This window comes from Citrobacter sp. C5_2, from assembly GCF_014596845.2.
Lineage (GTDB): Bacteria > Pseudomonadota > Gammaproteobacteria > Enterobacterales > Enterobacteriaceae > Citrobacter > Citrobacter werkmanii.
Genome location: NZ_CP115032.1, coordinates 461,374 through 692,059, shown reverse-complemented (window position 1 = coordinate 692,059; position 230,686 = coordinate 461,374). Strand labels below are relative to the sequence as shown.

Here is a 230,686-nt window from a genome sequence, read left to right as displayed (position 1 = left end):
AACGTCTGACCGTGGTGATGGGGGGTTCCAGCGGCGTGCTGATGTCTATTTTCTTTACCGCCGCCGGGCAGAAACTGGAACAGGGAGCTAACGTTGCCGAAGCGCTGAATGCGGGTCTGGAGCAGATGAAGTTCTACGGCGGCGCAGACGAAGGCGATCGCACCATGATAGATGCACTGCAACCCGCGCTGACCTCACTGCTGGCGCAGCCGGACAACCTGCATGCTGCTTTTGACGCCGCGCAAGCCGGGGCCGAACGAACCTGTTTGTCGAGCAAAGCGAATGCGGGTCGCGCATCGTATCTGAGCAGCGAAAGTTTGCTGGGTAATATGGATCCCGGGGCGCATGCCGTCGCAATGGTATTTAAAGCGCTGGCGGAGAGTGAGTTGGGTTAAGTGATAAATGCCTGATGCGCTTCGCGCATCAGGCAGAACGTTAACGATAAACGCGGAGGCCACCCTCGACGCCGCGGCTAAACAGTACCTGCCAAAGCTCAATATCTCTGGCGCGGAAAGCCCCAGCGCAGGCGCATAAATAGTAATTAAACATTCTTCTGAAGGTGGCGGAGTAACGTGAAGACAGCTCCGGCCATGCCTGATTAAAACGCTCATGCCAGGCCATCAGCGTTTTATCGTAATCACTGCCAAAGTTATGCCAGTCTTCCATTACAAAGCGTGATTCGCTGGCCTCGGCAATATGCGATATCGACGGTAAGCAACCGTTCGGGAAAATGTATTTATTGATCCACGGATCGACGCTCATCCCCTTTTTGTTGCTGCCAATGGTATGCAGCAGGAACAGCCCGTCCGGTTTTAAACAACGGTCGGCGATGCTGAAATAGGTGTCGTAGTTTTTCGGCCCGACGTGTTCGAACATCCCCACGGAGACAATGCGATCGTAGTGTTTATCGAGGTCACGATAATCCTGCAGCAGAATATTAACGTCCAGCCCTTCACAGCGCTGTTGCGCCATTTTCTGCTGCTCTTTAGAGATAGTGACGCCTTCTACCGCCACGCCGTAATGACGCGCTGCATATTCCGCCAGTCCGCCCCAGCCACAACCGATATCGAGTAAACGCATACCCGGTTTGAGTTGTAGCTTCTCACAAATCATTTTTAATTTGGCATTTTGCGCATCGTCTAATGTGGTCGCGTCTTTCCAGTAACCACAGGAATATTGCATATGCGGATCCAGCATCAGCGCAAAAAGATCGTTCCCAATATCATAATGTTCTTTGCCGACAATCCACGCGCGGCTCCGCGACTGCAAATTAAACAGGCGAGCGCTGGCAATGCGTAAAATATCTTTCAGGTTGCCCGGCATTTGCTGGTCGAGTTTTGCTTTGAGAATTTTACAGAACAGAATATCGAGCCGCTCGCAGTCCCACCAGCCTTCCATATAGCTTTCGCCCAGCCCTAACGAGCCTTGTTGCAGTACCCGCTTAAAGAAACCGGCATGATGAAGTTGAATGTCCCAGGCACGAGAGCCATTAATCTGGATATCCGCTTGCGAAAGCAGCTCTTTCCCCATTCGGGTCCAGTTATCATTTGTTTCATTGACGATGACAGCATCTGAACAAAGCGTGTTCATGGTATTTACCAAAGTGGGCTAAAAATCGTTACGCAAGATTATTATGGAAAACTGAATGTATGTATTATGATCTGCGGACAAGATCTATCGAATAGCGGACATATCACCGGGAGCATTGACGATTTATTTATGGAGACTCTCGCGCAAAAACAGTGGAATTCATTCCCCGATAACTCCATTACGGAGTTGCCGCAGGACGTGTACTTTCGTTCTTATGTCCTGGAAGCCAACCATCATGTTCCGCAGCATTCGCACTCTTTTATGCAGTTTCATTTCGCCCGTAAAGGCAGCATGCGAATTGATGTTGCCGGCAAATGCTGGATAATCCCGGCGCATTATGGCATCTGGATCCCCAATAATACCGAACATGCGGTCTGGGCACTGGATGATGTGCATTTAGAGAACCTGGATATTAAGCCGGGTTTTCTTGAAGAGAGCATTAATGAATGTAAAGTGGTGGCAATCAGTGATTTCGCCAGAGAGTTTATTCATTACGCCACCAATTTAATTTCGGGCCATTATGATAGCCAGTCAAAAGAGGGCAAGCTGGTTAGTGTTCTGGTCGATATTATTCTGCAGCTCCCGGAAGTCGCTTTTGTATTACCCTGGCCGCACGATCGCGAATTAACCAAAGTGTGCCGGACAATTCAGGAATCTCCGGCGCTGGAGCATTCGGTTGAATACTGGGCGCAGCATCTGGGCATGTCAGCCCGTACCTTTTCACGGCATTTCAAAAAAGAAACCGGATTGCCCTTCAGCGTCTGGAAGCAAAAAATGCGTATTCTGGAGTCCGTATTAATGCTGAAGAAAAATAAAAGCGTAACTGCCGTGGCGCTGGATGTGGGGTATTCCAGCACCGCGGCATTTAGCTACGCCTTTCGCCAGGCGTTTGGCGTACCGCCGTCTAATTACTGATTAACGGCGTTGATGCCAGTAAGCCGTTGCGCGCACCAGTTGCTGATCGAACGCCGCGGTTTCAAAGCGAGCGCTGAGGTTTTTTACCACCCTGCCTTCGCCGGTAATCCAGATGAAATAATTGTCTGCCGGCACGTTCAGCCGCGATAATTGTTCATTCACCGCCTGTTCGTCATGGCCGATAATCCACTGAATAGTAAACTCGTCGAGATGGGCAAAATAGTCCTGATACGCCGCATCCTGCACGCTTACCAGCGCCGTTACGTTCGGACGCACCGCTAAACGGCTGAGCGACTCCAGCCGTCGGCGCAGCGCGGGCATTCCTGATTCATCACACACGTAAACCTGATACGCATAATCCTCTGGCACCACCAAAGAACCGCGCGGACCACCGATCGTCAGCTTGTCACCCTCGCGAGCATTCATCGCCCATGTGCTCGCCACGCCACCGTCATGAATATAAAAATCCAGCGCCAGCTCATGGCGCGCTTCGTCATACAACGGCGTGTAGTCACGGGAGAGCGGACGCACACCCTCGGCCCAGACAATGCCTTCATCGGTGACAACAGGCGGCACAAAATGGCTGCCCGGCTCCGGGAAAAAGACCTTGGTATGGTCATCAAAGCCGTGCGAGCTAAAACCGTCCAGCGCATCACCGCCCAGTACGATGCGCTGAAAACCCGCGCTAATACGTTCAACGCGCAGGACGGTAAGTTCACGGAAGCGCAGTTCATTGCGAACGCGCTGTGGGTAGCGTGAGGTGTTTTTTGTCATTTTTTCGCCTTCGTGAAGATAATACGATATATCTAAATTTATTTTTAAATGATAATGATTGCTAATCAAAAAGATTGCAAGCACTTTTTTGATATAGCCACCTTGTGATTACCAGCCATCACAGACCTTATAAAAATAGATAATAATCAATAAATTAAACAATATTGAATTTGTCGACTTGCGTAAAAACAACATTTAGATATAAATTAGATATATCTAAAACACATCAGGAGACGATGATGCAAAACCATCATGAAGGTTGCTGTAAACAGACAGAGCACCAACACGAAGGCTGCTGCAAGGGTGAAGGACATCACCACGAAAGCCGCCACAGTGAGCACCATGCAGGCTGCTGCAAAGGTGAAGAGCATCGCCACGCAGGCTGTAACAAAGAACATCGCCATGAACAAGGGTGCGGACACCGCCACGGTCGCGGCGGCGGTCGTCGCCAGCGCTTCTTTGGTCACGGCGAATTACGCCTGGTGATTCTGGATATCCTGACCCGCGACGCCAGCCACGGCTATGAACTGATCAAAGCGATTGAAACCCTGACTCAGGGTAACTACACCCCGAGCCCGGGCGTTATCTATCCGACGCTGGATCTGTTGCAGGATCAAGCCCTGATCGCCATCAGCGACGAGGAAGGTGGGCGTAAGCAGATTGCCATCACGACTCAAGGTCTGCAGTGGCTGGATGAGAACCGCGAACATCTGGAACATATCCACGAACGTATTAAAGCCCGCTGTGTGGGTTTTGAATTACGTAAAAACCCACAGATGAAACGCGCGCTGGAGAACTTCAAAGCTGTGCTGGACCTACGCGTCAATCATGGTGATACCAGCGAGGCGCAGATCAAAAAAATCATTGGTATTATCGATCGCGCCGCGCTGGACATTACTCAGTTAGATTAATCTGCGCAGCAGGCGGAACCCGTATCCGGCATTGCGCCTGCTGTGGTTAAGATTAATGCAGCACCGTGACCGCATCTTCCAGACGACCCGCGCGATGTTTCACCATCGCGGAAATCTGGGCGCTCTCTTCAACCAGTTCAGCGTTTTTCTGCGTAATGCTACTCAGTTCATTCACCGCACGAGTCAGGCTGGAAAGACCATCGGACTGTTCCAGCGTTGAGTGGCTGATTTGCGCGATCAGTTGAGTGACGTTTTGCACCTGCGCCACAATATCGTCCATCGTACGCCCCGCGGCGTGCACCTGATCGGAGCCGGACTGTACCTTATCGGCGCTGGCATCAATCAGCTTGCGGATATCATTGGCCGCGCTGGCGCTACGACTGGCAAGATGACGCACTTCTCCCGCCACTACGGCGAAACCTTTGCCCTGCTCGCCCGCCCTCGCGGCTTCTACGGCGGCGTTCAAGGCCAGAATATTGGTCTGGAAAGCAATATCGTTTATCAGCGTGGTAATGGTGCCGATCCGCTGAGTGCTGTTGGCAATATCATCCATGGTTTTGATGACGATATCCATCGCCTCGCCGCCGTGTGTTGCCGCGCTGCTGGCAGCAATCGAGAGTTTATCGGCCGCGGCGGCGGTCTCAGAGTTTTGTTTCACCGACGCCGCCATCTGATTCATGGTGGTCACCGTTTCCTGCACATTCTCCACGGTCTGCTGCGTATGCTTGTTCAAATCATCACTGCCTTTCGCCAGCGTTTCGCTGTCGCTGCGCACACAACTCACCTGGCTGGAGACATCATGGATGAGCCAACGGCACATTAACCCCAGTTGCCCCACCGCTCGCAGCATCAAACCCAGTTCATCACTGCGGTTAAGATGCGATACGCTGTTGCGCTCACCGGTCGCCACTTTCAACGCCTGACGAGCAACATTCTCGATGGGACGCACAATTTGCCATTCGAAAATAGCCGTCCCCAGCAGCATTACCAACGCACTCATCAACAGTAACGGCCATTCGGCGCCCATTTGCTGCAATGCGGTCGCCAGTACGGCAAACATCAATGCCATCACGCTGCGTACCCGCCAGCGAATAGGCAGTGCCGGGAGTTTACCCAGCCAGCCTTTGCGTACCACCAACCCTTTATGAATACGTCGGTTGCAACGTCCTTCATTCAGCGCCTTATATAAAGGCTCTACCGTCGCAATCTCTTCGTCAGTTGCCCGGGTACGAATCGACATGTACCCGGTCACTCGCCCTTCCCGCACCATCGGCACCGCGTTGGCCCTCACCCAGTAGTGATCGCCATTCTTACGCCGATTTTTCACAATGCCGCTCCATGGTTCACCCTGTTTAAGGGTGTACCACATATCCGCAAACGCCGCTTTTGGCATGTCCGGATGACGAACCAGGTTGTGCGGCTTATCGAGCAATTCATTCAGTTGATAGCCGCTGACCTGGACAAAGGTATCGTTCGCATGAGTGATATAGCTTTGTAAGTCGGTGGTGGACATGAGGGTGATATCATCATCCAGCGGTGTATTTTGCTGACTAACGTAGGGATGAGAAGACATGATTGCGTCCTGTGCAGGTTATCTGGTTGTTAACTCTTTCGGCTTATGTTATTTCGGCGATAATCTTTTTATCTTTAGTTGTTAAATTTGATTTAGATCGCAATTTGCGATTAAACCTCAAAATCTGTACGCATTCTAATTCGTTGATTTAAAATACTTTCATTAAGTAACTATTCAATTGCACGTCTTCCCCCGCACCGTGACAGTGCAAACATTGCCCATTTTTAGCGCAAATACGCGTTAATTCGATCTGTTTTCAGGTGCCAAATCTGGGCAAAATGCCAGCAAATGTTAAATACTGGCATTAAATGTTGCGCAAATAAGATGTTTCCTGGTGTTTATCCCGATTTTTGCTAAGCGCGCCGGAATGGCGCAATCCCTGCAATACTTAAATCAGTATCATGTGATACGCCAGCTCCGGGAGCATATTTTGAACAGGTTACCTTCCAGCGCATCGGCCCTGGCCTGCAGCGCACACGCACTGAATCTCATCGAAAAGCGCACGCTTGATCATGAGGAAATGAAATCATTAAACCGAGAGGTGATTGAGTACTTTAAGGAGCATGTCAATCCGGGGTTCTTAGAGTATCGAAAATCTGTAACTGCAGGCGGGGATTACGGAGCCGTAGAGTGGCAAGCGGGAAGCCTGAATACGCTTGTCGACACCCAGGGACAGGAGTTTGTTGATTGCCTGGGTGGTTTTGGCATTTTCAACGTGGGGCACCGTAATCCAGTCGTGGTTTCCGCCGTACAGAATCAACTCGCGAAACAACCTCTGCACAGCCAGGAGTTACTTGACCCGTTGCGGGCCATGCTGGCAAAAACCCTCGCCGCACTGGCGCCCGGTAAGCTGAAATACAGTTTTTTCTGTAACAGCGGGACCGAGTCGGTTGAAGCCGCCCTGAAGCTGGCGAAAGCGTATCAATCGCCACGCGGTAAATTTACATTTATCGCCACCAGCGGCGCATTCCATGGTAAATCCCTGGGCGCGCTGTCCGCCACGGCGAAATCCACCTTCCGTAAACCCTTTATGCCGCTGCTGCCGGGCTTCCGTCATGTGCCGTTTGGCGATATTAACGCGATGCGTACCATGCTCAGCGAATGTAAAAAGACCGGTGACGACGTCGCAGCCGTGATCCTTGAGCCTATTCAGGGCGAAGGGGGCGTGATCCTGCCGCCGCAAGGGTATTTGACCGCCGTGCGTAAACTTTGCGATGAGTTTGGCGCGCTGATGATCCTTGACGAAGTGCAGACCGGCATGGGGCGTACCGGCAAAATGTTCGCCTGCGAGCACGAAAACGTGCAGCCCGACATTATGTGTCTGGCCAAAGCGTTGGGCGGCGGCGTGATGCCGATTGGCGCAACCATTGCCACCGAAGAGGTGTTCTCCGTCCTGTTCGATAATCCTTTCCTGCATACCACTACGTTTGGCGGCAACCCGCTCGCGTGTGCGGCGGCGCTGGCCACCATTAACATCCTGCTGGAGCAAAATTTACCGGCTCAGGCAGAGCAGAAAGGCGATATGTTGCTGGATGGTTTCCGCCAGTTGGCGCGGGAATACCCGGATCTGGTGCACGATGTACGCGGCAAAGGCATGTTGATGGCGATTGAGTTTGTCGATAATGAAATCGGCTATAACTTTGCCAGTGAGATGTTCCGCCAGCGGGTGCTGGTCGCCGGGACGCTGAACAATGCCAAGACGATCCGCATCGAACCGCCGCTAACGTTAACGATCGAGCAATGCGATCTGGTGTTGCGATCAACACGCAAAGCTCTGGCAGCATTACGGGTGAGCGTGGAGCAGATGTAATACCTGTCGGATGGCGCTGCGCGTGTCCGGCCTACGAAAGTTTGTCCTTTGTAGGCTCAGGCGTAGCCGCCATCCGGCAGAATCGTTCTCTGGCCCCATTCCTTTTTTGAATCCCATCACAATCACGGCATTCCCCTTTTCCCTTTTACGCTGCGACGGCTAAATTATTAACTCATCCGACCACATAACAATAATTTTACATACTGGACACCTTTATGAGCTATTCGTCGCTGTTCGCCCCGCTCGATTTAGGCTTCACCACGCTTAAAAACCGCGTGTTGATGGGTTCAATGCACACCGGGCTGGAAGAGTATCCCGATGGCGCCCAACGGCTGGCCGCGTTCTATGCCGAACGCGCGCGTCACGGCGTGGCTCTGATTGTGACCGGAGGCATTGCGCCAGCGTTATCCGGCGTGGGTATGGAAGGCGGCGCGGTGCTCAACGATACCAGCCAGCTCGCGCATCATCGCGTGATTACCGATGCCGTGCATGACGAAGGCGGCAAAATCGCACTGCAAATCCTGCATACCGGGCGTTACAGCTATCAGCCGCATCTGGTGGCGCCTTCCGCCATTCAGGCCCCCATCAACCGCTTTATGCCGCATGAACTGACGCACGATGAAGTGCTACAGCTGATTGAGGATTTTGCCCACTGCGCGCAGCTGGCGCGAGAAGCGGGCTACGATGGCGTGGAAGTGATGGGCTCGGAAGGGTATCTCATCAACGAATTCCTGACCCTGCGCACCAATCAGCGCGACGACGAATGGGGCGGTGAGTATGCCAACCGCATGCGTTTTGCCGTCGAGGTGGTGCGGTCAGTACGTCAGCGTGCCGGCAATGACTTTATTATTATCTTCCGCCTGTCGATGCTCGATCTGGTAGAAAACGGCGGCACCTTCGAAGAAACCGTCCAGTTGGCGCAGGCTGTAGAAGCCGCAGGCGCAACTATTATCAACACCGGTATTGGCTGGCACGAGGCGCGTATTCCCACCATCGCCACCCCGGTGCCGCGTGGCGCATTTAGCTGGGTGACGCGCAAGCTGAAAGGTCATGTGACGATCCCCCTGGTCACCACCAACCGCATTAACGATCCTAAAGTCGCCGATGACATTCTGGCCCGCGGCGATGCCGATATGGTGTCGATGGCCCGTCCGTTCCTCGCCGACGCCGAACTGCTGTCAAAAGCGCAAAGCGGACGGTCGGATGAGATCAATACCTGTATCGGTTGCAACCAGGCCTGCCTGGATCAGATCTTCGTCGGCAAAGTCACCTCTTGTCTGGTGAATCCACGCGCCTGCCATGAAACCAAAATGCCGATCGTTACAGCCACTGTGCCGAAAAATCTGGCGGTTGTCGGCGCGGGTCCTGCAGGTCTCGCGTTTGCCATTAATGCCGCCGCGCGCGGGCATCACGTAACGCTGTTTGACGCCCATAGCGAGATTGGCGGACAGTTTAATATCGCCAAACAGATCCCCGGCAAAGAAGAATTCTATGAAACCCTGCGCTACTACCGTCGGATGATCGACGTGACGGGCGTGACGCTAAGACTGAACCACGTTGTCACCGCGCGCGATCTGGAAACTTTTGACGAGGCGATCCTCGCCAGCGGGATCGAACCACGAATGCCGCCGATCGAGGGGATCGATCACCCGAAAGTGTTGAGCTATCTCGACGTCCTGCGCGATAAAGCGCCGGTGGGTAAACGCGTCGCCATCATTGGTTGCGGCGGGATCGGTTTTGATACCGCCATGTATTTGAGCCAACCCGGCGATCCCACCAGCCAGAACATCGTGGAGTTCTGTGTGGAATGGGGGATCGACACCAGCCTGCAACAGCCTGGCGGATTACGCCCGGAAGGTCCGCACTTATCCCGCAGTCCGCGTCAGATAGTGATGTTGCAGCGCAAGGCCAGCAAACCGGGGCAAGGTTTAGGTAAAACGACGGGCTGGATCCATCGTGCCACCCTGCTCTCACGCGGCGTGAAAATGATCCCGGCAGTCAGTTACCAGAAAATTGATGATGATGGATTACACGTCGTATTGAACGGCGAACCGGTGATCTTTAACGTGGATAACGTGGTGATTTGCGCCGGACAAGAGCCACGCCGTGAACTGGTCGATCCTCTCCACGCGGCAGGTAAAACGGTGCATCTGATCGGCGGCTGCGATGTGGCGCTGGAACTGGATGCCCGCCGCGCTATCGCGCAAGGCACGAGGCTGGCACTGGAAATTTAACGTCATGTCTTTCGTAGGCCGGATAAGGCGCTCACGCCTCCATCCGGCATACGCGATTACCGACGACGACCTAATTTCACCGATTTGAGAATCACAAACTTATTATTGGTGGCGATGGTCTCGCAGTTGCCGAAAATCTTCTTCAGCTTGTGGAAGTAGTCGAGGTGACGGTTAGCCACGATATACAGCTCGCCGTTGATTTTCAGGCAGCGGCGGGCGTGGTGGAACATTTCCCACGCGATATTATCGGTCAACGCATGCTTCTGGTGGAACGGCGGGTTGCACAGCACGGCGTTAAAGCGGAACGGCTCAACCCCGGACAGCGCGTTGTTAATCATAAACTCACAGCGATCCAGTGCCTCAGGCATATTGCTTTCGACGTTCAGACGACTTGACGCCACCGCCATCGGCGATTCATCCACAAACACCACGCTGGCTTGTGGGTTTTTCGCCAGCAATGTCAGGCCAATCACGCCATTCCCACAGCCGAGATCGACAATCTCCCCTTCAAGATTTGCAGGCAGGTGCTCAATAAAGAAGCGCGCGCCGATATCCAGTCCGGTACGAGAGAAAACGTTGGCGTGGTTATGGATAGTCCAGTCGGTACCTTCCAGCTTCCAGCTTAGCGTTTGCGAAGCAGCGGCAAGTTCAGGTTTGCTGAACGTACAGTTGATCAGACGGGCTTTTTTCCACGCCAGCGTCGTGGTGGTTGGACCCAACACCTTTTCAAACAGCTCCAGCGTTGAGGTATGAATGTCGCGTGCTTTCGCTCCGGCAATAATCCGCGTTTGCGGCGTCACCACTTCACGCAGCGCGCGTAGCTGTTGCTCCAGCAGCGCCATGGTTTTAGGAATTTTAATCAGCACCACGCCCGGCGCCTGCGGATAGTCAGCGGTGCTGTCGAGAAATTTGACGCTCGATTCGGCGATGTCGTTGTGACGCAGGTTCTCGCGAGTGGCAAGTTCGCTGAGGTAGGAGTCGCCAATGCTGTACGGCGTATGTTCCGCCAGCGCACAGCCCAGCGCGCCGAAGGTATCATTCAGGATCAGCACCGGGCCGCTAATCTCGGTATCGTCCAGCTGTTGCAGCAGATATTCATCCGCCGCTTCCCACGCCAGCAGCGGGTTAACGTCATCCGTTTCCGGGAAACGTTTAAGTGACAGCGAACGGAAACCGTTGTCTATGTGGCTCATCGGCCCTCCTGAATGGTAAAATTTCGGCGTATCCCTGAAAAGGGTGCGTGAGTATACACTTTTTATACTTTATATGGGGCAATAATGAGTCAGTTGACCTATCTGCAGGGCTACCCGGAGAACCTACTTGATCAGGTACGCACATTAATTGCCGAGCAACGTCTGGGATCGGTATTAGATAAGCGCTATCCCGGCACGCATGATTTCGCGACCGACAAAGCGCTCTGGCAATATACGCAAGATCTGAAAAATCAGTTCCTGCGTAACGCCCCGCCGCTGAATAAGGTGATGTACGACAGCAAGATCCATGTTCTGAAGAATGCGCTGGGACTGCATACCGCCGTTTCTCGCGTGCAGGGAGGCAAGCTAAAAGCCAAAGCGGAGATCCGCGTGGCGACCGTTTTTCGCAATGCCCCGGAACCCTTCCTGCGAATGATCGTGGTCCATGAACTGGCGCATCTGAAAGAAAAAGAGCATAACAAAGCGTTTTACCAACTGTGCTGTCATATGGAACCTCAGTACCATCAACTGGAGTTCGATACCCGCCTGTGGCTAACGCAACAATCGTTAAAGCAAAGTGCGTAGTCGCGCACTGGCTTTGTCTTCAGGGCATGCTAAATTGACGAAAGGATCCCTTTTAGCAGCCTGAAGGCCTTTATGATACGTTTCGCAGTAATTGGCACAAACTGGATCACTCGCCAGTTTGTCGATGCCGCCCATGAAACCGGCAAGTATAAGTTAACCGCGGTTTATTCCCGCAGTCTTGAGCAGGCACAGACCTTCGCCAACGATTATCTCGTCGAGCACCTGTTTACCTCGCTGGAGGCGATGGCCAGCAGTGATGCGATTGACGCCGTCTACATCGCCAGCCCAAACTCCCTGCACTTCCCGCAGACAGCGCTATTTTTGCAGCACAAAAAGCATGTCATTTGCGAAAAGCCGCTGGCCTCAAATCTGGCGCAAGCTGAAGCCGCTATCGCCTGCGCGCGCGAAAATCAGGTGGTGCTGTTTGAAGCATTTAAGACCGCCAGCCTGCCTAACTTCCTGCTGTTGCAGCAAGCGTTACCCAAAGTGGGCAGAATCAGGAAAGCGTTTATCAATTACTGCCAGTACTCCTCGCGTTACCAGCGTTATCTGGACGGTGAAAATCCGAACACATTTAATCCGGCGTTCTCTAACGGTTCGATTATGGATATCGGCTTTTACTGCCTGGCCTCAGCGGTTGCGCTGTGGGGCGAACCACAGAGCGTGCAGGCCAGCGCCAGCCTGCTGGAAAGTGGTGTGGATGCACACGGCGTGGTCGTACTGAATTACGGTGATTTCAGCGTCACACTCCAGCACTCCAAAGTCAGCGACTCGGTATTAGCCAGTGAAATTCAGGGCGAGTCGGGTTCGCTGGTCATTGAGCATATCTCTGAGTGTCAGAAAGTGTGCTTCGTTGCGCGTGGTGGCAAAACGCAGGATCTGACGGTGCCTCAGCATATCAATACGATGCTGTATGAGGCAGAGACTTTTGCTCATCTGGTTGAATCTGGCGAAGTGGATCATCCGGCACTAAACGTCAGCCGGATCACCGCCAAACTGCAAACGGAAATTCGCCGTCAGACCGGCGTGATTTTCCCCGCAGACGAAACGGTGACGTCGCTGACTGCGTAAAGGTATGTAAAACAAATGTTGCAGGCCATTGACTGCATCCATGGCCTGTAATATTTTGTAACCCGCAAAGGGGAGTAACTTCGTTGTCGGTTGATCGTCATTACGATGTGTGCAAAACCACATCCGGTCACCGGGCAACAACAAAGGAATACGCTAGCGTATTCCTTTGTTGTTGTAAGTGAGACCTTGCCGAATGGCAAGGTCTATGCATAAAAAGCAGCGGCTAACGTCATTCGGCGTTGGCCGTTTTTTTATGCATGGGGGAATTATGAATACTGTCGGCACACCGTTGTTGTGGGGCGGCTTCGCTGTTGTGGTGGTGATTATGTTGGCCATCGACCTGCTGCTACAGGGTCGTCGTGGCGCACATACCATGTCGATGAAGCAGGCGGCAGCCTGGTCCATCGTCTGGGTCACGCTGTCGTTACTGTTTAACGCCGCATTCTGGTGGTACCTGGCCCAAACGCAGGGCCGCGCCGTTGCCGACCCACAGGCGCTGGCGTTCCTTACCGGCTATCTGATCGAGAAATCACTGGCGGTAGATAACGTCTTTGTCTGGTTGATGCTGTTCAGCTACTTCTCGGTACCGCCTGCGTTGCAGCGTCGGGTACTGGTGTACGGCGTACTGGGCGCGATTGTGCTGCGTACGATTATGATCTTCGCAGGTAGCTGGCTTATCGCCCAGTTCGAATGGCTGCTGTACGTCTTTGGCGCGTTCCTGCTGTTTACCGGCGTGAAGATGGCGCTGGCGAAAGAGGATGCTTCCGGTATCGGCGACAGACCGTTAGTCCGCTGGCTGCGTAGTCATTTACGCATGACCGATACCATCGAAGACGAAAAATTCTTCGTGCGTAAAAACGGACTGCTGTTCGTCACGCCGCTGATGCTGGTGTTGATTCTGGTTGAGCTGAGTGATGTCATTTTTGCCGTCGACAGTATTCCGGCAATCTTCGCCGTCACAACCGACCCGTTCATCGTGTTGACCTCGAACCTGTTTGCTATTTTGGGTCTGCGTGCGATGTACTTCCTGCTGGCTGGCGTGGCGGAGCGTTTCTCCATGCTGAAATACGGCTTGTCGGTCATTCTGGTGTTTATCGGTATTAAGATGCTGATCGTCGATTTCTACCATATCCCGATCGCTATCTCGTTAGGCGTGGTGTTCGGTATTCTGTTCGTCACGCTGGTCGTGAATGCGTGGGTTAATCACCAGCACGATAAAAAGCAGCAAATACAGTAACTTTCATTCGCTAGCTGAAAAGCCCGACAACATACTGCGTGCGTCGGGCTTTTTGTTTATCATGTCAAAATAATGTTAGTTTAAAGTTACAAAACATGATCTGAACGCAAAAATCAGGAGATTTCGCTTTCCGGGACTTCATCTTTCCTTATACTCAACCAGGCAAACACTTTGTTACATCCAGAAAGATGCGTCATCAGAATGCACACTGGATGAGCAACAACACAATGAAAGGATTACTACATGACTACGCAACGTTCATCGGGGCTGCTCTCGCGTTTGGCGCAAGGGAGCCTGGTTAAACAAATTTTGATCGGTTTAGTACTGGGGATATTGCTGGCGCTGGTGTCAAAACCTGCTGCAGAAGCCGTCGGGCTGTTGGGTACGCTGTTCGTTGGCGCATTAAAAGCCGTGGCACCTATTCTGGTCCTGATGCTGGTTATGGCGTCCATCGCTAACCACCAGCACGGACAAAAAACCAATATCCGTCCAATCCTGTTCCTTTACCTGCTGGGAACATTTTCCGCAGCATTAGCGGCGGTTGTCTTCAGCTTCGCTTTCCCGTCCACACTGCATCTTTCCAGCAGCGCCAGCGACATCGTGCCGCCATCCGGGATTGTCGAAGTCATGCGTGGCCTGCTGATGAGCATGGTTTCTAACCCGATTGATGCTCTGCTTAACGCCAACTATATCGGCATTCTGGTATGGGCCGTCGGCCTGGGTTTTGCACTGCGTCATGGGAATGAAACGACCAAGAATCTGGTCAATGATATGTCCAACGCCGTCACCTTTATGGTGAAGCTGGTGATTCGTTTCGCGCCGATCGGTATTTTCGGTCTGGTCTCCTCTACGCTGGCAACGACCGGTTTTGCCACCCTTTGGGGCTACGCTCAACTGCTAGCCGTGCTGGTTGGCTGTATGCTGCTGGTAGCGCTGGTGGTTAACCCGCTGCTGGTATTCTGGAAAATTCGCCGTAACCCGTATCCGCTGGTGCTGGCCTGTCTGCGTGAAAGCGGCGTGTATGCCTTCTTTACCCGCAGCTCCGCGGCAAACATTCCGGTGAATATGGCGCTGTGTGAGAAGTTGAATCTGGATCGTGATACCTACTCAGTGTCTATTCCGCTGGGGGCCACCATTAATATGGCGGGTGCGGCGATCACCATTACCGTGCTGACGCTGGCGGCGGTGAATACGCTGGGTATTCCGGTCGATTTACCGACAGCGCTGTTACTCAGCGTGGTGGCTTCGCTGTGTGCCTGTGGCGCATCGGGCGTGGCGGGTGGTTCGCTGCTGTTAATCCCGCTGGCGTGCAACATGTTCGGGATTCCGAATGACATCGCCATGCAGGTGGTTGCCGTTGGCTTTATCATCGGGGTGCTGCAGGACTCCTGTGAAACGGCCTTGAACTCTTCTACAGATGTTCTGTTTACCGCTGCAGCCTGTCAGGCAGAAGACGAACGTCTGGCAAACAACGCCCTGCGCGGCTAATCTCTGTTCCCCTCCGTCATCGGGCGGAGGGGTTCTTATCTTGTACGCTTTTTTCAATTTTGAACGGATCAATTCCGCGTTTTTGCATCCGCCGGAAGCGAATAATGTTCAGGCCGTTCATCACCAGAAAACTCCCTTCGATCATCGTCCCGCCAATCGATCCCAGCCAGAAATTATGGATAACCCAACAGGCGGTTGCGCACCACATAACGCAACGCACGGTTAACCCCTGGCAGCGAAACAGCGCCCAGGTGCTGGCCAGCGTGCCGATTATCGGCAACAGCTCCATCGCATGCTGTAATTTCGCAAGCCCGAGAACCAGGGTGAGGATAATAAAAACGGTCATTACCCACAGTTTGCGGGTATGCATCGAGACGAGTGTGCGGATAGTATTAAGCTCGGCACTCATTCCTGCAGGCCAGGCGCCCATCAGGAAAAAATGCACACCAATGTTGGCACTATAGACAGCGAGTTGCAGCCGGAACCGGCGCTCATCGCGATTGAAAAAGGTGGTAATGCCGATTAGAAAGGCGATGACACCTACGCCCTGGGCCAGCCAATACGCGGTCATGCAAGCAACCCCAACTCCATTTCGTAGGCCAGATAAGGCATGTTCGCCGCCATCCGGCCACGGTTTGAGCCTGATGGCGCTGCGCTTATCAGGCCTACATATTTACAATCAAAGGGTTACACCGCTTTTAAAGATAGCCAGTTCTCTAAAATCGTTTCGCTCGTTGCAGGTTTGCTTACCGTTGGCAATATCGACGATGGTATCGACAAATTCTTCCAGTACCTGCGGCATCGCTTTGCCGTGGATCAGTTGTCCGGCGTCAAAATCGATCCAGTGCTTTTTCTTCGCTGCCAGCTCGCTGTTGGTAGCAATTTTCACCGTCGGCACAAATCCACCGTACGGCGTACCGCGACCGGTACTGAACAACACCATATGACAGCCCGCGCCCGCCAGTGCACTGGTGGCAACTGCGTCGTTACCCGGTGCGCTCAGCAGGTTCAGGCCGTGCGTTTTCAGACGTTCGCCGTAGCGCAATACGTCCACCACCTGGCTGGAACCCGCTTTCTGGGTACAGCCCAGCGATTTATCTTCCAGGGTGGTAATACCGCCCGCTTTGTTACCCGGTGATGGGTTCTCGTAGATCGGCTGGTCGTGAGCAATGAAGTACTGCTTGAAGTCATTCACCATGGTGACCAGTTTGCCGAACGTTTCTTCGTCACGGCAGTGGTCCATCAACAACTGCTCGGCGCCGAACATTTCCGGTACTTCGGTCAGCACGGTGGTGCCGCCGTTGGCAATCACGTAGTCGGAGAAACGGCCCAACATCGGGTTGGCGGTAATGCCGGACAGACCGTCAGAGCCGCCGCATTCCAGACCAAACTTCAACTCGCCCAGCTTACCGGGTTCACGCTTATCGTTACGCATCACGTTGTACAACTGGTGAAGATGTTCAATCCCCGCTTCCACTTCGTCTTCCTGGTGTTGACAGACCATAAAGTGAACGCGATCGGGATCATACTCGCCTAAGGTTTCGCGAAAAGCGTCAACCTGGTTGTTTTCACAGCCGAGGCCGACCACCAGCACTGCGCCCGCGTTCGGGTGGCGCACCATGTTTTGCAGCATGGTGCGGGTGTTGATATGGTCGTCACCCAGTTGTGAACAGCCGTAGGTGTGGCTGAAGAGATGCACGCCGTCGATACCTTCAGCATCGTTGGTCTCTTTCAGGAAGCGATTCTGCATCTGACGGGCCATGGCGTTGACGCAGCCTACTGTCGGCAGGATCCACAGTTCGTTACGCACGCCAACATCGCCGTTGGCACGACGGTAGATCTGTACATCACGATCCGCTGGTTGCGCTTCAGGTTCCTGAAAGTCGGGTTGATAGCTATATTCATCCAGATCGCTCAGATTGGTACGCGTGTTATGAGCATGAATATGCTCGCCCGCCGCGATATCCACCAAAGCATGGCCGATCGGCAGGCCATATTTCATGACGTTCTCACCCTGTGCGATCTCGCAGAGTGCGAATTTATGACCACGAGAGACCGCCTGGCGCAGGGTTACCGCCTGCCCGTCAACGGTCACGTCGGTTCCTTCAGCCAAATCAGCGAGCGCTACCGCAACGTTATCCAGCGTATGGATCTTGATGTATTGCATATCAACCCCGGACCTTAGTTCAGTTCAATGGCGAAATAATCGCGCGCATTGTTGAAGCAAATGTTTTTCACCATTTCACCCAGCAGTTGGATGTCGGCTGGGGCTTCGCCCGCAGTAACCCAACGCCCGATCATCTGGCACAGAATACGACGGAAGTATTCGTGACGGGTGTAAGACAGGAAGCTACGGCTGTCGGTCAGCATACCGACGAAGCGGCTCAGCAGGCCCAGTTGCGCCAGCTGTGTCATCTGACGTTCCATCCCGTCTTTCTGATCGTTGAACCACCAGCCGGAACCGAACTGCATTTTGCCCGGCATGCCTTCGCCCTGGAAGTTACCGATCATTGTGCCCAGCACTTCGTTATCACGCGGGTTCAGGCAGTACAGAATGGTTTTCGGCAGCAGGTTCTGTTCGTTCTGCTTACTCAGCAGTTTGGACAGTTCTTCCGCCATCGGACGGTCATTGATGGAGTCGAAGCCGACGTCCGCGCCCAGCAGTTTGAACTGACGCAGGTTGTTATTACGCAGCGCGCCGATGTGGTACTGCTGTACCCATTCGCGACGTGCGTATTCTGCACCGAGGAACACCAGCACAGCGGTTTTGAACTGGGCGACTTCATGCTCGCTCAGGGTTTCACCGGCCAGACGACGAGCCAGGATGCTATCCAGCTCCGTTTCGTTAGATTCCGCGAAAAGGACAACGTCCAGCGCGTGGTCAGACACTTTACAGCCGTGAGCGGCGAAGTGGTCCAGACGTTTGGTCAGCGCGGTCTGCAGGTCGGCGAAACGACGGATATCGGTGTCAGAGACTTCACCGAGCTTAGCCATGTAATCGTTAAAGGTCGCCAGTTCGATGTTGAAGGCTTTATCCGGCCGCCAGCTCGGCAGCACTTTCACATCAAAACTTCCGTCTTTGACAACGGCGGCGTGATGCTCCAGAGAATCGATCGGGTCATCGGTGGTGCCGACCATTTTCACGTTCATCTGCTGCATGATGCCACGCGCGGAGAATTGATCCTGCGCCAGCAGTTCGTTGCACTGGTTCCAAATTTCGTCAGCCGTTGCCGGAGACAGCAGCTTACCTGTAATACCAAACGGGCGACGTAACTCGAGGTGGGTCCAGTGGTACAGCGGGTTACCGATAGTGTGCGGAACCGTAGCGGCCCAGGCATCAAACTTCTCACGATCGGAGGCATCGCCGGTACACAGGCGCTCAGCGACGCCGTTGGTACGCATCGCACGCCACTTATAGTGGTCACCCTTCAGCCAGATGTCATACAGGTTATTAAAACGGTAGTTTTCAGCGATTTGTTGCGGTGGTAAATGGCAGTGGTAATCGAAGATCGGCTGGTCTTTGGCGTAATCATGATACAGACGGCGGGCAAATTCGGTATCCAGCAGGAAATCTTCAGTCATAAACGGAGTCATTATCGTCTTCCTCTCAACGAGTGCGTCAGATTGCTTATGTTTTGATGTTGACAAAGTTATCACACCAATTTCCACACCCCGAAGATATTTTCGTGAGTTAGATCAACAAATGATGACAAAAAAATTACTCTCAAAGAGGTAAATCATGCCTCAGGCCGCGCCAGTACTGGCTTTGCTGAATCGAAATAATGACCACACGAAGATTCACACTTTTGTGATGGCACTCACCTTTTAAAGTTGTATGACAAGTTATCTTTTGGCCGTCGCGATACATAAGCCGACGGAATGCAAATTACCGATGTATCAACATCGGATTGACCGGTACGGAAACCGAATTAGCACAACTATTGACATGGCAACGTTCGGGGAGTACCGGCTTTTTTTTCGGTTCCCCCCTCGTAAAAGAACATCCTCCGCCCTGAACTGGAAGATGACCGCTCGTTGGCGGACATAACAAAACGATGAGGTTTTACATGCGTAAAATTAAAGGGTTACGTTGGTACATGATCGCACTGGTGACGCTTGGCACCGTGTTGGGTTACCTCACACGTAACACTGTGGCGGCAGCTGCGCCGACTCTGATGGAAGAGTTACACATCTCCACTCAACAGTATTCCTATATCATCGCAGCGTATTCTGCTGCTTACACCGTAATGCAACCCGTGGCAGGTTACGTGCTTGATGTACTCGGCACAAAAATCGGTTACGCGATGTTCGCCGTTCTGTGGGCCGTCTTCTGTGGCGCGACCGCACTGGCTGGCAGCTGGGGCGGACTGGCGCTGGCGCGAGGCGCGGTAGGTGCAGCTGAAGCCGCAATGATCCCAGCTGGCCTGAAAGCCAGTTCAGAATGGTTTCCGGCAAAAGAACGTTCCATCGCCGTGGGTTATTTCAACGTTGGTTCTTCTATCGGCGCGATGATTGCACCGCCGTTGGTGGTCTGGGCTATCGTCATGCACAGCTGGCAGATGGCATTCATTATTTCCGGCGCCCTGAGCTTCATCTGGGCGATGTCCTGGCTGGTGTTCTACAAACATCCACGCGACCAGAAAAAACTGTCTGATGAAGAACGTGATTACATTCTGAACGGCCAGGAATCACAGCATAAAAACACGACCTCGAAGAAAATGTCGCTCGGCCAGATCCTGCGTAACCGCCAGTTCTGGGGCATCGCGCTGCCGCGTTTCCTGGCAGAACCGGCGTGGGGGACATTCAACGCCTGGATCCCGCTGTTCATGTTCAAAGTCTACGGCTTTAACCTGAAAGAAATCGCCATGTTTGCCTGGATGCCGATGCTGTTTGCTGACCTGGGCTGTATCGTTGGGGGTTACCTGCCACCGCTGTTCCAGCGTTGGTTCGGCGTGAACCTGATCGTGTCCCGTAAAATGGTGGTCACCATGGGCGCGCTGCTGATGATTGGCCCTGGCATGATTGGTCTGTTCACCAGCCCGTATATCGCTATCGCCCTGCTGTGCATCGGCGGCTTTGCTCACCAGGCGCTGTCCGGTGCGCTGATTACGCTCTCTTCTGACGTATTTGGTCGTAATGAAGTGGCAACCGCGAACGGTCTGACCGGTATGTCCGCCTGGCTTGCCAGTACGCTGTTTGCTCTGGTCGTTGGCGCGCTGGCCGACACCATCGGCTTTAGCCCGCTGTTCGCCGTGCTGGCGGTATTCGACCTGCTTGGCGCGTTGGTCATCTGGACGGTACTACAGAACAAATCAGCCAGCGAGATAGATTCAGGTCCACAGACGGGTGATCCCGCGACGCAAAGTTAACCAGATGCGATACAGCAAGGTTATATAATGCTAAGCCGCCAGCTATCTGGCGGCTTTTTTGTCCTCGCGAGTGGAGGCGTAATCGCAAAAGTGGTATAACAAATATAGTCTGCCGTATCATGCCTGGAGCGCATATGGAAATCACTGAACCACGCCGTTTATACCAACAACTTGCCGCTGATCTTAAAGAACGCATTGAGCAGGGCGTCTATCTGGTGGGTGACAAACTTCCCGCCGAGCGCTTTATCGCCGATGAAAAAAATGTCAGCCGTACCGTGGTTCGTGAAGCGATTATCATGCTGGAAGTTGAGGGCTATGTTGAGGTGCGTAAAGGATCGGGGATCCACGTCATCTCTAACCAACCCAAACATTATGTTGCTCCCGACGAAGGTCTGGAATTCGCCAGTTACGGTCCTTTTGAGCTGCTTCAGGCTCGACAGCTCATTGAAAGCAACATTGCCGAGTTTGCCGCCACTCAGGTGACCAAACAGGACATCATGAAACTGATGGAAATTCAGGAGAAGTCGCGTAATGAAAAAAGCTTTCGTGACTCCGAATGGGATCTCCAGTTCCATGTGCAGGTCGCGCTGGCCACGCAGAACTCCGCCCTGGCCGCCATCGTGGAAAAAATGTGGACTCAGCGTATTCACAACCCTTACTGGAAAAAACTGCACGACCACATCGACTCGCGTACGGTAGATAACTGGTGCGACGACCATGATCAGATCCTGCGGGCGCTGATTCGCAAAGATCCCCATGCCGCTAAACTGGCGATGTGGCAGCATCTGGAGAACACGAAGCAGATGCTGTTTAACGAAACCAGCGATGATTTTGAGTTCAACGCGGACCGTTACCTTTTTACTGAAAATCCGGTCGTTCATCTCGATACGGCCGCTAACGGCGCAAAATAATCAATCTTATCGATACAGGCGTGACGAAGCGCCTGTACCTGATGCTTGGTAAGCATTAGGTATAAAATGTCAGCCTGTGTAAATCCTCTCGCCTCCCTCTAATGCGATAAGCAAAATCAGAGTTCAGCAACCGTAATTTCTATAACGGACAACGTTGACCTTTGTTACAATTAGATGCTATTTGAATTTTTGTGTTTAAGAGCTTGCTAACTTCACAACTTCACAGGGAACAGTTCAGGCCGTGAATTTGTATCAGACCGCGCACCTTGCAAAAAACATCAATAAAATCGCGGTGTTACAAAATCCAGAAAAACCGGCATGACGATAACCGATTCTCCAGGAATATTGAATGGAACTACTGACTCAATTACTGAATGCTTTATGGGCTCAGGATTTTGAAACTCTGGCCAATCCTTCCATGATTGGCATGCTCTATTTTGTACTATTTACCATTTTGTTTCTGGAAAATGGACTGCTGCCAGCAGCGTTTTTACCCGGCGACAGTTTGCTGGTACTGGTCGGCGTGCTTATTGCCAAAGGCGCAATGGGTTTTCCGCAAACGGTACTGCTACTCACCACCGCGGCCAGCCTCGGCTGTTGGCTTAGTTATATCCAGGGGCGATGGCTGGGAAACACCCGCACCGTGCAAAACTGGTTGTCGCACCTTCCTGCGCATTACCATCAGCGCGCGCATCATCTTTTTCATAAGCATGGCTTGTCTGCGCTGCTGGTTGGACGCTTCATTGCGTTTGTCAGAACATTACTGCCGACCATTGCAGGGTTATCCGGCCTGAATAATGCGCGCTTTCAGTTCTTTAACTGGATGAGCGGATTGCTTTGGGTCCTGATTCTCACAACGCTTGGCTATCTGCTGGGCAAAACGCCGGTATTTCTTAAGTATGAAGATCAGCTCATGTCTTGCCTGATGCTGCTTCCTGTGGTGTTACTGGTGTTTGGTCTGGCGGGTTCACTGGTTGTGCTGTGGAAAAAGAAATACGGGAACCGAGGATAAATTATGCTGAAATCATGCATAACGCTCCGACGACTTGCCTGGACCACCACCTTTATGCTGTTTATCGGCGCGCTGCTCCTGACCTGGTCGGTTATTCGCCAGCAGGAGTCAACGCTGGCCATTCGCGCCATAAACCAGGGAGCCAGCATGCCTGATGGCTTCTCTATCTGGCATCACCTGGATGCCAACGGCATCCGCTTTAAAAGCATTACCCCGCAAAATGACGCGCTGCTGATCACTTTTGATTCCAGCGCGCAGAGCGCAGCCGCCAAAGTGGTGCTGGACCGTACGTTGCCACATGGTTTCGTCATCGCTCAGCAGGATGATGATAATCAGGCGGTGCAGTGGTTATCCCGCTTACGTGATACCCCGCACCGTTTTGGTTAATCTCCAGGAATCTGAATTAGATCACTCACTTTGGTGATTTCACCGTTTAGCGCCTATGATTAATAAACTGGGATTATGGCCCAACGTTTTATTAATCTGGAGCATCGACCGCAAGCCACAACGTCGAATCACAATGGAAGGTTCAAGAATGAAATACCGCATCGCTTTGGCTATTAGCCTTTTCGCTCTCAGTGCCGGCAGTTACGCCACCACCCTCTGTCAGGAAAAAGAACAGGATATTCAGCGGGAGATTAGCTATGCCGAAAAGCACAACAATCAGAACCGCATCAATGGTCTGAACAAAGCACTTAGTGAGGTTCGGGCCAACTGTACTGACAGCAAACTGCGCGCCGACCATCAGAAAAAAATCGCAGAGCAGAAAGATGAGATAGCCGAGCGTCAAGATGATTTAGCCGAGGCGAAGCAAAAAGGCGATGCGGATAAAATTGCCAAACGCGAACGTAAGCTTGCCGAAGCTCAGAATGAGCTGAAAGAACTCGAATCACGCGATTACTAAGTACGGTAACGACCCACTCAACTGGAGAAAACTATGTCGAAAGATAATGCTACGGACAACCTGCGCGCTGAGCTGAAATCTCTTGCGGATACGCTTGAAGAAGTACTTAGCTCCTCTGGCGATAAGTCGAAGGAAGAGATGAGTAAAATTCGCAGCAAAGCCGAACACGCCCTGCGGGAGAGCCGTCATCGTCTGAGTGAAACCAGCGATGTGATTGCCAAACAGACCCGTGAAGCCGCGGCCAAAGCCGATAACTATGTACGCGAAAACCCATGGACTGGCGTCGGGATTGGCGCTGCAGTCGGTGTGGTGCTTGGTGTACTGCTGTCGCGCCGTTAACAATGGCTGACTCTCAACACGCACAAGGTCCAGGCAAAAGCGTACTGGGTATTGGACAGCGGATCCTGACGATTCTCGTTGAGATCGTAGAAACGCGGTTGCGGCTGGCCGTCGTGGAACTGGAAGAGGAAAAATCAAATCTCATCCAGATCCTGCTGATGCTTGGGCTGACCATGCTGTTCGCGGCGTTTGGGCTGATGAGCCTGATGGTGCTTATCATCTGGGCCATTGATCCGCAATATCGCCTGAACGCAATGATTGCCACCACCGTTGTGCTGTTGGTTATGGCGCTTATTGGCGGGATATGGACTCTGCGTAAAGCTCGCAAAACAACGCTGCTACGCCATACGCGCCACGAACTCGCAAACGACAGGCAGGCCCTGGAGGATGATGCATAATGAGCAGTAAAGTCGAACGTCAACAACGTAAGGCGCAACTGCTTGGACAGATCCAGCAGCAACGGCTGGATCTGTCTGCTACTCGCCGCGACTGGCTGGAGGCCACCGAAGTCTACGATCGTGGTTGGAAAACACTGTTGAACCTACGTGGCTGGGTGTTAGTGGGTAGCAGTATCATGGCAGTTCGTACCATTCGTAACCCTAATCTGCTGGTACGCTGGGCTAAGCGCGGTTTTAGCGTCTGGAGCATCTGGCGTCTGGTTAAAGCGACCATCAGACAGCAGCAACTACGCGGCTAACCCCTCCACTCCCTAACCTCAAAATTTTTGAAAAAATTTGACAGTTTTCCTTGCTAACAATTGTCATTAAGCACGTTTATGATTCTCTCCATCGACAGCAACGACGCGCTCTGCAGCGTCGTTGCACACAAAACACAATAAGCCGCCTGAGTGGTTTCCTGGAGTGAATGATGAAGAAATTAGAAGATGTTGGTGTACTGGTAGCGCGCATTCTGATGCCAATCCTGTTTATTTCCGCAGGCTGGGGAAAAATCACCGGATATGCGGGTACCCAACAGTATATGGAAGCCATGGGCGTGCCTGGTTTTATGTTACCGCTGGTCATCCTGCTTGAGTTTGGCGGTGGTCTGGCAATCCTGTTCGGCTTCCTGACCCGTACTACCGCGCTGTTCACCGCAGGCTTCACGCTGCTGACAGCGTTCATCTTCCACAGCAACTTTGCGGAAGGCGTGAACTCTCTGATGTTCATGAAAAACCTGACCATCGCAGGCGGTTTCCTGCTGCTGGCTATCACCGGTCCGGGCGCATTCAGCATCGACCGTGTACTGAATAAAAAGTGGTAAGCGAACTATACTGAACATATGAAAAAGCGAGGAGACATCTCCTCGCTTTTGCTATCTGAGGAGGCGATAAAATGGGACAACTGATTGACGGCGTATGGCATGACACCTGGTATGACACCAAATCAACCGGGGGAAAATTTCAACGTTCAGCATCGGCTTACCGCAACTGGCTCACCGCGGATGGCGCACCGGGTCCAACGGGCGAAGGGGGATTCGCTGCCGAAAAAGACCGCTATCATCTCTACGTTTCTCTGGCCTGTCCGTGGGCGCACCGTACGCTGATTTTGCGTAAGCTCAAAGGGCTGGAACCGTTTATTTCCGTTTCCGTTGTGCATCCGCTGATGCTGGAAAACGGCTGGACCTTTGATGATACCTTCCCGGCTGCAACCGGCGATACGCTGTATCAACACGAGTTTCTTTACCAGCTCTATCTGCACGCCGATCCGCATTACAGCGGTCGGGTAACCGTCCCGGTGTTGTGGGATAAAAAAAATCACACCATTGTCAGCAACGAATCTGCGGAGATCATCCGCATGTTTAACACCGCTTTTGATGCTTTGGGCGCAAAAGCCGGGGATTACTACCCGTCAGCCCTGCAAAGTCAAATCGACGAGCTGAATGGCTGGATTTATGACAACGTCAATAACGGTGTGTACAAAGCCGGATTTGCCACCAGCCAGGAAGCGTACGACGACGCCGTGGAAAAAGTCTTCCAATCTCTGGCGCGTCTGGAGCAAATTCTGGGGCAGCATCGCTATCTGACCGGCAACCAGTTAACAGAAGCAGATATTCGCCTGTGGACCACGCTGGTACGTTTTGATCCCGTGTATGTGACCCATTTCAAGTGCGACAAATACCGGATTAGCGACTATCTGAACCTGTACGGTTTCCTGCGCGATATCTACCAGATACCGGGCATTGCGGAAACCGTCAATTTCGATCACATCCGTAATCACTACTTCCGTAGCCATAAAACCATTAACCCGACTGGTATTATTTCTGTTGGGCCGTGGCAGGACCTTAACGAACCCCACGGGCGTGACGAGCGTTTCGCGTAATTTACACTGGCCCCTTTGGGGAATACCGATTAGTTAAGCATGTATGGCGAACATGTGATTTTTGCTCAGGGTTCCGTTCACCTCAGCGGTGTCATTTCTTTGAAACGCCGTTACCCGTGAACGTGCAAGGGAGGCTCACCGCCGCCTCCCTTGCAACCCAGGCTCCCGGCGGGAAAATCGTCGCTGCGCGATTCATTCGTCTTATGCCGTCTGCCTGTCGGGTCGGGGCCGAGCCTGCATCCCTGCAGGCCATCCCCTCTGCCCGCATCCCTGCGGGCAGACCCGGTCAGCCGTCAACGCCTCATCGATTTTCAGCCGGACATGGGTCATCGCTTCAACGCTCTGACTTCCAGTAAAATCTGTTTTGCTGTTCAGATATATTCAAATAAAAATACAGATGGTCAGGTGTGGCTGGTCCGGCTGAAAATTGCCGACGTGTTTCCGTAAGGCCGGGAGAACCCGCAGGGATGCGGGTTCAGGGCGCGCTTTGCAAGGACGCTTCATCGCGCCCGGCCCGAAAGCCTGAAGGAATAAGCGGAGGGAACCACGAAGTGGCAATTTTCCGTGCCGGGAGCCGGGATTGTAAAGGGCGTGGCGGAGAACGCCCTTTACACGTTCACAGGAATCGATGTCTCAGAGAAACGATGAACATAAGGTGAACGGAACCCTTTCTCTGAGAGCGCATATTCATAACGTCTACCACACTGGCGATAGTTTCTGAAACTAAGGCGTTCACTGATAAGTATTACCCATCAGCGGGCCAAATAATTAACACATCAAACATTTACCATCATTTCATTCACAGCTATTCTTAATTTGATTGCTTTAAAAACAAGTAATTGAATGCAGAACGAGGCAAAAATGGATTGGTATTTAAACGTATTAAAGAATTACTTTGGTTTTGGTGGTCGCGCGCGTCGTAAAGAATACTGGATGTTTGTGCTGGTCAACATCATCTTCACGTTCGTGCTGGGTATCCTGGACAGAATGCTTGGCTGGGAACGCGCCGGAGGGGAAGGCATCTTAACGACGATTTATGGGGTTCTGGTGTTTATCCCCTGGTGGGCGGTACAGTTCCGGCGTTTGCATGACACCGATCGTTCAGCCTGGTGGCTGCTGGTGCTGCTGATCCCGATCGTTGGCTGGTTGATTATCATCATTTTCAACTGCCAAAACGGGACTCAGGGGAGCAACCGCTTCGGGCCCGATCCCAAACAGTTATCCTGACGTAGCACATGTAGATGCCTGATGGCGCTACGCTTATCAGGCCTGCAACATACTCCGTCTTCCAGGCCGGATAAGGTGCAATTGCACCGTATCCGGCGTAACAGTCCGGCTATTTTCCCGCAAACAGTTTCGGGATTTCCCGCAGACACCAGGATTTCGCCTCGCCCATACTGTCTCGCCGCCAGGCCATAATGATATCAATTTCACTTGTCGACTCTGGGCTTACTACCCGCAACCGACCAGCCGCAATATCCTCTTCCACCAGCGGGTACGGCATCGTCGCCACGCCCAGTCCGGCTAACAGCGCCTGACGTTTATCTTCTATCGAACTCACCGTCAGACGAGGTTGTTTATCCAGCAATTGTACGGTCAACACCGGACGTTCACGCGCGGTATCCGCCACCGCGATACCACGGTATTTCACGCGGGTGACTTCTGATAACGGTTCCGGCTCCTGATGGATAGGATGATCCGGTGCCGCTACATACACATTCATCAGCGAGTACAGCTTGCGCGAGTTGATTTCTGAAGATGAGCGAAAATGCATATCCGGCGCAATCACAATATCCGCTCGCCCTTGCTCCAGACGCTCCCACGCCCCGGCCAGAACTTCGGTGATAACGGAAAGCTGGGTATTGGCCTTCCCGGCAAGCCTGTCGATCAGCGGGAAAAACGCCGCCGTCGGCACCAACGCTTCGGTCACGATGGTCAGATGCGTTTCCCACCCACGCGCCAGCGCTTCGGCATCGGTAGTCAGCTTATCCGCAGCTTCCAGCAGGACGCGTCCACGCTCCAGCAACATACGCCCGACGTTGGTGAATTTTGTGCGGTGACCTGAACGGTCAAACAACACGACGTCCAGCTCTTCCTCCAGCTTCTGCATGGTATAGCTGAGGGCTGAAGGAACCCGCCCCAGTTCATCTGCCGCGGCGGCAAAGCTACCGCGTCTGTCTATTGCGTCCATGACGCGTAACGCTTCAAGCGTTAAAGCCCTTTCTTTGGCCATCTCGTTCTCATTCAGGAAATTTGAACATACCGGGCAGAATATCTGGCTAACAATGCAGCGTCTAGCCATTTAACATAAAAGGAAGTAAAGAGAGGTCAAGAACTATGATTACTACCCGTACAGCCAAACAATGCGGACAGGCAGACTACGGCTGGCTGCAGGCCCGTTATACCTTCTCCTTTGGACACTATTTTGATCCTAAACTGCTGGGTTATGCCTCGCTGCGTGTTCTGAACCAGGAAGTTCTGGCACCGGGGGCCTCTTTCCAGCCACGTACCTATCCGAAAGTGGATATCGTCAACCTGATCCTCGAAGGGGAAGCTGAGTACCGCGACAGCGAAGGCAACCATATCCAGGCCAAAGCAGGAGAAGTGCTATTGCTCGCGACACAACCCGGGATCAGCTATAGCGAACACAATATCAGTAAAGATAAGCCGTTAACCAGAATGCAGCTCTGGCTGGATGCCTGCCCGCAGCGCGAAAATGCCTGCGTGCAGAAAGCCACGCTGAGTGCCGGTAAGCATCAGCTGCTGGCCTCGCCGGACGGTGAGCAAGGCAGCCTGCATCTGCGCCAACAGGTTTGGGTGCATCATGTTGAGCTGCAACAAGGCGAATCGCTCAGTTTTCAGTTACATGGGCCTCGCGCTTATCTGCAGTCGATCCACGGCAGATTCCATGCGGTGACGGCTGGCGCCGAAAAAGAAGCCCTCACCTGCGGCGATGGCGCATTTATTCGTGACGAGACTAACATAACGTTAGTCGCCGATACCCCGCTGCGTGCTTTGCTGATAGATTTGCCCGTATAGTCATGGAAAACAATGGAGTACGGCTATTGAGCAAGAAAAAAACAAAAAAACGCCAGCCGCAGGCTGAGCCGCAAAAACAGGATACGGCGACTTTCGGTTATGAAGAAATGCTGACAGAACTGGAAGCGATTGTGGCCGATGCCGAGCTACGGCTCGAAGATGAAGAAGCCGCCTGAAAGGCGGCTAAGAGTGATGCCGGGTGGCGGCTGCGCCTTACCCGGCCTACAGATTAATGCGCTTTACTGGCCATGATCTCAATGATCTGCTTGTCGGTTTCCTGCATTGAACGACACGCCAGCGCGCACAGGTTAGTGATAGATTGCTCCACGTTATGCGCCACAATCCCTTCGTTACCCGTTACGGCAGTATCGTCCAGTGCCATCAGCACCGCTTTCCACGCCGCAGATGCGCTGGTTGAAACTTTCATCGCGCAGCTGTTTGAGGCGCCATCGCAAATCATTCCGCTCACGTCGCCAATCATGCTGCTGATCGCCATCGCGATGGTGTTGTAGCGCCCATCGACAATCCATGCCATACCCGCCGCAGCGCCCATCGCCGCCGTGGTTGCCGCGCATAGCGCGGACAAACGTGGAAGCTGATGATGGATATAGATTGCGCTCAGGTGAGACAGCATCAGCGCACGCGCCAGTTTTTCCTCATCCGCGCCAAAGTGCTCAGCAACTACCATCACCGGAACGGTGGCGGTAATACCTTGATTACCGGAGCCGGAATTGCTCATCGCCGGTAGCGTCGCCCCCCCCATTCGCGCATCCGATGCCGCACTGGTACGGATCAGAATAGCAGTAGACAGATCGTTTGCCAGCAGGCCACGCGCGCACTGCTTCTCAAGCGTAGTCCCGATGTGCAGGCCCCAGTTGCCGCGCAGCCCTTCCTGAGACAGCGCCCCGTTCAGTTTTGCCGCATCGAGAATAAAGCGGATTGACGCAAACGGCACCGCATTCACAAACGCCAGAATCTCTTCCAGCGAGGTGTGAGACAGGACCGCCAGCGGTGATTCCTGCTCCTCTTCCTGAGTGCTCTCTTCTGTGGCGAACACCACGCCTTTGTTGGTTTCAATGCGCACAACGTTGGTATGGCCGCCAACAATGGTCACGCACGCCCATCCTTCAGCGCTGTACACTTTCGCGCGGGAAAAGAGAATATCTTCGCAAGGCTCCTGCAGCATCACCGTAACCTTCCCGGCGCTCAGCATCGCTTTGGCCTGCGCCACCGCCTCAGCCGAAGCGTCTTTCAGCACTTCCAGCCCGGCTTTGGCGTTACCGCCGATCGCGCCCAGCGCGGCGGCAATCGGTAACCCCACCATGCCAGTCCCCGGAACGGTCACTCCCAGGCCATTTTTCATCAGGTTTGGCGAGACCCACGCATCAATGCGTTCAACCGCGCCTTCCAGCTCAGAGGAGGCGACGGCCGCCGCCAGAGCCAGAGAGATAGGTTCCGTGCAGCCCAGCGCGGGCTTCACTTCTTCCTGCACTGCGCGAATAAAACTATCCCATAATGGATTCAATGTAGTCTCAAACATAACAACAACCTTTGCTCAGATAACTCAGGAAAATGCCAGGAACGGAGAAACGCACAGCAGCAGGCCCGTGATAATAATCAGATACAGAGAGGCGCCTTTGTATTTGTGCAGTGCTGGAACTTTGTAGACCAGCCACGCCGGGATCAGACAACCCACCATGCCGAAGATTGGGCTACAAATAGAGGTGAAGCTCAGTACCGGCGCATTGAGCACAATTGCGCTCCAGGCCAGTAAGATGGCGAAAACCATAATGCCGCGCTGCACCAGGGTTTCATTGATTTTCTCGGCTGGCATTTTACGGCGCAGCACGTTCATCACGATCCCCTGAGTGGCTTCACGGAAGCCTAAATAGACGCCGAAGAAGGCGGTCATTACGGCAAAGATGTTCAGGATAACGCTGACGATTTTCACCCAGCCAGCGCCATCGCCGCTGATAAACTGCGCGGCAATCGCCAGAGCGGAAATGTTCTGCTCATAGGCTTTAACCGCTTCGTCATGACCCATCGCCAGCGTGAAGGAAACGGCGTAGAAAAAGACCGTAACGAACAGAATACCAAACGCGATGTTCATAGCGCGCAGCGCTTTATGACGCGCCACCTCAATGGATTTTTCGCGAGAACGATATGAGATAACCATTGGGCTTAGAGTCTGAATAAACAGAATCGAGGTCAGCGTAAACGGCAGCGTGATAATCGCGTTTTTGATCAGCAGCGCCATCGGCGGCAGCGAACCTACGTTATATAAATGCCACATCCCTACCATCGACACGCCAAGCGCCGCTACCACCAGCAGCTTGGTCAGTACCATACCGGTAGAGATTTTAAACAGCAGTTTTTCCCCGCGTGACGAGATGGCCACCAGGATACAAATCAGCACCAGGCCATAGAACGGGCTGTCGGACAGTAAGCCTTCAGTCACGCCAAACGTGTGCAGATAGGAGGCGCTGTCGTTAGTGATGGCGGTGGAATAGACGAACATCCAGATGACCAGCATCACAAAATACAATGCCCCCAACAGGATGCCCCAGTTTTTACCCAGGTAGCCGCTGATCACGCTCGGGTAGTCTTTACATTCCGGAGATTCAGCCAGCGTATTGATAAACAGACGCTGGAACAGATACATGGCAGGGTAGCCAATAATGGAGGAGAGTAAGAATACCCACAGCCCCATCAGCCCTACCTGGACGGGAAGAAAAACAATCCCCGCGCCGATTGCCATACCGATACTCATAATGACCCAGCCGGTGTCCGTGCTGTCGAATTTAATGGCTTCGCGCCATTCGCTTTCGGTCATTCCCGCCCGACGCGCCGGAGCAGATGCGTCGAGTATTACGCTGCTATTCGTTGCCGTTTCCATAATTTCCCGCTCAATGTGTAGGTAGAGGTTTTTTATTTTTTTCGTACTGCTTAATGCGATACGCAGTACATAAGATGCAGGTGAGCTATTGGAGTAATGAATAAATGATACGCGCAGGATCAGAGAAAAACTTCACAAACAAACCCCTGTAATTTCTAAAAGTTAAGAAATAATTTCTCTTTTAATACCATTAAATGTATTAAATTTCTGTTTTTGAAGCAGATCACAACAAAAAATGCGCGCTAAAGTGCTAATGCTGATCAGTTAACACCTCACCTTCTGCGTTTTTTGTTAAAACAGCAAAACAGATTTAACTGGAAGTCAGAGCGTTGAAGCGATGACCCCGGTCCGGCTGAAAATCGATGAGGCGTTGACGGCTGACCGGGACTGCCCGCAGGGATGCGGGCAGAGGGGACGGCCTGCAGGGATGCAGGCTCGGCCCCGACCCGACAGGCAGACGGCATAAGACGAATAACTCGCGCAGCGACGATTTTCCCGCCGGGAGCCTGGGATGCAAGGGAGGCGGCGGTGAGCCTCCCTTGCACGTTCACGGGTAACTGCGTTTCAGAAAAATGACAGCGCTGAGGTGAACGGAACCCTGAGTAAGAATCACATGTTCTCCATACATGCTTAACTGAGCGAAATTACACTAAAGTGCACCTTTTCTATCATGCCAAATTGATGGATTCATTGCCGGATGGCGGCGCTTGCGCCTTATCCGGCCTACCAACGCACCCTTTCATCTCAGGTACAAACCACTTTAATCGCCAGGCCACCGCGCGAAGTTTCACGGTACTTGTCATTCATATCTTTGCCCGTTTCGTACATGGTCTCGATCACCTTATCGAGCGAAACGCGTGGCTCAGACGTCCGACGTAGCGCCATACGCGCGGCGTTAACGGCTTTTACCGCGTTGATCGCGTTGCGTTCGATGCACGGTATTTGCACCTGTCCGGCTACCGGGTCGCAGGTCAGCCCCAGGTTATGCTCCATGGCGATTTCCGCCGCAATGCATACCTGCGCAGGGCTACCGCCAAGCAACTCTGTCAGCCCGGCTGCCGCCATGGAACAGGCTACGCCAATCTCTCCCTGACACCCCACTTCGGCACCAGAAATAGAGGCATTCATCTTATACAGCGCACCTATCGCCCCAGCCGCCAGCAAATATCGGGCAATCGAGTTCGCATTCACCGGGCGGCGGAATTTATCGTAATAGGCCAATACAGCGGGAATAATTCCGCAAGCGCCGTTGGTTGGCGCGGTAACAACCCGACACCCGGCGGCATTTTCTTCGCTCACGGCCAGCGCGAACATGTTGATCCAGTCGATAACGTTCATCGGGTCGCTGGACAGGTTGTCGCTGGAAACCAGCAGTCGCCGTAGCGCCACGGCGCGACGCGGGACGTTAAGCGGGCCCGGCAGGACACCTTCGGTGTTCATGCCGCGCTCAATCCCGGCGTGCATGACGTCCCAGATGGCGGCAAAACCAGCATCGATTTCCTCTTTGCTGCGCATTGCCAGTTCGTTTTGCATCATCAGGCCAGAAACAGACAACCCGTTGCGCTCGCACAGCTTCAGCAGTTCGCTGGCGGAATGAAAGTTGTAGGGCACGGGTGTTTCAATGTCATGCGCCTGACCAAATTGCTCCTCTTCAACGATAAAACCACCGCCGATGGAGTAATAGGTTTTACTTAGCAGTGTCTCGTTGCCGTGCCATGCGGTAATACGCATACCATTTTCATGGCGCGGCAGCGTTTCGCTATGAAAGAGAATATTTTCGTCTGGCGAGAAATCGACAATATGCGTGCCCTCAGCAACCGGCAAACGTCCGGTACGGGCCACTTCCTGAGTAAAACCAGCGATTGAATCTATATTAACGTTTTGCGGACTGTTACCGGCCAGTCCCATCATGATGGCGACGTCTGTCGCATGACCTTTGCCGGTCAGAGAGAGCGATCCATAAAGATCGACCACGATATGCGTGGTCCTGAAGAGTTCCCCGCTGCTGACCAACAGATCGATAAAGCTTTTACCTGCGTTCATTGGCCCCACGGTATGGGAGCTGGAAGGTCCAATGCCAATCTTGAAAATATCGAATGCGCTAATCATATCCACACCCTCGGATTGCCGTTCAGTGAAGACCAGGTTTCACACTCATTAAGGATCGGGGCGATCCTGCGATCGCCCCGCAAGGGATTACAGCGTATCGCCACGCACGGCGATGGCTTCAATCTCCAGCTTCACATCCTTTGGTAAGCGGGCGACCTGTACGCAGCTGCGCGTAGGGTAGATTGCCTTGTGCTCATCAAAAAACTGCTGGTACACCTGGTTAATGGTGGCGAAGTCGTTCAGATCGGAAACAAAAACGGTGGTCTTGACGATATCACTCACCTTCAAACCAGCGGACTCGACGATCGCTTTCACGTTTTCCAGACTTTGACGCGCCTGATCGGCCACGTGCTCTGCCACTTCACCGGTCTGTGGACACACCGGAATCTGACCTGAGGTCAACACCATACTGCCCAGATCCACACCCTGTACGTAAGGTCCAATCGCCCCTGGCGCACATTCGGTTGCAATAACTTTTCTCATAACCCCTCCGGCGTTACAGCGCCTGGGTGAAAGTACGTGAAATAACGTCCTGCTGCTGTTCGCGGGTCAGCGCGTTGAAGCGCACCGCATAACCAGACACGCGGATCGTCAGGTTCGGATAGTTTTCCGGGTGCTCAATGGCATCCATCAACATTTCACGGTTCATAACGTTAACGTTCAGATGCTGCCCACCTTCCACATGCGCTTCATGGTGGAAGTAACCATCCAGCAGCCCGACCAGGTTGGTTTTACGCACGCTATCCTCTTTGCCCAGCGCAGCCGGCACAATGGAGAAGGTGTACGAAATACCGTCTTTGGCATAGGTAAACGGCAGTTTGGCGACCGAGGTTAACGACGCCACCGCACCTTTGCGATCGCGGCCGTGCATCGGGTTTGCCCCTGGCGCAAACGGCGTACCTGCGCGACGTCCATCCGGCGTGTTACCGGTTTTCTGGCCGTACACCACGTTGGAGGTGATGGTCAGAATGGACTGCGTCGGCACCGCATTACGGTAGGTCGGCAACACCTTAATTTTCTTCATAAAGCGTTCGACCAGGTCGCAGGCAATACTGTCTACGCGCTCGTCGTTGTTGCCGTATTGCGGATAGTCGCCTTCGATTTCAAAATCAACCGCCAGACCGTTTTCATCACGAATCGGTTTCACGCGGGCGTATTTGATAGCCGACAGTGAATCCGCCGCTACGGACAGCCCCGCCATACCACAGGCCATCGTGCGATAAACATCACGATCGTGCAGCGCCATCAGCGAAGCTTCGTAGCTGTACTTGTCGTGCATGTAGTGGATGATGTTCAGCGCGCTGATGTACTGCACGGCCAGCCAGTCCATAAAGTGGTCCAGGCTCTCCATCACCGTGTCGTAATCCAGCACTTCATCCATTAGCGGCGCCGTTTTCGGCCCGACCTGGATTTTCAGCTTCTCATCCACACCGCCGTTGATTGCGTACAGCAACGTTTTGGCGAGGTTGGCGCGCGCGCCAAAGAACTGCATTTGCTTGCCGATAACCATCGGGCTGACACAGCAGGCAATGGCATAGTCATCGCTGTTAAAGTCAGTACGCATCAGATCATCGTTTTCGTACTGTAAAGACGAGGTGATGATGGACACCTGAGCGGCATATTTTTTGAAGGCAATCGGTAGCTGCTCGGACCACAGTACCGTCAGGTTCGGCTCAGGCGCCGGCCCCATGGTGTGCAGCGTATGCAGGTAGCGGAACGAGTTTTTGGTCACCAGCGTACGGCCATCCAGCCCCATACCGCCGATAACTTCGGTTGCCCAGATAGGGTCGCCTGAGAACAGGGTGTCGAATTCCGGCGTACGCAGGAAGCGCACCATACGGATCTTCATAATGAAGTGATCGATCAGTTCCTGCGCCTGCTGTTCGTTTAAAATTCCCGCTTTGAAGTCGCGCTCAATGTAGATGTCGAGGAACGATGCGGTACGGCCCAGCGACATGGCGCCGCCGTTCTGCGATTTCACCGCAGCCAGGTAAGCAAAGTACACCCACTGTACCGCTTCCTGCGCATTTCGCGCCGGACGGGAGATATCGCAGCCATACTTCGCCGCCATTTCCTGCATTTGCAGCAGAGCGCGACGGTGTTCAGACAGCTCTTCACGCAGACGAATCGTGGCTTCAAGATTCTGCCCCCACTCCAGATTCGACTGAAGATCGGCAAACTGCAGTTCACGCTCACGCACCAGATAGCGGATACCGTACAGCGCGACGCGACGGTAGTCACCGATGATACGGCCACGACCATAGCCGTCCGGCAGACCGGTCAGTACGCCGGATTTACGGCAACGCAGCATATCCGGGGAATAAGCATCGAATACCCCCTGGTTGTGGGTCTTACGCAGGTCAGTAAACAGGTATTCAAAATTAGCGTCCATCTCACGACCATAAGCCTCAAAAGAGCTTTTGATCATGTTGATGCCGCCAAACGGATGCAGGGCGCGCTTGAGCGGCGCATCCGTTTGCAGACCGACGATTTTTTCCAGTTCTTGTTCAATATAACCGGCGTCATGCGCGGTTATCGTAGTGGCAATATTGGTATCGAAATCAACCGGCGCATGGGTCGAGTTTTCAATACGGATGCCCGCCATAACTTTTTCCCACAACGCCGTGGTTGCTGGCGTTGCTTCGGCGAGGAAAGATTCATCCCCTTCATAAGGCGTGTAGTTGTGCTGAATAAAATCACGGACATTAATTTCTTCTTTCCAGTCCGTACCTTTAAAGCCTTTCCAGGCTTCGGCATACAGCATATCGCTGGTATCGATATTTACCTTCATGAAAAATAATCTCTCTGCTGAAAATTAATTATGCAAATGCTACTGGGATATTAATTTTGCCTAACGCAATGGCATCACGAGCAATCATTTTCTCTTCATTTGTGGGAATAACCGCACAAATAACACGAGCATCCTTATTAGAGATAATTCTTTCGCCATGGGAATTTGGCAGACTATTCATCTCGCTATCGATATTTACACCTAAAACGGCCAGATGCTCGATAACCAAACGGCGAATTAATACTGAGTTCTCACCGATTCCACCGGTGAAAATAATGCCATCAAGACGATGCAGCGATGCGGCATGTCCGGCGATATGACGCGCAATACGATGCACAAACGTTTTAATCGCCAGCTGCGCGCGCTCATGCCCTTCGTGCCAGGCTTTTTCTAACGTACGTAAGTCAGAGGACAGACCGGAAATACCCAGCAACCCGGACTCTTTATTCACTACGCGCTCAAGGTCGCCGAGCGTCTGGTTGGTTTCAGCGGCAATCCACGCCATCGCGCCGAAATCTACGTCGCCGCTGCGTGTGCCCATCATCAGCCCTTCCAGCGGCGTCATGCCCATCGAGGTATCAACGCTCTGCCCGTTACGTACCGCACAGATAGACGCGCCGTTGCCCAGATGCGCCACAACCAGACCAGAATCATCATTCTGCAGATCCAGAAGTTCATGCGCCCGTTGCGAAACATAGCGATGCGACGTGCCGTGGAAACCGTAACGACGAACGCCTAACTCCTCAAAATATTTCCACGGTAAACCGTACAGATAGGCTTCTGGGGCCATCGTCTGGTGAAAGCTGGTATCAAATACCGCGACCTGCTGCACGCCAGGGAAAAGGTGCTGAGCAGATTCAATCCCGCTCAGGTTCGCATAATTATGTAGCGGTGCTAATGGCGATACCCGGCGAATATTGTCGATAACTTCCTCAGTAATAATTGCTGATTCGGTAAAGATATTTCCGCCGTGGGCAATGCGGTGGCCAATTAAGGCCACGCTGTCCATTAAATTACGTTTTTCCAGTTCAACGGCAATCGCTTTTAATGCGTCTTCGTAGCTGTGGTGAGCCAGCTTAGCTGGCTCTCCTCCATTAATTGCTATGAACGCATTTTCAGAGTTAATACCGTCTGCAATTCCCGCCATTAAAACTTCACAGTTTGCTGCATCGAGCACTGAGAATTTAATGGAAGATGAACCACAGTTAATAACCAGTACTACCGGAAACTCATTCATTTCACTACTCCGCTCATCCTGAGCTTAAGGATTAAAACAGTTTGTAGACAATGTTCAGGATGGTCAGCAGACCAATCACGGTAACAAACACGTTATCCAGACGGCCACGGTATTTCGCCAGTGATGGCGCTTTACGGATGGCATACATCGGCAGCAGGCAGAGCAGAGAGGCAATAATCGGCGCGCCCATTGCTTCAATCAGGTCCAGGATGTTCGGGTTGGCATATGCCACAACCCAGGTGGAACCCATGATGAAGATCATGCTGATGGTGTTGAGCTTGCCCATGGAAACTTTGGTTTTATCGCCTTTGTAACCAAACTTCAGCACCAGACCGTTCAGACCTTCCAGCGTCCCCAGATAGTGGCCGAAGAAAGATTTGAAGATAGCAACCAGGGCGATGATTGAAGCACCGTATTCCAGAATCGTGGCGAAGGTAGACTTCGTACCGGACAGTGAAGCGAAGTGGTTCGCCAGGTAAGACAGCACTGGAATGTTTTGCGCTTTCGCATCCGCCATGTTTGCCGGAGAGAGCGTGAACAGACAGCTAAAGGCGAAGAACATTACCACCGCAACCATCAGCATACTGGCGCGGGAGATGATTTTAGAACATTTCTGCTCGGTGAATTCGCGACCGTAATCTTTCTCATACTCTTCGCGTTTAGAGACGACGAAGGAAGAAACGATTGGCGAGAAGTTGAAAGAGAACACCATGATGGAAATACCCAGCCATACGGTAACCAGGATGCCGTCATGGCCAGTCAGGGCGATATTGCTGATATCAACCTGATCGATAACCGCAGAGTTCCAGTAAGGAATCAGTGACAGAGAGATAAGCACCAGGCTGGCAATGAACGGCCATACCAGGTAGCTCATCACTTTAACCATCAGATCTTTACCAAACCAGATGACGAATGCCATCAGCAGCAACAGGAACAGCGCCACGAAGCCACGGTTCAGCGCGGGCATCTGCAGCTGGTTTTCCCAGAAGGTCATAAAGGTGTTGGTAATGGTGACGCCATAAATCCACAGCAGCGGACAAATCGCAAAGAAGTAGAGGAACGTGATTACCACGCCACCTGTTTTACCAAAGTGCTCTTCAACCGTTTCTGTGATGTTACCGGAAGGGTTAGAACCGGAAAGACACAGGCGTGCCAGCGCACGGTGGCAATAGAAAGCGATGGGGTATGCTAACACCAGCATGATCAGAATGGGGATCAGTCCGCCAAAACCTGCGCGGATAGGGAAGAACAGCACCCCTGCGCCGATGGCTGTACCAAATAAACCCAGTGTCCAGGTGGTGTCCGATTTGCGCCAGGACGACTGCTTTGTCTGGCTGGATACAATGCTATCAGTAGTACTCATATCCTATCCTCAACGAAGTATATTAAGCGTCAACTAAACCAGTAATTTGAGATACACGAGAAAGATCGATATTACCGCCAGAAATAATGCTGACTGTTTTTCTGTTCTGGATATAGCTATCTAATTTCCCGCTTAATAATGCTGCGCATGCCAGCGCACCGGCACCTTCAGTCACAACTTTATTTCGCTGAATTAATGCCACCATGCTGTTGCGAATTTCATCTTCGCTGACCAGGACAATGTCATCTACCAACTCACGAACGATTTCATACGTTAAAGTACCCGGGCGGGAGACGTCACAACCATCCGCCAGGGTGCCGGTCGTTCGGTGCGTGGTTATTTCTCCAGCGCGGAAAGAAGCCGCCATGCCGTGAACGTTTTCAGACTGTACGCCAATAATTTTAATGGTCGGGTTAATAGATTTAATTGCCACTGCAATACCTGCAATCAGTCCGCCGCCGCCAATTGGCACAATCACGTTATCGACATCGTACAGATCTTCGAGAATTTCCAGACCAATAGTGCCCTGACCGGCAATGACTTTCGGGTCATCATATGGTGGTATAAAGATACGGCCTTCCGTTTCCACAATCTCGCTAACCTTCGCGATGGTGTCGTTGAAGTTGTCGCCGTGCAGCACAACTTCCGCGGAATAATCGCAGGTTGCCGCCACTTTAGACTTCGGTGCGCCTTTCGGCATCACCACTTTGCCGTCAATTCCGAGCATGGCGCAGGAGAGAGAAACCCCTTGCGCATGGTTCCCTGCAGAGCAAGCCACCACGCCTTTACATCTTTCAGCTTCGGTTAATGAACTGAGCTTGTTAAAAGCGCCACGGATTTTAAATGAACCGGTACGCTGCATGTTTTCAAACTTGAGGAAAATTTCCCCTTTGCAACGTTCACTAAAATAGTTAGAGCGAGGCATTCCCGTTTTATATATTTTCCCCGCCAGTCTTTTTTTCGCTTCGAGGATATCTTCAATTGCAACTGGGAGATCGTATGTAATGTGCATTAGAACCTCTTACCTGGGTATTAAAGTAAATAGATAGCCGTAACCATTGTCAGATATAGACAGATGGCGTTGAGTCCGTGTTAAAACAAATTCAATCTTTAATCAACTTCAACTAATTGCCTTCGTCTTCGACAATTATATGATGAATATTCCTTGGCTAATTCCACCAAAATAGATGCTGCTTTTTTAATTCGATAATTTTTCGACCACACGGCGGCATAACGCGCGACGGGTAACGTCTCTTGTACCGGGATAGTAATAAACTGGTTTGAGCCAAACGGTGTGGTCATGTCACAGGGAATTACTGTTAAGAAATCAGCATTGAGAACAAGATTATAAATGGTGACGACGGAGTCAGTATTAACGATGTTTTCACTGCTGATGCCATTATTTTGTAACGTAGTTAGAAGTTCGCGGTAGTATCCCATATTCGTTTGTGGCAACACCCACTGTTCGTTTTTCAACGCGCTCAGCGAGGTGATGCCGGTGCATGTTCGGGACTTGCTGGCGACCAGTATAAAGTCTGACTCAAAGAGCGGCTCAACATGGAGATCCTGTAGTTTCATCTCATCACTCAGCGTACCGATAGCGAAGTCGAGGCGCCCGTCACGAAGCGCGGGTAAGAACGAGGAGAGCTGCGCTTCGTACATGGAAACCTGCGCCTTCGGAAACACCTCTTTAAATTTTTTAATCATGCCGGACATGATGGTGAAGGCGATCAGTGAAGGAAAGCCAAACGACACATCAACCACTGCGTTACTCGTCATGCTGTTCATCTCATCAACCATGTTTTTCATTTCACGAGTAATGGATTCAGACCATGAGAGCATCACCTGACCTGCCTGAGTCAAGGTAACGCCGGTATTTTTACGCACCACTAACTCAATACCAAAATAAGCCTCAACATCATTAATGATTTTGCTGACCGCCGGTTGAGTTAAACCTAATTCTTTTGCAGCAGAACCGATAGAACCACTTCTAATGACTTCCTGAAAGACCACTAAGTGCTGTGTTTTAGGGAGAGAAATAGTATTCATATCGTCCTGCTCTAATAACTTTGTTGACAGCAGGAAGTTTACCAAATTAAGCAAACGAGGATATGTGCGACCACTCACAAATCCCCTTCCCTTACATTTTGTAAGATTATTATTAAATTGATAATTTCTTATTAATCATATAGATAGAAAATATCGATCTCACTTAACCCTGACTTTAATCAAAAAAAGATGGGGGGATAACGATTTTTTATGGCTATAACGACATCATTTTTGTTGTTATTTCTTCGAACCACGAAAGGCTATATTTCAATCAATTACAGAGTAATTATCGGTAAAAATGGCGCTTAAATTTAATAAGTAATTTATCAAATATAATTATATTTTATCGTTTATGGTGTTTAAATAACGCCATGCATCACATTTTTTTGCCTTGTTTGTTTGTAAAGAAACATTGCATTTATCAATATTTAAACCAATTAAAACAAATGATCACCATTAGCAACATTACATTAACACTGGTTTTGCGCATTTTGTCAGCAACTAATTTTGTGATGGCGATCGATTACGCGTGATTATTCTCGGTAAAAACGTATCGCGTAGCGTTTTGTGTTGCACATCACAAAACAAGAATTATCCCGAGAGACATTTCCTCTTATAAAAGAAGTCAGGAATATTAATAAGAACGAAATAAAGATTAGATGAATGGGAAATAAACGCCAGATTCGTGGTAAACCAGGCGCAACGCCATAAGGCATGACCATCTGTCCTGAAAGCAAAAACCCCGCCGAAGCGGGGTTTTATAAAGAGTGAAGCTGACCGATAAGCCGGGTTCTGTCGTGGACAGTCATTCATCTAGGCCAGCAATCGCTCACTGGCTCAAGCAGCCTACCCGGGTTCAGTACGGGCCGTACCTTGTGAACCCCTATTTGGCCTTGCTCCGGGTGGAGTTTACCGTGCCACGGACTGTTACCAGCCGCGCGGTGCGCTCTTACCGCACCCTTTCACCCTTACCTGATCCCACTTACGTGGGCCATCGGCGGTTTGCTCTCTGTTGCACTGGTCGTGGGTTTCCCCCCCAGGCGTTACCTGGCACCCTGCCCTATGGAGCCCGGACTTTCCTCCCCTCCGCCCGTCTCCCCCGAAGAGGACGACGACGAAGCGGCGACTGTCTGGTCAGCTTCGGCGCGCAGTATAGAGGGTTTGCGGGGCAATGTCACCCCGCACTGCGCATTCCTATCGCCAGCGTGGCGGCAATATTCCTTGAAGCACGATAAATATTTTCAAATGCCCCACGGAACGCCTCTTCCAGTGTGCTGATACTGGTCAATACGCTAAACACCGCGTCGATACCATATTGATGCACCACCGCCACATCATGCGTCAGGCTGCCGCCAATACCAATCACTGGCTTGTGGTACTTCTTCGCGACATTCGCCACACCTACCGGCACTTTGCCGTGAATACTCTGGCTGTCGATCCGCCCCTCGCCAGTCACTACCAGCGTGCAATCGTGAATATGTTCTTCCAGATTAAGCGCCTGAGTCACAATCTCTATCCCACTGCGCAGATCCGCGCCTAAAAAAGCCATTAACGCTGCGCCCATCCCTCCAGCCGCACCGGCGCCGGGAACGTCCTTCACGTCGACCCGCAGCGATTTTTTAATGATGTCAGCATAGTGAGACAGATTACGGTCCAGTTCGAGAATACGTTCTTCTGTTGCCCCTTTCTGCGGGCCAAAGATACGTGAAGCGCCAGTGTCGCCGGTGAGTGGATTGGTCACATCACAGGCCACGCGAATTGAACAGGTTTTTAAGCGAGGATCCAGGCCCGAGATATCGATGGCGTTCAGACTCATCAGGCTACCACCGCCGTAGCCAATGTCAGTCCCGTTGGCATCACAGAGTTTCGCCCCCAGCGCCTGCGCCATACCTGCGCCGCCGTCGTTGGTCGCGCTACCGCCAATGCCGATAATGATGCTTTGTGCGCCGCTGTTCAGCGCCTGCAAAATCAACTCCCCGGTACCGCGCGACGTAGTGACTAACGGATTGCGCTTTTCAGGAGGAACCAGCGCCAGACCACTGGCTGCCGCCATTTCGATAAACGCGGTTTTACCGTCCCCGGACATGCCCCAGCAGGCATTCACTTTTTCGCCCAGCGGCCCCGTCACCCACGCGGAATGTTCACTCCCCTGCGTGGCGGCAATCATGGCTTCGACCGTTCCTTCGCCGCCGTCGGCAACCGGAACAGACACATATTGCGCATCGGGGAAAATTTCCCGAAATCCTTTTTCTATTGCCTGAGCCACCTCGGTGGCAGAAAGGCTTTCTTTATAAGAGTCTGGGGCAATTACGATTTTCATAGTTATGTAGCCTGAAAGTGCCGCGCAAGGCAAGAAATACAGGGCGCGCATCCGCGCCCTTCTTGTTAGCGAGTGACTTCCACTTTCGCCAGTTTTTCGTAGTAGCAGGCGAGCGCGCTATGATCGGCGGTGCCCAACCCATCTGCGCGTAGCGCCTGCATCATCTCCATGACAGCAGCCGTCAGCGGCAACTGAGCGCCAACGCCATGCGAGGTATCCAGCGCATTGGCCAGATCTTTAATATGCAGGTCAATGCGGAAACCCGGTTTGAAGTTGCGGTCCATCACCATCGGCGCTTTCGCATCCAGTACGGTGCTGCCCGCCAGCCCGCCACGAATGGCCTGATACACCAGATCCGGATTCACGCCCGCTTTAGTCGCCAGCGTCAGTGCTTCAGACATCGCCGCAATGTTCAGCGCCACAATCACCTGATTAGCCAGTTTGGTCACGTTGCCTGCGCCAATCTCGCCGGTATGCACCACGGAACCCGCCATCGCTTTCAGCAGATCGTAGTACTTGTCGAAAATCGCTTTATCGCCGCCGACCATCACTGACAACGTACCGTCAATCGCTTTTGGCTCGCCGCCGCTGACCGGCGCATCCAGCATATCCACACCTTTCGCTTTCAGCGCCTCGCTGATTTCACGGCTGGCTAGCGGTGCGATGGAACTCATATCGATCAGTACCGTCCCCGGTTTCGCCCCTTCAATGATGCCGCCTTCGCCCAACGCCACCTCTTTCACGTGCGGAGAGTTCGGCAGCATGGTGATGATCACATCACATTGCTCGGCAATGTCTTTCGCCGTGGCGGCGGTTTCTGCGCCTGCGGCAATCACGTCCGCAATGGATTCCGGGTTACGGTCAGCAACCACCAGCGAGTAACCTGCCTTGAGGAGGTTTTTACTCATTGGTTTACCCATGATACCGAGGCCAATAAAACCAACTTTCATTGTCATGTCTTTATCTCTCTCTACTGTCGATGGTGGTTATTTCTTAAAAGAATCAGCCAGTTTCTGCGTGGCTGAACGGAACACGCCAAGGTCGCTGCCGACGGCAACAAACGTCGCGCCCCACTCCAGATAACGCCGCGCATCCGCCTCTACCGGGGCCAGAATGCCGCTTGGTTTGCCGTGGGCTTTCGCGCGGGCGAAAATGTGCTGGATAGCTTTCTGCACATCGGGATGGGACGCATTGCCGAGGTGGCCTAACGCCGCAGCCAGATCGCTGGGCCCGACGAAGATACCGTCAACGCCTTCGGTCGCCGCGATTGCATCAACGTTATCAACGCCCTGCTGACTTTCGATCTGCACGATGATGGTGATGTTCTTATTCGACTGCGCAAAATAGTCCGGCACGGTGCCAAACATATTGGCGCGGTGGGATACGGACACGCCGCGAATACCTTCCGGTGGATAGCGGGTTGACGCCACCGCATTCACCGCCTCTTCTTCGGTCTCAACAAACGGGATCAGGAAGTTGTAAAACCCGATATCCAGCAGACGCTTAATGATCACCGGCTCGTTGGTCGGCACCCGTACCACCGGCGCGCTGGCGCTACCTTTAAGCGCCATCAATTGCGGGATAAACGTCGAGATATCGTTCGGTGCATGTTCGCCGTCCAGCACCAGCCAGTCGAAACCCGCCAGACCTAAAACTTCAGTGCTGATTGGACTGGCTAATGCAGACCAGCAGCCAATCTGAATCTGCTGCGCCGCGAGGGCCGCTTTAAACTTATTCGGGAAAATCGTGTTATTCATCGCCTATACCTTTGTTTATTTCTGCAATTCCATACGTTTAATGTCACCGACAATAAACAGGTAGCAAACCATTGCCATCAGCGCTGAGCACCCTACAAACATCAGCGCGGCATTAAATGAGTGCAACTCGCTCACCAGATACCCAATCACCAACGGAGTAACAATGGAGGCCACGTTGCCAAATACGTTAAATACGCCACCACACAGGCCGACAATCTCTTTCGGCGCGGTATCGGAAATCACCGGCCAGCCCAACGCCCCGAAGCCTTTGCCGAAGAACGCCAGCGCCATCAGCGCGACTACCAGAGCGGTGTTATCGGTGTAGTTACACAGAATAATGGTCGATGCGAGCAGCATGCCGAGCACAATCGGCAGCTTACGCGCCAGGGTGATGCTGGAGCCACGTTTAATCAGATAATCAGAGAACACCCCACCCAGCACGCCGCCAATGAATCCACATAGCGCCGGAATAGACGCCACCAGACCAACTTTGAGGATCGACATACCTTTTTCCTGTACCAGGTAAATCGGGAACCAGGTAAGGAAAAACCAGGTAATTGTGTTAATAAAATACTGTCCGAAGAACACGCCAAGCATCATACGGTTGGTCAGCAACTGCTTGATATAATGCAGCTTAGGACCACCTGACTTCACATCTCCCGGCTTCTTATGGTCCATATCTACGACCGCGCCGTTTTCAGAGATAAACTTCAGCTCTTCTTGCGACATACGCGGGTGATCGGTTGGGTTATGAATAAACTTTACCCATAGCCCGGTGAGCACAAAACCAATCGCCCCCATCACGGTAAAGACGTGCTCCCAGCCCCAGGCGAAGGTCAGCCAGCCCAGCAGCGGCGAAAACAGCGCCAGGGAAAAATACTGTGCGGAGTTAAAAATCGCGGATGCCGTACCGCGCTCTTTGGTCGGGAACCAGGCCGCCACGATACGGGCGTTGGCCGGGAAGGAAGGCGCTTCCGAGAAGCCCAACATAAAGCGCATGATGAACATTGAAATACCTGCCCAGGCCAGCGGGAACATGTCCACAAAGCCCTGCAGGAAGGTAAACAGCGACCAGAAGAACAGGCTCCAGGTATAGACTTTCTTCGAGCCGAACTTATCGAGCAGCCAGCCGCCGGGGATTTGCATCAGCAGGTAAGCCCAACCGAAGGCGGAAAAAATATACCCCATTGAGATGGCGCTGAGGTGCAACTCTTTCGCCACTTCCGTGCCGGCAATTGACAGCGTCGCACGGTCCGCATAGTTAACGGCAGTAACAATAAAAATTATCAGTAATATTAAATAGCGGGTATGTGTACCTTTCTTTTTCTCGACAATTGTATCCAGAATCATTCTATTTACCTCGGGTACATAAAAATGTTTTTATTATTATTTGTTAGCTATCCCTGGTGATAAATTACCGATAATAAAAACACATAATAATTTATCAGACGTTATGAAACCGTGATTTAGTATAATCAGCAGCGCAACGTTAATCATTGTGCAAAGGCTCATTTATCGCGCGTTATTAAAATAATATCTTGGGCATATGCACACACACATGGGCGCTGATGCACACATTTACTGATTAGTCCCCTTGGTGGTACGGTCCTGCTGAGTTTAAGTGATCATGATCACATTCTTGATTTTAAACTCCTGACATTCTTATTTCACTATACCGAATATTTATTACTGATAATTAGATTCAAAATATAAATATCCACACTATTATTACCACCTTGCTGGAGAATACTGGACAATGGCCGACATCGAAATCAGACAAGAATCGCCCTCGGCGTTTTATATTAAAGTTCACGCAACAGATAATGTGGCGATTATTGTCAATGACAATGGTCTGAAAGCCGGAACGCGTTTTCCAGACGGACTCGAACTCATTGAACATATTCCCCAGGGTCATAAAGTGGCGCTATGCGATATTCCTGTTCACGGCGAAATTGTGCGTTATGGCGAAGTGATAGGCTATGCCGTTCGCGATATCCCGCGCGGTAGCTGGATTGATGAATCCATGGTTGAGCTGCCCAAGGCCCCGCCGCTGGAGACGCTGCCGCTGGCGACCAAAGTACCGGAGCCGCTACCGCCTCTTGAGGGTTATACCTTTGAAGGCTATCGCAATGCAGACGGCAGCGTTGGCACCAAGAATCTGCTCGGCATCTCCACCAGCGTACACTGCGTAGCGGGCGTGGTGGATTATGTGGTGAAAATCATTGAGCGCGATCTGCTCCCCAAATACCCGAATGTCGATGGCGTGGTGGGGCTTAATCACCTGTACGGCTGCGGGGTGGCGATTAACGCTCCGGCCGCCATTGTGCCGATTCGCACCATCCATAATATTGCGCTGAACCCCAACTTTGGCGGTGAAGTGATGGTTATTGGCCTCGGCTGCGAAAAACTGCAACCAGAGCGACTGCTGGAAGGGACTCATGATGTAAAAAGTATCCCGGTCGACAGCGCCAGCATCGTCAGCTTACAGGATGAAAAGCACGTCGGCTTTCAATCAATGGTTGCTGATATTTTGCAAGTGGCAGAACGCCATCTGGCAAAGCTCAACCAACGCCAACGTGAAACCTGCCCGGCATCAGAACTGGTGGTCGGTATGCAGTGCGGCGGTAGCGATGCCTTTTCCGGCGTCACGGCCAACCCGGCGGTCGGTTATGCCTCCGACCTGTTAGTACGCTGCGGCGCGACCGTGATGTTCTCGGAAGTGACCGAAGTGCGCGATGCTATCCATCTTCTTACCCCACGCGCGATTAACGAAGAAGTAGGTAAGCGCCTGCTCGAAGAGATGGCCTGGTACGATAACTACCTGGATATGGGCAAGACTGACCGCAGCGCCAACCCTTCACCGGGCAACAAGAAAGGCGGTCTGGCAAACGTGGTGGAAAAAGCGCTGGGCTCAATCGCCAAATCAGGCAAGAGCGCCATCGTCGAAGTATTGTCGCCGGGCCAGCGCCCAACCAAACGAGGACTGATTTACGCCGCGACCCCGGCCAGCGATTTCGTCTGCGGTACGCAGCAGGTTGCTTCCGGGATCACCGTGCAGGTATTCACCACCGGTCGCGGTACGCCGTACGGCCTGATGGCGGTGCCGGTGATAAAAATGGCGACGCGTACTGAGCTGGCCAATCGTTGGTTTGACCTGATGGACATCAACGCCGGTACCATCGCCACCGGAGAAGAAACCATTGAAGACGTGGGTCTGAAATTGTTCGAGTTTATTCTCGAGGTCGCCAGCGGGCGTAAGAAAACCTTCTCGGATCAGTGGGGACTGCATAACCAACTGGCGGTGTTTAACCCGGCGCCAGTGACCTGATTGCTGAAAGTGAAATTCGATTACAGGTCGGGGAGTTCGAAAACTTTCCGACCTTTTTGTCAGATACTCACCAGAACAACCTCAATCCCATGCTTACGTAAGCCTTCCAGACTCTCCTCTGGAATATTTTCATCAACAATAATCATATCGATCCGCTGGGTATCAATGATCTTATGCAGACTGGAGCGATTAAACTTCGTCGAGTCGGTAACAACGATTATGCGCTCCGCGACTTCACTCATCCGGCGATTGAGACGCGCTTCATCCTCATTGTGTGTGCTAACACCACGCTCTAAGTCGATAGCATCAACGCCAAGAAACAGCATGTCGAAGTGATAATTTTGTAGCGATTGCTCAGCCTGATCGCCATAAAAGGATTGCGACTGACGACGCAAGTGACCGCCGGTCATCAGCAGCTCAACCCCTTCGGCTTCCAGTAACGCATTAGCGACATTCATACCATTGGTCATTGCAATCACATTGGTATGCTGGCGCATCAGGCGGGCAATTTCATACGTCGTGGTGCCGGAATCAAGGATCACGCGGTGCCCCGGTTTAATCAACTCTGCAGCGGCTCTGGCAATACTGCGTTTTACCGCCGTATTGAGCGAACTTTTGTCTTCAACAGAAGGCTCAACACCAGGCGTAGTGCTATCGCAAATCAGCGCACCACCATAGGCGCGTACCGCAATCCCCTGTTTTTCCAGAAAAGCGAGGTCGTTACGAATCGTGACCGTGGAGACGCCATAAAATAAGGAAAGATCGTTAACCTGAACGCTTCCCTGCTGCCGTAGCCGCTGGATGATCTGCTCGCGCCTTTCGCTGGTGCCGATAACGCGCTTGTCTGCAGAAGACTCGGTGTTACTCATAAGAAATCCTTTAGCTGTCTCTTTCGTTTTATTTCGTTTTGTCTATTAACGCCTTTCTTTTACGCGAATGCAAGCCCCACAAGCAGGGAAGAGTCGAACAGATTCACGCTGAAACCTTTCATTGCGTTTCTTTTGTGAAACAGATCGGAAAACCATTATCTTTCGTTTTATTTTTAAATCACCATGATGCAGTATTAAATGAAACAAAACGAAAGATTGATGTCGCAGTTATCTGACCTGGAGAGGAAAGTGAAACATCTAACTAAAATGGTCGAGCAACATAAACGGGGGAAGGCAAACGGGATTTATGCCGTTTGTTCCGCGCATCCAATCGTACTGGAAGCCGCAATACGCTACGCCCATGCCAATCATACACCGCTATTGATCGAAGCAACTTCTAATCAGGTTGACCAGTTTGGCGGCTATACGGGTATGACACCAGCCGATTTTCGCAGTTTTGTCTGCGGTTTAGCCGACTCGCTTAATTTTTCTCAGGATATGCTGATTCTCGGTGGAGACCACCTTGGACCAAACCGTTGGCAAAATCTGCCAGCAGAACAAGCAATGGCCAACGCTGACGATCTGATCAAGAGTTATGTCGCCGCTGGCTTTAAAAAGATCCACCTTGATTGCAGCATGTCTTGTGCTAACGACCCGGTTCCACTCACGGATGAAATCGTCGCTGAGCGCGCCGCGCGCCTGGCAAAAGTTGCCGAAGAAACCTGTATTGCGCATTTTGGTGAGTCTGACCTGGTCTATGTAATTGGCACAGAAGTCCCGGTTCCTGGCGGCGCTCACGAAGCATTAACCGAACTGGCGGTAACAACGCCCGATGCGGCACGCGCAACGCTGCAGGCCCACTATCACGCCTTTGAAAAGCGCGGACTGGAAGGTATCTGGCCGCGTATCATCGCCCTGGTGGTGCAACCCGGCGTCGAATTCGACCACACCCACATCATTGATTACCAACCGCAGAAAGCCGTGTCACTCAGCAAAATGGTGGAAGACTACGACACGCTGATTTTTGAAGCACATTCTACCGATTACCAAACGCCTCAGTCCTTGCGCCAGTTGGTTAAAGATCATTTCGCGATCCTGAAAGTCGGCCCGGCGCTGACCTTTGCCCTGCGCGAAGCGTTATTTTCATTAGCCGCTATTGAAGAGGAATTGCTGCCCGCAAAAGCCAGCTCAGGCCTGCGACATGTCCTGGAAAGCGTGATGCTTGATCGACCGGAGTACTGGCAGAGCCACTATCACGGCGATGGCAACGCGCGCCGTTTGGCCCGCGGATATAGCTACTCAGATCGGGTTCGTTACTACTGGCCGGACAGCCAGATTGATGAGGCATTCGAACGTCTGGTGCGTAACCTGGCCGACGAACCGATCCCGTTACCGCTGATTAGCCAGTATCTACCCTTGCAGTACGTAAAAGTGCGCGAGGGAGATCTCAGCGCGACACCGCGAGAACTCATCATTAACCATATTCAGGACATACTGCAGCAATATCACTGCGCCAGCCTGGGTGATTCATCCCATAACGCATAACAAGAAAGAGAAAAATACCATGCCAAACATTGTATTAAGTCGCATTGACGAACGTTTAATTCACGGTCAGGTCGGTGTGCAATGGGTCGGATTTGCGGGGGCAAATCTGGTGCTGGTCGCCAATGATGAGGTGGCTGAAGATCCGGTGCAGCAAAACCTGATGGAAATGGTTCTGGCGGAAGGGATTGCCGTGCGCTTCTGGTCACTACAAAAAGTAATCGACAATATTCACCGTGCCGCCGATCGCCAGAAAATTTTGCTGGTCTGCAAATCGCCTGCGGATTTCTACCGTCTGGTCGAAGGCGGTGTTCCTGTTAATCGTATCAACGTTGGCAACATGCACTATGCCAACGGCAAGCAGCAAATCGCCAAAACGGTTTCTGTAGACGCTGCCGATATAGCGGCGTTCAACGGGTTGAAAGCCGCTGGGGTGGAATGCTTCGTTCAGGGCGTTCCAACAGAACCCGCCCAGGACCTCTATAAACTTCTCTGAGGGATTCACAATGGAAATCAGTCTGTTGCAGGCTTTTGCGTTGGGTATTCTCGCCTTTATTGCAGGCCTGGATATGTTCAACGGGTTAACGCACATGCACCGCCCGGTTGTTCTCGGGCCGCTGGTCGGCCTGATTCTGGGCGATCTGCATACCGGTATTTTAACCGGGGGTACGCTGGAACTGGTGTGGATGGGTCTGGCTCCGCTGGCGGGAGCACAGCCGCCAAACGTCATCATCGGCACCATCGTGGGGACGACTTTCGCCATCACCACTGGCGTAAAACCGGAAGTCGCTGTCGGTGTCGCTGTACCGTTCGCGGTAGCGGTACAAATGGGTATTACCTTCCTCTTCTCCGTGATGTCCGGGGTGATGGCGCGCTGCGATCGCATGGCGGCGAATGCCGATACAGACGGAATTGAGCGGGTCAACTATCTGGCGTTACTGGCGCTGGGGACATTCTACTTCTTATGCGCTTTCCTGCCGATTTACTTTGGCGCGGAACATGCCAAAACAGCTATAGATGTTCTGCCGACCCGCCTAATTGACGGCCTCGGCGTGGCAGGCGGCATCATGCCAGCTATCGGTTTCGCCGTACTGCTGAAAATCATGATGAAAAACGTCTACATCCCTTACTTCATCCTGGGTTTTGTCGCCGCCGCCTGGCTTAAACTCCCTGTGCTGGCGATCGCCGCCGCAGCACTGGCCATGGCGCTGATCGATTTTCTGCGTAAATCACCTGAACCTACAGCTCCCGCAGCACAAAAAGAGGAATTCGAAGATGGCATCTAATCAAACGGCTCTGCCGAACGTTTCCGAAACCGAAGAAACGCTGCTGTCCGGCACGAATGAAAACGTCTACGAAGACCAGAATATCGGTGCCGAGCTGACGAAAAAAGATATCAACCGTGTTGCCTGGCGTTCCATGTTGTTACAGGCCTCTTTCAACTATGAACGTATGCAGGCATCAGGATGGTTGTACGGCCTGTTACCTGCACTAAAAAAGATCCATACCAACAAGCGAGATCTGGCGCGTTCAATGAAAGGCCACATGGGCTTCTTCAACACGCACCCGTTCCTGGTCACGTTTGTTATCGGGATTATCCTGGCAATGGAACGCTCCAAGCAGGATGTGAACAGTATTCAAAGTACCAAGATTGCCGTCGGTGCGCCGCTTGGCGGTATCGGTGATGCCATGTTCTGGTTAACGTTATTGCCTATTTGCGGCGGTATCGGGGCAAGCCTGGCGCTACAAGGCTCTATTCTTGGCGCTGTTGTCTTTATTGTGATGTTTAACGTGGTTCATCTTGGTCTGCGCTTTGGGCTGGCACACTATGCTTATCGAATGGGCGTTGCAGCTATCCCACTGATTAAAGCTAACACCAAAAAGGTTGGACATGCGGCATCTATCGTTGGGATGACGGTGATCGGCGCGCTGGTAGCGACCTATGTTCGCCTGAGCACCACGCTGGAAATTACTGCTGGCGATGCGGTTGTGAAACTACAGACAGACGTTATAGACAAGCTGATGCCTGCATTTTTGCCGCTGGTCTACACATTGACCATGTTCTGGCTGGTTCGTCGTGGCTGGAGTCCTCTGCGTCTTATCGCCATTACCGTGGTGCTCGGCATCGTGGGTAAGTTCTGTCACTTCCTGTAAATGTAAGGGGTTGTAGATGTTAGGTATTATTTTGACGGGTCATGGCGGGTTTGCCAGCGGAATGGAAAAAGCGATGAAACAGATTTTAGGTGAACAGACTCAGTTCATCGCCATCGACTTTCCGGAAACCTCAACCACAGCCTTACTCACCTCGCAACTTGAACAGGCAGTGAGTGAACTGGATGCTCAGCAAGACATCGTGTTTCTGACTGACTTGTTGGGCGGAACACCATTTCGCGTCGCTTCCACACTGGCCATGCAAAGACAAGGTACTGAAGTGATCACCGGCACCAATCTGCAACTGCTGCTGGAAATGGTACTGGAACGCGACGGCCTGAGCAGCGAAGCGTTTCGTTTGCAGGCGCTGGAATGCGGACATCGGGGGTTGACCAGCCTGGTGGACGAGCTGGGACGCTGTCGCGAGGAAAAACCCGTCGAGGAAGGGATATGATACAGGTGCTACGCGCCAAGCGTCTGCTCACGGAACAAGGCTGGCTGGACGATCATCAGGTGCGTATTGAGGATGGCACCATTAGAGCCATTGAGCCTATCGTCTCAGGCGTGATGGTGCGCGATGCTGAGCTGTTGTGCCCTGCATATATCGATACCCATGTGCATGGAGGCGCAGGTGTCGATGTCATGGATGATGCGCCGGATACGCTCGACAAGCTGGCAATGCACAAAGCGCGCGAAGGGGTAGCCAGTTGGCTACCCACCACCGTCACCGCCCCATTACCCGATATTCACCGCGCATTGAAACGTATTGCCCACCGCTACTATTCCGGCGGGCCTGGCGCGCAGGTACTGGGGAGTTATCTTGAAGGTCCGTACTTTACGCCACAGAACAAAGGGGCGCATCCGCCTGAGCTCTTCAGGGAACTGGAGCTCAGGGAACTGGATGAACTGATTGCGATTTCCCAACAAACATTGCGCGTCGTTGCGCTGGCGCCAGAAAAAACCGGCGCATTGCAGGCTATCAAACACCTGAAGCAGCGCAACGTACGGGTGATGCTGGGCCACAGCGCAGCCACCTGGGAGCAAACCCGCGCCGCCTTTGATGCCGGTGCTGATGGACTGGTTCACTGCTATAACGGTATGACCGGTTTACACCACCGGGAGCCCGGAATGGTTGGCGCAGGGTTAACCGACTCTCGCGCCTGGCTGGAGCTTATCGCTGACGGACACCATGTCCACCCGGCAGCCATGAAGCTATGCTGCTGTTGCGCAAAAGACAGACTGGTGCTGATCACCGATGCGATGCAAGCTGCTGGTATGCCGGACGGGCGCTATTCGCTCTGCGGTGAGGAAGTGGAAATGCGCAGCGGTATTGTGCGTACCGCTTCCGGTGGCCTGGCGGGCAGCACGCTCTCGGTTGATGCAGCCGTACGTAATATGGTCGAGTTCACCGGGATTACCTCTGAAGAGGCGATCCACATGGCTTCGCTCCATCCCGCTCGCCTGTTGGGAATCGATCGCCAACGCGGATCGTTAGCGGTGGGCAAAAATGCCGACATTATCGCCCTCAATAGCGGCCTGCATTTGCAGGAGATCTGGATTCAGGGTCAGGCTCTCCCCCTTTAGACCTTTCATTTTGTCTCGTATTGGCCTGCGGTCTTTGATCGCCGGGCCTTTCTTTTCCTTTCGCTTATAAAATTTTGATCCGCACTATCTGCAAGCGATTCTTTAAAGATCAACAAGATAATTACAGCCTTCGTTCTCACGATCACAAATTTCGTTTTATTTCATTTTGCATCATTGAACTTTCACTTTCTTTCATATAGATTTTAATCAATCGATCATATGAACAAGTGAAACGAAACGAAAGATAGCGACATTTTGCCAGCGTCTTATGTGGAATTTACGAGACTAAGGACTTAAGTTATGCCAGAAACCTACACCCCTGCTCACGCGTCGACGGGCACCTGGACAGAAGAAGAGATCCGTCAGCAACCCGCTAGTTGGATCCGCTCTCTCGCTAATATCGATAATATTCGATCCGCCATTGATAGCTTTCTCGCGCCATTGTTGCGCAAAAACGATCTACGGATCGTACTGACCGGGGCGGGTACTTCCGCATTTATCGGCGACATTATTGCTCCGTGGCTGGCAAGCCAAACCGGAAAAAACATCAGCGCCGTGCCGACCACCGATCTGGTCACCAATCCGATGGATTATCTGAATCCCGCACATCCGTTGCTGCTGGTTTCTTTCGCTCGTTCAGGTAACAGCCCCGAAAGCGTTGCGGCTGTGGAACTGGCTAATCAGTTTGTACCTGAGTGTTATCACCTGCCAATTACCTGTAACGAAGCAGGTAGCCTGTATCAAAACGCCGTCGCAAGCGACAATGCCTTTGCACTATTAATGCCTGCTGAAACGCACGACCGTGGCTTCGCCATGACCAGCAGTATTACCACCATGATGGCCAGTTGCCTGGCGGTATTCGCCCCGCAAAAAATCAACAGCCAGACCTTCCGCGACGTGGCCGATCGTTGCCAGACGATCCTGACTTCACTGGGTGATTTCAGCGACGGCGTATTCGGCAACGCGCCATGGAAACGGATCGTCTACCTCGGTAGCGGTGGGTTACAGGGAGCCGCGCGTGAATCGGCGCTGAAAGTCCTGGAACTGACAGCGGGTAAACTGGCGGCATTCTATGATTCGCCGACCGGTTTTCGTCATGGGCCAAAATCGCTGGTTGATAACGAAACGCTGGTAGTGGTCTTTGTTTCCAGCCACCCCTATACACGCCAATACGATCTTGATCTGTTAGCTGAGTTACGCCGCGATCGGCAGGCGCTGCGGGTAGTCGCGATTGCCGCACAAACCGATGACGTGATTGAAGCCGGCCCGCATATCCTGCTGCCGCCTGCCCGCACCTTCATTGATATGGAACTGGCGTTCTGCTTCCTGATCTATGCGCAGGTCTTCGCCCTGACACAGTCAATCAGTATCGGTAATACGCCAGATACGCCTTCTGCCAGCGGTACCGTGAACCGCGTCGTACAGGGCGTTGTTATTCATCCCTGGAACGCCTAAAAGGATCGTTTTATGAGCATTATTTCTACAAAATACCTCCTGCAGGATGCGCAAAAAAAAGGCTATGCCGTACCGGCCTTTAACATCCATAACGCCGAAACGATCCAGGCGATCCTGGAAGTGTGCTATGAAATGCAATCGCCGGTGATCCTTGCCGGAACGCCGGGTACGTTTAAACATATCGCGCTGGAAGAGATTTATGCGCTGTGCAGCGCTTATTCCACCAGCTACGGCATGCCGCTGGCGCTGCACCTCGACCACCATGAATCGCTGGACGATATCCGCCGTAAGGTGAATGCCGGGGTGCGCAGCGCCATGATTGATGGCAGCCACTTCCCGTTTGAAGAAAACGTCAAGCTGGTGAAATCCGTTGTGGACTTTTGCCATGCCAAAGATTGCAGCGTGGAAGCTGAGCTGGGCCGCCTCGGCGGCGTTGAAGATGATATGAGCGTGGATGCCGAAAGCGCCTTCCTGACCGACCCGCTGGAAGCGAAACGGTTTGTCGAACGTACCGGCGTCGACAGCCTGGCTGTTGCCATCGGCACGGCACACGGTTTGTACACTAAAACGCCCAACATCGATTTCCAGCGTTTAGGGGAAATTCGTGAAGTGGTGGATATTCCGCTGGTGCTGCATGGCGCAAGCGATGTTCCTGACAACTACGTCCGCCGCACAATCGAGCTGGGAATATGCAAAGTTAACGTGGCCACCGAACTGAAAATCGCCTTTGCCGACGCGGTCAAAGCATGGTTTGCAGAAAATCCGCAGGGCAACGATCCCCGCTATTACATGCGGGTCGGTATGGATGCGATGAAAGAAGTGGTGCGGAGTAAAATTAATGTCTGTGGTTCAGCAAACAAATTGATGGCTACCTGCGAATTATCGTGACCGTCATTATATTCTGCGCGAGTGCTATCTGCGTGTTGTCAGGTAGCGCTCATTGTTCGAATAATTAGGCGGGATACACACCATCATGACATGTCAAAAACGGCTGCTCATCGTGTGATTCGCGGCATACGTCAGGATAGAAGGACATCCTGAATGCTAAAGAGATCTTGCTACTGATAGCAGGTGAAGCGAAGCACGATGCTTTAGCTGCAACGCTTTCAGATACCGCTCTACGGTGCGAGCTGAGATTTCACACTCTTCAGCGATACTTTTGGCAGATCTGCCCGGCTGGTTCGACAAGATTTGTAGAATACGTTTTCCTTCCATCAGTGCGGTGACTTGCTCCCTAGTCAACGAATTATGCTCAATCGCTAAAGAGGCCTGAATGGTGCGAATACGATTCTCTTTGCGCAAAAGAGGAGATGCCCTACCAGCCATCGCGGCCCAATGCCCCATCAACTCACCAATTTCAATGACTTGATTAAGGATCAATGGAGTGACGCCGAAAGGTGGTTGGTAGGTGCTCACTCTTACTCCCCCTGCTGGTCCAGCGCGTACTTATACAGCGCATTCTTTTTCACGCCGTGAATTTCCGCTGCCAGCGCCGCCGCTTTCTTCAGCGGCAGCTCTTTTTGTAACAACGCCAGCGTACGCAGCGCATCAGCCGGGAGGTCATCTTCCTGCGCTTTATGTCCTTCGACAATCAGCACCATTTCGCCCTTACGACGGTTTTCATCTTCCTTGACCCACGCCAGTAGTTCGCCGACCGGCGCGCCGTGTATGGTTTCCCAGGTTTTGGTCAGTTCGCGCGCCAGCACCACATAACGGGATTCTCCCCAGACGGCGACCATATCTTCCAGACTATCCAGTAAACGGTGGGTGGATTCATAAAAAATAAGCGTACGCGGTTCTGCCTCAATGGCTTTCATCGCATCGCGGCGGCCTTTCGATTTGGCAGGCAGAAAACCCTCATAGCAAAAGCGGTCAGACGGCAGGCCGGCAGCGCTCAGGGCAGCAATCGCCGCGCAAGGGCCTGGCAGAGGAACAACGCGGATCCCCGCTTCGCGACAGGTGCGCACCAGATGGTAACCCGGATCGTTAATCAGCGGCGTTCCGGCATCGGAAACCAGGGCGATGTTTTGGCCTTCTTTGAGCTTTGCCACCAGCGTCTCGGCTTTTTGTTGCTCATTGTGATCGTGTAAGGCAAACAAACGGGCGTTAATCGCGAAGTGTTGTAACAATAATCCTGTATGACGGGTGTCTTCAGCGGCAATTAAATCAACGGCTTGTAAAACTTCGAGCGCTCGTTGGGTAATATCAGCCAAATTTCCGATAGGAGTAGGTACAATAAAGAGTTGGCCTTGAGAATTATCCGCCGATTCGTGTTGTTTCATTGTGTCGTCCGTATTGCCGATTTAATATTGAGCATTGCGTAAAAAAATATCACTGGATACAGTATGGTACCCTCAACATTTTCTCGTTTGAAAGCCGCGCGCGCGCTACCAGTCATTCTGGCAGCTTTGATTTTCGCAGGCTGTGGCACCCAGGCGCCAGACCAGAGCGCAGCCCATATGCAGGGCACTGCGCAGGCTGATTCCGGCTTTTATCTGCAACAGATGCAGCAAAGTTCAGATGATAGCAAGACCAACTGGCAATTACTCGCCATTCGTGCACTGCTGAAAGAAGGTAAGAGCCAGCAGGCTATCGAATTGTTCAACCAGTTACCGCAGAAGCTAAACGATGCCCAGCGTCGTGAGCAGTCACTGCTGGCCGTCGAGATCAAGCTCGCGCAGAAAGATGTCGCGGGAGCACAGGCCCTGCTGGATAAACTCACGCCCGCCGATTTCGACCAAAACCAGCAGGCGCGTTACTGGCAGGCGCAAATCGACGCCAATCAGGGTCGCCCGTCTCTGTCGCTGCTGCGCGCCCTGATCGCCCAGGAACCACTGCTTGCCGCGAACGCTAAACAGAAAAACATCGATGCAACCTGGCAGGCACTGTCGTCCATGACCCAGGAGCAAGCGCAGACGCTGGTCATCAATGCGGATGAAAACGTACTGCAAGGCTGGCTGGACCTCCAGCGCGTCTGGTTCGATAACCGTAACGACCCGGACATGATGAAAGCCGGTATTGCCGACTGGCAAAAACGTTACCCGCAAAACCCGGGAGCAAAACTGCTGCCAACGCAGTTGGTTAACGTGCAGAGCTTTAAGCCAGCGTCCACCAGCAAGATTGCCCTGCTGCTGCCGCTGAACGGTCAGGCCGCTGTATTTGGTCGTACTATTCAGCAAGGCTTTGAAGCCGCGAAAAACATGGGCACTCAACCTGTAGCCGCTCCTGTTACCGCCGCGGATGCCTCTGCTGTGACGACCACGGATCAGCCGCAAACGACTGACGGTGTTGCCAGCCCTTCTCAGGCGTCAGTAAGCGATCTGACCAACGAGACGCCTGCGCAGCCAGAAACCACAGCCCCACAGCCAACCGCACCAGCACAACCAACTATCGCCAGCGCGCCGGCAAATCCGTCCGCTGAGCTGAAAATCTACGACACCTCATCGCAGCCGCTAAACCAGATCCTGGCCCAGGTTCAGCAGGATGGCGCCAGCATCGTGGTAGGCCCGCTGTTGAAGAATAATGTTGAAGAGCTGATGAAAAGCAATACGCCATTAAACGTCCTGGCGCTTAACCAGCCTGAGTCCGTACAGAATCTGGCGAATGTTTGTTACTTTGCCCTGTCGCCAGAAGATGAAGCGCGCGATGCCGCACGCCACATCCGCGCTCAAGGCAAACAGACGCCGCTGCTGTTGATCCCACGCAGTTCGTTAGGCGATCGCGTGGCTAATGCTTTTGCGCAGGAATGGCAAAAACTGGGCGGCGGCGTAGTGCTGCAGCAGAAGTTCGGCTCTACGGCTGAGCTGAAAATGGGTGTCAACGGCGGCGCGGGTATTTCCCTGACGGGCAGCCCGGTAGCCTCTTCTGTACCTGCGCAGCCTGGCGTGACGATTGGCGGTCTGACGATCCCGGCAGCGCCCACCGATGCGCAAATCACCGGGGGCAGTGGCCGTGTTGACGCCGTGTATATTCTGGCGACGCCGGAAGAAATCGCCTTTATTAAACCGATGATCGCCATGCGTAACGGCAGCCAGAGCGGAGCAACGCTGTATGCCAGCTCCCGTAGCGCGCAGGGAACCGCTGGCCCGGACTTCCGTCTGGAAATGGAAGGCTTGCAGTATAGCGAAATCCCAATGCTGGCAGGCGCTAACATGCCTCTCATGCAGCAGGCGCTTGGCGCGGTGCGTAACGACTACTCGCTGGCGCGTATGTACGCGATGGGTGTCGATGCCTGGTCGCTTGCCAACCACTTCTCGCAAATGCGTCAAGTGCAGGGCTTCGAAATTAACGGCAACACTGGCGCATTAACCGCAAATCAGGATTGTGTGATTAACAGGAAGTTATCATGGCTCAAATACCAGCAAGGACAGGTCGTCCCCGCCAGTTAACGAGCAAACAGACCGGTGACGCGTGGGAAGCTGTTGCGCGTGACTGGCTGCACAGCAAGGGACTGCATTTCATCGCTGCCAACGTGCGTGAACGTGGCGGCGAAATCGACCTGATAATGCGTGAAGGCAACACCACCGTATTTGTTGAAGTTCGCTACCGGCGTTCAGCCCAATTTGGCGGCGCGGCGGCGAGTGTGACCCGGAGCAAACAACACAAATTATTACAGACCGCCCGCTTGTGGCTTGCGCGCCACAATGGGAGTTTTGATACTGTGGATTGCCGGTTCGATGTGTTAGCCTTCACCGGAAATGATGTTGAGTGGTTTAAAGACGCGTTCAACGACCGCTCATAGTTGAAGATTCAGAGCCTGGTTCTTAAGGATTAGCGTGTTAGATAGAATTAAAGTCTGCTTTACAGAAAGCATTCAAACTCAGATAGCTGCGGCTGAAGCGCTCCCGGATGCGATCTCCCGTGCAGCCATGACGCTGGTTCAGTCCCTGCTTAATGGCAACAAAATTCTCTGTTGTGGTAATGGGACGTCCGCTGCCAACGCACAGCATTTTGCTGCCAGCATGATCAATCGTTTTGAAACGGAACGGCCAAGTTTACCTGCTATTGCACTAAATACTGATAATGTGGTCTTAACTGCGATTGCCAACGATCGCCTGCACGACGAAGTTTATGCAAAACAAGTCCGTGCGCTGGGACATGCAGGTGATGTTCTGCTGGCAATCTCTACGCGTGGTAATAGCCGCGATATCGTGAAAGCCGTTGAAGCCGCCGTGACCCGCGACATGACAATCGTCGCGCTGACCGGGTATGACGGAGGGGAGCTGGCCGGGTTGCTGGGGCCGCAGGATGTTGAAATCCGCATTCCTTCACACCACAGCGCCCGCGTTCAGGAAATGCATATGCTGACGGTCAACTGCCTTTGCGATCTCATCGATAACACGCTTTTTCCTCACCAGGATGATTAAGGAGTACACATGAAGGCATTTTCGCCGCTTGCTGTGATTATCGCTGCACTGCTGCTGCAAGGCTGTGTAGCTGCCGCCGTTGTCGGAACCGCAGCCGTCGGGACTAAAGCCGCGACGGATCCGCGTAGTGTCGGCACTCAGGTAGACGACGGAACCCTGGAATTACGCGTCAATACGGCGTTGTCGAAAGATGCCCAGATCAAGAAAGAAGCGCGTATCAACGTTAGCGCGTATCAGGGCAAGGTTCTGCTGGTCGGTCAGTCACCAAATAGCGAGCTGTCTGCGCGAGCAAAACAGATTGCAATGGGCGTAGAAGGTACCACTGAGGTCTTTAATGAGATCCGTCAGGGCCAGCCAATCGGTCTGGGCGATGCGTCCAACGATACCTGGATCACCACCAAAGTACGTTCCCAGTTGCTGACCAGCGATCAGGTGAAATCCTCAAACGTGAAAGTCACCACCGAGAACGGGGAAGTGTTCCTGCTGGGCCTGGTTACTGAACGTGAAGCGAAGGCGGCGGCGGATATCGCCAGCCGGGTAAGCGGCGTGAAACGCGTAACGACGGCCTTTACGTTTATTAAGTAATACCGATGCCGGATAGCGACGCATAAGCGTCTTATCCGGCCTACAGGACGTCATCGTTTGTAGGTCGGATAAACGTCAGCGCCACCCGGCATTTTATTTTGCCCTTTCGCGTAGCTCGGAGGAGGTCAGGATCGTAACGCCCTCATCTCCTGGCGCCAGCGCTTCTGCCAGCATTGCCCGTGCAACATCACGCGCTTCAATCGACTTCCAGTTACCCGGCAGCAGCCTGAACAACGGCGCTAAAAACTTCTCATTCGTCCGCTGTTTATCCCGTTCCCCCAGTAGCATCGAAGGTCGGACAATCGTCAGGCGCGGCCATTTCTGCGCGATTAACGCCTGCTCCATTTCCCCTTTCACCCGGTTATAAAAAAACGGTGAATTCGCATTCGCGCCCATCGAACTCACCACCAGCATATGCTGGGCGCCTAACCGGCGTCCCGTCAGGGCGGTGTCCACCACCAGCGTATAGTCAGCGTGGATAAACGCCTCTTTCGAGCCGGCTTCACGCCGGGTGGTTCCCAGACAACAAAAAACGATATCGACCGGATCGGTGACTTGCGCCAGAGCATCAGTTAGCTGCGGATCATGGGGATTATAAACGCCAACCGTATCAGCCAGCGGTCGACGCGTCGGCGCCGTAATGGCGTTGACCCGGGGTTCATTAAGCAGCATACGCAGCAAATTTCCGCCTACCAGCCCCGTTGCGCCTGTTATTAACACCTGACTCATCCTCGCTCCTTTACAGATTTGTCCGTCTTGCACTCTCAGCCTTAGCGACCAGACTTAATAGTTCGTGAGGTAATTATCCGCCAACATGGAAATTCTGCCTCATTCGCAAGCAACTCAACGGAGGAAACATGAGCAAGAAGATTGCCGTTTTAATCACTGATGAGTTTGAAGATTCAGAATTTACATCACCAGCAGCAGAATTTCGCCAGGCCGGGCATGAAGTCATCACGATTGAAAAACAGGCAGGCAAAACGGTGAAGGGGAAAAAAGGAGAAGCCAGCGTCACCATCGACAAAGCGATCGAGGATGTGCGCCCTGCCGATTTTGACGCCCTGCTACTGCCAGGCGGTCACTCGCCGGACTATCTGCGCGGGGACGATCGTTTCGTGACCTTTACCCGGGATTTCGTTAACAGCGGCAAACCGGTGTTTGCTATTTGCCACGGTCCACAGTTGCTGATCAGCGCGGATGTCATTCGTGGCCGTAAACTTACCGCCGTGAAACCTATCATCATTGACGTAAAAAATGCGGGCGCCGAATTTTACGATCAGGAAATGGTGAATGATAACGATCAGCTGATAACCAGCCGAACACCGGATGACCTGCCAGCGTTTAACCGTGAGGCATTACGTATTCTCGGGGCGTGAGTCTCGTAGCCAGAGCATTTTTTTGCCAAAGCCCAGCGTGTTGTCCGTAAATTTGACTTCATCCAGCCGAATTTCCCACACGGGTGCGGACAGCATTCTGGCCACCGGGAAGCGGCGATTATACGCTTTACGCGCAATGTCGCTCTCCTCCCCCTCAAGACGGCGGATTTCCCCTTTAAACTGTACGCCGCGAATCAAGGCTACCGTTTTGGGTTGGCCGTTTACCGTACCGGCAACAGGCGCACGTGGCCCGGACATCTGAGCATGACGCGTTTTCTCTTCGGTCAACACATAGAACACCACCTTTTGCGCATCAAACAGGTAAAACGCATTGGCGCACCACAATTCACCATCATGGTGAACACACCAGGTTACGACGTGCTGTTTTGCCAGCCAGCGGGTCACCGCAGTCAGTGTTTCCATTTCTGTTCTCTTTTATACTGTAGGCCTGAAAATTATCACGTCGATGGTGACAATGACACCCTGGTATCTGTATCTGATCCGTACCGCGGACAACGCTTTATACACCGGAATAACCACCGATGTGGAGCGTCGATATAAGCAACATCAGAGCGGGAAAGGCGCGAAGGCGCTACGTGGAAAGGGAGAACTCACCCTGGCATTTGCGGCGCAGGTCGGCGACCGTTCGCTGGCTCTGCGCATCGAGTATCGCGTCAAACAGCTTACAAAGCGTCAGAAAGAGCGCCTTGTAGAGGGCGGAGGGCTTGAGGCTCTGCTGAGCAGCCTGCAAACCCCGGATGTTAAAAACGATTGAAGTGGTCGTGGTATTCCACCAGGCCCGTCACGCCCTCCAGCGCATCGTCCGCCAGGCGATGAACCTGGAACGCGCTTTCGGTGCCCGGCCAGCGGCAACGCAGGTCATAATGCGCAGCCAGCTCAAAGCCAAAACGGCTGTACAGTGCCGGATCGCCCAGCGTAACCACCGCGGCGTAGCCAAACTCGTTCAGGGAGTCGAGTCCTTCATAGACCAGTTGACGTGCCAGGCCCTGACCACGGTAATTTTCATCCACTGCGAGCGGCGCCATGCCGACCCATTGCAGATCTTCACCCTGAACATCGACAGGACTGAACGCGACGTACCCCACTACCTGACCTTCGTCATCTGTCGCAACCAAACCCAGCGTTAAGAAACCATCTTCACGCAGGTCGTGCACTAATTTCGCTTCCGCATCGCTCTCAAATGAACGACGCAGCAACGCATCAATACCGGGGGCATCGATGGGAATCTCAACTCGAATCAGCATGGCTCACCTACCGAAGTCTGTTTGGTGTCTGGCGTCGTTTTCATTCCCGCCTCAACAAAATCCGCCAACTGCATCAGCATGACGCGCAACGCTTTAGGCATCTGATCCAGTTCGATGGCGTCCATCAGATTTTTTACGTATAGCCCTAATTCTGTGTCACCTTCAATCACCAGGCGACGCTGGAAGAAAAGCGTATCCGGATCCTGCTTACGTGCAGCAATCATCAGTAAATCGCTGGCGTCAGCGCTAAAACTCACATCCGCATCGGCACTCTGGCTGACGATAAGTTTATCGTTCTCAACAGAGGTATACCATTGGAGGCCAATATCACGCACATGAATACTCAGCCAGCGGCCTTCGAGGAACTCCAGCTCTCCATCAGCCAGCGCCTGGCTAAACTGCCAGCTCAGAACCTGCTCCAGGACCTGGCGCTTCAGCGCAAAGGGCGTCAGTTTAACCGGTACACTCATCAGAGAAGGACCAAAATGTACTAAGCGTGAACGCAGTTTATCCAACACGAGCTTTACTCCCTGTTTCAATAGTCCTGCTATTTTGCCATATCCAATAAACGACATAGCGGCATAAATCAACAATTCGATGCGAAATTGTTACCTCTTTATTGCTGTCACCAATACGACTTTAACTGCCTCAAATCAAAAATTGTCTCAGCAAGGTTAACTAAAATCCCTCTTCGTTAACATTTCTGCGCCCTTCACGGCGCTACGTTCAGGATAAATTATGGAGCTGCTCTGCCCTGCCGGAAATCTCCCGGCGCTTAAGGCGGCCATCGAGAACGGCGCTGATGCTGTCTACATCGGGCTGAAAGATGATACCAACGCCCGTCATTTCGCCGGCCTTAATTTTACCGAGAAAAAATTGCAGGAAGCGGTGAGTTTTGTCCATCAACACCGCCGTAAGCTGCACATCGCGATTAACACCTTTGCGCATCCGGATGGTTATGCGCGCTGGCAGCGGGCCGTAGATATGGCGGCGCAACTGGGTGCGGATGCGCTAATCCTCGCCGACCTCGCCATGCTTGAGTATGCCGCAGAGCGCTACCCGCATATTGAGCGCCATGTCTCTGTTCAGGCATCTGCTACCAACGAAGAGGCGATTAATTTTTATCATCGCAACTTTGATGTCGCGCGCGTGGTGCTGCCGCGCGTGTTGTCTATCCATCAGGTGAAACAGCTCGCTCGCGTCACGCCCGTTCCACTCGAAGTGTTCGCCTTTGGCAGTCTGTGCATTATGGCGGAAGGGCGGTGTTATCTTTCATCCTACCTGACGGGTGAATCGCCTAACACGGTTGGCGCTTGCTCTCCCGCGCGTTTTGTTCGCTGGCAGCAGACCCAACAAGGTCTGGAATCGCGTCTGAATGAAGTGCTGATTGACCGCTATCAGGACGGAGAAAATGCCGGTTATCCGACACTGTGTAAAGGCCGCTATTTGGTTGACGGCGAGCGCTATCATGCGCTGGAAGAACCCACCAGCCTGAACACGCTGGAGCTGCTGCCGGAGCTGCTGGCGGCCAATATTGCCTCGGTAAAAATCGAGGGACGCCAGCGTAGCCCGGCCTACGTCAGCCAGGTGGCGAAAGTGTGGCGTCAGGCGATCGATCGCTGTATCGCCGACCCACAGAACTATGCGCCACAGGCGGCATGGATGGAAACGCTCGGTTCCATGTCCGAAGGCACGCAGACCACGCTTGGCGCATATCACCGTAAATGGCAGTGAGAGAAGCAATGAAATATTCCTTAGGGCCGGTGCTGTGGTACTGGCCAAAAGAAACGCTGGAAGATTTTTATCAGCAGGCCGCCGCCAGCCAGGCCGACATTATCTATCTTGGCGAAGCGGTATGCAGCAAACGTCGCGCCACTAAAGTCGGCGACTGGATTGATATGGCGAAGTCGCTCGCCGGCAGCGGTAAACAGGTGGTGCTGTCAACGCTGGCGCTGGTGCAGGCATCCTCTGAGCTAGGCGAATTAAAGCGCTATGTCGAAAACGGCGACTTCCTGCTGGAAGCCAGCGATCTGGGCGTGGTAAACATGTGCGCGGAGCGTAAGCTGCCGTTTGTCGCCGGACATGCGCTCAACTGCTACAACGCCGTGACGCTGCGTTTGCTGCTCAAACAAGGGATGGTGCGTTGGTGTATGCCGGTAGAATTATCTCGCGACTGGCTGATCAATCTGCTCAACCAGTGTGAAGAGTTAGCTATCCGCGATAAGTTTGAAGTGGAAGTGCTGAGCTACGGCCATCTGCCGCTGGCGTACTCTGCCCGCTGCTTTACGGCGCGTTCCGAAGATCGGCCAAAAGACGAGTGTGAAACCTGCTGCATCAAATACCCGAACGGGCGAGATGTGCTGTCGCAGGAGAATCAGCAGGTCTTTGTTCTCAACGGGATCCAGACCATGAGCGGCTATGTTTATAACCTCGGCAACGAGCTGACATCCATGCAGGGACTGGTAGATATTGTGCGTCTGTCCCCTTCAGGCACTGAAACATTTGCCATGCTGGATGCCTTCCGCGCCAATGAAAACGGCACTGCCCCATTACCGCTTGCCGCCCATAGCGACTGCAACGGTTACTGGAAACGTCTGGCTGGGCTGGAGCTGCAATCCTGATATAACCTCGCCGGATGGCGGCATAAATGCCTTATCCGGCCTACAAATCGCGATCCCTAGGCCCGATAAGCGCAGCGCCATCAGGCATTGTTTTTGCCGTCAGTCTCATAAAGCTCACTTTGTTAACAACGTTAATCAAATTTTAATGCAGTATTAAATGATTAACCGGTAACAAAGTGAGCCGTTATGACTGACAAAACTATTCCGTTCTCGGTGCTGGATCTGGCACCGATCCCTGAAGGATCTTCGGCAAAAGAAGCCTTTACGCACTCGCTTGATCTCGCACGGCTGGCTGAAAAGCGCGGCTATCACCGCTACTGGCTGGCAGAACACCACAACATGACCGGCATCGCCAGCGCCGCAACCTCTGTGCTGATTGGTTATCTGGCTGCCAATACCACCACGCTGCATCTGGGTTCTGGCGGCGTGATGCTGCCCAACCATTCGCCGCTGGTGATCGCCGAGCAGTTCGGTACCCTGAACACGCTGTATCCGGGACGCATCGATCTCGGGCTTGGCCGCGCGCCGGGGAGCGATCAGCCAACGATGCGCGCGCTGCGCCGCCATATGAGTGGCGATATCGATAACTTCCCACGCGACGTAGCAGAACTGGTGGAGTGGTTCGACGCCCGCGACCCGACCCCCCATGTACGCCCGGTGCCTGGCTACGGCGAGCAGATCCCGGTCTGGTTATTAGGTTCCAGCTTGTATAGCGCACAGTTGGCGGCGCAGCTTGGCCTGCCGTTTGCCTTCGCCTCGCACTTTGCTCCGGATATGCTGCATCAGGCGCTGCATCTGTATCGTAGCCAGTTCACGCCTTCGGCGCGGCTGGCAAAGCCGTATGCGATGGTGTGCATCAACATTATTGCCGCCGACAGCAATCGCGATGCCGAATTTCTTTTCACCTCAATGCAGCAGGCGTTTATCAAACTGCGTCGTGGCGAAACCGGCCAGCTACCGCCGCCGGTAGAGAATATGCATCAACTGTGGTCCGCTTCTGAACAGTATGGCGTGCAGCAGGCGCTACGCATGTCACTGGTCGGTGATAAGGCGAAAGTGCGGCACGGGCTGGAGGCTATTTTGCGTGAAACCCAGGCTGATGAAATTATGGTTAACGGCCAGATTTTTGATCACCAGGCGCGGCTCCACTCATTTGATTTGGCGATGGATGTGAAGCAGGAATTGTTGGGATAGTGCTATTTGTGCCGGATGGCGGCTGCGGCTTATCCGGCCTACGCAATCTCTGTAGGCCCGGTAAGCGTAGCGCCACCGGGCAATTGTTCTACTGGTACACCGGCAGCAGGTTAACGCTCGACAGAACATGGATAACCGCGTTGCCGACGCCGAAGACCAGAATCAGGGCAATCATTGGTTTACCGCCCCAGACGCGGAATTTCGGACTGCCGAAACGTTCGCGAGATTTACGTGCCAACAGCGCTGGCACAATGGCAGCCCAGATAGTTGCAGCTAAACCTGCATAGCCAATGGCGTACAGAAAACCGTTCGGCCACAGCAGGCCACCGACAATTGGCGGCACAAACGTCAGCAATGCGGTTTTAAAACGCCCCATTGCGGAGTCATCAAAACCAAATAAATCAGCCAGGTAGTCAAACAAGCCCAGCGTCACGCCGAGGAAGGAACTGGCGACCGCAAAGTTGGAGAACACCACCAGCAGCAGATCCAGACTACGGCTGTTCAGCACACCGCTCAACGCCTGCACCAGCACATCAATGTTCCCACCCTGCTGCGCAATACCAATAAATTCCGGACGCGGAATATTACCCATTGTTCCCAGCAACCATACGGTATACAGCACCAGCGCCAGCAACGTGCCGTAAACCAGGCACTTAACGATGGTCTTCGGATCCTTGCCGTAATACTTCATCAGGCTTGGGACGTTGCCGTGATAACCAAATGAAGCCAGACAGAATGGCAGCGTCATCAGCAGGTACGGCGTATATGAAGCGTTGCTCTGCGCCACGTTAAACAGCGTTGCGGGCTGCACGTGTCCCAGCAGGCTGCCGAAGGTCAGGAAAAAGGTAATCACCTTTGCCCCCAGCACAATCGCCGTCATGCGGCTAACCGCTTTGGTGCTTAACCACACCACAAACGCGACCAGCAGCGCAAAGCCAAGACCTGCCGCGCGCGCCGGAACGTTCAGCGACATCTCGGCAAAGGTGTGATGCAGAATCGAGCCGCTTGCCGAAATATAGGCGTAGGTCAGAATGTAGAGCACAAAGGCGATGGAGATGCCGTTAACAACGTTCCAGCCTTTGCCCAACAGATCTTTGGTAATGGTGTCGAAGCTGGAACCAATCCGGTAATTGAGGTTGGCTTCAAGGATCATCAGCCCGGAGTGCAGCATGCAGAACCAAGTGAAGATCAGCGCCGCCATTGACCAGAAGAACCACGCCCCGGACATGACCACCGGCAGAGAGAACATCCCCGCGCCAATAATGGTGCCGCCGATGATCACCACGCCGCCAAGCAGCGAAGGTGACGTTTGGGTGGTGGTTAGTGTTGCCATTTAGCCATCTCTCCAGTCATTTATATTGTGACTACTTATCAATGTGCTGCACTGTACCAGTACACGAGTACAATTGAAATAAAAAAAGCCCCGATTGTTGAGATCGGGGCTGTATACTTTATTTTACGCTTTTAGCTGTTTTGGCTTATGCGTCACCACCGAAACGACGACGACCGGCTGAGTCATCACGACGCGGAGCAGAAGAATCGTCACGGCGCGGGCCACGACCACCTTCACGACGTTCGCCGCTGAAACGACGACCATCACCACGACCGCCTTCACGACGCTCACCGCCAAAACCACGACCTTCACCACGACCGCCTTCACGACGCTCGCCGCTGAAACGGCCACCGCCACGACGCTCACCACCGGTATGCGGTACTGCATCGCCAACCAGCTGCATGTTCATCGGCTTGTTCAGGATGCGGGTACGGGTAAAGTGCTGCAGCACGTCGCCCGGCATACCTTTCGGCAGTTCGATGGTCGAGTGGGAAGCAAACAGCTTGATGTTACCGATGTAACGGCTGCTGATATCACCTTCGTTAGCAATCGCGCCAACGATATGGCGGACTTCAACACCGTCATCACGACCCACTTCAATGCGGTACAGTTGCATATCGCCAACGTCACGACGTTCACGACGCGGACGGTCTTCACGGTCGCCACGCGGGCCACGATCGTTGCGGTCACGCGGGCCACGATCGTCACGGTCGCGGAATTCACGCTTAGGACGCATCGGTGCATCTGGTGGTACGATCAGGCTACGTTCGCCCTGAGCCATTTTCAGCAGTGCGGCTGCCAGGGTTTCCATGTCCAGCTCTTCGCCTTCAGCGGTAGGCTGAATCTGCGCCAGCAGAGCACGGTACTGATCCAGATCGCTGCTTTCCAGCTGCTGCTGTACTTTCGCGGCGAATTTTTCCAGACGGCGTTTGCCCAGCAGCTCTGCGTTCGGCAGTTCTACTTCTGGAATAGTCAGTTTCATGGTGCGTTCGATGTTACGCAGCAGACGACGCTCGCGGTTCTCAACGAACAGCAGCGCACGGCCAGCACGACCCGCACGACCGGTACGGCCAATACGGTGAACGTAAGATTCGGAGTCCATCGGGATATCGTAGTTAACGACCAGGCTGATACGCTCAACGTCCAGGCCACGGGCCGCAACGTCGGTTGCAATCAGAATATCCAGACGGCCATCTTTCAGACGCTCCAGAGTCTGCTCACGCAGAGACTGGTTCATGTCGCCGTTCAGCGCAGCGCTGCTATAACCGCTACGCTCCAGCGCTTCTGCCACTTCCAGAGTCGCATTTTTGGTACGGACGAAGATAATCGCCGCATCAAAATCTTCTGCTTCCAGGAAACGCACCAGCGCTTCATTTTTACGCATGCCCCACACAGTCCAGTAGCTCTGGCTGATGTCTGGACGGGTAGTGACGCTGGACTGTATGCGTACTTCCTGCGGCTCTTTCATAAAGCGGCGGGTAATACGACGAATCGCTTCCGGCATGGTGGCAGAGAACAGAGCGGTCTGATGACCTTCCGGGATCTGCGCCATAATGGTTTCAACGTCTTCGATGAAGCCCATACGCAGCATTTCATCAGCTTCGTCCAGTACCAGACCGCTCAGTTTGGAGAGGTCCAGAGTACCGCGCTTCAGGTGATCCAGCAGACGACCCGGCGTACCGACGACGATCTGTGGTCCCTGACGCAGGGCACGTAATTGCACGTCATAACGCTGGCCGCCGTACAGGGCAACCACGTTCACGCCGCGCATGTGTTTAGAGAAATCCGTCATGGCTTCTGCAACCTGAACCGCCAGTTCGCGGGTCGGTGCCAGCACCAGAATCTGAGGTGCCTTCAGCTCAGGATCAAGATTGTTGAGCAGCGGTAAAGAGAACGCTGCCGTTTTGCCGCTACCGGTCTGGGCCATACCCAGAACATCGCGACCGCCCAGCAGATGCGGAATGCACTCTGCCTGGATTGGAGATGGTTTTTCGTAACCCAGATCGTTAAGGGCTTCAAGGATAGGAGCCTTCAGGCCCAGATCTGCAAAAGTGGTTTCGAATTCAGCCATGTAGTACGTGTGCCTCAAAATTAATGGCGGCCAGTCTACATAACTCATCATGAAATTGATCTGCAATTTTCATTGAAAAGTGTGAACCGGCTCAAAGTAGGTGTATTAACGAACAACAACGCCCTCACCCGTGAAGGTGATGGCAATCAAAAAAGATTACGGGCTGATGTGTACGTCAGCTATTGCTGGTCCGATTCTGCCAGGTCATCTTGGTCCTGGCCCAGGAGCGATAATTCCAACAATGCGTATCGGTGCTCAACAAAGTTATGAACGTTGTTAGCCACCGCCAGTTTGAACAATGCCGTAGCGTTGTCCAAATCCCCCAGACTTAGGTAGTACTTACCTAAATAGAAGTTGGTTTCACTGAGATGCTCAGCGAGCGAGGTGTTATCCGTTGCGTCCGCCTTCAGGCGTTCCATCAGCGTTGCTTCGCTAATGTTGCCCAGGTAGAACTCGACAATGTTCCATCCCCATTGCTCTTTATCCGATTTCTCGAAGCGTTGGTTTAACGCTTCTTTAGCCTGCTTCTCATCGAGCTTCTGCTCGGCAAGATAAAGCCACAGACTGCGGAAAGGATCATTGGGATCGTCTTGATAAAACGCCAGCAGATCATCTTGCGCTAACTTGTCGCGACCGCCGTAATACAATGCGATACCGCGATTTAAGTACGCGTAGTTGTAAGTTGGATCAAGCTCAAGTACAGAATCAAACGCTTCATAGGCAGCATCAAAATTGCCTGCCTGCGTTAAATATATACCTAAGTAATTGAATACTTCAGGCATATCTGGTCGGATTGCCAGCGCTTGTGAAAAATCATTTCGCGCCAGTGCCCTCAGACCGAGACTATCATACAACACTCCGCGCTCATATAAAAGCTGTGCGCGTTCGTCATCGGTTAAAGCCCGACTGGCAAGAATTTGTTCCATACGTGCCAGAATCACTTCCTGCTGCAAAGTCGGTTGCAATGGTACTGCGAGGACTTCACTCTTACGCCAGGCGGAATTACTACATCCAGCCAGCGTGAGTGCTGTCGCAACGAAACACCAGCGCAAAAAAGGCTTCATTTCCCACTCCCGAAGACAACGATTGAATGAACGTCCAGGTTCCCCGGTTGCTAACAAGGCGTCCTGCCGGGTTAAAGGCCCTCCGTTCTCACGGAGGGCAATGGCAACCTTACTCGCCCTGTTGGCTTACCGGAGCTTCCGGTTCGCCTGCAGGCTGAGACTGCTCAGTTGCTTCTTTAATGCTCAGACGTACACGGCCCTGGCGATCAACTTCCAGAACTTTAACCGGTACTTCCTGGCCCATCTGCAGGTAATCGGTCACTTTCTCAACGCGCTTGTCAGCGATCTGAGAAATGTGTACCAGACCTTCTTTACCGCCACCGATGGCAACGAATGCGCCAAAGTCAACGATACGGGTCACTTTACCCGTGTAGATACGACCTACTTCAATCTCTGCGGTGATCTCTTCGATACGACGGATAGCATATTTCGCTTTCTCGCCGTCGGTCGCTGCGATCTTCACAGTACCGTCATCTTCGATTTCGATAGTAGTGCCAGTTTCTTCGGTCAGGGCGCGGATAACAGAACCGCCTTTACCGATAACGTCTTTAATCTTGTCCGGGCTGATCTTGATGGTGTGGATACGTGGCGCGAATTCAGAGATATCGCCACGCGGCGCGTTAATCGCCTGTTCCATCACACCCAGGATGTGCAGACGCGCACCTTTAGCCTGGTTCAGAGCAACCTGCATGATCTCTTTGGTGATACCTTCAATTTTGATATCCATCTGCAGTGCAGAGATACCGTCGCGGGAACCCGCTACTTTGAAGTCCATATCGCCCAGGTGATCTTCGTCGCCCAGGATGTCAGACAGAACAACATAGTTGTCGCCTTCTTTCACCAGACCCATCGCGATACCCGCAACGGCCGCTTTGATCGGCACGCCTGCGTCCATCAGCGCCAGGGAAGCGCCACATACGGAAGCCATGGAAGAAGAACCGTTAGATTCGGTGATTTCAGAAACCACACGCACGGTGTACGGGAATTTATCCAGTTCCGGCATCACTGCCAGCACGCCACGCTTCGCCAGGCGACCGTGACCAATTTCACGACGCTTCGGAGAACCGACCATACCGGTTTCACCTACGCAGTACGGAGGGAAGTTGTAGTGGAACAGGAAGTTGTCAGTACGCTCGCCCATCAGTTCGTCGAGGTTCTGCGCATCACGGGTGGTGCCCAGGGTCGCAGTGACCAGCGCCTGAGTTTCGCCACGGGTGAACAGCGCGGAGCCGTGGGTACGCGGCAGAACGCCAGTACGCACGTCCAGACCACGAATCATGTCTTTTTCACGGCCATCGATACGCGGCTCGCCTGCCAGTACGCGGCTACGAACAACGTTTTTCTCAATGGCGTGCAGGATTTCGCCCAGTTCGTTGGCGTCCAGGGTTTCATCTTCTGCCGTAAGCTGAGCGATGGTTTCAGATTTGATCACGTCAACCTGAGCGTAACGCTCTTGTTTGTCGGTGATACGGTAAGCATCGCTCAGGCGAGCTTCTGCCAGTGCGGCAACGCGCGCGTTCAGTGCTTCGTTGACGGCTTCTGGCTGCCAGTCCCAACGCGGTTTGCCGGCTTCTTTCGCCAGCTCGTTGATCGCCTGAATAACAACCTGCTGCTGTTCGTGACCGAATACTACAGCGCCCAGCATCTGGTCTTCGCTCAGCAGTTCAGCTTCGGATTCAACCATCAGTACGGCACCTTCGGTACCGGCAACAACCAGATCCAGCTTGCTTTCTTTCAGTTCGTCCTGAGTCGGGTTCAGTACGTACTGGTCATTGATATAACCAACACGCGCAGCACCGATCGGGCCGTTGAATGGGATGCCAGACAGCGTCAGCGCAGCGGATGCGCCAATCATTGCCACGATATCCGGGTTAACCTGCGGGTTAACGGACACAACGGTCGCGATAACCTGAACTTCGTTAACGAACCCTTCCGGGAACAGCGGGCGAACCGGGCGGTCAATCAGACGCGCGATCAGGGTTTCACCTTCGCTCGGACGGCCTTCACGACGGAAGAAGCTACCCGGGATACGGCCAGCAGCGTAGGTACGCTCCTGATAGTTAACGGTCAGTGGGAAAAAGTCCTGGCCTGGTTTCGCTTTTTTCTGGCCGACAACGGTAACGAATACCGCAGTGTCATCCATGCTAACCATAACAGCGGCAGTCGCCTGACGCGCCATCATGCCGGTTTCCAGCGTAACGGTATGCTGACCGTACTGGAATTTACGAACGATCGGATTAAGCAAAATAATATCCTTTCTCTATTTTTTGACGGCACATTTTTGCGCCATCGTTAATACCCGATCTTCTGCGCATCCTCGCGACTAATGACAACCCTAACCCATACGCATGAGTAAAGCCTCTCATTAGCCGCGCGAACCTCTGCAACGGAAGATCATTCATAGCAACAATACATTAGTTTCCAGCGAATTGCTGCCATCTGCTGGAAAAAAGGGGCCATGAAGGCCCCCTCTTTCTGAAACTCGAAAGAATTAGCGACGCAGACCCAGACGCTCGATCAGCGCGGTGTAGCGTGCAACATCTTTACGTTTCAGGTAGTCGAGCAGTTTACGACGCTGAGAAACCATGCGCAGCAGACCACGACGGCTGTGGTGATCTTTTTTGTGCTCTGCAAAGTGGCCCTGCAGGTGGTTAATCTGTGCAGTCAACAGAGCAACCTGAACATCGGTAGAACCGGTGTCGTTTGCATCACGACCAAACTCAGAAACGATTTTAGCGGTAGCTTCAGTACTTAGAGACATTTTAAAACTCCAAAGTGTTAAGAATGAAAGGATGCCGATCTCTAATTCAGCTATCCCAGTGTATACACTTTATCCTTCAAACTGACTCTGCGTTGGCTGCGTCCGCTCACCTCAGTCACTTATCTAAGTAAGCTCCTGAGGATTCTCAGACTTGCCGCCTTGATGCAGCTCGAATGATTTTGTGTATACGCCACGCAGATTGTTAAACAATTCACGCGACGTTAAGCGGCAGTATTCTACTCGCAGCGCCCTTTTATCGCAAGACAGAGAGCGCTATGCAGGATACTCAACCACCAGGCGACGGGGGGCGACACGACCTTCATCGTCGATCTCCCCCATGCCGATAAATTTGCCGTCATCGCCTTCCGTCACACGCACCAGGCCTTCCAGCGGGACACCTGTCGTACGTACCGGGTTACCATTTTTAAAGTAAACCGACGATGTTAAAGGCAAATTAACAACAGGATAGTCCGATGCTGGACTGTCCATTGGCATCAGCAAGGGATCAAGCAACTGAGCGGCCGGAATGTTCTGCTGCTCAGCCTGTTCAACCAGCTCGCGCAAGTGTTCCAGCGTCACCATACGATCCACCGGATACTTGCTGACCGTCAGACGACGCAGGTACGTTACGTGCGCACCACAGCCGAGCTTCTCGCCCAGATCGTCGATAATAGTGCGAATATAGGTGCCTTTGGAGCAGTGAACCTCCAGCTCCAGCTCGTTATCTTCATGGCGAATAAACAGCAGCTCATAGACGGTAATCGGGCGCGCTTCACGCGGCACTTCAATGCCCTGACGCGCATATTCGTACAGCTTTTTACCCTGATACTTCAGCGCCGAATACATTGACGGAATCTGCTCGATATCGCCGCGGAAAGTCTCCAGTGCGCTCGCAAGTTGCTCTGCGCTGAAGGTTACCGGACGTTCCTGCACGATTTGCCCGTCAGCATCGGAGGTGTCAGTACGTTGCCCCAGGCGGGCTACTACGCGATAGCGTTTGTCAGAATCCAGCAAATACTGTGAAAACTTCGTCGCTTCGCCGAGGCAGATAGGCAGCATGCCCGTCGCCAGCGGATCCAGCGCGCCGGTATGACCCGCACGGTTGGCATTGTAGATGCGCTTTACTTTTTGCAGTACGTCATTGCTGGACATGCCCTGCGGCTTATCCAGCAGCAGGACACCGTGAATGTCGCGACCACGACGACGAGGACGACTCATCAGTCCTCCTTGCTGTCGTCCGCTGGGTTCACACGACGTTCATCGTCATGTTTCACCACGCTGGTCACCAGGTTAGACATACGCATCCCTTCAACCAACGAGTTGTCGTAGAAGAAGGTCAGTTCAGGCACGATACGCAGACGCATCGCTTTCCCCAGCAGGGAGCGGATAAAACCAGAGGCTTCCTGCAGGGCCTTAATGCCGTTTTTCACAGCCGCTTCGTCCTGGTCGTTCAGGAAAGTCACGAATACTTTGGCATACGCCAGGTCACGGGACATCTCAACACCAGAAACGGTAGTCATCATGCCTACGCGCGGATCTTTGATTTCGCGTTGCAGGATGAGTGCGATTTCTTTCTGCATCTCCTGCGCCACACGCTGCGGGCGACCAAATTCTTTCGCCATAATAAATTCTCCAGAATAATGACAAAAAAGGGGCCATAAGCCCCTTTTTAAATTTCTTGCCGGGTGGCGCTTTAAAGCCTGATGGCGCTACGCTTATCAGGCCTACAACCCGGCTAACAATCCTAACGTAGGCCCGGTAAACGAAGTACCACCGGGCATTACGAAGATTATGCGATGGTACGTTTGATCTCGATAATCTCGAACACTTCGATCATATCGCCAACGCGAACGTCGTTGTAGTTCTTAACGCCGATACCACATTCCATACCGTTACGGACTTCGTTAACGTCATCTTTGAAGCGGCGCAGGGATTCCAGCTCGCCTTCATAGATAACCACGTTGTCGCGCAGGACGCGGATTGGGTTGTGACGCTTGATAGTACCTTCGGTAACCATACAGCCCGCGATCGCACCAAATTTCGGTGATTTAAACACATCGCGCACTTCAGCCAGACCAATGATCTGCTGTTTCAGTTCCGGAGACAGCATACCGCTCATCGCCGCTTTCACTTCGTCGATCAGATGATAGATGACGGAGTAGTAACGCAGATCCAGACTTTCAGATTCGATCACTTTACGCGCAGAAGCATCAGCACGGACGTTGAAGCCAACCAGAATCGCGTTGGACGCCGCAGCCAGGGTCGCGTCGGTTTCAGTGATACCACCTACGCCGGAACCGATGATCTTCACTTTCACTTCGTCGGTAGACAGTTTCAGTAAGGAGTCGGAGATCGCTTCTACAGAACCCTGTACGTCAGCTTTCAGTACGACGTTCACTTCGTGAACTTCGCCATCGGTCATGTTGGCGAACATGTTCTCAAGTTTAGATTTCTGCTGACGAGCCAGTTTAACTTCACGGAATTTGCCCTGACGATACAGTGCAACTTCACGGGCTTTCTTCTCGTCACGCACCACGGTCACTTCGTCACCGGCAGCCGGAACACCTGACAGACCGAGGATTTCCACCGGAATGGACGGACCTGCTTCCAGAACTTCCTGACCCAGTTCGTTACGCATCGCACGCACGCGGCCGTATTCGAAGCCACACAGTACGATGTCGCCTTTATGCAGCGTACCTTCACGCACCAGGACGGTAGCAACCGGACCACGACCTTTATCCAGGAAGGATTCGATTACCGCGCCGCTCGCCATACCTTTACGAACAGCTTTCAGCTCCAGAACTTCGGCCTGCAGCAGGATCGCATCCAGCAGTTCGTCGATACCGGTACCGGCTTTCGCAGAAACGTGGACGAACTGGCTCTCGCCGCCCCACTCTTCCGGCATGATGCCGTACTGGGACAGTTCGTTTTTAACGCGATCCGGATCCGCTTCTGGTTTATCGATTTTGTTGACTGCAACCACCACCGGCACACCTGCCGCTTTCGCGTGCTGGATAGCTTCGATGGTCTGCGGCATCACGCCGTCGTCTGCTGCAACAACCAGAACCACGATATCCGTTGCCTGAGCACCACGAGCACGCATGGAGGTAAACGCGGCGTGACCCGGGGTATCCAGGAAGGTGATCATACCGTTGTCAGTTTCAACGTGGTACGCACCGATGTGCTGAGTAATGCCGCCCGCTTCGCCAGAAGCGACTTTCGTAGAACGAATGTAGTCCAGCAGGGAGGTTTTACCGTGGTCAACGTGACCCATGATGGTTACAACCGGTGCGCGCGGTTCAGCCGCAGCGCCGGTGTCACGGTCGCTCATTACTGCTTCTTCCAGCTCGTTTTCACGACGCAGGATAACTTTGTGGCCCATCTCTTCGGCAACCAGTTGTGCGGTTTCCTGGTCGATGACCTGGTTGATGGTCGCCATTGCGCCCAGTTTCATCATCGCTTTGATGACCTGAGAGCCTTTAACCGCCATCTTGTTAGCCAGTTCGCCAACGGTGATGGTTTCGCCGATCACAACGTCACGGTTAACGGCCTGAGCTGGCTTCTGGAAGCCCTGCTGCAGAGCGGAACCTTTACGCTGTTTACCGCCTTTACCACCACGAACTGCGGCGCGCGCTTCTTCACGGTCGGCTTTAGATTCAGCGTGTTTGTTGCCTTTCTTCGCCGGACGCGCGGCTTTCGCACTGCGAGTACGACCACGGCCGCCTTCAACTTCACGATCGTTTTCGTCTTCTGCCTGGCGAGCGTGCTGAGAAGTCGTGACGTGATAATCGCTGGTATCTTCAACAGGTTCAGCGTTATCCACACCATTTTTCTCGTTTTCTTCCGCCATACGGCGAGCTTCTTCCGCTACGCGGCGAGCTTCTTCTTCAAGCTTGCGACGTGCTTCTTCTTCCGCTTTACGTTTCAGTTCTGCGGCTTCATTTTCACGGCGGGCTTTTTCGGCCTGGGCGGTTTTAGTCATATCGTCGGTCTGTTGATTGCTCACTTTGTCTTTTTCCGCAGCTTCACGTTTCGCTTTATCAGCGGCTTCACGCTTAGCTTGTTCTGCGGCCTCACGTTCGGCTTTTTGTTGCGCCTCGCGTTTGGCAGCTTCTTCTGCCTCACGACGGGCTTGCTCTTCCGCTTCACGCTGCGCCTGCTCTTCCGCGGCCAGGCGTTCAGCCTCTTGCGGATCGCGTTTCACAAAGGTGCGTGTCTTGCGGACTTCGATTTGTACCGATTTGCTTTTCCCACCGGTACCTGGAATATTGAGAGTACTGCGCGTTTTACGCTGCAATGTCAACTTATCCGGCGCTGAGCCGTTCTCACGGTTCAGATGCGCCAGTAAGGTTTGTTTCTCTTGTGCGGACACAGAGTCATCAGCAGACTTCCGGATACCTGCATCAGCAAATTGCTGTACCAGGCGATCCACGGAGGTCTGTATCTCTGCAGCCAGCGTTTTTACGGTTACATCTGTCATACTGTTCCTTCCTGCTACAGTTTATTACGCTTCGTCACCGAACCAGCAAATATTACGGGCAGCCATAATCAGCTCACCGGCTTTTTCGTCGGTCAACCCTTCGATATCAGCCAGATCATCAATGCCCTGTTCGGCGAGATCTTCCAGCGTACAAACACCACGGGCAGCCAGTTTGAAGGCCATATCGCGATCCAATCCTTCCAGATTCAGCAGATCGTCAGCCGGTTTGTTATCACCGAGGCTTTCTTCCTGGGCCAGTGCCAGAGTGGTCAGTGCGTTTTTAGCACGCTCGCGCAGCGCTTCAACGGTCGGTTCATCAAGGCCGTCAATTTCCAGCAGTTCTTTCATTGGCACGTAGGCCAGTTCTTCCAGCGTCGCAAAACCTTCTTCCACCAGAACTGTCGCGAAATCTTCATCGATATCGAGATATTTGGTGAAGGTATCGATGGCGGCATGTGCTTCAGCCTGATGCTTCGCCTGCAGGTCATCAACGGTCATTACGTTGAGTTCCCAACCGCTCAGTTGTGAAGCCAGGCGGACGTTCTGACCGTTACGTCCAATCGCCTGAGCCAGGTTACCGGCTTCAACCGCGATATCCATGGTGTGTTTGTCTTCATCCACCACGATAGAAGCGACATCTGCTGGCGCCATTGCGTTAATCACGAACTGCGCCGGGTTATCATCCCACAAGACGATATCGATACGCTCGCCGCCCAGTTCGGTAGAGACCGCCTGAACGCGCGCACCGCGCATACCCACACACGCGCCGACCGGATCAATACGCTTATCGTTGGTCTTAACGGCGATTTTCGCACGAGAGCCCGGATCGCGGGCAGCCGCTTTAATTTCAATCACTTCTTCGCCAATTTCTGGCACTTCAATGCGGAACAGTTCCACCAGCATTTCCGGTTTGGAACGGGTGACGAACAGTTGCGCACCGCGCGCTTCCGGGCGCACAGAGTACAGAACGCCACGGATGCGGTCGCCTGGACGGAAGTTTTCGCGCGGCAGCATGTCTTCGCGCAGGATCACGGCTTCAGCATTGCTGCCCAGATCCAGGGAAATGTTGTCACGGTTAACTTTTTTCACCACACCCGTAACGATTTCGCCTTCGTGTTCGCGGAATTGATCAACAACCATTGCGCGTTCAGCTTCACGTACTTTCTGTACGATAACCTGTTTCGCAGTCTGGGTGGTGATACGGTCAAAGGTGACAGATTCAATCTGATCTTCAACATAGTCGCCCACGTTCAGGCTTTCGTCTTCGAAGCGTGCCGCTTCCAGCGTAATTTCTTTGGTTGGCTGGGTAACTTCTTCTACGATTACCCAACGACGGAAGGTATCGAAATCACCGCTTTTACGATCGATTTCTACGCGGACGTCGATCTCTTGCTCATATTTTTTCTTTGTTGCTGTAGCCAGCGCACTTTCCAGCGCTTCAAAAATTTTCTCGCGTGGCAGCGCTTTTTCGTTGGATACGGCTTCAACAACAGCCAAAATTTCTTTGTTCATCGCGGGCTTTTCACCTCAATCCAGACTGTTAAAAGTGGGGAACCAGGTTCGCCTTCTGGATATTACTCAGCGCGAACACTTCATCTTTACCTTCGACTGTGACCGTGATCATCTCACCGTCCACCGCTTTGATAACGCCCTGCCATTTACGACGGTTTTGAACCGCCATACGAAGAACCAGCGTGACTTCTTCCCCCAGGAAACGCACGTAGTGTTCAGCAGTGAACAGAGGACGGTCGAGACCCGGCGAGGAAACTTCCAGGTTATAGGCAACGGTGATTGGGTCTTCGACATCCATCACGGCGCTTACCTGATGGCTCACATCAGCACAATCATCAACATTGATGCCATCTTCACTATCAATATAGATGCGCAGTGTGGATGTGCGACCGCGAATAAATTCGATGCCGACCAGTTCGTAGCCCAGGGCTTCAACCGGGGCTGTAATCATCTCTGTTAATTTTTGCTCTAATGTGGACAAGCCCACCCCCAAGACATAAAAAAAGGGCCTAAAGCCCAGTTATTCTGTAGTCAGATAACAAAAAACCCCGATAAATCGGGGCTTTAGATAACTGAACCCTATAACCGCACCTGCGGTTCGGAGAACCTTCCGAAAGAATTTTTTTCAAATCCAGCTACGAAGGCCTAAGTCTTCACAGTATATTTGAAAAAGAACTCTAAGGGAAAGTGGTTGCGGGGGCCGGATTTGAACCGACGACCTTCGGGTTATGAGCCCGACGAGCTACCAGGCTGCTCCACCCCGCGCCTGAAACGTGGCAAATTTTACTCGTTTTGGGTAAAAAATGCAAATACTGCTGGGATTTGGTACCGAGGACGGGACGTAAAATCTGCGCACAGTATATTGATACTCTATGTGTTATGTCAACCTTGTTACCACTATGCAAATCAATGAATGCTGACCAGCGGGTGGTAATCAAGATAAATGTACCGGCCGCGCCGTTATTTAACGAAATTATCACTAAACTCTTCCTGTCATCCAGAAAAGATGATTAAATGAAAACTCATTTATTTTGCATAAAAATGCATTTAGTATAATAAGCCGACCTCTTCACCAGTCTATCAAGCAGGGTTTTATTTTATGACGACGATTCTCAAGCATCTCCCGGTAGGTCAACGTATTGGTATCGCTTTTTCCGGCGGCCTGGACACCAGTGCAGCACTGCTGTGGATGCGACAAAAAGGGGCTGTCCCATATGCATATACTGCGAATTTGGGCCAGCCGGATGAGGATGACTATGACGCCATTCCTCGCCGTGCAATGGAATATGGTGCTGAGAATGCTCGCCTGGTAGATTGCCGCAAGCAGTTGGTTGCCGAAGGGATCGCAGCCATTCAGTGCGGCGCCTTCCACAACACCACCGGTGGCCTGACCTATTTCAACACCACTCCGCTGGGGCGCGCCGTTACCGGCACCATGCTGGTTGCCGCCATGAAAGAAGATGGCGTGAATATCTGGGGTGACGGCAGCACCTATAAAGGCAACGATATTGAACGTTTCTATCGTTACGGCCTGTTGACCAACGCGGAACTGCAGATTTACAAACCATGGCTGGATACCGATTTTATCGACGAGTTGGGTGGTCGCCATGAGATGTCCGAATTTATGATCGCCTGCGGTTTCGACTACAAAATGTCTGTCGAGAAAGCGTACTCCACTGACTCCAATATGCTCGGCGCGACCCACGAAGCAAAAGACCTGGAATTCCTGAATTCCAGCGTCAAAATCGTCAACCCGATTATGGGCGTGAAGTTCTGGGATGAGAGCGTGAAGATCCCGGCAGAAGAAGTGACCGTACGCTTTGAACAGGGTCATCCTGTAGCGCTAAACGGTAAAACCTTCAGCGACGACGTTGAGATGATGCTGGAAGCCAACCGCATCGGCGGTCGTCACGGTCTGGGCATGAGCGATCAGATTGAAAACCGTATTATTGAAGCGAAAAGCCGTGGTATCTATGAAGCCCCGGGGATGGCGTTGCTGCACATCGCTTACGAGCGTCTGCTGACCGGTATCCATAACGAAGACACCATTGAGCAATATCACTCTCATGGCCGTCAGTTGGGCAAACTGCTGTACCAGGGCCGCTGGTTCGACTCGCAGGCGTTGATGCTGCGTGACGGTCTGCAGCGTTGGGTCGCCAGCCAGATTACCGGCGAAGTGACGCTGGAGCTGCGCCGCGGCAACGACTACTCCATCCTCAATACCGTGTCTGATAATCTGACTTACAAGCCAGAACGTCTGACCATGGAGAAAGGCGAGTCAGTATTCTCACCTGACGATCGTATCGGCCAGCTGACCATGCGTAATCTGGATATCACCGATACCCGCGAGAAGCTGTTCGGCTACGCGAAAGCCGGTCTGTTGACCGCCTCTTCAACGACCGGCCTGCCGCAGGTTGAAAATCTGGAAAGCAAAGCGAAGTAAGCATTCATCATTTTAAGGCCGCGAAAGCGGCCTTTTTTATGCGCGGAATATGAGGTGTCTGTAGGCCTGATAAACGTAGCGCCATCAGGCGTTGCAATAATGTCGGATGGCGGCGTAAACGCCTTATCCGACCTACAGACAGCCACGAGTAACAGACAAAAAAAAAGACGCTTTGCAGCGTCTTTTTTCTGGAATTTGGTACCGAGGATGGGACTCGAACCCACAAGCCCGTTAGGGCACTACCACCTCAAGGTAGCGTGTCTACCAATTCCACCACCTCGGTACAGAATACTTAGTGTGGGATATCGCTGGTCGGCTGAGCCGGAGCAGCTGGCTGAGTTTGCTCGGTTTTCGCCGGTGCGCTCAGATTTTCCCACTCACTTCCTTTATTGGTCTTATTGCTGTTCATGTTACCCAGCACCAGACTGATGATGAAGAACAAGGTTCCCAATACAGCTGTCATACGGGTCATGAAGTTACCAGAACCACTTGAACCAAACAGAGTACCAGAAGCGCCTGCGCCAAAAGAGGCTCCCATATCAGCGCCTTTACCTTGTTGCAGCATGATCAAGCCTACCAGGCCAATTGCCACAATAAGGAAAACTACTAAAAGAGCTTCGTGCATAATCAACCTGTTCCTTGCGGAGTTGCCGCGTACAATGCTTCGACCATTAAAGCGGGAATATTTACTGTTTCCCACTGAAGCGGGTGTGAATACTAACCAAAGCGAATCACCTTCGCAAGGGCATTTTTAGTGCATTGTATCAACTGCGGAAAAAAACAGCAAAAGCGCCGCATTCTGCCGGTTAACGGCGGAAAAACGGCTATAAAACAGCCGGCTATTCGGGTTTCGCTTCCGGCGACACTTTCACGAGCCTGTATTTTCCATACCGTTTAACAATGCGCCATACGCCATCCGGCGTCTCTACGGGTTCTCTCTGCGCGTAGAAGGTGTTTTTTTTACCAACGCGCACGCCTATCTGCAAATTCTCCCCTTCCCCACTAATCAAAGCGATGGTCGGCGTCATATCCACCGGCTCGATAACCGCCTGTGTATCTGCCGCGGGCGACGCCCGCCTGGCATTGGGGTTTAATGTCGACGCAAAAAGCACCTCCATTGGGTTTACCAACTGGTGATGATGGCTGAGTTCCAGGTGGAGATGAGGACCATTGATGCGCCCGGTCGCCCCTGATAAGGCGATAACATTGCCTCTGAATACCTTATCGCCTTTATGAACCTGCAGCGTATTTAAATGCAAATAGCGGCTGCTCCAGCCATCGGCATGACTGACGGTAATATAGAACCCCGTCACCGGACCATAGCCGGTCGCCGTCACTTCGCCATCGGCAACCGACATTACCGGGCTATTTACCGGTGCGCGCAGATCTACGCCTTCATGCCGCATAAACTGACGGGTGACCGGGTGGTAACGCATGCCATAAGGAGACGTCACAACAATTTCGTGCGTCAGGGGGAAGATAAACGCCCCGGCAGGTAGGATATCGACCTCAGAAACGGCATGACGATTCGATAAAGACTGCCAGTTTGGCGCTGGGGCGCTGTTCGTGGGGATCGTCAGATTCAGCACCGAAAAAAAGCTGCTCGCCGTATCATTATCAGGAGCCGGATTGGTTGCAAAGCGATCGGTAGATACAACGCCAGCAGGAAAGAAGCTTGCCAGCGCCATAACCTGCGCGCAGGAAAGATCATCATTGGCATCGGCGTTCACCGTAACGTCAGAGGGCCACGTCATAAAAGCGCGACGTGACAAGGTAGCAGCGCTGATGCGACAGGAGAGAGGGTCGGTTTCCCGTGGGGTCTCAATAAGGTTCGCATGGTGTTTACCGGCCTGAAGATCATCGAAACAGGGCTGATAGCGCTGCCGTATTAAAGGCGATGTTCTTACTGGCGGCTGATTCATCAGCACCGCTGTTGCACAGGTTTTCTGCTGATCCACTGACCGCCATACTGGCAGCGACAGTAAATAAAGCGTACGTGGTATTCGCCCCGTCATGGCTGGCACGGTAGTGTATTGTCGTGGAGCGGGCGGAATGAGCGATACCGTCACGCTGAATTCATCACGCGCAACCTCGTCCCGATACATATCTGGCGCAGCGCGCAGCAAAAGTAACGAAAGCAGAAGAGTGATCACAGGTTAAGCACCGCCGTATACATTAGATAGATCGACATCACAACGATCGCTGGGCCAAATGGAATGTATCCCTGTTTCGCCAGCTCCCCCTGCGGCGCGAATCTGCGGATATAGAAGTAGCGAAACAAAAACAGGCAAAGACCCAACAGGGCTGAGCCCAGCATCAGCACCGCAATATTTTCCACCCCTAACCATGTCGCACACGCGGCGAACAGCTTAACGTCCCCTTTACCGAAACCTTCCCGACCGGTTATCCAGCGGTACCCTTCGGCCATTAGCCAGGTAAAGCCCCATATAAAAACGGCGCCCATTACGCTATCCCGCGGTGAAACTGGAATAAGGTGGCGTACAGAGGCAATAAGTCCTGCCCACAGCAATAAAAACACCAGGCAGTCAGGAAGCAAAAAGGTGCGGATGTCGATAACCGCCAGGGTGTACAACAGGCAGAGAAATAACGCCATGAACGCGAGCTGGAGTAAGCTATATTGCGGATAAAGCCAGTAAACCAGAGTGCAAAACACAACGCCAATGACCGCCTCACTTAACGGATAAATACCCGAAATTGTGCAATGGCAATGGCGACATCTGCCGCGTAACAGCAACCAGCTCACCACGGGAATGTTATCCCAGGGCATAACATTGTGCTGGCAGCATGGGCAGTGAGACGGCGGCCACCATAAATTTACCGCGGGAAGCGCACTTCTTTCTTCATCGTCTGCGGTTTCACGCATCAGCATTATCGGTAATCGATAAATAACGACGTTGAGAAAGCTGCCAATGAATAATCCCAGAAGTAGCGCGAGCCAGGGATACGAGGGAGATAAAAAAGCATCCATGCAGAATTTAACTCTTATTAATAGTCGGTGTTGCATTAGTAACGATCGTCTTTTAATAACTGGCGATCGTTACGCGAGATTATTTGCAGTTATCAGGGATAAGCGCCTTCTGGCTGTCTGACATATCCACCGTGTGCGCATAAGGTAATAACGTCTTCCATGGGTCACCAGTGCTTGATGACAACCAAACCTGTATAGCGGCATATGACGTTAGCCTTATTTTCTCAGGTAGATTAACGCCATTAAAATTAGCCCCGGCGGCAGTGCCACCTACAGCAGTCAGTTGCATTTCGTCTTTATTGCCTGTCGCTCTGTACTCAAAATATAATGGCTCGACATACTGGTTATAAGATTGTGTAAAAACACCCACTGGCCCGGAATAAGGCGTAAAGAATTCGACTCTCAGTAGTTTCAGGTACCGTATAGGCAAAGAATACCACGTAAGATCGCCTTCATAGCTAGGGGCATTGGCTAATACCTTAACGTCATCATCAGGAAATTCGGCGACAAGATCTTTATATGCCGAAATACCCTGGCCTACGCTTCCCTTGCCTTTTGTCACACAATTACCGCTGTTCTGACAAAAGGCTGTGTCAAGTCCACTCATTAAATGCGAAGGCCAGACAAATTGGTTCTTAATATTGTAAAGATCAGTGTAATCATCCACATGCTTACGTTTACCAGCTGAGATATATATGACGTTAAACTTAGGTCTGGCATAAGTAGACACCCAATCAGCTGACGGAACCTGAAACGAAAGCGGAAAAAAGGTATCCCAAAGCTCGCAGTACTGGAGACTGTCGCTAAGACCATATTTTTGCGCTCCTTGCGCCGTTACGCTCGCCAGGAATAAGGCACTCAGTAAGAGTGCACGCTGGCAAATGCTTTGTGGTTTTATATTCATTTCATCAATCATCCTACTGCACTTTTCGACAACGTATCCATTAATGAGAACAGCGCCAGAAATACCCAGATAACGCTCCCGCCCAGGATAACGGTGGCTAAGTTTTTTAACAGTCCGGCAAGTTTTTTAATATACTCCTGTATATGTTCGCGGGAGCGCTCCGATACCGAGAGCAAAACCTCATTAAACGAGGGGAGATCGGCATACAGGCTGATGTTGAGTAACTCTTCCGCGCCCATCAGTCCGGTATCGAGCGCTTTACCATAATTCACGCCGTGCGCCATTTTCTCCAACATGGTGAAAAGATGCCATTTTAGCCAACGGTTAGCATTGAGCTGAATAATTGAAAGCGCATCCGTCAGAGGAATATTGTTACTCAACATTAGCGACAAATTATTCAAAAAAATGGAGGAAGTTAGCTGCCGATAAGTTGAGAACGGCATAATTCTGTCGAGAATCTTATTCCTTATTGTGCCGCTAAAATTGGCCATTGTCAGCCGTGAAAAGATAACCAGAAAGATAAATCCCAGCAGAATTTTTAGCCACAACCCCTCGTAAAGCGCCACGCCAAAATTATAGAGATTCTGTGTCACGGCTGGCCATTTATCAATCGGCACAACGGAGGCAAAGGCGGGGAATACCTTTTGCGAATAGCCGGCAATAACAATTAACGACAAGGTAATCATTATCAGGGGAAATATAAGCGCACCGATGATCTTTTTACGCAGTTCATCGTTGTATTTAATAATCGAAACCAGGGTAAAAAATCCATCAGAAAGGCTGCCGCTCTTCTCCGCCGCGGTGATCACGCTCAGTTCAGAATTCGGCACCATACCTTCGAAAACAGCCGCAACGGATGTTTCCTGCTTCATTTGCGTGATAAGATCCATCAACCGTTTACTAAAGGCTTTCCCCAGTAAAGATTGACCTTCTTTTTGCAGTTTTTGCATCGAATCATACAAAGGCAGACCGGCCTTAATCATGTCTGCGCAAAACTGGTAGATATAGATGCGCTGTTTCTTACTGAATTTTTTCAACGATCATCTCCAGATCTTCTGTTGGCAATACGCCAAATTCCATTGCGTACCAGCGCGCATCCACACGACCAAGCAGCACATGCGCCATGACTTTTTCACGGATCTCAAACCCTTCAGCAAGACCTACCGCTGTCTTTCTTTTTTCCCGCCACAGGGTGTAAACATTAAGCCACTCCTGACGGGAGATAGCCGCCAGTTCGTCATAGGTTGGCAAAAAATACTCCATCGCCAGCTGCCGTCCTTTGATACCGCTCTTCTTACACTTTACACACCCCTTCTCGCTTGCCCGGAACAGAGTAAAAGCGCGGCCGGAAAGGGTAATCTCTTCATGGACTTGCTTACAGGTATCGCAAAGCACCGGCACCAGTTTCTGACACTGCAACCCAGCAACGAAGCCTGGCGTGGAGAGCTTGTCACTGCTGATACCTAATGCGGACATACGCTGCAGGAGTGAAACGATATTGCCCGCATGCACGGTGGTAAAACAGTAATGTCCACTCTCAACGGCGCCCGCCAGGGCGTTAGCTGAAACATTGTCACGAATCTCCCCCACCATCAGTACATCCGGGTCGCGGCGTAACGCAGATTTAATTGCAGCGTGGAAGCCTCCCCCCTCGACGCTGACAACGGAGCTTTGCTTGGCGCCGTATATCTGATATTCCACGGGATCTTCGACCGTCAAAAAGCAGCCGCGATCGTCATAGCGGTTGATTTGTAGCCATTCCATCAGATTTTTCAGCGTGGTGGATTTGCCCGAACCTGTCGTTCCCGCAATGACATACGCGCCATAAGGGTTGCTAAGGATCTTTTTCAAATCGGCAATTTCGGCGGACGAAACGCCTATTTTATCCAGCGAGCCCAGGTTATCTTTTTGCAAACCGGAAGGAATAATACGCAGCACAGCATGGTAACAATCCGCCGTTTCGCCAAAAATGGGAAAATGGGCATAACGGAAACGGTACGGTTTACCGTTAAGACTATAGAGAATATTCGCATTCTGCGGAATTGCCCGGTTCCATGTTGTATCTCTGGTTGTAGCCTCTACGTTGTACAAGACAAATACCAGTTCATCACACTGCTGTGATTTAATCTGCATAAACGGCATCAATACGCCATTTACGCGCGCCTCGAGTAACGCCAACACATCATTCCGCGTAATATGAAGGTCGCTGGCCCCCATATTTACAACGCGCTGTAAGATATTGACCAACTGTTTTTGCGTGTCTGTGATATCAATATCATTATGCGCAGCGTTAAGGGCTTTAAGAGAGATAAATTCCAGTATATGAAAATAATCTTCTTCCGTTACTATCGCCAGGCCAATGACTGGCCGTTTATGCATTGATTTCAGCCGGCTTATCTGGAGCTTGTATTCAAATAACTTATCGATATTGATAGTGTGTACTAATAAATACTCATAACCATCATGAATAGCATTAATGCCTATTCCTTCAAATTCATGATACTCCCAAAGACCGGAAAATATATCTTCAGTCGTTATTCGTTTAAAATCTATATTCACGGGTTAGCTTCCTTAATTTGCAACCCGTTTTTACGATCTTTGGTTAAAATGTATTGTGCGCCGTCCATGGAAAATACATTTCCTGGAGTGACGTATAACAATGTATCACCGCGTTGATTGGCAATAGCAACCCGGGAAAGACCGCCAATGACTGATTCCAGTACTACGTGCGGCTTCGCAATATTATTACCTGTATTTACCGCAGGCGCGCTCTTTTCAGTCTTGATCTTCGCTTCGATTACGGGAGTTGGAGTTGCCCTCGCTTTTATTTTATCTTCACCGCGCAGCTTACGAATTTCGCTCAACATTTTTTCTAATTCAACCTGTTGCTGTAGCTTGCGATATTCTGATTGATATAGATAATCCTGCTCAACGAGTGCCTGAATATGATCCTGCATCGTCAGTTCCGCTGACTGCTCATTCAGGGCTTTCTCATCGACATTTTTTACCTCAGGAGACGCAGCTTTCTCGCCATTGCCTACCAGCGCTGGTTTACCGGTCTGGTTTTTGGGTGCAGGCGGCAAGTCAGTAGTTGGAGCGGCCTGTACCAGTCCGGATCCCACCATTAATACTGCAAATATGATGATATTTTTTACGCTTTGCATACTAATCCTCCGGATACTTTTATTCCATCGTTAATTGTTTCAATCTTCCTGATAAGAAAGGCATCCCGATACGCCTGTTTATACAAGGCAACCTGTAATAATATCCCTTCGTTCACTGATGTGGAGTGTGGTTTTGTCAGCGTCATGTTCCACTCTGCTGAAAGCATACCGTAAGCCTTAACGTCCCCCGCTAATGTTTTTTCCAGCGCTGCGACTGTCGATTTAGGCAGGGTCTTAAATACAATCTCGCCATTTTTCTTTTTACCCTTTCCGCCCGTCAACGTTGAGTTATAGCTTTTGATATAAGAGATAACCTCATTACAGGAATATAACGACAAAGGTTTGTTCTTCTTATACGCGCTTAATAAGTCGTTATCTTTGCGGGCAATTTTCATGTCATTGTATTCAAGTGAAACCCCATTCGACCTGTTCTTTCCTTTTTTTACAGGAAATGATGCTGCGTAGGTTTTACCAAAGAAAGTTAACTCTGGTTGCGTCAAAATAGCAGCGGGGTCGATTTCAAAAGTCATGTGGCACGCCTTTAGCGAACAGCCATAGCTTCGTCCTTCAACAGGAAGTTTAATCAATGCGAACGGAATAACGCTGCGATGAATTTCATCAAGCAGGTGAATACCGAAATCAATACTCATTCCCTCTAATGATTTCTCATACCAGTCGTGTACAGAAGCCTTATCGTTAAGCAGTTTCTGCGCAGCCTGCTGTTGCTGAGCAAGCATTTCGTCTTGCGGCATCTTTATAAAATAATACCAATAGCCTGCACCAGCACCACACAACAGTAAAGCAATAACCAGAATAATAATTATAATTCGACTTGTAGTAAATGTTCCGCTCTTACCTTTCCAGAAATAAAGACCTTCCAGCATAAATTACCCCGCCACCAGAAAATGAAGTGCTAAAGCAAGCAGCGCCAAAAATATCAGACCACCAGCCAGAATGGAGCTAATAATGAATCTGCGACGTCGCTTCAGAGAGAGCTGATGCGCCGCGCATTTCTCTATCACCACAGAAAGCTGGACTTCAGTCAGCGACGTCACTTCCAGGTGTTCATATTGTTCCGGGTGCCGCATGAGCTCATCAAACAGGCTGCGCTCTATAAAGCAATCGGTTCCACTGACAATCCGGCCGCCATTAATAATGAGCAGATAAGTGAAATTATCATCACCATGTGAGAAATAGATGCCATCCCCAAATAACTCTTTAATATAAATCGCAAAAGGCTCATAAAGGGTAGAAATTTTCTCACAATAACCCACTGCTAAACGCCCGTCAGAATCTTTATAGATTACCCGACGATTAGCCTTTACCATTCCGCGAAAAGCTGCCTGCGCGCCAGGGTCAAGATGAGACATACTGTCCGGTTCCCAGAGCAGACCGGTAAGGATATTATTATCCTGTAACAGTTTATCCATAACCATTTATTCCTATCGGGAAGTAATAGGCTGACGATAATAATCGACGCCAATTACCATGACGATCGTCGCAGATTCATCTTCATTTTTGTCACCGATACCCAAGACCTGATATTCCAGACCACCATTTTCACCTTTCACATCATACTTGCCTACCATTAGCAGATCGCCCGGCATAATAATTGATGAGTTAAATGATTCCGTGGTGCTTACGTTCGGTAACTGCACATCATCATAAGTTTCAATGCCTTCCAGATAACGTTTTGTGAAACCACTCACTACCTCAATTCGACCATCTGAAAGCACGCGGGGGGTAATGATAAAACTGGTCCCTGTAATAATGGATGATGTTTCGACCGCGACGTTAACCTCACCATTGTCATCGACGGTACGGGTTTTGCTGGAGACGTAATTTTGCGACTTCGTCATATTCAGCGGTATCGCCATATTGTTGCGCGTGATAAAGGAACCGCTTTGTAACGTCCGGTCGCCCGTTAACTTGTATAACGCATCCAGCCCGCTACTGATATCAACATTGCTGTTTTTCCAGCCTGCCGATATGCCACCCGTCAATGAGTCCAGCAGACTTGAACTGATCTTCATGGTATTCTGCCCGTCATCCAGGGAGAAGTTCATGCCGGCAGAAAGTTCTTTCACTTTCGCTTTATCAAGCGTGAAAATTTTATAGGTAACAATAAACTGACGGCTGTTATCAGCTTTATATTTCTCTAACGCGCGATTAAGCGCCTCATACTCTGAGGGTCTTGAGTTAACCATTAAGACAGAAGAATCTTTAAAAAGATTATAGTTTCCTGAGGAAATATAATTCTTCGCCATATCCTCCACATCATCCCAGAAGGATGATTCGAATTTGGTTTCCGCCTTTCCGGTCAACCCGCCGCTGGAAGTCGCCTCGTTACCCGAAAGATCCAGGTTCGTTTCTGTCTTATTGTTTTCACCATAAAAGTCCAGCTTAATGACATACGTTTCATAAACGTTTATTTTAAGAACGTTATGATTATCAAGTTTTGGGCTGACGTCATAAAGAGAAGCGATATACTGAATAAACTCCTCAAAGGTGCCATCAAATTTTACGCTACGCGCCGTATTCCAGCTACCGCTGTTATTTGACGCACCGGCTTTTGCGCCTATCGCACTCTCGTTGATCCGGTAACTGATTCCCGTTTGTGCAGAGACAGCGTCCATAATGACTGCCAACGTGGCGGGTTCATAGGATGAAATTTTGACATGTTTTCCCATGATTCGCTGCTGCTCAACGCTGTAATCCACCTTTTTCCCTATGTATGCGCGGTCGTACTTGATATACGGCTTCGCTTTTGATTCATCCTGGGTGGTCGCATCTTTAAAATGCTTCTGAATCTGGCTTTCTGAATCATATTTTTCTTCAAAATCGCTAACACAACCCTGCAGAAAAATGGCTAATATTAACAACCCTGTCTTAATCTTCATCCCTGCACCCGTTTTACATTTCATCAATAACAATAACGCGATTTTTCTGATATTTCTTGACTACCAGGCCATAATTCTCAGAAAAAAACAGCTCGCCAAGTTCTTGTAGGATCTCGTCATCCGATTTCCCTGCCAGCGTAATATTGTTATAAACCAGGTAATCTTTTGCACTGTTCCAGAAAAGCTTATAGCCATTAGCCTCCACCCATTTTCTGATTTCCTGGCTTAATAATTTATCTTCCTGAATCACCAGTGGCGGCGCTGAAGGTGCCGCTGCGTGATAAGTATCGCCAGTAAACGGATTTCTGCCAGTATGTTGAACAACCGCATCAGAAGACACTGGAGATGCCACCATATGGATTTCTGATGAACTATTATTACTTGCCATAGCCTGCGGCAAAAGCATTACCGACAATATAAGCAGGCAGTATTTCCTGATAATCATATTCTCTTCCCTCTGTTTATCAGATTGCTATTATTTATATTCTGTCGTCGTCAATAAGTCATATGGCGTACCTGATTGCGGTATCGTACTGCACCATTTGGTAATGACATAAGATATTGTCTGTGGGTTTACTATGCTAAATCCTGCTCCCGTTTCTGAATCATACATGCCCATCGTTGCAGTCACTGCCCATACATATTTGCTGCCCGGGAATTTATATTTTTGCGCTGAGTTATGATCGGGACGAACCCCATTTGAAACGTCCATCTCAGCCAAGTCTACCTGTACGGTAACGCCGCCAAGCAAATCCACGTTCTTGCTATCATCTAATTTTGCGCGAGTCTCATTTTGCTTAGTATAGCTACCATTTATGCCGCCATCATCATAAGCCGAGACAGAAGATATACTGGCAGACAACCGTGGATATAACTTCCTGGTAACCTTTGTTTTTTCCTTATTACCATCTTCATCCAGGATTGCGTCACCGTTGGCGTCACGTAAAATAATTTCCTGTTCGATGACAGGGCAAGTCTGCACTGCAAATCGATGTAAGCCAGAGTTTATTGAACTGTCATCATATGCTGCCACATAATCTTTCTTATCTGTAATATCCACAGATAAAAGTTCATAGCCAGAATATTCACTTACTGACGGAGTCACAAGTTCAAATGCATCATATGTACTGGAAGGATAATAATTCGAAATAATATCTCCCCCAGCCATGCTGCTGCCATTCCAGGGACGATAAGAGGTATTATCATCCAGATAAAAATCACCCTCAATTTCTTCGTTATTGTTATTTTTGTATGTAAAGCGCTCAGGGCTACCGTCGGCGGAAAGCATCAAATCACCGCCATAATTACGCTTGAATAAAAAAACTGGCCGTGACGTATTTTCCATCACCAGATTGGCTTTTAGCGTACCCATTTTGCTCTCATCACCATAATTCTCCGGATCGGTCATATCCAGCGAAAGGATCTGATCTTCGCCATGGGCACCTGTGCCTGCCTCCTGGTTGTAACACAGTTCAACTTTACTTGCCTGGGTGTTCCAGCATGCCGTGCCTGAGCCGCCGCCATTACCCCCCTGATCGTTATCATTCATGTCAAAGGTAAAGCGAATACCCAGTTGCTGCCCCTTTCCCAGCGTTTCCAGCCGCTCCAGGTTAGACGCCATATCCGAAAACTCGACTGGTGTACTGCCGTCAGCTTCCGTTATCAGTTGCCAGGCGTCCGCCGTCCTGACCCGGCGAACAAGCATGATATGCGAAGCAATCAGGCCTGAGTTATTTAACGCATTGTTAAACGCGGAGGCATAATTGGCAAAACTATACTTGTCGTTACTCTCCGTGTAGTTGAACGCAACAATAGCATCCATACGCGCAATCGTGCTGGAGGGGGTTTTAAGATCGTCAGAAGCAAACCCAATCCGTTCAATTTTCGCCGCGGGATTTTTAGCCGCCGTCACAAGTGAGCAGGGTAAATATTCTTGTGTCAGTTCAAATGTCGATTTAAGTGAGACGTTACAGCTTTTGCTGATAAACAAATAACGTTGTTGCTTTTGCTGATTCGCCCCCTCTCCCCACAAAAAATAGTTCGTCCCGGTCCCGGTATCAATGTCCGTAACGTTATTAGTTATCCGGTAACGATATTGGGAATCGGTACTGCTGCCTTGCGTGGCTTCATACAGTGGATTATCTTTTTCACCGTCTTTTGTTTGCAGGGTATCATCACGCAAATAATTCATCACGCCCTTCATCTCCTGGACAAGCGCGTTCGCGATGGTCTGGCGCATTTCTTTCGCTGCTTGTTTACGGGCATAATTGGTATACATAGCTAGCGCGCCACCAATGATTGCCAGTACAACAATAACTTCTAGTAGTGAAAATCCAGCCTGATGGTTTCGGGACCGCATACTAATTCCTGAAGAACATGAATCATTTTTATATAAATAATAAGTGGCTATTCACAGTAAATAGCCACTTGTTTTTATTCTAAAAAAGAACAGATTCTAATTTAGAGCACAGAGTATTATTTACTACCGAAGATAACAGCGTTAATGGAACCCTGGCCGTCACAGACGCCATCAGCAACAATATCAGCAGGCGCAATGTCACCAGAGGTCAGCGTCTTAAGAATCGCGCCACTTTTACTTACACTGAAGTCCCGGCCAGAAATAGACGGTTCAGACCCGGCAGCGGCACCGGAGTTGAGCGCTTCAACATAGTCCCACTGATTACCCATCTGGGAAATCAGGTTACGACACTCTTCTGACGCCAGACCATTGACCACCACAACAAAGCCTTTTTTCTGAGAACTTGAGCTATCCGTTAACGCGTTATCCATCTGGAACGCATCGTTAGAGAAGCCGTTAAACGCTTCATCAGCAGAGATTTTACCCATACGCACCAGCGTGGCGATTGGTGAGTCATTGGATACAGAAGTATCGTTGATATCGGATTTAGACAAACCTTTAATAGAATCGCTTTGCGCCGGATATTGAGCCTGATCTTTATAAGCTTCATTCATTGCAGTACGTACACTGGTCAAATCATCCTGTACAGCAGACAAGTCCTGAGCCGTAAAAGCCCGCTGGGCTAAAATAACCACACCAGCGGCAATAACACCGATAATCCCTAAGACAATAATTATTTCCAACAGCGTAACACCACGCTGTTTCTTCATCTCTTTTAATTTAGAGACCTTTTTGGTCACATTCCCTTTTATGTTTAAAACCATTGTACTCATGTTATACACCCTTATTAATTCCGTTAAATTCAGGCTTAGCCACCTGTTCGAATATTATTAATATGGAAAAATAAGAATGCAACAGAACGAAAAAAAACTAAGAATACATTTATATTCAGCAAACACATTCCATACATTATTTTTATAATATTTATAGAAAAGTATAATTATTATGAATTAGTTAAATCAATAAAACAAAACGTACTTTATAGTTTTACTTTTACATGAAATGCGGAATATTTTCAATAATTAAATGTCAATCTTGATAAATTTCTCTTCTTCCTTATTTATTAAGCCCTTATCGATAAAACAATACCGATAATACTGTCATTCCTGTTACTCTGGCATGAGAATGAAAAAAAATGCCCGGTTAAATTAACCGGGCGTCTGATAACAAATTATAACGTTCTTTAATAGAGGTTAAACTAACCCCTATAGCTATGTATTAAACCGCTTTCACTGCATCTGCAATACGATGGGCGAACTCAGATACCTGCGCCTCGTCTTCACCTTCAACCATCACACGAATTAATGGTTCAGTGCCAGACTTACGCAGCAGGACGCGTCCACGATTACCCAGCGCTGCTTCAACGTCTGCCATCACCGCTTTCACATTGTCATTTTCCAGCGGATCGCCGCTACCTGCGGTGTAACGTACGTTAACCAGCAGCTGCGGGAACATTTTCATGCCGCTGCACAGGTCGTGCAAACTCATATGATTGCGCACCATCGCAGTCAACACTTGCAGACCCGCCACGATACCGTCACCGGTGGTGGTTTTATCCAGCAGGATCACATGGCCTGAGTTTTCCGCGCCGATACTCCAGCCTTTTTCCTGCATTTTTTCCAGGACATAGCGGTCACCGACTTTCGCACGGGCAAACGGAATACCCAGCTGTTTCAACGCCAGCTCAAGACCCATGTTGCTCATCAGCGTGCCTACCGCGCCACCGCGCAGTTGTCCCTGACGCAGCGCTTCACGGGCGATGATATACATGATTTGGTCACCGTCGACCTTATTGCCTTCGTGGTCGACCATGATCACGCGGTCGCCGTCGCCGTCCAACGCGATACCCAGATCGGCTTTTTCCGCGATCACGCGCGCCTGCAGGGCGCGGACGTCGGTAGCGCCGACTTCTTCATTGATGTTAACGCCGTTTGGCTCACAACCAATGGCAATAACATTTGCGCCGAGCTCACGCAGTACGTTTGGCGCAATGTGATACGTCGCACCGTTAGCACAATCCACCACAATTTTAAGCTCGCTCAGGCTCAGTTCATTCGGGAAGGTACCTTTGCAAAACTCGATATAGCGACCGGCGGCATCGACAATGCGGGTGGCTTTACCCAGCTCAGCCGAGTCCACACAGGTGATCGCTTTTTCCATCTCGGCTTCTATGGCTTCTTCAACCGCATCCGGCAGTTTGGTGCCGTCGATAGAGAAAAATTTGATCCCGTTGTCATAGTACGGGTTGTGTGAAGCGGAGATAACAATCCCTGCTTCAGCACGGAAAGCACGCGTCAGATAAGCAACGGCAGGTGTTGGCATTGGGCCAGTGAAAGAGGCAGAAAGACCTGCGGCAGCCAGGCCCGCTTCCAGCGCAGACTCCAGCATATAGCCAGAAATACGCGTATCTTTACCGATGATAATTTTTCGTGAACCATGACGTGCCAGCACTTTTCCTGCCGCCCACCCCAGTTTCAGCACAAAGTCAGGGGTAATTGGGGAGTCGCCTACGCGGCCACGGATCCCATCAGTGCCAAAATATTTACGATTACTCATAGCGTTTGTTTTCCTTTGCAGACAATGTGGCTTCCACCACACGCATCGCTTCTACGGTTTCTTTGACGTCATGGACACGAACGATCTGCGCCCCCTGCATTGCGGCAATCACCGCGCACGCAAGACTACCGTTCAGGCGTTCGGATGGCCCCACATTCAGCAGTTGACCAACCATTGATTTTCGTGACATTCCAACCAGCAGCGGCAGCTCAAAATGATGAAACTCAGCCAGGCGTGCCAGTAATGTGTAGTTGTGGGTGAGATTTTTACCGAATCCGAATCCCGGGTCGAGCAACAATTTATCTTTTGTGATTCCGGCTCGTTCACAACGTGCTATTTGCTCAACAAAGTAACGATTTACCTCAGCGAACACATCCTCGTACTTTGGCGCTTCCTGCATAGTTTTCGGTTGCCCCTGCATATGCATCAAACAAACCGGCAGTCCGGTTTCCGCGGCGGCTTCCAGCGCCCCGGGCTCCGAGAGTGAACGAATGTCATTGATGATATGTGCGCCGACCCGCGCGCATTCGCGAATCACTTCGGGTTTCGAGGTATCGACGGAAATCCATACTTCAAAACGTTGAGCAATCGCCTCCACCACAGGGATCACTCGCTGCAGCTCTTCTTCCACGCTCACATCAGCAGCGCCAGGACGCGTGGACTCCCCCCCCACATCAATGATAGTCGCCCCAGCGTTAATCATCAGATTTGCGTGTTTTACCGCCTCAACCAGAGAGTTGTGCGCCCCGCCATCGGAAAAAGAATCTGGCGTAACGTTTAAAATCCCCATGACGTGAGGATGGCTGAGATCCAGTGAAGAACCCTGAGCAAAGAGTTTCATAGTTTTATCCCTGGTAAAAATCTTGAGTATGCAGATAAGAAAAACCCCGGAGCAAGCCCCAGGGTTTTCAATTAAAACACGGTCATCATCAACGATAACTTATTTGTCGCCCAGTTGCTCTGACATGGTGCCAGAGTCCGGCGCACGCGGTTCATCAACCGGACGCGGCGCGCTCGGCTTGCCGGTGCTGCCAGAGTTGTTGTTAGAAGAACCCGGTTCTTCCCAACCCGCTGGCGGGCGCACGTCGCGGCGAGCCATCAGATCATCAATCTGCGGCGCATCGATGGTCTCATATTTCATGAGCGCATCTTTCATCGAGTGCAGAATGTCCATGTTTTCGTTCAACAGACGACGCGCACGGTCATAGTTACGCTCAATCAGCAGCTTAACTTCCTGATCGATAATGCGAGCCGTTTCATCGGACATATGTTTAGCTTTCGCAACAGAACGTCCCAGGAACACTTCGCCTTCTTCTTCAGCGTACAGCAGCGGACCGAGTTTATCGGAGAAGCCCCACTGAGTAACCATGTTACGCGCCAGGTTAGTCGCGACTTTGATGTCGTTCGACGCACCGGTAGAAACATGTTCAGCACCGTAGATGATCTCTTCCGCCAGACGACCGCCGTACAGCGTGGAGATCTGGCTTTCCAGCTTCTGACGGCTGGCGCTAATTGCGTCGCCTTCAGGCAGGAAGAAGGTCACACCCAGCGCACGACCGCGCGGGATAATCGTTACTTTGTGTACGGGATCGTGTTCCGGTACCAGGCGACCGATAATCGCGTGGCCAGCTTCGTGATACGCGGTAGATTCTTTCTGCGCTTCCGTCATCACCATGGAGCGACGTTCCGCACCCATCATGATTTTGTCTTTCGCTTTCTCGAACTCAACCATCGACACGACGCGCTTGTTGCCGCGAGCAGCAAACAGCGCCGCTTCGTTCACCAGGTTCGCGAGGTCAGCACCGGAGAAGCCCGGCGTACCACGTGCAATGATTGCCGCATCGATATCCGGAGACAGCGGTACGCGACGCATATGCACTTTCAGGATCTGTTCACGACCACGAACGTCCGGCAGACCAACCACAACCTGACGGTCGAAACGGCCTGGACGCAGCAGCGCAGGGTCAAGAACGTCCGGACGGTTAGTTGCCGCGATAACGATAATACCTTCGTTACCTTCGAAGCCGTCCATCTCAACCAGCATCTGGTTCAGGGTCTGCTCACGTTCATCGTGACCACCGCCCAGACCAGCGCCACGCTGACGGCCTACTGCGTCGATTTCATCGATGAAGATGATGCACGGTGCCGCTTTTTTGGCCTGTTCGAACATGTCACGCACACGAGATGCACCCACACCCACGAACATTTCCACGAAATCAGAACCGGAAATTGTAAAGAATGGAACCTTCGCTTCACCGGCGATAGCTTTCGCCAGCAGGGTTTTACCGGTACCCGGAGGACCGACCATCAGGACGCCTTTCGGGATTTTACCGCCCAGCTTCTGGAAACGGCTCGGTTCGCGCAGGTATTCAACCAGCTCAGCAACCTCTTCCTTCGCTTCGTCACAACCCGCAACGTCAGCAAACGTGGTTTTGATCTGATCTTCCGTCAGCATGCGCGCTTTGCTCTTACCGAACGACATGGCGCCTTTGCCACCACCGCCCTGCATTTGACGCATGAAGAAGATCCAGACACCAATCAGCAGCAGCATTGGGAACCAGGAAATGAAGATAGAAGCCAGCAGGCTAGGCTCTTCAGGCGGTTCGCCGACAACCTTGACGTTTTTGGTCAGCAGGTTATCAAGCAGCTTCGGATCGTTAACCGGAATGTAGGTCGTGTAACGGTTACTATCTTTCTTGGTAACGTTAATCTCACGTCCGTTGATCTTCGCTTCACGAACCTGGTCCTGATTGACCTCTTGCAGGAAGGTAGAGTAATCAACCTTACGGCCATTAGACTCGCTGGGCCCAAAGCTCTGGAATACTGACATCAGCACAACGGCAATGACCAGCCAGAGAATTAGGTTTTTCGCCATGTCACTCAAGGGATTAACCTCATATTACAACTGTGTTAAAAACAGCGTCAGGATACTCTATATCCAGTTTCTTTCAAACTTTCGTTTGAAATCTACCGGTTATGGTTTACGCCCGGTCGCTACAATATACACTTCACGCGAACGGGCGCGAGAAGAGTCCGGCTTACGAACTTTGACCTTCGTAAACAGGGAGCGAATCTCTCTTAGATACTCATCGAAGCCTTCGCCCTGGAACACCTTCACTACAAAACTACCACCTGGCGCTAAAACATCTCGAGCCATTCCAAGCGCCAGCTCTACCAGATACATGGCCCGGGGAATATCCACCGCCGGTGTTCCACACATATTTGGTGCCATATCAGACATGACAACTTGTACTTTACTGTCACCTACGCGTTCAAGTAACGCTTGCAGGACTAATTCATCACGAAAGTCGCCCTGAAGGAAGTCCACACCAACGATTGGATCCATAGGTAAAAGATCGCAAGCGATAATGCGGCCGCTGTTGCCGATCTGCGTAACCGCATATTGCGACCAGCCACCCGGTGCAGCGCCGAGATCAACAATCGTCATCCCCGGTTTAAAAATTTTGTCACTTTGCTGTATTTCATCAAGTTTAAACCAGGCACGGGAACGTAACCCCTTTTTCTGCGCCTGTTGAACATATTTATCGCTAAAGTGTTCCTGAAGCCAGCGACTCGAGCTGGCAGAACGCTTTTTACCTGTCATTTCACATTCCCAAAGGGCAGTTCATCGTAACCAATGGTGTAAATTTCTACACAGCTATTTGGTGATATATGGGAGATGGCGGTAGAATGACCCGTTTTCAATCCCAACGTAAGCAAAAATATACGATGAATCTGAGTACTAAACAAAAACAGCACCTGAAAGGTCTGGCACATCCGCTCAAGCCGGTAGTTATGCTTGGCAATAATGGTTTGACCGAAGGGGTACTGGCCGAGATTGAACAAGCGTTAGAGCACCATGAACTTATCAAGGTGAAAATCGCCTCGGAAGATCGCGATACCAAAACCTTGATCGTGGAAGCTATCGTACGCGAAACCGGCGCCTGCAATGTACAGGTCATCGGCAAAACGCTGGTACTGTATCGCCCGACTAAAGAACGTAAAATCTCGCTGCCACGCTAAGAATATCCCAAAGTCGCACACGAAGTTTGTGTAAAACGCGGGTTTTTCCGCTAGCAGGAGAGCAAAATGCCACGCTCTCTTCGTTGATAAAAGGCCGCTATGCGGCCTTTTTCCTTTCTTTACAATGTATCAACATCTTAACCAAGATGCGAATTACAGGTATTCGACCTTCGTTACTTCATATTCAACTTCACCGCCCGGCGTTTTGATAACGACGACGTCATCCTGCTCTTTGCCAATCAGGCCACGAGCAATAGGCGAGTTCACTGAAATCAGGTTCTGTTTAAAATCAGCTTCATCATCGCCGACAATACGCCAGGTCTGCTCTTCGTCATTATCGAGATTCAGAACGGTAACCGTCGCGCCGAAAACAACACGACCATTGTTCGGCATTTTAGTGACGTCAATCACCTGCGCATTGGACAGTTTAGCTTCGATATCTTTAATGCGTCCTTCGCAGAATCCTTGCTGTTCGCGAGCCGCGTGATACTCCGCGTTCTCTTTCAGGTCACCGTGCTCACGCGCTTCCGCGATAGCGGCGATAATTTCAGGACGGCGCACAGATTTCAGAAAATCCAGCTCTTCGCGCAGTTTTTCAGCACCACGTAAGGTCATCGGGATAGCTTGCATTTGTTATACCTCTTGAACATTCCTGTAGGGGCCGATGGTTCTCACCCCGGCTGCTAAGCCCACCCTGGCATACGCCATGCCAGAGTCAGAAGCAAAAAAATACCGACCCGGGGCTCAAGGTCCCAGGTCAGCTACAATTCTCTATTTGATGATCATTTTACCCTGGAGTTCCCTATGGGTCATCGTTTACTTTTTGGGGCGTTGCGCCGTAGTATGACGGCCTGTTTCCAGGTTGTTAGCGCGAGATTATGCGATTTCCCAGATTTACCATTGGATTGACTGCCAGTATAGCGTTCAGCGTTCAGGCTGCGAATGTCGACGAATACATCAACCAGCTTCCTGCCGGGGCCAACCTCGCCCTTATGGTACAGAAGGTTGGCGCATCTGCACCCGCTATTGATTTTCATAGCCAGCAGATGGCGCTCCCCGCCAGTACCCAGAAAGTGATCACCGCGCTGGCGGCGTTGATTCAGCTCGGGCCTGATTTCCGTTTTACCACCACGCTTGAGACGAAAGGCAACGTGGAAGGCGGCGTTTTGAAAGGTGACTTAGTGGCGCGATTTGGCGCCGATCCGACGCTAAAACGCCAGGATATTCGCAATATGGTAGCGACCCTGAAAAAATCTGGTGTGACGCAAATTGCCGGAAATGTTCTGATCGACACCTCTATCTTCGCCAGTCATGATAAAGCCCCCGGTTGGCCCTGGAACGACATGACGCAATGTTTTAGCGCCCCGCCTGCCGCAGCCATTGTCGATCGCAACTGTTTCTCGATTTCGCTCTACAGCGCGCAAAAACCGAACGATCTGGCATTTATTCGCGTAGCATCCTACTACCCGGTTACCATGTTCAGCCAGGTGCGAACCCTCGCGCGTGGCTCTGCCGAAGCGCAATATTGTGAACTGGACGTGGTTCCAGGCGATCTCAACCGCTTCACGCTGACCGGATGCCTACCTCAACGCGCCGACCCGCTGCCGCTGGCGTTCGCCATTCAGGATGGCGCCAGCTATGCCGGGGCGATTATCAAAGATGAGCTAAAACAAGCGGGTATCACTTACAGCGGCACGCTGCTGCGCCAGACGCAGGTCAACGAGCCGGGGACCGTGGTTGCCAGCAAGCAGTCAGCGCCGCTGCATGACCTGCTTAAGATTATGCTGAAAAAATCGGACAACATGATTGCCGATACCGTTTTCCGCATGATTGGCCATGCACGATTTAACGTCCCGGGCACCTGGCGGGCAGGTTCCGATGCCGTACGCCAAATTTTGCGTCAGCAGGCGGGCATCGATATTGGCAACACCATTATTGCCGACGGTTCTGGTCTCTCCCGCCATAACCTGATTTCCCCGGCGACCATGATGCAGGTGCTGCAATATATCGCTCAGCACGATAACGAGCTGAACTTTATAACTATGCTACCGCTGGCGGGCCATGACGGCTCCCTGCAATACCGTGCGGGCCTGCATCAGGCTGGCGTGGATGGCAAAGTATCGGCGAAGACAGGCTCACTACAGGGCGTCTACAACCTCGCAGGCTTCATCACCACGGCAAGCGGTCAGCGCATGGCGTTTGTGCAGTATCTGTCGGGTTATGCGGTAGAGCCGGCTGACCAACGTAATCGGCGTATTCCGCTGGTACGCTTCGAGAGTCGGTTGTACAAGGATATTTATCAGTCTAACTAAGCGGATGCAGGGAGCGGTAACGCTCCCTCGTCGTTTCTAATCGTTTACCGGGATTATCCGCAACTCGGTTAACCCAATCCCCAGCTTCCTTGGCGGAGCGGATTTAGGAAAACCGATATAATTTCCCTCGTTACTCAACTCCGGATAAGGGGGGACAATCGTTAGCGTATCGAGTCTGTCAGGATTCGTCATATGTAATATCACCGTTTCCGCCTCTGCGTGCAGGGTGAGATAGTGGGTACAGGAACCGATGGAAACGGGAATCGGTGCACCAATATTTTTGCCAAAGGCTTTTGCCTTGATCTCAACGTCAAATTTCGCGGGCAGTGGTTGGTTATAGGTGATAGCCACCGCGGGTGACAGGTTCGCATCTGACCACCGTCCCCAGTATTCTGGATGCCCCACTCCTGTTATTGATTTCACAAATGCAGGCAGTCCTTCCGCCGCAAACAGTATGCGATCGGACTGATAGCGGACATCCTTTGCGGAAAGTAATAACCGCGCCTGTATACGCTGAAAGCGTTCATGATTCGTTTTGCCCGGAAATTCACTCATCCCGCCTGAATAATCTTCAGCCGTTATTTTCTCGATGTGAGTCTCGCTACCGGCTTTCCCAGAGGCAACACACCACCCAGTCGTGACGGCAGAATCCGGTTGCCATACGGGGCCAATGCTCAGGCATTGATCTATCCAGATAAATTTATGGCCTTCAGGCAGAAATCCCAGGGTATTCCTTAAAGACATTCCCACGTCATTCCCGTCATCGACAACCGGCCAGACTCGTCCCGGAGATACTTCCAGTAAGGCGGGAATAGGGTATTCAAAACTATCAAAACGCAGCAACTTTCTTCTGGTATCAACGGTAAAATTTTTAATGGACTCGGGAATTCCCCAACGGGAGCGGATAGCAGGCCCCCAGGCTAACAACTTATTTTTAAAGTCGTCAAAAACCGCTGCCAGGGAAGGCTGACTTAATGAACTTCTCCCTAAGCCTATTGCATTATCGCCCCCCATCAGCTCAAGCACCGTTGCCCCATTATCTAACGTGCTTCGCTTATCGGCGATAACTTTCGGCGTCACGCCATTTCTGAAAACCACAAATAAATTGCGACGAGGCATTTTATTTAAATAATCCACAGCAGCCGTCATATTTTGCATTACCAGATGATCGGATGAGAGAACAATAATTGTATTACTGGCCCAGGGCGAAGCCTGTATCCGTCTAATGAATTTAGCGATTTCCCTTTGGCTACAAAGCACAGAGGTTAACGCATCGACTTCGCTACCATTTTTTTTATAGCTGACAGGACAGCTCGTGGGGATATAACCTTCAGGGGGATGGGTGTCCAGCGTCAACGTGAATAACGCAAAAGGCGTTTTTTGCCGGGACAAATGTTCAAACTTGCGCCAGACCTTTTCCAGCAGCATATCATCATATAGCCCCCAGGCATTCTGGGCGGAAAAATCCTTCTCCAGGCCAGACTCCGCCAGTCCCCAGGCATGGTCAATGCCGTGCGTTTTAAAAAACACATCCTTATCGGCGAAACGTAAATCAGCGCCCTGCATAAACCAGGTTTCATAACCTGAATTTTTCAAAATATCCCCAAGGCAGACTGAAGAGGAAAAGAAGCCCAGACTTGCTTTCTTGCCACTTAAATCGGTCGGTGCAAACAGCGGAAGACCACACTGCGATGCTACGATCCCTGCTATGGTAAAATCCGTCGCCGGATACTGTTCTGTTCCGCTAAAATCCAGGCCATCTTGTTTCAGCGCCGTTAAATCAGGCAGCAACTGAGGAAATGTGTCTTTATCAAAGTAGGTTCTTTCCAGGCTTTCTGCATAAATATATACCAGATTATATTTTGGATTATTTATCCTGGTATCTGGCGTAATATAGTAGCGCGAAAAATCGGAGCCATCTACTTCTGCTGGCGGCTTGCTATAATTAGTGAATTGTAATAATGCCGGAGAGATGCCAACAGCAAAAAATGTCAGTAATACGGCGGTTATCGAAGCGTAATGTTTTCTCTCTTTTTGAACATTTTTACCTTGCATGAATCGCCAGCTCAGAAAGAGTAGCAGTCCAATCAGCAAGACAGCAACGACAAAAGGCGCGACGTAATCTTTAAAATCCGCGCCATAAAGCGAGCGGGTCAAAGTATAAATAACAGCGTCATTAACCCCTTCGCCCGTAAAGTAATAACAGCCTAACCAAAACAGGCTTAAAAATAAAGAAATGCACTGAGCAAGTAAAATAAGAGAGGCGTAATAGATTGCCCTATAGCCTTTACTTTTATAAATCAGGGCGGCCAAAACCATTGAGGCCAGTGATATAATAATTGCTACAAATGAGTATTGCATTACCTCGTCTCATACATGCACGCTAAATGAGGAGGAATTATAATTGGTCGTTTAATGCGGGAACATCATTAATATTTTTTTCAGAATATATAAATAAAAGGGCTGGTAAACCAGCCCTCAAAATCAACGCTTATAGATGAACTCAACGCCTTCTTCGTCGTCTTCGTCCCAGTCGTCATCCCAGTCATCTTCCGCTTCGTCTTCGACTTCAGCGAGCTGCTGGCGGTGATAATCATCCCACATGAACTCAACTTTCTCTGGCTGTTTCGCTTCTTCAGCCTGAACAATCGGGTTCTCGATGATAAAGGTCATCACATCCCAGCACAGATCCTTCACGCCCAACTGACTGGCGGCGGAGATCAGGTAATATTTACCTTCCCAGCCCAGCGCTTCAGCGATCGCTTTCGCTTTCTCTTCCGCTTCAGCCTTGTCCAGCAAATCAATTTTGTTGAACACTAACCAGCGCGGTTTAGACGCCAGATCCTGACTGTATTTTTCCAGTTCGCCAATAATGATACGGGCGTTTTCTACCGGATCGGAGCCATCAATTGGATCGATATCGATGAGGTGCAGCAGCACGCGGCAACGTTCCAGGTGTTTCAGGAAGCGAATCCCCAGACCCGCGCCTTCAGCCGCACCTTCAATCAGCCCCGGAATGTCGGCCACTACGAAGCTCTTTTCGTTGTCCATACGCACCACGCCCAGGCTTGGTACCAGGGTGGTGAACGGATAATCGGCAACTTTCGGCTTCGCCGCAGATACCGCACGGATAAACGTCGATTTACCGGCATTTGGCATACCCAACATACCCACGTCCGCCAGCAGCATCAGCTCCAGCAACAGATCGCGCTTATCGCCCGGTGTCCCCATCGTTTTCTGACGCGGAGTACGGTTGACCGAGGATTTGAAACGGGTGTTACCCAGGCCGTGCCAGCCGCCTTTAGCGACCATCAGACGCTGACCATGCTTGGTCATGTCGCCCATGGTTTCGCCGGTGCCCTGATCGATAACGCGCGTACCGACAGGCACTTTAATCGTAACGTCTTTACCGCGTTTACCTGTGCAATCGCGGCTCGCGCCATTCTGACCACGTTCCGCGCGGAAAGATTTTTCAAAACGGTAATCGATCAGCGTGTTCAGGTTTTCGTCGGCTTCCATCCATACGTCGCCGCCATCACCGCCATCACCGCCGTCCGGGCCGCCTTTTGGAATATATTTTTCACGGCGGAAGCTCACGCAACCATTACCGCCATCACCTGCAACGACCAGAATCGATGCTTCATCAACAAACTTCATTTTACTCTCCGTAAATCATTCGCCTGAGCGGGGTTGCGAAACCACCGTTTCATGCTTACGTAAACCGCCCCAAATTCGATGACCAATGGCGGAATACATCGCGCCCGCAACCACGATAAACGCACCGAGATAACCTAAAAGGTTTAGCATCGGTCTGGCGAAGAAATCGGGCCAGGCCAGTGATAATAAATCTGAAAATAACAACGTAAACAGCGGCGTAAGCGTAATAATGGCGCTTACCTGCGCCGCCTGCCAGCGCGCCATCGCTTCCGCGAGAGCGCCGTATCCTACCAGCGTATTCAGGCCGCAGAATACCAGGCAGGCCAGCTGCCAGTCGCTGAGCTGCGTGATGACACCGGGTTTAGCCAGCGGCAACAACGCGATCGTACATAAAGTGTACAGTAAAAACAGGATCTGCGGTGACGCCAGACGGCGCAATAACACCTTTTGCGCGACCCCATAGCTCACCCAGACCATCGCCGCACCGACACCAAAGATAACGCCCCAGGTGTAATCGGTGAGTCGGGTAAAAATTTCGATCAGACTGGTATTAAAAAACAGAACCAGGCCGCTCAGAAGCATAATGGCGCCAATCACCTGCGTGCCGCGCATCTTTTCTTTCAGGATAAAGACGCTGGCGATCATCATGCCAACGGGTGACAGCTGACCGATAACCTGCGAGGTCGTTGGGCTCAAGTATTGCAAAGATGAACTAAACAGTATGAAGTTACCGAACAGCCCACCGGTGGCTATTGCCAACAGCACCAACCAACGCGCTTTGCGAAAAATGCGCAATGGGGGGAGCTTTTTTTTAACCGCAAGGATAGCGCCAAGGCCAATACTTGCCATTAAAAAACGGTAGAACACCACGGTAGGAGGCTCCATCACCTCCAGCACTTGCTTCATTGCTATTGGCAAAGCGCCCCAACATATTGCAGTCGTGAGTGCTAACAGAATACCAATGCCTGCCTGCTGCTTCATGCCGTATTCCCTGCAAGGGCTCGTTTCCGGTTTATCACGGCGCGACGAGCATATTTACCGGCCGTCGAATGTAAAAAGCCCCGCAACGTGTTGCGGGGCTTTTATCCGTTACCGGGACGCGAAAAACTTATTCAGCAACGATGCTGATGAATTTACGGTTTTTCGGGCCTTTCACTTCAAATTTCACTTTACCGTCTGCTTTAGCAAACAGAGTGTGGTCTTTGCCGCAACCAACGTTGGAGCCAGCGTGGAATTTAGTACCACGTTGACGAACGATGATGCTACCAGCCAGAACTGTTTCACCGCCGAAGCGTTTTACGCCCAGACGTTTAGCTTCTGAATCGCGACCGTTACGAGTCGAGCCGCCAGCCTTTTTATGTGCCATTTAATCTGCTCCCCTTAACTTAAGCGCTGATGCCAGTGATTTTCACATCAGTGAACCACTGACGATGGCCCTGCTGCTTACGGTAGTGTTTACGACGACGAAACTTAACGATTTTAACTTTCTCGCCACGACCATGAGCAACAACTTCAGCTTTGATAACGCCGCCATCAACGAAAGGAACGCCGATTTTGACTTCTTCACCGTTTGCGATCATCAGAACTTCAGCGAATTCAACAGATTCGCCAGTTGCGATGTCCAGCTTTTCCAGGCGAACGGTCTGACCTTCGCTTACTCGGTGTTGTTTACCACCACTTTGGAAAACCGCGTACATAAAAAACTCCGCTTCCGCGCACACCTTTTTGATGATTCAGAGTGCGCTATAAATATTCACAATAGGGCGCGAATATTACGCAAAACGCGAGCCTTTGACAAGTGCTACCGTCAATACATGAAGAAAAAAAACACAACACGTACGGTAACGTTTATCTACGGCGTTTTTTCAGTACAATCAGCATATATTTATAAACCTGAACCCGACGTTACCTTGCCATACGGTGAGGTAATCGGGGCGAGAAGCCCGGCTTTTGCGATGAATTTAGAAAAAATCAATGAGTTAACCGCGCAAGATATGGCGGGGGTCAATGCGACAATCCTTGAACAGCTCAATTCCGACGTCCAGTTGATCAATCAGTTAGGGTACTACATCGTGAGCGGCGGCGGAAAACGCATTCGCCCAATGATCGCCGTACTTGCAGCACGTGCCGTTGGTTACCAGGAAAATGCGCACGTTACGATTGCAGCCCTCATCGAGTTTATCCACACTGCGACCCTCCTGCATGACGATGTTGTGGATGAGTCCGACATGCGCCGCGGGAAAGCCACAGCAAATGCGGCGTTTGGTAATGCGGCCAGCGTGCTGGTCGGCGATTTTATCTATACCCGCGCATTTCAGATGATGACCAGCCTCGGCTCGCTGAAAGTACTGGAAGTCATGTCGAAAGCGGTTAACGTCATCGCAGAAGGTGAAGTTCTGCAGTTGATGAACGTCAACGACCCGGACATCACCGAAGAAAACTATATGCGCGTCATCTACAGCAAGACGGCGCGTTTGTTTGAAGCCGCAGCCCAATGCTCAGGTATTCTGGCTGGCTGCAGCGAAGAACAAGAGAAAGGGTTGCAGGATTATGGCCGTTATCTTGGGACTGCGTTCCAGTTAATTGACGATTTACTGGATTACAGCGCAGATGGCGAGCAGTTGGGTAAAAACGTCGGTGATGACCTGAACGAAGGTAAGCCGACGCTACCGCTGCTGCATGCCATGCGCCACGGCACCCCGGAGCAGGCGCAGATGATCCGCCAGGCCATTGAACAAGGTAACGGTCGTCACCTTCTGGAGCCGGTTCTGGAAGCGATGAACGCCTGTGGCTCTCTGGAGTGGACCCGACAACGTGCGGAAGAAGAGGCCGATAAAGCCATCGCCGCGTTGCAGGTGCTGCCTGATACGCCATGGCGAGAAGCGCTGATTGGTCTGGCGCATATCGCCGTACAGCGCGACCGCTAATTACCTTCCCCCCAGCCACTCATCATCCCGTGCCTCGCACGGGATGCTCTTATAAACTCCAATAAATACTTTCAGCTTTCCGGATTATTACGCCAGATATTGGCATAATCTGAATATACTCACACTTTACACGAACATTTTAGAACATTTGTTCTCGGAGCGTTATAGTGTCGCCACAACCGAACGTGAAACCGTAAGTCATTAACCAAAGGAGGGATGAATTTATGGAAAGCAAGCTGATTGACTGGCATACGGCCGACATCATCGCCGGACTGCGCAAAAAAGGCACCTCAATGGCCGCTGAGTCACGTAAAAATGGCTTGAGTTCATCAACGCTGGCGAACGCGTTAACGCGGCCATGGCCGAAAGGAGAGTTGATTATTGCCCGGGCGCTGGGAACCGACCCTTGGGTGATCTGGCCGTCGCGCTACCACGATGCCAAAACGCATGAATTCATCGACAGAACACGAATGATGAGGGGACCGAGAGGGAAAAAGAATCCTGAATGAACATTAAGCAGTAACCCCCGGCCCAAAGACCAGGGGGTTACCAGAGGCGTTGACGATTACTCGCCTTTCACGCGCTCAATGTTTGCGCCCAGCGCACGCAGTTTATCTTCGATGCGCTCATAGCCGCGATCGATGTGATAAATACGGTCGACCACCGTCGTACCTTCAGCAATACAACCCGCCAACACCAGGCTTGCTGACGCACGCAGATCGGTCGCCATCACTTGCGCGCCGGAGAGCGTTTCCACACCGTGGCAAATCACAGTGTTGCTTTCGATTTCCGCGTGAGCGCCCATACGGCTCAGCTCAGGCACGTGCATGAAGCGGTTCTCAAACACGGTTTCCGTGATGAAGCCTGTCCCTTCTGCCACCAGGTTCAGCAGCGTGAACTGGGCCTGCATATCAGTCGGGAACGCCGGGTGCGGCGCAGTACGTACATTGACCGCCTTCGGACGCTTGCCGTGCATGTCGAGGCTTATCCAGTCCTCGCCGACTTCGATATCCGCCCCCGCATCACGCAGCTTCGCCAGGACGGCATCCAGCGTGTCAGGTTGCGCATTGCGGCAGATAATTTTGCCGCGAGAAATCGCTGCTGCAACCAGGAAAGTGCCGGTTTCAATACGGTCTGGCAGAACGCGATAAACACCACCGCCGAGACGTTCAACACCTTCGATGGTAATGCGATCGGTACCCTGACCGCTGATCTTCGCACCCAGCGCAATCAGGAAATTAGCGGTATCGACGATCTCCGGCTCGCGCGCGGCGTTTTCAATGATGGTGGTGCCTTCAGCAAGTGTTGCCGCACACATAATAGTGACCGTCGCGCCGACGCTCACTTTATCCATGACGATATGCGCGCCTTTCAGACGGCCATCAACGGACGCCTTCACATAGCCTTCTTCCAGCTTGATCGTCGCGCCTAACTGCTCCAGACCGGTAATGTGCAGGTCAACCGGACGCGCGCCGATGGTGCAACCGCCCGGCAGTGAAACCTGCCCCTGGCCAAAGCGAGCAACCAACGGTCCGAGCGCCCAGATAGACGCACGCATGGTTTTCACCAGATCATACGGTGCACAGAAGACGTTAACGTCACGCGCATCAATGTGCACGGAACCATTACGCTCAACTTTCGCACCCAACTGGCTCAGTAGCTTCATGGAAGTGTCAACGTCCTTCAGTTTCGGGACGTTTTGGATCTCTACAGGTTCTTCCGCCAGCAGCGCCGCAAACAGGATCGGCAGTGCGGCGTTTTTAGCGCCTGAAATTGTGACTTCGCCCTGGAGCTTCGTTGGCCCCTGAACACGAAATTTATCCATTATTCTGTTCTCTGTTAAGAATTTATCTTCGCTACCGGCACATCACCCGTAGCTCAAAAACCATTAAGTTTGCGATCGCGCGCCCATTCCGCTGGGGTAAACGCTTTAATCGACAAAGCATGAATGCGGTTGTCCGCAATGTACTCCATCAACGGGCCATAGACTGATTGCTGCTTCTTGACCCGGCTCATGCCTTCAAACATCTCACCCACGGCAATAACCTGAAAGTGACTGCCGTCGCCAGAAACGTGGACTTCCTGGAGGGAGAGCGCATTCATCAGCACGCTCTGAATTTCATTATTTTCCATGGGCTCTTCATTCGTCAGATAGTGAAAACAGCCCAACATCTTAGAGCAAAGTGGCGCTGTCATAAATAAGCAAAAAGCCTCGCTGATAAATCAGACAAGGCTTTGATGGCAGATCCCTTATGATGGGGATGCTGGATGAAGGCACAAGGCCTTATCCAGCCTGAAAAAATTAACGCGGAAGGACATCGTCAGGCAGATTGTAAAGCTGCGCCAGCGTGTAAACTTTATCGTTAACACCAGCGAGCGAAACGCTGTTCCCCTGCTGCTTGCCCTGATCAATCAAGTGCAGCAGTAACGCCAGACCACCGGTATCCACCCGGGAAACCTGGTTCAGGTCGATGCAGGTTACCCCTTGCATCGCCTCAACTCGCGCATCCCATAATGGATTTAACACGTCTTGATCCAGCTCTCCCGCCAGCACCAGCTTGTCACCTTCACGCTTCCAGGTGAGTGACTGGGTCATTATTTTTTCTCTTCCAGGGTAATTTTCTGCTGAGAAATAGATTTCAGTTGTGCTGTCAGGCCATCGATACCTTTGGTACGCAGCAGGTCGCTCCACTCATTCTGTTTGGTGGTGATCATGCTGACGCCTTCGGCGATCATGTCATACGCCTGCCAGTTACCGGTTTGCGAGTTTTTACGCCACTGGAAATCCAGACGAACCGGAGGACGGCCATTCGGATCGATAATGGTCACGCGGATAGGCACGATGGTCGCATCACCCAGCGGCTGCTCAGGGGCAATCTGATAGGTCTGACCGTGGTACATTGCCAGCGCCTGACCGTAAGCCTGCTTCAGATATTCACGAAAGGCGGCGAAATAGGCGTCACGTTGTGCCGGGGTCGCTTCTTTGTAGTAGCGGCCCAGGACCAGCGCACCAGCATATTTAACCTGTACGTATGGCAACAATTCCTGATCGACAACATCGCGCAGGTAATCCGGGTTGGCGCGGATTTTAGGTTGCTCGTTCTTCAGGCGATCAAAGGTCTTCTGCGCCGCCTCATTCATCAACTTGTACGGGTTAGTCTGATCCGCCGCGGTTGCCGCGCTAAGGGGGGCAATGATCAGCATAGCCACCATCATCAATCGTTTAAACATACGTCGATTCTCCTGAGATTATTTCGTTGCGCCCGCAGGCGTAGTGGCTTCATTATTGCCTTCAGTTGCGGCTGGCGCATCGCCAGAATTCTTATTGTCATCACCTTTACTGTTGCTGTTGTAAAGGAACTGACCAATCATGTCTTCCAGCACCATCGCGGATTTCGTGTCCTGAATCGTACCGCCATCTTTGAGGATAGACGTTCCCAGCTCAGGATCTTCAAAACCGACGTTCAATGCCAGATACTGCTCTCCCAGCAGGCCGGAAGTACGGATGCTCAGGGAGCTGGTGTCAGGAATATGGTTAAAACGCGATTCGATTTCCAGGGTCACGCGCGGCAAGTACGTTTTCGGATCCAGCGAGATATCCGATACGCGTCCAACCACCACCCCGCCAATCCGCACCGGAGAGCGTTCTTTCAGGCCGCCAATATTATCAAAGGTCGCATAAATCGTGTAAGTCGGCTCAGTACGCATTGAGGTAACATTCGCTGCCTTCAGGCAGACAAACAGCGCAGCCAGCAGCGCAATCAGCAGAAATAACCCGACCCAAATTTCATTTTTTTTCGTTTGCATGAACTCAATTCCCAAACATCAGTGCGGTGAGCACAAAATCCAGCCCCAGAACGGCGAGAGAGGCGTGCACAACGGTGCGTGTCGTTGCCCGGCTAATGCCGGCTGAGGTCGGAATCGCATCATAACCATTGAACAATGCAATCCAGGTGACCGTTATGGCGAACACCACGCTCTTAATCAGACAGTTGACCAGGTCCAGACGCCAGTCGACGGCATTTTGCATCGCCGACCAGAAAAAGCCTGCATCAATACCTTTCCAGCTTACGCCAACCAGCGAACCGCCCCAGATCCCCACCGCGACAAAAATAATCGTCAACAGCGGCAATGAAATGACACCGGCCCAAAAACGCGGAGAGATCACCCGACGCAGCGGATCGACGGCCATCATTTCCAGACTGGAGAGTTGCTCGGTCGCCCGCATCAGGCCAATCTCTGCGGTTAAGGCCGATCCGGCGCGCCCGGCAAACAGTAGCGCCGCAACAACCGGCCCCAGCTCACGTAACAATGACAGCGCCACCAGCATGCCAAGGCTGGTTTCCGCACTGTAGGTCGTCAGAACCAGGTATCCCTGCAACCCCAGCACCATACCGATGAACACACCAGAAACAATAATGATCAGCATCGATAAGACACCGACATTATAGAGCTGGCGTATCAGCAGTGGCGCATGTTTGCGAAACTCTGGCTTGCCGACAACCGCATTGAACAACATTAATCCGGCTCGCCCGAACGTCCTGAGGGTTTTAATCCCTCGATGTCCGAGTGATGCCAGCGCATTTAACAACATGGGTGGCTTAACTCCCTGTTTTGAGTAAATCGATGTGGTAGTCGCCCGCCGGATAACGGAACGGAACCGGCCCATCAGCAATACCGTCAAGGAACTGACGTACGCGCGGGTCGGCGTTTTCTTGCAGAGCCTGAGCACTACCGTAGGCCACTATTTTTTTGTCCGCCATAATATAGGCGTAATCTGCAATACTCAGCACCTCAGGCACATCATGGGACACCACCACGCAGGTGACGCCCAGCGCACTGTTCAGTTCCGAAATCAGTTTTACCAGCACCCCCATGGTAATGGGATCCTGGCCGACGAACGGTTCGTCAAACATAATGAGGTCAGGCTCCAGCGCGATGGCGCGTGCTAACGCAGCACGCCGTGCCATCCCACCGGATAATTCAGAAGGCATTAACTTTGCCGCGCCCCGCAGACCAACGGCTTCAAGCTTCATCATCACCGTGCTTTTCAGCAACGCTGCAGGCAACGTCGTATGCTCGCGTAGCGGATACGCGACGTTGTCAAACACGTTCATGTCGGTAAACAGCGCGCCGGACTGAAACAACATACTCATGCGTTTACGCACGGTAAATAAACGCGAACGGGACATGGCCGGAACGTTCTCGCCGTCGAACAGGATCTCGCCCTTATCTGGAGGTATCTGTCCGCCAATCAGACGCAATAGCGTCGTTTTGCCGATGCCTGATGGCCCCATGATCGCCGTCACCTTACCACGCGGCACCGTCAGGGAAATATTATCAAAGATGCAGCGATCGCCTCGGGAAAAGCTGACATCGCGCATATCGACTAGATTCGCCACAGACTGACCCATTGATTCATCCTTTACTATTGCCTCGTTGATCGAAGAGTTTGGCGCTCAATTTAGCCCTGAACCCAACATATTTACAGATTATTGCCTGTCCTGGTTAGCGAAAGCTGGCATTTGTTTTACTTTTTAGCCGCATAAAGTCAAAATTAAGACTTCGTTACGGCTTCCAGAAGATCCTTCAAGTGGACCGGCGAGTATACCTGAAGAAAGGACTTTAGATGCTTTTAGCGACGGCGCTGTTAATAATTGGTTTACTTCTGGTGGTCTACGGTGCCGACCGTCTGGTATTTGCCGCATCCATTTTATGTCGAAATTTCGGTATCCCCCCCATTATTATTGGGATGACCGTTGTCAGCGTAGGGACGTCGTTACCCGAGATCATTGTCTCTGTGGCGGCATCAATAAATGGGCAACTCGATCTGGCCGTGGGTACCGCTATCGGATCTAACATTACCAACATTCTGCTTATTTTAGGTCTGTCGGCGCTGATTCATCCTTTTACCGTGCATTCTGATGTTCTGCGTCGTGAATTACCGCTAATGTTGCTGGTGAGTATTTTAGCCGCATCCGTGTTGTATGACGGCCAGTTGAGTCGTAGTGACGGTTTCTTTCTCCTGCTTCTGGCCGTGCTATGGCTGCTATTCATTGTTAAAATCGCCCGTCTGGCTGAGCGACAAGGCAATGACACGCTGACCCGAGAGCAGATAGCGGAACTTCCACGCGAAGGCGGATTGCCGGTCGCATTTTTGTGGTTGGGCATTGCGTTGATTATTATGCCAATGGCAACACGGATGGTGGTGGATAACGCCACCGTACTGGCGAACTATTTCGCCATGAGCGAACTCACCATCGGGCTGACGGTAGTCGCTATTGGCACCAGTTTGCCAGAGCTGGCAACGGCCATTGCGGGTCTGCGTAAAGGCGAAAACGATATTGCCGTTGGCAACATCATCGGCGCAAACATTTTTAATATTGTTATCGTCCTCGGGCTACCGGCGCTGATTACGCCGGGTGAAGTCAATCCGATGGCCTTCACCCGTGACTATAGCGTCATGCTGCTGGTGAGCGTGATTTTTGCACTACTCTGCTGGCGACGTCCGCGCCAGATTGGTCGCGGCGCGGGTGCGCTGCTGACCGGCGGTTTTATCATATGGCTGGCGATGCTGTATTGGTTATCGCCACTTCTCGTTGGATAACTGGAAACGCATTATGTCGCACTTAGAGTTGCAACCGGGTTTTGACTTTCAGCAAGCAGGCAAGGAAGTCCTGGCAATTGAACGTGAAGGCCTGGCGGAGCTTGATCAGTACATTAATCAAAACTTTACCCTCGCCTGTGAAAAAATATTCAGTTGCCCGGGCAAAGTCGTGGTGATGGGGATGGGGAAATCCGGACATATTGGGCGGAAGATGGCGGCCACTTTTGCCAGCACCGGCACCCCCTCATTTTTCGTGCATCCGGGCGAAGCCGCGCATGGCGATTTAGGCATGGTCTCGCCGCAGGATGTGGTGATCGCCATTTCTAACTCCGGCGAATCCAATGAGATAGCGGCGTTAATCCCGGTATTAAAACGTCTTCATGTCCCGCTTATCTGCATGACCGGCCGTCCGGAAAGCAGCATGGCGCGTGCGGCAGATGTGCATCTGTGTGTTAAAGTGCCCAAGGAAGCTTGCCCGTTAGGCCTGGCGCCGACCAGCAGCACCACCGCAACGCTGGTGATGGGCGATGCCCTTGCCGTGGCGTTATTAAAAGCACGCGGCTTCACCGCGGAAGATTTTGCGTTATCGCATCCGGGTGGCGCACTGGGCCGTAAGCTTTTGCTGCGTGTTAACGATATTATGCATACGGGTGATGAGATTCCGCATGTTAATAAAAGCGCCAGCCTGCGTGACGCCTTACTTGAGATCACACGTAAAAATCTCGGCATGACCGTCATTTGCGATGATGCCATGAAGATTGACGGTATTTTCACGGATGGCGATTTACGTCGCGTCTTTGATATGGGCGTAGATGTACGCCAGTTAGGCATTGCCGATGTGATGACCCCTGGAGGCATTCGCGTGCGTCCGGGCATTCTTGCCGTTGATGCCCTGAACTTAATGCAGTCCCGCCATATCACTTCGGTAATGGTTGCTGATGGCGACCAGTTACTCGGTGTGTTACATATGCATGATCTGCTGCGTGCAGGTGTAGTGTAAGAAACTCAAGGATAAAGAAAATGAGTAAAGCAGGTGCGTCGCTTGCGACCTGTTATGGACCCGTCAACGCTGACGTTATCACCCGGGCTGAGAACATCCGTTTGCTGATCCTGGATGTGGATGGCGTATTGTCTGATGGTCTGATTTATATGGGCAACAACGGTGAAGAGTTGAAGGCTTTTAACGTCCGCGATGGCTACGGAATTCGCTGTGCGCTCACTTCCGGTATTGAGGTTGCTATTATTACCGGACGAAAGGCTAAACTTGTAGAAGATCGCTGTGCCACATTGGGGATCACGCATCTGTATCAGGGGCATTCAGACAAACTGATCGCCTTTGACGATCTGCTTGGAAAACTGGCGATCGCGCCGGAAAATGTGGCCTATGTTGGCGATGACCTGATCGACTGGCCAGTGATGGCAAAAGTGGGATTAAGCGTAGCGGTGGCGGATGCCCATCCATTGCTGATTCCACGCGCCGACTACGTCACCCGTATCGATGGGGGACGCGGCGCTGTACGTGAAGTCTGCGATTTATTACTCCTGGCGCAGGGCAAACTGGACGAGGCCAAAGGGCAATCGATATGAGCAAAACCAGACGTTGGGTTATCATTCTACTGTCGCTGGCTGTCCTTGTGATGATTGGTATTAACCTGGCAGACAAAGACGAGGCCACTCAGGTCGCCGTCAATAACAACGAGCCAACCTATAAAAGCGAACATACCGATACCGTCGTGTATAGTCCGGAAGGCGCGCTGAGCTATCACTTGATCGCCCAACACGTTGAATATTATTCGGAGCAAGCGGTTTCGTGGTTTACTCAACCGGTATTAACCACGTTTGATAAAGATAAAGTACCGACCTGGTCAATCAAAGCCGATAAAGCCAAATTGACCAACGATCGAATGCTGTATCTGTACGGCCATGTTGAAGTTAACGCCCTGGTGCCTGACTCTCAACTACGCAGAATTACGACCGATAACGCACAGATTAACCTGGTGACTCAAGACGTCACTTCTGATGATCTTGTCACGTTATATGGCACAACATTTAACTCCAGCGGACTGAAGATGCGCGGCAACTTACGCAACAAGAACGCCGAGCTGATTGAAAAGGTTAGAACCTCATATGAAATCCAAAATAAACAAACTCAGCCTTAATCTTGTGCTTGCCAGTTCACTTCTGGCCGCCAGCATTCCGGCATTTGCCGTCACCGGCGATACCGAGCAGCCGATTCACATCGAGTCAGACCAGCAGTCCCTGGATATGCAGGGCAACGTGGTGACGTTTACTGGTAACGTGATTGTGACTCAGGGCACCATCAAAATTAATGCCGATAAAGTCGTTGTGACCCGCCCGGGCGGTGAAGACGGTAAAGAAGTGATTGATGGTTACGGTGAGCCCGCCACCTTTTACCAGATGCAGGACAACGGTAAGCCAGTGAAAGGCCGCGCCTCACATATGCACTATGAACTGGCGAAAGACTTCGTCGTGCTCACCGGTAAGGCTTACCTGGAACAGCTCGATAGCAACATCACGGGTGATAAGATCACCTATCTGGTGAAAGAGCAGAAAATGCAGGCCTTCAGCGATAAAGGCAAACGCGTCACCACCGTTCTGGTTCCGTCGCAGTTGCAGGACAAAAACAAGGCTCCGGCAGAGAAAAAAGGTAACTGATTCGTTATGGCAACATTAACTGCAAAGAACCTTGCAAAGGCCTATAAGGGCCGCCGTGTGGTGGAAGATGTCAGTCTGACCGTCAACTCCGGGGAGATCGTCGGTCTGCTTGGTCCTAACGGTGCGGGCAAGACAACGACATTTTACATGGTGGTCGGCATTGTCCCGCGCGATGCGGGCAACATTATCATCGATGACGAAGATATCAGTCTGCTGCCACTGCATGCGCGCGCGCGTCGCGGCATCGGCTACCTACCGCAGGAAGCGTCTATTTTCCGTCGCCTGAGCGTGTTTGATAACCTGATGGCGGTACTGCAAATTCGTGACGATCTCACTAGTGAGCAGCGGGAAGATCGCGCCAATGAGCTGATGGAAGAATTCCATATCGAACATCTGCGTGACAGCATGGGCCAATCGCTCTCCGGTGGTGAACGACGCCGTGTGGAAATCGCCCGCGCGCTGGCCGCGAATCCGAAATTTATCCTGCTTGATGAACCGTTTGCCGGTGTTGACCCGATTTCCGTTATCGATATCAAACGGATCATCGAACACCTGCGCGACAGCGGGCTTGGGGTGTTGATTACCGACCATAACGTCCGCGAAACGCTGGCAGTTTGTGAGCGCGCCTATATCGTGAGCCAGGGACACCTGATCGCCCACGGCACGCCGACAGAAATACTGCAGGATGAGCACGTTAAGCGCGTATACCTTGGGGAAGACTTCAGACTCTGATAGGGTAGAAGACTTCACGTCACCGCAGGAGAAAACAACTCTGAACATGAAGCAAGGTTTGCAACTCAGGCTTAGCCAACAACTGGCGATGACGCCTCAGCTACAACAGGCGATCCGTCTGTTGCAGTTGTCCACGCTGGAACTTCAGCAAGAACTTCAGCAAGCGCTGGAAAGTAACCCACTGCTCGAGCAAACCGATCTTCACGACGAAATTGATACCCAGGAAAAACAGGACAGCGAATCCCTCGATACCGCAGATGCACTCGAACAAAAAGAGATGCCAGAGGAATTGCCGCTTGACGCCAGTTGGGATGAAATCTACACCGCCGGTACGCCTTCAGGCACCAGCGGAGATTACATTGACGACGAACTGCCTGTTTATCAGGGGGAGACCACGCAATCGCTGCAGGATTACCTGATGTGGCAAGTGGAGCTGACCCCGTTCTCGGATACCGATCGCGCCATTGCGACATCGATTGTTGATGCGGTTGACGAAACCGGTTATCTCACCGTGACCCTGGACGATATTCTCGAAAGCATGGGCGATGACGACGTCGGTATGGATGAAATCGAAGCCGTGCTTAAACGCGTTCAGCGCTTTGATCCCGTTGGCGTGGCAGCCAAAGATCTGCGTGACTGCTTACTGATCCAACTTTCGCAATTTGATAAGTCCACGCCATGGCTGGAAGAAGCGCGCCTGATCATCAGCGATCACCTCGATCTGTTAGCCAACCATGACTTTCGCTCGCTGATGCGCGTAACCCGACTGAAAGAAGACGTGCTGAAAGAAGCCGTCAACCTCATCCAGTCGCTCGATCCCCGCCCAGGACAGTCGATCCAAACCGGCGAGCCGGAATACGTCATCCCGGATGTGCTGGTACGTAAGCATAACGATCGTTGGGTGGTCGAACTCAACGGCGACAGCATTCCACGCTTGCAGATTAACCAGCACTACGCCGCGATGTGCAATAGCGCGCGCAACGATGCCGACAGCCAGTTTATTCGTAGCAATTTGCAGGATGCGAAGTGGCTGATTAAAAGTCTGGAAAGCCGCAATGATACGCTGCTGCGCGTCAGTCGCTGTATCGTTGAACAGCAGCAGGCCTTCTTTGAGCAAGGCGAAGAATTTATGAAACCGATGGTGCTGGCGGATATCGCCCAGGCCGTCGAGATGCACGAATCGACCATTTCCCGAGTGACCACGCAAAAGTATTTGCACAGTCCGCGCGGCATATTTGAACTGAAGTATTTCTTTTCCAGTCACGTTAACACTGAAGGCGGGGGCGAAGCCTCATCCACAGCTATCCGCGCACTGGTGAAGAAATTAATTGCTGCGGAGAACCCCGCGAAACCGCTGAGTGACAGCAAGTTAACCTCTATGCTGTCGGATCAGGGTATCATGGTGGCGCGCCGCACCGTTGCGAAGTACCGAGAGTCTTTATCCATTCCGCCGTCTAACCAGCGCAAACAACTGGTGTGACCAAACCGATAAGGAAGACACTATGCAGCTCAACATCACTGGAAACAACGTCGAAATCACGGAAGCTCTGCGCGAGTTTGTTAATACCAAATTCGCCAAGCTTGAACAATATTTCGACCGGATTAATCAGGTCTATATTGTGTTGAAAGTGGAGAAGGTTACACATATCTCGGATGCAACACTGCATGTAAACGGTGGTGAAATTCATGCCAGCGCGGAAGGTCAGGATATGTACGCCGCCATTGACGGTTTAATTGATAAACTGGCTCGGCAGTTAACAAAACATAAAGATAAACTGAAACAGCACTAACTTTCCGGGCAGTTAGCGGGTGCAGGACGGCCTGTTGTGCAGCACAACGGGCCATTTGTACAGTTAGCGCTTAGGTGAAATTATGACAAATAACGATACGACTCTACAACTGAGCAATGTTCTTAACCAGGAATGTACGCGCGCGGCCGTTCACTGCCAAAGCAAGAAACGCGCACTGGAAATCATCAGTGAACTGGCGGCAAAACAGCTCAGCTTGCCCTCTCAGGTGGTATTTGAAGCCATTCTGACGCGTGAAAAAATGGGCAGTACCGGCATCGGTAATGGTATTGCCATCCCGCACGGCAAGCTGGAAGAAGACACGATGCGCGCGGTTGGCGTGTTTGTGCAACTCGAAACGCCCATCGCCTTCGACGCCATTGATAATCAACCCGTCGATCTGCTTTTCGCCCTGCTGGTCCCGGCAGACCAAACCAAGACGCATTTGCATACATTATCGCTGGTCGCCAAACGTCTGGCAGATAAAGCCATCTGCCGTCGCCTGCGCGCCGCACAGAGTGACCAGGAGTTGTATCAAATCATCACGGACACCGAAGGTGGACAGGATGAAGCATAACAACCCAATGGCATCCTTTTTTGTCGTTGTGAGGAGAAACAGTACATGGTACTGATGATCGTCAGCGGTCGTTCAGGGTCAGGCAAATCCGTTGCCCTGCGTGCGCTGGAAGATATGGGTTTTTACTGCGTGGATAACCTTCCCGTAGTGCTATTGCCCGATCTGGCTCGTACACTGGCCGATCGCCAGATTTCTGCGGCCGTCAGCATTGATGTGCGTAACATGCCGGAATCCCCGGAGATTTTCGAGCAGGCAATGAACAATCTGCCTGAAGGCTTCTCACCGCAGTTGCTGTTCCTTGATGCTGACCGTAACACGCTGATTCGCCGCTACAGCGACACGCGTCGTTTACACCCCCTCTCCAGCAAAAACTTGTCGCTGGAAAGCGCTATCGATAAAGAAAGCGATTTGCTGGAGCCGCTGCGTTCCCGCGCAGACCTGATTGTTGATACCTCCGAAATGTCCGTACACGAACTGGCGGAAATGCTGCGTACCCGACTGCTGGGCAAACGTGAACGTGAATTGACGATGGTATTCGAATCCTTTGGTTTCAAACACGGTATCCCGATTGACGCGGACTACGTCTTTGACGTGCGCTTCCTGCCCAACCCACACTGGGATCCGAAGCTGCGCCCGATGACCGGTCTTGACCGCCCTGTCGCCGCCTTCCTCGACAGGCACACAGAAGTACACAATTTTATCTACCAGACCCGCAGCTATCTTGAGCTATGGTTACCCATGCTGGAGACCAACAACCGCAGCTACCTCACTGTAGCCATCGGCTGTACCGGCGGGAAACACCGTTCGGTGTATATTGCAGAGCAGCTGGCAGACTACTTCCGCTCACGCGGTAAAAACGTGCAGTCACGCCATCGTACGCTGGAAAAACGTAAATCATGACCGTGAAGCAAACCGTTGAAATCACTAATAAGCTGGGCATGCATGCGCGGCCAGCAATGAAACTTTTTGAATTGATGCAGGGTTTCGAAGCAGAAGTTTTGCTGCGTAATGATGAAGGAACGGAAGCCGAGGCAAACAGCGTTATCGCGCTGCTGATGCTGGATTCTGCGAAGGGGCGGCAGATAGAAGTTGAAGCCACAGGCCCGCAGGAAGTTGAAGCTCTGGCCGCGGTGGTTGCCCTGTTTAATTCAGGGTTTGACGAAGATTAATCGAGTACACAGAACGTAGCCAGTAGGCCGGATAAGGCGTTTACGCCGCATCCGGCAATAACTCCGCTAATACAGCTTATTTTCCCGCATAAACGACTCACCGCCTAACTGGCGCATTTGGCGCATAATCCACGCCTGACGGCTACGCACATAACCCGAAGGCGCATTCGCTTTAAAACGTAAAGGATTAGGTAGGACCGCCGCCAGCAAGGCCGCTTCAGACATACTTAAGCGACTGGCAGGTTTATGAAAATACCGCTGCGCCGCCGCCTCCACGCCAAAAATTCCGTCGCCAAACTCCGCAACGTTCAGATAGACGGTCAGAATACGTTTCTTGCTCCAGACCGTTTCCATCCCCAGCGTGAGCCCGGCTTCAAGGCCCTTACGCACCCAGCTACGTCCATCCCACAGAAAGAGGTTTTTTGCCGTCTGTTGCGATAACGTTGACGCCCCGCGAATACGGTTTTCATTACGTTCATTATGCGCCAGCGCTTTCTCGATGGCAGAGACATCGAATCCCCAATGGTCAGGGAACTTCTGGTCCTCGGCGGCAATCACCGCCAGCCCCATCCACGGTGAGATCTCATCCATACTCACCCAGTCCGAGTGCGCCACATACCCGAAATCACCGGATAACCATGCGCCCAGTTGCCGTTCGACCATCACCGCCGAGAACGGCACCGGCATCACGCTGAAAAGGGCGATGCCCCCGCCCCAGAATACGGCGAGGACGATAACCGCCCGTAGAAAGATGCGCCGCAGAAAAGCGGTAACGCCTGTTCTCATTCAACCAACACCAGCACACGCGAGACCAGTTTATCGATGCCACTCGCGGCCTGAGCGATATCCTGCGCCAGCATATAGGCGGGCGTGGTAACGATTTTGTTGTCTTCATCAACGACAATGTCATCAACCGGACAAGGCACATGTTCAGCGCCCATCTCCTCCAGTACCTCTGCCGTATCGATATCCGTGCCAATGGTCAGACGCAGCGGAAAATCAAAAATTTTGGGTAACATGGCGGGCGCAATACACATAAATCCCAACGGTTTCCCCATCTGATGCATGGCAACTGCCAGCGCGGCTAAATCACTGTCAACCCGGCATTCGCTGCCCTGGCTGGCAAAATTACTCAGATTTTTGGCGGCGCCAAACCCACCCGGCACGATCAACGCATCCAGTTCCGTTGAAACCGCCTGAGCAAGCGGGCGAATCTCGCCGCGTGTGAGGCGAGCGGCTTCAATCAGGACATTGCGTGTTTCCGGCATCGGCTCGCCGGTCAGATGATTAATCACATCAGCTTGTTGTTTATCCGGGGCGAAGCAGACGGCCTGCGCGCCATTGCGGGCAATGGCCAGCAGCGTGAGTACGGTTTCATGGATCTCTGCACCGTCATACACACCGCATCCGCTGAGCACGACTCCCACTTTTTTCATCGTGATACTCCTTTCTCAACTGGCTGAAACATATTAGTTATTATGATTTAAATGCTACGCTTCACACATTTAACTGATTCATGTAACAAATTATTTAAGATTTGCTATCTTAACTGCGTGCGGCCTGAAAAATAGGGCTGTGCCTTTGTACACAATGACAATAAGTTACGGCGCAGCCACGATTTCCCTGGTGTTGGCGCAGTATTCGCGCACCCCGGTCAAGCCGGGGTCATTTTTTTTCCACACTCGCCACCCAGGCTTTTAGTACCGCCACGTCGTGCTGCCACTCCTGCTTCATCTCTTCTATCCATTCAGCAACGTTATCTTCCCAGGCAGGAAGATCTGGCGACTGGATTTGCTGACCTAACTGTTGCAGATGGCGCAGCCCCACCGAACCTGCCGCACCTTTAATTTTATGACCTTCCTCAACCACGCCTTTTTTATCACGTGCAGTCAGATTGGATTCCAGCACGCTCAAATATCCCGGCATCATCTTCTCAAACACCGCCAGCCCGTCGGTAATTAACTTCGGTCCCACCAGCTCGAGGTATTGTTCCAACATAGGAATATCTAACAGCGCTTGCGATTTACTGCTCTCTTCAGATGTCACAGTGCTCTCCTCTTTGTTTCGGGTATCCCAGTATTTTTTGATCATGGCGGTTAAAGCCGGGACTGACAGCGGCTTACTCAGCACGTCGTCCATTCCCGCATCCAGATACTCTTTTTTATCTTTCAGAACGTTGGCGGTAAGGGCCACCAGCGGCGGCAGGTCTTCACGCGCGTATTTTTGCGTCAGCTCGCGGGAGATATCCAGCCCGGTCATATCCGGTAGCTGAATATCCAGCAATACCAGGTCATATTCACCCGGCGTGAACATCTCCAGCGCGGCTTTCCCGGTCATGGCGACATCCACGCTATTACCCAGTTTTTCCAGCACTGAGCGCGCGACAATGACGTTCAGTTCAATGTCTTCCACCAGCAGGACATTCAGGGCGGGCAACGGCATGTCATCATCTTCAAAAGCGTCTTCAATCTCTTCCGCTACCGCAGGCGCATGCACGGTCAGCGTAAAGATAGAGCCTTTACCAGGCTGGCTGGAAACCGTAATATCGCCGCCCATATTTTTCGCCAGACGCTTTGATACGGCCAGGCCAATCCCGGTTCCTGTTGCCGGTTTGCCGCCGTTACTGTCCTTCACCTGATAATACATGGCGAAGATTTTATCCTGTTCATCCTGCGGAATGCCGATCCCGGAATCTTCTACCTCGAAATGCAGCATATTCCCCTGGTCATAGCGCGCCCGCACGGTCACCTGCCCCTGCTGGGTGAACTTCACGGCGTTGCTGATCAGATTCCACAGAATCTGGCGCAAACGCGTGCCGTCGGTAATCACTTTATGCGGCAACGGTAGTGTTGGCTCAAGCACAAAACGCAGCCCTTTTTGCTGCGCCTGCAGGCCAGAGAGGTTTTCCAGATCCGCCATAAAGCTGGTGAAATCGATCGGCTGGTTATCGAGCTGGACTTTACGCCGCTCCATCTTATCCATATCGATAATATCGTTGAAAATATTGCCCAACGTCACGGCAGAGACATGGATAGTTTTCAGGTATTTTTCCTGCTCGGCGGTCAGATCTGTATCCAGCAGGATCCGGCTTAAGCCAACGATGCCGTTCAGCGGCGTACGCAGCTCGTGACTGATGGTAGAAATAAACGTGGTCTTATCGCGGCTGGCGCGTTCAAGCGCGTCCTGATAACGCTTACGTTCGGTAATATCGCGACCAAAGCCCATCAGGCCATGACGTTTACCGACGCGGTCGTAGTAAGGCACTTTACGAATTTCAAAGCAGGCTTTGCGTCCATCAGGATAGTCCAGCCACTGTTCATAGGTGAGAGAGACGTTATGACGAAACACCTTCTCGTCGGTCTCAATAACTTTTTCAGCCGCCTCAGGGGAGTAAACGTCAGCCGGTTTCAAATTCACCAGTTGCTTTTCGCTCTTGCCGGTCAGCAGCTCCATGGCGCGGTTACAGCCGGAAAATTCTTTATCTTCATTACGATAAAAGACCAGGTCCGGCGAGGCATCAAGGAAAGAGCGTAAAAATGAAGACTGTTGCTCAAGCTGAATCTGCGCTTCTTCGCGCTCTTTGATTTCGACCTTCAGTTGCTCAAACGTTTCCTGGCGCTCCGCTTCAGCTTTTTCGCGCTCAACAATTTCCTGATTGAGCTGGGCGATATTATCTTTCAACTGCACATTGAGCTTGAGATCGCGCTCGCGCATCTCTTCCAGCTTTTGCACCAGCCGTGACAGACGCTGCCGGGATTCCTCCAGTTGCTCCACCACCACTGACAAAAAATAGACGGCCCAGGGGGTAATTAACAGACCAAAAAAGATAGAGCGGATGACATCAATGCTTTCTACCTGGCCATGCAGCACCATGGTGACAGCCATTTGCACCACAATTGCCAACACGACCAAAGCCAGCGCTAATAGCAGCGAAAAGCGCACCAGACCTAACTTCATCATCAGGTCGACATAATATTGCGCCAGCATACGAATTTGCTTCATAGAGGGTTCCTTCACGACAACTTGGCACAATAATACTCAATTCTCAGCGTGACGTTGAAGATTGTGCAAGAAATGCGGCGGTTATCGGTGAAATGACCGGGTAGGCGGTAGGCCGGATAAGTTCATCGTAGGCCTGATAAGCGAAGCGCCATCAGGCAAGCAGGCGCAGATTGCCTGATGGCGGCTTTGCCTTATCAGGCCTACATACTAGCTCCCCAGTTGCACCCACGGCGTACCCAGCGCCGAGCCTTGCACGCCGTGCTCGTTAAGGTACTTATCCAGTTCGACCATCCCCGTCCAGCGATTTTCACACCATAGCGGCGCCAACAGCGTTGGGCGACGCGCGCTGGCGGAAATACGATGATAAATCACCTCCGGCGGCGTATGGCGGATCATCTCCCCTGCGGTAATCGTGTAGTCGTCCAGTTCAATCCCGTTCAGCCGCCCGGCTTCCCAGGCTTTTGCCATCGTACTGCCTTTCACAATATGCAGCGGATGCAGCTTAATACCGTCAACGCCCGTCTCCACCACGCGTTCCATGGTTTGCAGACATTCTGCCTGCCCTTCTCCCGGCAGACCGACGATCAGATGCGAGCACACTTTCAGCCCACGCTCGCGCGCCAGCCGCGTGGTGTTTTGGTAGCAGGCGAAATCATGGCCGCGGTTAATTCGGTGCAAGGTTTTGTCATGCGCGGTTTGCAGACCGAGCTCCAGCCACACTTCATAGCCCAGGTCTTTATACTCACAAAGCAGATCAAGCACCGCATCCGGCACACAGTCGGGGCGCGTCCCAACGCACAACCCGACGATACTGGCTTGGCTGACCGCCTGTTGATACATCGAACGCAGCACCTGAACTTCAGCAAAGGTGCTGGTGTAGGCCTGGAAATAGGCCAGATAGCGTTTCGCGCGATTGACCAGGTGCGCCTGATGTTCAAGCTGCTCGGCAATGGAATGGTGCTGCTGCGCTTCATCGGCAAACGAGGCGACATTACAGAAAGTACATCCGCCGCGCCCGATGGTGCCATCGCGATTTGGACAGCTAAAGCCGCCGTGCAGCGTGAGTTTATGAACCTTTTGTCCATAACGGCGAGAAAGATCCCCACCAAACATATTGACTAATTTCTGTAACTGCATAATCTGGTAGACCGCGCCTTGAAAAGAGGCCAAAGCCTGCCATTTTTTGCCCCAGTCGGCGATGACCTGGATCAATCGCCCTGGCGAGCTTTTATTTATTGCATAACAAATCAAAACAATCGAAATTTCATTCACTAAAAATGTAATTACTTTTCCTTATATTCGACTCTTTTTTTTATCTTCTTATACTCTTTGCATAAAAACAGTATCTTTAAGACGCCAAAACTTTAAAAACCAGCATAAAATGCCAAGCATCTTGATAAACAAAGGCAGGACGAGGGATATACAGCCGTTCTGACAGTGAGACAGATCACACTTCCCTGACCGTTCCCCCTACGTTAAACCTATGTAAAAAACCCTTTTATTTCAGCAATTTCATAAAGTTAATTGCCCCATAGCACATTTTTGCATAAATAAGATTGCCATTTGACCTGTGTGTGGATTCCCGATAACGTGGAAATCCGCTGGAAGCTTTCTGGATGAGCAGCCTGCTCATCATATTTATGCAGTAATTGAGATTCCCTCTGAAGCAAGTCCTCAAACTTGTTTGACCTGTGCGAAAAGGATAAAGAGGGCGAATGCGAGGTAAGCGTATGCACGCAAACCCCGTCGCCATGCTCTTGGTGTGCCCGTGCGCAACGGTTCAGATGGGAATCCCGCAGAGCCTGGGGAGGTTCACTCATATGTTGTACGATAAATCTCTTGAGAGGGATAACTGTGGTTTCGGCCTGATCGCCCACATAGAAGGCGAACCTAGCCACAAGGTAGTGCGTACCGCCATACACGCACTGGCCCGCATGCAGCACCGTGGCGCAATTCTTGCCGATGGAAAAACCGGCGATGGTTGCGGCCTGCTGTTACAAAAACCGGATCGCTTTTTCCGCATCGTGGCGCAAGAGCGCGGCTGGCGTTTAGCCAAAAATTACGCCGTCGGCATGATCTTTTTAAATAAAGACGCTGAACTGGCGGCAGCCTCTCGCCGCATAGTCGAAGAAGAATTACAGCAGGAGACCCTGTCGATTGTCGGCTGGCGCGACGTGCCGACCAACGAAGGTGTTCTCGGTGAAATCGCCCTCTCCTCCCTGCCTCGTATTGAGCAAATTTTTGTTAACGCCCCTGCGGGCTGGCGCCCACGCGATATGGAGCGTCGTCTATTTATCGCCCGCCGTCGTATCGAAAAACGCCTGCAGGACGATAAAGACTTCTACGTCTGTAGCCTGTCGAATCTGGTGAACATTTATAAAGGTCTGTGTATGCCGGCGGATCTGCCGCGCTTTTACCTGGACCTCGCGGACCTGCGTCTGGAATCGGCCATCTGCCTGTTCCACCAGCGCTTCTCCACCAACACCGTGCCGCGCTGGCCGCTGGCGCAACCGTTTCGCTACCTGGCGCATAACGGCGAGATCAACACCATCACCGGCAACCGCCAGTGGGCGCGCGCACGTACCTATAAATTCCAGACGCCATTAATTCCGGACCTGCACGACGCGGCGCCGTTCGTTAACGAAACCGGCTCCGACTCCAGTTCGATGGATAATATGCTGGAGCTGCTGCTGGCGGGCGGGATGGACATCATCCGCGCCATGCGCTTACTGGTGCCGCCGGCCTGGCAGAACAACCCGGATATGGATCCGGAGCTGCGCGCGTTCTTTGACTTCAACTCTATGCACATGGAACCGTGGGACGGCCCGGCGGGCATCGTCATGTCCGATGGTCGCTTTGCCGCCTGTAACCTCGATCGTAACGGCCTGCGTCCAGCGCGCTACGTCATCACCAAAGACAAGCTGATTACCTGCGCCTCTGAAGTCGGGATCTGGGATTATCAGCCGGATGAAGTGGTGGAAAAAGGCCGCGTCGGCCCTGGCGAGCTGATGGTTATTGACACCCGCAGCGGCCGCATTCTGCACTCAGCGGAAACCGATAATGACCTGAAAAGCCGCCACCCCTACAAAGAGTGGATGGAGAAAAACGTTCGTCGCCTGGTGCCGTTCGAAGAGCTGGCTGACGATCAGGTTGGCAGCCGCGAGCTGGACGATGATACCCTCGCCAGCTACCAGAAACAGTTTAACTACAGCGCCGAAGAGCTGGATTCCGTCATTCGCGTGCTCGGTGAAAACGGCCAGGAAGCGGTCGGCTCAATGGGTGACGATACCCCGTTTGCCGTGCTGTCCAGCCAGCCGCGCATCATTTATGACTACTTCCGTCAGCAGTTCGCGCAGGTGACTAACCCGCCGATCGACCCGCTGCGTGAAGCGCACGTTATGTCGCTGGCCACCAGCATCGGTCGCGAAATGAACGTCTTCTGCGAAGCCGAAGGTCAGGCACACCGTCTGAGCTTTAAATCGCCGATCCTGCTGTACTCCGATTTCACCCAGCTCACTACCATGAAAGAGGAGCATTATCGCGCTGACCGGCTGGATATCACCTTTGACGTGACCGAAACCACGCTTGAAGAGACCGTCAAAGCCCTGTGCGATAAGGCGGAACAGATGGTACGTAATGGCACGGTACTGCTGGTGCTCTCTGACCGTAACATCGCGAAAAACCGCTTGCCGGTTCCGGCACCGATGGCCGTGGGCGCAGTGCAAACGCGTCTGGTAGAACAAAGCCTGCGTTGCGACGCCAACATCATCGTTGAAACGGCGAGCGCGCGTGACCCGCACCACTTCGCGGTGCTGCTCGGCTTCGGTGCAACGGCCATTTATCCGTATCTGGCCTATGAAACGCTGGGGCGTCTGATCGACACTCAGGCGATTGCCAAAGATTACCGGACCGTGATGCTGAACTACCGTAACGGCATCAACAAAGGTCTGTACAAGATCATGTCCAAAATGGGCATCTCAACCATCGCCTCTTACCGCTGCTCGAAGCTGTTTGAAGCCGTTGGTCTGCACGATGATGTCGTGGCGCTGTGCTTCCAGGGCGTAGTCAGCCGCATCAGCGGCGCAGCTTTTACCGACTTCCAGCAGGATCTGCTAAACCTCTCGAAACATGCCTGGCTGGCGCGGAAACCGATTAGCCAGGGCGGTTTGCTGAAGTACGTCCACGGCGGCGAATACCACGCTTACAACCCGGACGTGGTACGCACGCTGCAACAGGCTGTACAAAGCGGCGAATACAGCGACTATCAGGAATATGCCAAGCTGGTCAATGAGCGTCCGGCGGCCACACTGCGCGATCTGCTGGCGATTACGCCTGGCGATGAAGCCGTGAGCATTGACGAGGTAGAGCCCGCGAGCGAATTATTTAAACGCTTTGATACCGCAGCCATGTCTATCGGCGCATTAAGCCCGGAAGCACATGAGGCGCTGGCGGAAGCGATGAACAGCATCGGCGGTAACTCTAACTCCGGCGAAGGCGGCGAAGATCCTGCGCGTTATGGCACCAACAAGGTATCGCGTATTAAGCAGGTGGCTTCCGGTCGCTTTGGCGTAACCCCGGCGTACCTGGTCAACGCCGACGTCATTCAGATTAAAGTCGCTCAGGGCGCGAAGCCGGGCGAAGGCGGTCAGTTGCCGGGTGATAAAGTTACCCCGTACATCGCCAAACTGCGCTATTCGGTGCCGGGGGTGACGCTGATCTCCCCGCCGCCGCACCACGATATCTACTCTATCGAGGACTTAGCGCAGCTGATTTTCGACCTTAAACAGGTTAACCCGAAAGCGATGATCTCGGTGAAGCTGGTGTCCGAACCGGGTGTCGGCACCATCGCTACCGGCGTGGCAAAAGCCTATGCGGATCTGATCACCATCGCCGGCTACGACGGCGGCACCGGCGCAAGCCCGCTCTCCTCTGTGAAATATGCGGGCTGCCCATGGGAGCTGGGTCTGGTGGAAACCCAGCAGGCGTTGGTCGCCAACGGTCTGCGTCATAAGATTCGTCTGCAGGTCGATGGCGGTCTGAAAACCGGCGTGGATATCATTAAAGCGGCGATTCTCGGCGCGGAAAGTTTTGGTTTCGGCACCGGCCCAATGGTCGCGCTGGGCTGTAAATACCTGCGTATTTGCCATCTGAATAACTGCGCAACCGGCGTGGCAACTCAGGACGACAAACTGCGTAAGAACCACTATCACGGTCTGCCGTTCAAAGTGACCAACTACTTTGAATTTATCGCCCGCGAAGTACGCGAGCTGATGGCCGAGCTGGGCGTGAAACGTCTGGTGGATCTGATTGGTCGTACCGACCTGCTCAAAGAGCTGGAAGGGTTTACCGCCAAACAGCAGAAGCTGGAGCTGTCGCGTCTGCTGGAAACCGCCGAGCCGCATCCTGGTAAGGCGTTGTTCTGCACCGAGAACAACCCGCCGTTTGATAACGGCGTGCTGAACGCACAGCTACTGCAACAGGCAAAACCGTATGTCGACGAGCGCCAGAGCAAAACCTTCTGGTTCGATATCCGCAACACCGACCGTTCCGTCGGCTCGTCGCTGTCTGGCTATATTGCCCAAACCCACGGCGATCAGGGCCTGGCATCTGACCCGATTAAAGCGCACTTCAACGGTACTGCAGGCCAGAGCTTTGGCGTGTGGAACGCGGGCGGCGTGGAGCTGTATCTGACCGGCGATGCCAACGACTATGTCGGCAAAGGTATGGCGGGCGGCCTTATCGCGATTCGTCCGCCAATAGGTTCCGCATTCCTCAGCCATAAAGCGAGCATCATCGGTAATACCTGCCTGTACGGCGCCACCGGCGGTCGTCTGTTTGCGGCAGGTCGTGCGGGCGAGCGCTTTGCGGTGCGTAACTCCGGCGCAATCACCGTGGTGGAAGGTATCGGCGACAACGGCTGCGAATACATGACCGGCGGCATCGTCTGTATTCTCGGCAAAACGGGCGTTAACTTCGGGGCAGGTATGACGGGCGGATTCGCCTACGTACTGGATGAAGATGGCGATTTCCGCAAGCGCGTGAACCCGGAACTGGTGGAAGTGCTGGACGTTGATTCTCTGGCCATTCATGAGGAACACCTGCGCGGTCTGATTACCGAGCACGTACAACATACCGGCTCTTCACGCGGCGAAGAGATCCTGGCTAACTGGCCAGCATTCTCAGCGAAATTCGCGCTGGTAAAACCAAAATCCAGTGATGTGAAAGCACTGTTGGGTCACCGTAGTCGTAGCGCAGCAGAGCTGCGTGTGCAGGCGCAGTAAGGGGTAGCAGCAATGAGTCAGAACGTATACCAATTTATCGACCTGCAGCGTGTTGATCCGCCTAAGAAACCGCTGAAGATCCGTAAGATCGAGTTTATCGAGATCTACGAACCTTTTTCTGAAGGCCAGGCGAAAGCGCAGGCGGATCGCTGCCTGTCCTGCGGCAACCCGTACTGCGAGTGGAAGTGCCCGGTGCATAACTACATCCCAAACTGGCTGAAGCTGGCCAACGAGGGGCGTATTTTTGAAGCGGCTGAGCTGTCACACCAGACCAACACCCTGCCGGAAGTTTGCGGCCGCGTCTGCCCGCAGGATCGTCTGTGTGAAGGATCCTGTACCCTGAATGACGAGTTCGGCGCGGTGACCATCGGTAACATCGAGCGCTATATCAACGATAAAGCGTTCGAAATGGGCTGGCGCCCGGATATGACCGGTGTGCGCCAGACGGACAAACGCGTGGCGATTATCGGTGCGGGGCCGGCGGGCCTGGCCTGCGCTGATGTGCTAACCCGCAACGGCGTGAAGGCAGTGGTGTTTGATCGTCATCCGGAGATCGGTGGTCTGCTGACCTTCGGCATCCCGGCTTTCAAGCTGGAGAAAGAGGTCATGACCCGCCGCCGGGAAATCTTCACCGGCATGGGTATTGAGTTCAAACTCAACGTGGAAGTGGGCCGTGACGTCCAGCTCGACGACCTGCTGAAAGATTACGACGCGGTATTCCTTGGCGTAGGTACTTATCAGTCGATGCGCGGCGGACTGGAGAACGAAGACGCTTCCGGCGTATTCGACGCCCTGCCATTCCTGATCGCCAATACTAAACAGTTGATGGGCTTTGGCGAAAGCAGCGACGAGCCGTACATCAGCATGGAAGGCAAACGCGTCGTCGTTCTCGGCGGTGGCGATACGGCAATGGACTGCGTGCGCACCTCGGTTCGCCAGAACGCAGCACATGTAATCTGCGCCTATCGCCGCGACGAAGAGAACATGCCGGGTTCCAAGCGCGAAGTGAAAAACGCGCGTGAAGAAGGCGTGGAATTCCAGTTTAACGTCCAGCCGTTAGGCGTGGAAGTGAATGCCAACGGTAAAGTATGCGGCGTGAAAATGGCGCGTACCGAAATGGGCGAACCGGATGCGAAGGGTCGTCGCCGCGCGGAGATCGTCGCCGGTTCCGAGCACGTTGTACCGGCGGATGCGGTGGTACTGGCGTTTGGTTTCCGTCCGCACAGTATGGAATGGCTGGCAAAACACAGCGTCGAACTGGATTCTCAGGGCCGGATTATCGCTCCGGAACGCAGTGACATCGCCTTTCAGACCAGCAACCCGAAAATCTTCGCCGGTGGCGATATCGTGCGCGGTTCGGATCTGGTGGTCACCGCGATTGCCGAAGGTCGTAAAGCGGCTGACGGGATTCTGAATTATCTGGAAGTGTAATTCAGCCTCTTCAGGCATCTCATCTGCCCTGGTAGATGAGATGCCAAACTCCTGCCGCAACACCGCCAAATCTGCCAATTAAGCCAGTCTGACAACACGTTTTGTAAACAGGGCAAAAAACCTTAACATCCGAAACACATCAGCACCATAAATAATTGCCATGTAAAAATCACACGGAAACGTTTGCTTTATTCTGAGAACTGTATATTATGCGGCGGATTTTTTGGGCAAAATTCATGGAGGCGTTGTGTCGCAGGACAACAATTATAGCCAGGGCCCCGTCCCTCTGGCGGCGCGGAAAGGCGTGATACCACTAACGTTTGTTATGTTGGGGCTCACATTTTTTTCCGCCAGTATGTGGACCGGTGGCACACTCGGTACCGGTCTTTCTTATAATGATTTCTTCCTCGCAGTTCTCTTCGGTAATCTTCTCCTCGGTATTTACACTGCATTTCTCGGTTTCATCGGCGCAAAAACCGGACTCTCCACCCACCTCCTTGCTCGTTACTCATTTGGCGTGAAGGGTTCCTGGCTTCCTTCACTGCTATTAGGCGGCACCCAGGTAGGCTGGTTTGGCGTGGGTGTGGCCATGTTTGCCATTCCGGTTGGCAAAGCGACGGGGATTGACGTCAATATCCTGATTGCGGTTTCCGGTCTGCTGATGACGATGACTATCTTTTTTGGCATCTCGGCCCTGACCATTTTATCTATCATCGCCGTGCCCGCCATCGTCATTCTTGGCAGCTACTCCGTCTGGCTTGCGGTGAGCGATGTCGGCGGTTTAGACCATTTAAAAGCGATTGCGCCGCAAACGCCGCTTAATTTCTCCACTGCTCTGGCGCTGGTGGTAGGCTCGTTTGTCAGCGCCGGGACGTTAACTGCTGACTTCGTTCGCTTTGGCCGCAATGCCAAAGGCGCGGTGCTGATTGCCATGGTCGCTTTTTTCCTTGGCAACTCGTTGATGTTTATCTTCGGTGCGGCGGGCGCCGCTGCAGTCGGACAAGCAGATATTTCTGACGTGATGATAGCCCAGGGCCTGCTGCTGCCAGCAATTGTGGTGCTCGGCCTGAATATCTGGACCACTAATGACAATGCGCTGTACGCATCGGGTCTGGGATTTGCCAATATTACCGGCCTTTCCAGCCGTACGCTGTCGGTGGCTAACGGCATTATCGGCACACTGTGCGCGCTGTGGCTTTACAATAACTTTGTTGGCTGGCTAACATTTCTGTCGGCAGCGATTCCGCCGATTGGCGGGGTGATTATCGCCGACTATCTGCTGAACCATCGCCGATATGCCGATTTCAGCAAAGCACGATTTATGACCGTCAACTGGATAGCTATTTTGTCCGTTGCGCTGGGCATCGCCGCCGGTCACTATATTCCCGGTATTGTGCCAGTCAACGCCGTACTCGGCGGCGTATTCAGCTATATCCTGCTGAATCCACTTTTCAATCGCAGCCTTGCTCAATCACCAGAGGTCAGCCATGCAGAACAATAACATCACCATCAGTCAGGCGCGTTTACAGGGACGCGAAGGATTATGGCAGCTCACGATTGAAAACGGGCGCTTCAGCCGGATTGAGCCTCAGGACGCAGCTCCATTGCCGCAGGGCGAAGTACTTGATGCCGAGGGAGGTCTGGCAATCCCACCGTTCGTTGAGCCACATATTCATCTGGATACCACGCAAACCGCGGGTGAGCCGAGCTGGAACCAGTCTGGTACGCTGTTTGAGGGTATTGAACGCTGGGCCGAGCGTAAGGCAATGCTGACTCACGAAGACGTAAAAGCGCGCGCGATGCAAACCCTGAAATGGCAGATGGCTAATGGCATTCAGTATGTCCGTACCCACGTTGACGTTTCCGATCCTACGCTAACGGCTTTGAAAGCCATGCTGGAAGTGAAGCAAGAGGTCGCGCCGTGGATAGAGCTGCAAATTGTCGCATTCCCGCAAGAAGGTATTCTGTCTTATCCCAACGGTGAAGCGCTGTTAGAGGAAGCCGTGCGTTTGGGGGCCGATGTCATCGGCGCGATTCCCCACTTTGAATTTACGCGTGAATATGGCGTGGAGTCGCTGCACAAAATCTTCGCCCTGGCGCAAAAATACGACCGACTTATCGATGTGCACTGCGACGAAATTGACGATGAGCAATCACGCTTTGTTGAAACCGTCGCGGCGCTGGCGCATCGCTACAATATGGGCGAGCGCGTGACTGCCAGTCATACCACGGCAATGCACTCCTATAACGGCGCATATGCTTCCCGTCTTTTCCGCCTGTTGAAAATGTCCGGTATTAACTTTGTCGCCAATCCACTGGTGAATATTCACCTGCAAGGACGCTTTGACACTTATCCTAAACGCCGCGGCGTCACGCGCGTCAAAGAGATGCTGGAAGCGGAGATCAACGTCTGCTTCGGTCATGATGACGTCTTCGATCCGTGGTATCCATTAGGCACGGCAAATATGTTACAGGTGCTGCATATGGGGTTACACGTGTGCCAGCTGATGGGATACGGACAGATAAATGATGGACTGAATCTGATCACTACCCACAGCGCGAAAACCCTGCACCTGCAAGACTATGGCCTGAGCGTGGGGAACACCGCGAATCTGGTGATTTTACCGGCTGAAAATGGATTTGACGCGGTTCGTCGCCAGACGCCTGCACGGTATTCTATGCGTCATGGGCGAGTCATTGCCGAGACAGTCCCCAGCCAAACCACGCTGCACTTGACGCAGCCGGAAGCAGTGACGTTTAAGCGCTAAATTGTTATATCCCGTGTCGGATGGCCCAACCTTGTCATCCGACACCGTCTCTCTCATCGTCAGGCGTGTAATAAGCTGGCGCGCACCTTAATCACGACTTTTTTGATTTCCCCTGGGTCCCCCACTGCACAACCCGGTTTATGCGGTTCACCCGGCATAAAAATTGCGAATCTTCCCGGCTTTAAGGTGAGCGCCTGCTCATCGGCAATGTGATTGCACAGTTGATAATCGTCCTCAGCATGTATCTCTTCGCACTGGCGAGCAGAATCGGTCATCCCGAACAGAATGCGTTCTTCACCGGACAATAGCACCTGAATATCAATGTACTGCTGATGCAGCTCCGCTTTCTTTTGCTCTGGGCTCTGCGTGACGAACTGCATGACGTTCATAAAAATATTATCGCCCTGCAGCTCATAGCATCCTGGTACTTTCTCCTGCGGCCTTGCCGCAACGGCCAGCGTTAGCGCTTCCTGCAATACCGGATGTAATCCGGAAGAAGGCAGTGAACGCAGCTCATCGGTCATCATCATTATTCTCCCCGGGCCAACAGCGCAGCTCCCAATAATCCAGCGTCATGACGGTAATGCGCTGCCAGTAATTCCAGGTGATAGGCCGCAGGCTCTTGTGCCAGATAATGTTCCACCAGCGCCAGATACCCTTCAGCCAGCCCAACGCTGCCGCCAATGACCACGCACTGGCAATCGGTCGTGGCCTTCACATCGGCGACAAGCCTTGCCAATGTTCGCGCTGAGCGATGGATCAACTGGCTTGCCTGCTCATCACCCTGCCCGGCACGGCTAAAAATAGTTTTGGCGTCGCATCCGGCAAGCGCGCCTTCGGCAGCCGCCGCGATCCCACGACCGGATGCGATCGCTTCAACGCAGCCCACACGCCCGCAGCCGCACACGGGTCCATGCGGATCGGCCAGCGTATGTCCCAGATGCCCGGCCAGACCGCCGACTCCGGTCAACAGTTTCCCAGCACTCACTACCCCGCCGCCCACGCCGGTGGAAACAGTAATAAACACCATATCGCGATACTCGCCGCCAAGCGCATGATACTCAGCCCACGCCGCGGCCTGCGCATCATTGACCGCCAGCGTCGGCAAACCGGTGAGATCGTTTAGCGTTTGCCGCAGCGGAAAATGCAGCAACCCGCCGAGGTTATGCGGATTCAGCGCCAGCAAAGAACCCTCATGGATAATCCCCGTCGAGGCGATCGCCACCCACTTCGCCTGCTCTTGTAGTGGCGCAATCAGTGCCTGTAACGCGGCGCGCAGCGCATCCGGCGTTTTGCTGGCAGGCGTTGGCAATTCACGCCGTTCGCGGATTTGCAGACTGCTGTCCACCAGCGCGGCAGCCAGTTTGGTGCCGCCAATATCAATCGCCAGCGTAGTCATGACGCAGCCTTCTGCATCGCGGTGATAAGCTTTTTATCCCACTGCTCAAATAACGACATCGTTCTTCCCTTTCGCTAGTTGCCCGGTTTAGCGCCGGGCAACCCGATTAACTTTTGGATTTCACCATGGTGCTTTTGTCACCGCCGAACGGCACGGCCCCGCTAAATGGCCGACCATCGATGGCATCATGCGTGCGTAACGCCTCAGGGCGCAGCCAGCGCTGTACGCGGGACGGCATATCGAGACCAATCAGCAGGATCACCACAAATGTCAGGCCGAAGGAGAGCGATCCCAGCGCAGTACCCAGATCCAAACGTTGTGCAATCAGCGCGCCGATGATCGGTGCCAGCGCCCCGCCCAGCGCCCCAACGTTGTAGGTGAAGCCCAGACCTGCAGCACGCTGGTCGGTATCGAAATAGCCGCCAATTAATTTCGGTAAGATCCCGGAGATCCCCTGACCGAGCATTTGCTGGAAAAACAGCAGCAAACCGAGTACCCAGACGTTTGAACCACCGATCGCAAACACTGGAATAATCAGCAACTGCGAGGCCAAAAGACTGCAGACATAGGCTTTACGGGTGCCCAGCCAGTCGCCAAGAAACCCACCGACGCAACAACCAACCGCCGCGCCAAAGCCGCTAAAGAAGAGCACTCTGGCAACCGTTGAGGGGTCATACATGAGTTCGGTTTTCAGATACGTGGGCAGCAGCGCCTGAATCGGCCACGAGTAAAGGAAAGCGAACAGCACGACGACCATCAGCATGACGCCCGTGGGCCAACGCTTACCGCTGCTTTGCACCATAAAGCTAATGAAGATAAATGCGCATATCAGTCCGAGAATCGCCACGATAGCCGCATTTTGCAGATTGCCCGCAAAGCAGAACCACAGCGCGGTTGCGGCGGCGAGAGTCATCAGAATATTGATAACCCGATGTTCGCCCCGGTAGAGAATGTCCACCATCGTACGCACCGGCGCTTTGCCTTCGTGTTTCTCTTTCCAGTCTTCCGCTTCCGGAATATTTTTACGCAGCCAGAGGGCGAAGATAATCGGCAGAATGCCGATAAAAAACAGCGCGCGCCATCCCCAGACCGGGACCACCAGGCTGTAAACCTGGGCGGCGACCACGGCACCAACGGAGAAGCCGGAGATCAGGAAACCACTGGCTTTGTTACGCAGGTGTTTAGGCCAGCTTTCAATGACATAGGTGGCGCTGGAACCGTACTCGCCGGCCATCCCCATCCCAATCACCAGGCGGGCGATAAACATGGTGGTGTAACCCGGCGCGAAGCCGCAAGCCAGCGTCCCCACAGAGAACAGTATGATGCTGGTAACCATCGCCAGACGGCGTCCGTAACGGTCGCCCATGGCCCCCAACATTAACCCGCCAAACCAGCGGGAGATAAAGGCGGCTGAAATCAAACTGGCAGCCTGCACCGTCGTCAGACCGAATTCGCCTTGTACTTCCGTCAGCACAAGGGCGATTAACACAAAATCAAAACCATCAAGTAAATATCCCAGCCAGGCGGCGGAAAATGCCCGCCATTGCGCCCGATTGAGATGGCGATACCACGGGATGCTCTGGGTAGAAGTACTCATTTTACTCTCCCGACGATTTTTGTTGTTGTGCCGGATAGCGGCTTTGCCTTATCCGGCCTACGGTCGAAAATCCAGGCCGGGCGAGCGAAGCGCCCCCGGCGACCCGCGATTACGCCTTTTCCGCCAGCAGTTGGTTAGCCAGCGTTTTCAGTTCCGGCAGATAGCGTTCATCTACCGGGGCAAACGGCTTACGACACAGCGGAACAGAAACCACGTCCATATAGTGCAGTACCGTTTTCAGGCCACGGAACACGCCAAGCTTAATGAGCAGATCGATAACCTTATTGCACTCAGTTTGCAGCTTTTGTGCCGTCCGGATATCGCCTTCTTTGAGCGCTTTCACAATTCCCTGATAACGCCATCCCATGATGTTGTAAGTGCTACCGATACCGCCATCTGCGCCCGCCAGCAAACCAGAAGCGAAAATCTCGTCATAACCGTTATAAAGCACCAGATCGGGATGAGCGCGGCGGATCTGTTCCATCTGATAGAGATCGCCGGAAGTTTGCTTCAGCGCGCCAACGCCAGGTAGCGTCACCAGCGTGTTGATCTGATCCAGCGTCAGTTTTACGCCGCTCAGCGCCGGGATGTTATAGACCACCATCGGCAATCCATTCGCTGAATCAATAATTGCGCGGTAATGATCGCAGTGCTCTTCGAAGCTGAACGGATAGTAAAACGGCGTGACGGCCGAAACCGCATCAAAGCCGTAGCGATACGCGGCGCTCGCCAGCTGCTGGCTCTCTTCGGTGCTCACCGTGCCAACGTGGGCGATAAGTGTCACCTTGCCTTTCGCTTCTTCGGCAACAATTTCCAGCACCTGCTCTCTTTCAACGCGATTTTGGACAAAGGCCTCGCCCGTAGAGCCACCGACATAGAGCCCATCAATACCCTGGCCAATGTTGAAACGCACCAGCCGGCGCAGGCTCTCAACATCCAGCCGCTGTTGGTTATCGAATGGGGTTAACAACGCTGGCATTACGCCTTTTAAATCTCTTGCCATAACTACCTCTGTCGATGATTAGTGTTATCTGACTGCATACCTTTATACCTGTTATACCAGAACAAATAAGCAGCAATACAATACAGAACGCTTATAGTGCGATCTGCTTCACTAAAAGATCGTCAGGATCGCGATTACTTACGCAATTTTTTATTTTTGCTGAAGGCGTGCCAGGTTGCGGAAACGCTGTTGAGGTGTTCTTGCAGTGCGCGGTCAGCTTCTTCAGGATCGCGCTGGCGAATTGCGTCGACAATGGCGATATGCTGCTGATAACTCACGTTGTTGTGCTCATACAACTCTTGATCGGCAACGGTCGGGCGGGCAGCAATCAGCCAGTCTAAAAGCGCAACATGGATAGCCATAAAGATGGGATTGCCCGGGATCTCCGCCAGCACGCGGTGAAAATCAACGTCCGAGCGAATGAACAGCGTATTGTCATCCAGCGACTGACTGTTGATCTCCAGTGCTTTCGCCAGTCTGTCGATTTGCTCGTCAGTAGCATGTTCTGCGGCATATCGTACCAGGCTGGATTCAAAGAACAGGCGCAGCTGCTCGAAGTGGGCTATGCCGCCGGGATGCGCGAGGAAATCTTTGGCCATACCGGAGAGCTCGCTGATAATGGTATCAGCCGAAGGACGCGAAACGCGGGCGCGCTCGCCGTTGTTGATTTGTACCAGGCCTTTGCGTTTTAACGCTGCCAGCGCTTCTCGTACAGAAGGACGGCCCACGTTAAAGAAGGCCATCAGCTCCCGCTCAGACGGCAGTTGTTCCCCCTCGCCAAATTCCCGACGACGGATCATCTGCTCCAGTTCTTCTTCAACCATCTCAGACAGTTTTTTACGCGCCAGCGGGCGATTGCGTAAGCTACGGCCAATGGTGGATGGAGAGTCTTCAGCTTGCGAATCAAATGCGTTCATAGGGTCCATTCAGCTAAGTCGTGGTGACAAACAACAGCGGGTTTATCCTAACACAGGATCGAAAGCAGGGTGAAATGATGGTCATCCAGACAGTCTGGCTTATGAATAATATATTTAATATTAATATTATATTTCGCTTAAACATGCTGAGTATCTTTAATTAAACAAGACCATATCAGCTTCGTGAAATTTATGAATGTGAACGTGATAATTTATCATAACCAACTATTTTATAACGAAAAATAAATTAACAATTGCATTAAAAATAAGATATCCACTCCATAAAAAGTGTCCGGAAAAATATAACATCGATTTTGACAACAGCATTATTACCGGATTTATCATCTTCCCTGGCATGGAGTGAAACAATGTTCGGCATTATTATCTCTGTCATCGTTTTATTAACGATGGGTTACTTGATCCTCAAAAACTACAAACCCCAGGTCGTGCTGGCCGCAGCCGGGATCTTCCTGATGATCTGCGGCGTCTGGCTGGGTTACGGCATGCTGGTCGCTGACGATAAAAGTAGCGGCTATCTCCTGGTCGATATTTACAACGAAATTCTGCGTATGCTCTCAAATCGGGCGGCAGGGCTGGGGTTATCCATCATGGCGGTGGGCGGTTATGCCCGTTATATGGACAGGATGGGGGCCAGCAGAGCGATGGTTAGCCTGTTAAGCCGACCGCTGAAGCTAATCCGTTCCCCCTATGTCGTGCTGGCCGCCACCTATGTGATTGGTCAGATCATGGCGCAGTTCATTACCAGCGCTTCCGGGTTAGGCATGCTGCTGATGGTGACGCTTTTCCCAACGCTGGTCAGTCTTGGCGTGAGTCGATTATCCGCGGTTGCGGTCATTGCTACCTCGATGTCGATTGAATGGGGCATTCTGGAAACCAACTCTATTTTTGCCGCGCAGGTCGCGGGCATGAAAATCGCCACCTACTTCTTCCATTATCAGCTCCCCGTCGCCTCATGCGTTATTGTCGCTGTCGCCATTGCGCATTTTTTCGTACAGCGCCGATTTGATAAAAAAACGTTATCGGAAAACAACGGGTTCGCTGAGCAAAAGACGCTGGAAGATGTGCCCCCGCTGTATTACGCCATTTTACCGGTGATGCCGCTGATCCTGATGCTGGGTTCACTGTTGCTGGCACATATGGGATTAATGCAGGCAGAGCTGAATCTGGTGGTGGTGATGCTCATGAGCATGACGCTAACCATGTTTGTCGAATTCCTGCATAAACATAATCTGCGCGAAACAATGGATGATGTGCAGGCTTTTTTTGACGGCATGGGGACGCAGTTTGCCAACGTTGTCACGCTGGTGGTCGCCGGTGAGATCTTTGCCAAAGGGTTGACGACTATCGGCACAGTGGACGCCGTGATTAAAGGCGCGGAACACTCCGGCCTGGGCGGCATCGGCGTGATGATCATCATGGCCGTGGTCATCGCCGCCTGCGCGATCGTCATGGGATCAGGCAACGCACCGTTTATGTCTTTTGCCAGCCTGATCCCGGATATTGCCGCCGGGCTGCATATTCCGGCAGTAGTGATGATTATGCCGATGCATTTTGCCACTACGCTGGCGCGCGCGGTATCACCCATTACCGCGGTGATTGTCGTAACTTCAGGGATTGCCGGCGTGTCGCCCTTTGAGGTGGTAAAGCGCACCGCTATTCCAATGGCAGTAGGATTTGTGGTGAATATGATAGTCACCATCGCGCTGTTTTATTGATTGCGGAGCCAGAAAACAGAACAGGCCCGAAAGGGCCTGTTTTTTATTTCACTATTTACTTCACTACGCGTAGCGCTGGGCGCCCGCCGCGAGGCGGCGGCGGAGTGTCATCCGGATCGTTGTCGTCGCTGTTGTCAGGCTTATCACCATCAATGACCGACATGACCGTTTCACTCTCAAAACCAGACGCTTCGTTGTCGTCATCATTTAAGCTGGCGACATCTTCGTCGTAGGCGGCTTCCGGTTCAAACATCGTACCGGCGCCGTTTTCACGAGCATAAATAGCCAGAACCGCAGCCAGCGGGACGGAAACCTGACGCGGCACACCACCGAAGCGCGCGTTAAAGCGTACTTCGTCATTTGCCAGTTCCAGGTTCCCCACCGCGCGCGGTGCAATATTCAGAACTATTTGCCCGTCACGTGCGTATTCCATCGGAACCTGCACGTCCTGGAGCGTCACATCCACCACCAGATGCGGCGTGAGCTGGTTGTCTAACAACCACTCATAGAATGCGCGCAGCAGATACGGACGGCGTGGTGTTAGCTGTGGCAAATCCATACAGGTTAACCCCGGCCCAGACGCATTTCACGTTCAGGCTCAGTCAGAGAAGCCAGGAAAGAATCACGTTCAAAGACGCGAGTCATATAACCTTTCAGTTCTTTCGAACCGGCACCGTTGAATTCAATACCCAACTGCGGTAAACGCCACAGCAGCGGCGCCAGGTAGCAGTCTACCAGGCTGAACTCATCGCTCAGGAAGTAAGGTTTCTGACCGAATACTGGCGCAATTGCCAGCAGCTCTTCGCGCAGGCGCTTACGCGCGACCTCGGCTTCAGAAGCGGAACCGTTCACGATGACGTTCATCAGCGTGTACCAGTCTTTTTCGATACGCTGCATGTACAGGCGGCTTTCACCACGCGCTACCGGATAAACCGGCATCAGCGGCGGATGCGGGAAGCGCTCATCCAGGTATTCCATAATGATGCGAGATTCCCACAGGGTCAGCTCACGATCCACCAGTGTCGGTACGCTCTGATTCGGGTTGAGGTCGATCAGATCCTGAGGTGGATTGTCCTTCTCCACATGCTCAATCTCGAAACTAACACCTTTTTCAGCCAGCACGATGCGGACCTGATGGCTATAGATGTCAGTAGGACCAGAAAACAGCGTCATTACCGAACGTTTGTTGGCAGCGACAGCCATGAAAACCTCCAGGTATATTCAGAATTTTTACTGCTACCAGCCACTCAGTGACCAGCCAGAAGTGATGTCACCCAGACTCAGGAAAGCCATTACTGTTTAAAATACAAACAAAAAATGAGCGATACCTGACATTTGGGCAGAAAATTGGATGATAGTTTACCAGATTTTGTGACCTTTGTGGTGAGTCGATTCTTGAAATGGGAAAAAAGAGGTGGCAATCAGCGGATTACCGTGGTTCAAGGGAGAGAAATAGTGATAAAAAAACCCGCCGAAGCGGGTTTTTTCGCAAATTGTTGTCTGCCAAAGCAGAAAGCAATTAACGTTTGGAGAACTGCGGACGACGACGTGCTTTACGCAGACCGACTTTCTTACGTTCAACCTGACGAGCATCACGGGTAACGAAGCCAGCTTTACGCAGTTCGCCACGCAGGGATTCGTCGTACTCCATCAGAGCGCGGGTGATACCGTGACGGATCGCACCAGCCTGACCAGAGATACCACCACCTTTAACAGTGATGTACAGATCCAGTTTCTCAACCATGTCGACCAGTTCCAGCGGCTGACGAACTACCATGCGGGCAGTTTCACGACCGAAGTACTGTTCCAGAGAACGTTGGTTGATTACGATTTTACCGTTGCCCGGTTTGATGAAAACGCGAGCTGCGGAACTTTTGCGGCGACCAGTGCCGTAGTATTGATTTTCAGCCATTGCCTATAATCCCGATTAGATGTCAAGAACTTGCGGTTGCTGTGCCGCGTGGTTGTGCTCGTTGCCAGCGTAAACTTTCAGTTTACGGAACATAGCACGACCCAGAGGGCCTTTTGGCAGCATGCCTTTAACCGCGATTTCAAGCACACGCTCAGGACGACGAGCGATCATCTCTTCAAAGGTCGCTTGCTTGATACCACCGATGTGGCCGGTGTGGTGATAGTACACTTTGTCAGTACGCTTGTTGCCAGTTACAGCAACTTTGTCAGCGTTCAGAACGATGATGTAATCACCGGTATCTACGTGCGGAGTGTATTCCGCTTTGTGCTTACCGCGCAGGCGCAGAGCCAGTTCGGAAGCCAGACGACCCAGAGTCTTACCGGTCGCGTCAACAACATACCAGTCGCGTTTTACGGTTTCTGGTTTAGCTGTAAAAGTTTTCATTAAAAGCTTACCCAAATAAATAAGTTACACGTAGGTGTTCACCCAAACGTTTTAGTCAGTTGAGGTTCACACGACAAAGTCCGGCAAACCTACCCCTTCGAATAGCCTATGCCGGCGAGAAAGTTTTGGGAAAAAACTCTCTTGTAACGTGGGGTCGCAAGATTATAGAGAAGTCAGGGTCAAAGATCGACCCCTTTATGTGATTTGCGGCAGGTTTAACCGGCTAAATGTTCCCGCTTCAGGTACTCCTCGCTTTGCATCTCCTGCAAACGCGACAAACAACGCTGAAATTCAAACTTCAGACGCTCGCCCTGGTAGATCTCATATAAGGGAGATGCCGCACTCACCACCAGCTTGACATGGCGTTCGTAGAACTCATCCACCAGCGCGATAAAGCGCCGCGCTTCGCTTTCCATCAGCATCGTCATGACCGGCACATCGAACAACAGCACCGTGTGAAACAGACGCGACAGCGCAATATAGTCATGCTGACTGCGAGCATCGACGCAGAGCGTGGTGAATGACACCGCCAGCGTTTGGTTTTCGACGGCCAGCGTCTGCATCGGACGATGGTTAATCTCCAGCGTCGGCGCATGTTCACCTTTGGTTCCCGCTAATGCCAGCCACAGCTTATCCATCTGCTGGCGGGTTTCATCATTCAGTGGCGACAACCACAAATGCGCCTGCGTTAAGGTGCGCAGACGATAATCGACGCCGGCATCGACATTCATGATGTCACAATGCTGCTTGATGGCATCAATGGCAGGAAGAAAACGCGTGCGTTGCAAACCGTTACGATACAGTTCGTCAGGCGGAATATTGGAGGTCGCCACCAGCGTGATGCCTCGGGCAAACAGCGCCTTCATTAAACCGCCAAGCAGCATGGCGTCGGTGATATCAGAAACAAAAAATTCGTCAAAGCACAGCACGTCCGTTTCGGCTTTAAAGCGGTCGGCAATGATTTCCAGCGGATCGCTATGCCCCTGCAGGGCGGTAAGCTCTTCATGGACGCGCAGCATAAAACGGTGAAAGTGCAAACGCTGTTTACGCCCCCCCGGCAGACTATGGTAGAACAGATCCATCAGCCAGGTCTTTCCACGTCCGACTCCGCCCCACATATACAAACCACGCACCGGCGGGTTGGTCGGCGACTCACGCTTGCCCAGCAATTTGCCAAACCGTGCCATCAGACCACTCTCCTGCGGCGCAGGTCGAGCTGGCGTCGTTAGCGCCTGGAAAATGGTTTCCAGTCGATTCACGGCTTCTTGTTGTACGCTGTCGGGCTGATGAGTGCCCTCTTTAAGGGCTTGCTGGTAACGCGATGTCGGGGAAAGGCTTTGCATGATGTTATTGTTATTCCTTGAGAATCGATGTGCCGTCGCTCACGGTTGACGAAAAAAAGGCCGTTCTACATTACGTGATATAAACACGGGATTCCACTTCTACGGGATTAGCGGTTATAGTGGCATAATCAGGCGCAGGCATGGAGCCTAAAGCCAACACCCTACGGAAACACAAGACAACGGGAGATGTTCATGACCTGGGAATATGCGCTAATTGGGTTAGTCGTCGGTATCATTATTGGTGCTGTAGCCATGCGTTTTGGTAATCGTAAATTACGCCAACAGCAGGCATTGCAGTACGAACTGGAAAAAAATAAAGCTGAGCTGGAAGAGTACCGCGAAGAGCTGGTGAGCCACTTTGCCCGCAGCGCTGAATTGCTGGATAACATGGCGGACGATTATCGTCAGATCTACCAGCATATGGCGAAAAGCTCGAGCAACCTGCTGCCAGGTATGTCGCCGGAAAACAACCCGTTCCGTAATCGTCTGGCAGAGTCCGAAGCTGGCAACGATCAGGCGCCGGTTCAGATGCCGCGTGACTATTCTGAAGGGGCCTCCGGCCTGCTGCGTAGTGGCGCAAAGCGCGACTAAACGCACATCATTAAGAAATTTATTGGGCGCAGTAATTGCGCCCTCCGCTTCTCTTCCCGTCCCAGCTATTATTTAGTCGTTAGCCTCATTGTGACCAAACCGAAAATTCAATAACATCAAACTGTTTTGAATCATCTTCCGTTTACTCAAGGTACGAGAGCAGGATCCATGAAAAAACAAACCCAGCTGTTGAGTGCATTAGCGTTAAGTGTCGGGTTAACTCTCTCGGCGCCATTCCCGGCCGTTGCGTCGATTCCCGGCCAGGTTCCCGGTCAGGCTGCGCTTCCCAGCCTCGCCCCGATGCTGGAAAAAGTGTTGCCTGCCGTGGTGAGCGTTAGAGTCGAAGGCACCGCAGTCCAAGGACAGAAAGTCCCGGAAGAGTTTAAAAAGTTTTTTGGTGATGAGCTTCCCGACCAACCTTCACAACCTTTTGAAGGGCTGGGCTCAGGGGTTATTATTGATGCCGCAAAAGGCTACGTCCTGACCAATAACCACGTCATTAATCAGGCGCAAAAAATCAGCGTTCAGCTTAACGATGGCCGAGAGTTCGAGGCGAAGCTGATCGGCAGTGACGATCAGAGCGATATCGCCCTGCTGCAAATTCAACACCCCAGTAACCTGACGCAAATCGCCATTGCCGACTCCGACAAACTCCGCGTGGGTGATTTCGCGGTAGCCGTGGGTAACCCGTTCGGTCTCGGGCAAACCGCCACTTCCGGCATTGTATCGGCGTTGGGTCGCAGCGGTCTGAACCTGGAGGGTCTGGAGAACTTTATTCAGACCGACGCCTCTATCAACCGGGGAAACTCCGGCGGCGCGTTACTTAACCTCAACGGTGAGTTGATTGGCATTAACACCGCGATTCTGGCGCCCGGCGGCGGCAGCATCGGCATTGGTTTTGCGATTCCGAGCAACATGGCGCGCACGCTGGCGCAACAGTTGATGCAGTTTGGCGAAATCAAACGCGGTCTGTTAGGGATTAAAGGTACCGAAATGACCGCCGACATCGCCAAAGCGTTCAATCTGAATGTGCAACGCGGCGCGTTTGTCAGCGAGGTTCTGCCTAACTCAGGTTCTGCCAAGGCGGGGGTGAAATCCGGTGACGTCATTACCAGTCTCAACGATAAACCACTCAGCAGCTTTGCCGAACTGCGTTCACGCATTGCGACAACTGAACCAGGAACCAAGGTCAAACTGGGGTTACTGCGTAACGGTAAACCGCTGGAGGTTGAAGTCACCCTCGATACCAGCACGTCATCGTCCGCCAGCGCGGAAATGATCGCCCCTGCGTTGCAAGGCGCTACGCTCAGCGATGGTCAGTTAAAAGATGGCACCAAAGGCATCAAAATTGATAACGTTGAAAAAAGTAGCCCAGCCGCGCAGGCCGGTCTGCATAAAGATGACGTTATCATTGGCGTGAACCGCGATCGCGTAAACTCGATTGCCGAAATGCGTAAGGTGCTGGAAACGAAGCCGTCGATCATTGCTCTGCAAGTGGTTCGCGGTAACGAGAGTATTTACCTGCTCCTGCGTTAACGCATTAAACCGGACATCCCCTCCCCGTGTGATGTCCGGTAAACTCGTGATATGCTGCTGCCGTTCCCTTTTTTAATGACGCCGCCATCATGTTTGTGAAGCTTTTACGTTCGGTCGCGATTGGTTTAATCGTCGGCGCCATTCTGCTGGCGGCGATGCCCTCTCTGCGCAAAATTAATACTCTTACCACACCGCAGTTCGACAGTGCAGATGAAACGCCCGCCAGCTATAACCCAGCGGTTCGCCGTGCTGCACCTGCCGTCGTTAACGTTTATAACCGCAGTATGAACAGCACTGCGCATAACCAGCTTGAGATCCGTACGCTCGGCTCAGGCGTTATCATGGATCAGCGCGGCTATATCATTACCAATAAGCACGTCATTAATGATGCTGACCAAATCATCGTCGCATTACAGGATGGACGTGTATTTGAAGCGCTGCTCGTGGGCTCTGATACGTTAACCGACCTTGCGGTGCTGAAAATCAATGCGACTGGTGGACTGCCGACAATCCCCATTAATAACAAGCGTGTGCCGCACATTGGCGATGTGGTGCTCGCCATCGGTAACCCGTACAACCTTGGGCAAACCATTACCCAGGGGATCATTAGCGCCACCGGCCGTATTGGGCTAAACCCGACAGGACGCCAAAACTTCCTGCAAACGGATGCCTCCATCAACCACGGTAACTCCGGCGGTGCGCTGGTTAACTCATTGGGTGAACTGATGGGCATTAATACGCTGTCATTTGATAAGAGTAACGACGGCGAAACCCCGGAAGGTATTGGCTTTGCTATTCCGTTTCAGTTGGCAACCAAAATTATGGATAAGCTGATTCGTGACGGGCGCGTGATTCGCGGCTATATCGGCATCAGCGGTCGTGAAATTGCGCCACTGCACGCGCAAGGCAGCGGGATGGATCAAATTCAGGGGATAGTGGTTAACGAAGTGGCTCCGGACGGTCCGGCAGCCCAGGCAGGTATTCAGGTCAACGATCTGATCATTTCGGTCAATAATAAACCGGCAGTATCCGCTCTTGAGACCATGGATCAGGTGGCCGAAATTCGCCCAGGTTCAGTCATCTCGGTCGTCGTGATGCGCGATGACAAACAGCTGACGCTGCAGGTGACGATTCAGGAATACCCGGCCACCAACTAACGTCACGTCCTGGCTGCCTACTTACCATGAAAAACCGGAGCACATTGGCTCCGGTTTTTATTAGGCGATATCGTAGAGAGTCAGCACGTAATGCCTGATAGCGCGCAGCTTTCAGGCCTACAAATACACGCTGGCCTCTCTTCGCGTTACTTAACGAATTCTTCGCCCAGAGTAATATCTTTCTTCAGCGTGTCCAGCATGCCTTCCAGCGCGCTTTGCTCAAACGCGCTCAGCTTACCGATCGACTGACGCTCTTCTACGCCGTTTTTGCCCAGCAGCAACGGCTGAGAGAAGAAGCGAGCATACTGGCCGTCGCCTTCAACGTAAGCACATTCAACCACGCCTTTTTCGCCGCTCAGTGCGCGAACCAGTGACAGGCCGAAACGTGCTGCGGCCTGACCCATAGACAGGGTAGCAGATCCGCCACCGGCTTTAGCTTCCACAACTTCAGTACCCGCGTTCTGGATACGTTTGGTCAGGTCAGCCGCTTCTTGCTCGGTGAAGCTCACGCCAGGAATTTGTGACAGCAATGGCAGAATGGTCACGCCAGAGTGGCCGCCAATAACCGGGACTTCAACGTCGCCAGGCTGTTTGCCTTTCAGTTCCGCAACAAAGGTATTGGAGCGGATAATGTCCAGCGTGGTCACGCCAAACAGTTTGTTCTTATCGTATACGCCTGCTTTTTTCAGCACTTCTGCAGCGATAGCAACGGTCGTGTTCACCGGGTTGGTGATGATACCGATACATGCTTTCGGACAGGTTTTAGCAACCTGCTGCACCAGGTTTTTCACGATACCGGCGTTGACGTTGAACAGGTCGGAACGATCCATACCCGGTTTACGCGCGACGCCCGCAGAGATCAGTACCACATCAGCACCTTCCAGTGCAGGGGTAGCGTCTTCGCCGCTGAAGCCTTTGATTTTCACAGCAGTAGGGATATGGCTCAAATCAACGGCCACACCAGGCGTTACTGGAGCGATGTCATACAGGGAGAGTTCTGAACCTGAAGGCAGTTGGGTTTTTAACAGTAATGCTAGCGCCTGACCGATACCACCAGCAGCGCCGAGGACTGCAACTTTCATCCTAAACTCCTTATTATATTGATAAGCAAAGTGTCGATTGCTCCGCGGCGGCGACCTTAATTCACAAATCCAACGAATACAACAACCACGCGTCAAGAATGCGTAGTCACGCAAATTTGGCTTTTATGCATTTAACTTACGTAAAATAAAACCTAAGTTACGTAATTCAAAACCACCCGCACAGTAGAGCAACTTTCCAACAGGTGCTGACAATATACCCTACCCACCTCTCAAAACAACATCAATTTTATAACAATTAATTTACTTTTAACCTTATTTGCGAGCCGTGACACAGGCATGTTTCTTGATAACGAAATTTGATAAAATTCCGCTCTTTCATAACATTATTTCAGCCTTTACCAGGGCAGACCGTTTGCATAAAAATTCATCTGTATGCACAATAATGTTGATTCTACCGCCATATTACGGGTGACTTATGCGAAGCTCGGCAAAACAAGAAGAATTAGTGAAGGCGTTTAAAGCGCTACTTAAAGAAGAAAAGTTCAGCTCTCAGGGCGAAATCGTCCTCGCCTTGCAGGATCAGGGCTTTGATAATATCAATCAGTCCAAGGTTTCACGCATGCTGACCAAGTTTGGCGCCGTGCGTACACGCAATGCGAAAATGGAAATGGTGTACTGCCTGCCGGCTGAGTTGGGGGTGCCGACAACCTCCAGCCCGCTGAAAAATTTGGTACTGGATATCGACTACAACGATGCGGTCGTGGTTATTCACACCAGCCCCGGCGCCGCTCAGTTGATTGCCCGTCTGTTGGATTCGTTGGGTAAAGCGGAAGGTATTTTGGGAACGATTGCCGGTGACGATACCATCTTCACCACGCCAGCTAAGGGTTTTACGGTAAAAGATCTGTACGAAGCCATTCTGGAGCTGTTCGAACAAGAACTGTAATACCTCCTTCCCCGTCGACTCCCGGCGGGGAAAAACCTCTGCTTCCCCCTCTTGGTTCTATTTTCCACTGCCATTCATTTAACAAATGGTGCGTTTAACCGCTAAAATTCGTTCACATAGTGAATATGAAGGCTGAAAAACGCACATTTTGCAAAATACAGTATCTCATTGATTTTACTTAATTTAATTCTATATGAATGTTAAAAACGCCAGTTTTAATTCCTTTAAGTTATAAAAAATAATCTTCTTAAAACGTAATAACCATAGAAACAATTAGCGTGGTATTAATTTATCGCGTTATTAGTGTATACTTGATTTTGTGATGAGGGTCACGAAACAAGACCCACAATAAAAGAATTCGACGAGGTAAATATCATGAAAATCAAAACTACTGTTGCAACTTTAAGTCTTCTTTCTGTTCTCTCTTTCGGTGCAAGCGCCGCGGTTACTCAGGTGAACTCACAAGAAGCACAGAACCTGCAATCCATGGGTAGCATCTCTGTATCTCAGATCGGTAGTTCACCAATGGATATGCGTCAGGCTATCGCCGCTAAAGCTGAAAAAGCGGGTGCCAGCAGCTATCGCGTCACCGAACTCCGTGAAGGTGCTCACTGGCACGCGACTGCAGAACTGTACAAATAAACCCTCGTCGTCTAAACCGACGACTTGCCCCCGCCTGCCGGGGGCTTTTTTGTACCTTACATTGAGTGACGAACATTAAAACGCAACTGCCCTTCCAGCTCTTCTTCCGCTTCATCGAACAGTAATATTAATGCGCCATATCGCCTGCGTAGTTTGTCCGGCAAATGGACAAATTCAATCTCCACCGGCAGCGGCAAGACATCTCCGGTAACGACCTCCCACAGAGAATCTAAATCGACCACTTTTTCCCGGGTCAGACCAAATGCGCGCGTGAACTCGCGGTAGAAATCACCCTGGTCTTCTATCTCGTCAAAATCAAACGTATAGATGTTCATCTATAGCCACCATCCCGACGCCAGTCACTCTACGGACCACCAATATGCAGGGCCTCCCGCATTTCAGGTAAGTATAGCCATAAAAAAACCGACGCTTCTGGCATCGGTTTTTTGTGCTTAATTGCTGGTCAGCGCGTGCTGGTATTTGTGTAGCATCCCACTGAGTCGTTTTACCGGCTCGGTCACCTGTGGAGGGGCTTGCCAGATGATTAACTTCTCCTGATAGATCTCAAGCTCTTCCAGCAACTGGCTAAAGTAGCGGCGGCGTTTATCGTCATTTCCTGCTGAAATCACATGATCGGCGGTGCGACGCAACTGGCGATGGAAGGCAGATAAATCCTCATTTACCGGTACCGGCGCATCACGCAGACGCTGATGCGCGATAATCATCGTCAGCGCCAGGCGAAACTTCGCCAGGTCGCCGGGGAATTTGTTCATCAGTAAAAACAACTGCTGATAAAGCGCCGGAAGGTGGTTTTCTTTACGACGAACCACGTTGGTAGTCATTGCAGAAACCGCCGCGGAGACAAACTGGTTGAGTAACACGCGACCAGTTCTGTCCCGCGAGTTATCGCGTACCAGCAGAATGACGATAAACGCCAGCACACAACCAACAATCTGCCCCAGCGCACTGTCAAGAAACTGGCTAAAGTGGAAGGTCATCGGGTTATCCAGCACGATGATATTAATGGTGCTGGCCAGCGCGCCCATCGATCCCAGCCGTCGTTTCTGCACCTCGATTCCCAGAAAGAATCCCAGCACGGCCAGGCTCAGACACAACAACAGCATACTTTGCTGCGTATTGGGGATAATCACCAGAAAATAGAGCGCCCCGAGTGGTAATGCCGCCAACGTACCGTAGATAAAATCTATCGCCACCATCCGAGGGTTAGGCAGGCGCATTGCCAGCGAGGTGACAACCGCAATCATCACCATCGCGCCGCTGCCGGATGTCCAGCCAGTCCACAGCCAGAATAAGGTGCCCAGCACACAGGAGAGCGTGGTACGCCAGAAGTTGACCATCGCATGGTGACGCTCGGCGGACTCCACTTTCACTACCGGCTCGCCTTGCAGGATCTCTTCTTCCGTCGCGCTAATTTTTGTATTACTCACCACACCGCGTTTCAGTAGCAAGTAGCGCGTCGCCGCACCTGCCCAGCTATAAATCGTTACCGGTGTTTCACGTTCGCCAGTCCAGACAATAACCCGACGCATCCGCTTCAACTGTTTATGGACATCCTGCACCGTTTCAACCGGCGTATCGAACAACTCGCGGAAGGTGTCGGTGATAAGTTCCGGGCGGGTATTTTGAATAAGGTAAGTTTCACAGGACTGAGTAATGAGCGTGAGCGACAGCGTGTTTAATGCTTTGAGTCTGCGATTAGCACGCACCCAACGTGAAGACTCCATATTGAGGTTGCTGCGCATGCCCTCCAGCGCCGCCGTTCGGCGGACTAAATCGCCCCAGGCTTTGTCCACTTCTTCGCTGTCGCCATGCTTTATACACAACTGCATAAGCTGATACTGCGCCACCAGCAGGCTGTCCAGTTCGACATCAATTTCCTGTTTCACCGAGCGGGGCGAAAAGAGCAGATCGGCAACAATAGCGCAGACAATCCCCATCACAATCTCGCTGCAACGCTCAAGTGCAAATTGCGGCGTCAACAACGGTTCAGCCTGGATAGTAATGACGATGATCAGCGCCGTATAACCCGAAAGTCCCCAGGCATAGGAATTCTCGATCTTCACCAGCGACGAGATCCAGGTACAAAAACCGGCCCAGATACAACACACCAGGATCATCAACAACGGAGCGCGGATCATGCTGATAATAATGATCAGGGCGGCAATACAGCCAATAAATGTGCCGACGATACGCAGCATCCCGCGGTAGCGGATGGCGCCTGAATAGGGTTCCCCACCGGCGGCAAAAGCCGGGCCTGCTGCCACAATTGCCGCGGTCAACACCGCCCAACGCGGAGTCTCAAGCTGAAAGTGAAAACCAACGAACAGCGCCAGAACAATTGCGCACGCCAGTTTTACCGCGAAGCGGATATGCTGGTTAGCAATGGAAAAAATACCCATCGCAATTAACCGAACTCGCGCAGGCGGTGCGCCATTTTACGGAAGAAGGATTCCTGACTGGCATCGCGATCCTGCTTACCGGTGATAACAACGGTAGCCGTCGTCCCGGCTGGCCACAGGGTTCCCTGCTGCTCATCAAGACGAATGCGCACCGGTACACGCTGTGCCAGACGGACCCATTCAAGATTGGAATCAATGGTCGCCATACCTTTTGCGTCTCGCGTGCTGCTGGCATTCGTTACGCCAGCCGCCACGCTATCAACGGTACCCTTCAACACATTATTGCTACCAAGCGGGGTAATTTCAGCGCGATATCCAGGGCGTACGCCTTCCAGCTTGGTTTCTTCCATATACGCCAGGACATAGAACGAGTGCTGTTTTACCAGCGCTACCGCCGTGGAGCCACGGGTAATAAATTCGCCGCTGTAAACATTCAGGTTAGTCACCCAACCATCCGCTGGCGCACGAATAACGGTACGTTCAAGATCCAATTTTGCCAAATCGCGGGTCGCTTGCGCCTTCGCCAACTGGTGTAATACGGTTTGCAGTACGTTGTTAGACTGATCAATCTCTTCACGAGACATGGCCTGTACGCCCAGACGGTTACGACGACCGGCTTCCTGACGTTTTTCCTGCGCCAGAACCTGGTAATAAGAGACGTCGGCTTCAGCCTGTTCGAGGGCTTTTTTATAGCGCGGTTGGTCGATGGTAAACAGCACCTGATCCTTTTTCACCAGTTGGTTATCATGGACGTTAACGTTGGAAATAAGACCCGCAACGTCCGGCGCAATGGCGACGACATCAGCGCTGAAACGCGCATCACGCGTCCACGGCGACTCGGTGTAGAACACCCATGCGCGAAAAATAGCAATGAAGGCCAGAATGACCAGTACGAGAGTCATGGCCGTACGGGAGAGTTTTTTTGTTAGTGTTTTCACTTCAACCTCAAACGAACAGGCGCGTTATTAAATAGAACAGGCAGCAATACAGCGCGGTGTTAAACAGAGCCGGATGCCAGACAAAATCATAGATGCCAGTTGGAACCAGCACCCGGCGCACCAGCCAGAAAATCGCCAGTGACAAAAGCAATTCGAAAAAAATCGGTGGGAAGGACAGACCAAACACCACGATAACGGGAAACAGACTCATGTTGACCTTGGTAGCTTAAGAGAGTGCAGGTGATAGATTTTCTAGCGTATGTCACCGCAGAGAAGGGCAAGGATGAGCCAGGCGAGAGCGACATAGCCGTTATTTGAATAATAATATATTAACGTAACTGTTATGCTGTTATCTATATTATGTGATCTAAATCACTTTTAAGCCAGAGTGAATAATGGAACGATTAAAACGTATGTCGGTGTTCGCCAAAGTTGTCGAACTGGGCTCCTTCACCGCCGCCGCAAGACAGCTGCAAATGAGCGTTTCATCGATAAGCCAGACGGTCTCTAAACTGGAAGATGAACTACAGGTCAAGCTGCTAAACCGCAGTACGCGCAGCATTGGGCTAACCGAAGCCGGTAAAATTTATTATCAGGGCTGCCGTCGAATGCTGCACGAAGCGCAGGATGTGCATGAGCAGCTGTATGCCTTTAATAACACTCCTATCGGCACATTGCGTATTGGCTGTTCTTCAACCATGGCACAAAATGTCCTCGCCGGGCTGACGGCGAAAATGCTGAAAGAGTACCCCGGCCTGACGGTAAATCTGGTCACCGGCATCCCGGCACCGGATTTAATTGCTGATGGCCTGGACGTGGTCATCCGCGTCGGCGCGTTACAAGACTCCAGCCTGTTTTCACGTCGTCTGGGAGCCATGCCGATGGTGGTCTGCGCCGCTAAAAGTTATCTCGCCCAGTTTGGCGTTCCGGAAAAACCTGCCGATCTCAGCAATCACTCATGGCTGGAATATAGCGTGCGCCCGGATAACGAATTCGAGCTTATCGCCCCGGAGGGGATCTCTACCCGCCTGATTCCAGAGGGGCGTTTCGTCACTAACGATCCGATGACGCTGGTGCGCTGGCTGGCCGCAGGCGCGGGTATTGCCTATGTACCATTGATGTGGGTGATCAATGAGATCAATCGCGGCGAGGTGGAGATCCTGCTTCCCCGCTACCAGTCGGATCCACGTCCGGTCTATGCGCTGTACACCGAAAAAGACAAACTGCCGCTTAAGGTTCAGGTAGTGATTAACTATCTGACGGATTATTTTGTCGATGTGGCGCAGCTGTTTCAGGGAATGTATGGTCGAGGGAAAGAGAAATAAAGAGTCCAGGCCGGATAAGGCGTTAACGCCGCATCCGGCAAGATGCCCGATGGCACTGACGCTTATCGGGCCAGGATCATGATGCTATGCGGTGCCGCCGACCGTCAAATTATCGACCTTCAGCGTCGGCTGGCCCACGCCCACCGGCAGGCTTTGCCCTTCTTTACCGCAAACGCCTACGCCGTTATCCAGTTTCAGATCGTTACCTACCATCGAAATTTGCTGCATCGCTTCGATACCGGAGCCAATCAGCGTCGCGCCTTTCACGGGTTTGGTCACTTTACCGTTTTCAATCAGATACGCTTCGGACGTTGAGAACACAAATTTCCCGGAGGTGATATCCACCTGACCACCGCCGAAGTTCGGCGCATAAATGCCGTATTCGACGGATTCAATGATTTCCTGCGGCGTGGATTTGCCCGGCAGCATATAGGTGTTGGTCATCCGCGGCATCGGCAGGTGCGCGTAAGATTCACGGCGTCCGTTACCCGTTGGCGCCACACCCATCAGGCGCGCATTCAGTTTGTCCTGCATGTAGCCTTTCAGAATACCGTTTTCGATCAGCACGTTGTACTGGCCCGGTGTACCTTCGTCATCAATAGCCACGGATCCACGACGGTCCGCCATTGTGCCATCATCTACTACGGTACACAGTTCTGACGCGACCAGTTCACCCATATGACCGCTAAATACCGAGGTGCCACGGCGGTTAAAGTCGCCTTCCAGACCATGACCGACCGCTTCGTGCAGCAGAACGCCAGGCCAGCCAGCGCCGAGTACCACCGGTAACGTACCTGCCGGCGCGGCTACTGCGGACAGATTGACCAGCGCCATGCGCACAGCCTCTTTCGCCCACGCGTCGGCACGCACGTCACCATCGAGATCGCCGAGGAAATAGTCATAACCAAAGCGACCGCCGCCACCGCTCGCGCCGCGCTCACGCTTACCGTCTTCTTCGACCTGCACGCTGACGGACAAACGCACCAGTGGACGGACATCCGCGGCCAGCGTACCGTCGGTCGCCGCCACCAGAATCAGCTCATAAACACCGGTCAGGCTGGCGGTCACTTCCTGAACGCGCTTGTCAGCAGCACGCGCAACGCGGTCAACGCGACGCAGAATATCCAGTTTCTCTTCGCGGCTCATGCTTTGTAACGGATCGACCGAAGTGTAAAGCGCCTGATGCTCTACCGCACCCAGCGTTTTTACTTTGCCGTCACCACTGTCGCGCACAATAGTCCGGGCAGCATGCGCACTTTGCTCCAGCGCCAGCAGGCTAATCTGGTCTGCATAGGCAAACCCCGTTTTTTCGCCGCTGATGGCGCGTACGCCAACACCCTGATCAATATTGTAAGAACCATCTTTAATGATGCGGTCTTCTAAAACCCAGGATTCGTGATAGCTCGACTGAAAATAGAGATCGCCGTAATCGAGACGGCGTTCGGCCAGTTGGCCCAGGATGGCAAACAGATCCTGATGTTTCAGGCCATTCGCCGCTAGCAATTGTTCACTTACCAGGTTCAGACTCATCGTTTTGTTACTCATTTAATTCTGCCGGATGGCGGCAAAAACGCCTTATCCGGCCTACGTTGTTAGGCTACTGTAGACCGGATAAGCGCTGCTCCATCCGGCAATACTATGTACTGAGATTGGGGCAATTACTTGCCCCCGTCAAATCATTGCTGGCTTTCTTTGCGCGGCTGACGCAGAACTTCGTTAATCTGCGGCTTATCAACCGGACCGGTGATACGGTAACGCAGAATCGAAACTTTACTCCACAGCGGCCCCAGAACCTTACTGGCGGCAAACACCGCCGCGCCGACAATCGGGTTGACGGCAAATGCGGCGGCAACCCCAACGGTGGCAGAAATTTCAGGCGCGACAACCGCTTCCATATCCAGTTCGCGGCGTACCAGATTCACCGAGCCTTTCATCGCGATGTCAGCTTCCAGACCGTCCACCAGCGTGTCGTCGGTATGCATCACACCATCCTTAATCCACGCCGTGCTGCGAATGGAGTCGAAATAGAAGCCTTCACTGAAGGTATCGCTAAAATCAAAGCGCAGTTTACGTAGCAACGCGTCAAAGCTTAACAGGCGTAACAGTTGCCCCGCATGTCCGGTACTGAGTTCGGTAAGCTCACCTTTGCCCAACCGGGTGCGCAAAATCCCATTCAGCGACGCTTCATCCGGATCCCACGGTGGATTACGCCAGTGCAGGTCGTACTCCACATTGAACGAAGAGTTACGAATCGGCGTCGATACGCCAAAGAAACCGGCGGCAGAGTCAATTTTTTTGCCGTTCAGTTTTCCCTTCAGTGACGTACGCTCTTTACCCGGCACATTCACCCATTCACCATCGGCAGTCAGTCTGGCAAAGCCGGTATCCAACAGACCGTTGCTCAACGAGAGCGTATCGCCTTTGATCGCCACATCGGCATCAATACGTCCATATTTCTGTCCCCACAGCCAACACTCTGCACAGCGGAGTTGAACATCCGGCCAGCCACGGAAGCTGACGTTATTGATGGTAGAGAAAGGCGACGCTGGCGCTGTGCCGGGAGAAGGCTTTGCGGCGCTCGGGTTGTAATAGAGGTATTTAATGTTCGCCAGCCACGGGGCGTTATTGCGCATAGCCAGCGTGGCGTTGATCTCACGCCCCTGCGCCTGCACGCTGGAACCGTTGCCCGAAGGCTCAGACACAATACTTAAATTGTTCCACTGCTGCCCCCCCAGGGATAACGATGGCGTACGTACCGTGATGCGTTGCGGGAAGTTGGCGTTCGAGCCAACGTTATCCGCAGCGCCTTTCTGGAACAATGCCAGCCATTGCGCGCCGTCCATAGGGGGAAGATTGAGCTCAATGCCTTGCTGATCGGGTAACGCGGGCACGGTGCGGCTTTCCGACGTCCAGATAGCACGGTCAAGGGTCAGCTTCTGATTCAGCAGCCAGTGGCTGTTGAAGTGATTCTTGCTCCCTGCGTTGCCGGTGAGATCAAAGCTGCGCAGATTGCCGTTGGCCTTCACGTTTACCGGCAGCGCCTCACCGGCCGCCTTATTCAGTGGAGCAGGTAAGTGACTACTTACATTCTTCAGGTCACTCTTTAACGCAATGTCGTAGGTCGCCCCGGCATGATACGGAAGATTGATATCCACCTTGCCATTCCACGCCATACTGCCGCTTAACGCATCGTTCACCTGCGTCGGCAAAATCCCCATACGGTTTGGCTGCCAGTCGCCTTGCAGATTCACCGCCACCTGATAGGCTTTGGCCCCTTCGGTAGTGGAAAAATCGACGTTCAGCGGCTGATTAAACCAGTTTGCCGTCATCGGCTCGCTCTGCAGATCGCCGTTCACAAAGCTGAATTTTCCGGTCAAATTCTTCAACGTGCTGTCGAGCGGTTTAATAAACAGACTGTTATTACGCAGATTGACATCACCTTTGGCCGTAACCAGCGAGCCATCTAACGGGATATCGAGATGTAAGCGAGCATTCACATCGCCATCAATCTGCAACTGCTCAAGCGTGGCGCCAAGAGAATCTTTTAGCGGCGTATCATCAAAATAAGGTCCAACCGCTTTTCCTGGCCCGTTGATGTCGGCATCAATCAGCAGCTTTTCTTTTGCATAGTCGGGAATATTGGCCGTCAGATTGCTGGCTTTTACGCCGCCTAAATTAACGCCATCCGTTTTCATCCACAGACCGTCGTTAATGAAGTTCAGTTCAATATTGAGGTCAGTCAACGCAGGCCAGTCGGGCTGAAAGGCGAATTTAGCATTGCGTAACGGCACCAGGACCTGAAACTGCCCTTCATTATGCAGATACGGGAACAAATGCGGGTTGCCGCCATACACCAACGTGGCATTATCCGCTTCGCCGCCCTGAATCGCGCCGCTGAGGTAGTCAACCAGCTCTTTGCCCATCAGATTTTCCGGGAAGTAGCGCCAGGCCTGAGAGCCGTCATCAGTACTGATCCCCGCCAGAATGCCTAACCATGGCTCGTCACCGGTCGGTTGCAGATAGCGAAAACCACCGCGCGCATGTACCGCTTTCGCTTTGACATCAATATTGCGCCCATCTAACTGAAAACCTTTATCATTCTTCAGCCAGCTTAGCGTCGCCACGCCGTTTTCTATTTCCAATGGTGCGCGGAAGACGCTCTCATACGGCATGCGGGCTTGCTTGATGGAGGCGGTAAGCGCACCATTTTCCACGCTGCCCGAAAGCGTACCGGAGAAATGCTCCGCCCCCGGTAACAACTTCCACTGTTTCCAGGCCAGATTGGTCCACGAGGACTGGAAACGGGTCTTTTCTGTTGCCTGTAATGGGATATCCAGCGCCAGCACATCAATTTTGCCGCTTGGCTGCGTGGCGCGCCAAATATCCCCCAGCGCTGGCGATAACTTAGCCGCCATCGGGCGCAGCCCTTCTAATCCGGCCAGCTCCAGATTGCTGGCGCGAATGCGTAGCTCGTCACTGCGCTTGTTATTCTCACCACCGACTTCCTGCTCAGGGATCCAGGCCAGCGTTAACGCCCCGCTTGGCCAGGGTTTATCATCCATGGTGATACGGGTATCGGGAATAGAGAATTGCCAGCCCGGCTGTTCGCGGCTAATGTGCGCCGTCAGGTTATCCACGGAGAGCGTATGCGTGCGGTTGTCACCCAGCCAGCTGGCGCCGCCTTTCTTCAGCCAGACATCGCCTCCGGAAACGACGCCTTTATTGATCGTCATCCATGCTTCCAGGCTAAAACGCGCGGTTTGCAACGCGACATTATCCTGCATCCATTTGCCCAGCCACGGTTTGACGTCAATGTCGTCTGCCTGCAGCCAGACCCGACCATTATTCAACAGCCCATTGTCGTCGCGCAGATCCATGCGCACCTGCATAACGCCATGTTGACCGGTCAGACTGGAGAGACTGACCTGCCCCTCAGCGCGATGCCGGTTTTTACCGTTCAGCCAGGTAAGTTGTGGGATCGCCAGTTCAGCGCGCTGGCCTGAGAGGGTTAAAAAGCTGATTTGACTGTCGCGGAGATCGAAATGATCGAACTGACGCAGGAAGAGATCGCTGAGGTGACCCGCTTCAATTCCATCACCGCTTTCACTACTCTGGATAGGGGTATTGGTGCGCAACTGCAATTGCCAGAAGGTGAGATCGCGAAACTGCCAGCGCATGTGCAGTAAACTTTGCCAGACATCCAGCGCTAACGTGACACGTTTTACCGAAAACTCACCGCCGTCTTTGAGCTGCGCGTGGATATCACGCGCTTCAAGCGTAGGGCCGAAATTTTGCCAGTTGGCGGAAAGCTGGCTGGCGGTAACGGGCAGGCCAGTCGCGGATTCAATCTTACCGAGAATGGCCGGACGCCAGCTATCAAGATGAGGTAGCGCAAGGCGCAGTCCACTGACCATCAGCGCTGCAATGACAACGAATGCGGCTCCAGTGAGCAGTAATATCCCCGGCAATCGCCTCACGCGCCTCTCCTTGTCTGCAAAAAAATGTGACTCACACCCCTTGAGTGTATATTGCCGGATGGCGGCGCTTGCGCCTTATCCGGCCTACATGCGCTGGTGCTACTACTCAATTACATCATTACGACGTCGAACTGCTCCTGGTTATAGAGCGGTTCAACCTGGACTTTGACCTGTTTACCCACAAAGATTTCGACTTCCGCCAGCGCATGCGACTCTTCGCCTTTCAGGGTTTCTGCCACTGCCGGAGATGCATAAACCAGGAAGCGATCGGAGTCGTATGCATGGTGTACGCGGACAATTTCGCGCATGATTTCATAGCATACGGTTTCCACCGTTTTCACGGTACCGCGTCCATGACAGGTAGGGCACTCATTGCACAGCACATGCTCCACGCTTTCACGCGTGCGCTTACGCGTCATCTCCACCAGGCCCAGCTGTGAAAAACCGTTAATGCTGGTTTTTACGCGGTCCTTGCTCAGAGCCTGCTCCAGAGAGTGCAACACCCGGCGCCGATGATCTTCATTATTCATGTCGATAAAATCGATAATGATAATGCCGCCCAGGTTACGCAGACGCAGTTGACGCGCAATGGCCTGCGTTGCTTCAATATTAGTATTAAAAATAGTGTCGTCGAGATTACGATGTCCAACAAACGCGCCGGTATTGATATCCACGGTGGTCATCGCTTCGGTTTGATCAATGATCAAATAGCCGCCGGATTTCAGCTCAACCTTGCGTTCCAGCGCGCGCTGGATTTCATTCTCAACGTCAAAGAGATCGAAAATAGGCTGACGTCCGCTGTAATGCTCCAGCTTGCTGGTCATCTCGGGAATGTACTCCGCCGTAAATTCCAGCAACGCCTCATAGGTCAGGCGAGAGTCGACGCGGATCCGATCAAGCTGGGCATCGGCAAAATCACGCAAAACGCGCTGCGCCAGCGCAAGTTCGCCATACATCTGGTAGCGCGTTTGCGGACGTTTTTTGCGCTCCATGACTTTCGTCCAGACGCGCTTCAGGTAGGCAGCATCCGAGGCCAGATCCTCTTCGCATACGCCTTCCGCCGCCGTACGAATAATAAATCCGCCCTGCTCATCACAGTAATCGGCTACCACTTTTTTCAGACGTTCGCGTTCGCTTTCGCTTTCGATACGTTGGGAAACACCAACGTGCGACGCGCCCGGCATAAAAACAAGATAACGGGAAGGCAGCGTAATGTCCGTCGTCAGGCGAGCGCCCTTAGTACCCAGCGGATCTTTTACCACCTGCACCATCAAATCCTGGCCCTGGCGAACCAGTTCAGAAATGTCGCGAACGGTGAACTGTTTTTGTTCTTCACCGGCCACGCATTCGGTGTGTGGCATGATGTCTGAAGCGTGAAGAAATGCGGCTTTATCCAGTCCAATATCTACAAAAGCCGCCTGCATACCCGGAAGTACACGACTTACACGACCTTTGTAGATATTGCCTACGATTCCACGTCGCGCCTCACGTTCAATATGAATTTCCTGCAGAATACCGCCATCAATGTAAGCCACCCGCGTTTCCGATGGCGTTACGTTTACCAACAATTCAGCCGTCATGTTTATCCCTTTGCTCACGCAGTGCGTTAAAATTGGTCAGCAACTCATACGTTTCTACCAGCGGTAAGCCGACTACGGCGTGATAGCTGCCATTTATCTTCCTGACAAAACAGCCACCCAACCCTTGAATACCGTATGCACCTGCTTTATCCATTGGTTCACCGCTGGCAACATAACCCGCGATGTCCTCATCGGTGAGTGCTCTGAATGTCACTTCCGTCACCACCAGACAGTCCAGACTGTGCTGGCGATCGGCCAATGCCACGGCGGTCATGACCTGATGCGTGTTGCCCGACAGCTTACGCAGCATTGCGGCGGCATGGGCGGCGTCGTGCGGTTTTTCCAGCACTTCGCCGTTAAGAATAACAATGGTATCCGCACCCAATACTGGCAAATCGCGCTGCGCCAACGCAACGCCAGCCTGCGCTTTTTCGCGCGCCAGACGAGAAACGTACTGCTGCGCGCTTTCCTGCGGGTGCCGCTGTTCTTCAATCCCAGGAACCAGCCGTTCAAACATGATACCAAGTTGAGCGAGCAGTTCCTGACGACGTGGAGAACTTGAAGCAAGATACAGAGTATTCATATCAACCTTTATTGCACCGCAAACTGCTGACGGATTTTACGCATCAGTAAGAATAGCCATGGCCAGAGCACACCATTCACTACACTACTCCAGAACACTTCAGGTCTGAAAGAGACATTGATCACTAAAAACTCGGCCCAGAAAACAATAATATCCACGACCAGTGATAACAACACGACCACCAGCGCCTGTTGCCAGAGCGCGAGGTTGCGGAATAGCTGGAATTTCAGCGCGACCAGATAGGCAATGATACTCATCGACAAGGCCCGCACGCCAAGCGTGGAACCGCTAATGAGATCCAGTATGGCACCCACCACGAACCCTGTGCCCACATTTACGCGATGCGGTAGCGCCAGAATCCAATACAACAAGATGAGCAGCACCCAGTTTGGCCGGAAAACAAGAATGTCATCCGGCCAGGGCATAACTTGCAGCAACAGTGCAATAAGGAACGAAAGCCAAATAACCCAACGCCCCTGGCTACGATAGCTTGCCACTTACTGTCCTCCCGGCTTACGCGGAGCAGGTTGTGGCGACGTGGTGTCCGTAGGCGCTGTAGTGACGCCTGTAGCAGGTGCCGGTACTGGCGCAGGCGGCCCCATGGCATCTGGCGCAGGCAGAACTTGCGGCATCATTTGCATCAAACGTTCATTGGCAACACGGTGTACTTCTTCCGGCGTCATCGGATTGGCGCCGTTACGATCGGCTCCCCACAACAGCAGCAGATAGCGCAAACGCTGCAAACCCGCGGTCGGACGAGCCTGAATGACGGTATAAGCACGCTGAGTGTCCAGCTTAACGGAAGAAACAACAGCAACCGGATAACCTTCCGGGAAGCGTCCACCCAAACCGGAAGTCACCAGCACATCGCCAACGCGAATGTCGGTGTTCGCCGGCAGATGTTCGAGCTGAAGATCGTCCGTACAACCGTTGCCCGCAGCAATGACGCGAATATCGTTACGCAGAACCTGGATTGGCAGAGCATGCGTCGCATCGCAAATCAGCAGTACGCGGCTGGTCAGTTTTGCTACCGCAACGACCTGACCCACTACACCTTTGTCGCTGATAACTGGCTGACCTTCGTAGACGCCGTTAACGCTCCCTTTGTCGATCACGACCTGATCGCTGTATGGGTCATTAACCGTTGAGATGACCTGCGTCACCATCTTTTGTTCGTCCTGACGCAATGGGGATCCCAGCAGCTCGCGCAAACGCGCGTTCTCCTGTTTATATTGCCCCAGCATCAGCAGCTCGCTATTTTTCAGCAGCAGTTCCTGACGCAGCGCCCGGTTTTCAAGTTCGAGTTGGTCACGCGAAGCCAGCGTTTGCGACACGCCGTCGAGTAATTCACGAGGACCATTAGAGATAAAGTAGAAAGGACTGACGGCGGTATCCATGTACGTTCGGATTTGACTAAACGTACCCAGGCGGCTGTCGGCAATAATAACGCCGAGCGCCACCAGCACCGCCAGAATAAGGCGAATCTGTAGCGACGGGCCACGGCTAAAAATTGGCTTCATAGTCTATGCGTATTCTCGTATCAGAGCGGAAGGGCAACCCGTGGGCCACCCTACCTGCGTCTGATTACTCTTCGCTGAACAGGTCGCCGCCGTGCATATCGATCATTTCCAGTGCTTTGCCGCCACCGCGCGCCACGCAGGTCAGCGGATCTTCAGCAACAACAACTGGAATACCGGTTTCTTCCATTAACAGACGATCAAGGTTACGCAGCAGCGCACCGCCACCGGTCAGCACCATACCGCGCTCGGAGATGTCTGACGCCAGCTCTGGCGGACACTGTTCCAGAGCAACCATTACCGCGCTCACGATACCGGTCAGCGGTTCCTGCAGCGCTTCCAGAATCTCGTTGGAGTTCAGGGTAAAGCCGCGTGGAACACCTTCTGCCAGGTTACGGCCGCGTACTTCGATCTCGCGGACTTCATCGCCCGGATAAGCGGAACCGATTTCGTGTTTAATACGTTCTGCGGTGGCTTCACCGATCAGAGAACCGTAGTTACGACGAACGTAATTAATGATGGCTTCGTCGAAGCGGTCACCACCAATACGTACGGAAGAAGAGTAAACCACGCCGTTCAGGGAGATAACGGCAACTTCAGTGGTACCACCACCGATATCCACAACCATTGAGCCGGTTGCTTCAGAAACTGGCAGACCCGCACCAATCGCGGCCGCCATCGGCTCTTCGATCAGAAAGACTTCACGGGCGCCTGCGCCCTGAGCGGATTCACGGATCGCACGGCGTTCAACCTGGGTTGCGCCAACCGGTACACACACCAGTACGCGCGGGCTTGGGCGCATGAAGCTATTGCTGTGCACTTGTTTGATAAAGTGCTGGAGCATTTTTTCAGTCACGAAGAAGTCAGCGATAACGCCGTCTTTCATTGGGCGAATTGCAGCGATATTGCCCGGCGTACGACCCAGCATCTGCTTCGCATCATGACCTACTGCAGCCACGCTTTTCGGCGAACCGGCACGATCCTGACGAATGGCCACAACAGAAGGCTCATTCAATACGATGCCTTGTCCTTTTACATAAATAAGGGTATTCGCGGTACCCAGGTCAATGGACAGGTCATTGGAAAACATGCCACGAAATTTTTTCAACATACTAAGGGATAATCCTGAAAGCTGGGGCGGAAAACAAAATCCGCTTACTTTACCAACCACACGCAGCAGCGACAAGGCGCAAAAATCATCTGCTACGGTGAAAATTAGTGCAGTTCGTTTCCTTTGTTACAAAACCGGCCTGAGTCCATCAGGGCTGAAAAAATCAGCAGCATTCCTCGCTTTTGTTTGCAACCTGTCAAAGGTCATTCACCTGCATGTTTGCTGTTACAACCTGGCGAGCAGACAAGCACACCCCCAGAAGGCACAGCGCGCGTTATTCTACGTGAAAACGAATTAAACGGCAGGTTAAACCGAATATCTTTGCGAATATTTTTTCACGTTAGTGTCAAGTGGCTGTGATGCGGCAAAAAAATCCCCTTGCCCACCAGCAACTCCGCGTTCCGTCAGCGTATGCCACTCGCTACGCGAACGAACTCCCGTGGCATAAACCTGCGTTGGCGTGCCTGAACAGGCCTCCGCCAGGCTTTGAACCAACAGTTGGTTTTCGGTTCGCTTATCAATATTCCTCACCAGGCTTGGATGCAGCTTCAATAACTCAACGTTAAGCTCTTTAATCCAACTGGTGCTCACCAGCGTTAAACCGGCCTGCGTAACGGCGATCCGTACCCCTAGCGCATCCATCAATCGGATGACGGGCTGTAATCGGCTGATATGTTGACAAACATCTGCCTCAGCAAGTTCAATAATTATGCGTTTGCGTAGTGATTTTTCGCACTGCATCAACGTATCACGCAGCCAGCGCTGAAAACGTGGGCGAATTAGCGATTCAACCGTTATCTGCATCGCCAGGCTTTCCTGCGGCCAGTAGCCCAAAAGCAGGATCAGACGACTTAACTGTAAACGGTCATACTCTTCAGCCAGGCCAAATTGCAGCACCATCGGCATATATTCCGCCGAAATAACTTCTTCGCTGCCATCAAAAATACGGCACATCAGTTCCCGGTGGTGTACCCGTCCTTCACGCGTTACCGCAGGTTTTTGATATATTCTCGGCCCGCCCCGGCTGAGCATCTGTTCAATCAGCGTCCGCCAGCGCACGTTGCCCCGGCCTTTTTCCGGCAGGGAGTCATCATAGACCGACCAGCTGTTCCCACCCTGCAGGACCGAATTCCGGGTGGCGGCCTCAGCATGATCCATCACCTGTTCCGTCGACTGACCACTGCGGCAAACGCAAATGCCAATATGAACCATATCGGCACGATCGATCATTTTATTAGTCGGAAGCGCATCGACCGCTTTTAATAATTGCCCGGCGATGCTTTCGGCTTCTTTCAGCGTGCGATGTGGCAACAGGATGGCAAAATCGCTACGGTGGTAGCGCGCCAGCAATGCCCCCGGATAACGCGTCATAAACGTCGACAACAAATTGATTAGCGTTGAAATTTGTTCTTCCGCCAGGGTGATTCCCCAGCTATCTCGCAGCAGAGTAAAGTCCGGCAGACGCACCATCATCACGACGCCATGCGCTCCCACCTTTTCTTGATCTTCCAGCAGCGTGGCCAACTGGTTATCAAAAAACAGACGGTTACTCAGCCCAGTTTTTGTATCCTGCGCAACATAGGAACGAATCAGGGTGTCCAGTCGGCTGCGTTGCTCGCGGGCATTTTGAATTTCAGTCAGCAACATATCGAGCGCACTGCTGGTGCGCGCTGGCCATTCATAGACCGTTCCTCGTACATTCGACCCGCGTTCACCGTTCAGAATACGCGTGGAACGAATCTCCAGTAACTCCTGGCCTGAAAGCTGACGCTGAAGCCAGCGTACCGACAAAAAGAGCATCAGAATAATAAACGCAATGGCCAGCGTGAGCGGCGCGGTAGTCAGTAGCGAATGGAAATAATTGCCCATCGGATCCTGATAAACCAGGCGAACTGACATGCCCGGATGCTTGATCAACGGTACGGTGATGTCGCGGTAGAGGTTGTTCGTTCCTGCCGGGCGGTAGCTGCTGGTTCGGGAGTGGTCATACACTATATGCTCCCCTTGCAGCAACTCGATACGCACGATATCAACAGAAACCATCAGTTCATCGATTTGCGGCGTCAGCGAAACGAAATCGTGGGAGACAAGATGTGTATCAATCGCCGTCGCCACCGCCTGCACTCGCGTAGTGAACTTATATTGAATAGCGTTGTAGAAACTCAGCGAGCAGCCAATCAGAGTCACAAAGATCGTTAACCCAGTAAGCAGCGTGACAAAAGCTGAGAATTTCGTCGTTAATCGCATCCTTGTGTTAACTCCGACAGTTATGAAACAGGTGTGAAAGAGATAAAGCGACTCAAAAATGCAAAACTGAACGCAAAATCCGCCAATTTATGCAAACTGTGGGGGCATACTACCAAATCAGGTATATCTGGCAATTTATTGCGCAGAATCGGCATCATGTTTTGATTAGCGAGTATAGTCTTCATTAACAATTTTCCAATCCACTATACGAATTGAGGACAGGTTATGCAGGCTTTGATCTTAGAACAGCAGGACGGAAAAACCCTCGCATCCGTTCAACCCCTCGACGAAAACCAGCTCCCGGAAGGCGATGTAACGGTGGATGTCCACTGGTCGAGCCTGAACTATAAAGACGCCCTGGCTATCACTGGCAAGGGTAAAATCATCCGCAACTTTCCGATGATTCCTGGCATTGATTTCGCCGGTACCGTGCGTGCAAGCGAAGATCCCCGTTTTCATGCGGGTCAGGAAGTCTTACTGACCGGCTGGGGTGTGGGTGAAAACCATTGGGGCGGACTGGCTGAACGTGCGCGCGTCAAAGGCGACTGGCTGGTAGCGCTGCCGCAAGGGCTGGACGGGCGCAAAGCGATGGTCATCGGCACCGCCGGTTTTACCGCCATGCTGTGCGTCATGGCGCTTGAGGATGCAGGAATTCACCCGCAAGACGGTGAGATTGTCGTCACCGGCGCCAGCGGCGGCGTGGGCAGCACTGCCGTGGCATTACTGCATAAGCTGGGCTATCAGGTTGTGGCAGTATCAGGGCGCGAAAGCACCCACGACTATCTGAAGAGCCTGGGCGCGAATCGTATTCTCAGCCGCGATGAGTTTGCTGAATCTCGCCCGTTGGAAAAACAACTGTGGGCCGGTGCAATTGATACCGTTGGCGATAAAGTGCTGGCGAAAGTCCTGGCACAGATGAACTACGGTGGCTGCGTGGCCGCCTGCGGCCTGGCGGGCGGCTTCGCGCTGCCGACCACCGTCATGCCATTCATTCTGCGTAATGTACGTTTGCAAGGGGTGGACTCGGTGATGACCCCACCGGCACGTCGCGCAGAAGCCTGGGCGCGTTTGGTTAAGGATCTGCCGGAATCATTCTATGCTCAGGCCGCCACGGAGATTACGCTAGCGGATGCGCCGAAGTTCGCCGATGCCATCATCAATAACCAGGTACAAGGTCGTACGCTGGTGAAGGTGAAATAACAGGCATCGGCGCAGAAATTTACACTTAACTAACAAAATTTCGCGGCATATATAGAGACTCCCTGCCATATTAACTACGCATCCCCTGTCTGTCATGACGCGTAAGCCGGGAGTCTGTTATGAAGAAATTACGTCCATTTACAGAAGCCGACGTCACCGCCGAGTCGGCTTTTTTTATGCAGCGCCGCCAGGTACTGAAAGCATTAGGGATCAGCGCTGCCGCGTTGTCTTTGCCTCACGCTGCGCAGGCCGACCTTCTGAGCTGGTTTAAGGGTAATGACCGCCCTCCGGCGCCTGCGGGTAAGCCGCTTAATTTCAGCAAGCCCACCGCCTGGCAAAATTCGCTTCCTTTAACGCCAGCGGATAAAGTTTCTGGCTACAACAACTTCTATGAATTTGGTCTCGACAAAGCGGATCCAGCGGCCAACGCAGGCAGCCTGAAAACCGATCCGTGGACCTTGAAAATCACTGGCGAGGTCGCAAACCCCCTCACTCTCGATCATGATGCGCTGACCACCCGTTTCCCATTGGAAGAGCGGATTTATCGGATGCGCTGCGTGGAAGCCTGGTCAATGGTGGTGCCGTGGATTGGCTTTCCATTACATAAACTGCTGGCGCAGGTTGAACCCACCAGCAACGCAAAATATGTCGCTTTCGAAACGCGCTACGCCCCGGATGAAATGCCTGGCCAGAAAGATCGCTTTATTGGCGGCGGGCTGAAATATCCCTATGTTGAAGGGTTACGCCTGGATGAAGCAATGCATCCACTAACCCTGCTTACCGTAGGGGTTTATGGTAAGGCCCTTCCGCCGCAAAATGGCGCCCCCATCCGCTTAATTGTGCCGTGGAAATACGGATTTAAGGGCATAAAGTCGATCGTGAGTATCAAACTTACGCGCGAACGCCCCCCAACAACGTGGAACCTGGCCGCGCCTAATGAATATGGGTTTTATGCCAACGTGAATCCGCATGTCGATCACCCCCGCTGGTCCCAGGCCACCGAACGTTTTATTGGCGCTGGCGGTATTCTGGACGTACAGCGTCAATCCACGCTGTTGTTTAACGGTTATGCCGAAGAGGTTGCTTCCCTGTATCGTGGCCTTAATCTGCAGGAGAATTTTTAAGTGCGTCTGACTGCAAAGCACATTACCGGGCTGAAAGTTTGCCTGCATCTTGCCGGCTTTTTGCCGTTCATCTGGCTCTTTTGGGCGGTAAATCATGGCGGTTTGAGCGCCGATCCGGTCAAAGATATCCAGCACTTTACCGGTAGGACAGCTCTGAAATTCTTACTGGCGACCTTGCTGGTCTCTCCCCTCGCGCGCTACGCTAAACAGCCATTATTGATACGCACTCGTCGCCTGTTAGGGCTATGGTGTTTCGCCTGGGCGACGCTGCATTTAACCAGCTACGCGTTACTGGAATTAGGTATTCATAATCTGGCGCTGTTGGGGCGGGAATTCATTTCGCGACCGTATTTGATGTTGGGCATTGTCAGTTGGGTCATATTATTTGCTCTCACCTTAACGTCCACGCAATCTGCACAGCGAAAGCTGGGTAAGAATTGGCAATTTTTGCACAACTTCGTCTATCTTGTGGCGATCCTGGCACCCATACATTATCTGTGGTCGGTTAAAATCATCTCCCCTCAACCGATTATTTATGCCGCACTTGCTGCGGTGCTGTTAGCCTGCCGCTACAGGAAGTTTCGCCAGTGGTGGCGGTAGTTTCACGATATGTGCAGTACGTTGCAAAACACGGACGATCCGATTTTCTTTACATGTTAACGGTTGATTATCTTCCCTGATAAGACCAGTATTTAGCTGCCAATTGCTACGAAATAGTTATAATGTGCGCCTTTGCTATCCCCGGTAGCGTTTTTACGGCGCGGAAAGGGTGACAATCGCATATTGAAGGTATATTTTGTCTTTTACCCGAAAATGACAGAAGATAGCCGCACAATGACTAACAAGTCTGGCAATCTCATGTAATGGCATCAGCACCCAGTGCAACGCCTGAGATGCGTGGCATCTTGTCACTCACTGTTATAAAAATGCTATACAGACGGCGGTAAAACGCCTGTCACAATCTCACTAAACAAAGAGTACGGAACCCACTCATGGATATTCGTAAGATTAAAAAACTGATCGAGCTGGTTGAAGAATCAGGCATCTCCGAACTGGAAATTTCTGAAGGCGAAGAGTCTGTACGCATCAGCCGTGCGGCGCCAGCTGCAAGTTTTCCAATGATGCAACAGGCTTATGCTGCACCAGTGATGCAGCAGCCAGCTCTGTCTAACGCTGTCGCACAAACTGCCTCTCCAAGTATGGAAGCTCCGGCAGCAGCGGAAATCAGTGGTCACATCGTACGCTCCCCAATGGTTGGTACGTTCTACCGCACCCCGAGCCCGGATGCGAAAGCGTTCATCGAAATCGGCCAGAAAGTGAATGCGGGCGATACCCTGTGCATCGTTGAAGCCATGAAAATGATGAACCAGATCGAAGCCGACAAATCCGGCGTCGTTAAAGCGATTCTGGTAGAAAGCGGTCAACCGGTAGAATTTGACGAGCCGCTGGTCGTCATCGAATAACGAGGCGAACATGTTGGATAAAATTGTCATCGCTAACCGCGGCGAGATTGCCTTGCGTATTCTTCGTGCCTGTAAAGAACTGGGTATCAAGACTGTCGCAGTGCATTCAAGCGCGGATCGCGATTTAAAACACGTATTGCTGGCGGATGAGACGGTCTGTATTGGCCCGGCTCCGTCCGTAAAAAGCTATCTGAACATCCCGGCTATCATCAGCGCCGCTGAAATCACTGGCGCGGTGGCAATTCACCCGGGTTATGGCTTCCTCTCTGAGAACGCCAACTTTGCTGAGCAGGTAGAACGTTCCGGCTTTATCTTCATCGGCCCGAAAGCCGACACCATCCGCCTGATGGGCGACAAAGTGTCCGCGATTACCGCGATGAAGAAAGCTGGCGTACCGACTGTCCCAGGCTCTGACGGCCCGTTGGGCGATGACATGGACGCTAACCGCGCTCATGCTAAACGCATCGGCTACCCGGTTATCATCAAAGCCTCCGGCGGCGGCGGCGGTCGCGGTATGCGCGTCGTGCGCAGCGATGCCGAACTGGCGCAATCCATCTCCATGACCAAAGCGGAAGCGAAAGCGGCTTTCAATAACGACATGGTCTACATGGAGAAATACCTGGAAAACCCACGCCACATCGAAATTCAGGTGCTGGCAGACGGTCAGGGTAACGCGATTTATCTGGCAGAGCGTGACTGCTCCATGCAGCGTCGTCACCAGAAAGTTGTCGAAGAAGCACCAGCACCGGGCATTACTCCGGAACTGCGTCGCTACATCGGCGAGCGTTGCGCCAAAGCGTGCGTGGATATCGGCTATCGCGGCGCGGGTACTTTCGAGTTCCTGTTCGAAAACGGTGAGTTCTACTTCATTGAAATGAACACCCGTATTCAGGTTGAACACCCGGTAACCGAAATGATCACCGGTGTTGACCTGATCAAAGAACAACTGCGCATCGCAGCGGGTCAGCCGCTGTCTATCAAGCAGGACGAAGTTGTGGTTAAAGGCCATGCGGTAGAGTGCCGTATCAACGCCGAAGACCCGAACACCTTCCTGCCGAGCCCGGGTAAAATCACGCGTTTCCACGCGCCGGGTGGCTTTGGTGTGCGCTGGGAGTCTCATATTTACGCAGGTTACACAGTACCTCCGTACTATGACTCAATGATCGGTAAGCTGATTTGCTATGGCGAAAACCGCGACGTCGCTATCGCCCGCATGAAAAACGCCTTGCAGGAACTGATCATCGACGGCATCAAAACCAACGTTGATCTGCAGATCCGTATCATGAATGACGAGCACTTCCAGCATGGTGGAACCAATATCCACTACCTGGAGAAAAAACTCGGACTTCAGGAAAAGTAAGCAAGCGTTAACCGAAAAGGCCGGAAATTCCGGCCTTTTGTTTTTCTCCCCTCCCATAGGTGCCATAAGGTACAATCCCCGCTTTCTTTATTCACAAGGGACAAAAAATGGACGCTCGTTTTGTTCAGGCCCATAAAGAGGCGCGCTGGGCGCTGTGGCTGACCCTTTTATATCTTGCCGCATGGTTAGTGGCCGCTTACTTACCAGACTCCTCTCTGGGTTTTACCGGCCTCCCGCACTGGTTCGAAATGGCCTGTCTGCTGACGCCATTGGTTTTCATCGTACTATGCTGGGCGATGGTGAAGTTTATCTATCGCGACATTCCGCTGGAGGATGATGATGCAGCTTGAAGTTATTTTGCCGCTGGTCGCCTATCTTCTGGTGGTTTTCGGTCTCTCTGTTTACGCCATGCGCAAAAGGTCGACCGGCACCTTCCTGAATGAGTATTTCCTCGGCAGCCGCTCCATGGGCGGGGTCGTGTTAGCCATGACGCTAACGGCAACCTACATTAGCGCCAGCTCGTTTATCGGCGGCCCTGGTGCTGCTTATAAATACGGGCTGGGATGGGTTTTGTTAGCGATGATCCAACTGCCCGCCGTCTGGCTGTCGTTGGGTATTCTCGGCAAAAAATTCGCCATTCTGGCACGCCGTTATAATGCGGTTACCCTCAACGATATGCTGTTTGCCCGCTACCAAAGCCGCCTGCTGGTGTGGCTGGCGAGCCTCAGCCTGCTGGTCGCGTTTGTCGGTGCAATGACCGTACAGTTTATTGGCGGTGCGCGTTTGCTGGAAACGGCAGCGGGTATCCCTTACGAAACCGGCCTGCTGATTTTTGGCGTCAGTATCGCGTTATACACGGCGTTCGGCGGATTTCGCGCCAGCGTGTTGAACGACACGATGCAGGGCATGGTGATGCTGATTGGGACTATCGTACTGCTGGTCGGTGTCGTCCATGCCGCTGGTGGTCTCAGCAATGCGGTAGTCACTCTGCAAACCATCGATCCTAAACTGGTCTCGCCGCAGGGCGCTGATGACATTCTGTCCCCCACATTTATGACTTCATTCTGGGTACTGGTGTGCTTTGGCGTGATTGGCCTGCCGCATACGGCGGTGCGCTGCATCTCCTATAAGGACAGCAAAGCGGTACACCGTGGAATTATCATTGGCACCATCGTGGTGGCTGTCCTGATGTTTGGTATGCATCTGGCCGGCGCGTTGGGCCGGGCGGTGATCCCTGACCTGACGGTACCGGATCTGGTTATTCCCACGCTAATGGTAAAAGTCTTGCCACCGGTAGCAGCCGGGATCTTCCTCGCCGCGCCCATGGCCGCGATCATGTCGACGATCAATGCCCAATTGCTGCAAAGTTCCGCTACGATCATTAAAGATCTCTATCTGAACCTTCGCCCGGAACAACTGCAAAATGAAACACGGCTGAAACGCATGTCGGCAGTGATCACTCTGCTGCTGGGCGCGTTACTGCTGCTGGCCGCGTGGAAGCCGCCGGAGATGATTATCTGGCTTAACCTGCTGGCGTTTGGCGGGTTGGAAGCCGTCTTCCTATGGCCGCTGGTGCTGGGCCTTTACTGGGAGCGGGCAAACGCGGCAGGCGCACTGAGCGCAATGATTGTCGGCGGCGTACTTTATGCCGTACTCGCTACTTTTAACATTCAGTACCTGGGCTTTCATCCGATTGTACCCTCATTACTGATAAGTTTGCTGGCTTTCCTGATCGGCAACCGTTTCGGTTCCGCCGTTCCGCAAGTCGCCATATTGACTACTGATAAATAAAGAGTTTTGCCATGCCATGGATTCAACTGAAACTGAACACGACCGGTGCAAACGCTGAAGAGTTGAGCGATGCGCTGATGGAAGCGGGCTCCGTTTCCATTACTTTCCAGGATACGCATGATACGCCGGTATTTGAACCTCTGCCGGGCGAGACTCGCCTGTGGGGCGATACCGACGTTATCGGCTTGTTCGATGCAGAAACCGACATGAAAGAAGTCGTTGCGATTCTGGAGCAGCACCCACTACTGGGTGCTGGCTTCGCGCATAAAATCGAACAGCTCGAAGACAAAGACTGGGAACGCGAATGGATGGACAACTTCCACCCGATGCGCTTTGGCGAACGTCTGTGGATTTGCCCAAGCTGGCGCGATGTCCCGGATGAGAACGCCGTCAACGTGATGCTCGACCCGGGTCTGGCATTTGGTACCGGTACTCACCCAACCACCTCTCTGTGCCTGCAATGGCTGGACGGTCTCGATCTTAACGGTAAAACGGTTATCGACTTTGGCTGCGGATCCGGCATCCTTGCCATTGCGGCACTGAAGCTGGGTGCAGCGAAAGCGATTGGTGTAGATATCGATCCGCAAGCGATTCAGGCCAGCCGTGATAACGCCCAACGTAATGGCGTTTCTGAGCGTCTGGAACTTTATCTGCCTAAAGACCAGCCAGAGTCGATGAAAGCCGATGTGGTGGTCGCCAACATCCTTGCTGGCCCATTACGTGAACTCGCACCTTTAATCAGCGTGCTGCCCGTTGAGGGCGGTTTGCTGGGGCTTTCTGGTATTCTTGCCAGCCAGGCGGAAAGCGTCTGTGAAGCCTATGCCGACCTCTTTACGCTCGATCCGGTTATCGAGAAAGAAGAGTGGTGTCGCATTACCGGACAGAAAAAATAATCCCTTCCGGCGTGGTTATCCGACCACGCCATTTTCAGACAACAGACCAGCATACTGATACTTTACCCAACGATATAATAACTAATTGATTTTTATATTTTTTGCTAAGTAAACGTATGCACTTCCATCGTTTTACAACAATTTTACTGGCAGCATGCTTAATGCCCCTGAAGACGCTGGCCGTGCCATGGGGATATACCGGAGGAACCGGCCCTGCGCAGTGGGGCAAAATAAGCAAAGAGTATGCAACGTGTCAGACGGGTATCAACCAGTCACCCGTTGATATCCAGACCACGACAACCAGCAAACTCGGCCTGCCCGCGCTCAATTTACAATACATTGATGGCCCGACAAGATTTCGCAGCATTAACCATACGCTGCAGGCAACAATGAGCTCCTACACCCCTAATTTCATTGAAATTGAAGAAAAGCTCTATTATTTAAAACATTGTGATTTTCACGCTCCAGGCGAACATACCCTCAACGGTAAAATCTATCCACTGGAGCTGCAGTTGACCCATAAAAACCAACATGGTGATATCGCCATTGTGGCGGTCATGTTTGACATTGGTGAGCCTAACCAGGCGATTCAAAACCTGTGGGGGTCCTTTCCCACCATGGAGGGCAACAGCATGCCCATTTTTTCGCCCGTCGATATCAACCAGCTTCTACCCGACAATAAGACCTACTGGCTCTACAGTGGCTCGATAACAACGCCTCCCTGTACTGAAGGCGTCACCTGGGTTGTCCTGAAAAAGCCTGTGGCCCTTTCCGCCGAACAGTTGGATAAATTTCACTACATTGTTGGGCCAGCGAACAATCGTCCACCGCAGCCGCTGAATGAACGCACGATTACGGACAGCAATTCAGGTGGCACCGAGATCCTGTACTAAAATGAGGTAACGATCACACAATAGCGAGGTAATTTGCTGATTAATTCAGCAGAATATCTTGTCAGTACCTTCTGTAACTGAAGAAAAAATGAGAAGTTACGCAAAATTATATGCGTATATAAAATCGACACATTTTTGTAATGCCATGATTTATATGATTAAATATTTTCATGAGCTCATATTTACAGCAATTCATTGATCCACCTCAGTGGATTGGTCAAAGTTTGGCCTTTCATCTCGTGCGAAAAATGCGTAATATACGCCGCCTTGCAGTCACAGTATGGTCATTTCTTAACTCATGCGCATCGGACAACACCAGCTCAGAAATCGCCTGATCGCAGCACCTATGGCTGGCATCACTGACAGACCATTCAGGACGCTGTGCTATGAGATGGGAGCCGGATTGACGGTATCCGAGATGATGTCTTCTAACCCGCAGGTTTGGGAAAGCGACAAGTCTCGTTTACGGATGGTGCACGTTGACGAGCCAGGAATTCGCACGGTGCAAATTGCCGGTAGCGATCCTGTTGAGATGGCCGATGCCGCACGTATTAACGTGGAAAGCGGCGCCCAGATTATTGATATCAATATGGGGTGTCCGGCTAAAAAAGTGAATCGCAAGCTCGCAGGTTCAGCCCTCTTGCAGTACCCGGATTTAGTGAAATCAATACTAACCGAGGTCGTCAATGCAGTGGACGTTCCTGTCACACTCAAGATTCGCACCGGCTGGGCTCCGGAACACCGTAACTGCGTAGAGATTGCCCAACTGGCTGAAGACTGTGGCATTCAGGCTCTGACCATTCATGGACGCACCCGCGCCTGTTTGTTCAATGGAGATGCTGAGTACGACAGTATTCGGGCAGTTAAGCAGAAAGTTTCCATTCCGATTATCGCGAATGGCGACATTACTGACCCGCTTAAAGCCAGAGCTGTACTCGACTATACGGGGGCGGATGCCCTGATGATAGGCCGTGCAGCTCAGGGAAGACCCTGGATCTTTCGGGAAATCCAGCATTATCTGGACACTGGGGAGCTGCTGCCCCCGCTGCCACTGGCAGAGGTGAAGCGCTTGCTTTGTGCGCATGTTCGGGAACTGCACGACTTTTATGGTCATGCAAAAGGGTACCGAATTGCGCGTAAACACGTATCCTGGTATCTCCAGGAACACGCTCCGGATGACCAGTTTCGGCGCACATTCAACGCCATTGAAGATTCCAGCGAACAGCTGGCGGCGTTGGAGGCATACTTCGAAAATTTTGCGTAAACAGAAATAAAGAGCTGACAGAACTATGTTCGAACAACGCGTAAATTCTGACGTACTGACCGTTTCTACCGTTAACTCTCAGGACCAGGTAACTCAAAAGCCTCTGCGTGACTCGGTTAAACAGGCACTGAAGAACTATTTTGCTCAATTGAACGGTCAAGACGTTAATGATCTCTATGAGCTGGTACTGGCTGAAGTAGAACAGCCCCTGTTGGACATGGTGATGCAATACACCCGCGGCAACCAGACCCGTGCTGCCCTGATGATGGGCATCAACCGTGGTACGCTGCGTAAAAAACTGAAAAAATACGGCATGAACTGATACTAATCAGTTAAATGTTTGTTTTAAAAGGCGCTACTCGGCATGGGGAAGCGCCTTTTTTATTAATGTCACACGGGAGGCTTTGGCGATGAACGCAAGATGTGAACCTGTCTATTTTGGCGATGAATCTAAAAAGATAATCCTGGGTGATGCGCTGACCGAGCTAAAAAAGCTACCCGCTGAAAGCATCGATCTCATTTTTGCCGACCCACCTTATAACATCGGCAAAGACTTTGACGGGATGGTGGAATCCTGGGACGAAGAGACCTTTCTGGCGTGGCTGTTTGAGTGTATCGACGAGTGCCATCGTATTCTCAAACCACACGGTAGCATGTACATCATGAACAGTACGGAGAACATGCCGTACATCGACCTCAAATGTCGCCAGCTTTTTACCATCAAAAGCCGTATCGTGTGGTCATATGATAGCTCAGGGGTACAGGCTAAAAACTACTTTGGTTCGATGTATGAACCTATCCTGATGATGGTAAAAGATCAGAAAAAGTACACGTTTAATCGTGATGATATTCTGGTTGAAGCCAAAACGGGCGCTAAACGTGCGCTAATAGACTACAGAAAGAATCCGCCCCAGCCTTACAATCAGAAAAAAGTACCTGGCAATGTCTGGGATTTTCCCCGCGTTCGCTATCTGATGGATGAATACGAAAATCACCCCACTCAAAAACCCAAAGCCCTCCTGGAACGGATCATTCTGGCTTCCTCCAACCCGGATGACAAAGTGCTCGATCCGTTTGCCGGCAGCTTTACAACCGGCGCCACCGCTGTGGAATTAGGTCGCAAATTTGTCGGTATCGAAATCAATGCTGAATACGTAAAAATGGGGCTCAGAAGACTGAGTATCGGTTCTCATTTTTCAGAGACTGAACTTGCAAAAGTGAAAAAACGTAAGACAAAAAACCTGTCTAAAAAGAGCCGATTAACAGCAAACAGTGGCGCTCTTTCGGCAAAGTAAAAGCATTGTAAGTCTGCTTTTCAGCTTACTGATTTCGTGTATATTCCCTGCACGCTTGGGCATGAATACACAGGATTAAGCAATGATTCGCAAGTATTGGTGGCTGGTTGTTTTTGCGGTCTTCGTTTTTCTTTTTGATGCGCTGCTCATCCAGTGGATAGAACTGATGACGACAGAGCACGACAAGTGCCGGAATATGAACTCAGTGAATCCCCTAAAGCTGGTCAACTGCGCCGATCTCGACTAGCACCGTCGACAGCCGTCAGGCCCTGGCGGCTAAACTACCCAACCTGGTTTTCACTCTGTATTAATTGCATTACACAGCCATCCGGGCTTAACATTTTTAATACATTATCAACTAATGCTGGCGCTTGCCCATAAAGATCATAACTCTCTGGATTCATTAGCCAGTTTTTTATTATTCCGCTAAAGCTACCATGCAAAATAATTATGATGACGTCTAAATCCAGACTGGTGGCAATCAAATTTTCATCTACGCACCGTTGGAGAGAATCGCGAATGCTTTGGTGGCTGAGACCTATTTTATCGCGAATGGCCTGCTCTGATATCATATCTTTATGGAATTCGCATTTATGATATAAAATCTGCATTAATGCCTGCTGGCGAGGGTTCTCCGCAATATATTGTAATCCCACCACAAATTTTTCACGCAACCGCTGTAAAGGGTTATCCCCCCAACGACCAATAAGCTTGTCCTGAATAAGATCGCGTAAGGGAGGTTGTTGTAACCATAGCTCATTAAACAATTGAGTTTTATTTTCGAAATGCCAATAAAGTGCACCCCGCGTCACATTGGCGGCATCCGCTATGTCGTTTAGCGTCGTATTACTTACGCCACGTGCGGCAAACTGTACAATCGCCGTTTCCATCAGGTGCTGTCGCGTTTTGAGGGCATCCGCTTTCGTTTTTCTGGCCATGATTCCGACTATCTGGATTGGAGTGGAGAATGATTAACTTTCTTATCTAATATTTTCTATCTGGAACAAATGTATCACTTAGCGTTTATTTAGACGAGGGCAAAAGTATTTAATTGCGGACATTACACACGAATAGATAAGACAAATAACAGAAACCAATATATTCACCAATCAGATGATCATTTCAAGATGTATTTATCAGCATCATAGTGTTGCTATAAATATCACAATGAAACGGTAGATGATTAATCTTTTTTTGCTTTTATGTGCCGTCACCCCCGCCAATAAATAAGTATTGCTTACATCGCAAGCTAATAATTTGTAGGATAGCCAACTATTATTTTTCTTGTGCGCGTTATCACCCCCGCTGTTACCCGGTTAATAACGAGCGTTCGGTTTTTTAAGGAATAGAAATGACGAAAAATGCCAGGTTTTCACTCCTGCCCTCATTCATCATCATCTCCGCTGCATTACTCGCCGGTTGTAACGATCAGGGAGAAACACAAGCACATCCCGCAGAGCCGCAGGTGACTGTCCATGTCGTCGAAAAGGCCCCTTTAGCCGTGACGACCGAATTACCCGGGCGCACCACAGCATTCCGTATTGCAGAAGTCCGTCCTCAGGTTAGCGGAATTGTACTTAAACGGAATTTCACCGAGGGGAGCGATGTTGAAGCCGGTCAATCGCTTTATCAGATCGATCCAGCGACTTACCAGGCTGACTATGACAGCGCCAAAGGCGAACTGGCAAAGAGCGAAGCGGCCGCCGCTATCGCGCATTTAACGGTAAAACGTTATGTGCTGCTGGTTGGCACTAAATACATCAGCCAGCAAGAGTACGATCAGGCAATTGCTGATGCCCGCCAGGCTGATGCCTCCGTAATCGCGGCAAAAGCGGCGGTCGAAAGCGCACGTATCAACCTGGCCTACACCAAAGTAACATCGCCCATTAGCGGACGTATCGGTAAATCTAACGTCACCGAAGGCGCATTGGTCACGAATGGTCAGGCAACTGAGCTTGCTACCGTGCAACAGCTCGATCCTATCTATGTCGACGTCACGCAATCCAGTAACGACTTTATGCGCCTCAAGCAGTCTATTGAACAAGGTAGTCTGCATAAAGACAGCGCCAGCAGTACCGTCGAACTGGTGATGGAAAATGGTCAGGCATATCCGCTGAAAGGCTCATTGCAATTTTCTGATGTGACGGTTGATGAAAGCACCGGATCAATCACTCTCAGAGCCGTATTCCCTAACCCACAGCACACGCTGCTGCCAGGCATGTTTGTGCGCGCGCGCATTGATGAAGGCGTCCAACCGAATGCCATTCTTGTTCCGCAGCAGGGTGTAACGCGCACGCCACGCGGCGATGCCACCGTGATGGTCGTTAACGACAAGAGCCAGGTTGAAGCGCGGACAGTTGTCGCCGCTCAAGCCATTGGCGACAAATGGCTCATCAGCGAAGGTCTGCAACCCGGTGACAAAGTTATCGTGAGCGGCTTACAGAAAGCACGCCCTGGCGTTCAGGTTAAAGCAACCGTCGATACCGAAACCCCTGCGACGAAAGCCCAATAAGGTAACCGGATATGGCTAACTTTTTTATCAGGCGTCCTATCTTTGCTTGGGTACTGGCCATCATTCTGATGATGGCGGGCGCTCTGGCAATCATGCAACTGCCCGTGGCGCAGTACCCGACCATCGCGCCCCCTGCCGTATCGATTTCCGCCACCTATCCAGGTGCGGATGCGCAGACGGTGCAGGATACCGTCACGCAGGTTATCGAACAGAATATGAACGGTATCGATAACCTGATGTATATGTCCTCTACCAGCGATTCTGCCGGGAGTGTGACCATCACGCTGACCTTCCAGTCCGGTACCGACCCCGATATCGCGCAAGTTCAGGTGCAAAACAAGCTGCAGCTCGCCACCCCCTTACTGCCGCAAGAAGTTCAGCAGCAGGGGATCAGTGTCGAGAAATCAAGTAGCAGCTTTTTGATGGTCGCGGGTTTCGTTTCTGACAACCCGCAAACCACGCAGGATGATATTTCCGACTACGTCGCCTCGAACGTTAAAGACTCAATCAGCCGTCTGAATGGTGTGGGTGACGTACAGCTGTTTGGTGCGCAGTACGCTATGCGCATCTGGCTGGATGCAAACTTGTTGAATAAGTACCAGCTCACACCGGTTGATGTGATCAATCAGTTGCAGGTGCAGAACGATCAGATTGCCGCCGGTCAGTTGGGCGGTACGCCTGCGTTGCCTAATCAGCAGCTTAACGCCTCAATCATCGCGCAGACACGCCTGAAAGATCCTGAAGAATTCGGGAAGGTCACGTTACGCGTCAACAGCGATGGTTCGGTTGTTCACCTGAAGGATGTCGCGCGTATTGAGTTGGGTGGTGAGAACTACAACGTGGTCGCGCGTATTAACGGTAAACCAGCCTCCGGTCTCGGGATTAAACTGGCAACCGGCGCAAACGCGCTGGATACCGCTAACGCTATCAAAGCCAAGCTGGTTGAGCTGCAACCGTTCTTCCCACAGGGAATGAAGGTGGTCTACCCGTATGACACCACGCCGTTCGTCACTATCTCCATTCATGAGGTCGTGAAAACGCTGTTTGAAGCAATCATACTGGTATTCCTCGTGATGTATTTGTTCCTGCAAAACATCCGGGCTACGCTCATTCCAACCATTGCCGTGCCTGTTGTATTGTTGGGCACATTTGCCGTGCTTGCCGCGTTTGGCTACTCCATAAACACCCTGACGATGTTCGGCATGGTACTCGCCATCGGCCTATTGGTTGATGATGCGATAGTGGTGGTGGAAAACGTGGAACGTGTGATGATGGAAGATAATCTGCCGCCCAAAGAGGCGACAGAAAAATCCATGTCACAAATTCAGGGCGCGCTGGTCGGTATCGCCATGGTGCTGTCTGCGGTATTTATCCCGATGGCCTTCTTTGGCGGCTCAACCGGGGCTATCTATCGGCAGTTCTCTATCACCATCGTTTCTGCCATGGCGCTTTCAGTGCTGGTAACGCTGATCCTGACTCCCGCGCTTTGTGCAACGCTGTTGAAGCCGGTATCGGCGGAACATCACGAGAATAAAAGCGGTTTCTTTGGCTGGTTTAATGCCAAATTCGATCACAGCGTCAATCATTACACCAATAGCGTCAGCAGTATTGTGCGTAAAACCGGGCGTTACCTGGTCGTCTACCTGGTTATCGTGATTGGGATGGCGGTGTTGTTTATGCGCCTTCCAACCTCCTTCTTGCCAGAAGAAGATCAGGGCGTATTCCTGACGATGATTCAGCTTCCGGCCGGCGCAACGCAAGAGCGAACCCAGAAAGTGCTGGATCAGGTTACCCACTACTACCTGAATAACGAGAAAGCCAACGTCGAAAGCGTCTTTACGGTTAACGGCTTTAGCTTCAGCGGACAGGGGCAAAACTCAGGGATGGCGTTTGTCAGCCTCAAGCCCTGGGAAGAACGCAATGGCGACGAGAATAACGTTGAATCGATTATCGCCAGAGCAACCCGTGCGTTTAGCCAGATTCGTGATGGCTTAGTGTTCCCTTTCAACATGCCAGCCATTGTTGAACTGGGTACCGCAACCGGCTTCGACTTCGAACTGATTGACCAGGGCGGGCTGGGACATACCGCGTTAACACAAGCGCGTAACCAACTTTTGGGCATGGTTGCTAAACATCCTGACCTGTTGGTTCGCGTGCGTCCAAATGGTCTCGAGGATACCGCGCAGTTCAAACTGGATGTTGATCAGGAAAAAGCCCAGGCCCTTGGCGTCTCGCTGTCCGATATTAATGAAACCATCTCCGCTGCGCTGGGTGGCTATTACGTCAATGACTTCATAGACCGTGGCCGCGTGAAAAAAGTGTACGTACAGGCCGATGCCAAATTCCGTATGTTGCCGGAAGACATCAATAATCTGTATGTTCGTAGCGCCAACGGCGAAATGGTACCGTTCTCCACGTTCAGTTCCGCACATTGGATCTACGGGTCACCACGCCTGGAACGTTACAACGGCATGCCTTCAATGGAACTGTTAGGGGAAGCGGCCCCAGGCCGAAGCACCGGTGAAGCGATGGCGCTGATGGAAAGTCTGGCTGAGAAACTGCCTAACGGTATCGGCCATGACTGGACGGGTATGTCCTATCAGGAACGACTCTCGGGGAACCAGGCGCCTGCGCTGTATGCCATCTCGCTCATCGTTGTCTTCCTTTGCCTTGCCGCTTTGTATGAGAGTTGGTCAATTCCGTTCTCGGTGATGCTGGTTGTACCGCTTGGCGTGGTTGGCGCACTGTTAGCAGCATCGCTACGTGGGATGAATAACGACGTGTATTTCCAGGTTGGGTTGCTAACCACTATCGGTCTCTCGGCTAAAAACGCCATCTTGATCGTCGAGTTTGCCAAAGACCTGATGGATAAAGAGGGCAAAGGACTAATCGAAGCGACGTTGGAGGCATCCCGCATGCGTCTTCGCCCTATCCTGATGACCTCTCTGGCCTTCATTCTGGGGGTTATGCCTCTGGTTATCAGCCACGGTGCGGGTAGCGGTGCGCAGAATGCGGTCGGTACAGGTGTAATGGGGGGAATGCTAACCGCAACATTGTTGGCGATCTTCTTTGTTCCCGTCTTCTTTGTTGTCGTCAGACGGCGTTTTAGTCGGCACACTGATTAATTTGTAAAATAAAGGCGTCTACGGACGCCTTTTTCATCAGTACACTCTCTCTTTGTTTATTAATAAGATAGCCATTTATTTCATTTAAGTCGTTCCTTCAAACCCACCCGCAACCTTTCTTTTTATCCATTATTTTTACAATCCACATGAATTGAGATTATTCCTCCTGTCAGTCTTTTTTTAAGAAGTGGTAAAATAATGACCGAGTTCGCAGATGGCTTAGCGTTTGTCTTTGCTCAATTAGCGAAACGCTTATTTTTGAGGTAACATCATGAAAAGATTAATATCCGTTGCATTGCTTACCGCGTTTCTTGCCGGTTGTGCACACGATTCTCCCTGCGTACCTGTATACGACGATCAGGGACGCCTGGTTCATACCAATACCTGTATGAAAGGCACCACGCAGGATAACTGGGAAACAGCCGGTGCCATCGCTGGTGGCGCAGCCGCCGTTGCCGGATTGACGCTTGGGATAGTTGCCCTGACCAAATAACTCTTCTTAAAGGTTTTAAAGCGCGGTGGTTACCGCGCTTTTAGCAATAAAATAAAATTCACATATAAGACAAAACGTTGGTTTATAGCTCTTACTGAATAATAAAATTATTATAGATATCCCTCACATATCCACGATTTGAAATTAGCATTTTTCCTGTTCTTCGTTACACCGCGTTTTCTTTTCATTATTCTCACGCGATCAATATTAACGTCCGAAATCGTTATCACGCGTCCTGTCTGTTTTTAAAATTTTTGCGCTGAAATGTGGCTTACGTTTCAATTTTGCACCACTTCAGGGCGCTGCATTTATTTTTTCCTGTCTACACTCTGCATATTGCGTCGAATAATCGTGCGCAAAAACCTGGCACTACCTTTGCTTAAAAGAGTATGGCCAAAGCCACAGACCGGTAAAAGACGTTTTCAGAACGTTTTCATAACAATAATTCCTCCACACAGGATGCTCTATGAAAAAGATGATAATAGCCAGCCTGGCTGCGGCCGGCGTGCTCCTTGCGATTGCAAATCAGGCGCATGCCGGCGCAACACTTGATGCCGTAAAGAAAAAAGGGTTTGTGCAATGCGGGATCAGTGACGGGTTGCCTGGCTTCTCTTACGCCGATGCGAGCGGTAAATTTTCAGGTATTGATGTCGACGTATGCCGAGGCGTTGCCTCCGCCGTATTTGGCGATGATACCAAAGTAAAATATACCCCACTTACCGCCAAGGAACGTTTTACCGCGTTACAGTCTGGCGAAGTCGACATGCTCTCGCGTAATACCACATGGACCTCCTCTCGTGATGCAGGTATGGGCATGTCTTTCACTGGCGTAACCTATTACGATGGCATTGGTTTTCTTACCCACAATAAAGCCGGCCTGAAGAGCGCCAAAGAACTGGATGGCGCAACGGTGTGTATTCAGGCAGGAACCGATACCGAACTGAACGTGGCTGACTACTTTAAAGCCAACAATATGAAGTATACCCCTGTCACTTTTGACCGCTCGGATGAATCGGCTAAGGCACTGGAATCAGGACGTTGCGATACACTGGCCTCCGACCAGTCTCAGTTGTACGCCCTGCGAATCAAGCTGAGCAATCCTGCAGAATGGATTGTCCTGCCAGAAGTTATTTCTAAAGAACCCTTAGGTCCGGTTGTACGTCGTGGCGACGATGAATGGTTCTCCATTGTTCGCTGGACGCTGTTCGCCATGCTGAATGCGGAAGAGATGGGTGTTAACTCGAAAAACGTTGACGAAAAAGCGGCTAATCCTGCAACGCCGGATATGGCGCATCTGTTAGGTAAAGAAGGGGATTATGGTAAGGATCTGAAGCTTGATAACAAATGGGCTTATAACATTATTAAGCAAGTAGGTAACTACTCGGAGATCTTTGAACGTAACGTTGGATCGGAAAGTCCATTGAAGATCAAACGTGGACAGAACAACCTCTGGAACAACGGTGGCATTCAATATGCGCCACCGGTGCGCTAATACAAAGTGATGTAACGGGCGCCGCAGCTGCGGCGCTCAGCCCAGAGTCATTGTTACCGAGGTTTTCTTATGCTTCATCGCCGCTCAACCGTAAAAGGATCGCTATCCTTTTCTAACCCTGCGGTCCGCGCCTGGTTATTCCAAATACTCGCCGTCATTGCGGTCATTAGCATTGCGGTCTATCTCATTCATAACACGATTAATAACCTGAGCAGTCGCGGTATTACCTCGGGATTTTCTTTTCTCGATCGCAGCGCCGGATTTGGTATCGTCCAGCATCTGATTGATTACGAGCAAGGCGATACCTATGGCCGCGTGTTCCTGGTCGGTCTGCTTAATACTCTGTTAGTTTCCGCACTATGTATCGTCTTCGCTTCATTTCTCGGTTTCTTTCTCGGGCTGGCACGCCTGTCAGATAACTGGTTATTGCGAAAGCTCTCCACGGTCTATATCGAAACGTTCCGCAATATCCCACCGCTATTGCAGATCTTCTTTTGGTATTTTGCCGTATTACGTAACCTGCCCGGCCCACGTCAGGCGGTTAACGCGCTGGATTTAATGTTTCTGAGCAACCGGGGGCTGTATATTCCGGCGCCGCAAATGGGAGAAGGTCTTTTTGCCTTTTGTACCGCGGTCCTTATTGCCGTCGTTGTCACCTTCGGGCTATTCCGTTTCAACAGAATGCACCAGATCAAAACCGGTCAGTTACGCCGTACCTGGCCCACAGCTCTGGCGTTGATCGTGTTCTTACCAATGATTTCACAGTGGTTTTTTGGCGCGGCACTTCACTGGGATATCCCCGAACTACGCGGTTTTAACTTTCGTGGCGGCATGGTGCTTATACCTGAACTGGCGGCTCTGACGCTGGCGCTTTCAGTGTATACCTCAGCGTTTATTGCAGAAATTATTCGGGCAGGAATTCAGGCTGTTCCTTATGGGCAACATGAGGCAGCACGCTCTCTGGGTTTGCCAAATCCGGTGACGCTCCGCCAGGTCATCATCCCGCAGGCGCTGCGCGTCATCATTCCTCCACTAACCAGTCAGTACCTGAATATCGTTAAAAATTCATCGCTCGCTGCCGCCATTGGCTACCCGGATATGGTTTCCCTGTTTGCCGGCACGGTACTCAATCAAACGGGACAAGCCATTGAAACTATTGCCATCACGATGTCGGTGTACCTGATCATCAGCCTGAGCATTTCTCTACTGATGAATATTTATAACCGTCGTATCGCACTGATCGAGCGCTAAGGAGCCATGATGACAAAAGCACTACTGTCTCACCCCTCGCGCCAGAGCAGTAACCCGGCAAGCCGCTGTCTGTTCTGGGTTCGCAAAAACCTGTTCTCCAGTTGGTCAAATAGCCTGCTCACGCTGCTATGCGTGTGGCTAATTTGGTCCTTCCTTCCACCGCTGTTGAACTGGGTATTTTTTCAGGCCAACTGGGTAGGCTCTACCCGAGCTGACTGTACCAAAGCGGGGGCCTGCTGGGTGTTCATTCATGAACGCTTCGGACAATTCATGTATGGACTTTACCCACACGATCAGCGCTGGCGCATTAATCTGGCCCTGCTGATTGGCCTGGTCTCAATCGTTCCCATGTTCTGGAAAACCATTCCCCACCGTGGTCGTTATATCGCCGTTTGGGCAGTCGTTTATCCTTTGGTGGTCTGGTGGTTGATGTACGGTGGTTTTTTCGGGCTTGAGCGAGTAGAAACCCGGCAGTGGGGCGGGTTAACGCTGACGCTTATCATCGCATCCGTCGGTATTGCGGGTGCGCTCCCGTGGGGGATTCTACTGGCATTGGGGCGTCGTTCTCATATGCCCGTCGTGCGGATTTTATCCGTGATTTTTATTGAGTTCTGGCGCGGCGTACCGTTGATCACCGTCCTGTTTATGTCCTCTGTCATGCTGCCTCTGTTTATGTCTGAGGGGACCAGTATCGACAAGCTTATCCGGGCACTGGTCGGTGTCATTCTTTTCCAGTCAGCCTATGTTGCAGAGGTGGTTCGTGGGGGATTACAGGCCTTGCCAAAAGGTCAGTATGAAGCGGCTGAATCACTGGCGCTGGGGTACTGGAAAACCCAAGGGTTGGTCATTCTTCCCCAAGCCCTCAAGCTGGTTATTCCTGGTTTGGTTAATACGATTATTGCCCTGTTCAAGGATACCAGTCTGGTCATCATCATCGGCCTGTTTGATCTCTTCAGCAGCGTGCAACAAGCAACCGTGGATCCTGCATGGCTGGGTATGTCGACGGAAGGATATGTTTTTGCCGCACTGATTTACTGGATCTTTTGTTTCAGTATGTCGCGTTACAGCCAACATCTGGAAAAACGTTTTAATACCGGGCGTACACCGCACTGAGGAATTTATGAACCAATTATTAAGGCCGTCTACCGACGCGATGATTACGCTGGAAAACGTCAACAAATGGTACGGACAGTTCCACGTTTTGAAAAACATCAATCTGCAGGTAAAACAAGGAGAGCGTATCGTCTTATGCGGTCCTTCCGGCTCGGGTAAATCGACAACTATCCGTTGTATCAACCATCTGGAAGAGCATCAGCAAGGACGTATTGTGGTGGATGGGATTGAACTCAATGAGGACATTCGCAATATTGAGCGCGTCAGGCAGGAAGTTGGCATGGTCTTTCAACATTTCAATCTCTTTCCTCATTTGACGGTTTTGCAAAACTGTACGCTGGCGCCAGTCTGGGTGCAAAAGATGCCGAAAAAAGAGGCTGAAGTGTTGGCAATGCACTACCTTGAGCGAGTTCGCATTGCTGAACATGCGCATAAATATCCAGGGCAAATCTCTGGCGGGCAACAGCAGCGTGTGGCCATTGCACGTTCGTTATGTATGAAACCTAAAATTATGTTGTTTGATGAACCCACATCAGCGCTGGATCCTGAAATGGTGAAAGAGGTGCTTGATACCATGATCGGTCTGGCGCAATCGGGTATGACTATGCTGTGCGTTACCCATGAAATGGGATTTGCCCGCACAGTGGCCGACCGGGTGATCTTTATGGATCTTGGCGAGATTGTGGAGCAGGCACCACCGGATGAGTTTTTTGCCAATCCCAGGTCAGAACGTACGCGGGCATTCCTGTCGCAGGTGATTCATTAATCTTCTGTTTTGCCCGGTGGCCTGCGCTTACCGGGCCTACGGGTTAGCAAGACAAATAACGCAAAAAGGCCATCCTTCCGGATGGCCTTTTCACTTATTTGATGTCTGGCAGTTCCCTACTCTCGCATGGGGAGACCCCACACTACCATCGGCGCTACGGCGTTTCACTTCTGAGTTCGGCATGGGGTCAGGTGGGACCACCGCGCTACAGCCGCCAGACAAATTCTTTTCTAAGTGCCGAACTTTAACCGAAAAACTGGTGCTGATACCCAGAGTCGAACTGGGGACCTCACCCTTACCAAGGGTGCGCTCTACCAACTGAGCCATATCAGCACACTAAATTTGATGCCTGGCAGTTCCCTACTCTCGCATGGGGAGACCCCACACTACCATCGGCGCTACGGCGTTTCACTTCTGAGTTCGGCATGGGGTCAGGTGGGACCACCGCGCTACAGCCGCCAGGCAAATTCTGTTTATTAACCCGCTTTTCGCCGGTTAATCTTATCTGTATCAGGCTGAAAATCTGTCTCTTCGCCAAAACACCTTCGGCGTTGTAAGGTTAAGCCTCACGGTTCATTAGTATCGGTTAGCTCAACGTATCGCTACGCTTACACACCCGACCTATCAACGTCGTCGTCTTCAACGTTCCTTCAGGAGACTTTAAGTCTCAGGGAGAACTCATCTCGGGGCAAGTTTCGTGCTTAGATGCTTTCAGCACTTATCTCTTCCGCATTTAGCTACCGGGCAGTGCCATTGGCATGACAACCCGAACACCAGTGATGCGTCCACTCCGGTCCTCTCGTACTAGGAGCAGCCCCCCTCAATTCTCCAGCGCCCACGGCAGATAGGGACCGAACTGTCTCACGACGTTCTAAACCCAGCTCGCGTACCACTTTAAATGGCGAACAGCCATACCCTTGGGACCTACTTCAGCCCCAGGATGTGATGAGCCGACATCGAGGTGCCAAACACCGCCGTCGATATGAACTCTTGGGCGGTATCAGCCTGTTATCCCCGGAGTACCTTTTATCCGTTGAGCGATGGCCCTTCCATTCAGAACCACCGGATCACTAAGACCTGCTTTCGCACCTGCTCGAGCCGTCACTCTCGCAGTCAAGCTAGCTTATGCCTTTGCACTAACCTCCTGATGTCCGACCAGGATTAGCTAACCTTCGTGCTCCTCCGTTACTCTTTGGGAGGAGACCGCCCCAGTCAAACTACCCACCAGACACTGTCCGCAACCCGGATTACGGGCCCACGTTAGAACACCAGCCATTAAAGGGTGGTATTTCAAGGACGGCTCCATGCAGACTGGCGTCCACACTTCAAAGCCTCCCACCTATCCTACACATCAAGGACCAGTGTTCAGTGTCAAGCTATAGTAAAGGTTCACGGGGTCTTTCCGTCTTGCCGCGGGTACACTGCATCTTCACAGCGAGTTCAATTTCACTGAGTCTCGGGTGGAGACAGCCTGGCCATCATTACGCCATTCGTGCAGGTCGGAACTTACCCGACAAGGAATTTCGCTACCTTAGGACCGTTATAGTTACGGCCGCCGTTTACCGGGGCTTCGATCAAGAGCTTCTCCTTACGGATAACCCCATCAATTAACCTTCCGGCACCGGGCAGGCGTCACACCGTATACGTCCACTTTCGTGTTTGCACAGTGCTGTGTTTTTAATAAACAGTTGCAGCCAGCTGGTATCTTCGACTGATTTCAGCTCCATGAGTAAATCACTTCACCTACCTATCAGCGTGCCTTCTCCCGAAGTTACGGCACCATTTTGCCTAGTTCCTTCACCCGAGTTCTCTCAAGCGCCTTGGTATTCTCTACCTGACCACCTGTGTCGGTTTGGGGTACGATTTGATGTTACCTGATGCTTAGAGGCTTTTCCTGGAAGCAGGGCATTTGTCACTTCAGCACCGTAGTGCCTCGTCATCACACCTCAGCGTTAAAAGGTACCGGATTTACCTGGAACCTCCGCCTACATGCTTAAACCGGGACAACCGTCGCCCGGCCGACATAGCCTTCTCCGTCCCCCCTTCGCAGTAACACCAAGTACAGGAATATTAACCTGTTTCCCATCGACTACGCCTTTCGGCCTCGCCTTAGGGGTCGACTCACCCTGCCCCGATTAACGTTGGACAGGAACCCTTGGTCTTCCGGCGTGCGGGTTTTTCACCCGCATTATCGTTACTTATGTCAGCATTCGCACTTCTGATACCTCCAGCAACCCTCACAGGCCACCTTCAACGGCTTACAGAACGCTCCCCTACCCAACAACACATAGTGTCGCTGCCGCAGCTTCGGTGCATGGTTTAGCCCCGTTACATCTTCCGCGCAGGCCGACTCGACCAGTGAGCTATTACGCTTTCTTTAAATGATGGCTGCTTCTAAGCCAACATCCTGGCTGTCTGTGCCTTCCCACATCGTTTCCCACTTAACCATGACTTTGGGACCTTAGCTGGCGGTCTGGGTTGTTTCCCTCTTCACGACGGACGTTAGCACCCGCCGTGTGTCTCCCGTGATAACATTCTTCGGTATTCGCAGTTTGCATCGGGTTGGTAAGTCGGGATGACCCCCTAGCCGAAACAGTGCTCTACCCCCGAAGATGAATTCACGAGGCGCTACCTAAATAGCTTTCGGGGAGAACCAGCTATCTCCCGGTTTGATTGGCCTTTCACCCCCAGCCACAAGTCATCCGCTAATTTTTCAACATTAGTCGGTTCGGTCCTCCAGTTAGTGTTACCCAACCTTCAACCTGCCCATGGCTAGATCACCGGGTTTCGGGTCTATACCCTGCAACTTAACGCCCAGTTAAGACTCGGTTTCCCTTCGGCTCCCCTATACGGTTAACCTTGCTACAGAATATAAGTCGCTGACCCATTATACAAAAGGTACGCAGTCACACCCGAAGGTGCTCCCACTGCTTGTACGTACACGGTTTCAGGTTCTTTTTCACTCCCCTCGCCGGGGTTCTTTTCGCCTTTCCCTCACGGTACTGGTTCACTATCGGTCAGTCAGGAGTATTTAGCCTTGGAGGATGGTCCCCCCATATTCAGACAGGATACCACGTGTCCCGCCCTACTCTTCGAGTTCACAACCTGTGCATTTTTGTGTACGGGACTATCACCCTGTACCGTCGGACTTTCCAGACCGTTCCACTAACACACATGCTGATTCAGACTCTGGGCTGCTCCCCGTTCGCTCGCCGCTACTGGGGGAATCTCGGTTGATTTCTTTTCCTCGGGGTACTTAGATGTTTCAGTTCCCCCGGTTCGCTTCGTTAACCTATGTATTCAGTTAACGATAGTGTGACGAATCACACTGGGTTTCCCCATTCGGAAATCGCCGGTTATAACGGTTCATATCACCTTACCGGCGCTTATCGCAGATTAGCACGTCCTTCATCGCCTCTGACTGCCAGGGCATCCACCGTGTACGCTTAGTCGCTTAACCTCACAACCCGAAGATGTTTCACTTCTGATTGCGAAAATTTGAGAGACTCGAACACACCTTTTATCTGTTCTTATTACGGAGAACAGACACAGTGTGTCGTTTCAATTTTCAGCTTGATCCAGATTTTTAAAGAGCAAAACTTCGCAGTCAACCTTTTCAGGTACACTCTGAAGTTTTCTTGGGTTGTTGCAGTAAAGATGGTGGAGCTATGCGGGATCGAACCGCAGACCTCCTGCGTGCAAAGCAGGCGCTCTCCCAGCTGAGCTATAGCCCCATCGTAGTTAAAACCTCTTCAAATTCACCAGGATGAATTTGGTAGGCCTGAGTGGACTTGAACCACCGACCTCACCCTTATCAGGGGTGCGCTCTAACCACCTGAGCTACAAGCCTGCAGAGATTTTCTTACTGCTAATTTTCATCAGACAATCTGTGTGAGCACTACAAAGGTCGGTTCTTTAAGGTAAGGAGGTGATCCAACCGCAGGTTCCCCTACGGTTACCTTGTTACGACTTCACCCCAGTCATGAATCACAAAGTGGTAAGCGCCCTCCCGAAGGTTAAGCTACCTACTTCTTTTGCAACCCACTCCCATGGTGTGACGGGCGGTGTGTACAAGGCCCGGGAACGTATTCACCGTGGCATTCTGATCCACGATTACTAGCGATTCCGACTTCATGGAGTCGAGTTGCAGACTCCAATCCGGACTACGACATACTTTATGAGGTCCGCTTGCTCTCGCGAGGTCGCTTCTCTTTGTATATGCCATTGTAGCACGTGTGTAGCCCTACTCGTAAGGGCCATGATGACTTGACGTCATCCCCACCTTCCTCCAGTTTATCACTGGCAGTCTCCTTTGAGTTCCCGGCCGGACCGCTGGCAACAAAGGATAAGGGTTGCGCTCGTTGCGGGACTTAACCCAACATTTCACAACACGAGCTGACGACAGCCATGCAGCACCTGTCTCAGAGTTCCCGAAGGCACCAAAGCATCTCTGCTAAGTTCTCTGGATGTCAAGAGTAGGTAAGGTTCTTCGCGTTGCATCGAATTAAACCACATGCTCCACCGCTTGTGCGGGCCCCCGTCAATTCATTTGAGTTTTAACCTTGCGGCCGTACTCCCCAGGCGGTCGACTTAACGCGTTAGCTCCGGAAGCCACGCCTCAAGGGCACAACCTCCAAGTCGACATCGTTTACGGCGTGGACTACCAGGGTATCTAATCCTGTTTGCTCCCCACGCTTTCGCACCTGAGCGTCAGTCTTTGTCCAGGGGGCCGCCTTCGCCACCGGTATTCCTCCAGATCTCTACGCATTTCACCGCTACACCTGGAATTCTACCCCCCTCTACAAGACTCTAGCCTGCCAGTTTCGGATGCAGTTCCCAGGTTGAGCCCGGGGATTTCACATCCGACTTGACAGACCGCCTGCGTGCGCTTTACGCCCAGTAATTCCGATTAACGCTTGCACCCTCCGTATTACCGCGGCTGCTGGCACGGAGTTAGCCGGTGCTTCTTCTGCGAGTAACGTCAATCGCTGTGGTTATTAACCACAACGCCTTCCTCCTCGCTGAAAGTACTTTACAACCCGAAGGCCTTCTTCATACACGCGGCATGGCTGCATCAGGCTTGCGCCCATTGTGCAATATTCCCCACTGCTGCCTCCCGTAGGAGTCTGGACCGTGTCTCAGTTCCAGTGTGGCTGGTCATCCTCTCAGACCAGCTAGGGATCGTCGCCTAGGTGAGCCGTTACCCCACCTACTAGCTAATCCCATCTGGGCACATCCGATGGCAAGAGGCCCGAAGGTCCCCCTCTTTGGTCTTGCGACATTATGCGGTATTAGCTACCGTTTCCAGTAGTTATCCCCCTCCATCGGGCAGTTTCCCAGACATTACTCACCCGTCCGCCACTCGTCACCCGAGAGCAAGCTCTCTGTGCTACCGTTCGACTTGCATGTGTTAGGCCTGCCGCCAGCGTTCAATCTGAGCCATGATCAAACTCTTCAATTTAAGTTTGATGCTCGTGAATTAAACTTCGTAATGAATTACGTGTTCACTCAGAGACTTGGTATTCATTTTTCGTCTTGCGACGTTAAGAATCCGTATCCTCGAGTGCCCACACAGATTGTCTGATAAATTGTTAAAGAGCAGTTGCGACGCGCTTTGGCGCTCTGTCGCGAGGTGGCGTATATTACGCTTTCCTCTTTCAGAGTCAACCCTCATTTTCAGGTTTTTCTCTTCAACCGACCGGGCTGTTTGCGTGAAGTGATTCACATCCGCCGTGTCGATGGAGGCGCATTATAGGGATCCCATTTTTTAGCACAAGTGTTTTTTGGATCTTTTTTGCTGAATGCTTGTTTTTCACCCCTTTCGCTATATTCCTGCGCAATTTGGCTGATTTTTGATAGATAAATCACTTGCACAGTCTCAATAATCCAACCAAAGTCTTCATTACCGCTCTATTTTCGCTGAGGTAAACATGTCTGATGTACTGCGCCCTTATAAGGATCTTTTCCCACAGATCGGAAAACGCGTGATGATCGACACCAGTAGTGTCGTCATTGGCGATGCTCGTTTGGCTGATGATGTCGGAATTTGGCCACTGGTCGCGATCCGTGGCGACGTGAACTACGTGCAAATCGGTGCGCGTACAAACATTCAGGACGGCAGCGTTCTACATGTCACACATAAATCTACATCCAATCCGCAGGGTAATCCGCTGATCGTAGGTGAAGATGTCACAGTTGGTCATAAAGTCATGCTGCACGGTTGTACCATTGGTAACCGCGTATTAGTCGGCATGGGATCGATTCTGTTGGACGGTGTCGTTGTTGAAGACGACGTTATGATTGGGGCGGGAAGCCTGGTTCCGCAAAACAAACGCCTGGAGAGTGGATATCTGTACCTGGGAAGCCCAGTTAAGCAGATTCGTCCATTAAGCGATGAAGAGAAAGCAGGCTTGCAATACTCAGCAAACAACTATGTTAAGTGGAAAGATGAGTATTTAAGTCAGAGTAACCACACCCAACCCTGAGCGTCTTCCTGCTGGTCCTGGATCAATGCTTCGGCCTCTTCTTCCAGGTCCCAGCGATGTAATCGAAAGGTTTCCAGCCACTGTTCAGGCGTGTCGCCGCCAAAGCGGGACGCCAACATCTTTCCCGATATGGCACATGTTAACTGCATACCATGAACCATTGCAGGGAAAACAATGGCATTTACATCCGTCCGCCATTCTTCTCGATCGGGAAACTGGATCGCCTGATTCATGCCGACAATTCCTGTTGCATGCTTTTAATGACCGGCTCAATCTGGGGTAAAACACCATGCCAGAGTAAAACAGCATGTGCAGCTTGTCCCACCAGCATACCCAGACCATCGGCGTACTGTTTCGCCCCATGCTTTTCACACCAGGAAAGGAACGGCGTATTCCCTTTCTGATAAAACATGTCGTAACAGTAGACGGAGGGATGGATAAGAGATGCCGGAATAGACGGGATCTCACCGCTAATACCGCTGGACGTCGCGTTAATAATCAGATCAAAGCTGTGATTATCAAGTTCGTCCATTCCCACCGCCTGCACGCTACCAGTATGAGAGAAGAGCTGTGCCAGTTCTTCAGCGCGGTAGGCCGTACGATTAACAATGGTTACCGCACAATCCATAGAAAGAAGAGGTAGCAATACCCCACGGGATGCACCGCCCGCACCAATCAGCAGAATTCGCGATCCGGGACGAATGAAAGATAAACGTTCAAGATCGCTTAATAAACCGATACCATCCGTGTTATCTCCCAGCAAACGTCCATCCTCCAGCCGTTTAAGGGTGTTAACTGCTCCAGCTAGCGATGCCCGCTCTGTTAATTCATCGGCACGCGCAAACGCCTCTTCTTTAAAAGGAACGGTGACATTTGCCCCCTTACCCCCCTCAGCAAAAAAGGCGTTCAGCGAATTCACAAAGTCATTGATCGGCGCCAGTACACGTCCATAGGAGTAATCAATCTTCAGCTGCTCTGCAAATTGCTGATGAATAAAAGGCGATTTACTGTGCGCTATCGGATTACCAAAAACAGCATAGGCTTCTTTCATATTACCCCTGTCGAAACTGTTTACCCGTCAGTGCATCACGGATCTCCGAAGGATTCAATCGCCCTCCGGTCTCTCCTTCAACAACGGGAAAGTCTGTACCGAACTGCGTGCGGACTTCCTCTACCGTTCGGCAGGGCGGTAAGCCACTCAAATTAGCACTGGTGGAAACTATAGGTTTGCCATAAGCCTGGCACAGTGCAACCACCAGCGGATGATCGGTGACACGCACGGCCAGCGAATCAAAACGACCGGTCAACCAACGAGGTGTAGTCGCAAGCGCCGGGAAAACAAAGGTGACGGGACCAGGCCAACGAGCGAAGATAGCCTCACGTTGAGTATCAGTAAGCGAGCTATCGTCAATATAGGGCTTAAGTTGCTCAAAGTTGGCCGCAATCAAAATTAAGCCTTTCTCGACAGGACGTTGTTTTAATTCCAACAAACGACTTACTGCCGTTTCGCTGTCGGGATCGCAGCCGACACCAAATACAGCTTCTGTTGGATAGGCGATGACTTTCTCTTGGTTCAGTACCTCTATTGCAGCAGCGATAGGGCCTGTGGGCAGGTTATTATTCACTTTTTTATTCCGCCGAAATCGGCTTTCCACATTGTTTACTGGCACAGAAATGCTTCACACCCTGCGCGGTTTTCTTTTCGATGAGTAGCGGATAATGACACTCTGGACATTCTCCAGCTAACGGTTTGAAGTTAATAACAAACTGGCACTCCGGATAGCGATCGCAGGAGTAAAAAGTTTTGCCATAACGGGAACGCCGCTGGACCAGGTGACCGGTCTGGCATTGAGGACAGACTATTGCTGTTTCATCAGGCTTGTCGATAAGCTCGGTGTGCTCGCATGCAGGATAGTCACTGCATCCGATAAACATACCGAATCGCCCCTGTCGCAATACCAACTCAGCGCCACATGCAGGGCAAAACTTACCCTCCAGAACTTTGACAATATGCCCGTCTGCAGATGATTTCAGCGGACGGATATAATCGCATTCTGGATAGTGTGAACAACCGAGAAACGGACAGTGTTTCCCGGAGCGAATAACCAGTTCAGCCCCGCATTGTGGGCAGGGCTCGTTTTTACGCACCGTAAACAGTGCTGATTTAGCCATAACAACTCATACTGAATGAAGATTGATTAATGCAGCATACCTTCATTCACTTCAAAGAGTAATTCTTCCATTTGCTGATAGGCATTTTCACAACCTGGAATGTTGAATAGCACCATCAGGATCACCCACTTCAGGTCTTCCAGATCAAACTCTGCCGTATCCAGCGCGAGTACGCGCTCAATTACCATTTCTCGCGTTTCGAGGTTTAGCACCTGAATCTGCTCCAGGAATAGCAAGAATCCGCGACAACTCGCATCCAGCCGTTCACATTCTTCTGCCGTATAAATACGCAGAGAAAGAGGATCAGATGCTAGCTGCATAGGTTCGGCAAGGCCATCCTGATAATCAGCAAGCTTTTCCAGCCACAGTAACGCGTTGTAGATGTCTTCACGATCAAAACCAGCGTCGGTAAGATCCCGTTCCAGTTTGTCCTGATCCACTCGCAGCTCAGCTTCGTTATGGATATATGTCTCAAACAAATACATTAGTACGTCGAACATGGCATGCCCTCCTCAATCGGACATAGCCGCCGGGTACAGCTGCGATCCATCCTGCTAACTCCAGTTCGAGTAGTTGAGCCACTACCTCTGGCACAGGTTGGCCGGCACGTTCAGCGACGACGTCAACAGGTGTTACCTCATCTCCTACGTTAGCCAGGAGCTCAGGAAATGGCAATGCCACCTCTTCGTGATCTGGCGAATAAATTGATTTTTCAGGTTCATCTGGCAACCATTGCAGCCCATATTGCAAATTTTCCAGAATTTCCTCTGGTGCGGTCACAAGCGTGGCTCCCTGCTGAATAAGCCAATGTGGGCCTTCACTTCCTGGACTCCCAATCGGCCCAGGCAAAGCAAAAACCTCCCTCCCCTGCTCCAGCGCACAGCGTGCCGTGACCAATGAACCGCTACGTTGCGCGGCCTCAACGACCAGGACACCTTTACTTAGACCACTGATAATGCGATTTCGTCGGGGAAAATTGCGCGGCAGCGGGAGCGTATCTAATGGGAACTCAGACACCAATGCGCCTCCGGAATCGATCAGACGTTCAGCGAGACGGACATGCTGTCGTGGATGAATGGTCTCAAGCCCATTTCCCAGCACCGCAATACTCGTGCCTTGTCGGTTTATCGCCGCATTATGCGCCACGCCATCAATTCCCCGGGCCAGCCCACTGGTTATCGTCACCCCAAACGCGGCAAGCTTTTCGCAAAATAATCGCCCCCAACGTTCGCCATACCATGAATGCTGGCGACTACCGACGACGGCCACCTGAAATGAATGCAGGCATGCGGGAGTACCGGCAACGAAAAGTACCCCAGGATAATCTTCAATCGCGCGCAGCTGGGACGGATAATGCTCGCTGTCGGCAACCACTAAATGGTGATTCGGCTGCTCCAACCAACGCAGCGTTTTTTCCAGTAACTGTTCTGAAAAGGTTAGAAAGCGCTTGGCCTGGCGGGAAGATAATCCTGCGTGCTGGAGTATCGTGTTGTTAATACAGGGTTGGGCATTGAGCCAGTGGGCAAGGCGCACCATCTCATCACCATACAGTTCATTCACTTGCGCTAAACGTAGCCAAATTTCAATTTGGGTCATCCCTGTTCCCCTGCCACAAGCAGTCCTGGCAATCTTTGCGATTGGTCACTGATGCTGTCAATCAGAGGGGGTTTTGTCTAGAATAGAGGTAATAATCTTTTCAACTCCTGAACACAACTCTGGATAACTATGTCAGTTTTGCAAGTGTTACATATTCCGGACGAGCGCCTTCGCAAAGTCGCAAAACCGGTTGAAGAAGTGAATGCAGAAATTCAGCGTATCGTTGATGATATGTTCGAAACGATGTACGCAGAAGAAGGTATCGGTCTGGCGGCAACACAGGTCGACATCCATCAGCGCATCATTGTTATTGATGTCTCTGAAAATCGCGACGAGCAGTTGGTTTTAATCAACCCAGAGCTGCTGGAGAAAGATGGCGAAACCGGTATTGAAGAAGGTTGCCTGTCTATCCCCGAACAGCGTGCGTTAGTACCACGCGCTGAGAAAGTAAAAATTCGTGCGCTCAATCGCGACGGTAAATCTTTTGAACTGGAAGCCGATGGCCTGCTCGCTATCTGCATTCAACATGAAATGGATCACCTGGTCGGTAAACTGTTTATCGATTATCTGTCTCCGTTGAAGCAACAACGTATTCGTCAGAAAGTTGAAAAACTCGACCGCCTGAACGCCCGAGCTTAAGGACAAGAATCAACGTGTCAGACTCACTACGTATTATTTTTGCGGGTACACCTGACTTTGCAGCGCGTCACCTTGACGCGCTGTTGTCTTCTGGACATAACGTCGTTGGCGTGTTTACCCAACCGGACCGCCCTGCGGGACGCGGTAAAAAGCTGATGCCCAGCCCGGTAAAAGTGTTGGCTGAAGAAAAAGGGATACCGGTTTTCCAGCCTGTCTCTCTTCGCCCTCAGGAAAACCAACAATTGGTTGCTGATTTACACGCAGACGTGATGGTGGTAGTGGCATATGGACTGATTCTGCCAAAAGCCGTGCTGGAAATGCCGCGCCTGGGTTGTATCAACGTTCACGGTTCCCTGCTTCCACGCTGGCGTGGCGCAGCACCAATTCAACGTTCACTGTGGGCTGGCGATAGCGAAACGGGCGTTACCATCATGCAAATGGATGTTGGTCTCGACACCGGTGATATGTTGCTTAAGCTCTCCTGTCCGATTACGGCAGAAGATACCAGCGGTTCTTTATACGACAAGCTGGCGGACCTGGGGCCTCAGGGGCTGATTGAAACGCTAAAACAGCTGGCTGCTGGCACGATAAAACCCGTGGTACAAGATGAATCACTGGTTACGCATGCAGAGAAACTCAGTAAAGAAGAGGCCCGTATCGACTGGTCACTTTCGGCCGCTCAGTTGGAGCGCTGCATCCGCGCCTTTAACCCGTGGCCAATGAGCTATATCGTCATCGACGAGCAACCAGTAAAAATTTGGCAGGCGACGGTGATCGATACGCCCGTTAACGCTGAACCAGGCACAATTCTGGAAGCGAACCGTCAGGGTATCCAGGTTGCAACAGGCGACGGCATCCTGAATCTCGTCTCTTTGCAGCCTGCAGGCAAAAAAGCCATGAGTGCGCAGGATCTGCTTAATTCGCGCCGGGAGTGGTTTGTGCCCGGAAACCGTCTGGCCTGACGGTTCATCTCTTTAAGCCCGGTGTGACCGGGCATTTTTATTTTTGCACTTATGAAAAAACATCTTAATTTACGCAGTATGGCAGCCCAGGCCGTCGAGCAGGTTGTCGAAAAGGGGCAATCATTAAGCAACGTGCTGCCCGCCATGCAGCAAAAAGTTGCCGATAAAGATAAAGCGCTGTTGCAAGAGCTTTGCTTCGGCGTATTGCGCACACTCTCGCAACTGGAGTGGATGATCCAGCAACTGATGGAACGTCCGATGACGGGCAAACAACGTACCGTTCACTACCTGATCATGGTGGGCTTCTACCAACTGCTGCATACCCGTATCCCACCCCATGCTGCGCTGGCCGAAACCGTAGAAGGCGCGGTAGTGATTAAGCGTCCGCAGTTGAAAGGGCTGATCAATGGTGTATTACGCCAGTTCCAGCGCCGTCAGGAAGAACTACTGACCGAGTTCGCACAAAGCGATCTACGTTTCTTACACCCCTCCTGGCTGGTAAAACGTATTAAAGCCGCTTATCCACAGCAATGGGAAGCCATCCTTGAGGCTAATAACCAACGCCCGCCAATGTGGCTCCGTGTTAATCGCAACCACCATACGCGCGACGCCTGGCTGGAACTACTCGCCGAAGCAGGATTGACCGGTTTCCCTCATCCGGATTACCCGGATGCGGTCCGTCTGGAAACACCAGCCCCCGTGCTCGCCCTGCCAGGTTTTGAGCAAGGTTGGGTCACCGTTCAGGATGCCTCTGCCCAGGGTTGCGTCAGCTATCTGCAGCCACAAAACGGAGAGCAGATCCTTGATTTATGTTGCGCTCCCGGCGGCAAGACCACCCATATTCTGGAGGTCGCGCCAGATGCGAACGTGATGGCAGTCGATGTCGACGATAAACGCCTGTCTCGCGTGTATGACAACCTGAAACGCCTGGGTATGAAAGCAACCGTGAAGCAGGGTGATGGTCGCTATCCGCAGCAGTGGTGCGGTGAGCAACAGTTTGACCGTATTTTGCTGGACGCTCCATGTTCTGCCACTGGTGTGATCCGTCGCCATCCGGATATCAAATGGCTGCGTCGCGATCGTGATATTGCCGAACTCGCTCAGTTGCAGGCCGAGATCCTCAACGCGACCTGGACACACCTTAAGCCGGGCGGCACGCTGGTCTATGCAACCTGTTCTATTCTGCCAGAAGAAAACCAACAGCAGATCGCCGCGTTCCTTGCACGTACACCGGATGCGGTGTTAAGCGAAACCGGTACGCCAGAGCAGCCGGGACGTCAGAATTTACCGGGTGCAGAAGATGGCGATGGCTTCTTTTACGCTAAGCTAATCAAAAAGTGATGAGATAACGGGTCGCGACTGATGAAAATTATCATTCTTGGCGCAGGGCAAGTTGGCGGTACGCTGGCTGAAAACCTGGTCGGAGAGAACAACGATATCACGGTAGTCGATACCAATGGTGAGCGCCTGCGCAGCTTGCAGGACAAGTTTGATCTCCGCGTCGTGCAAGGACATGGTTCACATCCCCGTGTATTGCGTGAAGCTGGTGCCGACGATGCCGATATGCTGGTTGCCGTAACCAGCTCAGATGAAACAAATATGGTTGCCTGCCAGGTAGCTTATTCCCTGTTTAATACGCCTAACCGTATCGCCCGTATTCGTTCACCGGATTACGTTCGCGATGCAGACAAGCTATTTCAATCCGATGCCGTCCCTATCGATCATCTGATTGCGCCTGAGCAACTGGTTATCGATAGCATTTATCGCCTGATTGAATATCCGGGCGCATTGCAGGTCGTGAATTTTGCCGAGGGCAAAGTCAGTCTGGCGGTCGTGAAAGCTTATTACGGCGGACCGCTAATCGGTAATGCGTTGTCGACCATGCGCGATCACATGCCGCATATCGATACCCGCGTTGCGGCGATATTCCGTCATGACAGGCCAATTCGCCCGCAGGGTTCTACCATCGTTGAAGCGGGTGATGAAGTCTTCTTTATCGCGGCATCACAGCACATTCGTGCCGTCATGAGCGAGCTACAGCGTCTGGAAAAGCCGTACAAACGCATTATGTTAGTCGGTGGCGGTAATATTGGTGCAGGGCTCGCGCGGCGTCTGGAAAAAGATTACAGCGTCAAACTGATCGAGCGTAATCAGCAGCGCGCATCGGAGCTTGCAGAGAAACTGCAAAATACGATCGTCTTTTTTGGCGATGCTTCGGATCAAGAGCTTCTGGCGGAAGAACACATCGATCAGGTTGATCTGTTCATCGCGGTGACCAATGACGATGAAGCTAACATCATGTCGGCGATGCTGGCTAAACGAATGGGCGCCAAGAAAGTGATGGTGCTGATCCAACGCAGAGCGTACGTCGATCTGGTGCAGGGCAGCGTGATCGATATTGCGATTTCACCGCAACAGGCGACCATCTCCGCACTCCTGAGCCATGTTCGTAAAGCTGATATTGTTGGTGTTTCATCACTACGCCGCGGCGTAGCGGAAGCCATTGAAGCCGTCGCACACGGTGATGAGACAACATCACGGGTAGTAGGTCGCTCGATTGATGAAATTAAACTTCCGCCCGGCACCATTATTGGCGCTGTTGTACGGGGTAATGATGTGATGATTGCCAATGACAACCTGCGTATTGAACAAGGCGATCACGTTATTATGTTCCTGACAGATAAAAAGTTTATTACCGACGTCGAGCGCTTATTCCAGCCAAGCCCCTTCTTCCTGTAATAATTTAGGCGCTAATATAGCGCCTTTTTTATTTCCCTTTATTTATCAGGGCCTAATAATTTTTCCTTTCAGCAATACATAAATGGAAATTGCCTAAACATTTGTTAAACTTATAAACGTCAGCTGCATAGGGAGAATAAAATGAGCATTATTAAAGAGTTTCGCGAATTCGCGATGCGCGGGAATGTTGTCGATTTGGCAGTGGGTGTCATTATTGGTGCGGCATTCGGTAAGATCGTTTCATCACTGGTTGCCGATATCATCATGCCGCCACTGGGGTTGTTAATTGGTGGGATTGATTTTAAACAGTTTGCTTTAACGTTACGTGATGCGCAGGGAGACATCCCGGCGGTGGTCATGCATTACGGCGTATTCATTCAGAATGTCTTCGATTTCATTATTGTTGCGTTTGCTATCTTTATGGCAATCAAACTGATCAATAAATTGAATCGTAAAAAAGCTGAAGAGCCAGCGGCGCCCCCAGCACCATCTAAAGAAGAAGTATTACTAAGTGAAATTCGTGACCTGCTGAAAGAACAGAATAACCGCTCTTAAGCGTTCACTGAAACAAAAAGGCCAGTGGTAAAAAAGTGCTTCACTTTCTTGCCACTGGCCTCCCAGTTTCCCCGATTGCCATGTTTACCTTTACGTAGATAACTTCCTTTCCCTTTCTTATTTTTCTCAACGCGCTGCCTGAACAGTGGATCATGCAGAAGCGCCTCAATGGCGTTGTCCTTTATCTGTCCTTTGGTATGCTGATAACGGCTCATACTCTCTCCAGTTTGTGGGGTAATTTACGCCGGGAGTGTAGACCTGACCGTGCAAAAAATCAACGGTCTGATAGTGTCCCGCTGGCGCCTTGTTCAAGTGCTTCAAGAATAGAACAGTACACACTGCTGTGTGCTTTACCACAGCACGCATCATTTAATCGCTGTAACGATCGTTGCATCGCCTGAAGCTCCGCTATGCGCGCTTCGACCTCTTGTAATCTTTCCTGAACGATCCCTTTTGATTCCTGGCAGGTATGGTGCTCTGGATCTATGCGGATCGAAAGCAGTTCGCGAATCGACTCCAGTGTAAAACCAAGCTGACGGGCATAACGAATAAACTTAAGACGCTGAAGATCACTTTCCGTGTAGAGGCGAAACCCGCCTTCGGTACGTACTTCATGTTCCATCATCTGCTGCTTTTCATAGTAACGGATAGTATCCGGCGTCACGTCAGCCAGCTTCGCTAATTCACCAATTCGGTACATGCTCTCTCCGCTATTTGTCGTTGATCTTCTGTAGCAGCTTATCTGCGTATTCACCGTGTAAAAACTCGGTGCTAAGCCCAGCCTGTCGAAGTTTTAGCTCCAGTAGCGACAACCGTCGACTGACTTCCTGATAACTGGGATCATCTTTGCGGATCCCCGCGAGTATTTCAAGCAGCTGAATTGCCTCTCTGCGTTGCTCAAGCTCAGGTGGAAGACAGCCTGCATTTTTTAATAAACGGTATCCGGCTCGAAGTTCAGGTGGAATATGGGAATCATCGTCAAGAGTAAGCGGTTCGCCTGTACCAGGTAAATCATCAAACTCGCCTTTAGACTGTGCAGCAATAATATGGCGCTCCGCCCACTGGTCCAGTAACCACATTTGACGCTCCAGGGGATGAACAAAAAGAGTACAGATATTGTAGTTAAGTGGGGATATGGCGGATATAAAAAAACCCGCCGAGGCGGGTTTTTTTACGTTACTACAGATTACTCTGCAGCAGCTTCTGTTTTCTCTGAACGATCAACCAGCTCGATGTATGCCATCGGCGCGTTGTCGCCTGCACGGAAACCACACTTCAGAATGCGAGTGTAACCACCGGCGCGGCTCGCGAAACGCGGGCCCAGTTCGTTAAACAGTTTTGCCACGATCTCGTTATCACGAGTACGGGCGAATGCCAGACGACGATTAGCTACGCTATCAGTCTTGGCAAGAGTAATCAGCGGCTCAACTACGCGACGCAGCTCTTTCGCTTTCGGCAGAGTCGTCTTGATGATTTCATGACGAACCAGTGAACCTGCCATATTGCGGAACATAGCCTGGCGATGGCTGCTGTTGCGGTTCAGTTGACGACCACTCTTACGATGGCGCATGACCTTATCCTTCTCAGTAAAACCTTAACCTGTGATCCGGTTACTCGTCAGCGATGCTTGCCGGTGGCCAGTTTTCCAGGCGCATGCCCAGAGACAGTCCACGGGAAGCCAGCACGTCTTTAATCTCAGTAAGAGATTTTTTACCAAGGTTAGGCGTCTTAAGAAGCTCAACCTCAGTACGCTGTACCAGATCACCGATATAGTGGATAGCTTCTGCTTTGAGGCAGTTAGCAGAGCGGACAGTCAATTCCAGATCGTCAACAGGGCGCAGCAGGATCGGATCGAATTCTGGTTTCTCTTCTTTAACTTCCGGCTGACGTACATCACGTAAGTCAACAAAAGCTTCCAGTTGTTCAGCCAGAATGGTTGCCGCACGACGAATCGCCTCTTCAGGATCGATTGTGCCGTTGGTTTCCATTTCGATGACCAGCTTGTCCAGGTCGGTACGCTGTTCTACACGCGCTGCTTCAACATTGTAGGCAATACGCTCTACAGGGCTGTAGCATGCGTCGACCAGCAGACGGCCGATTGGGCGCTCATCTTCTTCCGAATGAATTCGGGTAGAAGCCGGCACATAACCACGACCGCGCTGAACTTTGATGCGCATACTAATAGATGCGTTCTCATCGGTCAGGTGGCAGATCACGTGCTGTGGCTTGACGATTTCGACATCACCATCATGGGTAATGTCGGCTGCAGTCACAGGGCCAATGCCAGATTTATTCAAGGTAAGAATAACGTCATCTTTACCCTGAACTCTCACCGCCAGCCCTTTCAGGTTGAGCAGGATTTCCAGGATATCTTCCTGAACGCCTTCTTTGGTGCTGTACTCATGTAGTACACCATCAATCTCAACCTCGGTCACCGCGCAACCCGGCATCGATGAGAGCAGAATACGGCGCAGTGCGTTACCCAAAGTATGGCCAAAGCCACGCTCTAAAGGCTCAAGGGTCACCTTGGCGTGCGTCGAACTCACTTGCTCGATATCTACCAGGCGCGGTTTTAGAAACTCTGTCACAGAACCCTGCATTGTGTCCTCTCTTTGGTACTAAGCTTTACTTGGAGTAAAGCTCGACGATCAGGTGTTCGTTAATGTCCGCAGACAGATCAGAACGCTCCGGCTTACGCTTGAACGTACCTTCCATCTTGCCAGCATCAACTTCCAGCCAGGTTGGCTTTTCACGCTGCTCAGCCAGCTCCAGAGCGGCTTTCACGCGAGACTGCTTCTTCGCTTTCTCACGAATGCTAACAACGTCATTCGGACTAACCTGATAAGAAGCGATGTTAACAACACGACCGTTTACCATAATTGCTTTATGGCTGACCAGCTGACGTGCTTCTGCACGAGTGGCACCGAAGCCCATACGGTATACAACGTTGTCCAGACGACCTTCCAGCAGACCCAACAGGTTTTCACCGGTGTTGCCTTTCAGACGTGCTGCTTCTTTGTAGTAGTTACGGAACTGACGCTCCAGCACACCATAGATACGGCGAACTTTTTGCTTTTCACGCAACTGCACACCATAGTCAGACAGACGCGGTTTACGCGCACCGTGCTGGCCAGGAGCTTGTTCAATTTTACACTTGGTATCGATCGCGCGAACGCCAGACTTAAGGAATAAGTCAGTGCCCTCACGACGGCTCAGCTTGAGCTTAGGACCCAAATATCTTGCCATTTTCTTTCTCCAACAATCCTAGAAACGACAGCGTTATACGCGACGTTTTTTCGGCGGACGACAACCGTTATGAGGGATCGGAGTCACATCAGTAATATTAGTGATGCGGAAACCAGCGGCGTTCAGAGCACGAACAGTAGATTCGCGACCTGGACCCGGTCCTTTGACCATAACTTCCAGATTCTTGATACCGTATTCTTTTACGGCTTCAGCGCAACGCTCTGCTGCAACCTGAGCTGCAAACGGAGTGGATTTGCGAGAACCACGGAAACCGGAACCACCGGCTGTTGCCCAACCCAGTGCGTTACCCTGACGATCAGTAATGGTAACGATGGTGTTGTTAAAAGAAGCATGGATATGAGCCACGCCGTCAGAGACTTGTTTTCTTACACGTTTACGTGCACGAATTGGTGCCTTTGCCATTATTCAATCACCCCGATTATTTCTTGATCGGTTTGCGCGGACCCTTACGGGTACGTGCGTTGGTCTTGGTACGCTGACCGCGAACCGGGAGACCACGACGATGACGCAAACCGCGATAGCAACCAAGGTCCATAAGGCGCTTGATGCTCATGCTAACTTCACGGCGCAGATCACCTTCAACGACAAATTTGGCAACTTCGTCACGCAGCGTGTCGATTTGTTCTTCAGACAGCTCACTGATCTTAACATCTTCAGCGATACCCGCTGCAGCCAGAATGGCTTTAGAACGGGTCTTGCCGACGCCGTAGATCGAAGTTAATGCGATCACAGCATGTTTCTGATCAGGAATGTTAATGCCTGCTATACGGGCCACTATGCACTCCTACTATTTAATATGTACGCACCATGCTGAAAAGCCCGTTTTCAGGATACTCAAATGGAAACGCACAGACATACAAAAGATTGGCTGGCTAATCTAGCCAGCTCAACCCAACTTTGCAAGAAAAATATGCGAATAAATCAGCCTTGGCGCTGTTTATGCTTCGGCTCGGCACTGCAAATCACACGGATGACACCATCACGCTTAACGATTTTGCAGTTACGGCATAATTTCTTGACGGAAGCACGAACTTTCATTTTTACTCTCCGTAACTTCTCGGGCGACTGTTAACGGCCGTAGCCTTTCAGATTCGCCTTCTTCAATGCAGACTCGTACTGACTTGACATCATCAGAGTTTGCACTTGAGCCATAAAGTCCATAATCACGACAACAACGATAAGCAGTGAGGTCCCACCAAAGTAGAACGGTACTTTCATTGCATCACGCATGAACTCCGGGATCAGGCAGATAAAGGTAATGTAGAGCGCACCAACCAAAGTCAGGCGGGTCATTACTTTATCGATATACTTCGCCGTTTGCTCTCCCGGACGAATTCCTGGTACAAATGCACCGGACTTCTTCAGGTTATCTGCTGTTTCACGCGGGTTGAAAACCAACGCCGTGTAGAAGAAACAGAAGAATATGATTGCAGACGCATAGAGTAACACATAAAGCGGTTGCCCAGGCTGCAAATACAGCGAAATTGTTGTCAGCCAGTTCCAACCAGTCCCGCCCCCGAACCATGACGCGATGGTCGCCGGGAACAGAATAATACTGGAAGCGAAGATTGCCGGGATTACCCCCGCCATATTCACTTTCAGCGGTAAATGTGTGCTCTGTGCAGCATAGACACGACGACCTTGCTGACGTTTCGCGTAGTTTACCACAATACGGCGTTGACCACGCTCAACAAATACAACAAAGAACGTCACTGCAAATACTAATACTGCAACCAACAGCAACACGAGGAAGTGCAGGTCGCCTTGACGCGCTTGCTCGATAGTATGGGCAATGGCTGGCGGGAGTCCCGCAACAATACCGGCGAAGATAATGATTGAGATACCGTTGCCGATACCACGTTCAGTAATCTGTTCGCCCAACCACATCAGGAACATAGTCCCTGTAACCAGACTTACAACAGCGGTGAAATAGAATGCAAAGCCTGGATTCATTACCAGGCCCTGCATACCAGGCATATTCGGCAGACCGGTAGCAATACCGATCGACTGGAATATCGCCAGCACCAGAGTACCGTAGCGGGTGTACTGGCTGATCTTACGACGACCAGACTCCCCTTCTTTCTTAATTTCTGCCAACGTTGGATGAACCACCGTCAGCAGCTGGATAATGATCGACGCCGAAATATACGGCATGATCCCCAGAGCAAAGATAGAAGCACGGCTGAGAGCACCACCAGAGAACATGTTAAACATTTCAATGATGGTGCCTCGCTGTTGCTCAAGCAGTTTGGCAAGTACAGCGGCATCAATACCAGGGATCGGAATGAAAGAGCCAATACGGAACACAATAAGCGCACCGATTACAAACAGCAGTCTGCGTTTCAGCTCGCCTAAGCCACCTTTGGCACTTTGAAAATCTAATCCCGGTTGTTTAGCCATCTGCTACTTATTCCTCGATTTTACCGCCAGCAGCTTCGATAGCAGCACGAGCGCCTTTAGTAACACGCAGGCCACGAACAGTTACCGGAGTAGTGACTTCACCAGCCAGGATCACTTTCGCGAACTCGATCTGGATACCGATAATGTTAGCTGCTTTCAGCGTGTTCAGGTCTACAACACCGCCTTCAAGTTTAGCCAGGTCAGACAGACGAACTTCGGCTGTAATCGCTGCTTTACGTGAAGTGAAGCCGAATTTCGGCAGACGACGGTACAGAGGCATCTGACCACCCTCGAAACCGCGACGTACGCCACCGCCAGAACGAGACTTCTGACCTTTGTGACCACGACCACCGGTTTTACCGAGGCCAGAACCGATACCACGACCCAGGCGTTTACCCGCCTTTTTGGAGCCTTCGGCCGGAGACAGAGTATTTAAACGCATCTCTTACTCCTCAACTTTAACCATGAAGGAAACCGCGTTGACCATACCACGAACTGCAGGAGTATCCTCGCGTTCTACGGTGTGACCAATACGACGCAGACCCAGGCCAAGCAGCGTTGCCTTGTGTTTCGGCAGACGACCGATTGCACTGCGGGTTTGAGTAATTTTAATAGTCTTTGCCATGGTTTATTTCCCCAGAATTTCTTCAACGGATTTACCACGCTTGGCAGCGACCATTTCCGGAGATTTCATATTTTCCAGACCGTCGATAGTTGCACGAACCACGTTAATCGGGTTGGTGGAACCATACGCTTTAGCCAGAACGTTACGAACTCCAGCGACTTCCAGAACGGCGCGCATTGCACCACCGGCGATGATACCGGTACCTTCGGAAGCCGGCTGCATGAATACACGAGAACCCGTGTGAGTACCCTTAACCGGGTGCTGCAGGGTGCCGTGGTTCAGCGCGACGTTAATCATATTGCGACGGGCTTTTTCCATCGCTTTCTGGATCGCTGCTGGAACTTCACGCGCTTTACCGTAACCAAAACCAACGCGACCGTTACCATCGCCAACTACAGTCAGAGCTGTGAAGGAGAAAATACGACCACCTTTAACGGTTTTAGATACGCGGTTTACCGCGATCAGCTTTTCCTGCAGTTCGCCAGCTTGTTTTTCGATGTGAGCCATCTTACACCTCTACCTTAGAACTGAAGGCCAGCTTCACGGGCAGCATCTGCCAGTGCCTGGACACGACCATGATATTGGAACCCGGAACGGTCAAAGGACACATCTTTGATGCCTTTTTCCAGAGCGCGTTCGGCGACAGCTTTACCCACAGCTGCTGCAGCGTCTTTGTTACCGGTGTACTTCAGTTGTTCAGCGATAGCTTTTTCTACAGTAGAAGCAGCTACCAGAACTTCAGAACCGTTCGGTGCAATTACCTGTGCGTAAATATGACGCGGGGTACGATGTACCACCAGGCGAGTTGCGCCCAGCTCTTTGAGCTTGCGGCGTGCGCGGGTCGCACGACGGATACGAGCAGATTTCTTATCCATAGTGTTACCTTACTTCTTCTTAGCCTCTTTGGTACGCACGACTTCGTCGGCGTAACGAACACCCTTGCCTTTGTAAGGCTCAGGACGACGGTAGGCGCGCAGATCTGCCGCAACCTGACCGATCAGCTGTTTATCAGCGCCTTTCAGCACGATTTCAGTCTGAGTCGGACATTCTGCAGTGATACCTGCCGGCAGCTGATGATCAACTGGATGAGAGAAACCTAAAGCCAGGTTTACTACATTCCCTTTGACCGCTGCACGATAACCTACACCAACCAGCTGCAGCTTCTTAGTGAAGCCTTCGGTAACACCGACAACCATTGCATTCAGCAGGGCACGCGCGGTACCAGCCTGAGCCCATCCATCTGCGTAACCATCACGCGGACCGAAGGTCAGTGCATTATCTGCATGATTTACTGCAACAGCATCGTTGAGAGTACGAGTCAGCTCGCCGTTTTTACCTTTGATCGTAATAACCTGACCGTTGATTTTTACATCAACGCCGGCAGGAATAACGATCGGTGCTTTAGCAACACGAGACATTTTTTCCTCCGATTAGGCTACGTAGCAGATAATTTCGCCACCAAGACCAGCCTGGCGCGCTGCACGATCAGTCATAACACCTTTAGAGGTAGAAACAACTGCGATACCCATGCCAGCCATAACCTTCGGCAGCTCGTCTTTACGCTTATAAATGCGCAGACCTGGGCGACTGACACGCTGAATGCTTTCTACAACAGCTTTACCCTGGAAATACTTAAGAGTAAGTTCCAGTTCCGGCTTGGTGTCGCCTTCAACTTTAAAATCTTCAATAAAACCTTCTTCCTTCAGCACGTTGGCAATTGCCACTTTCAGCTTGGAGGAAGGCATGGTGACCGCAGCTTTATTCGCGGCCTGACCGTTACGGATACGGGTCAGCATATCCGCGATCGGATCTTGCATGCTCATCTGTCTTTACTCCCGTGATTCAATTGGTAATTACCAGCTAGCCTTTTTCAAGCCTGGTACTTCACCGCGCATAGCGGCTTCACGCAGTTTGATACGGCTCAACCCGAACTTGCCCACATAGCCATGCGGACGACCTGTTTGACGGCAGCGGTTACGCTGACGGGACGGGCTGGAATCACGCGGCAGAGACTGCAGCTTCAGAACTGCGTTCCAACGATCTTCGTCGGTCGCGTTCACATCAGAGATAATAGCTTTCAGTTCAGCGCGTTTTGCGAAGTACTTATCAGCTAAAGCTACGCGCTTTACTTCGCGTGCTTTCATTGATTGCTTAGCCATTCAGTAACCCTACCTTACTTGCGGAACGGGAAGTCAAAGGCAGCCAGCAGAGCACGGCCTTCTTCGTCAGATTTCGCAGTAGTGGTAATGGTAATATCCAAACCACGCACGCGGTCGACTTTATCGTAGTCGATTTCTGGGAAGATGATCTGCTCACGGACACCCATGCTGTAGTTACCACGACCATCGAATGACTTAGCGGACAGGCCACGGAAGTCACGGATACGTGGAACAGCAATAGTGATCAGACGCTCAAAGAACTCCCACATGCGTTCGCCACGCAGAGTTACTTTACAGCCGATCGGATAGCCCTGACGGATTTTGAAGCCTGCAACTGATTTGCGTGCTTTGGTGATCAGCGGTTTTTGACCGGAGATTGCTGTCAGGTCAGCTGCTGCGTTATCCAGCAGTTTCTTGTCAGCGATCGCTTCACCAACACCCATGTTCAGGGTGATCTTCTCGACCCGAGGGACTTGCATGACAGAATTGTAGTTAAACTCAGTCATGAGTTTAGCGACTACTTCGTCTTTGTAGTAATCATGCAGTTTCGCCATCGTACTACTCCAAATTACTTGATAGTTTCGCTGTTAGATTTGAAGAAACGGACTTTTTTGCCGTCTTCGAATCTAAAGCCTACACGGTCAGCCTTGCCGGTTGCCGCGTTGAAGATTGCAACGTTAGAAACCTGAATAGCAGCTTCTTTTTCAACGATGCCGCCTGGTTGGTTCAGAGCCGGAACCGGCTTCTGGTGTTTCTTAACCAGGTTGATACCTTCAACAATGAGCTTGCCGGAAGACAAGACATTCTTAACTTTACCGCGTTTACCTTTATCTTTACCGGTTAACACGATAACTTCGTCATCACGACGGATCTTCGCTGCCATGATTCGCTCCTTAGAGTACTTCTGGTGCCAGAGAGATAATTTTCATGAACTTCTCGTTACGAAGTTCACGAGTTACCGGCCCAAAAATACGCGTACCGATAGGTTGCTCGCTGTTATTGTTTAAAATAACGCATGCATTACCATCGAAGCGAATGACAGAACCGTCCGGGCGACGAACACCCTTCTTGGTGCGCACCACTACCGCCTTCAGCACATCACCTTTTTTGACCTTACCACGCGGAATTGCTTCCTTGATGGTGATCTTGATGATATCGCCGACGCCTGCGTAGCGACGGTGCGAGCCACCCAGAACCTTGATACACATTACGCGACGTGCACCGGAGTTGTCGGCGACGTTCAGCATAGTCTGTTCTTGGATCATTTTAGTGCTCCGCTAATGTCAACTACTACTGAGACCCGAAAATCAGGTCGTTAAAAAAGCCCCATATCGGGGGCGCGGCATTATAACACCGCTCAAACGATATGGGTAGAAAAAATAAACGGCTCATCGCTGAGCCGTTTATTCGTTGAGAATGCCTACTGTATTACAGAACAGCTTTCTCTACAACGCGAACCAGCGTCCAGGACTTAGTCTTGGACAGCGGACGGCATTCGCGGATTTCAACCACGTCACCAGTACCGCATTCGTTGTTCTCGTCATGTACGTGCAGTTTGGTCGTACGCTTAATGAATTTACCGTAGATCGGGTGTTTCACAAAACGTTCGATAGCAACAACGATGGATTTCTCCATTTTATCGCTAACAACGCGACCTTGCAGAGTACGGATTTTATCGGTCATTACGCACCCGCCTTCTCAGTCAGTAAAGTCTTAACGCGTGCGACATCACGACGCACTTGCTTCAACAGGTGAGACTGTTGCAGCTGGCCACTTGCAGCCTGCATACGCAGGTTGAACTGCTCACGCAGCAGATTCAGCAGCTCGGTGTTCAGCTCTTCAACACTCTTCTCACGCAGCTCTTTTGCTTTCATTACATCACCGTCTTAGTTACAAAGGTGGTTTTAATCGGCAGTTTCGCTGCTGCCAGCTTGAATGCTTCACGGGCCAGCTCTTCCGGTACGCCGTCCATTTCATACAGGACTTTACCCGGCTGAATCAAGGCAACCCAATACTCCACGTTACCTTTACCTTTACCCATACGCACTGCCAGCGGCTTTTCAGTGATCGGTTTGTCCGGGAATACACGGATCCAGATCTTACCTTGACGCTTAACTGCACGGGTCATAGCACGACGTGCTGCTTCGATCTGACGGGCAGTCAGACGACCACGGCCAACAGCTTTCAGACCGAAGCTGCCGAAGCTAACATCCGCGCCAGCAGCCAGACCGCGGTTACGGCCTTTGTGCATTTTACGGAATTTTGTACGCTTTGGTTGTAACATCAGCGACGCTCCTTATTTACGGCCTTTACGCTGCTGCTTTTTAGGTTGCGCAGCCGGTTTTTCCGGTTGTTCAACAGCAGCCATACCACCCAGGATCTCGCCTTTGAAGATCCACACTTTAACGCCGATTACACCGTAAGTGGTGTGCGCTTCAGAGGTGTTGTAGTCGATGTCAGCACGCAGAGTGTGCAGCGGTACGCGACCTTCGCGGTACCATTCGGTACGTGCGATTTCCGCGCCGCCCAGACGGCCGCTAACTTCAACTTTAATACCTTTAGCGCCCAGACGCATTGCGTTCTGTACAGCACGCTTCATAGCACGACGGAACATAACGCGACGTTCCAGCTGAGAAGTGATGCTGTCAGCAACTAATTTTGCGTCCAGTTCAGGTTTACGCACTTCGGCGATATTGATCTGGGCAGGAACGCCAGCAATATCAGCTACGACTTTGCGCAGTTTTTCTACGTCTTCGCCTTTCTTACCGATAACGATACCCGGGCGAGCGGTGTGAATGGTCACACGGATGCTCTTAGCCGGACGCTCGATAACGATACGAGATACAGACGCTTTAGCCAGTTCCTTAGTCAGGTACTGACGTACTTTAAAATCGCTGTCCAGGTTGTCAGCGAATTCTTTGGTGTTCGCAAACCAGGTTGAGTTCCATGGTTTTACAATACCCAGGCGAATACCATTAGGATGTACTTTCTGACCCATTGCTAGTCTCCAGAGTCTCAGCGATCGGACACAACCACAGTAATGTGGCTGGTGCGCTTCAGGATGCGATCTGCACGACCTTTTGCACGCGGCATAATGCGCTTCATGCTCGGGCCTTCGTCTACGAAAATTTTCGTAACTTTCAGATCGTCAATGTCAGCGCCATCGTTGTGTTCAGCGTTAGCAATGGCAGATTCCAGGACTTTCTTAACCAGTACAGCCGCTTTCTTATTGGTGTAGGTCAGAATATCCAGAGCCTGCGACACTTTCTTACCGCGAATCAGGTCTGCAACAAGGCGAACCTTCTGAGCAGAAGAACGAGCATGGCGATGTTGAGCTAAAGTTTCCATCTCTTCCTCCTACCTTATTTCTTCTTCGCTTTTTTATCAGCAGCGTGGCCGCGATAAGTACGAGTCGGTGCGAATTCACCCAGTTTGTGACCGACCATTTCGTCGGAAACAAATACCGGAACGTGCTGACGACCATTATGGACAGCGATGGTCAAACCGATCATGTTAGGAAAGATCGTTGAACGACGGGACCAAGTGCGCAGGGGCTTCTTGTCTCCGCTTTCCACCGCTTTCTCTACCTTCTTCAGCAAGTGCAGGTCAATAAAAGGACCTTTCTTGAGAGAACGTGGCATGGCTTATCCTCTAAAATTATTTGCTACGGCGACGTACGATGAATTTATCAGTACGCTTGTTGCTGCGGGTCTTCTTACCTTTGGTCTGAACGCCCCACGGAGTTACCGGGTGCTTACCAAAGTTACGACCTTCACCACCACCATGTGGGTGATCGACTGGGTTCATCGCAGTACCGCGAACGGTAGGACGAACACCACGCCAGCGTGCAGCACCTGCTTTACCCAGAACGCGCAGCATATGCTCAGCATTGCCAACTTCGCCCAGAGTTGCACGGCAGTCTGCTTCGACTTTACGCATTTCACCAGAACGCAGACGCAGGGTGACATAAGCACCATCACGCGCAACGATCTGAACGTAAGTACCAGCGGAACGTGCCAGCTGACCGCCTTTACCTGGTTTCATTTCTACGTTATGAACGGTAGAACCAACCGGGATATTGCGCATCGGCAGGGTGTTACCTGCTTTGATTGCAGCATCAACGCCAGATTGAACCTGGTCGCCAGCTTTCAGGCCTTTAGGGGCCAGAATGTAACGGCGTTCACCGTCTTTGTACAGAACCAGCGCGATGTTCGCGGAGCGGTTCGGATCGTACTCAAGACGTTCAACAATTGCTGGGATACCGTCTTTGTTGCGTTTGAAGTCAACAATACGATAAGCCTGCTTGTGACCACCACCGATGTGACGAGTGGTGATACGGCCATTGTTGTTACGACCACCGGATTTGCTGTTTTTTTCAACCAGCGGAGCAAAAGGTTTGCCCTTGTGCAGCTCTGGGTTGACCACTTTAACAACGTGGCGACGACCCGGAGATGTCGGTTTACATTTAACAACTGCCATTGTATTACTCCTCCGACTTACTCAGCGCCGCCGACGAAGTCCAGATTCTGGCCTTCCTTCAGGGTGACGTAAGCTTTTTTCCAGTCGCTACGACGACCGATACGCTGTCCGTGACGTTTAACTTTCCCTTTAACTACCAGGGTGTTAACGACTTCGACTTCGACTTCAAACAGTTTCTGCACAGCAGCTTTGATCTCTGCTTTGGTCGCGTCTTTAGCAACTTTGAGAACGATGGTGTTAGTTTTTTCCATCGCAGTAGACGCTTTTTCAGAAACGTGCGGTGCGCGCAGCACCTTCAGCAGACGTTCTTCACGAATCATGCCAGCATCTCCTCAACTTGCTTAACAGCATCAGCAGTCATTACGACTTTGTCGAAGGCGATCAGGCTAACCGGGTCGATACCAGTTGCATCGCGTACGTCAACCTTGTGCAGGTTGCGCGCAGCCAGGAACAGGTTTTCGTCCAGCTCACCGGTGATGATCAGCACATCTTCCAGAGCCATGTCTTTCAGTTTCTGTGCCAGCAGCTTAGTTTTAGGCGCTTCTACAGAGAACTTCTCGACAACGATCAGACGATCCTGACGTACCAGTTCGGACAGGATGCTTTTCAGCGCGCCGCGGTACATCTTTTTGTTAACTTTTTGACTGTGGTCCTGCGGGCGAGCAGCGAAGGTCACGCCACCTGAACGCCAGATCGGGCTCTTGATAGAACCTGAACGCGCACGGCCGGTACCTTTCTGGCGCCACGGCTTTTTGCCTGAACCAGTTACTTCAGCACGAGTCTTCTGAGCACGAGTACCCTGACGAGCACCAGCTGCATAAGCAACAACAACCTGGTGAACCAGCGCTTCGTTGAAATCACGACCGAAGGTAGTTTCGGAAACAGTCAGCGCGCTCTGCGCGTCTTTCAATACTAATTCCATTGCTATCCCCTTACGCCTTCACAGCTGGTTTAACGATCAGGTCGCAACCGGTCGCACCCGGAACACCACCTTTAACCAGCAGCAGGTTGCGCTCAGCGTCAACACGTACTACGTCCAGGCTCTGAACGGTTACACGTTCGTTGCCCAGCTGACCTGCCATTTTCTTGCCTTTGAACACTTTGCCCGGAGTCTGGTTCTGACCGATAGAACCCGGAACGCGGTGAGACAAGGAGTTACCGTGAGTAGCGTCCTGGGTACGGAAGTTCCAGCGCTTAACGGTACCAGCGAAACCTTTACCTTTAGAGGTACCGGTTACGTCAACTTTTTTAACGTCAGCAAACAGTTCAACGCTAATGTTCTGACCAACGGTGTATTCTTCACCATCTGCCAGACGGAACTCCCACAGGCCGCGGCCAGCTTCTACGCCAGCTTTAGCAAAGTGGCCAGCTTCCGGCTTAGTTACACGGTTAGCTTTTTTAGCACCGGTGGTAACCTGAACAGCGCGGTAGCCGTCGTTAGCCAGATCTTTAACCTGAGTAACGCGGTTTGCTTCAACTTCGATAACGGTTACTGGGATAGAGACGCCATCTTCAGTGAAGATGCGGGTCATACCCACTTTTTTACCGACTAAACCAATCATTGTATCAACCTCTCAATCGCTCGATGACCTGATTAACCCAGGCTGATCTGCACGTCTACACCGGCAGCCAGGTCCAGACGCATCAGAGCATCAACGGTTTTTTCAGTTGGCTCAACGATGTCAACCAGACGCTTGTGAGTACGGATCTCGTACTGATCACGCGCGTCTTTGTTAACGTGCGGAGAGATCAGAACGGTGAAACGCTCTTTGCGGGTCGGCAGCGGGATCGGACCACGAACCTGCGCACCAGTGCGCTTGGCAGTCTCGACGATTTCCGCGGTTGATTGATCGATCAGACGATGATCAAACGCTTTCAAACGGATACGGATTCTTTGGTTCTGCATGAGACCAGAGCTCCAATTATTTTATAGACGAAATAGTTACTCCTCAAACCCATTACGATTGATGGGAGAGTGTAACCGTTCTTACAGAGTTCCCCGATTGGGAACATTGTCAGATAGTCAAATCGACTATCAGTGGCTCATATCGAACCAGCCGTCAATTAAGACAAGCCCGCGCATTATACGTATCTGCGGGCTTAATGCAAGTGGAGTTGTATCGATAATAACCAACCTTTCGCAGAACGACGTTATTGCTGGTCAATTTCCGCTATGGCCTGCTTCACTCGCGCTTTGAGATCCCCGTTTTGAACAGGCTCGTCAGGCGCTGACGGTTCTTCGCTGCGCATATCATCCGCGCCTTCTTCTTCAACGGTCTCTTCCGGTTCCGGCAGCGGCTGCTGCTTATATATATAGTGCGCGTCAGACAGACGAAAGCTCGGCGGCACGGCCGGCGTCGCGGTATGCTGAATAAACGCGCTATGCGTATAGTAGCCTATGATTACCATGCCAATGCTCAACCCCAGCCATGAAAGCGCGATACGCGCGCACCGCCATAACGTAAGCGGCATATCTGGACGGTCAAAACGCAGGTTTTCGCTACAATAATATTCATGATCCGTTTTCATACTTTCCCTCCGTCATGCATCAGTTTTGGGCTTTCATCCAGCGCCTGCCATAGACGAATAAGAGTAAGCCGCCCTACCATACCGTCAGCCTTAATCTTATTTTGCATTTGAAACTGGCGGACTTTTTCCGATAAAAGAGGGCTCCACTCTCCCGTGCTCTCAGCCTCAACATTCAACACGCGACTCAGCATCATATCCAGCCAGAGAATGTCGTCGACGCTGCTTTTCTTCATGATGCTCACATTACCGTCTGGTGAAGGTTTCCACATTAGCGTGTAATTCCCTTGCCACACTTCACTGAACCAGGCTTTATCCATAATCCATGTACCAGCGCCCGACTGGGCAGTGATGGTCTGCTTGCTTTCTCCAATCACGACAACAGGTATAAGGCTATTATCTACCTTTAGCGTTGCTATCCAGGGGAGTTGCTGGGCCAGAAGCGATTCCAGCGTATCAGTGCCCGACAGGCAAACCAAACCCGCCCGGTACGCCTGATCGCACCATGCTTCCCCTTTATTGACCTCATATCCCCAGACGCTGTAAAGCCGCGCGAGCGACTCATTAGTTGACATAATCGTTGACGTCAGCGTTGTGGAAGAAAGTGATGCAGCCGATGGCTGTCCTGCAGGCCATATGCTGGCTATGGGCGGCAACCATCTGTCAAGCAATGGACTGAAGTGCCAGCCAGCGCTACCACATAGTGCCGCGACGACAACCACTGCCAGACACGTCCCCCCGGTTCGACGAGGCGCAGGCAGACAACGCAGCGCTTCACGTTGCTGAAGCGGCGTGATGATGGTTTGTTGTTCACCCTGTTTCATTTTATTACGCGTAAGATTCCACCCAACACGCGCCGCCAGATGCAGATTACCGCGGCAACGTTTCATGATATGTCGGATAAATGTCTCAGGAAGAGCATCTTGGCCCTCCTGTTCCGTTTCGATACAGGGTGCGATTACCCTACGGTAATCCTCAATATCCGGGATGGGTACGTCGAACCAGAGCGGATGCATCGTACGTAACTGGCGCTGCTGTCTCAGACTGTATCTACCGGTTACTAACAGCCGGGCCTTCGGCATTATGGCGATAAACGCCTTAACCGTTGCAGTAATACCGGTGGTGACCTGATGTCCGTCTTCCAAAATAAACAGAGGCTTATCGCATGCCTTAACTGTTATCAGACCAAGTAATTCGCTCCAGATCGTCTCGCCAGAAAATGACCGTCCGGTTAAACATCCCACCTTTTGCGTATCTGCGATAACCTGCCATTCCCACCTATAACCTTTTCTATTTACAGGTGCCAGAGTTAGTACCCGATGTGGCCATAACGCTTCTACACTGCGTGCAAGCGTGCTTTTTCCGGTGCCTTTTGCCCCATGTAATACCAGCCATTGTTCGTTCAAAAACGCGGAAAGGATATTATCCCGCAACAGTTGCTGGCGGGAGGTCAAAACAGAAATGAACTCATCCATGAACATTCATATTTTCCATAAAATTAATTATTTCCTAAAGTAGGAACGTGGGAGCCAAAACGCTTGTCGCCTGGCAGCAGGATAAATATATTATCGTTATCATTAACAAGAAACAGATTAACTTGTTAGTTATTCTTAATCATAATTTTATGAAAACTATCCGCCACGTATTCAAAAGCACGCTATTTTATCATGGCGCCTACCTCATAGTGATATTTGCAAGCGTTATATGTATTTTTGCTTGTATACATAAAGGATATGAACAGTGGTTTGAAAACAAAACATTGCGGACAGCATCAAGTCAAATTCATCAGGAGAATATCTCAAACAGAAAACAAAAATTGCATTTATCATCCGTGCCCTTAGATGCAGATATGAATGTTTCCCCCCATCAACAATCGCATGCGCAAGAGGCATTACTGTCCGGGGTCGTTGTCAGCGGAATTATTCATAGTTCAAATAAATCCATTTCCCGCGCAATCTTGCAGGAAAATGGTGAGCAAAATGTTTATGCCATTAATGATTATCTGAAGTCCTCCAGCAAAATACGTGTTACGGGTATTACAAAGAATCAGATAATGTTTTCTTCTGGTGAGCAAACACTGCAACTGACATTGCTTGCTGAACTGGCACAACCGTCCAGGCCTCAGGGGGCGGTAGCATCCCAGCAAGAGCAACAAGCGGTAACGCTGGCTGATTACATTGATGCCAGTCCTGTAGTGGATAAGAACACTTTACGTGGTTTACGCCTTCTGCCACGAAAGCAGGTTCAGTTTTTTAAGCATTCTTCCCTCGAACCTGGGGATATAGCCATTCAGCTAAATAATATCAAGTTGACTCAACAGGCAAATTTAGGCAAAGCACAAAATGCGCTTAAGCACCTTAAAATGGCTCAGTTCACCGTCTTACGTAATGCTTCGCCACGGTTAATTAATGTTTCAGTTCAACAATTCCAGGATGGAAAGGAAGACTAAATGGAGAGAACTGTTTTACATCGGCGACTGAAAAGTTGGTCGTTGATACTTTTACTCGCAGCCTCCTGCCGCACTGCATTCGCAGTCGATTATACCGCTAACTTTGACAATGCGGACATTCAGACATTTGTCAATATTGTCGGCCAAAATATGGGTAAAACCATTCTGATTGATCCCGATGTTAAGGCTTCAATATCCGTCAGAAGCAATGATACCTTCAATGAGGATGAATATTATCAGTTTTTCCTGAGCGTACTGGATCTCTACGGTTTCTCAATTATTACTCTTGATAATGGGTTACTTAAGGTAGTGCGTTCAGAGCAAGTCAAAACAATGCCAGGAAGACTCATTAGCGGGACGAAACCCGGCAAAGGAGATGAACTGGTGACGCGTATTGTGTCACTGGAAAACGTTCCTGCTCGCGTATTGTCCCCCTTGCTTCGACAAATGCTTGATGGCGGTAAGGTCGGTAATGTTGTGCATTACGAACCATCAAATGCATTGATCATCACCGGCAAAGCCTCAACCGTCAATCGTCTGTTGGAGGTGGTTAAACGTGTCGATGTGATGGGTGATGCCAAAGAACAGGTTTTCACACTGAAGTATGCCTCAGCGACCGACCTGGCCGACGTCCTCAATGACCTGGCGCGAGAAAATGGCAAAGAGGCTAAACCGGCCACACTTCAGACGCGCATCGTTGCAGATAAACGTAGTAATGCGTTAATTGTCAGCGGTTCCGATCGTGCCCGGGCGCGCATGGCACAACTTATTTCCCGGCTGGATACGCAAGATCAAGGTGAGGGCAACACCCGTGTCTGGTATTTGAAATATGCCAAAGCAGATAAACTGGTTGAAGTTTTAACCGGCGTCACGCAAAAGATGAAGGATGAAAAAAGCAGTGCTTCAAAATCATCTGCCAGCAGCAATAACGATATATCCATCACGGCAGATGAACAAACCAACTCGCTGGTTATTACCGCAGACCAAAGTATTCTCCAGCAGTTAGAAGATGTCATCGCCAAACTGGACATTCGCCGCGCCCAGGTTCTGGTCGAAGCTATCATCGTGGAAGTTCAGGATGGTAAAGGCATTAATCTTGGAGTCCAGTGGGCCAATAAAAACGTCGGCGTGCAGCAGTTTACCAAGACCAATCTTCCCATTTTCAATGCCGCACAAGGGGTTCAAGAATTCAAGAGACAGGGCGGTACCACCAGCGATAACCCTGCATATGATTTGTTCAGTAACTTCAACGGTCTTGCCGCAGGATTCTTCAACGGCGACTGGGGGGTTCTCCTTACCGCGCTGAGTAGCAATAGCAAGAATGATATTCTTTCTACTCCGAGTATCGTGACACTCGATAACAAAGAGGCATCTTTCAACGCCGGGCAAGACGTTCCGGTGCTTTCCGGGTCGCAAACCACCTCGGGCGATAATATTTACAGCACCGTCGAACGTAAG

At 51.8% G+C, this 230,686-nt stretch carries 232 protein-coding genes, 5 tRNA genes, 4 rRNA genes, 1 other RNA gene and 1 pseudogene (2 of these 243 running past the window's edge); 96 read left to right on the top strand and 147 right to left on the bottom strand.

All coding sequences use genetic code 11. The features are described 5' to 3' along the window. Positions 1-395, top strand: partial view of a glycerone kinase gene (locus ICA20_RS03405; RefSeq protein WP_038634035.1) — the 3' portion only. The gene continues 1,264 nt to the left of window position 1, outside the view; only the last 395 of its 1,659 coding nucleotides appear in the window; its start codon lies beyond the left edge, outside the window; its stop codon occupies positions 393-395. Positions 396-435: 40 nt separating this feature from the next. Here the strand turns inward: ICA20_RS03405 and cfa are convergent, their stop codons facing one another. Beyond that, positions 436-1,590 (bottom strand): cyclopropane fatty acyl phospholipid synthase, encoded by a 1,155-nt coding sequence (cfa, locus tag ICA20_RS03400; protein WP_038634036.1) that lies wholly within the window; start codon positions 1,588-1,590, stop codon positions 436-438. A gap of 66 nt (positions 1,591-1,656) precedes the next feature. Between cfa and ICA20_RS03395 the strand changes: the two genes are divergently transcribed. Beyond that, complete coding sequence (locus ICA20_RS03395; protein ID WP_038634037.1) at positions 1,657-2,505, top strand: helix-turn-helix transcriptional regulator; 849 nt, start codon at positions 1,657-1,659, stop codon at positions 2,503-2,505. On the opposite strand, the gene ICA20_RS03390 is transcribed toward ICA20_RS03395, so the two are convergent. Further along, entirely contained in the window at positions 2,506-3,279 is a 774-nt protein-coding gene (locus ICA20_RS03390) for a siderophore-interacting protein (protein WP_038634038.1), read from the bottom strand. 236 nt (positions 3,280-3,515) lie between these two features. Here ICA20_RS03390 and ICA20_RS03385 point away from each other — a divergent pair, with 236 nt between their 5' ends. Beyond that, positions 3,516-4,190 (top strand): PadR family transcriptional regulator, encoded by a 675-nt coding sequence (locus ICA20_RS03385; RefSeq protein WP_165353555.1) that lies wholly within the window; start codon positions 3,516-3,518, stop codon positions 4,188-4,190. 52 nt (positions 4,191-4,242) lie between these two features. On the opposite strand, the gene ICA20_RS03380 is transcribed toward ICA20_RS03385, so the two are convergent. After that, entirely contained in the window at positions 4,243-5,763 is a 1,521-nt protein-coding gene (locus ICA20_RS03380; RefSeq protein WP_038634042.1) for a PAS domain-containing methyl-accepting chemotaxis protein, read from the bottom strand. A gap of 430 nt (positions 5,764-6,193) precedes the next feature. Between ICA20_RS03380 and ygjG the strand changes: the two genes are divergently transcribed. Both ygjG and ICA20_RS03370 read left to right on the top strand, forming a co-directional pair. Then, positions 6,194-7,573 (top strand): putrescine aminotransferase, encoded by a 1,380-nt coding sequence (gene ygjG / locus ICA20_RS03375; protein WP_173781932.1) that lies wholly within the window; start codon positions 6,194-6,196, stop codon positions 7,571-7,573. Between the two features lie 215 nt (positions 7,574-7,788). After that, a complete protein-coding gene (locus ICA20_RS03370; protein ID WP_038634049.1) occupies positions 7,789-9,807 on the top strand; it encodes an NADPH-dependent 2,4-dienoyl-CoA reductase in 2,019 nt (672 codons plus the stop codon). Between the two features lie 56 nt (positions 9,808-9,863). On the opposite strand, the gene rlmG is transcribed toward ICA20_RS03370, so the two are convergent. Then, complete coding sequence (gene rlmG / locus ICA20_RS03365; RefSeq protein ID WP_038634052.1) at positions 9,864-11,000, bottom strand: 23S rRNA (guanine(1835)-N(2))-methyltransferase RlmG; 1,137 nt, start codon at positions 10,998-11,000, stop codon at positions 9,864-9,866. 84 nt (positions 11,001-11,084) lie between these two features. On the opposite strand from rlmG, the gene ICA20_RS03360 reads away from it, so the two are divergent. From ICA20_RS03360 to sstT, 4 genes are all read left to right on the top strand, one after another. Further along, a complete protein-coding gene (locus ICA20_RS03360) occupies positions 11,085-11,585 on the top strand; it encodes a M48 family metallopeptidase (protein WP_038634055.1) in 501 nt (166 codons plus the stop codon). Positions 11,586-11,657: 72 nt separating this feature from the next. Next, the gene (locus ICA20_RS03355) at positions 11,658-12,656 is read left to right on the top strand and encodes a Gfo/Idh/MocA family oxidoreductase (RefSeq protein ID WP_038634058.1); all 999 of its coding nucleotides are present in this window, start codon (positions 11,658-11,660) and stop codon (positions 12,654-12,656) included. 268 nt (positions 12,657-12,924) lie between these two features. Continuing rightward, positions 12,925-13,893 carry a TerC family protein gene (locus ICA20_RS03350; protein ID WP_038642882.1) on the top strand — a complete coding sequence of 323 codons (969 nt, stop codon included), beginning with the start codon at positions 12,925-12,927 and terminating at the stop codon, positions 13,891-13,893. A gap of 243 nt (positions 13,894-14,136) precedes the next feature. Continuing rightward, complete coding sequence (sstT, locus tag ICA20_RS03345; RefSeq protein ID WP_038634061.1) at positions 14,137-15,381, top strand: serine/threonine transporter SstT; 1,245 nt, start codon at positions 14,137-14,139, stop codon at positions 15,379-15,381. Positions 15,382-15,397: 16 nt separating this feature from the next. Here sstT and ICA20_RS03340 read toward each other — a convergent pair whose 3' ends face one another. The 3 genes from ICA20_RS03340 to uxaC form a co-directional block, all read right to left on the bottom strand. After that, positions 15,398-15,952: a YgjV family protein gene (locus ICA20_RS03340; RefSeq protein ID WP_038634064.1), complete on the bottom strand. Its 555-nt coding sequence runs from the start codon at positions 15,950-15,952 to the stop codon at positions 15,398-15,400. 108 nt (positions 15,953-16,060) lie between these two features. Next, positions 16,061-17,548, bottom strand: a complete 1,488-nt coding sequence (locus ICA20_RS03335; protein ID WP_038634067.1) for an altronate dehydratase family protein — start codon at positions 17,546-17,548, stop codon at positions 16,061-16,063. A gap of 14 nt (positions 17,549-17,562) precedes the next feature. Next, entirely contained in the window at positions 17,563-18,975 is a 1,413-nt protein-coding gene (gene uxaC, locus ICA20_RS03330) for a glucuronate isomerase (protein WP_038634070.1), read from the bottom strand. 473 nt (positions 18,976-19,448) lie between these two features. On the opposite strand from uxaC, the gene ICA20_RS03325 reads away from it, so the two are divergent. The 11 genes from ICA20_RS03325 to ICA20_RS03275 all read left to right on the top strand — a co-directional run bounded on the left by ICA20_RS03325 (position 19,449) and on the right by ICA20_RS03275 (position 27,461). Next, the gene (locus ICA20_RS03325) at positions 19,449-20,750 is read left to right on the top strand and encodes an MFS transporter (RefSeq protein WP_032940740.1); all 1,302 of its coding nucleotides are present in this window, start codon (positions 19,449-19,451) and stop codon (positions 20,748-20,750) included. 134 nt (positions 20,751-20,884) lie between these two features. After that, complete coding sequence (exuR, locus tag ICA20_RS03320) at positions 20,885-21,661, top strand: transcriptional regulator ExuR (protein WP_038634073.1); 777 nt, start codon at positions 20,885-20,887, stop codon at positions 21,659-21,661. 349 nt (positions 21,662-22,010) lie between these two features. Next, positions 22,011-22,673, top strand: a complete 663-nt coding sequence (gene yqjA / locus ICA20_RS03315; RefSeq protein ID WP_003024820.1) for a DedA family general envelope maintenance protein YqjA — start codon at positions 22,011-22,013, stop codon at positions 22,671-22,673. A 3-nt stretch (positions 22,674-22,676) separates the two neighbouring features. Next, positions 22,677-23,060: an EnvZ/OmpR regulon moderator MzrA gene (gene mzrA, locus ICA20_RS03310; protein ID WP_038634076.1), complete on the top strand. Its 384-nt coding sequence runs from the start codon at positions 22,677-22,679 to the stop codon at positions 23,058-23,060. 148 nt (positions 23,061-23,208) lie between these two features. Further along, complete coding sequence (locus ICA20_RS03305; RefSeq protein ID WP_038634079.1) at positions 23,209-23,577, top strand: DUF1090 domain-containing protein; 369 nt, start codon at positions 23,209-23,211, stop codon at positions 23,575-23,577. 33 nt (positions 23,578-23,610) lie between these two features. Next, the gene (locus tag ICA20_RS03300) at positions 23,611-23,916 is read left to right on the top strand and encodes a YqjD family protein (RefSeq protein WP_006687949.1); all 306 of its coding nucleotides are present in this window, start codon (positions 23,611-23,613) and stop codon (positions 23,914-23,916) included. Between the two features lie 2 nt (positions 23,917-23,918). Then, positions 23,919-24,314 carry a phage holin family protein gene (locus tag ICA20_RS03295; protein ID WP_038634082.1) on the top strand — a complete coding sequence of 132 codons (396 nt, stop codon included), beginning with the start codon at positions 23,919-23,921 and terminating at the stop codon, positions 24,312-24,314. Beyond that, the gene (locus ICA20_RS03290) at positions 24,314-24,613 is read left to right on the top strand and encodes a YqjK-like family protein (protein ID WP_038634085.1); all 300 of its coding nucleotides are present in this window, start codon (positions 24,314-24,316) and stop codon (positions 24,611-24,613) included. The genes ICA20_RS03295 and ICA20_RS03290 overlap by 1 nt, the downstream gene beginning before the upstream one ends. Before the next feature lie 170 nt (positions 24,614-24,783). After that, positions 24,784-25,176 (top strand): DoxX family protein, encoded by a 393-nt coding sequence (locus ICA20_RS03285; protein WP_032940735.1) that lies wholly within the window; start codon positions 24,784-24,786, stop codon positions 25,174-25,176. Positions 25,177-25,247: 71 nt separating this feature from the next. Next, on the top strand, positions 25,248-26,234 hold the full coding sequence (locus tag ICA20_RS03280) for a glutathione S-transferase family protein (protein WP_038634087.1): 987 nt from the start codon (positions 25,248-25,250) through the stop codon (positions 26,232-26,234). Between the two features lie 861 nt (positions 26,235-27,095). Beyond that, the gene (locus ICA20_RS03275; protein WP_038642883.1) at positions 27,096-27,461 is read left to right on the top strand and encodes a DUF805 domain-containing protein; all 366 of its coding nucleotides are present in this window, start codon (positions 27,096-27,098) and stop codon (positions 27,459-27,461) included. 109 nt (positions 27,462-27,570) lie between these two features. On the opposite strand, the gene yhaJ is transcribed toward ICA20_RS03275, so the two are convergent. After that, complete coding sequence (gene yhaJ / locus ICA20_RS03270) at positions 27,571-28,467, bottom strand: DNA-binding transcriptional regulator YhaJ (RefSeq protein ID WP_016154624.1); 897 nt, start codon at positions 28,465-28,467, stop codon at positions 27,571-27,573. A gap of 104 nt (positions 28,468-28,571) precedes the next feature. Here yhaJ and ICA20_RS03265 point away from each other — a divergent pair, with 104 nt between their 5' ends. After that, positions 28,572-29,273, top strand: coding sequence for a pirin family protein (locus ICA20_RS03265; protein WP_005131482.1), 702 nt, complete (start codon positions 28,572-28,574; stop codon positions 29,271-29,273). A 26-nt stretch (positions 29,274-29,299) separates the two neighbouring features. Next, positions 29,300-29,449, top strand: coding sequence for a hypothetical protein (locus tag ICA20_RS03260; RefSeq protein WP_165353574.1), 150 nt, complete (start codon positions 29,300-29,302; stop codon positions 29,447-29,449). Positions 29,450-29,502: 53 nt separating this feature from the next. Here ICA20_RS03260 and ICA20_RS03255 read toward each other — a convergent pair whose 3' ends face one another. The 14 genes from ICA20_RS03255 to garP all read right to left on the bottom strand — a co-directional run bounded on the left by ICA20_RS03255 (position 29,503) and on the right by garP (position 47,145). Continuing rightward, entirely contained in the window at positions 29,503-30,813 is a 1,311-nt protein-coding gene (locus ICA20_RS03255) for a serine dehydratase subunit alpha family protein (protein ID WP_038634094.1), read from the bottom strand. Positions 30,814-30,837: 24 nt separating this feature from the next. Then, positions 30,838-32,169: an amino acid permease gene (locus ICA20_RS03250; RefSeq protein WP_038634097.1), complete on the bottom strand. Its 1,332-nt coding sequence runs from the start codon at positions 32,167-32,169 to the stop codon at positions 30,838-30,840. Positions 32,170-32,913: 744 nt separating this feature from the next. Further along, the gene (tdcG, locus tag ICA20_RS03245) at positions 32,914-34,278 is read right to left on the bottom strand and encodes an L-serine ammonia-lyase (protein ID WP_038634099.1); all 1,365 of its coding nucleotides are present in this window, start codon (positions 34,276-34,278) and stop codon (positions 32,914-32,916) included. Positions 34,279-34,365: 87 nt separating this feature from the next. After that, a complete protein-coding gene (locus ICA20_RS03240; protein ID WP_038634102.1) occupies positions 34,366-34,761 on the bottom strand; it encodes an enamine/imine deaminase in 396 nt (131 codons plus the stop codon). A 13-nt stretch (positions 34,762-34,774) separates the two neighbouring features. Continuing rightward, positions 34,775-37,069 (bottom strand): 2-ketobutyrate formate-lyase/pyruvate formate-lyase, encoded by a 2,295-nt coding sequence (gene tdcE, locus ICA20_RS03235; protein WP_038634104.1) that lies wholly within the window; start codon positions 37,067-37,069, stop codon positions 34,775-34,777. A gap of 28 nt (positions 37,070-37,097) precedes the next feature. Then, positions 37,098-38,306: a propionate kinase gene (tdcD, locus tag ICA20_RS03230; RefSeq protein WP_038634108.1), complete on the bottom strand. Its 1,209-nt coding sequence runs from the start codon at positions 38,304-38,306 to the stop codon at positions 37,098-37,100. Positions 38,307-38,337: 31 nt separating this feature from the next. After that, on the bottom strand, positions 38,338-39,669 hold the full coding sequence (gene tdcC, locus ICA20_RS03225; protein ID WP_006687934.1) for a threonine/serine transporter TdcC: 1,332 nt from the start codon (positions 39,667-39,669) through the stop codon (positions 38,338-38,340). A gap of 22 nt (positions 39,670-39,691) precedes the next feature. Then, entirely contained in the window at positions 39,692-40,681 is a 990-nt protein-coding gene (tdcB, locus tag ICA20_RS03220; RefSeq protein WP_042311192.1) for a bifunctional threonine ammonia-lyase/L-serine ammonia-lyase TdcB, read from the bottom strand. A 98-nt stretch (positions 40,682-40,779) separates the two neighbouring features. Further along, the gene (tdcA, locus tag ICA20_RS03215; protein WP_038634113.1) at positions 40,780-41,718 is read right to left on the bottom strand and encodes a transcriptional regulator TdcA; all 939 of its coding nucleotides are present in this window, start codon (positions 41,716-41,718) and stop codon (positions 40,780-40,782) included. Between the two features lie 765 nt (positions 41,719-42,483). Next, positions 42,484-42,860, bottom strand: an RNA gene (gene rnpB / locus ICA20_RS03210) — RNase P RNA component class A. A gap of 32 nt (positions 42,861-42,892) precedes the next feature. Beyond that, positions 42,893-44,038 (bottom strand): glycerate 2-kinase, encoded by a 1,146-nt coding sequence (gene garK / locus ICA20_RS03205; RefSeq protein ID WP_038634116.1) that lies wholly within the window; start codon positions 44,036-44,038, stop codon positions 42,893-42,895. Between the two features lie 65 nt (positions 44,039-44,103). Beyond that, positions 44,104-44,994 (bottom strand): 2-hydroxy-3-oxopropionate reductase, encoded by an 891-nt coding sequence (garR, locus tag ICA20_RS03200; protein WP_038634119.1) that lies wholly within the window; start codon positions 44,992-44,994, stop codon positions 44,104-44,106. A gap of 30 nt (positions 44,995-45,024) precedes the next feature. After that, positions 45,025-45,795, bottom strand: a complete 771-nt coding sequence (gene garL / locus ICA20_RS03195) for a 2-dehydro-3-deoxyglucarate aldolase (protein WP_038634122.1) — start codon at positions 45,793-45,795, stop codon at positions 45,025-45,027. 15 nt (positions 45,796-45,810) lie between these two features. Further along, positions 45,811-47,145 (bottom strand): galactarate/glucarate/glycerate transporter GarP, encoded by a 1,335-nt coding sequence (garP, locus tag ICA20_RS03190; RefSeq protein ID WP_038634125.1) that lies wholly within the window; start codon positions 47,143-47,145, stop codon positions 45,811-45,813. A 406-nt stretch (positions 47,146-47,551) separates the two neighbouring features. Between garP and garD the strand changes: the two genes are divergently transcribed. Continuing rightward, positions 47,552-49,123 (top strand): galactarate dehydratase, encoded by a 1,572-nt coding sequence (garD, locus tag ICA20_RS03185; RefSeq protein WP_038634129.1) that lies wholly within the window; start codon positions 47,552-47,554, stop codon positions 49,121-49,123. 59 nt (positions 49,124-49,182) lie between these two features. Here the strand turns inward: garD and ICA20_RS03180 are convergent, their stop codons facing one another. Further along, on the bottom strand, positions 49,183-49,992 hold the full coding sequence (locus ICA20_RS03180; RefSeq protein ID WP_038634132.1) for a DeoR family transcriptional regulator: 810 nt from the start codon (positions 49,990-49,992) through the stop codon (positions 49,183-49,185). A 267-nt stretch (positions 49,993-50,259) separates the two neighbouring features. Between ICA20_RS03180 and kbaZ the strand changes: the two genes are divergently transcribed. From kbaZ to kbaY, 8 genes are all read left to right on the top strand, one after another. Further along, positions 50,260-51,537 (top strand): tagatose-bisphosphate aldolase subunit KbaZ, encoded by a 1,278-nt coding sequence (kbaZ, locus tag ICA20_RS03175; RefSeq protein WP_038634134.1) that lies wholly within the window; start codon positions 50,260-50,262, stop codon positions 51,535-51,537. 19 nt (positions 51,538-51,556) lie between these two features. After that, a complete protein-coding gene (gene agaV / locus ICA20_RS03170) occupies positions 51,557-52,030 on the top strand; it encodes a PTS N-acetylgalactosamine transporter subunit IIB (protein ID WP_038634137.1) in 474 nt (157 codons plus the stop codon). A gap of 10 nt (positions 52,031-52,040) precedes the next feature. Further along, on the top strand, positions 52,041-52,820 hold the full coding sequence (agaW, locus tag ICA20_RS03165) for a PTS N-acetylgalactosamine transporter subunit IIC (RefSeq protein WP_038634140.1): 780 nt from the start codon (positions 52,041-52,043) through the stop codon (positions 52,818-52,820). Beyond that, complete coding sequence (gene agaE / locus ICA20_RS03160; protein WP_038634142.1) at positions 52,810-53,688, top strand: PTS N-acetylgalactosamine transporter subunit IID; 879 nt, start codon at positions 52,810-52,812, stop codon at positions 53,686-53,688. The genes agaW and agaE overlap by 11 nt, the downstream gene beginning before the upstream one ends. Positions 53,689-53,704: 16 nt before the next feature. After that, complete coding sequence (agaF, locus tag ICA20_RS03155) at positions 53,705-54,139, top strand: PTS galactosamine/N-acetylgalactosamine transporter subunit IIA (RefSeq protein ID WP_038634146.1); 435 nt, start codon at positions 53,705-53,707, stop codon at positions 54,137-54,139. Further along, positions 54,136-55,269, top strand: coding sequence for an N-acetylglucosamine-6-phosphate deacetylase (gene nagA, locus ICA20_RS03150; RefSeq protein WP_038634148.1), 1,134 nt, complete (start codon positions 54,136-54,138; stop codon positions 55,267-55,269). The genes agaF and nagA overlap by 4 nt, the downstream gene beginning before the upstream one ends. Before the next feature lie 300 nt (positions 55,270-55,569). Further along, the gene (locus ICA20_RS03145; RefSeq protein WP_038634150.1) at positions 55,570-56,724 is read left to right on the top strand and encodes an AgaS family sugar isomerase; all 1,155 of its coding nucleotides are present in this window, start codon (positions 55,570-55,572) and stop codon (positions 56,722-56,724) included. Between the two features lie 12 nt (positions 56,725-56,736). After that, positions 56,737-57,612 carry a tagatose-bisphosphate aldolase subunit KbaY gene (gene kbaY / locus ICA20_RS03140; protein WP_038634152.1) on the top strand — a complete coding sequence of 292 codons (876 nt, stop codon included), beginning with the start codon at positions 56,737-56,739 and terminating at the stop codon, positions 57,610-57,612. 156 nt (positions 57,613-57,768) lie between these two features. On the opposite strand, the gene ICA20_RS03135 is transcribed toward kbaY, so the two are convergent. The 3 genes and pseudogenes from ICA20_RS03135 to rsmI all read right to left on the bottom strand — a co-directional run bounded on the left by ICA20_RS03135 (position 57,769) and on the right by rsmI (position 59,006). Continuing rightward, positions 57,769-57,939: an HTH domain-containing protein gene (locus ICA20_RS03135; protein ID WP_199951554.1), complete on the bottom strand. Its 171-nt coding sequence runs from the start codon at positions 57,937-57,939 to the stop codon at positions 57,769-57,771. Beyond that, positions 57,919-58,140: pseudogene (locus ICA20_RS03130) on the bottom strand (Fic family protein); the annotation flags it as partial. The gene ICA20_RS03135 and the pseudogene ICA20_RS03130, both read right to left, overlap by 21 nt. 2 nt (positions 58,141-58,142) lie before the next feature. Next, the gene (gene rsmI, locus ICA20_RS03125; protein WP_038634156.1) at positions 58,143-59,006 is read right to left on the bottom strand and encodes a 16S rRNA (cytidine(1402)-2'-O)-methyltransferase; all 864 of its coding nucleotides are present in this window, start codon (positions 59,004-59,006) and stop codon (positions 58,143-58,145) included. 63 nt (positions 59,007-59,069) lie between these two features. Between rsmI and ICA20_RS03120 the strand changes: the two genes are divergently transcribed. From ICA20_RS03120 to dolP, 4 genes are read left to right on the top strand one after another with little or no spacing between them, the layout of a single operon-like run. After that, entirely contained in the window at positions 59,070-61,112 is a 2,043-nt protein-coding gene (locus ICA20_RS03120) for a penicillin-binding protein activator (protein WP_038634158.1), read from the top strand. After that, positions 61,070-61,465: a YraN family protein gene (locus ICA20_RS03115; RefSeq protein WP_038634160.1), complete on the top strand. Its 396-nt coding sequence runs from the start codon at positions 61,070-61,072 to the stop codon at positions 61,463-61,465. The genes ICA20_RS03120 and ICA20_RS03115 overlap by 43 nt, the downstream gene beginning before the upstream one ends. 34 nt (positions 61,466-61,499) lie before the next feature. After that, entirely contained in the window at positions 61,500-62,090 is a 591-nt protein-coding gene (gene diaA / locus ICA20_RS03110; RefSeq protein ID WP_003024948.1) for a DnaA initiator-associating protein DiaA, read from the top strand. Between the two features lie 9 nt (positions 62,091-62,099). Then, positions 62,100-62,675, top strand: coding sequence for a division/outer membrane stress-associated lipid-binding lipoprotein (gene dolP / locus ICA20_RS03105; RefSeq protein ID WP_003024954.1), 576 nt, complete (start codon positions 62,100-62,102; stop codon positions 62,673-62,675). 93 nt (positions 62,676-62,768) lie between these two features. Here the strand turns inward: dolP and ICA20_RS03100 are convergent, their stop codons facing one another. Continuing rightward, complete coding sequence (locus ICA20_RS03100) at positions 62,769-63,404, bottom strand: NAD(P)H-binding protein (protein ID WP_038634162.1); 636 nt, start codon at positions 63,402-63,404, stop codon at positions 62,769-62,771. A gap of 128 nt (positions 63,405-63,532) precedes the next feature. Between ICA20_RS03100 and ICA20_RS03095 the strand changes: the two genes are divergently transcribed. Beyond that, positions 63,533-64,051 carry a type 1 glutamine amidotransferase domain-containing protein gene (locus ICA20_RS03095; RefSeq protein ID WP_038634164.1) on the top strand — a complete coding sequence of 173 codons (519 nt, stop codon included), beginning with the start codon at positions 63,533-63,535 and terminating at the stop codon, positions 64,049-64,051. On the opposite strand, the gene ICA20_RS03090 is transcribed toward ICA20_RS03095, so the two are convergent. Continuing rightward, the gene (locus tag ICA20_RS03090; protein ID WP_038634166.1) at positions 64,031-64,474 is read right to left on the bottom strand and encodes a YhbP family protein; all 444 of its coding nucleotides are present in this window, start codon (positions 64,472-64,474) and stop codon (positions 64,031-64,033) included. The genes ICA20_RS03095 and ICA20_RS03090 overlap by 21 nt on opposite strands. 52 nt (positions 64,475-64,526) lie before the next feature. On the opposite strand from ICA20_RS03090, the gene ICA20_RS03085 reads away from it, so the two are divergent. Continuing rightward, entirely contained in the window at positions 64,527-64,826 is a 300-nt protein-coding gene (locus tag ICA20_RS03085) for a GIY-YIG nuclease family protein (RefSeq protein ID WP_038634168.1), read from the top strand. Here ICA20_RS03085 and ICA20_RS03080 read toward each other — a convergent pair. Both ICA20_RS03080 and ICA20_RS03075 read right to left on the bottom strand, forming a co-directional pair. After that, a complete protein-coding gene (locus ICA20_RS03080) occupies positions 64,813-65,316 on the bottom strand; it encodes an N-acetyltransferase (protein ID WP_038634170.1) in 504 nt (167 codons plus the stop codon). The genes ICA20_RS03085 and ICA20_RS03080 overlap by 14 nt on opposite strands. Continuing rightward, positions 65,310-65,834, bottom strand: a complete 525-nt coding sequence (locus ICA20_RS03075) for an SCP2 domain-containing protein (RefSeq protein ID WP_038634172.1) — start codon at positions 65,832-65,834, stop codon at positions 65,310-65,312. The genes ICA20_RS03080 and ICA20_RS03075 overlap by 7 nt, the downstream gene beginning before the upstream one ends. A gap of 220 nt (positions 65,835-66,054) precedes the next feature. On the opposite strand from ICA20_RS03075, the gene ICA20_RS03070 reads away from it, so the two are divergent. The 3 genes from ICA20_RS03070 (at position 66,055) to ICA20_RS03060 (ending at position 69,131) form a co-directional block, all read left to right on the top strand. Then, positions 66,055-67,050 (top strand): peptidase U32 family protein, encoded by a 996-nt coding sequence (locus ICA20_RS03070; RefSeq protein ID WP_006687898.1) that lies wholly within the window; start codon positions 66,055-66,057, stop codon positions 67,048-67,050. After that, positions 67,041-67,937: a U32 family peptidase gene (locus ICA20_RS03065; RefSeq protein ID WP_038634173.1), complete on the top strand. Its 897-nt coding sequence runs from the start codon at positions 67,041-67,043 to the stop codon at positions 67,935-67,937. The genes ICA20_RS03070 and ICA20_RS03065 overlap by 10 nt, the downstream gene beginning before the upstream one ends. A 186-nt stretch (positions 67,938-68,123) precedes the next feature. Then, positions 68,124-69,131 carry an LLM class flavin-dependent oxidoreductase gene (locus ICA20_RS03060; protein WP_038634175.1) on the top strand — a complete coding sequence of 336 codons (1,008 nt, stop codon included), beginning with the start codon at positions 68,124-68,126 and terminating at the stop codon, positions 69,129-69,131. Positions 69,132-69,219: 88 nt separating this feature from the next. Here the strand turns inward: ICA20_RS03060 and mtr are convergent, their stop codons facing one another. The 12 genes from mtr to ICA20_RS03000 all read right to left on the bottom strand — a co-directional run bounded on the left by mtr (position 69,220) and on the right by ICA20_RS03000 (position 83,117). Further along, complete coding sequence (gene mtr / locus ICA20_RS03055; protein ID WP_038634179.1) at positions 69,220-70,464, bottom strand: tryptophan permease; 1,245 nt, start codon at positions 70,462-70,464, stop codon at positions 69,220-69,222. 145 nt (positions 70,465-70,609) lie between these two features. Beyond that, positions 70,610-72,535, bottom strand: coding sequence for an ATP-dependent RNA helicase DeaD (gene deaD / locus ICA20_RS03050; protein ID WP_038634182.1), 1,926 nt, complete (start codon positions 72,533-72,535; stop codon positions 70,610-70,612). Continuing rightward, the gene (yrbN, locus tag ICA20_RS03045; protein ID WP_010723222.1) at positions 72,528-72,608 is read right to left on the bottom strand and encodes a protein YrbN; all 81 of its coding nucleotides are present in this window, start codon (positions 72,606-72,608) and stop codon (positions 72,528-72,530) included. The genes deaD and yrbN overlap by 8 nt, the downstream gene beginning before the upstream one ends. Positions 72,609-72,714: 106 nt before the next feature. Beyond that, entirely contained in the window at positions 72,715-73,599 is an 885-nt protein-coding gene (nlpI, locus tag ICA20_RS03040; RefSeq protein WP_038634184.1) for a lipoprotein NlpI, read from the bottom strand. A gap of 109 nt (positions 73,600-73,708) precedes the next feature. Further along, positions 73,709-75,844, bottom strand: a complete 2,136-nt coding sequence (pnp, locus tag ICA20_RS03035) for a polyribonucleotide nucleotidyltransferase (protein ID WP_038634187.1) — start codon at positions 75,842-75,844, stop codon at positions 73,709-73,711. Between the two features lie 246 nt (positions 75,845-76,090). After that, complete coding sequence (gene rpsO / locus ICA20_RS03030) at positions 76,091-76,360, bottom strand: 30S ribosomal protein S15 (protein ID WP_000059465.1); 270 nt, start codon at positions 76,358-76,360, stop codon at positions 76,091-76,093. 273 nt (positions 76,361-76,633) lie between these two features. Beyond that, positions 76,634-77,578, bottom strand: a complete 945-nt coding sequence (truB, locus tag ICA20_RS03025) for a tRNA pseudouridine(55) synthase TruB (protein ID WP_038634192.1) — start codon at positions 77,576-77,578, stop codon at positions 76,634-76,636. Next, the gene (gene rbfA / locus ICA20_RS03020) at positions 77,578-77,982 is read right to left on the bottom strand and encodes a 30S ribosome-binding factor RbfA (protein WP_003024988.1); all 405 of its coding nucleotides are present in this window, start codon (positions 77,980-77,982) and stop codon (positions 77,578-77,580) included. Before rbfA ends, truB begins: the two co-directional genes overlap by 1 nt. Before the next feature lie 167 nt (positions 77,983-78,149). Continuing rightward, positions 78,150-80,840: a translation initiation factor IF-2 gene (gene infB, locus ICA20_RS03015; protein WP_038634196.1), complete on the bottom strand. Its 2,691-nt coding sequence runs from the start codon at positions 80,838-80,840 to the stop codon at positions 78,150-78,152. A 24-nt stretch (positions 80,841-80,864) separates the two neighbouring features. Next, positions 80,865-82,352: a transcription termination factor NusA gene (gene nusA / locus ICA20_RS03010; protein ID WP_038634199.1), complete on the bottom strand. Its 1,488-nt coding sequence runs from the start codon at positions 82,350-82,352 to the stop codon at positions 80,865-80,867. 28 nt (positions 82,353-82,380) lie between these two features. After that, positions 82,381-82,833, bottom strand: coding sequence for a ribosome maturation factor RimP (rimP, locus tag ICA20_RS03005; protein WP_003024996.1), 453 nt, complete (start codon positions 82,831-82,833; stop codon positions 82,381-82,383). Between the two features lie 207 nt (positions 82,834-83,040). Next, positions 83,041-83,117: transfer RNA gene (locus ICA20_RS03000), tRNA-Met, on the bottom strand. A 334-nt stretch (positions 83,118-83,451) separates the two neighbouring features. Here ICA20_RS03000 and argG point away from each other — a divergent pair. Further along, a complete protein-coding gene (gene argG, locus ICA20_RS02995; protein WP_038634202.1) occupies positions 83,452-84,795 on the top strand; it encodes an argininosuccinate synthase in 1,344 nt (447 codons plus the stop codon). Between the two features lie 196 nt (positions 84,796-84,991). On the opposite strand, the gene ICA20_RS02990 is transcribed toward argG, so the two are convergent. The 18 genes from ICA20_RS02990 to rlmE form a co-directional block, all read right to left on the bottom strand. After that, a tRNA-Leu gene (locus ICA20_RS02990) sits at positions 84,992-85,078 on the bottom strand. A 9-nt stretch (positions 85,079-85,087) separates the two neighbouring features. Continuing rightward, complete coding sequence (secG, locus tag ICA20_RS02985; protein ID WP_006687886.1) at positions 85,088-85,420, bottom strand: preprotein translocase subunit SecG; 333 nt, start codon at positions 85,418-85,420, stop codon at positions 85,088-85,090. Positions 85,421-85,634: 214 nt separating this feature from the next. Continuing rightward, positions 85,635-86,948 (bottom strand): M23 family metallopeptidase, encoded by a 1,314-nt coding sequence (locus tag ICA20_RS02980; protein WP_051594485.1) that lies wholly within the window; start codon positions 86,946-86,948, stop codon positions 85,635-85,637. Then, positions 86,945-87,784 carry an A24 family peptidase gene (locus ICA20_RS02975; protein WP_038634205.1) on the bottom strand — a complete coding sequence of 280 codons (840 nt, stop codon included), beginning with the start codon at positions 87,782-87,784 and terminating at the stop codon, positions 86,945-86,947. The genes ICA20_RS02980 and ICA20_RS02975 overlap by 4 nt, the downstream gene beginning before the upstream one ends. Positions 87,785-87,863: 79 nt before the next feature. Continuing rightward, the gene (locus ICA20_RS02970) at positions 87,864-88,700 is read right to left on the bottom strand and encodes a hypothetical protein (RefSeq protein ID WP_038634208.1); all 837 of its coding nucleotides are present in this window, start codon (positions 88,698-88,700) and stop codon (positions 87,864-87,866) included. After that, positions 88,697-89,725: a type II secretion system F family protein gene (locus ICA20_RS02965; protein ID WP_038634211.1), complete on the bottom strand. Its 1,029-nt coding sequence runs from the start codon at positions 89,723-89,725 to the stop codon at positions 88,697-88,699. The genes ICA20_RS02970 and ICA20_RS02965 overlap by 4 nt, the downstream gene beginning before the upstream one ends. Beyond that, positions 89,709-91,247 (bottom strand): ATPase, T2SS/T4P/T4SS family, encoded by a 1,539-nt coding sequence (locus tag ICA20_RS02960; RefSeq protein ID WP_038634214.1) that lies wholly within the window; start codon positions 91,245-91,247, stop codon positions 89,709-89,711. Before ICA20_RS02960 ends, ICA20_RS02965 begins: the two co-directional genes overlap by 17 nt. Then, positions 91,244-91,852, bottom strand: coding sequence for a hypothetical protein (locus tag ICA20_RS02955; RefSeq protein ID WP_051594486.1), 609 nt, complete (start codon positions 91,850-91,852; stop codon positions 91,244-91,246). Before ICA20_RS02955 ends, ICA20_RS02960 begins: the two co-directional genes overlap by 4 nt. After that, a complete protein-coding gene (locus tag ICA20_RS02950; protein WP_038634217.1) occupies positions 91,840-92,736 on the bottom strand; it encodes a hypothetical protein in 897 nt (298 codons plus the stop codon). The genes ICA20_RS02955 and ICA20_RS02950 overlap by 13 nt, the downstream gene beginning before the upstream one ends. A gap of 3 nt (positions 92,737-92,739) precedes the next feature. Next, entirely contained in the window at positions 92,740-93,282 is a 543-nt protein-coding gene (locus ICA20_RS02945; RefSeq protein WP_038634220.1) for a hypothetical protein, read from the bottom strand. Positions 93,283-93,294: 12 nt separating this feature from the next. Further along, positions 93,295-94,752, bottom strand: a complete 1,458-nt coding sequence (locus ICA20_RS02940; RefSeq protein ID WP_038642889.1) for a type II and III secretion system protein — start codon at positions 94,750-94,752, stop codon at positions 93,295-93,297. A gap of 13 nt (positions 94,753-94,765) precedes the next feature. Next, positions 94,766-95,197, bottom strand: coding sequence for a TcpQ domain-containing protein (locus tag ICA20_RS02935; protein WP_038634223.1), 432 nt, complete (start codon positions 95,195-95,197; stop codon positions 94,766-94,768). A gap of 30 nt (positions 95,198-95,227) precedes the next feature. Beyond that, entirely contained in the window at positions 95,228-97,111 is a 1,884-nt protein-coding gene (locus tag ICA20_RS02930) for a type II secretion system protein (protein ID WP_038634225.1), read from the bottom strand. Positions 97,112-97,227: 116 nt separating this feature from the next. Beyond that, entirely contained in the window at positions 97,228-97,944 is a 717-nt protein-coding gene (locus ICA20_RS02925) for a type IV pilus major pilin (protein ID WP_077223913.1), read from the bottom strand. 445 nt (positions 97,945-98,389) lie between these two features. Beyond that, entirely contained in the window at positions 98,390-99,727 is a 1,338-nt protein-coding gene (gene glmM / locus ICA20_RS02920; RefSeq protein ID WP_038634228.1) for a phosphoglucosamine mutase, read from the bottom strand. Next, positions 99,720-100,568 (bottom strand): dihydropteroate synthase, encoded by an 849-nt coding sequence (gene folP / locus ICA20_RS02915; RefSeq protein ID WP_038634231.1) that lies wholly within the window; start codon positions 100,566-100,568, stop codon positions 99,720-99,722. Before folP ends, glmM begins: the two co-directional genes overlap by 8 nt. Before the next feature lie 99 nt (positions 100,569-100,667). Next, on the bottom strand, positions 100,668-102,602 hold the full coding sequence (ftsH, locus tag ICA20_RS02910) for an ATP-dependent zinc metalloprotease FtsH (protein WP_003025013.1): 1,935 nt from the start codon (positions 102,600-102,602) through the stop codon (positions 100,668-100,670). Positions 102,603-102,701: 99 nt separating this feature from the next. Further along, a complete protein-coding gene (rlmE, locus tag ICA20_RS02905; RefSeq protein ID WP_006687879.1) occupies positions 102,702-103,331 on the bottom strand; it encodes a 23S rRNA (uridine(2552)-2'-O)-methyltransferase RlmE in 630 nt (209 codons plus the stop codon). Positions 103,332-103,456: 125 nt separating this feature from the next. Between rlmE and yhbY the strand changes: the two genes are divergently transcribed. Continuing rightward, entirely contained in the window at positions 103,457-103,750 is a 294-nt protein-coding gene (gene yhbY / locus ICA20_RS02900) for a ribosome assembly RNA-binding protein YhbY (protein ID WP_003025016.1), read from the top strand. Positions 103,751-103,903: 153 nt separating this feature from the next. Here yhbY and greA read toward each other — a convergent pair whose 3' ends face one another. Next, positions 103,904-104,380 (bottom strand): transcription elongation factor GreA, encoded by a 477-nt coding sequence (greA, locus tag ICA20_RS02895; protein ID WP_003025019.1) that lies wholly within the window; start codon positions 104,378-104,380, stop codon positions 103,904-103,906. A gap of 248 nt (positions 104,381-104,628) precedes the next feature. Between greA and dacB the strand changes: the two genes are divergently transcribed. Further along, positions 104,629-106,062, top strand: coding sequence for a serine-type D-Ala-D-Ala carboxypeptidase (gene dacB, locus ICA20_RS02890; RefSeq protein ID WP_038634235.1), 1,434 nt, complete (start codon positions 104,629-104,631; stop codon positions 106,060-106,062). 36 nt (positions 106,063-106,098) lie between these two features. Here the strand turns inward: dacB and opgB are convergent, their stop codons facing one another. The 5 genes from opgB to rplU all read right to left on the bottom strand — a co-directional run bounded on the left by opgB (position 106,099) and on the right by rplU (position 111,416). After that, positions 106,099-108,423, bottom strand: coding sequence for a phosphatidylglycerol--membrane-oligosaccharide glycerophosphotransferase (gene opgB / locus ICA20_RS02885; RefSeq protein WP_038634237.1), 2,325 nt, complete (start codon positions 108,421-108,423; stop codon positions 106,099-106,101). A 123-nt stretch (positions 108,424-108,546) separates the two neighbouring features. Further along, positions 108,547-109,719: an Obg family GTPase CgtA gene (gene cgtA / locus ICA20_RS02880; protein WP_038634240.1), complete on the bottom strand. Its 1,173-nt coding sequence runs from the start codon at positions 109,717-109,719 to the stop codon at positions 108,547-108,549. Between the two features lie 15 nt (positions 109,720-109,734). Continuing rightward, entirely contained in the window at positions 109,735-110,700 is a 966-nt protein-coding gene (locus tag ICA20_RS02875) for a DMT family transporter (RefSeq protein WP_038634243.1), read from the bottom strand. Positions 110,701-110,827: 127 nt separating this feature from the next. Further along, positions 110,828-111,085: a 50S ribosomal protein L27 gene (rpmA, locus tag ICA20_RS02870; RefSeq protein ID WP_003025030.1), complete on the bottom strand. Its 258-nt coding sequence runs from the start codon at positions 111,083-111,085 to the stop codon at positions 110,828-110,830. A gap of 19 nt (positions 111,086-111,104) precedes the next feature. Continuing rightward, positions 111,105-111,416 carry a 50S ribosomal protein L21 gene (rplU, locus tag ICA20_RS02865; protein WP_003025032.1) on the bottom strand — a complete coding sequence of 104 codons (312 nt, stop codon included), beginning with the start codon at positions 111,414-111,416 and terminating at the stop codon, positions 111,105-111,107. A gap of 258 nt (positions 111,417-111,674) precedes the next feature. Here rplU and ispB point away from each other — a divergent pair, with 258 nt between their 5' ends. Together ispB and sfsB are read left to right on the top strand one after the other, a co-directional pair. Then, entirely contained in the window at positions 111,675-112,646 is a 972-nt protein-coding gene (ispB, locus tag ICA20_RS02860) for an octaprenyl diphosphate synthase (protein ID WP_003025033.1), read from the top strand. Positions 112,647-112,870: 224 nt separating this feature from the next. Next, the gene (gene sfsB / locus ICA20_RS02855; protein WP_038634246.1) at positions 112,871-113,155 is read left to right on the top strand and encodes a DNA-binding transcriptional regulator SfsB; all 285 of its coding nucleotides are present in this window, start codon (positions 112,871-112,873) and stop codon (positions 113,153-113,155) included. A gap of 56 nt (positions 113,156-113,211) precedes the next feature. Here sfsB and murA read toward each other — a convergent pair whose 3' ends face one another. From murA to mlaF, 7 genes are all read right to left on the bottom strand, one after another. Continuing rightward, the gene (murA, locus tag ICA20_RS02850; RefSeq protein WP_038634248.1) at positions 113,212-114,471 is read right to left on the bottom strand and encodes a UDP-N-acetylglucosamine 1-carboxyvinyltransferase; all 1,260 of its coding nucleotides are present in this window, start codon (positions 114,469-114,471) and stop codon (positions 113,212-113,214) included. Between the two features lie 53 nt (positions 114,472-114,524). Beyond that, positions 114,525-114,779 carry a BolA family iron metabolism protein IbaG gene (gene ibaG / locus ICA20_RS02845; protein WP_032940719.1) on the bottom strand — a complete coding sequence of 85 codons (255 nt, stop codon included), beginning with the start codon at positions 114,777-114,779 and terminating at the stop codon, positions 114,525-114,527. Between the two features lie 169 nt (positions 114,780-114,948). Further along, positions 114,949-115,242: a lipid asymmetry maintenance protein MlaB gene (gene mlaB, locus ICA20_RS02840; protein ID WP_038634251.1), complete on the bottom strand. Its 294-nt coding sequence runs from the start codon at positions 115,240-115,242 to the stop codon at positions 114,949-114,951. Then, positions 115,242-115,877 (bottom strand): phospholipid-binding protein MlaC, encoded by a 636-nt coding sequence (mlaC, locus tag ICA20_RS02835; protein ID WP_038634253.1) that lies wholly within the window; start codon positions 115,875-115,877, stop codon positions 115,242-115,244. The genes mlaB and mlaC overlap by 1 nt, the downstream gene beginning before the upstream one ends. Before the next feature lie 18 nt (positions 115,878-115,895). Next, a complete protein-coding gene (mlaD, locus tag ICA20_RS02830) occupies positions 115,896-116,453 on the bottom strand; it encodes an outer membrane lipid asymmetry maintenance protein MlaD (protein WP_038642894.1) in 558 nt (185 codons plus the stop codon). Between the two features lie 4 nt (positions 116,454-116,457). Next, positions 116,458-117,240: a lipid asymmetry maintenance ABC transporter permease subunit MlaE gene (mlaE, locus tag ICA20_RS02825; protein WP_003025053.1), complete on the bottom strand. Its 783-nt coding sequence runs from the start codon at positions 117,238-117,240 to the stop codon at positions 116,458-116,460. A gap of 7 nt (positions 117,241-117,247) precedes the next feature. Next, positions 117,248-118,060, bottom strand: a complete 813-nt coding sequence (mlaF, locus tag ICA20_RS02820) for a phospholipid ABC transporter ATP-binding protein MlaF (RefSeq protein WP_038634255.1) — start codon at positions 118,058-118,060, stop codon at positions 117,248-117,250. Between the two features lie 215 nt (positions 118,061-118,275). On the opposite strand from mlaF, the gene ICA20_RS02815 reads away from it, so the two are divergent. The 11 genes from ICA20_RS02815 (at position 118,276) to npr (ending at position 126,194) form a co-directional block, all read left to right on the top strand. Beyond that, positions 118,276-119,253 (top strand): calcium/sodium antiporter, encoded by a 978-nt coding sequence (locus ICA20_RS02815; protein WP_038634258.1) that lies wholly within the window; start codon positions 118,276-118,278, stop codon positions 119,251-119,253. Positions 119,254-119,266: 13 nt separating this feature from the next. Beyond that, on the top strand, positions 119,267-120,253 hold the full coding sequence (gene kdsD, locus ICA20_RS02810) for an arabinose-5-phosphate isomerase KdsD (RefSeq protein WP_038634261.1): 987 nt from the start codon (positions 119,267-119,269) through the stop codon (positions 120,251-120,253). 20 nt (positions 120,254-120,273) lie between these two features. Next, the gene (kdsC, locus tag ICA20_RS02805; RefSeq protein ID WP_038634264.1) at positions 120,274-120,840 is read left to right on the top strand and encodes a 3-deoxy-manno-octulosonate-8-phosphatase KdsC; all 567 of its coding nucleotides are present in this window, start codon (positions 120,274-120,276) and stop codon (positions 120,838-120,840) included. After that, positions 120,837-121,412, top strand: coding sequence for an LPS export ABC transporter periplasmic protein LptC (gene lptC / locus ICA20_RS02800; protein WP_038634267.1), 576 nt, complete (start codon positions 120,837-120,839; stop codon positions 121,410-121,412). The genes kdsC and lptC overlap by 4 nt, the downstream gene beginning before the upstream one ends. Next, the gene (gene lptA / locus ICA20_RS02795; protein WP_038634270.1) at positions 121,381-121,929 is read left to right on the top strand and encodes a lipopolysaccharide ABC transporter substrate-binding protein LptA; all 549 of its coding nucleotides are present in this window, start codon (positions 121,381-121,383) and stop codon (positions 121,927-121,929) included. The genes lptC and lptA overlap by 32 nt, the downstream gene beginning before the upstream one ends. A 6-nt stretch (positions 121,930-121,935) precedes the next feature. Then, complete coding sequence (lptB, locus tag ICA20_RS02790) at positions 121,936-122,661, top strand: LPS export ABC transporter ATP-binding protein (protein ID WP_003025073.1); 726 nt, start codon at positions 121,936-121,938, stop codon at positions 122,659-122,661. A gap of 46 nt (positions 122,662-122,707) precedes the next feature. Continuing rightward, positions 122,708-124,141 carry an RNA polymerase factor sigma-54 gene (gene rpoN / locus ICA20_RS02785; RefSeq protein WP_038634272.1) on the top strand — a complete coding sequence of 478 codons (1,434 nt, stop codon included), beginning with the start codon at positions 122,708-122,710 and terminating at the stop codon, positions 124,139-124,141. A gap of 22 nt (positions 124,142-124,163) precedes the next feature. Then, positions 124,164-124,451: a ribosome hibernation promoting factor gene (gene hpf, locus ICA20_RS02780; protein ID WP_038634275.1), complete on the top strand. Its 288-nt coding sequence runs from the start codon at positions 124,164-124,166 to the stop codon at positions 124,449-124,451. A gap of 82 nt (positions 124,452-124,533) precedes the next feature. Continuing rightward, positions 124,534-125,025 carry a PTS IIA-like nitrogen regulatory protein PtsN gene (gene ptsN, locus ICA20_RS02775; protein WP_038634278.1) on the top strand — a complete coding sequence of 164 codons (492 nt, stop codon included), beginning with the start codon at positions 124,534-124,536 and terminating at the stop codon, positions 125,023-125,025. Positions 125,026-125,070: 45 nt separating this feature from the next. Further along, on the top strand, positions 125,071-125,925 hold the full coding sequence (gene rapZ, locus ICA20_RS02770) for an RNase adapter RapZ (protein ID WP_003025085.1): 855 nt from the start codon (positions 125,071-125,073) through the stop codon (positions 125,923-125,925). Beyond that, entirely contained in the window at positions 125,922-126,194 is a 273-nt protein-coding gene (gene npr, locus ICA20_RS02765; protein WP_003025086.1) for a PTS phosphocarrier protein NPr, read from the top strand. The genes rapZ and npr overlap by 4 nt, the downstream gene beginning before the upstream one ends. Positions 126,195-126,260: 66 nt before the next feature. Here the strand turns inward: npr and mtgA are convergent, their stop codons facing one another. From mtgA to ICA20_RS02745, 4 genes are all read right to left on the bottom strand, one after another. Then, complete coding sequence (mtgA, locus tag ICA20_RS02760) at positions 126,261-126,980, bottom strand: monofunctional biosynthetic peptidoglycan transglycosylase (protein ID WP_038634281.1); 720 nt, start codon at positions 126,978-126,980, stop codon at positions 126,261-126,263. After that, entirely contained in the window at positions 126,977-127,630 is a 654-nt protein-coding gene (gene elbB, locus ICA20_RS02755) for an isoprenoid biosynthesis glyoxalase ElbB (RefSeq protein WP_038634284.1), read from the bottom strand. The genes mtgA and elbB overlap by 4 nt, the downstream gene beginning before the upstream one ends. A 229-nt stretch (positions 127,631-127,859) precedes the next feature. Then, positions 127,860-130,196 carry an aerobic respiration two-component sensor histidine kinase ArcB gene (gene arcB, locus ICA20_RS02750; RefSeq protein ID WP_038634287.1) on the bottom strand — a complete coding sequence of 779 codons (2,337 nt, stop codon included), beginning with the start codon at positions 130,194-130,196 and terminating at the stop codon, positions 127,860-127,862. Positions 130,197-130,403: 207 nt separating this feature from the next. After that, a complete protein-coding gene (locus ICA20_RS02745; protein WP_114140335.1) occupies positions 130,404-131,333 on the bottom strand; it encodes a TIGR01212 family radical SAM protein in 930 nt (309 codons plus the stop codon). 683 nt (positions 131,334-132,016) lie between these two features. Here ICA20_RS02745 and gltB point away from each other — a divergent pair. The 4 genes from gltB to ICA20_RS02725 all read left to right on the top strand — a co-directional run bounded on the left by gltB (position 132,017) and on the right by ICA20_RS02725 (position 140,676). Continuing rightward, complete coding sequence (gltB, locus tag ICA20_RS02740) at positions 132,017-136,477, top strand: glutamate synthase large subunit (protein WP_038634291.1); 4,461 nt, start codon at positions 132,017-132,019, stop codon at positions 136,475-136,477. Between the two features lie 12 nt (positions 136,478-136,489). After that, on the top strand, positions 136,490-137,908 hold the full coding sequence (locus ICA20_RS02735) for a glutamate synthase small subunit (protein WP_038634296.1): 1,419 nt from the start codon (positions 136,490-136,492) through the stop codon (positions 137,906-137,908). A gap of 247 nt (positions 137,909-138,155) precedes the next feature. Further along, positions 138,156-139,409 carry a cytosine permease gene (gene codB / locus ICA20_RS02730; protein WP_038634298.1) on the top strand — a complete coding sequence of 418 codons (1,254 nt, stop codon included), beginning with the start codon at positions 138,156-138,158 and terminating at the stop codon, positions 139,407-139,409. Further along, positions 139,396-140,676, top strand: a complete 1,281-nt coding sequence (locus ICA20_RS02725) for a cytosine deaminase (protein WP_038634301.1) — start codon at positions 139,396-139,398, stop codon at positions 140,674-140,676. Before codB ends, ICA20_RS02725 begins: the two co-directional genes overlap by 14 nt. A 59-nt stretch (positions 140,677-140,735) precedes the next feature. On the opposite strand, the gene nanQ is transcribed toward ICA20_RS02725, so the two are convergent. From nanQ to nanR, 5 genes are all read right to left on the bottom strand, one after another. After that, positions 140,736-141,203, bottom strand: coding sequence for an N-acetylneuraminate anomerase (gene nanQ / locus ICA20_RS02720; RefSeq protein WP_038642896.1), 468 nt, complete (start codon positions 141,201-141,203; stop codon positions 140,736-140,738). Positions 141,204-141,205: 2 nt separating this feature from the next. Then, complete coding sequence (nanK, locus tag ICA20_RS02715; RefSeq protein WP_038634303.1) at positions 141,206-142,075, bottom strand: N-acetylmannosamine kinase; 870 nt, start codon at positions 142,073-142,075, stop codon at positions 141,206-141,208. 106 nt (positions 142,076-142,181) lie between these two features. Continuing rightward, positions 142,182-143,672: a sialic acid transporter NanT gene (gene nanT / locus ICA20_RS02710; protein WP_038634306.1), complete on the bottom strand. Its 1,491-nt coding sequence runs from the start codon at positions 143,670-143,672 to the stop codon at positions 142,182-142,184. A 109-nt stretch (positions 143,673-143,781) separates the two neighbouring features. Then, positions 143,782-144,675, bottom strand: coding sequence for an N-acetylneuraminate lyase (gene nanA / locus ICA20_RS02705; RefSeq protein ID WP_038634308.1), 894 nt, complete (start codon positions 144,673-144,675; stop codon positions 143,782-143,784). Positions 144,676-144,809: 134 nt separating this feature from the next. Further along, positions 144,810-145,601 (bottom strand): transcriptional regulator NanR, encoded by a 792-nt coding sequence (gene nanR / locus ICA20_RS02700; RefSeq protein WP_038634311.1) that lies wholly within the window; start codon positions 145,599-145,601, stop codon positions 144,810-144,812. A 359-nt stretch (positions 145,602-145,960) separates the two neighbouring features. Here nanR and dcuC point away from each other — a divergent pair, with 359 nt between their 5' ends. Beyond that, complete coding sequence (gene dcuC, locus ICA20_RS02695; protein ID WP_038634314.1) at positions 145,961-147,328, top strand: anaerobic C4-dicarboxylate transporter DcuC; 1,368 nt, start codon at positions 145,961-145,963, stop codon at positions 147,326-147,328. 55 nt (positions 147,329-147,383) lie between these two features. Here dcuC and sspB read toward each other — a convergent pair whose 3' ends face one another. The 5 genes from sspB to zapE all read right to left on the bottom strand — a co-directional run bounded on the left by sspB (position 147,384) and on the right by zapE (position 151,027). Beyond that, positions 147,384-147,887, bottom strand: a complete 504-nt coding sequence (gene sspB / locus ICA20_RS02690; RefSeq protein WP_038634317.1) for a ClpXP protease specificity-enhancing factor — start codon at positions 147,885-147,887, stop codon at positions 147,384-147,386. A 5-nt stretch (positions 147,888-147,892) separates the two neighbouring features. Then, positions 147,893-148,531, bottom strand: coding sequence for a stringent starvation protein SspA (sspA, locus tag ICA20_RS02685; RefSeq protein WP_003025132.1), 639 nt, complete (start codon positions 148,529-148,531; stop codon positions 147,893-147,895). A gap of 316 nt (positions 148,532-148,847) precedes the next feature. Continuing rightward, positions 148,848-149,240: a 30S ribosomal protein S9 gene (rpsI, locus tag ICA20_RS02680; RefSeq protein WP_000829815.1), complete on the bottom strand. Its 393-nt coding sequence runs from the start codon at positions 149,238-149,240 to the stop codon at positions 148,848-148,850. A gap of 15 nt (positions 149,241-149,255) precedes the next feature. Further along, positions 149,256-149,684, bottom strand: a complete 429-nt coding sequence (gene rplM / locus ICA20_RS02675; protein ID WP_003025141.1) for a 50S ribosomal protein L13 — start codon at positions 149,682-149,684, stop codon at positions 149,256-149,258. Positions 149,685-149,899: 215 nt separating this feature from the next. Further along, positions 149,900-151,027, bottom strand: coding sequence for a cell division protein ZapE (gene zapE / locus ICA20_RS02670; RefSeq protein WP_038634326.1), 1,128 nt, complete (start codon positions 151,025-151,027; stop codon positions 149,900-149,902). A 192-nt stretch (positions 151,028-151,219) separates the two neighbouring features. On the opposite strand from zapE, the gene zapG reads away from it, so the two are divergent. The 3 genes from zapG to degS all read left to right on the top strand — a co-directional run bounded on the left by zapG (position 151,220) and on the right by degS (position 154,311). After that, positions 151,220-151,618, top strand: a complete 399-nt coding sequence (gene zapG / locus ICA20_RS02665; RefSeq protein ID WP_003025147.1) for a Z-ring associated protein ZapG — start codon at positions 151,220-151,222, stop codon at positions 151,616-151,618. Positions 151,619-151,786: 168 nt separating this feature from the next. Next, positions 151,787-153,154: a serine endoprotease DegQ gene (gene degQ / locus ICA20_RS02660; protein WP_038634331.1), complete on the top strand. Its 1,368-nt coding sequence runs from the start codon at positions 151,787-151,789 to the stop codon at positions 153,152-153,154. A gap of 89 nt (positions 153,155-153,243) precedes the next feature. Continuing rightward, positions 153,244-154,311, top strand: a complete 1,068-nt coding sequence (degS, locus tag ICA20_RS02655) for an outer membrane-stress sensor serine endopeptidase DegS (RefSeq protein WP_038634334.1) — start codon at positions 153,244-153,246, stop codon at positions 154,309-154,311. A 146-nt stretch (positions 154,312-154,457) separates the two neighbouring features. On the opposite strand, the gene mdh is transcribed toward degS, so the two are convergent. Next, positions 154,458-155,393 carry a malate dehydrogenase gene (gene mdh / locus ICA20_RS02650; RefSeq protein WP_038634337.1) on the bottom strand — a complete coding sequence of 312 codons (936 nt, stop codon included), beginning with the start codon at positions 155,391-155,393 and terminating at the stop codon, positions 154,458-154,460. A 436-nt stretch (positions 155,394-155,829) separates the two neighbouring features. On the opposite strand from mdh, the gene argR reads away from it, so the two are divergent. Further along, positions 155,830-156,300, top strand: coding sequence for a transcriptional regulator ArgR (gene argR / locus ICA20_RS02645; protein ID WP_003025162.1), 471 nt, complete (start codon positions 155,830-155,832; stop codon positions 156,298-156,300). A gap of 375 nt (positions 156,301-156,675) precedes the next feature. Beyond that, positions 156,676-156,942: a peroxide/acid stress response protein YhcN gene (yhcN, locus tag ICA20_RS02640; protein ID WP_038634340.1), complete on the top strand. Its 267-nt coding sequence runs from the start codon at positions 156,676-156,678 to the stop codon at positions 156,940-156,942. A 56-nt stretch (positions 156,943-156,998) separates the two neighbouring features. Here the strand turns inward: yhcN and ICA20_RS02635 are convergent, their stop codons facing one another. From ICA20_RS02635 to aaeX, 4 genes are all read right to left on the bottom strand, one after another. Beyond that, the gene (locus tag ICA20_RS02635) at positions 156,999-157,277 is read right to left on the bottom strand and encodes a hypothetical protein (protein ID WP_038634342.1); all 279 of its coding nucleotides are present in this window, start codon (positions 157,275-157,277) and stop codon (positions 156,999-157,001) included. Positions 157,278-157,394: 117 nt separating this feature from the next. Then, positions 157,395-159,362: a p-hydroxybenzoic acid efflux pump subunit AaeB gene (aaeB, locus tag ICA20_RS02630; protein WP_038634345.1), complete on the bottom strand. Its 1,968-nt coding sequence runs from the start codon at positions 159,360-159,362 to the stop codon at positions 157,395-157,397. Positions 159,363-159,367: 5 nt separating this feature from the next. Next, positions 159,368-160,300: a p-hydroxybenzoic acid efflux pump subunit AaeA gene (gene aaeA / locus ICA20_RS02625; RefSeq protein ID WP_038634348.1), complete on the bottom strand. Its 933-nt coding sequence runs from the start codon at positions 160,298-160,300 to the stop codon at positions 159,368-159,370. Positions 160,301-160,307: 7 nt separating this feature from the next. After that, a complete protein-coding gene (gene aaeX / locus ICA20_RS02620; RefSeq protein WP_003025177.1) occupies positions 160,308-160,511 on the bottom strand; it encodes a p-hydroxybenzoic acid efflux pump operon protein AaeX in 204 nt (67 codons plus the stop codon). A 184-nt stretch (positions 160,512-160,695) separates the two neighbouring features. Between aaeX and aaeR the strand changes: the two genes are divergently transcribed. Then, positions 160,696-161,625 (top strand): HTH-type transcriptional activator AaeR, encoded by a 930-nt coding sequence (gene aaeR / locus ICA20_RS02615; RefSeq protein WP_038634351.1) that lies wholly within the window; start codon positions 160,696-160,698, stop codon positions 161,623-161,625. Positions 161,626-161,709: 84 nt separating this feature from the next. On the opposite strand, the gene tldD is transcribed toward aaeR, so the two are convergent. From tldD to mreB, 7 genes are all read right to left on the bottom strand, one after another. Further along, on the bottom strand, positions 161,710-163,155 hold the full coding sequence (tldD, locus tag ICA20_RS02610; RefSeq protein ID WP_038642897.1) for a metalloprotease TldD: 1,446 nt from the start codon (positions 163,153-163,155) through the stop codon (positions 161,710-161,712). Between the two features lie 146 nt (positions 163,156-163,301). Continuing rightward, on the bottom strand, positions 163,302-167,102 hold the full coding sequence (gene yhdP / locus ICA20_RS02605) for an AsmA2 domain-containing protein YhdP (RefSeq protein WP_038634353.1): 3,801 nt from the start codon (positions 167,100-167,102) through the stop codon (positions 163,302-163,304). Positions 167,103-167,212: 110 nt separating this feature from the next. Next, on the bottom strand, positions 167,213-168,682 hold the full coding sequence (rng, locus tag ICA20_RS02600; protein WP_038634356.1) for a ribonuclease G: 1,470 nt from the start codon (positions 168,680-168,682) through the stop codon (positions 167,213-167,215). Then, positions 168,672-169,265: a nucleoside triphosphate pyrophosphatase gene (locus ICA20_RS02595; RefSeq protein WP_038634359.1), complete on the bottom strand. Its 594-nt coding sequence runs from the start codon at positions 169,263-169,265 to the stop codon at positions 168,672-168,674. Before ICA20_RS02595 ends, rng begins: the two co-directional genes overlap by 11 nt. A gap of 8 nt (positions 169,266-169,273) precedes the next feature. Further along, complete coding sequence (gene mreD, locus ICA20_RS02590) at positions 169,274-169,762, bottom strand: rod shape-determining protein MreD (RefSeq protein WP_038634362.1); 489 nt, start codon at positions 169,760-169,762, stop codon at positions 169,274-169,276. Continuing rightward, positions 169,763-170,785, bottom strand: coding sequence for a rod shape-determining protein MreC (mreC, locus tag ICA20_RS02585; protein ID WP_038634365.1), 1,023 nt, complete (start codon positions 170,783-170,785; stop codon positions 169,763-169,765). Positions 170,786-170,849: 64 nt separating this feature from the next. Next, on the bottom strand, positions 170,850-171,893 hold the full coding sequence (gene mreB, locus ICA20_RS02580; RefSeq protein WP_000913396.1) for a rod shape-determining protein MreB: 1,044 nt from the start codon (positions 171,891-171,893) through the stop codon (positions 170,850-170,852). On the opposite strand from mreB, the gene ICA20_RS02575 reads away from it, so the two are divergent. Continuing rightward, positions 171,871-172,191 (top strand): hypothetical protein, encoded by a 321-nt coding sequence (locus ICA20_RS02575; RefSeq protein WP_154050627.1) that lies wholly within the window; start codon positions 171,871-171,873, stop codon positions 172,189-172,191. The genes mreB and ICA20_RS02575 overlap by 23 nt on opposite strands. An 8-nt stretch (positions 172,192-172,199) precedes the next feature. On the opposite strand, the gene csrD is transcribed toward ICA20_RS02575, so the two are convergent. Continuing rightward, positions 172,200-174,140, bottom strand: coding sequence for an RNase E specificity factor CsrD (gene csrD, locus ICA20_RS02570; RefSeq protein ID WP_038634373.1), 1,941 nt, complete (start codon positions 174,138-174,140; stop codon positions 172,200-172,202). Between the two features lie 225 nt (positions 174,141-174,365). Here csrD and ICA20_RS02565 point away from each other — a divergent pair, with 225 nt between their 5' ends. The 13 genes from ICA20_RS02565 (at position 174,366) to ICA20_RS02505 (ending at position 185,670) form a co-directional block, all read left to right on the top strand. Continuing rightward, entirely contained in the window at positions 174,366-175,340 is a 975-nt protein-coding gene (locus ICA20_RS02565) for an MDR family oxidoreductase (protein WP_038634375.1), read from the top strand. A 119-nt stretch (positions 175,341-175,459) separates the two neighbouring features. Next, a complete protein-coding gene (gene msrP, locus ICA20_RS02560; protein ID WP_038634377.1) occupies positions 175,460-176,464 on the top strand; it encodes a protein-methionine-sulfoxide reductase catalytic subunit MsrP in 1,005 nt (334 codons plus the stop codon). Continuing rightward, on the top strand, positions 176,465-177,064 hold the full coding sequence (msrQ, locus tag ICA20_RS02555; protein ID WP_038634380.1) for a protein-methionine-sulfoxide reductase heme-binding subunit MsrQ: 600 nt from the start codon (positions 176,465-176,467) through the stop codon (positions 177,062-177,064). Between the two features lie 392 nt (positions 177,065-177,456). After that, on the top strand, positions 177,457-177,927 hold the full coding sequence (accB, locus tag ICA20_RS02550) for an acetyl-CoA carboxylase biotin carboxyl carrier protein (RefSeq protein WP_003025210.1): 471 nt from the start codon (positions 177,457-177,459) through the stop codon (positions 177,925-177,927). Between the two features lie 10 nt (positions 177,928-177,937). Next, a complete protein-coding gene (gene accC / locus ICA20_RS02545) occupies positions 177,938-179,287 on the top strand; it encodes an acetyl-CoA carboxylase biotin carboxylase subunit (protein ID WP_003828838.1) in 1,350 nt (449 codons plus the stop codon). Between the two features lie 107 nt (positions 179,288-179,394). Continuing rightward, on the top strand, positions 179,395-179,637 hold the full coding sequence (locus ICA20_RS02540) for a YhdT family protein (protein ID WP_038634384.1): 243 nt from the start codon (positions 179,395-179,397) through the stop codon (positions 179,635-179,637). Beyond that, entirely contained in the window at positions 179,627-181,078 is a 1,452-nt protein-coding gene (gene panF, locus ICA20_RS02535) for a sodium/pantothenate symporter (RefSeq protein WP_038634386.1), read from the top strand. The genes ICA20_RS02540 and panF overlap by 11 nt, the downstream gene beginning before the upstream one ends. Positions 181,079-181,089: 11 nt before the next feature. Then, the gene (prmA, locus tag ICA20_RS02530; protein ID WP_038634389.1) at positions 181,090-181,971 is read left to right on the top strand and encodes a 50S ribosomal protein L11 methyltransferase; all 882 of its coding nucleotides are present in this window, start codon (positions 181,090-181,092) and stop codon (positions 181,969-181,971) included. 161 nt (positions 181,972-182,132) lie between these two features. Beyond that, positions 182,133-182,864: a carbonic anhydrase family protein gene (locus ICA20_RS02525; protein ID WP_230592263.1), complete on the top strand. Its 732-nt coding sequence runs from the start codon at positions 182,133-182,135 to the stop codon at positions 182,862-182,864. Positions 182,865-183,162: 298 nt separating this feature from the next. Continuing rightward, a complete protein-coding gene (gene dusB, locus ICA20_RS02520; protein WP_038634395.1) occupies positions 183,163-184,128 on the top strand; it encodes a tRNA dihydrouridine synthase DusB in 966 nt (321 codons plus the stop codon). A gap of 25 nt (positions 184,129-184,153) precedes the next feature. Further along, the gene (gene fis, locus ICA20_RS02515) at positions 184,154-184,450 is read left to right on the top strand and encodes a DNA-binding transcriptional regulator Fis (protein ID WP_000462905.1); all 297 of its coding nucleotides are present in this window, start codon (positions 184,154-184,156) and stop codon (positions 184,448-184,450) included. Positions 184,451-184,538: 88 nt separating this feature from the next. Further along, positions 184,539-185,423 (top strand): adenine-specific DNA-methyltransferase, encoded by an 885-nt coding sequence (gene yhdJ / locus ICA20_RS02510; protein ID WP_038634402.1) that lies wholly within the window; start codon positions 184,539-184,541, stop codon positions 185,421-185,423. A gap of 82 nt (positions 185,424-185,505) precedes the next feature. Continuing rightward, the gene (locus tag ICA20_RS02505; RefSeq protein ID WP_032940702.1) at positions 185,506-185,670 is read left to right on the top strand and encodes a DUF2556 family protein; all 165 of its coding nucleotides are present in this window, start codon (positions 185,506-185,508) and stop codon (positions 185,668-185,670) included. Positions 185,671-185,704: 34 nt separating this feature from the next. On the opposite strand, the gene envR is transcribed toward ICA20_RS02505, so the two are convergent. Then, a complete protein-coding gene (gene envR / locus ICA20_RS02500; RefSeq protein ID WP_038634405.1) occupies positions 185,705-186,361 on the bottom strand; it encodes an acrEF/envCD operon transcriptional regulator in 657 nt (218 codons plus the stop codon). 413 nt (positions 186,362-186,774) lie between these two features. Between envR and ICA20_RS02495 the strand changes: the two genes are divergently transcribed. The 7 genes from ICA20_RS02495 to ICA20_RS02465 all read left to right on the top strand — a co-directional run bounded on the left by ICA20_RS02495 (position 186,775) and on the right by ICA20_RS02465 (position 196,175). Beyond that, positions 186,775-187,935 (top strand): efflux RND transporter periplasmic adaptor subunit, encoded by a 1,161-nt coding sequence (locus ICA20_RS02495; protein WP_038634408.1) that lies wholly within the window; start codon positions 186,775-186,777, stop codon positions 187,933-187,935. Between the two features lie 11 nt (positions 187,936-187,946). Next, positions 187,947-191,060 (top strand): efflux RND transporter permease subunit, encoded by a 3,114-nt coding sequence (locus ICA20_RS02490; protein ID WP_038634411.1) that lies wholly within the window; start codon positions 187,947-187,949, stop codon positions 191,058-191,060. A 271-nt stretch (positions 191,061-191,331) separates the two neighbouring features. Further along, positions 191,332-191,553 carry a lipoprotein gene (locus tag ICA20_RS02485; protein ID WP_003025292.1) on the top strand — a complete coding sequence of 74 codons (222 nt, stop codon included), beginning with the start codon at positions 191,332-191,334 and terminating at the stop codon, positions 191,551-191,553. 466 nt (positions 191,554-192,019) lie between these two features. Further along, positions 192,020-193,045, top strand: a complete 1,026-nt coding sequence (locus ICA20_RS02480; protein ID WP_038634415.1) for an amino acid ABC transporter substrate-binding protein — start codon at positions 192,020-192,022, stop codon at positions 193,043-193,045. Positions 193,046-193,114: 69 nt separating this feature from the next. Next, entirely contained in the window at positions 193,115-194,296 is a 1,182-nt protein-coding gene (locus ICA20_RS02475) for an amino acid ABC transporter permease (protein ID WP_038634418.1), read from the top strand. 9 nt (positions 194,297-194,305) lie between these two features. Continuing rightward, a complete protein-coding gene (locus tag ICA20_RS02470) occupies positions 194,306-195,409 on the top strand; it encodes an amino acid ABC transporter permease (RefSeq protein WP_038634420.1) in 1,104 nt (367 codons plus the stop codon). A gap of 7 nt (positions 195,410-195,416) precedes the next feature. Beyond that, positions 195,417-196,175, top strand: a complete 759-nt coding sequence (locus tag ICA20_RS02465) for an amino acid ABC transporter ATP-binding protein (RefSeq protein WP_038634423.1) — start codon at positions 195,417-195,419, stop codon at positions 196,173-196,175. Between the two features lie 103 nt (positions 196,176-196,278). Here ICA20_RS02465 and rrf (ICA20_RS02460) read toward each other — a convergent pair. From rrf (ICA20_RS02460) to ICA20_RS02430, 7 genes are all read right to left on the bottom strand, one after another. Continuing rightward, positions 196,279-196,394 (bottom strand): 5S ribosomal RNA (gene rrf, locus ICA20_RS02460). A gap of 38 nt (positions 196,395-196,432) precedes the next feature. After that, positions 196,433-196,508 (bottom strand) — tRNA-Thr (locus tag ICA20_RS02455). Between the two features lie 14 nt (positions 196,509-196,522). After that, positions 196,523-196,638, bottom strand: a 5S ribosomal RNA gene (gene rrf, locus ICA20_RS02450). Between the two features lie 92 nt (positions 196,639-196,730). After that, positions 196,731-199,635: ribosomal RNA gene (locus ICA20_RS02445) — 23S ribosomal RNA — on the bottom strand. Positions 199,636-199,833: 198 nt separating this feature from the next. After that, positions 199,834-199,909, bottom strand: a tRNA-Ala gene (locus ICA20_RS02440). Between the two features lie 39 nt (positions 199,910-199,948). Next, positions 199,949-200,025: transfer RNA gene (locus ICA20_RS02435), tRNA-Ile, on the bottom strand. 71 nt (positions 200,026-200,096) lie between these two features. Beyond that, positions 200,097-201,636, bottom strand: a 16S ribosomal RNA gene (locus ICA20_RS02430). Together the 16S, 23S and 5S rRNA genes with 3 tRNA genes alongside form the textbook arrangement of a ribosomal RNA operon. Positions 201,637-202,105: 469 nt before the next feature. On the opposite strand from ICA20_RS02430, the gene ICA20_RS02425 reads away from it, so the two are divergent. Continuing rightward, on the top strand, positions 202,106-202,660 hold the full coding sequence (locus ICA20_RS02425) for a gamma carbonic anhydrase family protein (RefSeq protein WP_038634622.1): 555 nt from the start codon (positions 202,106-202,108) through the stop codon (positions 202,658-202,660). Here the strand turns inward: ICA20_RS02425 and ICA20_RS02420 are convergent. From ICA20_RS02420 to dprA, 6 genes are read right to left on the bottom strand one after another with little or no spacing between them, the layout of a single operon-like run. Then, positions 202,636-202,893, bottom strand: coding sequence for a DUF1488 domain-containing protein (locus ICA20_RS02420; RefSeq protein WP_038634625.1), 258 nt, complete (start codon positions 202,891-202,893; stop codon positions 202,636-202,638). The two genes, ICA20_RS02425 and ICA20_RS02420, sit on opposite strands and share 25 nt — an antisense overlap. Further along, a complete protein-coding gene (gene aroE / locus ICA20_RS02415; protein WP_038634627.1) occupies positions 202,890-203,711 on the bottom strand; it encodes a shikimate dehydrogenase in 822 nt (273 codons plus the stop codon). Before aroE ends, ICA20_RS02420 begins: the two co-directional genes overlap by 4 nt. 1 nt (position 203,712) lies before the next feature. Continuing rightward, the gene (gene tsaC, locus ICA20_RS02410) at positions 203,713-204,285 is read right to left on the bottom strand and encodes an L-threonylcarbamoyladenylate synthase type 1 TsaC (RefSeq protein ID WP_038634630.1); all 573 of its coding nucleotides are present in this window, start codon (positions 204,283-204,285) and stop codon (positions 203,713-203,715) included. A gap of 4 nt (positions 204,286-204,289) precedes the next feature. Continuing rightward, positions 204,290-204,832, bottom strand: a complete 543-nt coding sequence (locus ICA20_RS02405) for a type I DNA topoisomerase (protein WP_038634632.1) — start codon at positions 204,830-204,832, stop codon at positions 204,290-204,292. Positions 204,833-204,858: 26 nt separating this feature from the next. Then, positions 204,859-205,332, bottom strand: coding sequence for a DUF494 family protein Smg (gene smg / locus ICA20_RS02400; protein ID WP_038634635.1), 474 nt, complete (start codon positions 205,330-205,332; stop codon positions 204,859-204,861). After that, the gene (dprA, locus tag ICA20_RS02395) at positions 205,304-206,428 is read right to left on the bottom strand and encodes a DNA-protecting protein DprA (RefSeq protein ID WP_038634638.1); all 1,125 of its coding nucleotides are present in this window, start codon (positions 206,426-206,428) and stop codon (positions 205,304-205,306) included. Before dprA ends, smg begins: the two co-directional genes overlap by 29 nt. 129 nt (positions 206,429-206,557) lie before the next feature. Here dprA and def point away from each other — a divergent pair, with 129 nt between their 5' ends. The 5 genes from def (at position 206,558) to mscL (ending at position 211,323) form a co-directional block, all read left to right on the top strand. Continuing rightward, positions 206,558-207,067, top strand: coding sequence for a peptide deformylase (gene def / locus ICA20_RS02390; RefSeq protein ID WP_038634641.1), 510 nt, complete (start codon positions 206,558-206,560; stop codon positions 207,065-207,067). Between the two features lie 14 nt (positions 207,068-207,081). After that, on the top strand, positions 207,082-208,029 hold the full coding sequence (gene fmt, locus ICA20_RS02385; RefSeq protein WP_038634644.1) for a methionyl-tRNA formyltransferase: 948 nt from the start codon (positions 207,082-207,084) through the stop codon (positions 208,027-208,029). Positions 208,030-208,080: 51 nt separating this feature from the next. Continuing rightward, the gene (rsmB, locus tag ICA20_RS02380; protein ID WP_038634647.1) at positions 208,081-209,370 is read left to right on the top strand and encodes a 16S rRNA (cytosine(967)-C(5))-methyltransferase RsmB; all 1,290 of its coding nucleotides are present in this window, start codon (positions 208,081-208,083) and stop codon (positions 209,368-209,370) included. A 21-nt stretch (positions 209,371-209,391) separates the two neighbouring features. Then, positions 209,392-210,768, top strand: coding sequence for a Trk system potassium transporter TrkA (gene trkA / locus ICA20_RS02375; protein ID WP_006687350.1), 1,377 nt, complete (start codon positions 209,392-209,394; stop codon positions 210,766-210,768). 141 nt (positions 210,769-210,909) lie between these two features. Continuing rightward, positions 210,910-211,323 (top strand): large-conductance mechanosensitive channel protein MscL, encoded by a 414-nt coding sequence (gene mscL, locus ICA20_RS02370; RefSeq protein WP_003031152.1) that lies wholly within the window; start codon positions 210,910-210,912, stop codon positions 211,321-211,323. On the opposite strand, the gene arfA is transcribed toward mscL, so the two are convergent. The 33 genes from arfA to ICA20_RS02205 all read right to left on the bottom strand — a co-directional run bounded on the left by arfA (position 211,320) and on the right by ICA20_RS02205 (position 228,260). After that, positions 211,320-211,538 (bottom strand): alternative ribosome-rescue factor ArfA, encoded by a 219-nt coding sequence (gene arfA, locus ICA20_RS02365; protein WP_038634656.1) that lies wholly within the window; start codon positions 211,536-211,538, stop codon positions 211,320-211,322. The two genes, mscL and arfA, sit on opposite strands and share 4 nt — an antisense overlap. A 59-nt stretch (positions 211,539-211,597) precedes the next feature. Further along, on the bottom strand, positions 211,598-212,023 hold the full coding sequence (gene zntR / locus ICA20_RS02360; RefSeq protein ID WP_038634659.1) for a Zn(2+)-responsive transcriptional regulator: 426 nt from the start codon (positions 212,021-212,023) through the stop codon (positions 211,598-211,600). A gap of 10 nt (positions 212,024-212,033) precedes the next feature. Then, positions 212,034-212,402: a DUF1992 domain-containing protein gene (locus ICA20_RS02355; protein ID WP_038634662.1), complete on the bottom strand. Its 369-nt coding sequence runs from the start codon at positions 212,400-212,402 to the stop codon at positions 212,034-212,036. A gap of 107 nt (positions 212,403-212,509) precedes the next feature. Continuing rightward, positions 212,510-212,893 (bottom strand): 50S ribosomal protein L17, encoded by a 384-nt coding sequence (rplQ, locus tag ICA20_RS02350; protein ID WP_001216370.1) that lies wholly within the window; start codon positions 212,891-212,893, stop codon positions 212,510-212,512. Positions 212,894-212,933: 40 nt separating this feature from the next. Further along, positions 212,934-213,923 carry a DNA-directed RNA polymerase subunit alpha gene (gene rpoA / locus ICA20_RS02345; protein ID WP_003031139.1) on the bottom strand — a complete coding sequence of 330 codons (990 nt, stop codon included), beginning with the start codon at positions 213,921-213,923 and terminating at the stop codon, positions 212,934-212,936. Positions 213,924-213,948: 25 nt separating this feature from the next. Continuing rightward, positions 213,949-214,569 carry a 30S ribosomal protein S4 gene (rpsD, locus tag ICA20_RS02340; protein ID WP_003031138.1) on the bottom strand — a complete coding sequence of 207 codons (621 nt, stop codon included), beginning with the start codon at positions 214,567-214,569 and terminating at the stop codon, positions 213,949-213,951. Positions 214,570-214,602: 33 nt separating this feature from the next. After that, positions 214,603-214,992: a 30S ribosomal protein S11 gene (gene rpsK / locus ICA20_RS02335; protein WP_003031137.1), complete on the bottom strand. Its 390-nt coding sequence runs from the start codon at positions 214,990-214,992 to the stop codon at positions 214,603-214,605. A 16-nt stretch (positions 214,993-215,008) separates the two neighbouring features. Next, the gene (rpsM, locus tag ICA20_RS02330) at positions 215,009-215,365 is read right to left on the bottom strand and encodes a 30S ribosomal protein S13 (protein ID WP_003031135.1); all 357 of its coding nucleotides are present in this window, start codon (positions 215,363-215,365) and stop codon (positions 215,009-215,011) included. 146 nt (positions 215,366-215,511) lie between these two features. Then, complete coding sequence (gene rpmJ, locus ICA20_RS02325; protein WP_000868187.1) at positions 215,512-215,628, bottom strand: 50S ribosomal protein L36; 117 nt, start codon at positions 215,626-215,628, stop codon at positions 215,512-215,514. Positions 215,629-215,658: 30 nt separating this feature from the next. Then, a complete protein-coding gene (gene secY / locus ICA20_RS02320) occupies positions 215,659-216,990 on the bottom strand; it encodes a preprotein translocase subunit SecY (RefSeq protein ID WP_001118864.1) in 1,332 nt (443 codons plus the stop codon). Between the two features lie 7 nt (positions 216,991-216,997). Next, positions 216,998-217,432, bottom strand: a complete 435-nt coding sequence (gene rplO, locus ICA20_RS02315) for a 50S ribosomal protein L15 (protein ID WP_038634680.1) — start codon at positions 217,430-217,432, stop codon at positions 216,998-217,000. Positions 217,433-217,435: 3 nt separating this feature from the next. Continuing rightward, positions 217,436-217,615 (bottom strand): 50S ribosomal protein L30, encoded by a 180-nt coding sequence (gene rpmD / locus ICA20_RS02310; RefSeq protein WP_001140434.1) that lies wholly within the window; start codon positions 217,613-217,615, stop codon positions 217,436-217,438. Between the two features lie 3 nt (positions 217,616-217,618). Beyond that, the gene (gene rpsE, locus ICA20_RS02305) at positions 217,619-218,122 is read right to left on the bottom strand and encodes a 30S ribosomal protein S5 (RefSeq protein ID WP_003031131.1); all 504 of its coding nucleotides are present in this window, start codon (positions 218,120-218,122) and stop codon (positions 217,619-217,621) included. A gap of 14 nt (positions 218,123-218,136) precedes the next feature. Further along, positions 218,137-218,490 (bottom strand): 50S ribosomal protein L18, encoded by a 354-nt coding sequence (gene rplR / locus ICA20_RS02300; RefSeq protein ID WP_000358956.1) that lies wholly within the window; start codon positions 218,488-218,490, stop codon positions 218,137-218,139. A 9-nt stretch (positions 218,491-218,499) separates the two neighbouring features. After that, positions 218,500-219,033, bottom strand: a complete 534-nt coding sequence (gene rplF, locus ICA20_RS02295) for a 50S ribosomal protein L6 (RefSeq protein ID WP_038634687.1) — start codon at positions 219,031-219,033, stop codon at positions 218,500-218,502. Between the two features lie 12 nt (positions 219,034-219,045). Continuing rightward, the gene (gene rpsH / locus ICA20_RS02290) at positions 219,046-219,438 is read right to left on the bottom strand and encodes a 30S ribosomal protein S8 (RefSeq protein WP_003031127.1); all 393 of its coding nucleotides are present in this window, start codon (positions 219,436-219,438) and stop codon (positions 219,046-219,048) included. A 30-nt stretch (positions 219,439-219,468) separates the two neighbouring features. Next, positions 219,469-219,774 (bottom strand): 30S ribosomal protein S14, encoded by a 306-nt coding sequence (gene rpsN, locus ICA20_RS02285; protein WP_003031125.1) that lies wholly within the window; start codon positions 219,772-219,774, stop codon positions 219,469-219,471. 14 nt (positions 219,775-219,788) lie between these two features. Then, positions 219,789-220,328 (bottom strand): 50S ribosomal protein L5, encoded by a 540-nt coding sequence (gene rplE, locus ICA20_RS02280; protein WP_003031123.1) that lies wholly within the window; start codon positions 220,326-220,328, stop codon positions 219,789-219,791. A gap of 14 nt (positions 220,329-220,342) precedes the next feature. Continuing rightward, positions 220,343-220,657, bottom strand: a complete 315-nt coding sequence (rplX, locus tag ICA20_RS02275; RefSeq protein ID WP_004106345.1) for a 50S ribosomal protein L24 — start codon at positions 220,655-220,657, stop codon at positions 220,343-220,345. Between the two features lie 10 nt (positions 220,658-220,667). Beyond that, positions 220,668-221,039, bottom strand: a complete 372-nt coding sequence (gene rplN, locus ICA20_RS02270; RefSeq protein ID WP_000613954.1) for a 50S ribosomal protein L14 — start codon at positions 221,037-221,039, stop codon at positions 220,668-220,670. Between the two features lie 163 nt (positions 221,040-221,202). Then, the gene (rpsQ, locus tag ICA20_RS02265) at positions 221,203-221,457 is read right to left on the bottom strand and encodes a 30S ribosomal protein S17 (RefSeq protein ID WP_003031120.1); all 255 of its coding nucleotides are present in this window, start codon (positions 221,455-221,457) and stop codon (positions 221,203-221,205) included. After that, a complete protein-coding gene (gene rpmC, locus ICA20_RS02260; protein ID WP_000644742.1) occupies positions 221,457-221,648 on the bottom strand; it encodes a 50S ribosomal protein L29 in 192 nt (63 codons plus the stop codon). Before rpmC ends, rpsQ begins: the two co-directional genes overlap by 1 nt. Then, positions 221,648-222,058 (bottom strand): 50S ribosomal protein L16, encoded by a 411-nt coding sequence (rplP, locus tag ICA20_RS02255; protein WP_000941208.1) that lies wholly within the window; start codon positions 222,056-222,058, stop codon positions 221,648-221,650. The genes rpmC and rplP overlap by 1 nt, the downstream gene beginning before the upstream one ends. 12 nt (positions 222,059-222,070) lie before the next feature. Next, positions 222,071-222,772 (bottom strand): 30S ribosomal protein S3, encoded by a 702-nt coding sequence (rpsC, locus tag ICA20_RS02250; RefSeq protein WP_000529945.1) that lies wholly within the window; start codon positions 222,770-222,772, stop codon positions 222,071-222,073. 17 nt (positions 222,773-222,789) lie between these two features. Beyond that, positions 222,790-223,122: a 50S ribosomal protein L22 gene (gene rplV / locus ICA20_RS02245; protein ID WP_000448832.1), complete on the bottom strand. Its 333-nt coding sequence runs from the start codon at positions 223,120-223,122 to the stop codon at positions 222,790-222,792. Positions 223,123-223,136: 14 nt separating this feature from the next. Next, positions 223,137-223,415, bottom strand: a complete 279-nt coding sequence (gene rpsS / locus ICA20_RS02240; RefSeq protein WP_001138115.1) for a 30S ribosomal protein S19 — start codon at positions 223,413-223,415, stop codon at positions 223,137-223,139. A gap of 16 nt (positions 223,416-223,431) precedes the next feature. Next, complete coding sequence (rplB, locus tag ICA20_RS02235) at positions 223,432-224,253, bottom strand: 50S ribosomal protein L2 (protein ID WP_038634702.1); 822 nt, start codon at positions 224,251-224,253, stop codon at positions 223,432-223,434. A gap of 17 nt (positions 224,254-224,270) precedes the next feature. Then, complete coding sequence (gene rplW / locus ICA20_RS02230; RefSeq protein ID WP_000617546.1) at positions 224,271-224,573, bottom strand: 50S ribosomal protein L23; 303 nt, start codon at positions 224,571-224,573, stop codon at positions 224,271-224,273. Continuing rightward, entirely contained in the window at positions 224,570-225,175 is a 606-nt protein-coding gene (gene rplD / locus ICA20_RS02225; protein WP_000424395.1) for a 50S ribosomal protein L4, read from the bottom strand. The genes rplW and rplD overlap by 4 nt, the downstream gene beginning before the upstream one ends. Before the next feature lie 10 nt (positions 225,176-225,185). Next, positions 225,186-225,815, bottom strand: coding sequence for a 50S ribosomal protein L3 (gene rplC / locus ICA20_RS02220; protein ID WP_003031117.1), 630 nt, complete (start codon positions 225,813-225,815; stop codon positions 225,186-225,188). 32 nt (positions 225,816-225,847) lie between these two features. Continuing rightward, positions 225,848-226,159, bottom strand: a complete 312-nt coding sequence (gene rpsJ / locus ICA20_RS02215; protein ID WP_001181005.1) for a 30S ribosomal protein S10 — start codon at positions 226,157-226,159, stop codon at positions 225,848-225,850. Between the two features lie 245 nt (positions 226,160-226,404). After that, positions 226,405-226,782 carry a hypothetical protein gene (locus ICA20_RS02210; protein WP_051594488.1) on the bottom strand — a complete coding sequence of 126 codons (378 nt, stop codon included), beginning with the start codon at positions 226,780-226,782 and terminating at the stop codon, positions 226,405-226,407. Continuing rightward, positions 226,779-228,260, bottom strand: a complete 1,482-nt coding sequence (locus ICA20_RS02205) for a peptidoglycan-binding domain-containing protein (protein ID WP_038634716.1) — start codon at positions 228,258-228,260, stop codon at positions 226,779-226,781. The genes ICA20_RS02210 and ICA20_RS02205 overlap by 4 nt, the downstream gene beginning before the upstream one ends. A gap of 41 nt (positions 228,261-228,301) precedes the next feature. On the opposite strand from ICA20_RS02205, the gene gspC reads away from it, so the two are divergent. After that, a complete protein-coding gene (gspC, locus tag ICA20_RS02200; protein WP_051594489.1) occupies positions 228,302-229,228 on the top strand; it encodes a type II secretion system protein GspC in 927 nt (308 codons plus the stop codon). Further along, positions 229,229-230,686, top strand: the 5' portion of a protein-coding gene (gene gspD / locus ICA20_RS02195; RefSeq protein ID WP_038634719.1) for a type II secretion system secretin GspD. 537 nt of this gene lie beyond the right edge of the window; the window shows 1,458 of its 1,995 coding nt (coding positions 1-1,458); the start codon lies at positions 229,229-229,231; the stop codon falls past the right edge of the window.

Coding starts and splice junctions, on each gene's coding strand:
- cfa (WP_038634036.1), bottom strand. CDS start 1,590: ATGAACACGCTTTGTTCAGATGCTGTCATCGTCAATGAAACAAATGAT.
- ICA20_RS03395 (WP_038634037.1), top strand. CDS start 1,657: ATGATCTGCGGACAAGATCTATCGAATAGCGGACATATCACCGGGAGC.
- ICA20_RS03390 (WP_038634038.1), bottom strand. CDS start 3,279: ATGACAAAAAACACCTCACGCTACCCACAGCGCGTTCGCAATGAACTG.
- ICA20_RS03385 (WP_165353555.1), top strand. CDS start 3,516: ATGATGCAAAACCATCATGAAGGTTGCTGTAAACAGACAGAGCACCAA.
- ICA20_RS03380 (WP_038634042.1), bottom strand. CDS start 5,763: ATGTCTTCTCATCCCTACGTTAGTCAGCAAAATACACCGCTGGATGAT.
- ICA20_RS03370 (WP_038634049.1), top strand. CDS start 7,789: ATGAGCTATTCGTCGCTGTTCGCCCCGCTCGATTTAGGCTTCACCACG.
- rlmG (WP_038634052.1), bottom strand. CDS start 11,000: ATGAGCCACATAGACAACGGTTTCCGTTCGCTGTCACTTAAACGTTTC.
- ICA20_RS03360 (WP_038634055.1), top strand. CDS start 11,085: ATGAGTCAGTTGACCTATCTGCAGGGCTACCCGGAGAACCTACTTGAT.
- ICA20_RS03355 (WP_038634058.1), top strand. CDS start 11,658: ATGATACGTTTCGCAGTAATTGGCACAAACTGGATCACTCGCCAGTTT.
- ICA20_RS03350 (WP_038642882.1), top strand. CDS start 12,925: ATGAATACTGTCGGCACACCGTTGTTGTGGGGCGGCTTCGCTGTTGTG.
- sstT (WP_038634061.1), top strand. CDS start 14,137: ATGACTACGCAACGTTCATCGGGGCTGCTCTCGCGTTTGGCGCAAGGG.
- ICA20_RS03340 (WP_038634064.1), bottom strand. CDS start 15,952: ATGACCGCGTATTGGCTGGCCCAGGGCGTAGGTGTCATCGCCTTTCTA.
- ICA20_RS03335 (WP_038634067.1), bottom strand. CDS start 17,548: ATGCAATACATCAAGATCCATACGCTGGATAACGTTGCGGTAGCGCTC.
- uxaC (WP_038634070.1), bottom strand. CDS start 18,975: ATGACTCCGTTTATGACTGAAGATTTCCTGCTGGATACCGAATTTGCC.
- ICA20_RS03325 (WP_032940740.1), top strand. CDS start 19,449: ATGCGTAAAATTAAAGGGTTACGTTGGTACATGATCGCACTGGTGACG.
- exuR (WP_038634073.1), top strand. CDS start 20,885: ATGGAAATCACTGAACCACGCCGTTTATACCAACAACTTGCCGCTGAT.
- yqjA (WP_003024820.1), top strand. CDS start 22,011: ATGGAACTACTGACTCAATTACTGAATGCTTTATGGGCTCAGGATTTT.
- mzrA (WP_038634076.1), top strand. CDS start 22,677: ATGCTGAAATCATGCATAACGCTCCGACGACTTGCCTGGACCACCACC.
- ICA20_RS03305 (WP_038634079.1), top strand. CDS start 23,209: ATGAAATACCGCATCGCTTTGGCTATTAGCCTTTTCGCTCTCAGTGCC.
- ICA20_RS03300 (WP_006687949.1), top strand. CDS start 23,611: ATGTCGAAAGATAATGCTACGGACAACCTGCGCGCTGAGCTGAAATCT.
- ICA20_RS03295 (WP_038634082.1), top strand. CDS start 23,919: ATGGCTGACTCTCAACACGCACAAGGTCCAGGCAAAAGCGTACTGGGT.
- ICA20_RS03290 (WP_038634085.1), top strand. CDS start 24,314: ATGAGCAGTAAAGTCGAACGTCAACAACGTAAGGCGCAACTGCTTGGA.
- ICA20_RS03285 (WP_032940735.1), top strand. CDS start 24,784: ATGAAGAAATTAGAAGATGTTGGTGTACTGGTAGCGCGCATTCTGATG.
- ICA20_RS03280 (WP_038634087.1), top strand. CDS start 25,248: ATGGGACAACTGATTGACGGCGTATGGCATGACACCTGGTATGACACC.
- ICA20_RS03275 (WP_038642883.1), top strand. CDS start 27,096: ATGGATTGGTATTTAAACGTATTAAAGAATTACTTTGGTTTTGGTGGT.
- yhaJ (WP_016154624.1), bottom strand. CDS start 28,467: ATGGCCAAAGAAAGGGCTTTAACGCTTGAAGCGTTACGCGTCATGGAC.
- ICA20_RS03265 (WP_005131482.1), top strand. CDS start 28,572: ATGATTACTACCCGTACAGCCAAACAATGCGGACAGGCAGACTACGGC.
- ICA20_RS03255 (WP_038634094.1), bottom strand. CDS start 30,813: ATGTTTGAGACTACATTGAATCCATTATGGGATAGTTTTATTCGCGCA.
- ICA20_RS03250 (WP_038634097.1), bottom strand. CDS start 32,169: ATGGAAACGGCAACGAATAGCAGCGTAATACTCGACGCATCTGCTCCG.
- tdcG (WP_038634099.1), bottom strand. CDS start 34,278: ATGATTAGCGCATTCGATATTTTCAAGATTGGCATTGGACCTTCCAGC.
- ICA20_RS03240 (WP_038634102.1), bottom strand. CDS start 34,761: ATGAGAAAAGTTATTGCAACCGAATGTGCGCCAGGGGCGATTGGACCT.
- tdcE (WP_038634104.1), bottom strand. CDS start 37,069: ATGAAGGTAAATATCGATACCAGCGATATGCTGTATGCCGAAGCCTGG.
- tdcD (WP_038634108.1), bottom strand. CDS start 38,306: ATGAATGAGTTTCCGGTAGTACTGGTTATTAACTGTGGTTCATCTTCC.
- tdcC (WP_006687934.1), bottom strand. CDS start 39,669: ATGAGTACTACTGATAGCATTGTATCCAGCCAGACAAAGCAGTCGTCC.
- tdcB (WP_042311192.1), bottom strand. CDS start 40,681: ATGCACATTACATACGATCTCCCAGTTGCAATTGAAGATATCCTCGAA.
- tdcA (WP_038634113.1), bottom strand. CDS start 41,718: ATGAATACTATTTCTCTCCCTAAAACACAGCACTTAGTGGTCTTTCAG.
- garK (WP_038634116.1), bottom strand. CDS start 44,038: ATGAAAATCGTAATTGCCCCAGACTCTTATAAAGAAAGCCTTTCTGCC.
- garR (WP_038634119.1), bottom strand. CDS start 44,994: ATGACAATGAAAGTTGGTTTTATTGGCCTCGGTATCATGGGTAAACCA.
- garL (WP_038634122.1), bottom strand. CDS start 45,795: ATGAATAACACGATTTTCCCGAATAAGTTTAAAGCGGCCCTCGCGGCG.
- garP (WP_038634125.1), bottom strand. CDS start 47,145: ATGATTCTGGATACAATTGTCGAGAAAAAGAAAGGTACACATACCCGC.
- garD (WP_038634129.1), top strand. CDS start 47,552: ATGGCCGACATCGAAATCAGACAAGAATCGCCCTCGGCGTTTTATATT.
- ICA20_RS03180 (WP_038634132.1), bottom strand. CDS start 49,992: ATGAGTAACACCGAGTCTTCTGCAGACAAGCGCGTTATCGGCACCAGC.
- kbaZ (WP_038634134.1), top strand. CDS start 50,260: ATGGTCGAGCAACATAAACGGGGGAAGGCAAACGGGATTTATGCCGTT.
- agaV (WP_038634137.1), top strand. CDS start 51,557: ATGCCAAACATTGTATTAAGTCGCATTGACGAACGTTTAATTCACGGT.
- agaW (WP_038634140.1), top strand. CDS start 52,041: ATGGAAATCAGTCTGTTGCAGGCTTTTGCGTTGGGTATTCTCGCCTTT.
- agaE (WP_038634142.1), top strand. CDS start 52,810: ATGGCATCTAATCAAACGGCTCTGCCGAACGTTTCCGAAACCGAAGAA.
- agaF (WP_038634146.1), top strand. CDS start 53,705: ATGTTAGGTATTATTTTGACGGGTCATGGCGGGTTTGCCAGCGGAATG.
- nagA (WP_038634148.1), top strand. CDS start 54,136: ATGATACAGGTGCTACGCGCCAAGCGTCTGCTCACGGAACAAGGCTGG.
- ICA20_RS03145 (WP_038634150.1), top strand. CDS start 55,570: ATGCCAGAAACCTACACCCCTGCTCACGCGTCGACGGGCACCTGGACA.
- kbaY (WP_038634152.1), top strand. CDS start 56,737: ATGAGCATTATTTCTACAAAATACCTCCTGCAGGATGCGCAAAAAAAA.
- ICA20_RS03135 (WP_199951554.1), bottom strand. CDS start 57,939: ATGGAAGGAAAACGTATTCTACAAATCTTGTCGAACCAGCCGGGCAGA.
- rsmI (WP_038634156.1), bottom strand. CDS start 59,006: ATGAAACAACACGAATCGGCGGATAATTCTCAAGGCCAACTCTTTATT.
- ICA20_RS03120 (WP_038634158.1), top strand. CDS start 59,070: ATGGTACCCTCAACATTTTCTCGTTTGAAAGCCGCGCGCGCGCTACCA.
- ICA20_RS03115 (WP_038634160.1), top strand. CDS start 61,070: ATGGCTCAAATACCAGCAAGGACAGGTCGTCCCCGCCAGTTAACGAGC.
- dolP (WP_003024954.1), top strand. CDS start 62,100: ATGAAGGCATTTTCGCCGCTTGCTGTGATTATCGCTGCACTGCTGCTG.
- ICA20_RS03100 (WP_038634162.1), bottom strand. CDS start 63,404: ATGAGTCAGGTGTTAATAACAGGCGCAACGGGGCTGGTAGGCGGAAAT.
- ICA20_RS03095 (WP_038634164.1), top strand. CDS start 63,533: ATGAGCAAGAAGATTGCCGTTTTAATCACTGATGAGTTTGAAGATTCA.
- ICA20_RS03090 (WP_038634166.1), bottom strand. CDS start 64,474: ATGGAAACACTGACTGCGGTGACCCGCTGGCTGGCAAAACAGCACGTC.
- ICA20_RS03085 (WP_038634168.1), top strand. CDS start 64,527: ATGACACCCTGGTATCTGTATCTGATCCGTACCGCGGACAACGCTTTA.
- ICA20_RS03080 (WP_038634170.1), bottom strand. CDS start 65,316: ATGCTGATTCGAGTTGAGATTCCCATCGATGCCCCCGGTATTGATGCG.
- ICA20_RS03070 (WP_006687898.1), top strand. CDS start 66,055: ATGGAGCTGCTCTGCCCTGCCGGAAATCTCCCGGCGCTTAAGGCGGCC.
- ICA20_RS03065 (WP_038634173.1), top strand. CDS start 67,041: ATGGCAGTGAGAGAAGCAATGAAATATTCCTTAGGGCCGGTGCTGTGG.
- ICA20_RS03060 (WP_038634175.1), top strand. CDS start 68,124: ATGACTGACAAAACTATTCCGTTCTCGGTGCTGGATCTGGCACCGATC.
- mtr (WP_038634179.1), bottom strand. CDS start 70,464: ATGGCAACACTAACCACCACCCAAACGTCACCTTCGCTGCTTGGCGGC.
- deaD (WP_038634182.1), bottom strand. CDS start 72,535: ATGGCTGAATTCGAAACCACTTTTGCAGATCTGGGCCTGAAGGCTCCT.
- yrbN (WP_010723222.1), bottom strand. CDS start 72,608: ATGAAAATTGCAGATCAATTTCATGATGAGTTATGTAGACTGGCCGCC.
- nlpI (WP_038634184.1), bottom strand. CDS start 73,599: ATGAAGCCTTTTTTGCGCTGGTGTTTCGTTGCGACAGCACTCACGCTG.
- rpsO (WP_000059465.1), bottom strand. CDS start 76,360: ATGTCTCTAAGTACTGAAGCTACCGCTAAAATCGTTTCTGAGTTTGGT.
- truB (WP_038634192.1), bottom strand. CDS start 77,578: ATGAGTCGTCCTCGTCGTCGTGGTCGCGACATTCACGGTGTCCTGCTG.
- rbfA (WP_003024988.1), bottom strand. CDS start 77,982: ATGGCGAAAGAATTTGGTCGCCCGCAGCGTGTGGCGCAGGAGATGCAG.
- infB (WP_038634196.1), bottom strand. CDS start 80,840: ATGACAGATGTAACCGTAAAAACGCTGGCTGCAGAGATACAGACCTCC.
- nusA (WP_038634199.1), bottom strand. CDS start 82,352: ATGAACAAAGAAATTTTGGCTGTTGTTGAAGCCGTATCCAACGAAAAA.
- argG (WP_038634202.1), top strand. CDS start 83,452: ATGACGACGATTCTCAAGCATCTCCCGGTAGGTCAACGTATTGGTATC.
- secG (WP_006687886.1), bottom strand. CDS start 85,420: ATGCACGAAGCTCTTTTAGTAGTTTTCCTTATTGTGGCAATTGGCCTG.
- ICA20_RS02975 (WP_038634205.1), bottom strand. CDS start 87,784: ATGGATGCTTTTTTATCTCCCTCGTATCCCTGGCTCGCGCTACTTCTG.
- ICA20_RS02970 (WP_038634208.1), bottom strand. CDS start 88,700: ATGATTGATGAAATGAATATAAAACCACAAAGCATTTGCCAGCGTGCA.
- ICA20_RS02955 (WP_051594486.1), bottom strand. CDS start 91,852: ATGCAAAGCGTAAAAAATATCATCATATTTGCAGTATTAATGGTGGGA.
- ICA20_RS02950 (WP_038634217.1), bottom strand. CDS start 92,736: ATGCTGGAAGGTCTTTATTTCTGGAAAGGTAAGAGCGGAACATTTACT.
- ICA20_RS02945 (WP_038634220.1), bottom strand. CDS start 93,282: ATGGATAAACTGTTACAGGATAATAATATCCTTACCGGTCTGCTCTGG.
- ICA20_RS02940 (WP_038642889.1), bottom strand. CDS start 94,752: ATGAAGATTAAGACAGGGTTGTTAATATTAGCCATTTTTCTGCAGGGT.
- ICA20_RS02935 (WP_038634223.1), bottom strand. CDS start 95,197: ATGATTATCAGGAAATACTGCCTGCTTATATTGTCGGTAATGCTTTTG.
- ICA20_RS02930 (WP_038634225.1), bottom strand. CDS start 97,111: ATGCGGTCCCGAAACCATCAGGCTGGATTTTCACTACTAGAAGTTATT.
- ICA20_RS02925 (WP_077223913.1), bottom strand. CDS start 97,944: ATGAGTACAATGGTTTTAAACATAAAAGGGAATGTGACCAAAAAGGTC.
- glmM (WP_038634228.1), bottom strand. CDS start 99,727: ATGAGTAATCGTAAATATTTTGGCACTGATGGGATCCGTGGCCGCGTA.
- folP (WP_038634231.1), bottom strand. CDS start 100,568: ATGAAACTCTTTGCTCAGGGTTCTTCACTGGATCTCAGCCATCCTCAC.
- ftsH (WP_003025013.1), bottom strand. CDS start 102,602: ATGGCGAAAAACCTAATTCTCTGGCTGGTCATTGCCGTTGTGCTGATG.
- rlmE (WP_006687879.1), bottom strand. CDS start 103,331: ATGACAGGTAAAAAGCGTTCTGCCAGCTCGAGTCGCTGGCTTCAGGAA.
- yhbY (WP_003025016.1), top strand. CDS start 103,457: ATGAATCTGAGTACTAAACAAAAACAGCACCTGAAAGGTCTGGCACAT.
- greA (WP_003025019.1), bottom strand. CDS start 104,380: ATGCAAGCTATCCCGATGACCTTACGTGGTGCTGAAAAACTGCGCGAA.
- dacB (WP_038634235.1), top strand. CDS start 104,629: ATGCGATTTCCCAGATTTACCATTGGATTGACTGCCAGTATAGCGTTC.
- opgB (WP_038634237.1), bottom strand. CDS start 108,423: ATGCAATACTCATTTGTAGCAATTATTATATCACTGGCCTCAATGGTT.
- cgtA (WP_038634240.1), bottom strand. CDS start 109,719: ATGAAGTTTGTTGATGAAGCATCGATTCTGGTCGTTGCAGGTGATGGC.
- ICA20_RS02875 (WP_038634243.1), bottom strand. CDS start 110,700: ATGAAGCAGCAGGCAGGCATTGGTATTCTGTTAGCACTCACGACTGCA.
- rpmA (WP_003025030.1), bottom strand. CDS start 111,085: ATGGCACATAAAAAGGCTGGCGGCTCGACTCGTAACGGTCGCGATTCA.
- rplU (WP_003025032.1), bottom strand. CDS start 111,416: ATGTACGCGGTTTTCCAAAGTGGTGGTAAACAACACCGAGTAAGCGAA.
- ispB (WP_003025033.1), top strand. CDS start 111,675: ATGAATTTAGAAAAAATCAATGAGTTAACCGCGCAAGATATGGCGGGG.
- sfsB (WP_038634246.1), top strand. CDS start 112,871: ATGGAAAGCAAGCTGATTGACTGGCATACGGCCGACATCATCGCCGGA.
- murA (WP_038634248.1), bottom strand. CDS start 114,471: ATGGATAAATTTCGTGTTCAGGGGCCAACGAAGCTCCAGGGCGAAGTC.
- ibaG (WP_032940719.1), bottom strand. CDS start 114,779: ATGGAAAATAATGAAATTCAGAGCGTGCTGATGAATGCGCTCTCCCTC.
- mlaB (WP_038634251.1), bottom strand. CDS start 115,242: ATGACCCAGTCACTCACCTGGAAGCGTGAAGGTGACAAGCTGGTGCTG.
- mlaC (WP_038634253.1), bottom strand. CDS start 115,877: ATGTTTAAACGATTGATGATGGTGGCTATGCTGATCATTGCCCCCCTT.
- mlaD (WP_038642894.1), bottom strand. CDS start 116,453: ATGCAAACGAAAAAAAATGAAATTTGGGTCGGGTTATTTCTGCTGATT.
- mlaE (WP_003025053.1), bottom strand. CDS start 117,240: ATGTTGTTAAATGCGCTGGCATCACTCGGACATCGAGGGATTAAAACC.
- mlaF (WP_038634255.1), bottom strand. CDS start 118,060: ATGGGTCAGTCTGTGGCGAATCTAGTCGATATGCGCGATGTCAGCTTT.
- ICA20_RS02815 (WP_038634258.1), top strand. CDS start 118,276: ATGCTTTTAGCGACGGCGCTGTTAATAATTGGTTTACTTCTGGTGGTC.
- kdsD (WP_038634261.1), top strand. CDS start 119,267: ATGTCGCACTTAGAGTTGCAACCGGGTTTTGACTTTCAGCAAGCAGGC.
- kdsC (WP_038634264.1), top strand. CDS start 120,274: ATGAGTAAAGCAGGTGCGTCGCTTGCGACCTGTTATGGACCCGTCAAC.
- lptC (WP_038634267.1), top strand. CDS start 120,837: ATGAGCAAAACCAGACGTTGGGTTATCATTCTACTGTCGCTGGCTGTC.
- lptA (WP_038634270.1), top strand. CDS start 121,381: ATGAAATCCAAAATAAACAAACTCAGCCTTAATCTTGTGCTTGCCAGT.
- lptB (WP_003025073.1), top strand. CDS start 121,936: ATGGCAACATTAACTGCAAAGAACCTTGCAAAGGCCTATAAGGGCCGC.
- rpoN (WP_038634272.1), top strand. CDS start 122,708: ATGAAGCAAGGTTTGCAACTCAGGCTTAGCCAACAACTGGCGATGACG.
- hpf (WP_038634275.1), top strand. CDS start 124,164: ATGCAGCTCAACATCACTGGAAACAACGTCGAAATCACGGAAGCTCTG.
- ptsN (WP_038634278.1), top strand. CDS start 124,534: ATGACAAATAACGATACGACTCTACAACTGAGCAATGTTCTTAACCAG.
- rapZ (WP_003025085.1), top strand. CDS start 125,071: ATGGTACTGATGATCGTCAGCGGTCGTTCAGGGTCAGGCAAATCCGTT.
- npr (WP_003025086.1), top strand. CDS start 125,922: ATGACCGTGAAGCAAACCGTTGAAATCACTAATAAGCTGGGCATGCAT.
- mtgA (WP_038634281.1), bottom strand. CDS start 126,980: ATGAGAACAGGCGTTACCGCTTTTCTGCGGCGCATCTTTCTACGGGCG.
- elbB (WP_038634284.1), bottom strand. CDS start 127,630: ATGAAAAAAGTGGGAGTCGTGCTCAGCGGATGCGGTGTGTATGACGGT.
- arcB (WP_038634287.1), bottom strand. CDS start 130,196: ATGAAGCAAATTCGTATGCTGGCGCAATATTATGTCGACCTGATGATG.
- ICA20_RS02745 (WP_114140335.1), bottom strand. CDS start 131,333: ATGCAGTTACAGAAATTAGTCAATATGTTTGGTGGGGATCTTTCTCGC.
- gltB (WP_038634291.1), top strand. CDS start 132,017: ATGTTGTACGATAAATCTCTTGAGAGGGATAACTGTGGTTTCGGCCTG.
- ICA20_RS02735 (WP_038634296.1), top strand. CDS start 136,490: ATGAGTCAGAACGTATACCAATTTATCGACCTGCAGCGTGTTGATCCG.
- ICA20_RS02725 (WP_038634301.1), top strand. CDS start 139,396: ATGCAGAACAATAACATCACCATCAGTCAGGCGCGTTTACAGGGACGC.
- nanQ (WP_038642896.1), bottom strand. CDS start 141,203: ATGATGACCGATGAGCTGCGTTCACTGCCTTCTTCCGGATTACATCCG.
- nanK (WP_038634303.1), bottom strand. CDS start 142,075: ATGACTACGCTGGCGATTGATATTGGCGGCACCAAACTGGCTGCCGCG.
- nanT (WP_038634306.1), bottom strand. CDS start 143,672: ATGAGTACTTCTACCCAGAGCATCCCGTGGTATCGCCATCTCAATCGG.
- nanA (WP_038634308.1), bottom strand. CDS start 144,675: ATGGCAAGAGATTTAAAAGGCGTAATGCCAGCGTTGTTAACCCCATTC.
- nanR (WP_038634311.1), bottom strand. CDS start 145,601: ATGGACCCTATGAACGCATTTGATTCGCAAGCTGAAGACTCTCCATCC.
- dcuC (WP_038634314.1), top strand. CDS start 145,961: ATGTTCGGCATTATTATCTCTGTCATCGTTTTATTAACGATGGGTTAC.
- sspB (WP_038634317.1), bottom strand. CDS start 147,887: ATGGATTTGCCACAGCTAACACCACGCCGTCCGTATCTGCTGCGCGCA.
- sspA (WP_003025132.1), bottom strand. CDS start 148,531: ATGGCTGTCGCTGCCAACAAACGTTCGGTAATGACGCTGTTTTCTGGT.
- rpsI (WP_000829815.1), bottom strand. CDS start 149,240: ATGGCTGAAAATCAATACTACGGCACTGGTCGCCGCAAAAGTTCCGCA.
- rplM (WP_003025141.1), bottom strand. CDS start 149,684: ATGAAAACTTTTACAGCTAAACCAGAAACCGTAAAACGCGACTGGTAT.
- zapE (WP_038634326.1), bottom strand. CDS start 151,027: ATGCAAAGCCTTTCCCCGACATCGCGTTACCAGCAAGCCCTTAAAGAG.
- zapG (WP_003025147.1), top strand. CDS start 151,220: ATGACCTGGGAATATGCGCTAATTGGGTTAGTCGTCGGTATCATTATT.
- degQ (WP_038634331.1), top strand. CDS start 151,787: ATGAAAAAACAAACCCAGCTGTTGAGTGCATTAGCGTTAAGTGTCGGG.
- degS (WP_038634334.1), top strand. CDS start 153,244: ATGTTTGTGAAGCTTTTACGTTCGGTCGCGATTGGTTTAATCGTCGGC.
- mdh (WP_038634337.1), bottom strand. CDS start 155,393: ATGAAAGTTGCAGTCCTCGGCGCTGCTGGTGGTATCGGTCAGGCGCTA.
- argR (WP_003025162.1), top strand. CDS start 155,830: ATGCGAAGCTCGGCAAAACAAGAAGAATTAGTGAAGGCGTTTAAAGCG.
- yhcN (WP_038634340.1), top strand. CDS start 156,676: ATGAAAATCAAAACTACTGTTGCAACTTTAAGTCTTCTTTCTGTTCTC.
- ICA20_RS02635 (WP_038634342.1), bottom strand. CDS start 157,277: ATGAACATCTATACGTTTGATTTTGACGAGATAGAAGACCAGGGTGAT.
- aaeB (WP_038634345.1), bottom strand. CDS start 159,362: ATGGGTATTTTTTCCATTGCTAACCAGCATATCCGCTTCGCGGTAAAA.
- aaeX (WP_003025177.1), bottom strand. CDS start 160,511: ATGAGTCTGTTTCCCGTTATCGTGGTGTTTGGTCTGTCCTTCCCACCG.
- aaeR (WP_038634351.1), top strand. CDS start 160,696: ATGGAACGATTAAAACGTATGTCGGTGTTCGCCAAAGTTGTCGAACTG.
- tldD (WP_038642897.1), bottom strand. CDS start 163,155: ATGAGTCTGAACCTGGTAAGTGAACAATTGCTAGCGGCGAATGGCCTG.
- rng (WP_038634356.1), bottom strand. CDS start 168,682: ATGACGGCTGAATTGTTGGTAAACGTAACGCCATCGGAAACGCGGGTG.
- ICA20_RS02595 (WP_038634359.1), bottom strand. CDS start 169,265: ATGAATACTCTGTATCTTGCTTCAAGTTCTCCACGTCGTCAGGAACTG.
- mreC (WP_038634365.1), bottom strand. CDS start 170,785: ATGAAGCCAATTTTTAGCCGTGGCCCGTCGCTACAGATTCGCCTTATT.
- ICA20_RS02575 (WP_154050627.1), top strand. CDS start 171,871: ATGCCACGAAATTTTTTCAACATACTAAGGGATAATCCTGAAAGCTGG.
- mreB (WP_000913396.1), bottom strand. CDS start 171,893: ATGTTGAAAAAATTTCGTGGCATGTTTTCCAATGACCTGTCCATTGAC.
- csrD (WP_038634373.1), bottom strand. CDS start 174,140: ATGCGATTAACGACGAAATTCTCAGCTTTTGTCACGCTGCTTACTGGG.
- ICA20_RS02565 (WP_038634375.1), top strand. CDS start 174,366: ATGCAGGCTTTGATCTTAGAACAGCAGGACGGAAAAACCCTCGCATCC.
- msrP (WP_038634377.1), top strand. CDS start 175,460: ATGAAGAAATTACGTCCATTTACAGAAGCCGACGTCACCGCCGAGTCG.
- accB (WP_003025210.1), top strand. CDS start 177,457: ATGGATATTCGTAAGATTAAAAAACTGATCGAGCTGGTTGAAGAATCA.
- accC (WP_003828838.1), top strand. CDS start 177,938: ATGTTGGATAAAATTGTCATCGCTAACCGCGGCGAGATTGCCTTGCGT.
- ICA20_RS02540 (WP_038634384.1), top strand. CDS start 179,395: ATGGACGCTCGTTTTGTTCAGGCCCATAAAGAGGCGCGCTGGGCGCTG.
- panF (WP_038634386.1), top strand. CDS start 179,627: ATGCAGCTTGAAGTTATTTTGCCGCTGGTCGCCTATCTTCTGGTGGTT.
- prmA (WP_038634389.1), top strand. CDS start 181,090: ATGCCATGGATTCAACTGAAACTGAACACGACCGGTGCAAACGCTGAA.
- ICA20_RS02525 (WP_230592263.1), top strand. CDS start 182,133: ATGCCCCTGAAGACGCTGGCCGTGCCATGGGGATATACCGGAGGAACC.
- dusB (WP_038634395.1), top strand. CDS start 183,163: ATGCGCATCGGACAACACCAGCTCAGAAATCGCCTGATCGCAGCACCT.
- fis (WP_000462905.1), top strand. CDS start 184,154: ATGTTCGAACAACGCGTAAATTCTGACGTACTGACCGTTTCTACCGTT.
- yhdJ (WP_038634402.1), top strand. CDS start 184,539: ATGAACGCAAGATGTGAACCTGTCTATTTTGGCGATGAATCTAAAAAG.
- ICA20_RS02505 (WP_032940702.1), top strand. CDS start 185,506: ATGATTCGCAAGTATTGGTGGCTGGTTGTTTTTGCGGTCTTCGTTTTT.
- envR (WP_038634405.1), bottom strand. CDS start 186,361: ATGGCCAGAAAAACGAAAGCGGATGCCCTCAAAACGCGACAGCACCTG.
- ICA20_RS02495 (WP_038634408.1), top strand. CDS start 186,775: ATGACGAAAAATGCCAGGTTTTCACTCCTGCCCTCATTCATCATCATC.
- ICA20_RS02490 (WP_038634411.1), top strand. CDS start 187,947: ATGGCTAACTTTTTTATCAGGCGTCCTATCTTTGCTTGGGTACTGGCC.
- ICA20_RS02485 (WP_003025292.1), top strand. CDS start 191,332: ATGAAAAGATTAATATCCGTTGCATTGCTTACCGCGTTTCTTGCCGGT.
- ICA20_RS02480 (WP_038634415.1), top strand. CDS start 192,020: ATGAAAAAGATGATAATAGCCAGCCTGGCTGCGGCCGGCGTGCTCCTT.
- ICA20_RS02475 (WP_038634418.1), top strand. CDS start 193,115: ATGCTTCATCGCCGCTCAACCGTAAAAGGATCGCTATCCTTTTCTAAC.
- ICA20_RS02470 (WP_038634420.1), top strand. CDS start 194,306: ATGACAAAAGCACTACTGTCTCACCCCTCGCGCCAGAGCAGTAACCCG.
- ICA20_RS02465 (WP_038634423.1), top strand. CDS start 195,417: ATGAACCAATTATTAAGGCCGTCTACCGACGCGATGATTACGCTGGAA.
- ICA20_RS02425 (WP_038634622.1), top strand. CDS start 202,106: ATGTCTGATGTACTGCGCCCTTATAAGGATCTTTTCCCACAGATCGGA.
- ICA20_RS02420 (WP_038634625.1), bottom strand. CDS start 202,893: ATGAATCAGGCGATCCAGTTTCCCGATCGAGAAGAATGGCGGACGGAT.
- aroE (WP_038634627.1), bottom strand. CDS start 203,711: ATGAAAGAAGCCTATGCTGTTTTTGGTAATCCGATAGCGCACAGTAAA.
- ICA20_RS02405 (WP_038634632.1), bottom strand. CDS start 204,832: ATGGCTAAATCAGCACTGTTTACGGTGCGTAAAAACGAGCCCTGCCCA.
- smg (WP_038634635.1), bottom strand. CDS start 205,332: ATGTTCGACGTACTAATGTATTTGTTTGAGACATATATCCATAACGAA.
- dprA (WP_038634638.1), bottom strand. CDS start 206,428: ATGACCCAAATTGAAATTTGGCTACGTTTAGCGCAAGTGAATGAACTG.
- def (WP_038634641.1), top strand. CDS start 206,558: ATGTCAGTTTTGCAAGTGTTACATATTCCGGACGAGCGCCTTCGCAAA.
- rsmB (WP_038634647.1), top strand. CDS start 208,081: ATGAAAAAACATCTTAATTTACGCAGTATGGCAGCCCAGGCCGTCGAG.
- trkA (WP_006687350.1), top strand. CDS start 209,392: ATGAAAATTATCATTCTTGGCGCAGGGCAAGTTGGCGGTACGCTGGCT.
- mscL (WP_003031152.1), top strand. CDS start 210,910: ATGAGCATTATTAAAGAGTTTCGCGAATTCGCGATGCGCGGGAATGTT.
- arfA (WP_038634656.1), bottom strand. CDS start 211,538: ATGAGCCGTTATCAGCATACCAAAGGACAGATAAAGGACAACGCCATT.
- zntR (WP_038634659.1), bottom strand. CDS start 212,023: ATGTACCGAATTGGTGAATTAGCGAAGCTGGCTGACGTGACGCCGGAT.
- ICA20_RS02355 (WP_038634662.1), bottom strand. CDS start 212,402: ATGTGGTTACTGGACCAGTGGGCGGAGCGCCATATTATTGCTGCACAG.
- rplQ (WP_001216370.1), bottom strand. CDS start 212,893: ATGCGCCATCGTAAGAGTGGTCGTCAACTGAACCGCAACAGCAGCCAT.
- rpoA (WP_003031139.1), bottom strand. CDS start 213,923: ATGCAGGGTTCTGTGACAGAGTTTCTAAAACCGCGCCTGGTAGATATC.
- rpsD (WP_003031138.1), bottom strand. CDS start 214,569: ATGGCAAGATATTTGGGTCCTAAGCTCAAGCTGAGCCGTCGTGAGGGC.
- rpsK (WP_003031137.1), bottom strand. CDS start 214,992: ATGGCAAAGGCACCAATTCGTGCACGTAAACGTGTAAGAAAACAAGTC.
- rpmJ (WP_000868187.1), bottom strand. CDS start 215,628: ATGAAAGTTCGTGCTTCCGTCAAGAAATTATGCCGTAACTGCAAAATC.
- secY (WP_001118864.1), bottom strand. CDS start 216,990: ATGGCTAAACAACCGGGATTAGATTTTCAAAGTGCCAAAGGTGGCTTA.
- rplO (WP_038634680.1), bottom strand. CDS start 217,432: ATGCGTTTAAATACTCTGTCTCCGGCCGAAGGCTCCAAAAAGGCGGGT.
- rpmD (WP_001140434.1), bottom strand. CDS start 217,615: ATGGCAAAGACTATTAAAATTACTCAAACCCGCAGTGCAATCGGTCGT.
- rpsE (WP_003031131.1), bottom strand. CDS start 218,122: ATGGCTCACATCGAAAAACAAGCTGGCGAACTGCAGGAAAAGCTGATC.
- rplR (WP_000358956.1), bottom strand. CDS start 218,490: ATGGATAAGAAATCTGCTCGTATCCGTCGTGCGACCCGCGCACGCCGC.
- rplF (WP_038634687.1), bottom strand. CDS start 219,033: ATGTCTCGTGTTGCTAAAGCACCGATCGTTATTCCTGCCGGCGTTGAT.
- rpsH (WP_003031127.1), bottom strand. CDS start 219,438: ATGAGCATGCAAGATCCGATCGCGGATATGCTGACCCGTATCCGTAAC.
- rpsN (WP_003031125.1), bottom strand. CDS start 219,774: ATGGCTAAGCAATCAATGAAAGCACGCGAAGTAAAGCGCGTAGCTTTA.
- rplE (WP_003031123.1), bottom strand. CDS start 220,328: ATGGCGAAACTGCATGATTACTACAAAGACGAAGTAGTCGCTAAACTC.
- rplX (WP_004106345.1), bottom strand. CDS start 220,657: ATGGCAGCGAAGATCCGTCGTGATGACGAAGTTATCGTGTTAACCGGT.
- rplN (WP_000613954.1), bottom strand. CDS start 221,039: ATGATCCAAGAACAGACTATGCTGAACGTCGCCGACAACTCCGGTGCA.
- rpsQ (WP_003031120.1), bottom strand. CDS start 221,457: ATGACCGATAAAATCCGTACTCTGCAAGGTCGCGTTGTTAGCGATAAA.
- rpmC (WP_000644742.1), bottom strand. CDS start 221,648: ATGAAAGCAAAAGAGCTGCGTGAGAAGAGTGTTGAAGAGCTGAACACC.
- rplP (WP_000941208.1), bottom strand. CDS start 222,058: ATGTTACAACCAAAGCGTACAAAATTCCGTAAAATGCACAAAGGCCGT.
- rpsC (WP_000529945.1), bottom strand. CDS start 222,772: ATGGGTCAGAAAGTACATCCTAATGGTATTCGCCTGGGTATTGTAAAA.
- rplV (WP_000448832.1), bottom strand. CDS start 223,122: ATGGAAACTTTAGCTCAACATCGCCATGCTCGTTCTTCTGCTCAGAAG.
- rpsS (WP_001138115.1), bottom strand. CDS start 223,415: ATGCCACGTTCTCTCAAGAAAGGTCCTTTTATTGACCTGCACTTGCTG.
- rplB (WP_038634702.1), bottom strand. CDS start 224,253: ATGGCAGTTGTTAAATGTAAACCGACATCTCCGGGTCGTCGCCACGTT.
- rplW (WP_000617546.1), bottom strand. CDS start 224,573: ATGATTCGTGAAGAACGTCTGCTGAAGGTGCTGCGCGCACCGCACGTT.
- rplD (WP_000424395.1), bottom strand. CDS start 225,175: ATGGAATTAGTATTGAAAGACGCGCAGAGCGCGCTGACTGTTTCCGAA.
- rplC (WP_003031117.1), bottom strand. CDS start 225,815: ATGATTGGTTTAGTCGGTAAAAAAGTGGGTATGACCCGCATCTTCACT.
- rpsJ (WP_001181005.1), bottom strand. CDS start 226,159: ATGCAGAACCAAAGAATCCGTATCCGTTTGAAAGCGTTTGATCATCGT.
- ICA20_RS02210 (WP_051594488.1), bottom strand. CDS start 226,782: ATGAAAACGGATCATGAATATTATTGTAGCGAAAACCTGCGTTTTGAC.
- ICA20_RS02205 (WP_038634716.1), bottom strand. CDS start 228,260: ATGTTCATGGATGAGTTCATTTCTGTTTTGACCTCCCGCCAGCAACTG.